Source organism: Rhodothermales bacterium, from assembly GCA_040221055.1.
In the GTDB taxonomy this organism is placed as follows: domain Bacteria; phylum Bacteroidota; class Rhodothermia; order Rhodothermales; family UBA10348; genus 1-14-0-65-60-17.
The window spans coordinates 1-192847 of sequence record JAVJVN010000018.1 but is presented as its reverse complement, the minus strand read 5'-3'; the positions used below and the strand labels follow the sequence as shown (position 1 = coordinate 192847).

Sequence of the window (192847 nt, the reverse complement as noted above, 5' to 3'; positions counted from 1 at the left end):
CCGGTCTGTCTCAAGCCCGAAAGAGGGTCCAGGACGGACGCTGACCCGGCTCTGAGCCACCGGAACGTCCGGGGCGTGGTTCATCACAGACAAATCAGCGATATTGGACACGTCACAAATACGAATCGCTCAGCTTAGGTTTTAATGATACGTGCTTTCAATTCGTCTGATTTCATTCCGGTCTGTGGTTGGTGTGGCAGATGATACAAACCTTTAACAACCGCCCCCAACGAAGTGGTACCGACGTCTCCGTGAATTAAGAGGTACCGAATTCTGTACCACACGTAGAACGACGCTGTCCACTTATGCAACGCGCAGTTATCGACCGTCGTGTGCTCGCCCGGAAGAGTGTACCCGGCCACCATGCGTTGGTGTTTTGTGGTACTGGTAGTAGTAGTCGGGGGTAAGTTCGAATCACCGTTCAGCACTCATCCACTGCTCACAGTCCCAGCACTGGCGGCGGGATTCGGGTGTTGGGGTCCAGCCCATTGGATGAAGTTGCAGGCATCAAGCACGAAAAGACCGGCCACCAATCGCAGACAGCGCAATGCTATAGCGCCAGGTGTCCGGCTTAATCCGACTCAAGTTCTCGTCAGTCTATGTCCGTTTCTTTACCCAGCAATTGGCCAAAGCCCCAAGGGAAGTAGCTTGGACGTTCCCGATCGCCAATCATCATCGCACCTTAGAACGCCTATCTAGAGGTTGTCCATAACGAAGAGAAGGGGTGACGGCTATCGCCATCACCCCTTCTCCAAAGAATCTACTTAGTAGGTCGCTGTCAATTGTGGCCGTCGCCACCGACGTTGTGGCCATCGCCACCGACGTTGTGGCCGTCGCCACCGACGTTGTGGCCATCACCGCCAACGTTGTGACCATCGCCACCAACGAAGACGGTATCGCCGACAGAATCGGGTCCGACTAACGCGTCCGTCGAGCATGCACTCAGAAGCAGTGCCATAGCGAAGACGCTCAGGGTTGATTTGATAGTGTTTTTCATACCAGTTCTCAGAGATTTGGCGGTTTGTCGCATATGCAGCAACGCTGCACACCCATATAAACGAGAACATGGCTCCAGTTACGACACGTCATACGGAGCGAACTTAAATCGGCACGATCAAGGCCGATACCTCCACGGTGAACCATTGCCTCCATATCATCAAAGGAAGCAGACAGTGGTCCGGACGGCTGCATTGCCGCCTAGGCTCACTTGTCTTATTAGTATTACTGTGCTGTCAGTCACGGTCTGGAAGCGCACAGGAACGTCCGGATTCACAAGAGTCGGTCTTCGCAATTACGCATTCTGCTCCGTCTGAGAATGGAATACGCCCTCAGATATGGGCAATTGACCGTTGGGGTGAACGAATCGTTGCCGCACATGAGCGCGGCATTTCTATTCGCCACGGTGACGAGTGGCGTCTTGTTGGAACGCCAGGAAAGACTACGGTAAGGTCATTGGCGGAAGGACGGGACGGTAGACTGTACTATGGAGAACAAGGGGCCGTTGGCTACGTCGTCGCTGACTCCAGCGGTAGCTTTCGAGCAACTAGCTTGAAGCTACCCAAGGACATTGTTGACCTGGGCAATGTCTGGGGTACGTATTCCACTGCGTCAGGGCTGCTATTCCAAAGCAGGAACTATCTATTAGCTTGGGACGGCATGGAATTCGAGGTTGTGAAATCAGTCTCGGGCTACCATAACTCATTCCAGGTGGGCGACGCCGTTTACATCCGAGAGTTTGGGGTTGGGCTTTTGGTATATGAGAATGGTGTTCTTGAATTCGTTTCAGGGAGCGACGAACTGGCAGACGAGATGATCTTCGGAGTGACCGTGAGTTCAAATAGGTCACTTGTTTGGAGCCAAAGTTCCGGTATTTTTGAGGTTTCAGATGCTACAGTCGTAGGAAGACAGGCATATTCGGATGAACTTCAGGAAATAGCCGCCAATGTCCGACTATATACCGCTGCCCAATGGTCTGACGAAAACGTTGTCATTGGCACGCTTGGAGCCGGTGCTATCGTCGTGAACGACGAGGGCACAGTGCTCGACCAACTGTCGATTCGGAATGGATTTCCAGATGACTTTATAAATGACATCCACGTAGAGTCCGCATCCGTAGTATGGTTCGCATTCAACAGCGAAGGTGTTGGCAGCCTGACATTTAAGCCAGCGAAGTTGCGTTATGCCAAATCACATGGACTCTGGGGGCACGTCAACAGGGTAGGGTTGATTGATGATCGCCTAGCTGTTGCCACTGGCTCCAGGTTGATGACGGCAGTGAGCTCGGGTGGACAAAATCTGGTCTACTCCACAAATCCTAATACATCCTACTTCGAGGAAATACCGGGTACTGAGCTCGCTTGGGACTTTCTTACTGTAGATGGATACACCATTGTAGGAACCGAGAACGAGGGTGTATTAATTGACAACACAGGACGAGTGGTTCAATGTGTCACGGCAACTCGAAGGATTGAGCGAGGCACGGGTTCGCTACGAACGCAAATATTTGTTCTCCACTACGATCACAAGCGGCAAGTCATATATGCGGGCACCAACGATGGCTTGTATAATGTCGCGATAGAGTCTATTGGAGACGTAGCAAGCTGTACTCTGTATCCGCTTAAAGTAAATGGGTTGGATGGGTTGGAGATCAAATATTTGGTCTCCACTGACGACTATCTCTGGGTGTCAACGGACAATCGTGGGATATTTCGAATTCGGGACGTGCTTGGGCGGCGAAGCGTTCGGCATATGGAGTTATCAGAACTCGACATCGAAGGCGCGGGTAGCTACGTGCATCTTGTTGATGCAGGGCTACCGGTCATCGCTACAACCTCAGGCGTATATGAAATGACGAATGAGGCCAAGGCGAATTTGACGCTAGTCGGCTCTACGACCACTGTTGAAGGTGGTCTAGAGGCAATCGGTGTCGATGATACAGGGCAACTTGTCATCGCATATCGCGACAGTATCTCCGTTCTTTCTGGAATCAGTGGTAGTGAGCGGAGATTGGTTACTCCACGTGGTCTTGTCGGTAAGAAGGGCGTAACAACTTCCGTAACAGCAGCCAATGGTGTCATCTACTATAATGAGGGAGATGAACTTGTTCGATATGATATAGATGCTGATATCGAAAAGAAGGAGTTGCCAACTGTCTACTTCTCGTCTGTCTTTGTGCGCGACACAGAGAAGTCGCTGACCACGGGCGTATATCGATCCCTAAGCGGTGGAGTAACAGATGAACAGCCTTATTGGTACGAGCCGACGGTATCATATGAGAACAGAGAAATTGGAGCACGAGTAACGGCAGAGAGTTCAGTTTCTATTGGGCCGATGGTTTATCAATATTCAATTGAGGCACCAGATATCGTATGGAGTGAATGGTCCGAATCCGCCGGCTATTCGATTTCGACGCTAAAGGAAGGCCGCTACACCCTCCTTGCCCGCGCCAAGAACGACCTCGGCCAGATATCGGAGCCAGCGGCATTCACGTTTGTCATTCTGCCGCCGTGGTACCGGACGGCGTGGGCCTATCTGGCTTACATGTTGTTCGGGGTGGCGTTGGTGGTTTCCGGGCGCAAATATGTGAGCATGCGGCGCGAGCACCGGCTGGCGGCCGAACAGGCCAAGGAGCTGGAGCGCGAACGGACGGTGAACAAGGCGCTGCAGGAGGCCAATACCAGCCTGCAGAAGGCCAACAAGCTGAAGGATGAGTTCCTGGCAACGACGTCCCACGAACTGCGTACGCCGCTCACGGCCATCCTGGGCTTCACGAGTGTGCTCAAGGAAGAAGTGCCCAAGGATGCCGAGTACCGGGAATTCCTGGACATCATTGAGGACAGCGGTGGGCGCCTCATGGATACGCTGAGTTCGCTCCTGGACCTGGCGCAGCTGCGTTCGGGCAACTACGAAATGTCCACGGAAACCCTGGAAGCCCGGGACGTGGTGGAAGAAGCCGTGGCCACCATGCGCGACGTGGCCGAACGGAAGGGGCTCAAGTTTGTGGTGGAAGAGCCTGCGGAGCGCATCCGTGTGGCGGCAGACAAATACATGTTCGCGCGTGTCGTGTACAATTTGGTGAACAACGCCGTGAAGTTCACCGAAGAGGGCGAAGTACGCATCCGCATGGGCGTGGAAGGGGAGTGCGCACGCATCGACATCATGGATACAGGCGTTGGCATCGAACAGAAATTCCTGCCCGAGCTGTTCGAGGAATACATGCAGGAATCCGACGGGAACGCCCGTTCGCACGAAGGATCGGGCCTGGGCCTGGCCATTTCATCGCAGATGATGGGGCTCATGAATGGCACCATTTCGGTGGACAGCGCCAAGAACATGGGCTCCACGTTTTCCATCTGGTTTCCCCTGGCGGAGCAGGCAGCTCAGCGCGCGGATCGTCCGGCCGCCCAGCGCGCGCGATCGACGGAGCAACAGGCATCGGAATCGTACCGGGCGGATTGAATCGAGCAGGCTGATACTGGATCACGTACCTTTGTGGGTTGAACCACCGGTACAGACATGCGAATCATCCTCCTCCTGGCAGTTCTCCTTGCAGGATGCGCCAATCCGTACGCCGATACCATTTACACCAATGCGGTGGTGTGGACCGGCAATCCGGATCAACCCGTGGCGGGCGCCATTGCGACGCGCGGGCATGACATCATCTATGTAGGCGACACACTGGCGGTGCAGGGTTTGCTCGGGGAGCGGACCCGGGTCGTGGACCTTGAGGGGCGTTTCGTCGTGCCCGGGTTCATTGACAACCACACCCATTTCCTGTCGGGTGGGTTCAACCTGGCCAGCGTGCAACTGCGCGACGTCACGAATCCCGAGGAGTTTGCCCGGCGCATGGGCGCATTCGCGGCCACATTGGAGCCCGGAGAGTGGATTCTGGGCGGGGACTGGGATCACGAGGCGTGGGGCGGCCAGCTGCCCGAGCGGGCCTGGATAGATTCCGTCACGGCAGACAATCCGGTCCTGGTCAGCCGGCTCGACGGGCACATGGCGCTCGCCAACTCGCGCGCGCTGGAACTGGCGGGCGTGAGCGAAGAGACCCCGGTGCCTGACGGCGGCGAAATCGTGGTGGGCGCGGACGGCCGATTGACGGGTGTGCTGAAGGACGATGCCATGGACCTGGTTTTCCGGGAAGTGCCGGCGCCCACCCTCGAGCAGCGCCTTGAAATGCTGGAGCGGGCGCAGGACTACGCGCTCAGCCTGGGCGTCACCCAGATCCACGACGTGGGGTCGTATGGCGGCTGGGCCGACCGGGAAGCCTTCCGGGAGGCCCACAAGCGGGACCTCCTGAAACTGCGCGTATATTCCCTGGTGCCGGTCTCCACATGGGAGCGGCTGGAGCCGGGCGGCGATGAGTACGTCTGGTGGGGCGGCCTGAAAGGATTCGTGGATGGCTCGCTGGGCTCCACGACGGCGCTTTTCTACGAGCCCTACCTGGACGATCCGTCCACGAGCGGCCTCCTGGTGAACGATACCACCTTGCTCCGCCAGCACATCCTGGCGGCCGATGCCGCGGGACTCCACCTGGCCATCCACGCCATCGGTGACAAGGCCAACGACTGGCTGCTGGACGTCTACGCCCAGGCGGCCGCGCGCACCGAGCGCGAGGATCGGCGCTGGCGCATTGAGCATGCACAGCATTTGACGCCGGAGGCCATTGAGCGGTTTGCCGCCCTCGGTGTGGTGCCCTCCATGCAACCGTATCATGCCATTGACGACGGACGGTGGGCTGAGAAGCGCATTGGGGACCGGATAGAGACGACCTATCCGTTCCGCTCGCTGCTGGATGCGGATGCCATGTTGACGTTCGGCTCGGACTGGACGGTGGCGCCGCTGAATCCACTCCTGGGCGTGTACGCCGCCGTTACGCGGCGCACGATTGACGATGCGAATCCCGGGGGCTGGGTGCCCGCGCAGAAAATCACGGTCCAGGAAGCGCTCGAATCGTACACCGTCCGGAACGCGTGGGCGGGCTTTTCGGATGCGTTCTCCGGCGCCATCGAGCCCGGCTTGCGTGCGGATTTCGTGGTCCTGTCCCGGAATCTTCTGGAAATCGACCCCGAAACCATCCCCGATGTCCGGGTCATGCGTACCGTCATTGACGGCGAAGAGGTATTCATCCGGGAATGAACGCACGAGTCGGCCCATGATTGAGGCAAAGGGGGTGGTTCGGACGTGGGGGTTGCGCCTGTGGCGGGGCGGACGGTTCGGGGTCCTGCTCGTGGCCTATGCCGCGTGGATGTCCTGGGCCGGCCGCGGTTTGGAGCGGCCCGCGCGGGTGCGCCGCCTGGCGCGGTTGCAGCGGGAAGGCAGTCGGCGGTTGTGCCGCGCCGCCGGATACCGCATTGAAGTAGTGGGTGATGTGGTGGTGCCCGAGGATGCGCGTGTGCTGGTCATTGCGAATCACATTGGCGTGCTCGATCCGTTCATCGTGGCCAGTGTGTTTCCCGTGGCCTGGGTGGCGAAATCCGAAATCGCCACGTGGCCGGTGTTCGGCTGGGTGGCGCGGTGCGTGGGCATCCTGTTCGCGCACCGGGAGCAGCGCATGCGGACCGGGGAGCTCGTGGACGGCATACGGGAGCGGATGGACGATGGGGTGCCCGTAGCCGTGTTTCCGGAGGGGACGACCTCGAACGGGCACGCGCTGTTGCCCTTCAAGACGGGCGGTTTTGCGGCGCTGACCGACGGGGTGGCAGAGTCCGCCCCTGCGGGACTGGTCGTGCCGGCCTATTTCCACGCCATTGAGGTGGACGGACGCCCCGCGACCGTAGAATCGCGCGAATGGGCCACCTGGTCGTCGCCCGAGGGCATGTGGGCCAATCTGCACAGGATGCTTCCGCACCGCGTATCGTTCCGGATGCGCATTGGCGCGCCGGTCCCCGCCGCCGGCCACACCCGCAAATCGCTCGCCGATGCCTCGCAGGCCGCCATGCAGGCATTGTTTGAAGCCGAGCGGGTGGAATTGGCACCCCATCCGGCGAAACGAATAGTGTGAAACACGGTACACCGGGGCATGACTGATCAACGCATACGTACGCTGACCTGGATAGGGCTCCTGGCTGTCGGTCTCATGGCTGGCATCCTGTTCACCTTGTGGCTCGGGCCGGAGGGCTCGGCGTTCGAGCGCCCGCAGTCTGTGGAGCGGGTCCAACTCGGGGCTGCACCGCCCTCGGGCTACATTACCGTCCCGGAAAGCGAAGTCCCCACCGAATACCTGGACGCGCTGTCCCTGAACGAGGTGTTCAAGGATGTATCGGCCCGCGTCACGCCCACCGTCGTCTTCGTTCAAGTGCTGTCCGATGGCCCGCAGGGGATCCTGCAGCGGCTCGGCGGTGGCGGGGAAGGACGCCGTGGGCCCACGCAGAGTGCGGGCAGCGGCGTCATCATTTCCGACGAAGGATACGTGGTCACGAATTTCCACGTCGTGGAGGATGCCTCTGAAATCTGGGTCACGCTGCAGGACAAGCGGCAGTTTCCAGCGCGCGTAGTGGGCACCGATCCCACTACCGACCTGGCCGTTCTCGAGATTTCCGGTGAGAACCTGCCCGTGATTGCGCTTGGGGATGCAAACGCCGTATCGGTCGGCGAATGGGTGCTGGCCGTCGGCAATCCGTTCCGGCTGACCTCCACGGTTACGGCGGGCATCGTATCGGCCCTCGGACGCCAGGTGAATGTCATCAACGACCAGTTGGGCATTGAATCCTTTATTCAGACGGATGCGGCCATCAATCCCGGTAATTCAGGCGGCGCGGTGGTAAACCTGCGCGGGGAACTGGTGGGTATTGCCACCGCCATTGCCACCGAGACGGGGTCCTACGAGGGCTACGGATTCGCCGTGCCGGTGGACCTCATGGAGCGTGTGGTGCGCGACCTCATCCTGTATGGCGAAGTGCGCCGTGGTTATCTGGGCGTGACCATCCTGCCGGTGACCGCCGCCGAAGCACGACAATTCGGATTGCCGACCGTGCAAGGCGTGTGGCTGCAGAACGTGCAGCGGGGCCTGGCGGGCGCCGAGGCGGGCCTGCGCGACAACGACATCCTTCTGCGCATTGAAGGCAAGGAAGTCTACGAACCCAACGAACTGCAGAGCATGATCGCGCTCTATTCGCCGGGTGACCGGATAGAGGTCGTGGTCTGGCGCGCCGGCCAGGAAGAAACGTTTGACGTGGTGCTGAAGGGCCGGGACGATCCGGCCTACGATTCCTGGCTGACGGGCATGGACCAACGCCGTCAGCAGCAACAGCAGCGCCGCAGCATTCCGCCGCCCAACTCCGAAATCCAGGAATTCAACGCGTGGGGCGTCGGTCTGGCATCGCTGGACGTGCGCACGCGTGAACAATTCGGCGTGGCCCATGGCGTATTCATCGCGTTCGTCACGAACGGCGGGGCCTTCGAGGCGGCCGGACTGTCTCGCGGCATGATCATCACCCATATCGACGACACCCAGATTTTCAATGTCGAGACGGCTGCTGCCGCACTCGATGCGGCCGCCCAGCGCCGCGACGATGATCCCGATGCTGAACCGGCGCTCGTCCAGGTCCGGCGGGAGGATGGCGCTGTCCTGTTTTTCGAGGTAGAACTGTGATCCGGTATTTGACCGCGGGCGAGTCGCACGGCCAGGCCCTCATTGGCATCGTTGAGGGCGTCCCTGCGGGCCTCGAGCTCACGGCCGAGTACGTGAACAAGCACCTGGCTCGGCGGTGGTTGGGCTTCGGCCGGGGAGGCCGCGCGAAGTTCGAGGTGGACCAGGTCCACATTTACAGCGGCGTTCGCTTCTCCAAGACCATGGGCAGCCCCATCGCCCTGCGCCTGGACAACGCCGCGTGGGAAAAAGACCGCTCCGGGTGGCCGGAGGTGATGTCGGTTTCGGGCGACGGCGAGGGCATTGAGCCCATAACGCTCCCCCGCCCGGGTCATGCCGACCTGACTGGCGCCCAGAAGTACGGCTTCGACGACATCCGCCCGGTCATTGACCGCTCCAGTGCGCGCGAAACCGCCATGCGCGTGGCCTGCTGTACGGTGGCCCGGCGCTTCCTGGCCGAGTGCGGGATTTTTATTGGCAGCCACGTCATCCGGATTGGTGAGGTGGGATACGACGACGGCGCCTGGACGGACCGGGTCGCCGAAATCATGGAAGGGGGGAACGCGGAACGGCTGAACGAGGTGGCCGATGCGAGCGAAGTCCGCATGCTGGACGATGCCTTGGCCCGCCGCTGCGTCGAGCACATCACCGAAGTCAAGAAAGAAGGCGATTCGCTCGGCGGTATTTACGAAGTCGTGGTGACCGGCGTCCCGCCGGGACTCGGTTCCTACGTCCAGTGGGACCGCCGATTGGACGGGCAACTGGCGCAGGCCATCATGTCCATCCAGGCCCAGAAGGCCGTTGAAATCGGGGACGGCGTCGCGGCCGCTTCAGCCCGCGGATCCGCCGTGCATGACCCGATTGAGGCCGAGACATCCTCTCCAGGCGCGGCTCCCACCGCTTTTCCCCGTACACAGAACCGCGCCGGAGGCATTGAAGGCGGCATGTCGAACGGCATGCCCATCGTTGTGCGGGGCTACATGAAGCCCATCCCGACGCTCATCAAACCCCTCCCGACGGCCGACCTCCGGACCGGCGTTGCCCAGCCTACACGCTACGAGCGCAGCGACGTGACCAGCGTACCCGCCGCCTCCACCGTCGCCGAAGCCACCGTCGCCTTGGTCATTGCCAACGCCCTCCTGGAGAAGTTCGGCGGCGACTCCATGGCCGAGTTGTTGGGTCGGTTGTAGTAGTTCGGCAAATGGCGGGTGCAGGCTGAGCCTGGATCCATCCACATTTTGGCGGACGGCGTGCATCAGGTTATGGTGACCGTCGGGCGGGGTCTATTCCCCTCACAGCATCTGGTGGGAGCGGGGGGCACAGGCAATCGTGGTAGCGACTATCCATGAAGAAGACGGATTCTGGAAGGAGGTGTTGGACGCGTTCTTCGAGGAATTCATCCGGCTGTTCTTTCCAGACGTGTACCCGGAGATAGACTGGGAGGCCAGCATTCGCTCGCGGGACAAGGAGCTTTCCAAGCTCCGACCGGAAAGTGAAACAGGTACGCGATTCGTTGATAAACTGGTCGAGGTCCGGCTGCGCGGCGGGGGTGATGTGCTGGTCATCGTGCACATTGAGGTGCAGAGCCAACGGGACAATTCGTTCTCTGAGAGAATGTGGACGTACTACCGTCGGCTGGTGGACCGGTACGGGCAACATGTGGTCAGCTTGGCGCTGCTGGCGGACGAGCAAATGGGTTGGAGGCCGCGTGTTTTCGAAACGGGCATGTGGGGATGCTCGGTCCGCTTTGATTTTCCGGTAGCCAAATTGATGGATTTCCGCGAATGTCAAGATGAACTTGCCACAAGCGACAGCCCGTTCGCGCTGCTGCTGCTTGCCATTTTCAAGGCGCAGGATTTGGCCGGTGATTCTCCCGGCATCGTCTTGGAGCGCAGTCGATGGAAACTTCAAACGTTTCGAAGTTTATATGAACGGGGATGGTCGCCCACCCGGATTCGCCAATTGTTTCGGTTTTTGGACTGGATAGTGCGACTCCCTGAGGACGTCGACGATCAGCTCCACGTTGAGCTCGCTAAAACGGAAGAGGGAAAACAAATGACGTACATTACGAGCTTCGAGCGCTACGGCATGCGAAAGGGCATGGAGACGGGCATGGAGAAGGGCCGCTTGGAGAATGCCAAAGAGAGCATTGTGGACGCCCTGGAGGTTCGTTTTGGTGCGGTCACGCCAGAAATACGGACCCGGATTGGCCAACTCACGGACGTGGACACGTGCAAAGTGCTCCTCAAGGCGGCTGTGTTGACGCCGTCGCTGGCAGCGTTTTCCAGGGAGTTCGAATCCGATTGATCGGCATTCGCGTCGCCCTCGTCCATTCGATGCGTAGATCGCTCAGAAATTTTCAGAGGGCAGCGCAAATTCCGGGGATTCTTCCGTTCTCCATTAACAGTCACGACAGAGCTGTTATCCCCCGGAAACGAAGCCCCGATGTCCAACCATCTCCACCGATTTCATACCATGCCGTTGTCCAACGGCGTTTCCCGGGATGTTGTCGCGCCGTACCTTGGAGATGGGCACGGATCGAAGCACGATGAGATGCCCCTCTGGTCGGGAGACGGCCGGGGATCCTGGGCAAACCCTCTTTTTCCGATGTACGGCCAACGGGCAACGGGCACTATGCGTGCCAGTGGAGATGGACAGACCGGCAATCAGGTAGACGCGGCGACCACATCGGACGTCGTGCTGACAGTGAATCCGCCACCTGCTGCTCCGGAACCGGAGAAAAACGGACGCAAGTCGTCCCGCAAGCAGCGCAAGGCATCCGGCGCGGATGCGGCCTCCGCATCGTCCGCCAAATCCTCCGCCGTCCAATTCTCGGCACCCCAGTCCGATACCTGGAAGCTCGTCGCCCTCGTGTTCGTATTCCTCGTCTGGATCACGACCGCCTCGACGCTCCTCTTCCTCTACATGGATCGCTACCTGTTTCCCTGAGCGACTGTCGTAACGATCAGGACATCATCCTTGATCTCGTAGATGATGCGGTACGATCCCTGTCGGATCCGGTAATAGTCACTTCCGGACAGTTTCTGACAGCCCGGCGGCCTCGGATTTTCAGCCAAATCCTGGATCCGAGCCACAATCCTTCGTCGGACCGCCTTGGAGTCGATGGCCTCGATTTCTTTTTGTGCCGATCTGTTGATCAGGATGCTATAGTCGGCCACTCGATTTCAAGTCGGAGACGAAGGATTCGAACGAGATCACGGGCTCGTTCTTTCGCTCTCTGATGGTCGCGAGGTCATCGGCGTCGTCGCCGAATGCCGTCCTGAGTGCATCAGTTACAACGTCGGACATGGAGGAGTCAGTTTCTGCCGCCTTCAGTCGAAGCGCCTTGTGAAGGTGATCTTCCAGGTAAATGGTCGACCGTTTGGTTTTTGCAGACATGATCGTTGACGTTGTGACGTTATAACGACTAAACGCCAAGTGCAACAAGTCTGTTTCCTTTCGCACGATTCGACTCGCTCTCACCGCACAATCAGTGTTTGAGTGCCGCCGGCAGTCCTGACCAGATACAGTCCGGCGGGAAGCGAGGGCAGGTGCAACCGACGCGTGGCAGACGTGTTCGGAGACGTGGTGGATGTGGAAGGCGGTCCGTGCCACGCGAGGACCCGGCGGCCGAGCGCATCGTGCAGAGATCCTGGACCGAGAGGCACATTCAAATGAGTATGGATGCCTGACAGGAAGGGATTCGGATAGATGGAGTCGTCGGGAGCAGAAGGTAGATGCGGTGGGGTGGGCTCGGCGGTGACTCCCGTTGCGGTGGCGGGGGCGTGCACGTGTTTGCGGCCGTCTCGGCCCACAATAATCACACGAAGGAGCGTGAACGTGGCGTTCCTTGACGAACCGGATTCAGTGGTAGAGCCGGACTCGTCGGACGAAGGCGGTAGAGGCAGTGGCACCGTGCCGGCTTCTATTTCGTCGCCTGGCCAGCGCGCATCCAGCCGTCGCATTATGCGACCATCTGCGTCAGCCCATTCAACCTGCAGGCCCCGGAGGGGCTCGGCGGTGACTATTTCTCCGCCGGTTGGCGATACGGATATGGAAGGGAATGAAGACGGAGACGGGAGAATGGGTGTGGGGGGAGATACTTCCCCCGCCCATACACCGTCGGTAGACTCAGAATGGATTGATGCAGGAGCGGACACTGGCACAGGTACCGGCAGCGGCACGGCGTCTGGCCACGCATCGTTCAGCACGGCCTGGATGGTGACGGTTACGTCGCGGACGTCGACCGCGCCATTTCCGGCCGGGAACGGGTGTACATCAATGAGGTCGGTGTTGGCAGGAACAGCCCCGACCACCATGTCAATGGCGCGGACCACGTCCGCGACGTCCACGGCTCCGTCGTTATCGGCATCGCCCCGCCCGCCGGTGCCGACAGCCGACACGCGAACGGTGTCGGGGGAGGTGGGACTGTTGTGGAATAACACCACGTCTGTTTCCTGATAGCCGAATGCGGTATGGGTAGGCGTGAAACCAAGGAGGACGTCCGTGGTGGCGCCGGGTGAGATCAGGGCCGGGAGGGTGGTCACAGCGGCGAACAAGGGATTGTCGACCTTCACACTGTCCACGACCAGATCGGTCAAGCCCGTGGGGTTGCTGAGCGTGATGGTCAGATCGGCAACGGCCGCATCGAACGAGGACAGGGATGCCTCGTGGACCACGGTGTGGGATCGAATACCGCCGGGAAGCAGGATATCGTGGCCGTCGGGAGAGGCGGCGGAGGCGATGATCCCGGACATGTCAATGCGTACGGAATCCGACGCCGCAGGCAGAACGGCGGCAAAGGTCGCTGTCAGGAAACCAGGATGCAGCCCGGGCGACAGCGCAGCGCCGCTTGTCCCGGCCAAAACCACTCGGGCAGACGATCCGGTCCCGTGAACAGTGAGCGTCCAGTCGCCACCCGGAAGGGTTGTCGACAGGGTGGGAGAAGCCAACCAAGCCCGGTCCCAGGCCAGGTCGAACTGCAGGGCGGAGAGGGAGTCGGGGCCATCGAGGGCAAGATCAAAAGCGATGAGGACATCGACGGAGTCGGGACCGGAGCCTGAGCCGGATGGCAATTCCTGTCGATCGGCGTCGAATCCGACCGAAGCCGTGATTCCGCTGAGATCGGCCACGCCGGAGACCTGCACGTCGTCCAGACGGAGCGCAGCCGAGCCGGATTCACCGCCGCGCCCCCGGAAGGCTATATACAGGGTGTCCCCGAGAAGGGAATCCGGGAGGGTGGCCGAAAACGTGCCCCATGAGCCATCAGCGTCCGGTACGGTTGAACCGAGCGGGGAAGGGTCACTGATGGCTGCCAAAACAGAGTCCGGAGTCACCAGTACATAAAATGGCCCACCGGGAGCGGCGCCAACCAGTACGTCCAGGCTGTCGGCGGGCCACGTCCCCGTTCGCCGGGTCGACCAGGTGAGTTCGGCCGAGAGGGCCAGCGTCAGGTCGACCGGTCCCAGCACCAGCGTGCCGGCCGACGATCCCTTGTGCTCGGCGTTTCCGCCACCGCTGCCGGGCGATGCGGTAGAGGTGCCGGGCTGCCAGGACGCATCGGCTGACGCGACGGTGGCCGGAAATGCCCCGCCGAGGTCGTTGAAGGGTTCATCGTAAAATGTAACCTGCGAGGTTACATTTAAAGGAAACGCCAGCATGGCGCCGACGAGCATCATCCATCTCCACATGATCCATTTCCCGAGTTGGGCCTCCGTTTTCACGCAAAGACCCATGGAGGCCTCTGGCATAACACCCGGGCACACGTGGCAGTTGGTAGAGGATCGGTAAAGTGGGACAGGACTGAGTGGGGGCCGGCGGTACGAGAGACAATGAAACGGCCCGGAAGGCTGCGGATTGCGGGGATTGACGGGCCTCCATCTCCCCAAGAAGGGCGCCGACCACAATGAACACTGGAGATGGCCGACCGGCAATCCCTGCAATCCGCGGCCAACCCGCGTAGGCGAAGTTTGGATGATTCTGTACCATTGGTAACATTTGCTTAACATGCTGCTGTAAACTTGCGGCATCGAAATCCCCACCCTTCCAACGCAGCCATGTCCAGATACTTCGTTCCCTTCCTGCTCCTCTTCGTTGCCGCATGCGGCGGCGACTCCGACACCGCATCCACCGGCTCAGGCCTCGAGGGCATGGTCCAGGTAGACGGCTCATCCACGGTCTACCCGCTGACCGAAGCGGTGGCCGAGGAGTTCATGAAGGTCAATCCCCGTGTGCGCGTTACCGTTGGCGTGAGCGGTACCGGCGGCGGCTTCAACAAATTCCTCCGCGGCGAGACCGACATCAACGACGCATCGCGCCCCATCAAACCGTCGGAATCCGAACTCGCCATTGCCAACAACATCAGCTACATCGAGCTGCCGGTGGCCTTTGACGGGCTTGCCGTGGTGGTGAACCCCGCGAACGACTGGACCGAGTGCTTCGCTGTCAACGAGCTCATAAAGGCATGGGAGCCGGGCAGCCAGGTCAACAACTGGAACCAGATCCGCGACGGCTTCCCGGACCGTGAGCTGCGGCTCTACGGCGCCGGCACCGACAGCGGCACCTACGACTACTTCACGGCCGCCATCATGGGCGAGGAAGGCGCCAGCCGGAGCGACTTCACCGCCAGCGAAGATGACAACGTGCTGGTTCAGGGCGTAGCCGGGGATGTAGGCGCCATGGGCTTCCTGCCCTATGCCTACTACGCCGAGAACATGGACAAACTTAAACTCGTGGGCATTGATGACGGAAACCCGGACAACGGCGACGGATGCGTCCAGCCGAGCGACGAAACCGTCCGGAATGCCACGTACCAGCCGTTGGCCCGCCCCGAGTTCATTTACGTGAACGCCGAGAGCCTGGATCGCCCGGAAGTCCGTGCATTCGTGGATTACTACCTCCAGAACGCCGCCGAACTGGCCAAGGAAGTCGGCTACGTGGGACTGTCGGACGAGGCTACGGCCTTGACGCTGGGCCGCGTGGATGCCCGCGTGACCGGCAGCGTGTTCGGGGGCGAGGGATCGCAGATCGGTGTCCGGATTGAAGACCTCCTCCAATTCGATCAGTGACCCCAAAGCCGCTCAACCAGAATCTCCACAACAGCCCGCGTGAGCGCATAGTCAAATATGTGCTCGGCGCGTGTGCGCTCCTGACCATTTTCACGCTGGTCGGAATCGGCGCGGTGCTGTTCGGGGAGTCGCTGAATTTCTTCCGGAACGTCAACCTGTTCCAGTTCTTCGGCGATACCCAGTGGACGCCGCAGTTCGTGGACAAGCACTACGGCATCTGGCCGCTGCTGGCGGGCACCATGGTCGTGACCGTGATTGCGGCCATCGTGTCCATTCCCATCGGACTCGCCAGCGCGGTGTTCATTGCCGAATATGCACCCTTCCGCGTGCGTCAGTGGCTCAAGCCGGGGTTGGAACTGTTGGCGGGCGTGCCGACGGTCGTCTACGGCTATTTTGCGTTGACCGTCGTGACGCCGTTCCTGCAGGGCTTCATCCCGGAACTGCAGATATTCAACGCATTGAGCGCCGGGATTGTGGTGGGCATCATGATCATCCCCATGATCGCTTCTCTGAGTGAAGATGCGCTCCGCGCCGTGCCCCGCTCGCTGGCCGACGGCGGATACGCCCTCGGCGCCACCAAGCTCGAGGTGGTCACGCGGATCATGGTGCCGTCGGCGCTGAGCGGAATCATTGCCAGTTTCATCCTGGGCCTCAGCCGGGCCATCGGCGAGACCATGATCGTGACGCTCGCGGCCGGCGCGACGCCCCGCCTCACGGCCAATCCGCTGGAGTCCATCCAGACCATGACCGCCTATATCGTGCAGGTCAGTCTGGGGGATACGCCGCAGGGCTCCATTGGCTACCAGAGCCTGTTTGCCGTGGGTCTCATGCTGTTCCTGATTACGCTCGGCCTGAACATGGTGGCCAATGCGGTCATCCGGAAGTACAAGGAGGTGTATTAGGGCATGCAGAACAAGCAACACCTCTTCGAGCCGCGACTGGTCGCGCGTCGGCGCATGGCCGCCGTGGTCAGCGTCCTGTTCTTCCTGGCCACCGTGTTCGGACTGCTGGTCCTGCTGGTGCTCATGGTGGATGTGGTGGTGAAAGGCATCGGTTGGCTGGACGCGGACTTCCTGACCAATTTTCCGTCGCGCAACCCTGAGGAAGCCGGCATCAAATCCGCCATCTGGGGGTCGCTCTGGATGATGGGGCTGACCGCGCTCATGGCCGTTCCGGTCAGCGTGGGCGCTGCGCTGTATTTGACGGAGTACGCATCGAAGAACCGTTTCTACCGGATTGTGCAGTTGAACATTGCCAACCTGGCCGGCGTCCCGTCCGTGCTGTACGGCATCCTGGGGCTCGGCCTGTTCGTCCGGTTCATGGCGCTCGAGCGCAGCATCCTGGCCGGCGCCTTGACCATGACGCTGCTCATAATGCCCGTACTCATCATTTCAGCCCAGGAGGCCCTCAAGGCCGTGCCGTCCGGCATCCGCGAGAGCGCCTATGCGCTGGGGGCCACGCGCAGCCAGGTCATCTGGAGCCACCTGCTGCCCATTGCCACGCCGGGCATCATGACGGGCATCATCCTGTCCCTGAGCCGCGCCGTTGGGGAAACCGCGCCCCTCATCATGATCGGTGCGCTCACCTTCATCGCCTTCCTGCCGGAAAGTGTCATGGATCCGTTCACGGTGCTGCCCATCCAGATTTTCAACTGGACCTCCCGGCCCCAAGCGGAGTTCCAGGAGATTGCGGCAGCCGCCATTGTGGTCCTCATGGTCTTCCTGTTCCTCATGAACCTCAGTGCCATCTCCCTCCGCAACTACTTCGAACGCAATCGGCCTTATTGACATGGAGACCAAACTGGAGGCCCGCGACCTGAACTTCTGGTACGGCCAGACGCAGGCCCTGACGAACATCAGCCTGCAGATCAAGGAAAACCTTGTGACGGCCTTCATTGGCCCCTCAGGATGCGGGAAAAGCACGCTTCTGCGGTGCTTCAACCGGATGAATGAACTCATTCCGGGCACGCACTACACGGGACAGATCCTGCTGGAGGGCGAGGACCTGGTCCACGCCGATCCCATCATGGTCCGCCGCCGCGTGGGCATGGTGTTCCAGAAGCCCAATCCGTTCCCGAAGTCCATCTATCAGAACATTGCATGGGGGGCGCGGGTAAATGGCTACAAAGGTGACATGGACGAGCTCGTGGAGCGATGCCTGCGCCAGGCGGCCCTCTGGAAGGAAGTGAAGGATCGCCTGGACGACAACGCCTACGGTCTGTCCGGTGGTCAGCAACAGCGACTGTGCATTGCGCGGGCGCTCGCGGCTGAACCCGATGTGTTGCTGATGGACGAGCCCGCGAGCGCCCTCGACCCGCTGGCTACCGGAAAACTGGAAGAAACCATTATTGAACTCAAAGAGGCCTACACCATCGTCATCGTGACCCACAACATGCAGCAGGCATCCCGGATAAGCGATGAGACGGCGTTCTACTACCTCGGCGAGCTCATAGAATTCAACACGACGGACGTTATTTTCACGCGTCCTGAGAACAAGCGAACGGAAGATTACATTACCGGACGTTTCGGATGAGCAAAGACATGGGCAAGAAGCAGATACATCGTTATTTGGATGATGAGATGCAGCAGCTTCGCGGCTTGCTCATTGAAATGTTCGATACGGTCGACGAGCAAGTGGCCGCGGCACTCGATGCGCTCCTGTCACAGAATGACGAGCTGGCAGAGCGGGTCCGGGTCGGTGACGACCGCGTGGACGCGCTGGAGCTCCAGGTGGATCACCTGGCCGAGCGGATCCTGGCACTGCATCAGCCGGTGGCCAGCGAGCTCCGGTTCCTGATTGTGGCCGTCAAGATCAATACGGACCTGGAACGCATTGGCGATCATTGCAAGAACATTGCCAAGAAGACCCTGGACATCAAGGAGCACTCGGGGGCGCTGGCCGTCACCCGGTTCGATGACATGGGCGACGCATCCCGTAAAATGCTCCGTGACGTCCAGGAAGCCTTCGTGAACCGCGACCGCCGCCTGGCGGAACGCGTGGTCCGGCAGGACTCGGCCGTGGATCGCATCCACAAGGAGAACTTCAAGTCGCTCATTGCCTTCGGACGGGAAAACCCCGAGCACATCGAATCGATGGCGCACGCCATTTCGGTATCGAAGGCCATAGAGCGGATATCCGATCATGCCAAGAACGTGGCCGAGAACGTGATTTTCCTGGTCAAGGCGGTGGACGTCCGGCATCCCGGCGTGCAGCAGCAGGCGGACTGAAAACGCCGCCGTCCACCCGGAATACTCCAAGTGGACGGCGACAAAGGAATCAAGTCCGAGCCCGATCAGCCATTCTGTCCGGGCCGACCGTTCGGGCCGTGGCCGCCAGGTCCGCCTGGACCACCCTGTCCGCCCTGGCCAGCCCGCTGGCTCAAGAAGCGGTGGACAGCCGTGATTTCATGCTGCGTTTCCGTCAGCAATGCCGTCATGGCTTCTTTCTGCTGGGCGTGGAAGGCCTCGGCGGCCGCGCGCAGCTCTTCCGGTGCGGCTCCGCCGTCCCGTGCGGCCTGCTGGCTTTCACGGAAGGCGTCGCGGGCGGCTTCCAGTTCGGCGAGGCCGGCCAACTGCTCGGCGGTGAGGCCCAGCACTTCGTTGCGGACCGCTTCGGCTTCTGCCCGGTTTTCTGCACGGCGAGCCTCAGCCTCCGCACGCCGGGCTTCTGCTTCCGCCTGGTGATCGGCCAATTCCTGACGTTGTTCGTCCGTCAGGAGGGCTTCGACATCGGCACGAGCCTGCTCACGGATGGCCTGCATTGCTTCGCGAAGGGCAGCCGCATCCAGGTTCTGTGCGCGGAGCGCCTGAACCTCGGCGCGGGCCGCTTCATGGATGGCCTCGATGGCGGCTTCCTGTTCATCGGTCAGGTCCAGATCCGGCCGAGGCCGCTGGCCCTGCTGTCCCGGACGCATGCCTGGTCGCATGCCGGGTCGCTGGCCCTGCTGACCGGGTCGCATGCCCGGACCCTGCGGCCGGCCCTCGGCGGCGCGTTGCATGAGTCGCTCAATCTGTTCGTCGCTCATGGTGGAGTGGAGCTGCGCGGCCAGTCGCCACAGCTCGCCCGGATCGCGGACTTCGCCCGTTTCCGGATCGACGGAGCTGAACGATGCAGAGATATCCGCAACGTCTGCCACACTCAAGCCCAGATCGGCAGCGAGTGCTTGCAGAGCCTCTGAATTGGAGGCCGTGTCCAGGCCGCTCGCTGAGTCGCAGGCCGCAACGCCAAATGCGAGCGCAACGGCTGCCAACAAGGTTGTGAAAAAGGAGGTTTTCATGGTGTGCCTTTGGGTTGTGTTCGAGTACACCTCCATATTCGCCCGACCCGCGCCGGAAGTTGTCACAAATGTGTCACTATATTTCGGACATGCATACACCCTCCAAGCGATACGCGCTCATCGGCGCCGCCGGATTCGTCGCCCCGCGTCACATGCAGGCCATCCACGATACCGGAGGGACACTCGTGGCCGCGCTGGATCCGCATGATTCCGTGGGTATCCTGGATTCCTATGGATACGACATTGCCTTCTTCACGGAGTTCGAGCGGTTTGACCGTCATGTGGAAAAGCTGCGCCGAGCGGGCCAGGGGCTCGATTACGTCAGCATCGTATCGCCCAATTACCTGCACGATGCGCACATCCGCTTCGCCCTGCGCGTGGGCGCCGACGCCATCTGCGAGAAGCCCCTCGTCCTGAACCCGTGGAATGTCGATGCGCTTGAGCAGATGGAGCGGGAATCCGGCCAACGCATCTACAATGTATTGCAGTTGCGTCTGCATCCGGCCATCATAGCGCTGCGTGAGCGGGTCCGGTCGGGACGGGTTGCTGGCCGTCGACACAGCATCCGTCTGACGTACATCACCTCCCGGGGCACCTGGTACACCCACTCATGGAAGGGAGACATGGCGAAGTCGGGTGGCGTAGCGACCAACATCGGCATCCACTTCTTCGACATGCTCCTCTGGATATTCGGTCCGGCGCGCCGATCGGATGTCACGGTCCGGGAGTCCGGCAAGATGGGCGGCACCCTCGAACTGGAGAACGCCGACGTGGAGTGGTTCCTGTCGGTGGATGCATCGGACTTGCCGGACGAAGCCGTGCACGCCGGCATGCCAACGTGGCGTCGCCTGGAATTGGACGGCGATGCGTTCGAGTTCTCGGGAGGCTTCAAGGACCTTCACACCCGGGTCTACGAGGATATTTTATCCGGTGGAGGATTCGGCCTGGAAGCGGCCCGCCCCTCCATCGAATTGGTTCACAGCATGCGCTGAGGCGCGTTCCGTCGGCTCTGAAGGTTGCGAAGTGTTCCGCGCCGTGTCTTGTTGGACATGGACGCACACCCCTTTTACTGGCTCATCCGGAGTTTCATGGCCCATGTAGAGCCCATGGGTGTGAAAAGCGTGCGCGCCGTATTTATCTACGTCAAGCTGGTTCCGGTCAGGACGCTTTCGCGATGGCTGGGTATTCTGGTCGAGATGGGAATCCTGAAGCGCTCCGGCAAAACGAGAGCGACGGTCTATGAACTAAGCGATGCCGCTCGAAAACTCCTGGATGAGGCCTGGGAGAATTCAATCGACGACCGAGCGAAATGGGCGCGATGGAATTTGAAGTGGTCGGAGCGTTCTCCATTGCACCCGTGCTATGAACGCGTCATCTTGCGCATGCTTCAGGGCGAACTGCGCATTGCGCGGCGTTCCCGTGCCGTGGGTTCATCCGGAACGTCCGCGCTATCCACCTCATTCGCTCCCTGCACCCCATCCACAGTCTCCCGGCGTAGGCTTATCAGATACCTGCCGCCTTGGGATCCAGACGGCCAGCCCAGACGACGCTATGTACGGCGGTGAATTCGCGTGGCTTTCAGGTTCACTCAGTTCGCAGGTTGATCCTTTCTCCGCGAGCCCCTTCCATTGCGTAGCCCTCTAATTGGCTCGAAACGATACCTCTCGGGCATACCCAGGACGCGCTCATGGGTTTTCTACTCGATGAATCCCGATACGGCACGACCAGGGTCCTGAAAAACAGCCTGTATGCCCTGGAAACGAACATTGCCCGTCGGGAGCTTTGGGACCAGCGAGTCCCAATTGACCACCGATGTTACGATGTCGTTCATTGGCCGTGGATCCGCCCGAAAAAGTTGGCGCGAACGTCATCTTATTTGGCACACAATACATTGAAGTTGGCGCAAGTCGTTCGAAATGTGGCGCGAAAATCTGTAAATGTGGCGCGTTTAACAAGATCCGTGCGTGGCGAGGGCAACAGAAGTAAGGGTGCATTCGGCGATCAAAGGACCGACGACTTCGGCGACCAAAGGAAAGATGCCTTCGGCGACCAAAGGAAAGACGTCTTCGGCCGCTACAGTCAGGGGGCGTGCCCTGTTTGGCGCTTCCCCGCGTATCCTGCATACGTGCCAAGTATGACGAGAAACGTGCCAGATAGGTTGGGTTTCGCGCCAGGAACTGCGGTACATACGCCAGTTTACGGGCCTTTCACGCCACCCAGGAGGGCCGGTTCAGTCGGTATTGCGCGCAAAAACAGGCTTGATCGTCCAAAAATCGACTTTCTGACGCGTTTTCCTGCACTACGCCGCGCTTTCGCGCCATTTATCGACCATCGGTACCGAAGGGAGGTGCGAGAGACAGGTTCAGCCTTAATGAGGCTGACCTAGGGCCGCCCGATGGAGGTGTACTCGAAGCCCATGGCGCGCATGCGCTCGGGCTTGTAGAGGTTTCGGCCGTCGAACACCATGGGTGCTTTCAGCAGTGCCTTGACTTCGTCGAAGTCCGGACGGCGGAATTCATGCCACTCGGTGCAGATGGCGAGCGCATCGGCCCCCTCGAGGACCGCGTAGGGCTCGTCGCCGTAGGCAATCGCATCCCCGAATACGGCGCGCGTGGTGTCCATGGCTTCCGGATCGAACGCTTTTACCCGCGCGCCCGCATCCAACAGGTCCCGGATGATGTAATGGGCCGGGGACTCGCGGACATCGTCGGTCCGGGCTTTGAAGGCCAGGCCCCAGACCGCGATGGTACGACCGGCCAGGGATCCGCCGAAGCGGTCGATGATGGCCTTCGAGAGACGGTGGCGCTGACGGTCGTTGACTTCGAGCACGGCATCCAGGATGCGGAAATCGTATCCGTTCTGGCGGGATGTACGATGCAATGCCTGGACATCCTTCGGGAAGCAACTGCCGCCGAAGCCGACGCCGGGATACAGGAAGAGGTTGCCAATGCGCGAATCGGTGCCGATGCCCTGGCGCACGTGGTCCACGTTCGCGCCCACGCGCTCGCACAGGTTCGCGACCTCGTTGATGAACGATATCTTGGTGGCCAGGAAGGAGTTGGCGGCGTACTTGGTCATTTCCGAGGACCGTTCGTCCATGATCAGGATGGGATTGCCCTGGCGCACGAAGGGCTCGTAGATGCTGCGCATGATGTCCTCGGCGGCCTGTGACGACGTACCCACGACAATCCGCTCGGGCTTCATGAAGTCAGCGATAGCGACGCCTTCGCGCAGGAATTCGGGGTTCGATACGACGTCGAATCGGGCCCCGGCCACGTGGCCGGCTTCCTCAAGGATGCCGCGCACCCGGTCGGCCGTGCCGACCGGTACGGTCGACTTGTTGACCACCACGCAGTAGCCGTCGAATCCGGACTCGTTCCAGATGCGTCCCAGATCCCGGGCGGCTCCCTCCACGTACGACAGATCGGCCTCGCCGTCACCGCCGGGCGGGGTAGGGAGGGCAAAAAACAGCACCTTGCAGGACATTGCCGCATCGGCCAGCTGCGTCGTGAAGGACAACCGGCCTTCCTTGATGTTGCGCTTCAGCAGCAGTTCGAGGCCGGTTTCGAAGATGGTCGGCGTTCCGGCCGACAATTTTTCCACTTTCGCCGGATCGATGTCGACGCAGGTCACGTCGTATCCCATTTCCGCGAAACACGTGCCCGTGACAAGGCCGACGTATCCGGTTCCTACAATGCCGATGTTCATTTGGACGCGTTTTTTAGGTCGCTTTCGACCATTTCCTGGATCATTTCCTGCAGGGTGTATTCCGGCACCCAGCCGAGCTCCTGCCGGGCCTTGGAGGCATCGCCAATGAGCAGGTCGACTTCTGTCGGGCGGAAATATCGGGGATCAACGGCAACGACACGCTTTCCGGTGGCGGAATCCACACCGACTTCGTCGACACCGGAGCCCTCCCACGTGATCTTCATGCCGGCCGCCGCAAACGCACTGTCGCAGAAGGAGCGGACCGTATGCGTCTCGCCCGTGGCCAGGACATAATCCTGTGGAGTGTCCTGCTGGACCATCAGCCACATGCCACGCACGTAGTCCTTGGCGTGACCCCAGTCGCGCTTGGCGTCCAGGTTGCCGAGGTACAGGCAGTCCTGACGGCCGAGCGAAATGTTGACCGCAGCCCGGGTGATCTTGCGCGTAACGAAGGTCTCGCCGCGGATGGGGCTCTCGTGGTTGAAGAGGATGCCGTTGCAGGCGTACATGCCGTAGGCTTCCCGGTAGTTGACCGTAATCCAGTAGCCGTAGAGTTTGGCGACACCGTACGGACTGCGGGGGTAGAACGGCGTGGTTTCCTTCTGCGGCACTTCCTGGACGAGTCCGAACAGCTCGGACGTGGAGGCCTGGTAGAACCGGGTCTTTTCCTGGAGGCCGAGGATCCGGATGGCTTCCAATATGCGAAGCACGCCGACCGCGTCGGAGTTGGCCGTGTACTCGGGGGTCTCGAAGCTGACCTGGACGTGGCTCTGGGCCCCCAGGTTGTAGATTTCGTCGGGTTGGACTTCCTGGACAATCCGGATGATGTTCGTCGAGTCGGTCAGGTCGCCGTAATGCAGGATGAACCGCTGATCCGGGTTGTGGGGATCCTGGTAGAGATGATCGATGCGCCCCGTGTTGAATGAGCTGGATCGCCGCTTGACGCCATGGACCTCGTAGCCCTTTTCGAGGAGCAGTTCGGCAAGATACGCGCCGTCCTGTCCGGTGACGCCTGTAATGAGAGCTTTTTTCATTTCAATAATTCAATGGATGCGATGATTCAGCGGGATGCCCCAGCGCACGGCGACTTCAGGCAGCAGCCAGGTGGCACTGCCGGTGCTTTCACGCGATGTACGGTAGACCCGAACGCCTGCATCCAGGACCAGATCCGACCAGACATTCCAGTGCGCCGAGCCCTGGAGGTCCATCGTTTCCGCAAGGTCGCCTTGCAGAAAGGTGTGGCCGAAGTCGCGCAAGCGGGTCTGGTAGCTGCGGGTGGGGTCGGCGCCCATGTTCTCGCCGGGCAGGTCCATGCCCTGGCGGTGCAGGCGCGCTGAGCCCGACAGGGCGAGCCGCGCCGTAGCCGTGTAGTGCGCACGCAGGTCGAATTCGATGGCGTTGGCGCCCGCGGGATGCCCGAGGCCATCCCCGAAATGGGTGAACGCGTTGTAGTCCCCCTTATGGGCATACATGAAGGGGCGGATGCGTGCCACTTCGGCCCGCAGGTCCAGTCGTTCCAACGGCAGGTTCGTCACGTGGACGCCGGTCATCCAGGCCCACTTGTTGGCCCACCATTCCTCTCCGAAGAACGAGCTGGCGAATTCATCCAGCATGAACTCCCCGTACAGGCGCACGTTGTCCACCGGCCGCCAGGAGCCCGACAGGCCAATGAGCACATTGTCCGGTGACCCCCGGTCGCGCTCGGCGGCCCGGTACAGGATGATGGGATTGGCGTAGGCCAAGTCGAACCGGTCGCGCGTGCCCAGGGAGTCGGTGGCGAAGACGACGGTCTCGAACAGACCGACTTCAATCCGGTCCGTAATCCGGATGGCCAGGCGATGCATGGCCGAGTATTTGCGCGGGCGGAATCCAGTGGGTGTACCGGCGCCCGTCACTGCCAGGGCCGCAAACAGGTTGGTATACTGCAGACGCCATACGCTCGTCCGGATCTGGACCTGGTCGTATGCGGTCGGGAAGTCGGACAGCATGGTGGAGGATGTGCCCGTGCCCCACAGGTTCCGGTCGCGGCCGAACCGGACTTCGAAATGATTGGTCCGGAGGCCGATCATGCCCTGGGAATCCATCCAGTCGTACGTGTCGCCGTTCTTGAATTGTACGCTGGGCAGTCCCGGCGCCGAGCTGTCCCGAAGGCGGTTGATGAGCGGTTGGCGTTGGTTTTCGGTCAGCCGACCCTCGAAGAACAGATATGGGCCGATGTGTCCCGACAGGCGGGCGCCCCGGGAGTTCTGCCAGACATTCCGGAAGGAATTGCCGGTAATGGGCAATGCGGGATCCTCTTCGCTCACCAGGAATGCGCGCCCGGCCGACATATTCAGCAGGGGGTTGATCTGGACGGCCCAGTCGGTGCGACCGCCGAGCGTGTCCGAGCTCTCCGCGCCGAAGAGGTCGTTGCGCCATGTGGGGTCGAGGTCCCGGTAGCGGGCCAGCAAGGTCCGGTCCACGGAGCTGAGCGCATTCCCCGAATCGGCGTCCGAAACCTGGTCCAGATACCCGCGGGCCTCATAGGCCGAGAGGGGCCGATGGGAGAGATGGGCCCCATTCAGCAAGCCTGCGGTCTGCATCCGCTCCAGGAAGCGGTGGATGTCATCGCCGGGCTGGAGGAGGCCGTCCTTCTGGGCCTGGGTCGGAGCCGCGAACACCACCGCGAGGAAAAACGCCGAGAGGAAGCGGGGGCTGAGTAAAAGGGTGCGGATGAAATGCATGGCGCAAACTACGTCAGGCGGCGACAAGATGGCATATATTACCCGCATGAGCACCACCCGAATGCGAGCTGTAGTCTACATAGATGCCTGGAACCTGTTTTACGGTGCCCTCAGCCGAACCTCCTTCAAATGGCTGGACCTGGAGGCGCTTTGCGCGGACATGCTCCACGAGTACGATGTGGTGCGCATAAAGTACTACACGGCTTTGCTGGAGGACCGCGGGGATGACGGGTTGCGCCCTGCCCGGCAACGGACATACCTCCGGGCGCTCCGGACACTGCCCTCGGTTGAACTTCAGTTCGGCCAGTTCCGCACGCACGTTACCCGGCTGCCCCTGGCACACCCGGAGTCGGACGATGTCACGACGGCCGAGGTACTCAAGACGGAGGAAAAGCGGACGGATGTGAACCTGGCTTCCCACATGGTGCACGATGCCCATATGGATGCATTTGACGTGGGCGTGCTCATGTCCAATGATTCCGACCTGGCCGAACCCCTCAAGATCATCCGTCGCGAGATCGGCCTGAAGATCGGGGTACTGAATCCGCATACCCATCCGGTGAAGGACATTGAGCGGAACGCCGACTTCATTCGATCCATTACCCGGAAAAACCTGTCCCGGTGTCAGTTTCCGGACCGGATGGAGGATGGGCAGGGGGAGTTCTTCCGTCCGGAGGGCTGGTAGGGCCGGGTAGGCGGATGGGTGAGTAGTCGGGGCGTCAGAACCGGCGCGTCAGAACCGGGTCAGCAGGTCCGCGGCAATCCGCTCGGCGGCGTGACCATCCCACCCGTCAATGGGCTGCGCCGTTTTCCAGCGTCCCTCGTTCGCCTCGCGGACGTAGGCCAGGACGCGCCCGGCCAGGTCGGGGGTGTCGGGCGGCAGCAACACGTTCGTTCCATGGGTGATGGTGACGGGGCGCTCCGTATTGGGGCGAAGCGTCAGGCACGGTACCTCCAGGATGGTGCTCTCCTCCTGGATGCCACCGGAGTCCGTCACGATGAAGCGCGCGGCCGATTGCAGCTTCAGGAAATCCAGGTAGCCCACCGGTTCGTGCAGCTGCAGCGTACGGATGGCGGCGAACCGATCGGCCAGGCCGAACCGTTCCATGTTGGCCCGGGTCCGGGGATGGATGGGGAACACGAGGGGCTGATCGGGCCATTCACCCGCGAGCGCCTCGAATACGCCGGCCATCCGGGCCAGGCCGTCTGCGCTGTCCACCGTGGCGGGACGATGCAGGGTCAGCAGGATGTATCCGCCGGGAGACAGTGCCCAGTCGTCCAGGACGGGGCGGGCGTCGGCCAGGGGCCGGTAGCGATGGAGCGAATCGATCATCACGTTGCCCACGAAGTGCACCTTGCTGGCCGGCACGCCTTCCGCTTCAAGGAAGTCCATGCCGGACGGATCGCTGACATACAGGACATCGGCAATGGCGTCCGTCACAATACGGTTGATTTCCTCCGGCATGCCGCGGTCACCGGACCGCAGACCGGCTTCCACATGGACAATGGGGACATGCAGTTTCGAGGCGACCAGGGAACAGGCCATGGTGGAATTGACATCGCCCACCACGAGCACGGCGTCCGGGGCCATTTCCAGGACCACGTCCTCGAACGCCTGCATGATGGCGGCCGTCTGCCTGGCATGACTGCCCCCTCCGACGCCCATGAACACATCCGGTTCGGGAAGCGCCATCTCCCGGAAAAAGATGTCACTCATCTTTTCGTCGTAGTGCTGTCCGGTGTGGACAATGCTGTGCCGAATGGCGGATTGGGTGCGGAACGCGGCATCCAGCGCCGCGACTTTCATGAAATTGGGTCGGGCACCGACGACGGAAAGGATGTGGGGCACAAAAACAGGGTGGACTGAGGGACAAAAAAGATGTGTCGGAAGATACGACAATCGGTATCATCCCAAAGATCAATCATCCCTGAAACCCCACCATGCGTACCGCCGGATTTCCTGCCCTATTCCTTTTTTTGCTTTGCATACCCGTTTTTGTGTCTGGATGCACCAATCCGGAACCGCCCGCCACATGGTTCAAGGGCAATCTGCACACGCACTCGTTCTGGAGCGACGGGGATGATTTTCCGGAGTCTATTGCACAATGGTATGCAGACAATGGCTATGACTTCCTGGCCATTTCCGATCACAATACCATGGCGGCCGATACGGCGCGCTGGATGGACATCAATGCACTGCGCCGCCCGATTTTCGATCGGTATCTGGCCGCGTTCGGTGAGGAATGGGTGGAAACCCGCCAGGTCGATACGACGCTCCAGGTACGTCTCAAGACGTTTTCGGAGTACCGATCCCGGTTTTCCGAACGGATGTTGCTCATTCAGGCCGAGGAAATATCAGACCGGTTCGGGCGCAAACCCATCCATGTGAACGCCACCAACCTGCAGGAATACATTCATCCGGCCGGCAGGGAGGCGGAATCGGCAGGAGACACCCTCAGGAGTGTCGTGGAGGTCATGCAGGCCAATGTGAACCGGGTTCTTGAGCAACGGGATCGGTTGGGTGTGACCATGTTTCCACACATCAATCATCCCAATTTCGGTTGGGCTGTGCTTGCGGAAGAATTGGCGGTCATTGACGGCGAACGCTTCTTTGAAGTCTACAATGGTCACCCCCTGGTGAACAACAATGGCGATTCCCTGCGCATGGGCACCGAGCGGATGTGGGATGTGGTCAACACCATCCGCGTCCGTGATGGACGTCCGTTGATGTTCGGTCTGGCGGTGGATGATGCGCACAATTACCACGAAACAGCCATGAATCGAGCAAACGTTGGCCGCGGTTGGGTGATGGTGCGGGCGTCGGAACGTGCTCCTGAAGCCCTGCTTTCCGCCATGGAGAATGGTGCATTCTACGCGTCCACCGGTGTCGAATTGAAAGATGTCCGTGCCGGTGGTGGCCTGTACAGTGTCGAAATAGAGCCGGAAGATGGTGTTTCCTACCGCATAGAGTTCCTGGGTACGCGGGTGGACCATGATCCCGGCGCTGAATCCGTATACGATGCCGAAGGCAATCTGCTGACCACAACATTCAGCGACGATATCGGAATCGTATTGCATTCAACCGTTGGCATTTCGGCCACATATTCATTTGATGGATCCGAAATGTTTGTGCGGGCCAGAATTGTTTCAGATACCCCGAAAATCAACCCTAATCATGATCGGGAAGTTGAAATGGCATGGACACAGCCCGTTTTGGCAGATAGTGTGAATTAAAGGTTCACACTCCTGTTAATCCAGGTGCATGCAATTATCTTGGCGGGATGAACATGAATGTTCACATTTTAATTCCCAAAACCCGACCGTCATGATGGAAAACCTCCAGGAGCTGATAGAGCAGAAGACCAGCGTGGAAAAAGAACGCGCAAAGATTGAGCAGCAGCTCAAGAAATTGCGGGAACGTACGCACAAACAACTGCGGAAGAAAATTGAGAAGATGTGTGCCGATGCTGGAACCAGTGTCGAGGAATTGTTCGGAGCCAAACCCAAGTCCACGGCCAGGAAGTCCGGTGGAGCGAAAAAGAAGTCGGTTCGCAAGAGCAACACGCCCGACAAGTATATCCTGAATGGCAAGGGCGTGGATGGACGCAAGGCGCGCACCATCAAGGCATTCGACAAAATCCGGGTGGATGGAAAGATTGATGACGCCAAGGCACTCTCTGCCAAGATGATCAATCCGGAATGGCTGAATTCAAAGTCCCCGATTGTTGCCAAATTCGTCCGTGACTACAAGGTGGATGTGGCCAAGTACACCGGGAAATAGTCCGACTTCAGGCGGCGGGTGGCAGGCGCTGGCCTATACCTTCCGCAAGGCCGGTGAGGCCGGAGGCCTCCGATCCCTCTGGAAAGCCATGCGCACGCGCAACGCGTGCAAGACCTGTGCACTGGGCATGGGCGGGCAGTCCGGTGGCATGGTGAATGAGGCTGGACATTTCCCTGAAGTGTGCAAGAAGAGCCTCCAGGCCATGGTGTCGGACATGCAATCGGCCATTCCGGACGCCTTCTGGGCAACGCATCCGGTGGACCGGCTGCGGAGCCTGTCGCCGCGGCAATTGGAACATGCAGGCCGACTGGCCCGCCCGGTGGTACGCCGGGCGGGCCAGTCGCGTTATGCACCCGTCTCCTGGGACGAGGCGCTGGAGGCCATCGCCGAGAAACTGGCCGCGACGCCGCCCGACGAAAGTTTCTTCTACTTTTCGGGTCGCTCCAGCAACGAGGCCGGTTTCCTGTTGCAATTGCTGGCCCGGGCTTACGGCACCAACAACGTCAACAATTGCAGCTTCTATTGCCACCAAGCGAGTGGTGTAGGTTTGTCGGGCAGTCTGGGGACCGGAACGGCGACGGTCGTGCTGGAGGATCTGGACAAGGCGGATCTGGTGTTCGTCGTCGGGGCGAATCCGGCCAGCAACCATCCGCGGCTCATGACCTCCCTCATGCACCTTCGACGGCGCGGGGGGAAGGTTATTGTGGTGAACCCCGTACGTGAACCGGGACTCGAGCGGTTCAAGGTGCCCAGCGATATCCGGAGCATGCTGTTCGGCACGCGCGTGGCCTCACGGTTCGTACAACCGCGTCCCGGCGGCGATCTGGCCTTTTTCACGGGCCTGGCGAAGGCCGTGTTCGAGATGGGCGCCGAAGACCAGGCATTCCTGGATGGATGGTGTGCATCCCCCAAGGCTTTCCGTGCGCATGTGGAACGCCTGTCCTGGACCGATATCGAGGCATCGAGTGGCGTGAGCCGGGAAGAGATCCTGGCGACGGCCTCCGACTATGCAACCGCCGAGCGGGTGGTGTTCAGCTGGGCGATGGGGATCACGCATCATACCCATGGAACGGCCAGCGTGCAGGCCATGGCCAACCTGGCCCTCATCCGGGGCATGGTAGGCAAGCCCGGCGCGGGACTCATGCCCATCCGGGGACATTCCAACGTGCAGGGCATGGGATCCATGGGCGTGACGCCCGAGCTGAAAAAACAGATCTTCGACGGCATGGAGGAGCACCTGGGAATCCAACTGCCCACGCGGCCCGGCCGTGACACCCTGGCCTGTATGGAGGCCGCGGCCGAGGGACACATGCGGTTTGCGCTGTGCCTGGGCGGCAACCTGTACGGTTCGAATCCGGATTCCGCATTTGCCGCGCAGGCCCTGCAACAGGTGGAGACCGTGGTATATCTGAGCACGACCCTGAATACCGGACACGCGCACGGCACCGGAAAAGACACCTGGATCCTGCCGGTCCTGGCCTGGGACGAGGAGCCCGAGCCGACCACCCAGGAGTCCATGTTCAACTACGTTCGCATGTCGGATGGCGGCCCGGCCCGTATTGCAGGTGCACGCCCTGAAACAGATGTCATTGCCACACTCGGTGCATCCATGGGCTCGGCCCATCCGTGGGTCCCCGGAGCCGAACGATTGGATTGGACGACGCTCGGCAGCACGGAGGGCATCCGCCGTCTCATAGGAACGATCGTGCCGGGTTACGGAGCCATTGCGGACATCGACACCACGAAGGAGGAATTCCAGATTGCCGGCCGAACCTTCCATACGCCGGGTTTCCCTACGCCGGACGGAAAGGCCCGCTTGCTGGTACATCCACTTCCTGAACCACCGTCGGCCGATGATGGCACGCTCACGCTCATGACCATCCGGAGCGAGGGGCAATTCAACACCGTGGTGTATGAGGAGGAGGACCTGTATCGGGGACAGACCGCCCGCGACGTGATCCTGGTTCATCCTGATACCGCCGCCGCGCAAGGACTCCGGGACGGTCAGCGTGTGCGCGTGAACGGCCCCGCAGGCACCATGCCCAACATCCGGGTTTCCGTGTTCGACCGCATCCGTCCGGGTGCCGCGGCCATGTATTTTCCGGAATCGAATATACTTTTGGACAGGATTGTCGATACACGAAGTCGAACCCCGGCGTTCAAATCCGTCCCCGTTGTACTCGAATCCTGATCGGAATGGAACATCTCCTGCTGAATGCGATCGGCCAGGCCGTTTTCGTTGTGGATACGCGGCAGGTCATTTCCGTATGGAACCGTGCGGCTGAAGCCGTGCTTGGCTGGTCGGCCCGAGCGATAGTCGGTCAACCGCTGTCACTGGTGCTTCCGGACATTCCCGGGGATGAATTTTCCGGCCTTATGGAGCGGGGAGAAACCCAGACCCGCCTACGGTCCATCCTGGCCGCGGACGGGACTGAGCGGAATGTGCTGCTGACGTTCCGACCCCTGTGGCGGGACGACGGAGTGTTCGCGGGAACGGCCGTGATGGTGGATGGGGACTCGAAGTATCGCGCCATCGTCGACACAACGAACGAGGGCATCTGGCTGGTGGATGCCAACGCGAAGACCAGTTTCGTAAATGCCCGGATTTCCGAAATGCTCGGCTATTCGGCCAGTGAACTCATGGGTCGCCGAGTCAGTGAATTCATCCATTCCGAGGATCGGTCCCGCAATGAATCCAAATTCTCCGAGCGGAAACGGGGCGTCAAGGAAACCTATGACCTTCGTTTCCTGACCAAGTCCGGCGACGTGCTGTGGACGCTGGTCACGGCCAGCCCTTTCCATGATGACACCGGCAATTTTGCGGGTGCCATCGGCATGTTGACCGACATTTCCGAGCGTAAACAGGCCGAGGATCGGTTCCAGGGGCTCGTGAATCAACTTGACGCGATCGTCTGGGAGGCCCGTATGGACGTGCGTACCGGCCGAACGGCGTTCACCTTCGTATCGGACCGGGTTCGCAGCCTTTTGGGATACGAGCCGGAGGAGTGGGTGGACGATGCCGGACACTGGGTCCGCGCAATCCACGAGGACGATCGGGATCGGGTCGTTCAGAGTTGTCAGCTCTCGACCAGCCTTGGCCAGGACCATGCTCTGGAATACCGCATGCGGACGCGGGATGGCGGCATGATCTGGATCCGTGACCTTGTGCGCATTGTGGGTCATTCGGGTGACGAAACCCTCTTGACGGGCATCCTGGTGGACGTAACCGGTCTTCACAAGGCGAAGGAGGCGGCAGAAGAAGTGGCCCGGCTGAAATCAGCCATCCTGGCGAACATGAGCCACGAATTGCGCACGCCGCTGTCCAGCATCATCGGGTTCGCCGACGTACTGATGGAGGAGACCGAGGGTGAACTCCGGGAATTGGCATCGGTCATCCGGCAAGGAGGCGATCGCCTTCAGTTGACACTCGACTCCGTATTGGCCTTGGCGCAATTGGAATCCGGAGCGTTGCAGCTGGAGGGGCAATCCGTGGATGTGGTCCAGCTGGCCCGGGATCTGGTTCAGTTGTTCAGTCGCCGGATTGCCGAAAAAGGGCTCCGCGTCGACGTCGTCGCGGGAGCTCCCGAGATATGGGCCCATGTGGACGAGGGTGCCGTATCGCGGATCCTGACGAATTTGTTGCACAATGCCATCAAGTTCACCGACGAAGGGCACATAGCGGTTCGTGTGGGAAGCGATGAGGCCTGTTTCCAGATCGAGGTCGAGGATACCGGCGTGGGCATTGACGCCGGATTCCTGCCCCGGATTTTCGATGAGTATCAGCAGGAATCGCGTGGCCTTTCCCGCACGCACGAAGGCGTGGGTCTGGGCCTCGCCATCTGTCAGCGCCTCGTCGGAAAGATGGATGGCAGCATGGATGTCCGGAGCACGAAAGGGGAAGGCAGCACGTTTACGGTCCGGCTACCGCTCTCAGTTCAGCAGCCAGTGCCCGAAGTGTCCCTGCAAGCCGGTTGATTTCCCGGTCGGCTTCTTCCCAGTACCGCTCCTCGATGGCTTCGCGGACACCCGGCAGTGTCTTCACGCCATACCCCGTGTAGAGTCCCGGCGCATAGATCTGGTGGCGGAACCAGGGGCGGCGCGGCAGACCGGTTTCGCTGGTCATGGCACGCTCCGTCCGGTACAGGCCACGATTCAATTCCTCGAGGCGTTCGGGATTCCCGGCCGCGGCGGCTACGGCGGTGTCCGCGGCACCGGCCGCATCCTTGAGCGCGTCAATGGCGTTGAGCAGGGGCGCGAACGCAATGTGCGGCACTTCGGGCTTCGCCTCCGGCAGCATGAAGCCCTCAAGGGGGTCGGCGGCCACCCCGAACGTACCTTCGTCCACCATGGCATTGTGCCGCTGCGTCTCGACGCGCATGGTTTCGGCCAGCGATTGCACTTCTGTGGCGTATTCAGCCACCCGTTCGGAGAACGGCCCGAACCGGAAGGGCAGCACGTCGGCGTTGGCCAGGCGCAACGTGGCCCGGCCGGCGACCTTCGGCAACGTTGCCGTATACACGAAGTCCGGATCGATGAAGCGGGTGTAGTGCTCGAACGTGTCGTAGGTCGAATGGTACGATCCGCCACCCGACTCGCCTCCGAAACCCAGGTTCAGGGAGGCGATGCCCAGATGCTGCAGGAACGGGGTGTAGTCGGAGCCCGATCCGAGCGGCGAAATCGGGAGGTCGCCGGTCCGGGGTGTTGCGGGGTCCGTCAAACGCGCCCGTGCACGCACGCGATCCTGGAGGGAAACGCCGTCCGCCCGCGGATCGGGCACATCGGCTGCAATCTGGTTGATGAACGGCTCGAGCGTGTGCGATCCGCCCATGCCCAGGAAGCCGCGCCCGGTGCCGTCGGTGTTGATGTACGCCACAAGCTTTTCCCGCAGTTCGTCGGCATGGTATTCGGCCCACTCGGTCGATCCCAGCAGTCCCGGCTCTTCGGCATCCCAGGATGCAAATACGACGGTTCGTTTCGGTCGATGCCCGGCGCGGGCCAATTCCCCGATGGCGCGGGCCTCCTCCAGCATGGCGACCGTTCCTGAAATCGGATCCGATGCGCCGAAAACCCAGGCATCGCGGTGATTTCCGCGCATGACCCACTGGTCCGGGAATTCAGATCCCGGCAATCGCGCAATCACGTTGTAGGCGGGCACGATGTCCCAGTTGAACGACAGCTTCATCCGGACCCGGGCCGGTCCCGGCCCCAGGTGGTACGTAATGGGCAGCGCGCCGCGGAAAGAGGGCGGAGCCACGGGTCCTTCGAGCGCCGCCAGCAGCGGCAGCGCATCGTCGTAGGAAATGGGCAACACCGGGATCTGCATGAGGGTCGGGGCTTCCTCGAGCGACAACCGAGGCGTATCCTCCTTGGCTCCGACAAACGGGGTCAGCGGATCGCCGGGGAAAACAGGCATGTCGGCCACACTGCCGCTCTGTGTACCCAGCCCCATGCGGTATGGACCCTCGGGATAGACATCACCCTGCCAGTAGCCGTCATCGCGCGGATCGGAATACATGATGCATCCTATGGCCCCGTTTTCAAACGCGACCTTGGGCTTTATGCCGCGCCACGAGCCGCCGTACCGGGCAATCACGATCTTGCCTTCGACCGATATGCCGCGTCGGGCCAGTTCTTCGTAGTCCGCCGGCAAACCCTGGTTCACATAGACCAGCTCAGCCTCTACGTCCCCGTCTGCCGAGTAGGCATTGAACGGAGGCAGCTTGTTGGTGTGATTGGCGGTCGACGCATCCCCTGGAATTTCAGGTTCTTCCAGGACCAGCTGGCGGCGTTCCGGGACCACGAGCTCTACCACACGTTCGCGGGGGGTGGGAAAGAGCACATGGAAGACCTCGATCTCCACGTCGTATCCCCAGTCCCTGAACAGGTCCGCTACGAACTCGGCGTTGGCCTTGCTCTTCGGAGATCCCGTGTACTGCGCCTCGGAGGTCATGTGGCGCATCCAGTTGCGGAGATTGTCCACGTCTATCGAGGCGTCCAGCATGCGCTCTGCTTCGTGCTGGTTGTGCGTGGCTTCGTGCGTGGTGAAGCCGAGTGGCGCGGTATGGTCGGCGTGCGCCTCCTCATGTTGGGCCGAAACGGGTGTCACGGCGCCGAAGGCCAGGAAAAGGGTGGAGCAAAGGAGGAGAAGACGGGACATGCGGAAGCCGGGTAACGTGGAGTGGGATCACACGAAATTCGGCAACGCACCTATCGATTCCAAACTCTGCTCCAGTTGATGTTGCTGACGGGCCGTGAGCTCCATGAGGGGCGCCCGCACGCGGTTCCATTCCGTGTTCTTGTGGTGGCGTCCCAGAAGCAGCTTCATGGTAGACACGAACGGCAGGGCGTCCAGGCCCTTGCGCGTCCTGATCATCTGGTCGCCCAGGCTGTTATCGCCGTCGTAGAACGCCCGGATGAGCCGGCTGGTCACGTTGGCGGTGGCCGAAATGCATCCGACGCCGCCTTCGTTCAGGGCATAAGGAAGGAGGGCCTCGGAGCCCGCGAATACGGCGAGGTCATCCACCTGCTTGCACAGGGAGGTCAGGTTGTCGGCATCGCCGGAGGAGTCCTTGATCCCGGCAATATGGTCCGGCCATGCGGTCTTCAGCCGCTCAACCAGTCCGGGGGAGAACCCCACGCCGGCCATGCGCGGAAAGTGATACAGGACCATCCGGATGGAGTCACCGCCGAGCCCTTCCACCACGCCTTTCACGGAGGCGAACAGGCCGTCTTCGCTCACCGTCTTGAAGTAGAACGGCGGCAGGAGAAGGGCGCCCGCGACACCCATGTTGGAGGCGTGCCTGGTCAATTCGATGGCGTCGGGCAGCGCCGCGGCACCGGTCCCCACCAGCAGCCGGTCCATCGGGATTCCGGCCGCAGCCAGCCCGTCCAACGTCGCGCGTCGCTCCGGGACCGAGAAGGATGGACCTTCGCCGGTGGTGCCGAACAGTACGACGCCGTGGCACCCGTGGTCAAACAACCAACGCGTATGTTCGGCGAGCAGGGGGACGTTCGGAGCACCGTCCGGGGAGAGCGGCGTGACACTAGCAGCCCAGACGCCAAGCAATTCAGTCATGCGGAGAGGGAGGGGATGATCACGTAGAGATCAGGAATGATTGCTGAAGGATCGGGATGGATCCGGGATGGATCCGGGATGCAAAAATACGGTGCGGCCCGCAGCGGTTCGCTGAAGGATTGGTGTATTCATGTCATGGCATGGGGGCATCGCCCAGGTCCCTGCCGTCCGGAGCGAAGCCTTGCCAGCCGGTGACATCCATCGTGCACTCGCCACTGGGCCGGGTATCTTCCGGGACCGCGTACGCGGTGCGCAATTCGGCCAACCGCGCCTCCAGGTCCGCCTGGATATCGGCGAACTCGGCTTGTCCGTACACCGAGGTCATTTCAAGCGGATCCGACTCCAGATCGAACAATTCCCACTGTCCGAGCTCGTAGAAGTGGATGAGTTTGTACCGCTCGGTGCGGACGCCATAGTGGCGGCGGACGCAATGGGAGGCCGGATACTCATAGTAATGGTAGTAGAACGCCGAGCGCCATTCCGGATCGTCGCCGTTCTCCAGGATGGTGCGGAAGCTGCGGCCCTGCATGTCCTCCGGTATGGGGGCGCCGGCCACATCCAGGAACGTGGGCGCGAAATCGAGATTCGAGACCATGTGCGGACTGCGCGAACCGGGCGCGACGGCGGCGGGCCAACGCACCAGTAGCGGCGTCTTGAGGGAGGGTTCGTACATCCACCGCTTGTCATACCAACCGTGCTCGCCCAGGTACCAACCCTGGTCGGACGTGTACACCACGATCGTGTTTTCGGCGAGTCCGTTCTCGTCGAGGTAGTCGAGCACGCGGCCCACGCCGTCATCCACCGACTGGACGGTGCGGAGGTAGTCCTTCACGTACCGCTGGAACTTCCAGAACGCGAACTCCTCGTCGGTGACGTCGCCGGCCTCGAAGCGGCGGCGGAGTTCCTCGTTGCGGGGTTCGTAGGCGGCGTTCCAGGCGGCGAGCTGCTCTTCGTTCAGGCGGGCGGGCGGCGTGATTTTCAGATCGAAGGCCGTGAGGTTGGAGTCGACCCGCATGTTCGCCTGTCCCGGGGCGTCCGATCGGTTCCGGTAGTCATCGTAGAACGTGGGCGGCAGGGGAAACTCCGTGTCACTGAACGTTTCGAGATGGTCCGGCCCGGGTTGCCAGTTCCGGTGCGGCGCCTTGTGCTGGTACATGAGCAGGAAGGGTTTCTCCGGGTCGCGCGTGTCGCGGAGCCAGTCCAGCGTCAGATCGGTCAGGATATCGGTGGTGTAGCCTTCTATGATGGTCGTGTCGCTGGCCGTGCGGATGGGCGGATTGTAATACGGCCCCTGGCCGATGAGTACCTGGTAATGATCGAACCCGGTCGGCGCGGATTTCAGGTGCCACTTGCCGATGAGGGCCGTCTGGTACCCGGCCTCCTTGAGGAGCTTCGATATCGTGGCTTGACTGCCGTCGAAGGTCTCGGCGTTCGTGTACTGCCCGTTCAAATGGGAATATTTGCCCGTCAGCACCGTCGCCCGAGAGGGTGCGCAGATGGAATTCGTCACCAGGCAGTTGTCGAACAGCATGCCTTCGTCGGCAAGCCGATCGATATGCGGGGTGTTGTTCATGCCCGCGCCGTATGCGCTGATAGCGGCGGACGCGTGGTCGTCGCTGAAGATGAACAGGATATTGGGTCGGGGAGCGTCCGGTTCGGTTCCCGCGCATCCGGCGAGAAACAGGGTGACCATCGTCAGAAAGGCAATGCGATACGGCATGGTGCTGGGGGTGTGGTTGGGCTGCGAAATTACGATGCGGAACGGAACGGTTCGTACGGGGGAGGGTGTATTCACGCCACGCCCCGATCCTGCACCCGCGATGGTGCCTCAATTCGTGTTTCTGTCGTTGTGAAAAAGTCCGTCATCGTCGTCCTTTTCCTGACTTTTGCGTTCCTTGCCGGGCCTCGTGTCCAGGTGGACACGTCGGTTGAGCCGGTCGTCATTGAAACGGCCACGGTTTCGGCGTATCTGGAGGAGGCCGAAGCCGCCGTCGAGGGCCTGCGTCCGGGCACGGCCAAGGAAATCATATGGGCGCGGCGTACGACACGGGGAACCCCCATCCGGCGCAAGACCCCGCTCGCCATTGTCTACATCCACGGGTTTTCGGCAACGAAGCAGGAAATCCGGCCGGTGCCCGACATCGTCGCACGGGAGCTGGGGGCCAATCTCTTCTACACGCGGCTTTCCGGGCATGGTGTGCCCGGCGACGAACTCGGCCAGGTGACCGTCCACGACTGGATCCGGGACGTGACGGAGGCCGTGGCCGTAGGTGAGGCCATCGGGGAACGTGTCGTCCTCATGGGAACGTCGACCGGTGCGACGCTTGCCGCGTGGGCCGCCGCTCAGCCGGACCTGGCAGCGAATCTGGCGGGAATCGTGCTCGTATCACCGAATTTCGGTCCGAATGATGCGCGTGCCGACATGCTGCTGTGGCCGTGGGGCAAGCAGATCCTGCATGTGGTGCAGGGCGATACCTTCCGCTGGGAGCCTGCGAACGCGGACCACGAACGATACTGGACACGGTCCTACCCGACCGATGCGCTCCTGCCCATGATGGCTGTTGTGAAGCTGGCCCGGGAGGTCGGTCTGGAATCCAGTCTCGTGCCCGTGTTCGTGGCCTGGTCACCGGACGACCGTGTGGTGAATCCGGACGTTACCGCCGAACTCGTGGCGGACATGGACAGCACCCGCGTGGATACCATGATGGTCATGCACGCCCTGGACCGGAACCAGCATGTCATTGCGGGCGACATCCTGTCCCCGAATACATCGGAGCAGGTTGCCGCCCGCATGATCGAATTCATCCGAACGATCTCGGACGGGTCAGATCAGTAAGTTCAGGTATGGGCTTGCTTTTGTCCAGGTGGCAAGACATATTGTATCCACTTGTGAACAAGTAGGTACATTATGTCTTGGGGTGACAAGAAGACTGACCCAATCGAGATATTCCGCGCGTGTGGTGGCCAGCTGCGGATGAGCGACGCTCTGAAGCGTGGAATAAGTCGATATATGCTCTATTCACTCAGAGACAAGGGCGTGATAGAACAGGTGAGCCGGGGGATTTACCGACTCAAGGAGCTTCCACCCATCAGCAATCCCGACCTGGTAACGGTTGGACTACGTTTTCCATCCGCAGTCGTTTGTCTGGTTTCGGCGCTCGCATTCCACGAGATCACAACCCGGATTCCGCGAAGTGTCGCCATAGCGGTTCCGCGGAAATCGCGCATTCCCTCTCTTGATTATCCCCCTATTACGGTTCACAAATTCGCAGCGAGCGCCTACCGTGCCGGGATTGAGGAGCATGAAATTGACGGCGTCACCATCAAGATTTATGATGTGGAGAAGACCGTCGTCGACTGCTTCAAGTTTCGCAATCAAATCGGAATGGATACGGTGCTGGAAGCCTTGAAGCTATACAGAACGAGAAAGCCATTCAGGCCCGGTGTTCTCCTTGAATATGCCGAAATCTGTCGTGTGGATAAGGTGGTTCGGCCCTACCTGGAAGCGAGCGTTTAATGATGGCACGGAATATCCCGGCATCCGTCCGACAGCGACTCCTTGACCGATCCAGGAATGATGGACGTCCCTTTCAGGAATTGTTGCAATATTTCGCCATGGAGCGATTCCTGTACCGGCTTTCCCGGTCAGCCCATGCCGATCAATTCGTACTCAAGGGTGCCTTGATGCTGAGGGCATGGGGTTCTTCCGAGTTCAGGCCGACCATGGATATCGACCTGTTGGGGAAGACAAGCAATTTGAAAGCGGACCTTGTCGCTCAAGTCAAGGAGGTAGTGCAGTTTGACGTTGAGCCCGACGGACTTAGTTTCGATCCGGATTCCATCCGGAGCGAAGAGATCACGGAAGATGCGGACTACAGTGGTTTGAGAATTCGCTTTTATGGCACGTTGGATACGGCCAGGGTCAACATGCAGCTTGATATCGGTTTTGGCGATATCGTTCACCCCGCAGCAGAGAAATCGGAATTGCCGACGATTTTGGACCACACTCCTCCACTACTGCTATGCTATAGCCGGGAAAGTGCAATCGCAGAAAAGTTGGAGGCAATGGTCAAGCTAGGGAAGGTGAACAGTCGGATGAAAGATTTTTATGACATCCGACTGCTTTCCCGACAGTTTGATTTTGCAGGAGACTCTCTTGCCGAGGCTATTCGTTTGACGTTCAAGAATCGCGAAACGGAGCTTTCACTGAGGATAAGCGCGTTCGAGGCAAAATTCGTTACTGAAAAGCAGGTCCAGTGGAATGCATTTCGTAATCGGCTACAACAAAACGACTTACCTCTGGCTTTTGAGGACGTCGTTCAAACCATTGAATCGTTCTTGACTCACCCGCTTGCTATCCTCCTTGAAAGTGCCAAGCCCAAGAACTGGATTGCTCCAGGTCCTTGGGCCTGACCTTTTCTCACTATGATGTCCGCGCGGCTTACTCCGCGTCCCTGACCCGGTCGATGTTGAACGCAGCTTCCACGCGTGAAGCCAGTTCCAGCACGTGGGCACGGTCCATCCGGTCGGAAGCCGTCGTCGAGGCCAGCCGCTCACCGAGTTCTGTCAGGTCCAGGCGGGCCAGCGCGCGCGCCTCATCCGGGGCATTGGGCACGAAGGGCGACGGACGGAGGTTGTTCATGATGCCCGACAGGTGGTCCACGTAGGCCAGCTGCAGGTTCCGCTGGAAGCGGTCCAGTCCCGTGAACTGGCCGAAGACCGCCCGGTTGACGTCTGAGAACAACTCGTTCACGGTGTACGGATCGTCCTGGCGCAGGTCGGCATTGATCATCCGGCTCATGCGGTTGCGATCGGTGAGTACAGCCAGGGCCGACATCTGCAGGTTCTGGACCGACTCGTAGATCGGAAGGTCGTAGCGGGACACTCCGAATCCGGAATTCCAGTCGTCGGTCCGGCTGGGCGGTACTTTGTTCAGCAGGTCCTGGGATACCGGCAGGGTGGACGTGTCGAGGGCATTCGACAGGATGTACTGCACGGCGGCGCGTTGTTCGGCGCCCGGCACCGGCGTCAGCGGCATCCGGCCGTTCGGATCACCCTTGTGATCCCGCGCGAAGTGCGTGCCGCCCACCAGTTTGGCCACATTCGAGTACTGACGGAATTGCGTGAACAGGAGTCCGTTCACGGATCCGCGCAACCGGTGGTAGGCATCGTTGTCATCCAGCAACCGGTCCTCGATGACCGGCCAGATTTGCTGGACCAGCTGCCGCTGATCCTCCGAATAGGCCATGGGGTCGGAGGACAGGTCCCAGACACTGGTGAGCGGATCCTGGCCGAAGCCGTCACCGTCCGTGTTGTAGGCGTGCATGGGGTTGGCCGCCTGGCGGGCGATTTCCGCCGCACGCGTCGCGTCGGGCGTGTACCCGTAGGAAATGGCCCAGACGTCATACGAGCCCACCTCCATGTTCACATAATCACCCTGGGCATCCCGGTCCGGGTTGATGTTCGTTCCGGCATAATCCATGACCGAAAGCGTCAGGCCGTTCTCGGTGGTGAATTCCGGATCCTGGATGCGGTCGTACGGAATGGATCCGGATCCCCGGAAGTTGTGACGAAGGCCGAGCGTGTGACCGACCTCGTGATAGACCAGGTCCCGCAGGGCCGGACCGTAGTACTCCTCGGGCACTTCACCCACCGGGTCCAGCACGCCGTCCGCCATGAGCGTGGTGCCAAGCAGGCCCATCTCGAATTGCTTGCCCCACGCGGCCATGCAGAAGCGGTCCCGTTCGGTCGAGGACAGCAGGTGCATCTGGTTTTCCAGTTCCTGGATCCTGTTCAACATGCCGTTCGGGCCGACCAGATCCTGCCACTCATCGCCCCAACCGGCCATGAAGGTTGCCGACAGCAGGATGTCGGCATTCAGGATTTCGCCGGTGCGGGGGTCGGTCTGCGAGGGGCCGATGGCATAGCCCATCTGATGCGCCGCACTCCACCGGACGGTCGAGTAGCGCACATCCTCGGCGCTCCACGTGGAATCGTCCGGGGCTTCCTTGGCGATGATGGCGTTGGAGAATCCGGCAGCCTCGTAGGCCTTCTGCCAGCCTTCAATGCCTTCCTTGACCCATTTCCGGTATTCGTGGGGGACCGTCCGGTCGATGAAGTAGACAATGGGCTGTACGGGATCGGAGACGGCGGCCGACGGGTCCTTCTTGACCAGACGCCACCGGTTCACGTACTGATCCATCTGATCCACCTGGCGGTCGCGCGAAAAATTCCGCTGCGCATCCGTGAAGTATCCAACCCGGTCATCGGCCATGCGCCGTGGCATGGGATCTTCCGGCAAGGCAAAGAAGGAGTATCGAACGCCCACCGGGATGGATGAGCGGTCCGAGACGCCAGCTGACGTCGTGATGGATGCCCCGTTCGGCTTGAACGTCAGCATGGCATCGATTTCCACGTTCTTCGGGAAGGCCATGGCGTGGTCCACATAGGAGCGGGACTTGTCGAACATCACCGGTCGTCCGGCGAAATACGGTTTGATGCGCTCGGTCAGATCCATGTAATCCGAGACCACGAACGAAGAGAAGTCCAGCAGGAGGGCCTTCGTCGTGTCGTGCTCACTCTGGATGGGGAATGCCGCGACAATGGAGTGTCCGACGTTCTCGTCCAATGATGCGCGAAGGGGGGACCCGTCGTCGGCCGTAAACAGCGTGTTCATGTGGCGCAGATAGACGGTGTCTCCGACGCGCTCGAAGCGGAACATGCGCGTATCGGTCAGATACAGGCCGTCGTGGATGTCAAAAACGCCTGTTCCACGCGAGAAGTGGCTGACGAATCCGAAATCCATACCGAGTTGTGCCGGCTGGACTTCGATGTACAGGGTGCGGTCCCGTTTCAGATGCAGGTTGAACATCCCGTGGATGGCGCGCGAGTCTTTCGTGACCTCTGCCCAGGGCTTGAACGGGTTGTCTTTCTTCGCAGCGGCTGCGGCTGCTGCGGCGGAAGCAGACGCCGCGGCCGCGGATCCGCTACCCGCCCCGGACGAGCCGGAGGTTTTCGATGCGGTCAGGGCAGGATCGCCCACATTGACAGTGGTGCAGGATGCCAGCAGGAGCATGGCACCGACGAAAAAGGGAAGTGTCCTCAGCATGAGCTCGGCGGTGTTGGATAGATGGAACGAGCAGTATACCGTAAGGACGGGGAAAACGCATGAGGGTTGCCCCGTTGAGAATGCAGGCGTGGATTGGCGCCCTGGCGGCACCCTCCGTGATGGGGTCTGGCGGTGCGTATTTTCGGACCTACGTGCACGGTATTGAATTGTATAAACCGTCGGGATAAGAGTGCGCGTCTGAGGCCGAAAATGCGCACCGCCGGACCCACAACACAACCTCAGAACTCGTGTGTCAACCGCAGCACCCCGACCCGCCCCAGCTCCGGCACGAACACGAACTCCCGGTGCCGGTTGTCCAGCACGTTCTGGACCGTCAGGTTGGCCCGCGTGCGCCCCCGGAACGTGTACGTTATGGCCGTATCCATCACGAAGAAGGCGTCGACCATGCCCTCGTAAACGTCTGACTTCACACGGAAACCGTCCACGTAGCGCAGGCGGGCGTTGGTCGAGAACGATCGCCAGTCCCACGACACCTGGCCGCCCATCTTGTGCCGGGGCGCGTTCAGGGACAGGTCGTACTCGCCCGGAAACCAGTTTTCCGATACGTGGGAGTACATGAGGCCCAGGCGCAACGAGCGGCTCAAGAACAGAAGCAGATTCATGTCCGCGCCCCACAGGTCCAGGTCGCCGAAGTTCTGGCGGACCAGCAGCACGGCGGTCGGATCGTAGGCCTCGGCGGCGCTGACCGTCCCGAACGGAATGGCCGACGCCACGCCCGTCGAAATCAGGAACGCCGCTTCCTGGGCCGGATTGCCATCCCCGTTGCCGACCAGCGGCAGGGTGTCGAGGGGGAGGAGGGCGGCGCGAGCCTCGGCGTTCGAGGGATCCTGCAGGGCCAGTCCGAGCGCCGCATCCAGCTCCCGTTTGAGCGAAGCGGACTCCAGGAATACGTTGGGTGTGCCGACCACGAACGGCCCCAGGAAATTCCGGACGTTCGAGTAGTAAAGGTCGATCTGGGCAATGAGTCCGCGGCCGAGCAGGCCCTTGTATCCGAGTTCGACGGTGCGCGTGCGGGTCACGTCGAGCGTCGAAAAGTCCCGGGCATCCGATACGGGCTGGAAGGCCTGCGCATTCAAGTCCAGGAGTTGCAGGGAATTCCGCACGTTCTGGACGGTGGTCGGGAGGATGCGCTCCAACGCCGCGCTCACGCCGGCCGCGCTGCCCGCAGGTATCTGGCCGAGCTGCTCGAGGTTGTCCGCAAGCCCCGCGACGCTCGATGCGCGCGCAACCTCCCACATGACGTTCGTGAACACAGGGTCGTTCAGGTCAATCCAGTCCGCTTCGCGGAGTCCGCGGGGATCCAGTCGGGCGAAGGGCGATCGGAATCGGGGTTGTCCATTGGCCGAACGGACCACGGAGAATCCGTCCACCATGCCCTGCACCCGAAGGTTGGTTTCCGGGCGGAATCCCAGCAGTGGCTCCATGCGCCCGAGCGTGAAGACGTCCCGGAGGCCGAGCACGTCCGAAAACAGGTCGTTCGGCTTCGGTGTGGCGAAGGCCAGGTTCCACGTGGCGCGCAGCGTGTGGGCGCCAGCTGGTTTGAAGACCAGCGCGGCCCGGGGCGAGAACGTGATCCGCTCAAGGTGATTGTGATGGTCCAGCCGGGCGGCGCCCACGACCTGCAAACGGCGCGTCACTTGGGTTTCGGTCTGCGCATAGAGCCCGATTTCCCGCGTGTTGTCGCGGTCCTCGTTGCGGCCGTTGACCGTGCCTTCGCCCTCGGGCATGGTCAGGAAGAGATCGGCGCCCCAGGTGAGGTGGTGGCGCTCTCCGACGGGCAGATGGTGTTGCACTTGCAGCACATTCAGTCGGGACTTGTCCAGGAACGCCTCGCCGGTTCGCAGGAAGTACGAGTCGCCGCTGTTCATCCGGTTGGAATACGCTTGAGCAAAGAACCGCCCTTGCGTGAACCGCAGCTGTCCGTAGGCCAGACGAGCCCCGTTCACCTGGGCCGCTCCAGTGGGCGTGATTTCAACGTTCGTGCCCCGTGTCAGCCCCCCGTTCAGGATGAGGGACATTCCAGGCCGCGGCCGGAAATCCACGCGGCCGCTGAGGGCCAGGTTCTTGACGCCGAAATCCCGGGGGACGACTTCCAGCGGATCGGTGAACTCGAAATCCCGGCCGGAATAGTACTGGGCCGATGCCTTCCAGGCCCAACGTGAGCCCAGCCGCGCGGCGTATCGGACGGACGCCAGCATGACGTCCTGCTGTCCACCCGCGACACTCACCGCAGCGCCCGGCGCATCGAACGGAGAACGCGTCATCATGTGCACCACGCCGTTGGCGGCATTCGGGCCGTAGAGCGCCGATGCGGGCCCCGAGACCACCTCGATCTGCTCCATGTCGCCATCAATCAGCGGGATGAGCTGCATGGCGGTCAGGCGGACCGACGGCGCGCGGGCAATCCGGTGGTCCACGAGGGTCAGCAGGGAGCTGGCCAGATTGTCGTTGAAGCCCCGGATGACCACGCGCGACTGATTCAGTCCGGTATTGATGATGTCCACGCCCGGAACGGAGGACAGATGGGTCGATGCCGTGAGCGCCGTGCGGGATTGCAGCTCCCGGGGTTCCAGGATGGTGACGGCGGCAGGCGCGTCCAGCACGCGCTCCGGACGGCGGGATGCCGATACCGTGATGGGATTCACGCGGACGCTTCCCGGCGCGAGGCGGATGACAAGAGGCGGGCCGCCCGTGGATACGGAATCGGACCACGTTTCGTACCCGATGTAGGTGGCCGTCACGCGGTAGCGACCGGCCGGCAGCGGCACGCGGAACGCCCCGTCGAGGTTTGTGGCAGCACCGGCTATGGAGTCACCGCCGAGCGTCTCCACACGGACATTCGCTCCCGCAAGCGGGAGGCCCGATGCCGCATCCACCACCTGGCCCGACACGGATGCTGTCGTCTGGCCCTGTCCGACGGCCACGCCCGGTACGAGGAGCATCATCCAGATCCAGAACCATCGTACCTTCTGTGCGGCGTTCATGTCGGCGTGGGCTGAGTGGGCGTTGATGCATGTTCGGGAATCATCCGCAGAAAATCCATGTCCCGCGATCATCCCTTCCGTGAGCGCCCGCACCGGACGCTGGTCGGGCTCTCCCTGCCGGTCCTGCTCTCGCTGGTCGCCGAGCCGCTGACCGGCCTGGTGGATACGGCGTTCGTGTCGCGCCTGGGATCCGTCCAGCTGGCTGCGCTGGGTGTGGGAACGATGGCCCTGTCGGCCATTTTCTGGGGGTTCAACTTTCTGGGCATAGGGACGCAAACCGATGTGGCGCAGGCGGATGGTCGCGGGGACGAGGGCGAGCGGGCCGCGGTGACCGTGCAAGCGCTCGCGGTCGGATTCGTATTGGGCACAGTGGCCGCGCTCCTTCTGTGGCCTCTGACCCCTGCCATTGTGCGCCTGCTGGGCGCCCACGGCGAAATTGCGGACGCCGCCATCCACTACACGACCATCCGGTGGATGGGGGCCCCGGCCATCGTGCTCACGGTGGCGGGATTCGGGGTGCTCCGGGGCCGTCAGAACATGCGTGTCCCGCTCTGGATTGCCCTCGGACTGAATGCCGTGAACATCGGGCTGGATGCGTGGCTCATTCCCGAGCACGGCATTGCGGGGGCAGCGTGGGCCACGGTCGCCGCGCAATGGGCGGGGGCGGTGGCGGTCCTGGTCGCCACGCTCAGGGATCTGGGGGCACGGCCGGCGCTGGCGGCGCACCGCATCCGCCGCCTGTTCCGTGTGGGGCGGGATATTGTGTTGAGGACGGCGCTGCTTACCGCCTTCCTGGTCGTCACCACGCGCGAGGCCACCCGGATTGGTGCCGATGCCGGGGCGGCGCATCAAGCCATCCGGCAATTCTGGATTTTCACGGCCCTGTTCCTGGATGCGTTCGCGATTGCGGGGCAAAGCCTGATCGGTTATTTCGTGGACGACCGGGAGCAGGCCCGGAAGGTGGCCGTCGTGGTGCTCATCTGGTCGTTCGGGTTCGGGCTCGTCCTGGCCCTTGGCATGTGGATGGGCGAGGGGCTGGTGGCCCGGATGCTCGTCCCCGAGAATGCGTTGGTCCTGTTTTCGGCCGCCTGGCTGCCTGCGCTGCTGTTCCAGCCGTTGAACGCATTGGCGTTCGGCACGGACGGCATCCACTGGGGCACGGCAGACTTCGTGTGGCTGCGCAACGCCACGGCGGTGGCCACGCTGGTGGGGGTGGTTGTCCTGTATGCCGTGCCCGCGCTGTCGCTGACCACCATCTGGTGGGTAACGGGACTGTGGATCCTGGTGCGGGTCATCTTCGGCATGGGGCGGATATGGCCGGGTTCGCGGAATGCGCCGTTGGGGAGTGTTGCCTATCTTCCAGCCGATTGAACGCGCCCGGAATATGCCGGGCGTCCCTCGCTATTCTTGCCAACGCAGCCTCCTGTCCGAATGCCCACACCCCACTACCAGCGCGTCAAGGAATTCATGCAGAAAGCCGGCCAGGCGACGCCGGAAGGAGCCGTTGAGCCGGACGCCGAAACCCGCATCCTGCGCGCGAAACTCATCCTGGAAGAAGCGCTGGAAACCGTGGAAGCGCTCGGCGTGCGCGTGCACGCCAACGGACATGAAATCCTGGAAGATGACTTGTCGTACGATGCAGAGGGCGAATTCGACCTCGAAATGGTGGTCGACGGATGCGCCGATATCTCGGTGGTCACCATAGGTACGTTGATTGCCATTGGTGTGGACGACGAGCCGGTCCTGCAGGAAGTGGATTCCGCCAACCTGCGCAAGTTCGGAGCCGGCGGCTATCGCCGGGACGACGGCAAATGGATGAAGCCACCGGACTGGACCGCCCCGGACATCATGGGCGCGGTCGATCTGGGGTACGGACGGTGAGGCTGCTTCTGCTGATCGGGTTGGTCGCCTGCGCCTCCGTGCAAGCCACAGCCGCGCAGGGGATGCGGAAAGCCGCAGACCTGCAGACGGTAGCCCTGCCCGCCGGAGAGACCGCCATGGCGCCGTTCCTGGCGACGTCGGCCGACGGAACCGTGTATCTGTCGTGGCTGGAGCGTGAGGAGGGCATGACCCGGATGCGAATGTCCACGCGGAAAGCGGGTGAATCCTCCGGTTGGACGCCGCCTGAAACGATTTCCGAGGGCACCGACTGGTTCGTGAACTGGGCCGATGTCCCGTCCGTGACCGTCGCCGATGACGGCACGGTGCTTGCGCACTGGCTGCAGCGCCTGGGCGACGGGCGGTACGCCTACGGCATACAATACGCGGTCCGACGACCCGATGGTACCTGGACCGCGCCGGCGTGGCTCCACGAGGACCGGTCCGAGACCGAACACGGATTCCTGAGTGCGGTCTGGGATGGCCATGCGTTCGTGGCCACCTGGCTCGACGGTGCCGGCTACGGTGCCGGCCGGGGCGAAATGGAAGTCCACACCCGCTCCATTGCCCGGGACGGTGCGTTGGGCCCTGAAACCGTACTGGATTCCCGCGCGTGCGATTGTTGCCCGACGAGCATGGTCCGTACCCGGGAAGGCGCCGTGGTGGCCGCCTGGCGTGACCGCTCGGAAGGGGAAGTCCGGGATATTGTCCGCGCGGCCCGCTTGGCCGATGGAGCCTGGTCCGAACCGGAGCCGGTCCACGACGACGGATGGATGATCAATGCCTGTCCGGTGAATGGCCCCTCGCTTGCGGTGCACGGCAATTCGACCGGTGTGGCGTGGTTCACAGCGGCCGGCGGAGAGCCTGCCGTGCTGGCCCGTGTAGGCACGGGTCCGGTTGTCCGGATCGATTCCGGGAAACCGGCAGGGCGCGTGGCCTCGTACATGACATCGGATACCGAAATGGTTGTGGTCTGGCTGGAAAGTGGCCTGAAGATGCGCAGCCTGCGTGCAGATGGAACGCTTGCCGTGTCTTGGCAGTTGGCCGAGGCATCGGATGCGCGTGCTACCGGCTATCCGAGAGTGGCACCGTACGGACCGGACCGATTGCTTGTTGTTTGGACGCAGGAGGGACTCTCTGCGCTGACCGTTCCCCTTACCTTGAACCCTTGACCCGAATCATGACTGCACGATCCAGAAAATCCAGGGAAATCCAGCCTGAATTCAACCAGAAAGCCCTCTGGGTGGCGGCCATTTTTGCCATCATCGGGGCCGCATTGGCGCTCTACGCCACCAACATGACGTTCAAGATTTCGTCCCAGGGTCTTGTGGAGGCCAGCGGATGTTCCCTGAACGATCTGGTGAACTGCGATGTGGCCAGCGCCTCGAGCTATGCGCGCATGCTGGGTGTGCCGGTGGCCTGGTGGGGATTTCTGTTTTACGCATTCGCCGGACTTTCGGCCATTTTCGGCGCGACGGCCAAGAGCCGATCGGGCGCGGGCCCCTTCCTTGCTGGCGCATTGCTGCTTTCCTTCGGTGCCATCCTGTTCACGTTCGTCAAGGCCTACCACCTCTATGAATTGGGGGTCGTTTGCCTGGTCTGCATCGGGATGTATGTGGCCAACTTCGGGACCGCCATTGCACTCGGTGTCGGCATGGGCTATCCACCACAGAAGTGGGGGGCGTTCGTCGGCGATTGGATAAAAGGCCTGCAGGGACAGACGGACGGTCTCCGGTTCGATCCGGCCATCGTGAAAGTCGGTGTGGCCGCTATCGTCGTGTTCGGCATCGGCTACGCGGGCGCCATCAACCACGAGCGGGACATAACCGGTACCACCGGATTCGACATGTCGGCCGCCCTCGATGCCCACTTCCGGCAGACGCCGGTGGACATTCCGGTGCCGGACCGCGCTCCGCTTTGGGGCACGCCGGATGCACCGGTGACCCTGGTTGAATTCGCTGACTTCCAGTGCCCGGCCTGTCGGGTATCGGCCTTCCACCTGCGTCCGGCGCTGTTTGAATTCCGCGATCAGGTACAATTCCGCTTCATGAATTACCCGCTGGACATGCACGTGCACGCCGACAATGCAGCCCGTGCCGGCGTCTGTGCGGAACGCTTCGGGGATTTCTGGGACTACCACGATCGCGTATTCCGGGACCAGGTCCAGTTGAATGGCCGGCTCTTCCCCCAGATAGCCGAGGACATGGGCTGGGACGCGCGGGAGTTCGCCGAGTGCATGGTGAGCGATGAAGTCGGGGAGCAGGTCCGTGCCGATCGCGCGACGGGTGAGCAGATCCGGGTGAACGCGACGCCGACGCTGTACATCAACGGCCGCCGCGTGGCCTATTGGAGCAACACGGCGTTCATCCACGAAATCCTGAAACGGGAATTGGGATGATGCATCCCCTGGAGCCGGCCATCGTCAAGGTCTGGCGGATCAAGTCCGGGATCTGGGCGGGCGTCGTGGCCGTGGGAGTCATTGTCTGGGACATCCTGAACTTTTTCGATGCCGATCGCGTCGTTCCGTTCGGGGTCTGGCCCGCCGTGGCCATACTGGTCGGCGGGGGATTGGTCATATGGGGCACGCGGTGGCGCTACCGCTACTGGAAGTACGTACTCCAGGACGAGGAATTGTTGTTGGAGCGGGGCGTATTCAATCGCATCCGGACCATCGTTCCACTGAAACGCATCCAACATATCGACGTCTCGCAAGACGTATTTGAGCGGGAGTTTGACTTGGGTAAACTGATCGTGCACACGGCAGGAACGAAAAGCAGTGAGGTCGTTGTGCCGGGATTGCACATTGAAACTGCCGAGCATCTCAGGGACACCATGAAGGCATTCATTGTGGACGAGGCCCTGTAGGTGGACGGCAGGCGACTTCATCCCCTGACCCTGGTACTCCGGTTTGTCACCTCACTGCCGGCATTGGTGTTCATCCTGTTGCCGGTCATCATGGGTGGTGCCGACGCGGTGACCTGGTTCAACCTGTCCATTGCGGTCCTGTACGGCATTGTTGTCCTGCCGTGGATAGCGGTCTTCTATCTTCGATTCCGGTATTGGATAACGGACCGGGAGGTCATCATCCATTCGGGCGTGCTCACGCGACGTCGGCGCAACATTCCGATTGAGCGCATCCAGAACATCGATATCGAGCAGGGGCTGCTCAGCCGGATGCTGGGCACGGCCAAGGTGGCCATCTACACCGCGGGGGGGTCCCAGGCCGAAGGCGTACTGGAGTTTGTCCTGTTGGGCGAGGCCCAGGATATCCGGGCCGTCATCCGGGAGAAGCAGAAAGACCTGGTGGAAGAGGATTCGGCCACGTCCGGGATGTTCGATGCCCCCGTCGACGGCGATGGCCATGGAACGCCGGTTCGGCCAGCCCTGTTCGACATGTCTCCACGTCAGGTTGCACTGGCCGGGGCATTCCGGTTCTCGCTGCTCTACCTGGCCGCGATCTACTCGGTCCTGCAGTACATCAATCCTGATCCGACCATCCTCCTGGAGAATGCCCTCAGAGGCCCGCTGAAGCCGCTGCGGGCCGAAATCGAGGCGTCTCCGTGGTTTGCCGGTCTGGCTGCCTTCCTGACGGCGGTCCTGCTCGGCTGGTTGTCCGGGGTGCTGTTGACCATCAACAAATACCACGGCTTCCGGCTGGAACGCGACGGTCGCAAATTGCATCGTCGCCATGGACTCCTGACACGGACCGAGGGGACCATTCCGCTCCGTCGCGTGCAGACCTACATTGTCCGGACGAACCCGCTCATGCGCAAATTCGGATGGTTCCGTCTGGAGCTCCAGACCATCGGGATGGACACGCGGGAGGCGGGATTCCATGTGGCCGTGCCCTTCGGGCGGGCCAGTGATGTGGTCCATGTGCTGAACGACGTGGCAGATCCGCTGGGCTCGACGTGGGAGCAACTCGAATGGCAGCCGGTCTCACCGCTGACGACGCGTCGATTCCTCGTCCGGTGGGGGCTGTTCATTGTCGTGGCGAGCGGCAGCGTGGGCTGGTTCTGGACGCCGGCCCTGTGGGCGCTGGCCGTGTTACCGCTTCTGTTTCCGCTCGCGGCCGCCCGCTTCCGCAACATGGGTTGGGCGCGCACGGATGACGTATTCGCCGTTCGACGGGGCATCCTCGGCAAGCACACCTGGCTCATTCCCGTGCACAAGTTGCAGACGATTTCCCTGAATGCCACGTGGTTCCAGCGGCGCCTGGGCCTGGAGACCCTCTACGTGGATACGGCCGGAGCGAGCGAGGTCTCACCGGCCATCCTGGTGGATGTCACGCGTCCGGTGGGTGAACGTCTGATGGCGGATCTGTACGCTCCCTGAGCGAACACAACCCGAGGTACAACACCACAGGGACGGTCTTGCGGCGTGCCGGACCCTGCAGGTCGATGGCCGTCCAACCGATGGACAGCGTCCAGGCGGCAGGACCGATCCAGCTTACCCACCACGGCATGCGTGCCACAAGGAACGAGAACAACCGGCCGGCCAATTGATGGCCGATGATCCGGGCGATCGTTCCGAAAATCACCGTCTGGATGAGTCCCTGGACCACGATCACGTTGAAGGCCTCAATGAGCACGGGAAGCGCAAAAACCCCGGCCGAACGCGCCAGGAAAGCCTGCGCCTTTTCCCGATCCACACCGAGATCCTCCAGCATTTGCTGCTGGGCCTCCGGGGGCAGGTTGGCGAACGCGGCGGTTGCGTGATCCGTGGCCAATTGCTCGACCATCTCCCGGTCGGTACCGAGTGCGGGTGCCTCCACCTTCAGTGTGGAGGCCGCATCCCGGATGATTTCCGGGAAGGGGACGCCGCCTTCGCTTCCGGTCAGGCTTCGGAAGGCATACATGAGATCGGAACTGCCCAGGTATCGGAACTCCTTTTCAAAGTGGGCTTCGAGGGCGGACCGGTTTTCCGGCGTATCGGCTGCCTCGAGCGCTGCTGTCAACTGCTCCAGACGCGTATCGTCCGTCAAATTGAAGGGGCTCTCCAGGATACCGGCCATGAACCGGTAGTCTGCGGGATGAAGAATGGACAGAAGTTCGCGCATGGATCCGGTTACGCCAGCGTTCGGGAGATTGTTACGACGTAACTTGCCGCTGCAATTGAAACTGATGAAAAGGATGTCCGAACGCCGAGCCAGCGGGCTTCTGCTGCACATCACGTCACTGCCTGGTGCGTACGGCACCGGCGATATGGGTCCGGAAGCCTATCGGTTTGCGGACTTCCTCCAGCAGGCCGGCCAGACGCTCTGGCAGGTCCTGCCCATTGTTCCGACCGGATACGGCTATTCGCCCTATGCCGCTCCGTCGACGTTTGCGGGCAACCCGCTGTTCATATCCCCGGAACTGCTCGTTGAAGAGGGGTTGTTGGATCCGCACGAGGTCCCGGAATTCCTCCGGGACCACGTGGATTTTCCGCGGGTCGAATCGTTCAAGGCCAGCCTCCTGGAGCAGGCCTGGATCCGGTTCAGGGACGGGCAGGGAAGTCCTGGTGAGCACGCTGCCTTTCATTCCTTCTGCTCCCGGAATGCGTTCTGGCTCGACGATTACGCCCTTTTCGAGGCCTTGAAGCAGGAGCACGACCTCCGGGAATGGACGTCCTGGCCCAAACCCCTCGCCATGCGGGATGCCGAGGCGCTCGCCGCCGCCCGGGAACGCCATGCAGACCGGATGGACATGTACCGCTTCTGGCAATACCTGTTCGACGCCCAGTGGCGTCGGTTGAAGGCGTATTGCAACGAGCGTCAGATCCGCATTTTCGGAGACCTCCCCATTTACGTGGCCCAGGACTCGGCCGACGTGTGGGCGAACAAGGACCTGTTCCACCTGGACGCGGATGGGCGGGCCACCGTCGTCTCGGGTGTGCCCCCGGATTACTTTTCAACGACGGGTCAGCGTTGGGGAAACCCCATCTACCGCTGGGATCGGATGAAGGCATCCGACTACGCGTGGTGGGCGGCCCGGATGGCCCGGATCTTCGACCTCGTGGATCTGGTCCGGCTCGATCATTTCCGCGGGTTCGAGGCCTTCTGGGAAGTGCCGGCATCCGAACCGACCGCGGTCAACGGTACGTGGCAACAGGGCCCGGGTGCCGACCTGTTCCATGCGTTGCAGCGTCAGTTGGGCCCGCTACCCCTCATCGCGGAGAATCTGGGCGTGATTACCGAAGGCGTGACCGACCTCATGACCGAGTTCGGGTTTCCCGGGATGGCCATCCTGCAGTTCGCCTTTGATTCCGGCCCCGAGAACGAATTCCTGCCGCACAATTACCGGGAACCCTTGGTCGCCTATACGGGAACGCACGACAACGACACGTTCATGGGCTGGTGGCATCATACCCGCAGCACGCAGGATGCGGGCGTCGTCGCCCAGGCCAAATCCTACGCGCGCGACTACCTGGACCTGGATTGTCATCCGGAAGATGCGCTCCACGAACGGGCCGTACGCTCCCTCATGGCATCCGTTGCACGCTACGTGGTGACGCCCGTGCAGGATGTGCTGGGACTCGGCGGAGAGGCCCGCATGAACACGCCGGGACTGGATTCCGGAAACTGGGGCTGGCGGATGCGCCCCGATGCCCTCACGGACGAACACGCCCGCTGGCTGGGCGGGATCACCCGTCTTTTCGGGCGTGCTCCGCAGCACGGAGAATGACCACGCACGGTCCGGCAAGCGATACTGCCGTGTCCTCCGCGAACACCTGACCTTCTTGCAGGCAGTCGCCTCCGTTCAGGACGGTCCATGTGGAACCGAATGGTGGCAACCGGTACGCCTGCTCGTCCGGTGGTTCGTGGAAGAAGATCAGCAGGGTGGCATCGGAAACCGTTGAACCGTCGTTCGCCCGGTCTTCCATCCGGTCGCCGAACAGGATGAGTCCCACGGTGTGCCGGCGGCCTTCCTGCCAGTCGGGCGTTTCCATGGTGCGTCCATCCGGATGCCACCAGGCGGCCTGGTCCGAACCGTTCAGGAACGATTGCCTCCGGAGGGAGGGATGGGCTCGCCGCAGCGCAATCATCCGCTGCACGAACCGGAGAAATGCGCGATCGCGTTCCGTCAGGTCCCAGTCGAACCACGTAGTGGGATTGTCCTGGCAGTAAGCGTTGTTGTTGCCGAATTGCGTGCGACCCAACTCGTCGCCGCCCAGCAACATGGGTACGCCCTGCGATACGAAGAGTGTGGCCAGCAGGCTCATCTTCAGCCGGTCCCGCCGGTCCAGGATGTCCGTACGCTTTGTCGGACCTTCCGTGCCGCAATTCGTACTGAAGTTCGGCTCGTGCCCGTCGCGGTTGTCTTCCATGTTCGGAAGGTTGTGCTTCCTGGACCAACTCACCAGATCCTCCAGTGTGAATCCGTCATGGGCGGTCACGAAGTTGATGGACGCGAAGGGACGACGGCCGGAGTTGGCGTACAGGTCGCTGCTGCCGGCCACGCGCGTGGCGAACTCGCCGAGCCGGTAGGGATCGCCGCGCCAGAACTGGCGCACGGAGTCGCGGTATTTGCCGTTCCACTCGGTCCACTGCCAGGGAAACGACCCCACCTGGTAACCGCCCGGTCCTACATCCCAGGGTTCGGCAATCAGCTTCACCTGGCCGAGGACGGGATCCTGCTGGATGACCTTGAAGAAACTGCCCAGCATGTCGACTTCATACAGGTCCCTGGCAAGGGAGGAGGCCAGGTCGAACCGGAAGCCGTCCACATGCATGATATCCACCCAATACCGGAGACTGTCCGTAATCAATTGCAGCACAAACGGATTGCCGGCATCGAGCGTGTTTCCCGTTCCGGTGAAATCGGCCAGATAGCGCGGATTTCCGGGTTGCTCCTTGTAGTAGTGCGCATTGTCCAGCCCCCGGAAGGAGAGATGCGGACCAAGCCGGCTGCCTTCGCCCGTGTGGTTGTACACGACGTCCACGATGACCTCGAATCCCCGGCTGTGGAGCGTCCGGACCATGGTCTTGAATTCGTGGTCGGCACGCGCCGGATTGCAGGCATACGTGGGTTCAGGCGCAAAAAACGCCAGGGGATTGTACCCCCAGTAGTTGGTCATCCCCATGTCATGCAAGCGCCGCTCCGGAATCTTGGCGCTGACCGGCTGCAACTGCACCGTGGTCACGCCGAGTGCCGTCAGGTGGTCCAGGATGGGCTCTGAACACAACCCCAGGTACGTTCCCCGCAGCGCTTCCGGAACGTCCGGGTGCTGCATGGTCATGCCCCGTACATGCGTCTCGTAGATGATGGTGTCCTTCCAAGGCACGGTCGGGCAGGCGTCGCCCATCCAGTCGAATGCTTCGTCTGTGACCTGGCCCAGGGCAGCCACGTGGGCGCTGTCCACGGTACTGAAGGTCCGGTCATCCCCGGTGGCCATGTCGTATCCGAAAAGGGCGTCGTCCCACCATGGACGCCGGCCCACCAACCGCGTGTAGGGGTCCAACAGGACCTTGTTCGCATTGAACCGGTGGCCTTCTTCCGGCCGGTACGGTCCATCCACCCGGTAGCCGTAGAGTTGTCCGGGGCCCACGTCGGGGACAAACACGTGCCACACCGGACCATGCCGATCCACGACCGGAATGGTCCGGTCGGGCTCGAACAGGACGAGGGAGACGGCCGTCGCGGAACGGGAGTACAGGGAGAAGTTCGTGCCGTTGCCGTGCCAGGTGGCACCGAGCGGAAAGGGACGGCCGGGAGGATATGTCCCGGAGGAATGGGTCAAAACGGAATTCGGGTTCAGGATGGGAGGCGAAGATACGGCCCATACCGTAGTTTCGGATGCCTTCTTCACCCAACCTGTGAGCCAAACGTGCCACGTGCCTCCGTCATGGAACTCCACCAGTGGGGAAACGGCCGCCTGATGGCCGCCCACCGCACGTTCGGAGCGCTTCCGAATGCCAGTGGAACCTGGTTCCGGGTGTGGGCACCACGGGCCGATGCCGTGAGCCTCATCGGGGACTTCAACGGATGGGATCCGACTGCGCATCCCATGCGTGCCGTTGGGGAGGGCATGTCCCGTTCCTGGGAGGTGTACGTGCGGAGCGCGCGCCCGGGGGCCAAATACAAGTACCGGGTCCACCGGTTCGGGCATTTCGTGGACAAGGCCGACCCGTTTGCCTACGAGATGGAACCTCCAGCGCCCGGTGGCAGCGCCACCAGCGGCATGGCGGCCATCGTGCCGTACCTCGGTTTCGATTGGACCGACCAGGCCTGGATGCGCACCCGCAACGGTCCTCGCGACCTTTCCGCGCCCGTCTCCATCTACGAAGTGCATCTCGGGTCCTGGCGCCGCCATGAGGACGGTCGTCCGTTGACCTACCGGGAGTTGGCCGCGCCGCTCGTCGAGCATGTCCGGGACATGGGGTTCACCCACGTTGAACTCATGCCGGTCCTGGAGCATCCGTTCTACGGGAGTTGGGGATATCAGGTGACCGGCTACTTTGCCCCGACCAGCCGCTACGGCACCCCCACGGACTTCAAATATCTCGTCAACCAGCTGCACGAGGCCGGAATCGGGGTCCTGCTGGACTGGGTGCCCGCCCATTTCGCGACGGATCCGCAGTGCCTGGTGGCCTTCGACGGCGAGCCGCTCTATGAATACACCGACCCGGTCATGCGGCATCATCCCGATTGGGGGACGTACGTATTCGATTACACCCGTCCCCAGGTGCGGAATTTCCTGCTCTCGAACGCCCTGTTCTGGCTGGACGAATACCATATTGACGGGCTCCGGTTCGACGCCGTCGCCTCCATGATCTACCGGGATTATTCCAGGACCACGTGGACGCCCAACCAGTTCGGCGGACGGGAGAACCTGGAAGCGGTGGAGTTGCTGAAGACGGTGAACGAAGTCGTCTTTTCCAGCTTCCCGGACGTCATGATGATCGCCGAGGAGTCCACGGCGTGGCCCGGCGTTTCGCATCCCACATACAGGAACGGGCTCGGCTTCCTGTACAAATGGAACATGGGATGGATGCACGATACCCTGCAGTTCTTCCGCCGCGATCCGGTGCACCGCAAGCATCATTTCCACGATTTCACGTTTCCGCTGGTCTACGCGTGGTCCGAGAACTACGTCCTTGCGCTCTCCCACGACGAAGTGGTACACGGAAAAGGATCCCTGTTCGGGAAGATGCCGGGCGACGATTGGCAAAAGGCAGCCAATATCCGGTTGATGCTGGCCCACCAGTTCGGCCATCCCGGGAAGAAATTGCTGTTCATGGGCATGGAATTCGGGCAGGGGCGCGAGTGGAGCCACGATCGGGGGCTCGACTGGTGGCTGCTGGATGCGGACGATGCGCCCGCCGTGGGCTTGCACTCGGGCATCCTGGCGTGGGTACGCGCGCTGAATGCGCTCTACCGGGATTCGGGCGCCCTGCACGACGATGCGCCCGACTCCTTCGAATGGATTGAGGCGAACGACACCGCCAACACGGTGGCCGCCTACGTGCGGAAGGGCGCTGGTGGGTCAAGCCGCTCAGGCGGCTCCGGCTCCCGCTCCGGCCAAACCCTTGTATTCGTATTCAATTTCACGCCCGTGCCGCGGCCCGGATACCGATTGGGCCTGCCGGAGGCGGGCGAGTGGACCGTTCTCCTGAACTCCGATGCCCCGGCGTTCGCCGGATCGGGGGCGGGACCCGTTACCGGTGCCCCCATCGCCGCGGCCGCCCCCGCCTCCCACGGGCGCCCGGCGTCCGTGCTGCTGGACCTGCCGCCGTTGGGCATGTTGGTGTTGATGATGTAGGGTACGCGACAGGAAGAAATGGGTCTATGTGGTATACCGAATACAATATGTCAGTAATGACATATCTTATCCATGAAACCACTATATTGGTTGTCCGGGGAAATTAAAACTCCCCCGTTTTCAGCCGACGCCAGATTGGAAGCAGGTTATCTGCTTAGATTGTTGCAAGGGGGAGATCGTATTGGTCTTCCGCAATCGAGGCCGATGCCCCAGATCAGTAAACGTTGTCATGAACTTCGAATTCAAGACAGAGACCAAACCTGGCGCATAGTCTATGCGATCGAACCAGATGCGATTGTCATCCTGGACGTTTTCGCTAAAAAGAGTGTTTCGACTCCCCAAAATGTGATTGTCAACGCCCAATCCAGGATACGACAGTACAGAAACCTGTAGAAATCATGGACAAGGAAAAGGCTGAACGACTCAAGGCGGCTGGATGGACGTCTGGCAATGCCTCGGAATTTCTTGGACTAACTCCCGAGGAGACAGAGTACATTGAGTTCAAAGCTGCCCTGGCACGGAAAGTGAAAGACTTGCGCCGCGAAAAAGGGTTGACCCAAGTGGAAGTTGCGAAGGCGCTCCGATCCAGTCAATCCCGAATCGCAAAAATCGAGGCCGCAGACTCGTCTGTCAGCACCGATTTGATGTTGAGATCCTTTTTTCTCCTGGGTGCAAAGCTAAAAGACATCCCACATGGATAGAGGCATGATAATGGTCCGAGTCAAAGTGTCTTCCACGAATCACGTCCTGATTCCTCAGGAAATACGGCAGTTCATGAACGTGCACGCCGGTCAGGAGGTCGATCTGATTGCCTTTGACAATCAGATTCAACTCGTACCCGCGAAGCCTCTGACAAAAATGAGGGGCTTCCTGAAAGGAATGGACACGACCATCGAGCGGGAGAAAGACCGTTCGTAGGTACTAGGGCCTGTTAACACTACGCCAGAGCCCGCTGACGGAGGCCAATTTGTTGTCCGCCAAGGCGGACGATCCGAAGTGTAGCAGCGTTACTCGAGGAGAGGACAACGCCGGTGGGCGCCAAATTGGCCCCGTCCCTTCGGGTAGCGTCGGAAATGGCGTTTCTCTGTGTTGCTCGTCACTCGAATGACGCTGCCATACTTCACTCCTCACGCCTTGATAAACGCCATTTCTGATAGCTACAGCGGGCTCAGGCGTAGTGTTAACAGGCCCTAGAACGCGTCGACCGTCCGGTATGCCTCCACCAGGCCCTGTTCGCCGGCTGCGCCCTCGCCCGCGACGCCGTGCTCCATGCCCATGATCCCGGAGAATCCCTTCGAGTGGATGTGCTTGAAGACGTTCCGGTAGTTGATTTCACCGGTTCCGGGCTCCTTCCGCCCCGGGTTGTCGCCAATCTGGAAGTAAGCGATTTCCTCCCACGCCCGGTCGATGTTCGGAATCAGGTTACCCTCGGTGATCTGCTGATGGTAGAGGTCATTCAGGATTTTGCAGGACGGGCTGTCCACGGCCCGGCAAATCTCGTAGGCCTGCGGGATCTTCGTCAGGAAGAGTCCCGGATGATCCCGGGGATTCAGCGGCTCGAGTACCATGACGAGGCCATGCGGCTCGAGTATTTCGGATGCGCGGCGTAGGGATTCCACGACGTTGGCGGTCTGGTAGCCCATATCGGAGCGCAGGTCGACATGTCCCGGGACGACCGTCATCCACGTGGCATTCACGCGCTTGGCAACCTCAATCGACTCCTGGATTTCCGTGAGGAATTGTTCGCGCCAGTCGTCGCGGCCACTGGCCAGGTTGGGCTCCCGCCAGAAAATGGTGTGGGCCACGAAGACGCCCATCCGGATACCAAGTCGGCCCATGGCTGCCGCAATGCGCTCCTGCTCGGCCACGCTGCGGCCCTTCATGCCGTTGTCCTCCCACGCGGTAAAGCCCTGTCCCGCGGCGAACTCCAGCTGATCCACCAGGTCGTCTCCGGCCGAATCGGCAAACATGCCGAAGTGGGGGGCATAGGCGAGGTTGAAATCCCGCGCGGCGTTGAATTCCCGTTGGCGGGGGGACGAAAAGGCGGCGTCCAGGGAAAATAGACCGGTGCTGGCTACCGCGGCCGCCGCGCTGCCCTTGGCAATGAAGGATCGTCTGTTCATGGATCGTCTTTGTGGGTGTTTGCGGTAATAATACGTGCCCTGAGAACCAAAAGCGCCGACGCATGGGCATCGGCCGTCATGGCATCGGGTGCCGCGTATTCAACCGTGGGGACATGGGTGGTGCCGTATCCGGTCTGTGGGTCGACCACGTGGGAATACCGGACGCCATCCGCCTCCAGGAAGCGGTAGGCATCTCCTGACACGGCCATGGCACCATTGGCAAGCAGCATGGTCCGGCCCCCGGGCAGGTCAATCAGCCAGCCTTCGCGGCCGGGAGGGGGCGCTCCGGCCACGATGTCCCCGCCGGCATCCACCAGCGCCCGATCGAATCCATGGGAACGAACTACGGCGAGCGCCTGGTCCGCAGCGTAGCCTTTCGCGATGCCGCCAAGGTCCAGCCGCGTGCCCGGGAGTTGAAGGCGGACCCGCCATTCACTGGTGCCCACGCCTGTGGAATCGAATTCAATGGATGCGTAACCCACGGTTGCGCGCGCGCGGGCGATGTCCGCAGGGTCCGGAAGCGTGTTCCGACGGATGGCCCGGCGCCAGATCCGCGTCAGTTGCCCCACGGTCACATCGAAAGCGCCGTCCGTCTCCTGCGAAACCTCCTGCGCCCGACGAAGGACCGTCCACAGGTCATCCGATACGCGCACGAACGTGTCCTGGCCCGCCGTGTCCGACAGCCGGTTCAGTTCACTCTCCGGCGCATAGTCGCTCAGGATGGCGTTCAGGGCATCCACCCGGGCAAACGCCGCATGGGCGGCCCGCTCGGCGGACAGGGAGTCGGACGCATACAGGACCACCCGGAAAAGCGTACCCATGTGGGGGGATTCAAATTCGAACCGCCATACGTCCGGTTCGGCCCTGGGTATAGACAGGTCATTGGCTGGTCCACATCCCGGCAGCAGGCCTGCGCTGACGAGAAGGACGGCCGTCAATGAACGGGCCAACCCGCCGCATCGCGCTGATCTCACACCACCACCGATACGCCCGGAACGGGTACGGGGTAGGCACCGTGGGCATCCGGCAGGACGGGCGGTGCCGCATCCCACGCGAACCGCTCCGGCATGAGGCTGACCTGCGAGTTCAGGGCCTCATCCCACTCGACCACGCGGCCGGAATAGGTGGCCATCCGGCCCAGGATGGAGGTCATGGTGGCTTCGGCACCCCGTTCCGCGTCGGCGAAAGCATACCGGCCGGCGGCAATCGCGGCGAAGAGTTCATCATGCTCCACCTGGTACGGATTGGGATCGTCCTTGCCCCGGTGCTTCCAGATGGTCGCGCCGTCCGGTCCGAGCAGCGTGCCTGGCTCCGGCGCCGAGCCGGCCGTCCCGTGGAAGGCCTCGGAAACGCGGTTCATGCAATCGGGCATGTGCCGGCACTGGCTCATCATGCGGCTGCCGTCGGCATACTCGAACTCCACGAAATGATGGTCGAAGATCTGCCCGGTATCGGGACCGGTGCGCACCTGGCGGCCGCCCTGTCCCTGCGCACGGACCGGCGGACCGTGCTTTACCCAGTTGCCGACATCGATGTTGTGGATGTGCTGCTCCACGATGTGGTCCCCGCACAGCCACGTGAAGTAGTACCAGTTGCGCATTTGATACTCCATTTCATTCCACTGCGGCTGTCGGGGACGCACCCAGACGCCACCGCTGTTCCAGTAGACCCTACCCAGCACCACATCCCCGATGGCACCGTCATGGATGCGGTCCACCCACTCGGTATACACGTTCTGATAGTGCCGTTGCAGGCCGACAACCACATTCAGCTGCTTCTCCTTGGCCTTCTGGGCGACTTCCAGGACCTTCCGGATGCCGGGCGCATCGGTAGCCACCGGTTTTTCCATGAAGACGTGCTTTCCCGCCTCGATGGCTGCCTCGAAGTGCATGGGGCGGAAGGCGGGCGGGGTCACCAGCAGGACCACATCCACGAGCGGCAGGACCTGCAGATACCCGTCGAATCCCGTGAACTTGTGCTCCTCGGGTACATCCACCCGGGAGGCAACCCGTTTGTTCTCGTCGGTTTCGTCCTGGGGATGCACCAGATTGTCATAACTCTCGTCCAGGCGGTCGCGGAACGCATCGGCCATGGCAACCAGTTTCACGTCCTGGGACGTGGCCAGGGCCTGGAAGGCGGCGCCCGTGCCGCGCCCACCGCATCCCACGAGTCCAATCCGGATGGCTGTGTCACCATCATTCCGACTGGCCATGGCCTGGGCGCCCGGTACGCGGGAAACCACGAGGCCACCGGCCACAGCTGCACCGGTCTTCAGGAATTCGCGGCGGTTGAACGGGGCGCCGGGGGTATTCAATTCGGATTTCATGGGCGAGTGGGGTTGAGTGACTGGAGTGGTCCGTGATGGCTATTCGCCGAAGTTCAGACGCCAGAAGGCGGCCTGCTCTTCAGCGCTGGGTGGGTCGACCGGGCGGACAAGACGGAATCCCAGGAAAGGGGAGTCGGTGTTCCACCAGGAGCTTTTGGGTATCTGTGGGTCGCGGCGTTTCCAGTCCAGATTCGACCGGGAGCGGTTCGCGCAGCGGAGGTCTTCGGGATCGTCATCGAAGGCCCCGCCCCGGACGGTCCGCGGATGCATGGCGTCGGGTGCGCGGAACGGATTCACCGCCTCCGCCGACTCCGCGCCGGCCGATTCCGTAGACGCGGCCAATGTGCCGTAAAAATCCGTCTGATACTGGTCCAGCGTCCATTCGGCAACGTTTCCGTTCATGTCGAACAGGCCCCACGCGTTCGGCTGCTTCGTGCCGACCGGATGCGTCGTTTCGCCGCTGTTGTCCCAATGCCAGGCGTAGGGGTCCAGGGAATCGGGCGTCGCCGCCACGCCGAATGCGGTGCCCGTGCCCGCGCGGCACGCATATTCCCACTCGGCCTCCGTCGGCAGCCGGTAGAAGTCCCCGGTTTTGTCGGACAGCCATTTGGCATAGTGGAGGGCCGCCCATTGCGTCATGCCCGTCGCCGGATGGTCATCGACGCCCATTCCGTGGGTGGGATCCTCGTAGGGCGGGCTGGGCCGTGCGACGGCATCGGCACGGAAGGGCTGGTCGGCTGCCGTGGAATCGGAGTCCCTCCGGACGTCCCGGAACGGCGCGAACTGGTTGACCGTGATTTCGTGCGCCGTCATCCAGAATGCCGACAGTGTAACGGCCACGACGGGCCCCTCGTCAGGCTCATGCCAAGGGTCGTCGTCGGCACTGCCCATGGTGAACGATCCAGCGGGAATGTGCTGCAGCTGCAGCGCGGCCTTCGTGCCCGGGATCCAGACGGTTTCGGGCGTCATCCGATCCTGCGCATGGGCGCCCGCAACGACCACGATCAACACCAGAAACAGGACGGGCGCCTGCACACGGACACACGTTACGGCTGAATCCGGACGGGACCAGCAAAACCCGCCATTTGCGCGTAGGTTGATCATGCCCGAATGATACGACAACACGTCCCCCGAATGCCATGACACGCCTGCAGTTGATGACCACGTTCGTGGTTCCCGCGTTCCTTTTTCTTTGCCTGTGCGCGCGGGTGCCCACGGTGTCGGCGCAGCCGGTGGCGTTGCATCCGGGTGTTGAACTCGAAGCGACGTCCAATACGCTGATTGGCGTCCGGTTGGCGTTCGACGCATCGTCCGGGCACCTGCTCACCGCATCGCTTAACGGAGACATCCACGCGGTGCATCCGGATACGGACCAAATGGACGTGACGCTGCTTAACACGACGGCTGACCACGGCACACCGACACCGGTCATGGGCATGGCGGTGACATCGGACGGCACCATCTTCCTGGTCGGGAACGACGCCAACACCCACGCGGGGTACAACGTGGGCGTTATCCGTCGCGGCCGTGTCGGGTTGGATGGCAACCGGACGTGGGAGACGGTGGCCACGACCACGCCGTATCCGCGCAGCGGCACGAACTACGACCACAACATGAACGCCGTGACCGTCGGGCCGAATGGCCAGTTCCTGTACGTGAACAGCGGTTCGCGGACCGATCACGGCGAGGAGCAATCGAATAACGGTCAGTTTCCGGGTATCAGGGAAGTCCCGCTGACCTCGGCCATCCTCCGGATTCCGATCGACGCCACGGATGTGGTGTTGCCCGACGATGAGGCCTCGCTCATCCAGAACGGTTACCTGTTCGCCGACGGTTTCCGGAATACGTTTTCCATGGCCTTCAACGCCGAGGGCCGGTTGTTCGGCGTGGAAAACTCCGGCGATCGGGACGACAGCGAGGAAATGAATGAGATCGTAGAGGGCGGGCACTACGGGTTTCCCTGGCGGATTTCGCTCACCGATACACCCATGCAGTTTCCGGGCTACAATCCGTCCACCGATGTGCTGCTGAACCCGGAAGCCGGTGCTGTGCAATCCGGATTCTTCTACAACGATCCGGACTATCCGGCGCCGCCGGCTGGCGTGACGTTCACGGACCCCATCGTGAACGTGGGACCGGATGCCGATCTGTATCGTGACCCGGAGACGGGCGCTATCCTCGACGCATCCGATTCGGGGGTGACCATGGCGACCTTCACGTCCCACCGGTCGCCGCTTGGACTCGTCTTCGATACAGGCGACGCGTTGCCCGATCCGTTCACCGGGAACGCGTTGGCGCTCGGATGGACCGGCACGGAAAGCCCTTTGTTGGCGCCCTTCGAAGGCGAGGGGGAAGACTTGCTGCATCTTTCGTTCGTTGCCGGTTCGGATGCGTCGGCCATCCGCACCGAGCGGATAGCCGCCGGATTCCTGAATCCCATTGATGCCGTGCTCGTGGACGGGCGGTTGTACGTCCTGGAATTCGCGGGAGCCGGCCGTATCTGGCAGGTGAGTTTCGCGGCAGATACGGCGGTCGATGCGGCAATTCCCCTCGAACCGGCGCTCCTGAACGTGTATCCGAACCCGGTGTCAGACCGACTCACGGTCAATTACACATCGGAACGGACGGGCCCGGTCACCGCTGTGGTCTACGGCGTGGACGGGCGGCGGGTGGGCGTGGTTCGGCAGGCCAGCGTGGTTGCAGGCGTTGAATGGCGGCTGGCATGGGATGTCGCCGGACTCGCTGCGGGCGTTTATGTCGTGGTCGTCGAGTCGCCGGGACATGCACCGGCACGGAAGGTATTTGTCCGTTTGCCCCGCTGAACAGCCGCTTATGGCACGCCCAGGAGCTTGTGGGTCTGCAGGCTGAGCTTCCATTGCGGATGCTCGGCGCAGTACGCTCGGGCATCCTCGGTGAATTGCTCGCGGTCGGGGCCGTCCATGGGCTGCAGGTAGAAATGCTCGAAGTCCATGTGGGAGAAAGACCCGGGCAGCGCCCGGGGTTGCCTGTACACCAATTTCAGCTCGCTGCCGCGGGTCAGCGTGACCGGCGCACCGGCTTTGGGCGATACGCAGATCCAGTCCAGCCCGGGTGGCGCGGGCTGCGTGCCATTGGTCTCCACGCCGACCTCCAGACCGGCATCATGCAAGGCCGAGACCAACGATGCGTCGAGCTGCAGGAGCGGTTCGCCACCGGTGCAGACCACATAGGGTGGGGCTGTGGCTGAGCGGTCCGCAAACGGTGCGTGGAACGCAGCAAGCCCGGCGCAATCGTCCGCGCCCGGCGGCAGGGCCGCATCCCATTCCTCCCGCACGCGTTCTGCCAGCGCGACCGCCGAGCGGTATTTCCCGCCGCCCGGCCCGTCCGTGCCCACGAAATCCGTATCACAGAACTGACAGATGGCCTGTTCGCGGTCTTCTTCCCGGCCCGTCCACAGGTTGCATCCGGCAAAACGCAGGAATACCGCGGGGCGACCGGTGTGGTGCCCCTCGCCCTGAACGGTCTTGTAGATTTCCTTGACGGTGTAGACCGGCATTTTCGCCCGGGATTCAAGCACCGCGACAAGCGGTGCGCGTACTTTGATGCATTCGATCAACCAACACCAAAGGATGCCATGCAGATCCAGGGAAACACTTTTTTGGTAACCGGCGCCAGCAGCGGTCTCGGCGGCGGTACAGCGGACCGGCTCATTGAGCTCGGCGCAAACGTGGTACTCGCTGACGTCAACGACGAGGCCGGACAGGCGAAAGCGGCCGCTCTGGGTGACCGGGCCGTGTTCGTCCGGACGGACGTCACGAGTGAGGAAAGCGTACGGGCGGCCGTCAAGACCGCCGTTGACCGTTTCGGCGGGCTGCAGGGCGTCGTGAATTGCGCCGGCATCCTGGTGGCGAAGAAGACCTGGGGCTCGAAAGGCGTCCACGACCTGGAGAGCTTCCAGCGCGTGATCATGGTGAACCTGGTGGGCACGTTCAACGTCATCCGGTTGGCTGCTGAAGCCATGGCGGAAAACGCTCCGACGGAAGAGGGCGAGCGCGGTATTGTCATCAATACGGCCTCCGTTGCTGCCTTTGAAGGACAGATCGGCCAGGCCGCCTATTCCGCATCGAAAGGCGGCGTCGTTGGCATGACCCTGCCCATCGCCCGCGACCTGTCACGGACCGGCATCCGCGTCATGACCATTGCCCCCGGCATCTTCGAAACCCCCATGGTCGCCGGCATGCCACCCGATGTACAGGCCTCCCTGGCCGCGCAGATTCCGTTCCCGTCCCGGCTCGGCAAGCCCGCCGACTACGCGTTCCTGGCGCAGCACATCATTGAGAACGTGAAGCTGAACGGCGAAACCATCCGGCTCGATGGCGCCATCCGCATGGGCCCGAAATAAGCCCGCGGACTCAACTCAGCCTCATGAGCCAATCCACGAGCTTCGTGGTGCGGCTGGAGTAGGGCGGATAGAGCCGCTCGACAATGCCCGCGCCGAACCGGCGGCGCATGAGCGTCTGTTCGTTCGAAAAGGCCTGGAAACCGGCGTGGCCGTGGCTTCGGCCAATGCCGCTGGTGCCGATTCCGCCGAACCCCACTTCCGGATTCACGAAGTGGAGCAGGGTCTCGTTCTGGCAGATGGCTCCCGTTCGGATGCGTGCGCCGAGCGCCCGTGCCAGGTCGTCGTCCTTGGAGAACACGTAGGCCGACAGGGGATGCTGCGCCGAGCGGATGCGCTCCAGCATGCCCTCGAATGACGCGTACGTCACGATGGGAAGGATGGGGCCGAAGATTTCCTCCTGCATGACCCGCGCATCATCGGGGACGTTAACGAGCAGGGTCGGCTCGACGTATCGGTCGGCTGAATCGTGGCCGCCTCCGAAGGCCGTGCGGGCGCCGAGGCGCGTCGCATCATCCAGAAGACGGACCTGCCGCTCGAAATGCTCCGGCGTCACGATCCGGGCCAGATCGGGCGTGGCGTGGCGGTCTTTGGCCGTTTCGCCGTATCGGGTCGAGATTTCGTTGACGAGGGCGCCCAGGAAGTCCGTGAACACGTCCCGGTGGACCAGGACATGATCGGGCGCTATGCAGGTCTGCCCGGCGTTGGCAAATTTGCCATATACGATCCGGGATGCCGCCAGGGCCAAATCGGCGGTCCCGTCGACCACAGCCGGGGTTTTGCCGCCGAGTTCCAGCGTGACCGATGCCGGATGCGCTGCGGCGGCCTGCATGACGAGCCGGCCCACGCGGGGGCTGCCCGTGAAATGGACGTGGCGGAAGGGGAGTTCCAGGAGGCGCTGGGCGACGTCGGGACCACCCTGGACGACCACGGCATCTTCCGGGCCCAGGAGGTCCGAAACCATGTTCTGGATGAGAGCGGCGGTCGCGGACGTATGTTCGGACGGCTTCACGAAGACCGGGCACCCGGCGGCGATGGCGTGGACGAGCGGGCCGAGCGTGAGCGTGATCGGGTAATTCCAGGGCGCCAGGATGAGCGACGGGCCCACGGGCTCGTACCGGGTTTCCCATGTGGTGCCGGCCAGGAACGTCGGCGCGCGGTGGCTGCGGGGCTTCATCCAGTCGCGCAGATTCCGGATAGCATGGTCGATTTCAATGACGACGGGCGCGATTTCGGTGGCATCCACTTCCTGGGGGGGCTTCCGGAAATCGGCGTGGAGGGCCTTCCGGATGGCCGGCCGGTGATGCATTAGGAGCGCACGGAGACGGCCCAGCCGGTCCAGTCTGTCCTGGGCGGTGGGCGCCGGTGCGGATTCGAAGGCCGCCAACTGGTGGTCGAACAGGGTGGTGAAGGATCCGGACATGGGCGGGCGGTGCGTCGGATGCGCCGAGCGGTGGATAGGATGCCTTCTGAAGATAGCGATTCCGAACCCGATTGCGGAGGGGGCGTTCTGACGGCATGTTGACCATGGAACACATTCGTGAAGCCGCGGCCTTCCTGGAGGGTCGGGTGCGCCGGACGCCGGTGGAGGCGTCTCCGGGATTGTCCGAGCGGCTCGGCGCTCCGGTCTACCTTAAGCTGGAGAACTGGCAGCTGACCGGCAGTTTCAAGATCCGGGGCGCGCTGTTCGGGTTGCATCGACTGATGCTGGAGGGGCATACGCGCATAGCTACGTGCTCGGCCGGCAATCATGGACGGGGTCTGGCACGGGCCGCGCAGATGCTCGGCGCGGAGGCCACCATTTTCGTTCCGGCATCCGTGGATCCGGCCAAATTGGCCGGGATGCAAGCGGACGGCGCCACGGTGGAAACCAGCCCGTGGCCCGGATTCGACCGGACCGAGGCGTGGGCCAAGGAGGTCTGCCGCGAACGGGGATTGCCGTTCCTGAGCGCATATGACCATGTGGATATCATGGCCGCCAACGGGGGCAGCGTGGCGCTCGAAGTGGATGCGCAATTGCCCGACGGGACCTTGACCTGCGTCATGCCCGTGGGCGGCGGCGGTCATTCCGCCGGATTCGCCCGCGCCATGCAGGAATTACGCCCCGGATCGCAGATCGTTGCCGCCCAGGCCGCGGCATCCCCCGCGCTGGCGCAGTCCCTGGAGGCGGGCTCGGCGGTGACCAGGCTTGACGGGCCGGGGACCCTGGCACATGGATTGGAAGGGGGACTGGGGGCCGCGCCGTTCGAAATCCTGCGGGACGCCGTCCATCACGTGGCGCTCATTGACGAAGACGCCATCCGGGGCGCCATGCGCTGGATGGCCGCCGAACATCAAATGATGATCGAGGCGTCGGCGTCGGTCGCGGTAGCGGCGTGCCTCGCGGGGGATATGCCCACAGTGGCTGCTACCCGCGGCGGGGGAAAACCCGTGGTCGTATTCATTTCCGGCCGGAATGTGGCCCTGGAAACGTTCCTGGAGATCGTGGATCGTTCGGGGCCCTACCCCGAAAAATCGCCAAGCAGCATGGCGTAGCTCGGCTCCAGGCCCGAGTCCATGAAAGGCGCATCGAGCGTGGCGCGGTACCGGTTTCGGAGGTCATCGAACGATGCACGGTGCGAGTCCGGAATGGGGCCGACCGACGGGATATCCAGGCGACGGTGGTCCACCTGCTGGCCGTTCATCCAGAAGCGGTAGCAGACGTGGTTGCCCGTGGCCAGGCCGGTCGCGCCTACATAGCCAATGACCTGTCCCTGCTTCACCTTCACACCGGGGCGCATGCCGGAAGCAATCCGGGACATGTGCAGGTACTGCGTGGTGTAGGTGCTGTTGTGCCGGATTTTGACGTAATTGCCGTTGTACTGCCCGAATGTGGCCTCGGTCACAATACCGTCTCCGGTGGCCTTGATGGGCGTTCCGCGATCGGCGGCGTAGTCGGTCCCGAGATGGGCCTTATAGCGCTTCTGGACGGGGTGGAACCGCCGACCGGAATAGCCGGAAGAAATCCGGGAATACTCGACCGGGGCAATCAGGAAGGCCTTCCGGAGGCTGTTGCCGTCCTGGTCGTAATGTTCGTCGAGGTCGGCCTCCTCATTCACGTAGCGGAACGCGTAAAAGTCCGAACCGAAGTGCTTGAAGCGGGCGGCGAGGATGTCGCCCACACCAACCGCCTCGTCGCCGATGTACTCTTCTTCAAAGATGATGCGGAAGGAATCGCCTTTCTGGATGCGATAGAAATCGATCTGCCAGGCGAATACCTCGGACATCCGGGTAGCGACCGCCGGATGGATGTCCTGCTGCATGAGCGTCACGTACAGCGAGCTGGTGATGGTGCCTTCCACCGTGCGCAACCGCGTCTCCACGGGCCGGTCCACCAGGCGGACGGTACCGGACCCCGCCAGGTCGAACACCACGTAGCTGGTCACATTCGGCTCGTAAACCAGGTAGCGCGCGGTGTTCGTGGAGTCGTTCATGTAGACCCGGTACGGGCGCGCCGATTTCAGGCGACGGACATCGAACGTCGACCGGGAATCCTGGGCCAGGGTCACAATGCGCTCGTAGGGAACGCCATACGGCGTCAGGAGGTCGGAAAATGTGGCGTTCCGGGGGATGCGGTCTTCAACGGTGGAGAATCCCTGTCCGGGCAGGCCGAACTCGTCAAAGGACACCGATGCGGTGGGCGCTGACCCGGCCAAATCGGCGTCCAACGCGGCACGCGACTGGTTCGAGGCCTGATAGAAAAGGAACAACAGGATGCCGATAGCCAACAGGGAGGCCGGCACGAGCGGTTTCAGGCGCATGTCAGAGTGGTGAAGTGACAACCAGTATTCTTGAAGATACGCCGAAGTGCGCAGAATAACGCAATACGTGGACTCCCGGCGCCAGGTTCAACCGGGAAAGATCCACTTCGCCCGCTTGGCCCTGCCAAATCAATCGTCCCAACGCATCGAACAGGGAGACGTTTCGGGCCGGGTGAAGAGACTCGGGATTGGTGGAGGATGGGGCAAGCATCACCCTTATCCGGCCATTGGACGGCACCGGGTTGGGCCAGACGTCCAGATCCGGATCCATCTGTCCATCCGTTCCGGGAATCGCGTCCACCCTGACCACGCTACTGTGTGCCAGGCGGACCACCGCATACGGATCATCCCCGGACCACATGCCCGTGGCCGTGGTGCGCTCCCCGTCCGGCCAGGTCACGTCGACCGTGAACTCCGGACCGGCATCCCCGACACCGAACAACAACCGCCGGGATTGCTGGGACAGGTAGCTGTCGCCCGCCAACTGCCATCGCAGCCATGCGTGGCCGCCGGCGGCCACGCGCACCCGGGCACCCACCGCCGTCCGGTTCCCCGGTGGTCCGTCCAGCACCACCCCCACGCGACGCCCCGGGGCGTCGGTAACGTTCAGAAGCAGCCGGTGCCGCCCGTTCATGTCGGGAATAATGAAGTCGGGCAGTCCGTCCCGGTTGATGTCCCCCCACGCGAGCCCGTACGATTCGGAGAGCGCAGCGAAACCGGCCGATGCGCCCTGTTCGGAATAGTTCACGGGTCCCGTCCGCTCGAAAAACAGGGACGGCGTCCCGTCGTATCCGCTCGTGTTCACGACCGCGAGGTCCAGGTCGCCGTCCGCATCGGCATCGGCCAGCACGGTGCCCCAGGACATCCCGTTCCGGTCGGCTCCCCACGCCACGGCCTGGTCCGACCATGTGGGTCCGGTGATGTGCGCGTGGCTCACGAACAGGCCCGCCCGGCCAATGCGGGTCACGTGGAAATCGGGTATGCCGTCCTCGTTCACGTCGCCCACCGAGAGTCCCATCGTGTTGCCTGGACCGATGTCGAAAAGGCCACGCGACTGGGCCGATTCCACGAACAAGCCCCCGCCCTGGTTCAGGAACAGTCGGCTCCGTTGCTGGCCGTCATACAGGGCATACAGATCCGGATGGTCATCGCTGTCCACGTCCACGAACACGGCCTGCATGGGAAAGGACCCGGTCGCATCCACAACGCCGCGCGAAAGGGCCTCCTCCCGGTAGGAACCGTTCCCATCGGCCATGAACAGCCGGTCGGGCGCCTGCGGAGCCGTCAGGAATACATCCAGCCAGCCGTCCCCGTCCACGTCGGCCACGGCGCCGGTGGCTGTCGGCCCGGTCATCGACAATCCCGCGGCATCGGTGATGTCCTCGAACGTTGACCCGTGTCCCGGGGCGCCGCCGAGATTCCGGTACAGGACCGTTCTCGTGCCCCCCACCAGCAGGTCCGGAAACGCATCGGCGTCATGGTCAAACCAAATCACGAAGGCACGCACTCCACCGCCCGGCAGGCCGCCCGCTGGGGTGACGTCCCGGAACGTTCCGTCCTTCTGGTTGGCCCACAACCGGACCTGGCCATCCACGGCCGCAAAGGTGAGATCATCCCAGCCGTCCCGATTGAAGTCCGCGAAGCTGACGCCGGACGCTCCCCCAATGCGCTCCAGCCCGGCGGCCATCGTGACGTCCTGAAATCGGATGGGCGTGTCCTGGGCGATTGCCGACGCAGCACCGAACGCGCACGCGGCCATCGCTATCGCGGCGCGCGTCATGGCGGCGGCACCGTCCCGCCCAGTCGTTCCAGGATCACACGCGGACGGACCTGGTCCGGATACCGGTCCACGTGTGCGCGGAGCGTCTGGAGGGCATCCCGGCCGCGCCCGGTGGCGGCCATGAGCGCGACCAACCGGACCACGGCATCCTCGTTCGATGCGTCCAGCGCCAACGCCCGCCTGAAGGCCGCCTCGGCCTCTGTCGTTCGGCGGAGGTCGACCAGCGCACTGCCCAGGGCCACCTGGAGCGCCGGGGTTTCCTCGAGCGCCAGGGCGCGCTCGTACCACCGGACGGCCTCCGCCGAATGCCCGGCTGTGGCATGCAGCGCACCGAGTTCCGCCGCCGGACCGGGCAGGAACGGGTATTGCAGGGTCAGTGCCCGGGCGGCCCGGATGGCGCTGTCCAGGTCGGCCGTCTGTCGTTGGCGCATGCGCCATGTGGCGGTCGCCTGCTGCCACCCCGTCTGGCGGCGGAACAGGGCCAGCGCAAGCGTATCCAAGAAGGAGCGGGCCTGCAGCGTATCCCGGAACGCATTCACGCCGGGCGGTTGGAACGGCCACGCGCCCATGAGTTGCATCAACCGGAGTTCGCCGAAGCGCCGGTCCACCGGAGTCACGGCGAGTGACGCCTTCCAGGCGCCGGTATCCACCGTGGGGGCCAGGCCGGCCGCCGTCAGCGCATCCATGAAGGCACGCGCCACCAGGAAGGTGCCGTCGATGTTCGGGTGCAGATGCTCGAGCATGTGCCGGTTGCCGATGACGCCGTCGGGCGACGCGCTCCGCAGCGCCGTTTCGGCATCGACCACCGTGACATGCCTCCCGATTTTGCCCTGGATTCCTACCGGTTCTGTGCCCAGCGCACGGATGATGCCATTTATTTCAGAAGATGCGCGGAAACGGAGGGCATCCCGATCGCGGGCGGCCAAGAGATAGGGGGCGGCTGACCGATCGACCTGAGCCGGGGCAGGTCCCGTTTCCAGTGCCAAATGTCCACGGGCGAACCAGGCCGATGCGCCGAGCGGTTCGCGGGCAATGAGCCCCGAAAGGGCGGTGGTGTCGCCGGCGGCCGCGGCCCGGCGGACGTCCGCGCGGTAGGCGTCGGGGTCGGCGACGGCATCCACGAACGGGGCCTGGTCCCGTTCGTTCGACGCAATGGTGGAAATGAACACCGGAATGCCGGAATCCCGGTAGATGTCCAGCAGCTTCGACAGGTTGTGCCCGAACTGGTCAATGCCCTGCCGGTGGACCTCAGAGCCGTACGGGATGACCTGTTCGCCCACCATCCGTTCCATGAGGGTGCTGCGCGTGGCCGTCTCGCCGGCCGAAGTCCGGAACAGTCCGGCCAACCGGGAGAGTCCCTGGTCCAACAGCCGGAACGTGTGCAGCCGTTGCAGGGACAGGTACAGGTTCACGAACGACGGATTCCGGCCCAGCGCCTGCGCCGAGCCGACCCCCAGCACCCCGTAGTACTCGTTGTGACCGGCGTAGATGAGCACGGCATCCGGCTGGATATCCACGATTTCGCGGGCCACGTCGGCCAGGGCATACGAATTGATAGCGGCCATGGACGTGTTGATGACATCCACGTGCCGATCAGGGAGAGCATCTTCCAGGGCCTGATCCAGCATCCGGGAAAAGGCACCGCCATAATAGTAGGGGTATCCGGCTGCGCTGGAGCCGCCCTGGACCACCAGCCGGAGGCCGCCCTCGGGTTTCGACGCCGGAAACGCGTCACCGAGCGCTGTGGGGAGGGACGTTTCACTCCGGAACCAGCGGGCGGCCACGTCCGGATTCTGCACGCGCCACCCCGGAATGCCCTCCACGTCCATGAACAGCGGCGGGTAGGCCGCCGTCCCGGTAAGCCTGAGTCCAGCCTCAAGGAGCGCCAGCAGAACGAACGGCAGCGCCACGGCAAGAAGCGTGAACAGGCGTTTTTTCATGGGGCCGGGGGCAGCCACTCGTTGTCCGGTACGCCGAGCGCATGGTTTACGGCGCGGGTGGCCGTGAACAGCCAGTCGGAGAGGCGATTCAGGTACACGATGGTGTGCTCGTTGATGTCTTCCTGCTCGGCCAGCGCAACCACCAACCGCTCGGCCCGCCGGCAGACCGTGCGGGCCAGATGCAGATGGGCGGCCATCATGCTGCCACCCGGAAGGATGAAGCGTTTCAGCGGGGCGAGATCGGCGTCGAGGGCATCTATTTCCGTCTCGAGGGTGCGGACGTGGTCCTCCGTAACGCGGACGGTTGCCGCGCGCGCATCGGATGGCGTGGCCAGGTCCGCGCCGATGATGAACAGCTCGCGCTGGACGCGATCGAGGGTGGCGAGGACGGCGCCGAGCGCATCGTCCGAAAGCGAAGCCCGATCGAGGGACCGGCCGGATGCCATGACCATGCCGAGCACGGAATTCAGCTCATCGACCGTGCCGTAGCTTTCAATCCGGATGTGGTGTTTGGATACGCGGGGGCCGCCGAAGAGGCCGGTTTTGCCGGTGTCGCCGGTACGGGTGTAGATTTTCATGGGACCTGCAACGCTGCATGCCCGGCGCGTGTTGCCGGACCGGTGAACCGGACCTGGAGCCCGTCTTCCCGGTGTTCCACGACGGCCTCCATCCGGAAGACATCGCGCAGCAGGGCCGGGGTGAGGACCGCTTCGGGGGCACCAAGAGCCACCAGGCGGCCCCGGTCGAGTACGGCCATGCGATCGGAAAACCGGGCGGCCAGTTCCAGGTCGTGGAAGGCCCCGACCACGGTGGTCCCGGCATCCACCTGGCGGCGCACGTGCACCATGAATTCGTACTGGTGATGAACGTCGAGGTACGTGGTCGGCTCGTCCAGCAGCAGTACGTCGGCCTCCTGGACAAGGGCCTGTGCCAGGAAGACCCGCTGTTGCTCGCCGCCCGACAGGGATTCGAAGGAGCGGTCCTCGAACCCGGCGAGGTCCACCGTGCGGAGCGCGGCCGACATCCGCTCGTGGTCGCTCCGATCGAAGGTGGCCAGCAGTCCCTTGTGGGGGGACCGGCCGAGCAGCACCAGCTCATCCACCCGGAAGTCGAAGGCCACCGACCGGGTCTGACGGACCATGGCCAGGCGCCGGGCGCGCTCGGCCGGTCGCCACGCGCGGATGCCCTGGCCCATGAGGTCCACCGAGCCGGTGTGGGGCAGCAGTCCGGCCAGCGTCCGCAACAGTGTGGTCTTGCCGCTGCCGTTGGGTCCGACCAGGCCGAGCCACTCACAGCGCTCTACGCGGAACGACAGGTCTCTGAGAATGGGGCGGCCGGCCAGGTCCACGCCCAGGCCATGCGCGTCCAGGATGGCGCCGGTGGCGGATGGAGGTATGGGGCGGTCCGGTGGCAATTCGGGGCAGGAGCAGGTTGCGGTCGGGAACGGCGGGCGTCGGTAAAGGTAGGTCCACGCACCGTCCCCGGACAACCCGGATGGTCAACCACGGATCCGCATGATTTCCCGAATCGTTTTCATTTTCGTCCTCTTCCTGGCAGTGGCCGGATGCGACACACAGGAACGCCAGTCGGAGTTCGTGGACGACGCGAGCCTGCCGGCATCCGGATTCGCGCGGACCGACGCCGACGGGATCGTACTGAACGACGACCTCGACGACTGGCGGACATCGCCGGTCTACGGGGGCAAGGTCCGGTTCGACCCCGCTTATCCGAATCCGGCTGCCGGGAATTTCGTGACGTTGCCGGTGACGGTCCTGGAATTCAATGCCGTCCAGGGTGGGCTGGTCCTCAGGGCCCGCGATGCCGAGGGACGTCTGCGTACACTCGACGACCTGCTGCAAACGACCGATCCGGGCGTCTATGTGTTCTCCTTCGCCCCGACCATCCTGGCGCGGACGGGTCTCGTGCGGGTGTTTGTGTTCGACAGGCTCGGAGAGATCGTCTCCTACGGCGACATTCAAATGTAACCTGCCAGGTTACATTTCCAGGCCGGCCACGATTTCGGCAAAGAATGCCGTGGACGTGTACGTGGACGAGGCCAACAGGTCAATGCCGATCTGCTGGGCGTGATCGGCATCCAGTTCGCCCATGAACGTGCCCCATTTGGCCGATTCCACCGATACGAATCCGTCGTTCACGCCCTCCCGGGCATACAGCATGAGGTTCAGCGGGCGCAGCACCGGGTTGATGGAGGTGTCGGTGCCTTTTCCGGCGCGTCCTGCCCAGGACCGGTAGACCACGTCCGGATGGTCCGGAACCTCGGGATTGAAGGTCTCCTGCACGTACTCCGGCGTCAGATCGTGGACGGCACGCCGGAAATCCGCTTTCCCCCCGTCCAGGACGCGCTCTCCAGCCCAGTTGGCCGCTTCGGATATCCATCCCTGCAAACGCTCCGGTCGCTCCAGCACGATGTTGGCGAGGGCGCTGCCCTGATGGGGGGTGGCAATGGTGGTGAGACTCAGGACGTGCCGGGCATAATCCAGTTGGCTGATGAGCCAGCGCGCATCGAGGCCACCCATGGAGTGGGCAATGAGGTGCACCTTGTCCGCGCCCGTTTCCGCCAGGATCTGATCCAGGCGGTCGCGCCACATTTCGGCCCGGATGGGGACGGTCTGGTAGGGGGATACATTCGGTGCGTAGGCCGTCACGCCGCGAAGCCGGAGGTACATCGCCTCATCGTGCAGGTGCCCGCCCTTGACCAGCACGGACAGCAGGCCGAACCCGTGCATGAGGACGACGGGATGCGCAATCCGGATGACCGGAGGTTGCGGGAAGGCATCCAGGCTGGCAAACCGCTTGAAGGCGGCATCGGTGAGTTTGGCCATCGGCTAAAAAAAGTAGTGCAGTCCGTAAAGTACGCCCGCCGCGCCGAGCGGTGCCGCCAGGTTGTCGTTGACGGGCAGGGGCAGGGTTTCCAGTACGGCGGCCGTCACCACGGCTACCCCGAGCATCCACAATGGAAACGCAAACGGCGCGAACGGAACGAACGGGGCAGCCAGCGCGACCGCCGAGCCCATCCCCACGAGCAGGAAGGCCACCGTGCCCTCCATGGTCCGCTCTGAGACGCCCCAGTGCAGACGCCCAATACCCCGTCCCACAAGCGCCGCTGCCGCATCCCCGAGCATGAACACCACGAAACTCACGACGGCCACGTCCACCGGAAACAGCAGGGTGAGCAAGGCCATGCTCGTCAGCACCCACGACGCGCCATTCACGCGGACGGGCGCGCCGACCCGGGGGCGTTCCGCGCGGCGCATCATCCATCCGAATCCGGTATCGATGGTACGGTTCAACCAGACCCATCGCACGCGGAGCACATCCAGGGCGAGGGCCGTGAGGGCGAGCGGCAGGAGGATCCACAGGGCGAGCGGCTTGCCGAGCAGGACGACCCCGACCGGCAGGACCAGGGCCAGCAGGTGGAGGGCTTTCCGGTAGAGTTCTCCGGAATACGGCAAATCGGGATGGGTCATCCGGAACTCACGTGGTCGGGGGGTGTCGGAGGGGCGAAAGCCGGAACCGGCCAACGGTTTCCTGCGCGGGCTCCCTGAGCGCCTTGTTAACATAGCCATCACGTACCGCATGGACATCCTCTACGAAGACAACCACCTGCTTGTGGTCATCAAGCCGGCCGGAATCCTGTCGCAGGCCGACAAGACGGGCGACGAGGACATGCTCACCATGTGCAAGGAATACATCGGGGACAAGTACAACAAGCCGGGGGCCGTGTATCTGGGGCTGGTACATCGGCTGGACCGGCCCGCATCGGGGGTCATGGTGTTCGCGCGGACCTCGAAGGCGGCGGCGCGCCTGTCCGAGCAATTCCGGGAACGGCGTCCACGAAAGGAGTATGTGGCCATCGTGGAGGGCGAATTGACGGGCGAAGATGTGTGGACCAATCGTTTGCAGAAGCGGGAAGGCCATGTGCATGTCGTGAAATCCGGGGGCAAGCCGGCCCGTCTCGCCTGGCGGGCCGTGGAAACGCGTGCGATGGATGCGTCAGGCAAGCCGGTATCGCTCATCCACGTGCATCTGGGCACGGGCCGTGCTCATCAGATACGCGTCCAATTCGCCAGCCGGGGGCATTCCATTGTCGGGGACTTCCGGTATGGCAGTCGCCGCGAGCTGGACGGCCAGAACCTGGCGCTGCACGCCTACCGGTTGAGTTTTGAGCATCCCACTACGAAGGAGCTCATGACGTTCACGGCGCCGGTGCCGCTCCTGTGGCCCGAGTGGACCCAGCGGGCTGCAGCGTCGCTTCCGATGGCTCCGGGTTCGGGATGACGAGGCCGGCCGGGCGGTAGTGTCACCCGATATTGAACGGCTGCCAGGCGGCATCGGTCCCGGCGGGGGCGGGGACCACACAGACAGAGGCTTCGCGGAAGGGGTCGACCACGACCGGCAGGTAGTTGTACGTCTCGAAGTCGCCCTTGCCCCGCCGCAGCGAGGCGGCCAGGGTCTTGCGGAACAGGTCGTAGGCGGCCGGGCCCATGAGGATGTACCGGGCTTCGGCGCCCGTCTCCGCGAGCTGACTGATGGACTGGTCCAGGAAGTCCAGTAGGTCGTCGGCCGTCGGAGTGTGCTGGAGAATCGTCATCAATTTGAATAGGGTCTGTTAAAACTACCCCAAAGCTCGCTGACGGTGGCCAATTTCGTGTCCGCCAAGGCGGACGAACCGAAGTGTAGCAGCGTTACTCGAGGTGAGGACAACGCCGGTGGGCGCGAAATTGTCCCCGTCCCTGCGGGTAGCACCGGAAATGGCGTTTCTCTGTGTTGTTCGTCGTTCGAATGACGCTGCCATACTTCGCTCCTCACGCCTTGATAAACGCCATTTCTGGTGGCTACAGCGGGACTTTGGGGTAGTTTTAACAGACCCTGGTCTGTGGGTCGGGAATGAAGCTTCCGCAAATAGCCGTGGACTTCACACAGCCCTGAAACAGCGATGGGGAGGGCGTGTCTACCTTCCGCAATGATGTCTCCCCTCGAACTGCAACACACGTACTCGTCGGACGACCGCCTGTTCACAGGACGGTTCTTCCCGCTGCAGGCGCTCGACGTCGGCCCGGGCTCGCGCGTGGGTGTCGTGCTGCTGGTTCCGGGAGCGCCCGAATCGAAAGCCGACGTGCTGCCGTATCTGTACCGACGCCTGCTTCGGCCTGTGAAAGCGCGCGGTTTGCGCCGATTCTGGCAGACACACGTGGCGGCCACCATCCGTGCCCGGTGGGCGGCTGGCCGTCTCCAGGCAGAATACGATGCCATCGGCGGCGGGTCTGTAATCAATCGTCTGAATCGGGAGCAGGCCCAGACGCTGGCCAAGCTGTTGGCGGCCAGTGCGGCGGGTGGTCGGCTGGACGGCGTGCACACATCGGTCTATACGGCCAGCCCGTTCGGCGTTCCGGACATGGCCGAAACCGCCCGGAAAATGGACGAGGACGGCGTTACCCATGTCGTCCTGTTGCCCCTGTTTCCGCAGTACGCCATGGAGACGACCGGTCGGGCCCTGGCCGAGTGGGAGTCCCTCATGGCCTCGGGTGCCTTCGCAGCGCGCCCGACGGTCGCCGTCCGGGAGTTTGCCACACACGATTTGTTCATCCGGGCCATGAGCGAGCGGATGGACCAGGCCTTGCAGCGCTTTCCCAAGCACGCCCGGGAGAATGTCCAGATCCTGTTCGCCGCACACGGCGCCGCCGATCCCGTGACCGGTGGCCAGCAGGATCCATATTGTTGCCAGGCCCACTACACGGCCGATGCCGTGATGAAGCACCGGGGAAATGACATCCCCTTCTCGCTGGCCTTTGTGCGGCCGAATTCGTGGGGGTCGCGTCTGTCGTGGTCCGTTCCCGAACGCTTCCGGGACATGGTAGCGACGGGCCGCCGGTCGGTCCTCGTGGTGCCGGTCGATCACGTATCGGAGCAGTTCGATACGACCTTCGTGTTGGATGTGCGCATGCGGGATGCGGCCGAAGCGGAAGGGATTTCCCACTACCACGTATCGTCCGGATTGAATTGTCATCCACTGTTCATGGATGCGCTGACGGACCTGGTTCACGCGGCACTTGGGCCTCGCGACACGCGATTGCCCCAGATGGAGACGTTCGCGTCCTGTCCACGACCCCATTGGACGACGGATGCGCCATCGCGGGAAGACATATCGTGCGCGGTGTGTCCGCTCGCGGCTACGTCACGTCGGCCGCATCCTCATCTGAAAAGTACGCCCGCAGACGTTCGAGCGTCACTTCAGAGCGGGCTTCGTCCCGCAGGATGGCCCCACGTCGAATGAGCGTGATCCGGTTGCAGATCTCGGTCACGTAGCCGAGGTCGTGACTGGAAATGAGCATGGTCGTGCCGTGCTCCCGGGACATCCGCAGCAGGTGTTCTTTCAATCGGAGCTGGGACGGTGGGTCCAGGTTCGCGAACGGTTCATCCAGGACGAGGAGTCGGGGACGCACGGCAAGTGCGACGGCTATGCCGACCTTCTTGGCATTTCCGGTTGACAGGTCACGCAACAGGCGGGAGCGGTCCACCGAATCGACGGGCAGGAAATTGGACAGGGGATGGATGCGTGCGGCCATTTCGGCTTTTCCCAGACCATAGGCGGCTCCCGTGAACTCGATGAATTCGGGAATGGTCAGGAAGTCGACCATGAAGCTGGCATCCAGGTACGAACCGGTCGATGCCCGCCACGCCCCGTCTTGGCTGACGGGCGTGCCGTCAATCCGGACCTCGCCCGTATCGGGGGCCAGCAGATCCAGCAGCAATCGCAGGAAGGTGGTCTTTCCGGCCCCGTTGCTCCCGACCAGCCCCACGATCTCGCCCGGCTGCATGGTCCATGAAGGGACATCCAGCGCGAGTTTCTGGCCGAATCGTTTCTGGATATCCTGGAATTCTACGAGCATGGAGGCATGGGAGGCGGTGTGGCCCGTCGCGAGTGGTGCGGGTGGCTCAGGTGGCTCAGGTGGCGGAGTTGCGGAAGCCATCCAGCATGGCGTGCTTGCGGATTCGCAGGGCGCGACCAAAATAGCGCGTCCAGAGGTCTGTCGCGAGGATGCTGACGAAGCCGGCCGATGCCAGGATGATGAGCGCCAGGGTCTGGTTGTCCCCCATGACCATCATGAACAGCAGCGGAGGCAGCGCGGTGGGGATGAACCAGATCCAATGCTTGGCCGAAAACCCCTCGTAATTGAAGAATCCGCCTGATCGTCCGATATCGATGCCCACGGTGTTCCGTGCGGCCAGATCCATGATGAGGACACTCGTAATGCCCGCGTTGTAGAACAGGAAGGCCACATGAAGGGGGAAATATTCGGGCCGGAAGACCACGAAGATGGGCATGGATACCACGAACAGGACCAGGCATGAGGCCTGCAGGACGATCAGTTTGGCCTTCACCAGGCTGCGCAGGGGGATGTTCCGGGAGAGCAGGGCTGGATAGTGACGGCTGTCCCAGGAGAACATGAGCTGACCGTAGTTCAGGATGAACCCGCCGGAGGCGAACAGGCCGAGCATGGCACCCATGGCCACGCTCCCGGAAAGCCCACCGGGGACCATCATGAGGAGCAGGTACATGGTCGAGAACAGCAGCGAGATGATGAGATAGTGTCGGGGTCGGCGGTTGCGCCACATGAGCAGCAACTCGAGGCGGACCAGTTGCCCGGTGAGTCCCCAGGAATCGGGGATTTCGAGGCCCAGGCGCTTACCGTTTCCCGTGGTGCCGACGGAGGGCTCCGGGCGCAGGCCGGCCATGAGTTCCCGCGTGGACAGCACAATGCAGAGCAGGGTGAACGCGCCCAGCAGCACCATGCCCTGGACGCCGCCCCGCAGGATGTCGGCGAACAGGAATTCGGAGAGTGTACGCTGCAGACCGGCGCCCATGAGTTCATCCACGAAGGCCGTGCCGATGAACAAGGTCATGAGTCCGTAGAACATGCCCGCTCGCTGTCGCAGTGAGCTGCGCAGGAACAGGTTGGCGAAATGGGAGGCCACAATCAGCAACAGGATGGCCGCCATCCACCACAGCGACCCGCCCAGACTGGCCTCCGGCCGCACGAACCGGTTCCAGAACGGCACGAAGAACAGCAGCGGGTAGACGTTGTGGATGCTTCCCAGGGAGGACAGCTGGAAGAACGTGGTCAGGCTGCCGCGGGAAATGGGCAGGTGCAGGAAGGGCACCACCCGCATGCGGGGGGTCTTCTGGAACAGGAACCGGATGAAGAACAGGCTGACGAAGGCTGCCAGGGCGTATTGGTTGACCACCGCCATGGGCATGGCACCCGGATCCACGAGCTCACTGAACCGGTCGAAGTAGCCCCCCAGTACGACCAGGACGAACGCCGAGTACGTGAACAGTACGGTCAGTACGATCCACATGAACACGCTCTGGCGCGACTGGAACGCCCGCAGCGATACACGCGCCTGGATGCGCGCCAACAGGCGGAAGGCCGCGAGGCCCGACAACTCAGGCGAAGGCAAAGTCGATTTCCCGGTTTTCCATGGATGCAGCAGCAATGGTCACGCGGACTTCCTGGCCCAGCTTGAAGGTGCGGCCCTTCCGCTGGCCCCTGAGCAGGTATTTTTCTTCCACGTATTCGTAGTAATCGTCCGTCAACTCGCGAACATGAACGAGTCCCTCAATGAGGAGCGTCGGGATCTCGATGAAGATGCCGAACCGCGTCACACTCGAGATGACGCCGTCGAACTGTTCGCCGATGTGCATCCGGGCATATTCCACCTGTTTCAGCTTCACGCTCTCGCGTTCGGCCTGGGTGGCAATCTGCTCCCGCTCGCTGCAGTGCGTGGCAATTTCGTCCAGGTCGGCCGGGGAAGGCCGCCCGAGGCCCTTAAGATGGGCTTTCACCAGGCGGTGGACCACCAGGTCAGGGTACCGACGGATGGGGCTCGTGAAATGGGTGTAGTCCTCGAAGGCCAGACCGTAATGCCCCATGTTGTCGACTGCGTAGCGGGCGCGCGACATGGCGCGCAGGGCCGCCTGCTCGATGATGGGCTCCTGGGGCGTGCCTTTCACTTCGTCGAGCAGCGCATTCAGGACTTTCGGGTCGACGGCACCCTCCGAATGGGGCATGTTGAACCCGAAGGCGCGGATGTAATCGGCCAGCCGCTCAATCCGCTCGCGGTTGGGGATGTCGTGCACGCGGAACACGAACCCGCCGTACTTCTCGTCTCCGAATTCCTTGGCAATGGACCGGTTCGCGAGCAGCATGTACTCTTCGATCATGGTGTTCGTCTCGTGCCGCTCCCGGGGTACGATGTCGATGGGGTGCCCCTTTTCGTCCAGCACGACCCGGATTTCCGGAAGGTCGAAATTGACGGCACCGTGTTCGAACCGATCTTTCCGCATGATGCGCGCCAGTTCGGCCATGCGCCGGATGTCGTCCGAGAGTTCGTGATCCTTGCCGTCGATGACGGCCTGCGCATCTTCGTATGCCAGCCGGTACCGGGAATTGATGAGGGTCTCGGCGGCGCGGAACCGCACCACATCCGCTTTCGGGGTCATCTCGAAGATGCAGGAAAACGCCAGGCGGTCTTCGTTCGGCCGCAGCGAACAGATGTTGTTGGACAGATGCTCCGGCAGCATGGGCACGACGCGGTCCACCAGATACACCGATGTGCCGTGTGCGAGGGCTTCCTGGTCCAGCGGTCCGCCTTCCGGCACGTAGTGGCTGACGTCGGCAATGTGGACGCCGATCTCGAGGTTTCCGTTGTCGAGCGTGTGGATATGCAACGCGTCGTCGAAGTCCTTGGCGTCCACCGGGTCGATGGTGAACACATTGCGGTGGCGGAAATCCTCACGCTCCTTCAGCAGCGCCGGGGTGATGTTGATCTGCTGGGCGTTGGCCTCGTCTTCCGCGGCCTTGCTGAAGCCGTCAATGACCCCGATGCTGAGGGCCACGGCCAGGGTCTGGACCGCCGGGTCGTCGGCGCGGCCCAGGACCTGCAGCAATCGGCCGCGGGGTGCACTGCCGGCCTTCTCGAATTCGTCAATGGATACGATGACCTTGTCCCCGTCGCGGGCCTCGCCAATGGACGCGGAGTCCACGAACACATCGTGGATGAGGCGCCGGTCGTCCGGCGTCACCATGGCGAAGCTGCCGCTGTGCTTGAACGTCCCCACGGCCCGGGACCGACCGCGCTTCAGGACCTCGATGACCTCCACTTCGCGGCGCTGATCGCCCTTCTTGGCCGCGACCACGGCCACCTGGACCGTATCTCCGTCGAGTGCATTGCCCATGCGGCGTGAGCGCACGTACATGTCGTCGTCGTACCCTTCCACCGTCACGAACCCGAAGCCGTCCGGGTGGACGGATATCCGGCCCTCCATGATGTGCTCGGGCGGGCGATACGAGAACTGGTTCTTGCCCACGGCCTGGATTTTCCCGTTGGCCACCAGGTTGTCAATGGCCTGCAGGGCGGCCTTGTAGTCGTCCTGGGCCTTGAAATCCAGCCGCTTGGTGACCTCCTTGGCCCTGAACGCACGTTTCCCGTGATTCTTGAAAAAGTTCAGGATGCGTTTCTGGATGTCCGGGTCGGCGCTCATGGGCGGGTCGGGTTGCGGTGGATGGGTCGTTTTCGGATGGATGCGGTGAGGGCGGCGTCCGCGAGGGTGTCCTTGAAACCGGCGTCAATCGGGCGGCAGGTCCAGCCCAGTTCATCCCGGGCCGCTTCGGCACCCGCCTTCGTGGCAGGGGATGCGTCGGCCGTCCAGTTGACACCGGACGCCAGTCGTAATGTTTCGGCGGAGTACGAAGCGGGCAGGGGGAGGACGCGCTCAATGAGCGCCGCGCCGGCGGCCAATCTGGCCGCGACGGAGCCGGGTAGGTGGATGCGGGGTGGCCGCCGGCGCGAGAGGCGCGCGGCCACGTGGAACGCGTCGACCAGGGTGTGCGCCGGGCCGGCCAGGGCATAGGACCGCCCCGGGGTGCCCTTCTCCAGCGCCAGCACGTGGCCGCGCGCCACGTCCTCCACGTGCGCCCACGAGAACGTGCTGTCGCGGGGAATGGCGGGCAGGCGCCCCCGGAACCAATCGATGAAGGCCTGGTGGATGGTGCTGTGGTCGCCGGGGCCATAAATGAGGCCCGGTTGGACGATGGCCAGTGGGAGTCCGGCGTCCATCATGGGCAATGCCACGTCGTAGTGGGCGCGCCACTTGGTTTCGTCGTAGGCCGTGAGCCGTTCGTCTCCGACCACGGCCAACGTGCTTGTGTACACCCCGCGTGGAACGTCCAGATCGCGCATGGCTTCGAGTACATTCCGCGTTCCGTTCACGTTGATGTCCGCCATGCGCTCGGACAGCCATCCCCGGTCCGGGCCGGAAAGGCCGGTTTCGTACTGGGCGGCCATGTGAATGACACCTGTGGACCCGGCCATACCGGCCCGTACGGACGCCGAATCCGTGATGTCGCCCTGCACGAGCCGGCAGCCGGCATCGGCCAGGTGTCGGGCCTCGTACGGTCGGCGGACCAGCGCGGTCACGCTGTGCCCACCGGACAGCAACTGGCGCACCACATGACCGCCCAGGAATCCCGTAGCACCGGTGACAAAAACGGTCATGGACTGTCGGGACGGGGGGCGTCCGGGAGCGCGGCAAAAATGTGATCGGCGACCTCCTGCGGCACGACCTCCTGGCGACGTTCGATTTCCAGTGTGATGCCGTTTCCAGTATCGATTACGCGGCAGACCGTGCCAGGAAGCAGCCCCAAGGCCTCTATCCGGTGGAGCATGTCGGGATCGGTATCCATGAGCCGTCGGACTTCAATCCGGTCGCCCGGCGAGAACGAGGCCAGGGGGTCGGCCACCAGTTCAGGCAGCACGCCCTCCCGCGTGGGGATGGGGTCGCCGTGCGGGTCGTGGGTCGGGTAGCCCAGGAGTTCGTCCATCCGGTTCTCGAATTCCTCGGATATGTGGTGCTCCAGGTGCTCGGCCTCGGCGTGCATCTGCTCCCAACTGTATCCCATGACCTCGCGCAGGTAGGTCTCCAGCAATCGGTGGTGGCGGATGATTTCCAGCGCGATCTTTTCGCCGGCCGGCGTCAATTTGACCCCTTTGTAGCGGGTGTACTCGACGAGCTTCATCTCCGAGAGCCGGACCATCATGTTGGTCACGGACGCCGACGAGACCGACAGGTGCCGGGACAGCTCGGTCGTGGTGACCGCTGCGCCATCGTGCAGCTTGTAGATGGCCTTCAGGTAATCTTCTACCGCCTGACTGAGCATGATAATCCGGTGGATGAACGGCTTCTACTCAATAGGGGCGCAACCGATCCGGCGCGGCTTCCCGGACCAGGGCCCGCGCCAGCATCCGCGTCGCATCGATAAGCTTAGGGCGGGAGGGATCGGACGCACGGATGGCCAGCGGGAGTTCGGTGCATCCCAGGATGACCAGGTCGGCTCCGGCATCCAGGACCTGGTCAATGACGCGGTGCACCCCGTCCCGGGCCTGTTTGGTGACGCGTACGCTTTCGGCCTTCACGCCCCACTCCGGGTGGTAGATGGTGTCGTGGAGGAGCCCGTTGCGGAGCGTTTCGGAGGGGAGAACCACGTCGTAGCCGGCGGCTTCCAGGCGGCGGTCGTACAGTCGGAACCGGTAGGTCCCCTGCGTGCCGAGCACGGCGACCCGCCGGGCTCCGGGGTGGTGGGTCCGGATGGCATGGATGGTCTCATCCATCATGTGCAGCAGTCGTAATTCGACGCCCCGGTCGGCGAGGCGTTCGTCCAGGCTGGACCGGACGGCGTTGAAAATGGGATCCGCGTGGGCGGTGTTGCAGGCAATCCCGGCCACGACCGCACCGGCAAGCGCCATGCGTTCGAGGGCCTGGGCCATGGGGCGCGCGGGATCGGCCGCCGAGCGCCCCAGAAGGAACGTCGTGCGGTCCGGAATGCGCGTCTCGCTGAACAGCAGGCAGGGCAGATGATCCTGGTCCGTCGTGGCCCGGGTTTCGGCCAGCACGTTGCGATGCAGATCGAGGCCTGCCTGGGGGCCCATGCCCCCGAGTATGCCGATGGGTGAAGTCATCCGGACTGAACCTGCACCCGCGGCCAAAAGTTCGGGTGAACCGCTATCTTGCCCTCGCCGGCCCGATGGTCCTGTCCGGCCGTCCCGCTCCCCGAAAACGAACCGCCGAATGGGTCACTCCATGCTGAATTGTTCCGTCCTGCCCCTGGTGCGTGCCACGCTTTTCGTTGCCCTTCTTGCCGGAATGCCGGGGATGGTCCCGATTGCCAATGCCCAGGACGGTCCCATCCGGGTCCGTGATGCGGGCATCCGTCCGGGCATCCTTCCGACGGGCCCGTTGAACGCCATCACCGATGTCGCTGACGTCCGCGTGGGCCACGTCACGCTGGTCGAGGAAACGTCCGTCCGGACGGGCGTGACGGCCATCCTGCCGCACGGCGGCAACATCTACCGGGACAAGGTGCCCGCGGGATACGTGGCCGCCAATGCCTTCGGGAAATTCGCCGGGAGCAGCCAGATCCTGGAGTTGGGGGAAATCGAGACACCCATCGTCCTGACGAACACGCTTTCCGTGCCGCAGGGCATGGAGGGGGTTATTGATTGGACCCTTGCCCAGGAAGGAAACGAGGAGGCCCGATCGGTGAATGCCGTGGTGGGGGAGACCAATGATGGATTCCTGAATGACATCCGCGGTCGGCACGTCCGGGCCCACCACGTGGTGGACGCCATCCGGACGGCGCGCAGCGGACCCGTGGCCGAAGGCTCGGTCGGGGCGGGCACGGGGACGGTGGCGTTCGGTTGGAAAGGCGGTATCGGGACCAGCTCACGGCAATTGCCGGAATCGCTCGGGGGGTACACGGTCGGCGTGCTCGTGCAGTCGAATTACGGAGGGGTTCTGATGGTTGATGGGTTCCGGGCGGGCGAGGCCCTCGGTCAGTATTACCTGAAATCCGCGCTGGACCGGGGAGACGCCGACGGATCGATTGTCATCGTCGTGGCCACCGATGCGCCCCTGTCGGACCGGAACCTGGAACGGCTCGCGCGTCGCGCGTTCTTCGGTCTGGCCCGCACGGGCTCACCGGCTACCAATGGATCCGGAGACTATGCAGTGGCGTTTTCCACGCATCCCGATGTCCGGCGGACACCCGAGCGACGGAATGCGCCCATGCCAATCACGGAATTGCCCAACGATCGGGTTTCGCCGCTTTTCCAGGCCGTGGTGGAAGCCACCGAGGAAGCCATCCTGAATTCCCTGTTCATGGCCACATCGGTAACGGGAGATCGGGGTACGGCACAGGCGCTGCCGGTGGACCGCTTGCTCGAGGTGATGGGAAAGAGCCGGTGAAGATTCTGTAACATTGTCCCTTTCGTTGCGACAGCCCGAAGGAATCCCTATTTTTCCTGATCTGTACCCTTCAGGGAACTGCCCGGTCGTCTAATGGCAGGACAGCGGCCTTTGAAGCCGTATGTGGAGGTTCGAATCCTCCCCGGGCAACAAAGCCGCCCTGCGGTTCCTGGTCTGGTACGGAACGCATTGCAGCCCCAAAGCGCCGGATTCAACTCCGGCCCCGCACACATGAAAGGAGACCACCCCATCCAGATCTTTGCCGGCCGGTCCAACCCGGCGTTGGCCCGTGCCATTGCGCAGGCCTACGGTCAGGAATTGGGCAAAGTGGAGATCAAGAACTTCTCCGATGGCGAAATCTACGTCCACTACGAGGAGTCCATCCGGGGCGGCGACGTGTTCCTCATCCAGAGTACCCATCCTTCCAGCGACAACTGGATGGAGCTGTTCATGCTGATTGACGCGGCGAAGCGGGCCTCGGCCGAGCGCATTACCGCCGTCATTCCGTATTTCGGTTATGCCCGGCAGGACCGGAAAGACCAGCCCCGCGTGTCCATTGCCTCGAAGCTCATGGCCAACATGTTGACCGAGGCGGGCGTGAACCGGGTGCTGACCATGGATCTCCACGCATCCCAGATTCAGGGATTCTTCGACGTTCCCGTGGATCACCTTTATGGCAGCGCGGTATTTGTGGACTATTTCCGGGCAATGAACCTCGACAACGTGGTGGTTGTGGCGCCGGATGTCGGTGGGATCAAGATGGCCCGGGCGTATTCCAAGCGCCTGAAGGCCGATCTGGCCATGATCGACAAACGCCGCCCCAAACAGAACGTGGCCGAGGTCATGAACATCATCGGCGAGGTGGAGGGCAAGAATGTCATCCTCATCGACGACATGATCGATACGGCCGGAACGCTGACCAATGCGGCAAGTGCGCTCCGCAAGGCCGGCGCACTGCGCATCATGGCTGCCGGAACGCATCCGTTGCTTTCCGGACCGGCCTATGAGCGCATCGAAAATTCTGAAATTGAAAACCTGGTCGTGACCGATACGATTCCACTCGTACGGACGTCCGACCGCATTACGGTAGTGAGCACGGCAAAGATTTTTGCCGATGCCATCAACCGCATTTATACGGATGAATCGGTTTCCACACTGTTCATCCCCTGAGTCCAAACAAAACGTTTTACAGGTAGAAAAGGCATGGAAGGGATCACGCTCGACGTAACCCCCCGCGAAACGGGAAAGAAAGCAGTCCGCGACGCTCGCCGCGCCGAGATGGTCCCGTGCGTCATGTACGGCTTCGAGGAGTCGCCGAAATCATTCAACGCGCCCGAACTCGCCATGCGCAAACTCATCTTCACGGATGAGTTCAACCGCATCAATGTGGTTTTCGAAGGCAAAACGTATGAGTGCGTCCTGAAGAAGGTGGATTTCCATCCGGTCACGGACAAGCCCATCCACGCGGATTTCCAGATCCTGCACCCGGGCGAGAAGATCAACCTCAAGATTCCGGTGCACTTCGAAGGCGTATCCATCGGCCAGAAGAACGGGGCCATCGCCCAGACGTTCGTCAACGAAGTCCGCGTCCGTTGTCTTCCCAAGGACCTGCCGAACCACGTAAAGGTGGATATTTCCCCGCTGCGGATTGGTCAGTCCCTCATGGTCAAGGATCTCGAGATCGAAGGCCTTGAATTCCTGACGCCCGCCCATCAGACGCTCGTCACCATCACCGTACCGCGTGGTATTGTCGCTGCGGATGAGGAAGAGGACGAAGCCGCAGCCGAGGAAGGCGAAGTCGCAGAAGGCGCCGAGGCCGAGGAAGTCGCGGAAACGCAGGACTGATCCGGCTTCGTGGCGGTTGGACGATACATCGTGGGTCTCGGAAATCCGGGACCCGAGTACGAACGTACCCGCCACAACATCGGGTTCATGGTGGCCGACGCGGTCGCCGAGCGGATAGGCGTATCGTTCTCCGGACGTGGACAATCGTTGATTGCCGAAGGACGTTGGCGCGGTCATTCCCTGGGCGTGGCCAAGCCGCAGACGTACATGAATCGGAGTGGGCTGGCCGTCGAAGAGCTGGTTCGCCGCAACAAGTTGTCCCCCAAGGATCTACTTGTCATCGTGGACGACATTCATCTGCCGTTCGGGAAGGTCCGCCTGCGGGAGAAGGGAGGAACCGGGGGGCACAATGGTCTGGAGGACATCTCCGATTGGCTGGATTCCGACGAATGGCCGCGGTTGCGCTTCGGCGTGGGCAATGAATTCGAGACGGGGCGGCAGGCGGAATACGTGCTGCAGCCCTTTGCCGACGACGAGCAGGAAAAGGTCCAGGAGCTCATTTTGCATTGCCGGGACGCGGCATTGGCCTTCGTGCACGACGGGATTGTGACCGCAATGAACCGGTTCAACCTGTAGGATATCCAGGTTTTTGTCGGGCAGTCTTCTAATTCTTGGTTAACGGGTGCAACCCTCGGGGTGAATGGGGTAAATTGGCGGACTATTTCAATTTCAGCCAACCCTGAACACCCACTTCCCATGGATTACACCACAATTACCTACCTGGTCCCGGTTGCCGGCGTCCTCGCGCTGCTCTACGCGTACACGCGTACCCGGTGGGTCACGAAGCAGGATGTAGGCACGCCGGAGATGGCGGATCTGGCCAAGTCCATTGCCGAAGGTGCACGGGCGTTTCTGCGCCAGGAGTACCGCGTCCTGGTGGTTTTCGTCGCAGTTGTCGCCGTTCTGTTGGCGTTCGCCAACATGAATCAGGAGGGATCCTCCTGGATGATTGCCCTGTCGTTCATCGTGGGCGCGTTCTGTAGTGCCCTGGCCGGATTCATCGGGATGAACGTGGCCACCAAGGCCAACGTCCGTACGACACAGGCCGCCCGAACGGGCCTCGCACCCGCCTTGAATGTGGCGTTCTCCGGTGGGCTCGTCATGGGGCTCAGCGTCGTCGGACTCGGCCTGTTGGGTCTGGGCGGGTTGTTCGTCATCTACAGCGGCCTGGACTGGACGCCCATGAAGGTGGTCAGTGTGATTTCCGGCTTTTCGCTCGGCGCATCGTCCATCGCCCTGTTTGCCCGTGTCGGCGGCGGCATCTACACGAAAGCCGCAGATGTTGGCGCCGACCTGGCCGGCAAGGTCTACGAAGGCATCCCCGAGGATGACCCGCGCAACCCCGCCACCATTGCGGACAACGTGGGTGACAATGTGGGCGACGTAGCCGGTATGGGCGCCGACCTGTTCGAATCCTACGTGGGATCCATCATTGGTACCATGGTGCTGGGTACGGCCTTCATGGCCCTGCCGGCGTTTGAAGGGTCAGTCCTCGGACCGCTCAGCGCGGTCGTGCTTCCCCTGGCGCTTGCTGCGGTCGGAATCCTCGTCTCGATTGCCGGATCGTTCTTCGTGAGGGTGAAGGAAGGCGGCAACCCGCAGCACGGCTTGAACATCGGTGAATTCGGCGCGGCTGGTCTCATGGCCATCCTGTCGTACTTCATCATCAACAGCATGATGCCGGCCGAATGGGTCGTGGGTGGTGCCACATTCACGTCACTGGGCGTGTACTGGGCCGTCCTCATCGGTCTGGCTGCCGGTACGCTGATCGGTCTCATCACGGAATACTACACGGCGACGGGCAAGGGCCCGGTCATGGGTATAGCGCGGCAGTCGGTCACGGGATCGGCCACCAACATCATTTCCGGGCTCGGTGTGGGCATGTATTCGACGGGACTGCCGGCCGTGGTTCTCGCGCTCAGCATTATCGGTGCCTATGAGTTTGCCGGTCTCTACGGCATTGCCATTGCCGCCGTCGGCATGCTTTCCGTGACGGGCATCCAGTTGGCGGTCGACGCCTACGGTCCGATTTCCGACAACGCCGGCGGTATTGCCGAAATGGCGCATCTCCCGGCGGAAGTCCGCGAGCGCACCGACAAGCTGGATGCGGTGGGCAATACGACCGCCGCCATCGGCAAGGGATTTGCCATCGGCTCTGCCGCGCTGACGGCGTTGGGTCTGTTCGCCGCATTCATGCAGCAGGCCGGCGTACCCAACATTGACGTGGCCAACCCGACCATCCTGGCCGGACTGCTCCTGGGTGCCATGCTGCCGTATGTATTCTCAGCCATGGCCATGGGGGCGGTCGGTCGTGCGGCCGGCGACATGATCAAGGAGGTAGGACGTCAGTTCGCCGAGATCCCCGGTCTGCGTGAGGGTACCGCCAAGCCGGATCACGAGCGTTGCGTGGAAATCTCCACGAAGGCTGCCATCCGGGAAATGGTGGCTCCGGGCCTCCTGGCCGTCATCGTACCGGTTGCCATCGGATTCATCGACAAGAGCATGTTGGGTGGTCTTTTGGCTGGCGTGACGGTCTCTGGCGTGCTCTTCGCCATCTTCCAGTCGAATGCCGGTGGTGCCTGGGACAATGCCAAGAAGATGATCGAATCGAAGATGACGATTGACGGCGTGGTCCATGGCAAGGGCTCCGATGCCCACAAGGCCGCTGTTGTCGGCGATACCGTGGGTGATCCGCTGAAGGATACGTCGGGTCCGAGCCTGAACATCCTGATCAAGCTGATTGCGGTCGTGGCCCTGGTCATTGCGCCGCTGATTGCCTGATCCCGCATCCCGACCCGTACAGACCTTTCTGTTCGATGCCGCGTTAAGGAGTCGAATGAAATCAAACCTGCTCCACATTCATGTCCAAGGTTGAAGTGAGAATGCCCAAGATGGGCGAAAGCATCACGGAAGGCACGGTAATCGAATGGCTCAAGCAGCCTGGCGACGCCATTGAAATGGATGAGCCGCTGCTGGAAATCGGTACCGACAAGGTCGATACCGAGGTGCCGTCTCCGGCCGAGGGTGTGCTTGTGGAGATCCTGGTGGAGGCGGGTGATACGGTGGATGTGGGGACGGTCATTGCCGTGGTGGACACGGACGGAGACGCCGCGACGGCGTCAGCCGAGCCGGAACCCGAGCCCGAACCGGAGCCGGAGCAGCAAGCCGCGCCGGAGCCCGAACCGGAGCCCGCCCCGGCTCCGAAATCGGCACCGACGCCCGGGAATGGTGGGTCGCGGACCGAGGTGCTCATGCCCAAGATGGGCGAGAGCATCATGGAAGGCACCGTCATTTCATGGGCAAAGAGCGTGGGGGACAGCATTGAACTGGACGAAACGCTCCTGGAAATCGCGACCGACAAGGTGGATACCGAGGTTCCGTCACCGGCCGCCGGCATTGTCCAGGAAATCCTGGTGCCGGAAGGCGACACGGTGGATGTGGGCACGTTGATTGCCGTCATCGGGTCAGACGCCCCGGCCGAATCCGACGAAAAAGAGCCATCGAAACCGGAATCCGAGGACAAGAAGGAAGCCAAACCGGAATCCGAGGACCAGAAGGGAGCCCGGTCGGAGGCGTCGGCTCCCGCCGGCGAGACCGGACCCATTCCCCGGACCGGGCCGGATGGGCAATTCTATTCCCCCCTGGTTCGCTCCATTGCGGAGACAGAGGGCGTATCGGCCGACGAATTGGGTTCCATCAAGGGATCCGGGCGGGACGGCCGGGTCACCAAGGAAGATGTACTGGCGTACGTGTCGGGTCGGGGATCCGCTCCGAAGCAGGCCGAGGCGGCCAAACCCTCCGCATCGCCAGCCCAGACCCCGCGCCAGCCCTCGGCGCCGGCCTCGACCCCGAGCGCGGACGGTCGGGTCGAGATCGTCAAAATGGATCGCATGCGGCAAATCATTGCCGAACACATGGTGCGATCGAAGGCTACGAGTGCCCACGTCACGTCGTTCGCGGAAATCGATGTAACCAATCTGGTCCGTTTGCGCGAGCGCAACAAAGCCGCGTTCGAGAAGCGGGAAGGCGTCAAACTGACGTATACTCCGTTTTTTGTGCATGCTGCGGTCGAAGCGCTCCGTGAGCATCCCATCCTGAACAGTTCGGTAGTTGGGGACACCATCCACCTGAAAAAGGATTTCCACATTGGCATTGCGGTCGCCATCGGCAAGACCGGTCTCGTGGCTCCGGTCATCCGGGATGCGGGCCAGCGCAACGTCGTCGGCCTGGCCCTGGCCACGGCCGACCTGGCCGAGCGGGCGCGCAACAAGCAGCTCATGCCGGATCAGCTCTCGGGTGGCACGTTCACCGTGACCAACGTGGGATCCCTGGGCTCCATCATGGGGACCCCCATCATCAATCAGCCGCAGGTTGGTATCCTGGCCATCGGGGCCATCAAGAAGCGCCCGGTCGTCGTGGAGGATCCGGATCTCGGAGACATCATTGCGGTGCGTCACATGATGATTGTTTCGCTCTCCTACGACCACCGGATTGTGGACGGAGCCATGGGATCATCGTTCCTCCGCAAGTACACCGATGTGCTCGAAGGACTGGACCCGAACACCGAAATCTGATTTCCGTTATTGACAAAGTCCGCCCGGATTGCTTGATTGGGGTGCCGTCAGAATGCACGAAACGTCCCCATGTCACACGTTGAACCCGGGTTGGAGCTGTCGCCTTCCGCCCTTGAAAACCACCTCCAGGACTTCCTGAGGAATTACCTGGTAGGCAAGAGCCCGGAGACCATCGGTACGTATCGCCGTTCGCTCAACGAATTCGAGCGGTGGTTTGCATCTCCCGGTGTTTCCTGTACCTTCTGCACGGAGGACGTGGAAGCGTACAAGACGTACTTGATGAAGGAACGCGAACTGCATCAGGTGTCGGTGTCCACGTATCTCACAGCCGTTCGGCGTTTTTGCCAATATCTGGTTGATATCGGCAAATTGGAGGTGAATCCGGCCAAGGCCGTGAAAGGAAACCGGCGTCCCGATGTCCATACGCGGGAAATGCTGACCGGGGAGGACGTCCAGACCCTGTTGTCCTCCATCCCGGTCGAGACCGAGATCGACAAGCGGGACAGGGCCATCGTCCATATGATGCTGTACGCAGGTTTGAGTGAAATAGAGATCATCCGTGCCGATGTCCAGGACCTGGAACAGACCCTCATGGGATGGTATCTGCGCATCCAGGGAAAGGGTCACAAGGCCAAGGATCAACAGGTGCCCATCGACCCACCCGTCATGGATGCCATCCGTCTGTATCTCGATACGCGGCGTCGCATCCGCCCCGAGGATCCGTTGTTCGTGTCGCACGGGCACCGAAGTGACGGTAGCCGGTTGAACACCCGGTCCGTGCGCAGCCGCATCAATGTGCACCTGAACAGTGCTGGCATCAAACGACCGGGCATTACGCCCCACAGTCTGACGCACACGGCCGCGCTGTTGTGGCTCAACGATGGCATGTCCGTGGATGACGTGAAGCGACGCATGCGGCACGGCACCATGGAGACCACCATGATCTACTGGCGCCGCCAGTCCGTACCCACGACGTAAAAAACCCCGAAATGCCCGGACCGATCGACATTCCCCACATGTACTCGCCAGAGGACGTACTCCGTTTCGTGCGTCGTGAACTGGCCGCCGCTGCCGACCCGGAAAAGGCGGAGCAGATGGCGCGATACATGAAAACGACCATGCCGTTCCATGGGGTGCAGAAGCCGGGCCGGGAGCATATTGCCCGTGCCGTCAAATGGCATTTCCGTCCCTCATCACATGCGGAGTACGAGGACCTGGTCCGGTTGCTGTGGTCGCAGACGCACCGGGAAGAAAAATATCTGGCCGTCCAATTTGCGCGTACGTTCCGGCTCTTCATTACCAGTGAGGCCCTGCCGCTGTACGAATTCCTCATCCGGGACGGAGCCTGGTGGGATTTCGTGGATGATGTGGCCATCCGGCTTGTAGGTTCCGTGCTCCGGCATGAGCGGGACGTGGTTTCGACCCTGCTGGATGACTGGATCGAGGATGAGAACCGCTGGATCCGCCGGTCCGCCATCATCAGTCAGGTCATGCACCGGACGGATACGGACGAAGCCCGCCTGTTCCGGTATTGCCGGGCATGTCTGGGCGATACGGATCCGTTCATCCGGAAAGCGATCGGCTGGGCCCTGCGGGACTACGCCAAGGCCGCCCCGCACAACGTGGCGCGATTCGTGCAGGAAAACGGTGATGCCATGGCGCGGATTACGTACATGGAGGCCACGAAGGGGCTGCCGAGCGAGCCGTGACGTGGCGATCTGTGCAACAGCCTTCTAAAACAGGGCCGTCTTGACCGAAATCCGATGCAATCCGCCCAGGCTGGACCAGGAATTGTACGCGTAGTCCACGCCCACATTGCGGATTTTGATGCCGACGCCGGTCGATACCCCCGCGAAATCCAGCCTGGCCTTGACCTTGAGCTCATCATGACGGCGGTGGTTGTAGCCGAAGCGGAGCCGGAAACTCTCTGAGAACTGGAATTCCGCAGCCAGCACGGCATGGTACAGGGCATGAGCCAGGACCGACGCACCGTCGGGTCCTCCATCCAAGGCGTGCAGCCGGTAGGCCGTTACCGAGAACAGTACAGGGAGATGATTCAGGCGTTTCGCCAGACCCACCCGCACGTCCGTCGGCAGCCGATCGGCACGACTGCCCAGGGAGGACAGGCGCAATCCGAGGTGCTGCACCACCATACCCGCCGTGAACCGGCGCTCGGCGTCGTGATAGACCGCGCCCAGGTCCATGGTAAGCGCCTGGGCACCTTCGGTATCAATCCGCTGATTCAGCCACGACAGGGCCCCGCCGTACCGGATCCGGCTCATCCACGGGGCGCCGACGAGGGCCAGCGGACGCGACAGGGCCACCGTGAGCCCCAGGTCCGATGCACCGAACGTGCCGTCGGCATTGCCGGATGCGTCCAACCGGTCCATTTCACCAAACGAGAGGTACCGGAGTCCGACGGCCGCCGTTCCGATTCCTTCCACGTTCCGGGCGTAGCTCAACCAGCCGGCGGAAAGGTCCGAAACATGATTCAGGTACGACAGCTCCGCTGCACCATGCATGTCGGGCGTGACCAGGGCGGGGTTGGAAAAGATGCTTCCGGGCCCAACATCGACCAACGCCGGAGCGTTGCCTCCCAGGGCCGCCGAGCGGGCCGATGCGTCCAGCTGGACCACCGGGTAGGCTGACGATTCCACCTGTGCCCGCGCGGCTTGCGGCACCACGAAAAGAAAGAGGAACAGGATCAGCAATCGCATGGCGGCGGTCTGGTAGTCGGGCGGACACCCGGTTGGATGTCCGCTTCTACCGGACCGCCGCCATGGAGTTCTGCACGGAAGGCTATTTGAGCAACGTTACCGTACGCGTCGTGATGTCCGTGTCGGCAACCAGACGGATCATGTAGACACCGCTGTTCAGATGGGCTGCATTCCAACGATGCGTGTAGCTCCCGGCGGCCATCGGTCCAGAAAGGAGCCGGGCTACCTCGCGTCCTGACAGGTCCCAAACAGACAACGTGACGTGACTGCTCTGTGGGAGGTCGAATTGAAGGGTGGTCTGCGGGTTGAAGGGATTGGGATACGCGGCAGCGAGACGGAAGGAACCGGGAATGGCCCCGTCGGCCGATTCCGTGGCTACGCCGGTGACCGTGGTGAACGACGCGGCGGTCCATTCACCGGTGCCATCGGCGTTGACCCCGCGGACGCGCCAGAAATGGGCGGTGTTCAGCGCGAGTCCGGAGAGGGCCAGTTCCGCGCCGGTCAGGCCGGTTTCATCCGCAATCAGCGTACCTGAGAACGACGCATCCGTGGCGACCTGTACGTCGTGCGTGAGGGCATTCGGGGCGGACGTCCACGTCAGGGTAACGTCGGTCTCAACGTCGAGCACGGCATCTGCCGGAGACACCAGGGAGACCGCGCCGGGAAGCACAATGACCACCTCCGCTTCGGTCGTGAACGAGGCGGACGTCCACGCGCCCGCTCCGTCGGTATTCACACCACGGACACGCCAGTGGTAGGTGGTGTTGTAGGCCAGGCCGGACAGCGCCAATGAAGTCCCGGGTACGCCGGTCTGATCGGTGGTCAGCGTTGTGAACGCGGCATCGGTAGCCACCTGGACCTCGTAGCTGGCCGCATCCGCGGCAGCGACCCACGTCAGCGTGGGAGCGAGCGCCACACCGGTGGTTGCATTGGCCGGTGCGGTCAAGGTGACCGTACCCGGGAGCGTCGGAGGGACCACCTCCGCCTCGGTCGTGAACGAAGCCGTCGTCCAATCCCCGTTGCCGTCGGCATTCACGCCACGGACGCGCCAGTGGTAGGTGGTGCTGTACGCCAGGAGGGGAGCATTGACCGATGTACCTGCAACCCCCGTCTCGTTCACGATCAACAGCGTGAACGCTGCGTCCGTCGCCAGTTGGACGTCATAGGTGGCGGCATTGGCGGCGGCATTCCATGTCAGTGAAGGATTGACCGGGCTGACATCGGTCGCCAGATCAGCCGGAGACGTCAACGCCACCGCGCCGGGGGGCACAAGAGGGGCGGCTTCCGTTGTGAACGTGGCGGCATCCGTCCATGCACCGGCACCCCCTTCATTGGTGGCGCGGACCCGCCACAGGTATTCGGTGGCAAACTCCAGCCCCGTGACGTCAAAGGAGGTCGTCGTGAGCCCGGTCTGTTCAATCACGATGGGCTGTGAGCCGGACTTGGTGAAGCCGCCTACCGCCACCTGCAGGTCGTAGGCTGTCGCGCCATCCACGGTCCCCCAGGACAGCGTGGGACTGGTGGATACGCCCGTGGCCGCCGTGGCCGGAGACAGTCCTGCCGGTGCCGTCGCAGGCGGATCTGTCGGGTTGCCGCCGCCACCTTCACCGTACCCGTCATACTGGTACGATGCGGTGATGACATCGCCCTGGACCGTCGAGGTGATGGTGATGCCGGCCGAAATGCCCGTCCGGGAGACGAAGAAGATGAGTCGGGAGCTTGTAGCGGTGGGGAAGCCCAAAACGGTCACCGTCGTCGTCAACTCGGTTTCGTATCGGAGCGCGTCGACGGTGCCCTGGGGCGTCTGCAGCGTTCCCCATCCGTTCGCGGTGCCGTCTTTTGTGATGGAAACGGCCGTATTGAAGCCTCCCGTCGACTGGATGTAGGACGTGGAGCCGGTCCAGGTTGCCCCGAACTCCAGGGGAAACGGATAGTCAAACAACCCTTGGTCATACAGCAGGTCGTTGGTCGCGCCGTCGACCCGTGCCATGGTTCCGTAGGTCCGGTGTCCGTCGGCATCGAAACTCGAGTACACGATGGAAACGTCGTTGGGCTTGGCCGGATCAATGCTGCGGACAGCATGCGTTGCGTTCGCAATCCGCGGATCCCCGGCACCCAGCAATGTCGCATCGGGCAACGCAATGAACTCCTGTTCAACGGGGTTCGCCGCGGGCGCATCGAATGAGAGTGCCGTGAAGTCCCACGTCTGGCCGGCTCCGATTTGTGCAGCGAGCGCCTGGATGGCCACCGACTGGCCCGAGGAGGCCTGGACGGATATCGGAGTGAAGGTCTGTCCCAGTTGTCCCTCGGCGTGGGCCCTGTCAATGCTGATCTGGCCGAACGAGGCAGAGGTGACGAAACCGGACAGCAGGAAGAGTGCGAAAAGCGTGTAGCGGATGCAATGCATGGTGTGTTGGAGTCGGGTTCAACGATTCAACCCGAAAACTATCCGCGCGACCCGTGCGGGGAACTACCCGCGGGACGGTATATCGCAGCCTGACGACGCTCCGATGTGGAAGGCTCGACGAATATGGGCCCCAACGGGAACGACCGCCAATCGGATCGCGTGTTACCGGGATGCCGGGGGCCTCTCCTCCGACGGCAACCCTTACAGACCCTTGCTCCATGCTCAATCTGCTCAAGAAATTTTTCGGCGACAGTCAGGAACGCTCAGTCAAGCGTCTCTGGCCGATGGTTCACCGCATAAATGAGGAATATGAAAAGCTGCAAACGCTCACCGATGAGCAACTGCAGGCCAAAACGGAGGAATTCCGGGGTCGGATCCGGGAAACGCTTGCCGAAATCGAGGCCGATATGGCCGAGATCAACCGGCAGTTGAAGGCGGGCCGCAATACAGACGAGGCCGGTGAGTCGCACACGCTCACGCTGAACGATCGGCTTGATCTGTACGATGAGCTCGATGTGCTGGAAAAGGAGTGGTACTCTACGCTCGATTCGACGCTCGACGCGTTGCTTCCGGAGGCATTCGCGGTGGCCAAGGATGCGTGTCGTCGCATGCTGGGTCGTCAGTGGGAGGCGGGTGGTCGGACCGTCACCTGGGACATGGTCCCCTACGACGTTCAGTTGCTGGGCGGTATTGCCATCCACGAGGGCAACATCTCTGAAATGAAGACGGGGGAGGGCAAGACCCTGGTTGCCGTCGCTCCGGTCTATTTGAATGCACTCGCGGGTCAGGGCGTGCATTTGGTGACGGTCAACCCGTACCTGGCCGAACGCGACGCCGAGTGGATGGGCCCCGTCTATGAATACCTCGGCCTGACGGTCGACGTCATCGACAAGTATGAGCCCCACACGGAGCAGCGGAAAGCAGCCTACCAAGCCGATGTCACGTACGGTACGAACAACGAATTCGGGTTCGATTACCTCCGTGACAACTCGTTCGTGAACGATCCGGAGCATCTCCAGCAGCGCAAGCACCATTTTGCCGTGGTTGACGAAGTGGACTCGGTCCTGATTGATGAGGCCCGTACGCCGCTCATTATATCCGGCCCGGTGCCGGAGTCCGACGAAACGCAATTCCAGGAGTTCAAGCCGTCGGTCGAACGGCTGGTCTATTCCCAGCAGAAGCTGGTGGCCGGATTCGTGGCCGACGCCGAACGTCTTCTGGCGGAGCGCGACAAGGCGGTTGAAGCCGGCGACAACAAGAAGGCCTCCGAACACGAGAGTGAAGCCGGCCTCGCGCTGCTCCGCGCCCATCGGGGCTACCCGCGGAACAAGAAATTCCGCAAACTCCTTCAGGAGCCCGGGGTCGAGCAGCTCCGTCAGAAGACGGAGTATTTCTACCTGCAGGACAACGCCAAGAAGATGCCGTTCGTCGATCAGGAGCTGTACTTCTCCTATGACGAGAAGCAGCGGGCCATAGAAATGAGCGACAAGGGTCGTCAGTACATCGGCTCTGCGGCCGGCAAGGATGAGAACCTGTTCATCCTTCCGGATCTGGGCGAGGAAGTCGCCAAGGCCGAGAAGGAAATGGAAACGGAGCAGAAAACGCTCGTCAGTGATATACAGTCGGACGAAGCGCTCAGCGAGGAGAAGAAGGAAAACAAGCTCGCCAACGACATAAGCATCCTGCGCAACAAACTGGCGGACTTCAAACGGGAGCTGTACAACCGGTATGCCGAGGCGGCGTCGCGGCTGCACGCCATTGAGCAGTTGTTGAAGGCCTACATCCTGTTCGAGAAGGACACCGAATACATTGTCCAGGACGGCAAAATCCAGATCGTGGATGAGCATACGGGCCGCGTGCTGTCCGGTCGCCGCTATTCGGATGGTCTCCACCAGGCTATTGAGGCCAAGGAGGGTGTGAAGATCCAGGCGGCTACACAGACCTACGCCACGGTCACCCTCCAGAACTATTTCCGGCTGTACCACAAGCTGGCCGGCATGACAGGTACGGCCGAGACCGAATCCGAGGAGTTCTTCAAGACCTACAAGATGGAGGTCGTGGTCGTCCCCACCAACAAGCCGGTGGCGCGTCGCGACCTGGACGATCTGGTCCTGCGGACCAAACGGGAGAAGGTGAATGCCGTCATCGAGAAGATCCAGGAATACCATGACCGCGGTCAGCCTGTCTTGGTCGGTACAACCAGCGTTGAGGCCTCGGAGATGTACAGCCGCATGCTCACCCGTGCGGGCATCAAGCACAACGTGTTGAACGCCAAGCGGGACCGGGCCAAGGCCGAGTCCCTGATTGTGGCAGAGGCCGGTCAGAAAGGCGGTGTGACCATTGCCACCAACATGGCCGGTCGCGGTACCGATATCAAGCTCGGCGAGGGTGTCCGGGAAATCGGAGGTTTGGCCATCATTGGCACCGAGCGGCACGACAGTAGGCGGATTGACCTCCAGCTCCGTGGTCGGGCCGGCCGTCAGGGCGATCCCGGCGAGAGCCAGTTCTACATTTCGCTTGAGGACAATCTCATGCGCCTGTTCAGTTCCGATCGTGTGGCCAAGGTCATGGACCGGTTGAACCTGGAAGAAGGGGCTGTCATCACCCACCCTTGGGTCAACAAGAGCATTGAACGCGCGCAGGGGAAGGTGGAGCAGAACAATTACGCCATCCGGAAGCGCCAGCTTGAGTACGATGACGTGCTGGATTCCCAACGAAAGGTCATCTATGACCGCCGCGTACACGCATTGCGTGGACAACGGCTGGCCGGGGATATCATGGACATGCTCCGCGGGATGGTGGAAGACCTCGTAAAGCAGCACCACGGTGAGGGCAACCTGGATGAAATGCGTGCGGACCTGCTGCGTCTGCTCGCGCTCGATGTGGAAATGGATCGCGAACTGTTCCACAAGCTGGGAGAGGACGGGGTAACGGATCGGGTCTATGACGATGCGCTGGCGTTCTACAACCGGAAGCGCAATGCCCTCGCCCGGCCGTTCCATGAGAGCATGAAACAGTTGCAGGAGAGCGACCGGGAGCAGAAACCGGAGAAGGTCTACGTGGACTTCACCGATGGACGCAAGGCGCTCAGGGCCGTGGTCCGGATTGAGGATGCCATCGAATCGGAAGGGCAGGAAGTCAATGATGCACTCGAACGCGTGGCCATGCTCAGCTTCATCGATGCGCATTGGACAGAGCATCTCCGGAACCTGGATGAGGTGAAGGAGGGCATCGGCCTGCGCGCCTATGGTCAACGCGATCCGCTCATCGAATACAAGATGGAGGCCTACGGTCTGTTTACGGAGATGATTGATACCATCAACCGGGACATGGTCTCCTTCATTTTCCGGTCCGGTCCCCTGGTCAATCAGCAGCAGGGAGCGGGTGCTGCGGGCGCGCGGCCGCGTCGGTTGGATCCGCGTCGTTCCCGTACGACCCACGAGTCCATGTCGCCCACCTACGGCGTGGGCGCCGGTGGTGACGGGAGACGTGCGGCCGCCGAGGCCGACCCTACGGCCAAGGCCGAGCCGGTTACGGTGGACGACAAAGTGGGTCGTAACGATCCGTGCCCGTGTGGAAGTGGCAAGAAATACAAGCACTGCCACGGCGCGGCTTGAGCTCCTGTTTTTCCTGACTCAACGTCGGTCCATCCTTGCTCCGAACGCTTCATATCCGGGATTTTGCACTCATCGAGGCGCTTGACGTCGAGTTCGGCCCCGGTCTGAATTGCATTACCGGTGAGACGGGGGCGGGGAAGTCCATCCTGGTCGGCGCGCTCAAGTTGATCCTCGGGGATCGCGCTTCGACCGACGTGGTCCGCCCCGGTGCACGCAAGGCCGTCATTGAGGGCACCTTTGAACTCGCTGCCGAGGGTTCGACCGGCCGGATTGTGGCAGGGGTGCTGGAGGAAAATGACATTGAAGTCCTCCCGGAACTCATCCTCCGGCGGGAAGTGTCCGGCTCACAGAGTCGCGCGTTCATCAATGACACGCCGGTAACCGTGACCTTGTTGAAGGATGTCGCCTCCGAGCTGGTGGACCTGCACGGCCAGCATGAGCATCAGTCATTGCTTCGGACGGAGCGCCACATCCCGCTCGTGGATGCGTTCGGCAATCTGGACAACGAGGTGGCGGCGTACAGAGGGTTGCTGGCCGAAGCCCGCGACATCGCCGACCGCCGAGCCCGTCTCCAGTCCGAGAAGCATGCGTTGGGCCGGGAGAAGGATTTGCTGTCCTTCCAGATCGACGAAATTGACGCAGTGGCTCCGGTGGAAGGCGAGGAAGACGCCATGGAGGCCGAGCGTCGTGTGCTGGAGAATGCAGAGCGCCTGTTCGAGGCCACCAATCAATTGTCCGAGTTGATGTACGACTCCGACACGGCCATCAATGACCTCCTGGTGCAGGCAAGGAACCAGCTGTCGGATTTGACACGCATTGACCCTGCGTTCAATGATATTCGCCAGGAAATCGCCTCGGCGCAGATTTCAGTCGCTGAAGCGGCGGCGTTCCTGCAGGATTACAACTCGCGCATCGAATTCAATCCGGACAGGCTGGAGGCCATCCGGGTGCGTTCCATCGACCTGGACCGCCTGAAGCGGAAGTATGGAGGCACGCTCGATGCGGTGCTGTTGCATCGCCAGGAAATCGGTGAGCGCTTTGCCATGGCCAGCGATGTGGACGGTGCGTTGAGGCAGTTGGATGATGCCTTCCACGAGGTCACGGACCGATTGTCCGCCCAGGCCTGGCGGTTATCCGGCCTGCGCAGAAAAGCTGCGGACGGTATTGAATCGTTGATTGTGGAAGAGTTGGGTCGGCTCGGCATGCCGGAAAGTCGGTTCCGCGTTGAATTGGTCCAGGACGTCGATCCGGTTGGTTGGATCCGATCGGAGAACGGGACCACATTCACGGCCGGTGCCCGGGGTGTGGACCGGGGGGGCTTCCTGATATCCACGAATCCGGGCATGGACATCATGCCGCTGGCCCGGGTGGCCTCTGGCGGTGAAATCTCGCGGATCATGTTGGCCATGAAGTCCATCCTGGCCCGGACCGACCAACTGCCCATCCTCATTTTCGACGAGATTGATACGGGCATATCGGGAGCGACGGCACAAAAGGTGGCTGATTGCATGGCCTCCCTCGGAGAATCCCTTCAGATCCTGGCCATCACCCACTTGCCGCAGGTTGCGGCAGCCGGACGATCCCAGTATCGGGTGGCGAAAGAAACCGACGGGGACGTCACGCGGACGCGCATTACCCGTCTGGACGAAGCCGCCCGCATCCACGAAATAGCCGCCTTGCTGTCCGGAAGTACCGTGACGGAAGCGGCGCGCGCGAGCGCTCGTGAACTCCTCAAACTGTAATCCCCCGAACGGTAGTATGGCAGATCGACACGAAATCGCTTTCGGAACGGATGGGTGGCGGGCCATCATCGCAGACGGCTACACCATGGACAACCTGGAGCGGGTTGCGCTGGCGACGGCAGCCTGGGTCGTCGAGACCTATCCCTCCAATCCGGTCATCGTGCTGGGCTACGATGCCCGCTTCGGGGGGCGGATGTTCGCCGATCATACGGCCCGGGTACTGGCGTCCCAGGGGTTGCAGGTCATTGTGTCGGAAGGGATAACGGCGACTCCCGTTGCGAGTTGGGCCGTCCAGGATATCGGCGCCGCGGCCGGCGTCGTGATCACGGCCAGCCACAACCCGCCCGAATACAACGGATACAAGATCAAGGGCCACTTCGGAGGATCGGCGCTGCCGTCCATGGTGAAGGCCGTGGAAGCCCGTCTTGCGCCGTGGCGTGAGCAGTCCTACCCGGCGTCGGAGGCCATCACGACGCGGGACTTCACGGCGGCTTACTGTGCCTACGTGCGGGAGAGGATTGATCTGGATCGCATCCGGGCGGCAGGCCTCACCATTGTGCATGACGCCATGCATGGCTCGGGAATGGGATTGTATTCCGCCCTGCTGGGTCAGGAGCACGTGGTGGAGCATCGCTCAACCGTGAACCCGTCCTTCGGAGGTGTTGCACCGGAGCCCATCGAGAAGAACCTGGCTGAGCTCCCGGGCATGGTCGTATCGCACGGCGCATCGGCCGGTATTGCGAATGACGGGGATGCTGACCGGATCGGCATGTTCGATGAGCGCGGGAATTTCGTCGACTCGCATCGCATATTGGCCCTGCTCGTGGACTACCTGCACACGGACCGCGGCGCGTCGGGGACCATCGTGAAGACCTTTTCCACCACCGACATGCTGGACAAGATGGGGGCCGCCTTGGGCTTGCCGGTCGAGACGACGGCCATCGGATTCAAGTATATCGGGGAAAAGATCCTGGAAGGGCATGTGCTGGTGGGAGGGGAGGAATCCGGTGGAATGGCGGTGAAGGGACATATTCCCGAGCGGGATGGCATTTTCATCGGGATGCTGGTCCTGGAAATGATGGCGGTACGCGGGAAGTCGCTGAGTGCGCTCGTCGACGATCTGTTCCGGCGCTTCGGGCCGCATGCCTACTGGCGTGTGGACGCCCATACCACGGCGAGTGGAAAGGAGCGGATTCTGGACGTACTGCAGAAGGAGGGCGGGCTGCGGGAAATCGCAGGAGCCCCTGTGCGTTCGGTCGCAGACCTGGATGGGTACAAGCACCGTATGGACCACGGTTGGTTGCTCATCCGGCCGTCCGGGACCGAACCCGTGCTGCGTGTGTACGCGGAGGCGCCTACGGAAGCCGGGGCCCGGGAGCTGGTGGTGGACGCCCTTCGTCAGTTGGGGGTGGGCAGCGCGGCCTGAAGCACGGCGGCGAATTCGGCAAGCATCATGGCGGTCGCGCCCCACACGACGTGGCCTTCCAGGTCGAAGTACGGGACCTCGCGTTCCTGTTGGCCAATGCGTTGGCGACGGGACTTACGTCGTTCCGGCCGGACCAGGTCCACGGGAGGCACACCGAACAGATGGGCCACCTCGTCGGTCCGCACGCTCAAATCAGGCGCTTCCGTGATGTATCCGACATACGGGTGCACATTGAATTTCGACGGAATGACGTGGAGCGGCGTCAACATGCCCAGCAGGGCAATACGATCCGGCGGAATGAGAACCTCTTCGTGGGTTTCGCGCAACACCGTGTCGGTCAGGGACTCGCCGGCCTCGCGGCGACCTCCGGGCAAGGCGACCTGGCCGGCGTGCTGTTTCATGCCATCGGGCCGTACAGTCAGCAGAAGATGGGTCATGCCACATGCGTCCGGATAGAGCAGGGCCAGGACGGCGGCATCGCGGTATGGACGGTCCGACGCGTCGGCAGCCAGGTGCTCCAACCGATCCAGCGGCGCCATGTCCAACTGGGCCTCCCGGCCCGGCAACGGCTTTCCCAGCTCGGTTCCGAGCACGTCCATCAAGACATCGAATCGCATTATTCAATGAGGGTCAGTTCGTGATCCCGGAACGTGATCTGATGGTCCAGGCGGAGGGTCACCGTCCGCAAGCGCCGGATGCTCGGGATGTCCCCTTCGATGGTCCGCGCGACCGGAATGTCGAGACCACCATGGCGTTCCAGGCGCGTGCGGACCAGCAGGCCCTGCCCACGCGGCATGGCTATGCGATGTTCCACGAATGCCAGCCGTCCGGACGCCTGACTGAACCAGAGTGTCACCACATGGCGGGGTGGTGTGGCGGAGAGGGGTGGCGGGGGCCTGCGACGACCCTGCATGCGCCCTGGGAGTGGTCCCGGAGGTGGCCCCGGGCGCTCCAGCCGACCTGTGACAACGTCGTACGCCTCGCCGCCCCGCTCGCGCGTTTCAATACGTTGCGCCAATCGGAGATTGCGGATGAGCATTCCCGGCAATAATGCGCCGATGGCCTGGTTGCCTATGACCATTTCACCTTCCGGCCCGTCACCCAGCAGGGCCCGCATGCGGGCATCGTACCGGTCACTGCTTTCGGGTGGCATCCGGGTGCCGTCCACTGACAGCCACTCCAGGGTCCGGTCCGGCGTGTCCCCGGGCTCGAACGACAGCAGCGTTCGGCTCTCAATGCGCCGGGTGGTCTGTCCGGACGTCAGGGACAGTGCCATGTCGGCCCGGAGCGTGATTCGTTCAACACCGGACAACGCAGACTGCTGGACAGCCAGCCAGTCCCGGACCACTCCTTCTGCTGTCTTTTGGGCATGCAAGGCGCTCGGGAACAGCAGCATCAGGCTGACAACCAACAGGCTGGCACACCGGGTGGGGCAGTATGGATTCCGCGAAGTCATGGATGGACAGGTTCCGGGTAAGATGGTCAAGACATTCTACTGCACGCACCTCCTTCAGTTGTCACGAAAGTATGTATAATACAGGCTGGCAACCCGGAGCAACGCAACCCCAAGCACGCCAAACCCGACCGCAGACGCATGGCATCCATTCTACTGGTGGAGGACGACGAGGAACTGGCGGGGCTGGTGGAGCGTCGCCTTTCGGAATCCGGTTACGCGGTACGGACCGTCGGAACGGGACCCCTGGCCCTCAAAGCCGTCGAGGCGTCCGTGCCGGATGTCGTCCTGCTGGACATCATGCTGCCTGAACTGGACGGACTGGAAGTCTGCAGGCGACTGCGGGCCGCACACCCGGTGCTGTACATCATGATGTTGACTGCACGGTCGGACGAAATGGACCGGGTGGTTGGATTGGAGGTCGGCGCGGACGATTACGTCACCAAACCGTTCAGTCTTTCCGAACTCGTGGCCCGGGTGCGGGCTGCCCTGCGTCGGCTCCGATTGCTCGACGAGGTGGCGGCCGACAGCGGCGCCGACGAGCGCCCGCTGGAATTCGGGCCCCTGAGGATGGATCCGCCCCGTCGCCGTGTTACGATGGACGGAGAAGAAGTCGTGCTCACGGTCCTTGAGTACGATTTGCTGCTGTATCTGGCACGCCACCCCGAGCGTCCGTTCACGCGGATGCAATTGCTGGATGCCGTATGGGACATCCAGTACGAGGGGTACGACCGGACCGTGGATTCCCACGTCCAGCGACTCCGGGCCAAGATCGAGTCCAATCCGGGTGCCCCGCGATTCATCCGGACGGTCTGGGGGGTCGGCTACAAGTTCGACCCGGAAGGGGCATCGTGAGCGCGCGCTCCCTTGGCAATACCCTGTTCTGGCGGATTGTGGCCATCCTGGTGATTGCCGAACTCACGGTTGCTGCCGTGGCTATCGGCCTGACGGTACGGTTTGCCACCGAGCGCAGTCGTGAACTCGCCGTCACGTCCATAGAATCGCGGCTGGATGCGGTGGCCGAGGAAATTGAACGGCGTTCCTCCATCCAGGACGGGCGGTTGCACGTGGCCGGTGCGCTGCTGGCCGACCTGGCCCTCCGCTTTCCGGATCCTGTGGCCATTCTCGATCTGGATGGGGAGGTACGGCATGTCATCCATGCCGATCCGACCGCCTTCCCGGAAGTTCGGGTGGATACGACAGGCACGCCTGAGGTCCCCGACGCCCAGGCGTTGTTCTCCGGCTTGGTGGTGGATGCGACGGATAATGGCCTGCCCGGTGGATACGCCGTGGCTCCCCTGTATGACGCGGTCGGTTTTCCCGTGGGTGCGCTGCTCGTCCAACCCCTCCGGCAGTCCATGGCGTGGGAACTCTCGGGTGCCAATCAGGCGGCGAGGGAATCCCTTCGTCTGGTGGCCGTTCTGGCGGTCATCCTGGCGTTGCTGACCGGTGGTGGAGTAACCTGGTGGTTGGTGGCACCACTGCGCCGGATTGCTACTCGGGTATCGGAAATCGGGAAGGGGGATTACGGCGTCCGGGTGGACGTCCAAGGGACCCACGAAATCGCCTTGGTAGCCACTGCTGTGAACCGGATGGCGGATGATATCCAGCGGAACATCACGGCCATGCAGTCGGCGCACCAACTGCGGCAGGAACTCGTGGCCAACGTGGGTCATGACCTGCGGACCCCGTTGGCCGCGGTTCAGGCGTGGTTGGAGGAAGCGGTCCGATTCGAAGCGGAAGGCCGCCATGCGGACGCCTCCATGGCGGTGGAAGGAGCCGAGCGCCAGGTCCGCCGCATCCGCAGCCTCGTGGACGATCTGTTCGAATTGGCGGTCCTGGAGCAATCCGGATCCCGACTTGTCTCAGAGCCGGTTCCACTGGGAGAGTTGGTGTCGGATGCCGTGGAAACGGTCGCCGTGCGGACGCCTGATGGAGTTCGCGTGGTCATCCGGCCGCCGGAAGTGTGGCCCATGGTCCAAGGGGACGGGAGTCGTCTGCTCCGAATGCTGACAAACGTGCTGTCCAATGCCGTCGCATTTGCCCGGACATCCGTGCAGATTGCTGTCGGCACCGATGAACACGCCCTGGTCATCACCATTCGGGATGACGGCCCCGGGCTTGCACCCGATGAGGTGGAGCGGGTTTTCGATCGGTACTATCGGGGAACGGACGCGCGCACGCGGAAATCCGGGACCGATGCCGGCACCGGGCTGGGGCTGGCCATTGCCCGTGCAGTGGCCGAGGCCCACGGTGGTCGCATCTGGATGGAGTCGGTTCCGGGCGAAGGAACGGCGGTGCATATCCGTCTTCCGAACCCGATCGGAGCCTCCTGGAAGGCTTCGTGACAATCGGACCAGGCAATAGAAAGGGGGCGCCGCTCGCGGCGCCCCCTTTTGCGTGGAATCCCGGGCTCCAGTGTCTTTGGTCAGGAAATCTTGATCTTGCGTGGCTTGCTGTCTTCCAGCTTCGGCAAGGTCACCGTAAGCACGCCGTTTTCGTGCCGGGCCTCGATCTTCTTCTCATTGACCTGCTTGGGCATGGAAAACGAGCGGAAGAAGCGCCCCACGTGGCGCTCCACGCGGACCACACTGTCGTTCTCCTGCAGCTCACGGGACTGGCGTTCCCCGGAAATGGTCAGCACGCCGTCCTGGAGATTGATCTGGATATCCTCACGGGACAGGCCGGGAACGTCCATTTCCAGGATGTAAGCCTCGTTGGTCTCGGTCACATCCAGGTGGGGAGTCCAGGATACGGGTGTTTCGTCCTCGTCGTAGCCCGGGAAGAAGCCGGAGAACATGCGGTCAAAATCGCGCTGCAGGCGATTCAGGTCATGGCGCGGGGAAAAGCGTACAATCTGTGTCATGGCAGTAATCAGTTTGGATGAACAGGTTCACCCACGTCATTACAACGCGCGTGCCAATCCCGCATTTCTGCCATTTTTTCGGCCCGGACTGACAGAATGAGTGGTTCAGGGTGACGGGACGGCAGACAGGACGGTACCTTCGGCCTTTCCGAACCCGATCCGATAGCCGTCTCCCTGCGCCCATCCCCGCATGACGACCGAATCTCCGTCCTCCAGGAACGTACGGGACGTGCCGTCCGCCAGGGAAATCGGGCGTTCCCCCCGCCAGCTGAGTTCCAGCATGGAGCCGAAGTTTTCCGGTTCCGGCCCCGAAATGGTACCCGATGCCATGAGGTCCCCCGGGCGGGCATTGCATCCATTCACCGTGTGATGCGCCAACTGCTGACACACGTTCCAGTACAGATAGCGGAAGTTGGACCGACAGACCACATCCGGTTGCTGGGCTCCCGGGGTTCGGATGCCGACCTCCAACTGGATATCATAGGACCACGGGCCCGTCGAGGTCAGATAGGGGAGCGGTGCGGGATCCTGCGTCGGACCCGATACGCGGAACGGCTCCAGCGCATCCATCGGAACCACCCATGGCGACAGTGTCGTAGCAAAATTCTTTCCCAGGAACGGTCCGAGCGGTACATACTCCCAAGCCTGGATATCGCGTGCACTCCAATCATTCACGAGGACCATGCCGAAAATGTGTTCGGGCGTGTCCGCAATGGGAATAGGGTGTCCGAGCGCATTCCCCGGGCCCACGAAGAAGCCCATCTCCAATTCGAAATCCAAAAGGCGGGTCGGGCCGAAGCCGGGCTGGCCGTCCTCCCCGGGCTTGGTCTGGCCGGATGGACGACGAACGGGTCGACCGGACACAAGCAGTGAACTGGACCGGCCGTGGTATCCCACCGGAAGGTGGGTCCAGTTCGGCATGAGGGCGTTTTCCTTACCGCGGAACATGGTGCCGACGTTCGTGGCGTGTTCCCGGGAGGAGTAGAAATCCGTGTAGTCACCGACCAGCGCCGGCAATTCCATGGTGACCGCGCCCTGCTCGAAAAACACCCGCCGCCGCATGGCCTCGTTGTCCCGGAGTCGCGGCTCGTCGGCGGACAAGAGGGCCTGGATCTGGGTCCGGATATGCCGCCACTCATCCCGTCCGGCCGCCATGAAGGCATTCAATGAGCCGGCACGGAAGAAGGACGCTCCGCTGCGGGACTGGAGCCAGGCGGCCTCTTCCAGCGTCGTCAAGTCGAGGATGTAATCCCCGATGGCCACGCCCACGCGGGCGGGTTCGGCGGGCGTTGCCCGGAAAACGCCGTAGGGCAGGTTCTGGATGGGAAAATCGTGATCGGACGGGACGGGTATGAAAGAGGTCATGAAATGGAGTAGCCCAGTGATGAAAGATCTTCTACAGGTTCGGAAATGCTGCAACTGCCTATGCCCATGGCAAAGGTGCGACGGACGCGGTGGACGTCGGCGGCCGAGGCCTGCCAGGAGCGCCAACCAATATGCGACGCGGACAGGGAAAACGCATCCCGGTCGGTTTCGGTCAGGAGTTCCTCCAGCGTGGCCAGCGGCAACACGTGGACGGCATGAAGCACGGACGCCGTGAATACGTTGATGAAGCCGTGCATGGTCGCCCCGGTGGCCGTATCGGGCACGGGAAACGGATGATGCAGGCCGGCGGTGGCCTTGAATGCGATACCGGCCCGATGGGCTGCGTCGATGAACCCGGCCAGTTCCCCAGCCGACGGATACGCCGCGATGGAGTCACCGCCGCACCGGATCTTGGCGCGGAAGGATGGGGGGGCTGTCCGGGAGGACAGCCCCCCCATGTACGTTGCCAACTGCGCCGACGTGAAGGGACGGGGCAGCTCGATATAGACCGGCATCGGTACGTCCGAACGGGAAGCCTTTACACCCAGGACAGCCGCGGCTGCGGAATCCAGCACGGCGTCGATGGACGTCCGATCCTGCAGCGCATGGGGTGGCAGACGGAATTCGACAGCGGCGAGACGGAATGGAGTGGACGCCCGATGGACGAGCGACATGAAGGCATGGAGGTCTTCCTGGAGCGTATCGGCCGAACGGGGGAGCAGCGTGATGCCCACCGCGGCAGCCGGCTCGGGAGCAGCGGTGGGTGCGTGCGTGGCGAACGCATCTTCCATTTCCTGCAGTCGGGCGGCGGGCACCACGAACGGACCCACCAGCCAGGCCTCGGGTCCGGTCTTGTGGGCTACATACTCAGCCACGGCGGCATCCATGGCAAGGGCGGCCGGCGGGAACAGACCCGCATAATCGAACAGGCCCTGAAGCAATTGTGGGGGGATGGAAAGCGCGGAATCGGAACCGGAGGCCATGTGAGAACTATCTATTAACTGTTGTATGCAGGAAAGTGGAACAGTACCTTTCACCGCCTGTTTTCATCGGAAAACCCTGATATATACCCGACTTATGAAGCGCACCAACATTATTTACGGCCTGCTGATCGCCTTTTTCGTCCTGGCTGGAGCCGATGGCTGTTCCAGCGATCCGAATGTGGAGGGTGCCAAGCTCGACCTCCGCAACAAGGATTACGACCGGGCCCTCCAGAACCTGGAGACCGCCATCAGCAACAATCCGGCCAATGCCGAAGCGTACCAGCTCAAAGGCCAGGTCCTTTCTGAACAGGCATTCGCCACGGAAGATCCGGCAGAGCATACCCGCATGATCCTCGAGATGATCGATGCCTACGAGAAGGCGCTCGAGTACGATCCGGCACTGGAGCCTGAAGTCACCCGTGCGCTCCGCTTTGCCTATGCGAGTGAATTCCAGCGCGGCATCCAGGCCTTCAACCGGGGCCGCAACGACGACGCCGAGTTCCCGGTGGCGGCACTGTACTTCAACAACGCCGGCTCCATCCAGCCTGACTCTTCCGGTGCCTACGTAAATGAAGCGTACGCCTGGATGAACGCCAGCCAGCCGGAAAAGGCCATGGAGCCCTTCGAGATGGCCATTGAAAAGGGCGATACGGAGCCGGACTCCTACCGCTTCCTGGCGACCCTCTACCAGTCGGGCGATCGGATGGACGATGCCGTGGCCCTCTTGGAACGCGCGGCCAGCATGTACCCGGACAACGTGGATATCCAGACGGATCTGTTGAACGTCTACCAGCTTACAGGCCAGATTGACAAGGCCATGGACCGGTACACATCGGCCGTTGCCCGCGATCCGGAAAACGAGTTGTTCCGCTACAATTACGGCACCCTCCTGACGCAGATGGAGCGGTACGATGAGGCCATCGAGCAGCTTGAGAAGGCCATTGAAATCAATCCGGAGTATGCGAACGCCTACTACAACCTGGGTGCGGTCTTTATCAACAAGGCCGTCGATGTGAACGAGGAAGTGTCGGCTCTGGACGATGCCCTGCGCGCCGAGCGGGCCGATCTGTCCTCGTCAGAGGTCGCGGCACGCGAGGCCCAGATCAATGCGCTGGTCGATACGCGTCGTGAACTCTTCGGCTCGGCGGTCGCACCCCTGGAAAAAGCCAAGGAACTGTTCGAGTCGGCTGGCGAAGATGCCCAGCCGGTTTGCATGGCCCTCTTCCAGGCCTACGTCCAGGTGAATGAGACCGACAAGGCTCAAGCCATTTCGGCCTGTGCCGGCTATGATGATTCCGGCAATTGAGGCCGTTGCATGCTGACCCACATGGTGCTCAGCTGCGGCCTGTCCTGATGAGGGCGTGGTGACACGTCCCGGTGCGGGCCCGGTCCATGTTGGACCGGGCCCGCTTCCTTTTTCCTGTTCCGGCTCTACTGATCACGCCTCCTTTTTTTCTCCAGCCTCCTTCCAACCGCATGTCCCGCGAACTCCCCCTGACTCCCGAAGAAGCTGCCGGTCTTGGTATCGGTACGCGCGCCGTGCATGGCGGACAAGCTCCGGATCCCTCGACCGGTGCCGTCATGACGCCCATCTACCAGACCTCCACGTACGCCCAGAGCGCCCCGGGTGTCCACAAGGGTCATGAGTATGCCCGCGTGACGAACCCCACGCGGAGTGCCCTGGAGGGCAACCTGGCGTCATTGGAGGGGGCCCGGCACGGTATCTGTTTCGCGTCGGGCGTCGCGGCTACCGACGCGGTCATGAAGTGGATGCGTCCCGGGGACCATGTGGTGGCTTCGAATGACCTCTACGGCGGCACCTACCGCCTCATGAGGCAAGTGTTCGGTCCGTTCGGGATTACGTCGGCGTTCATTGACATGACGGACCTGGAGATCGTCAAGGCCGCGCTCACGCCGGAAACGAAGTTGCTCTGGATTGAGACGCCGACCAACCCGCTGCTGCGTGTCGTGGACATAGCCGCGCTGACGGCCCTTGCGAAGGAGCGGGGCATCGTGACCGTGGTGGACAATACGTTTGCTACGCCGGTCCTTCAGGTTCCGCTTGCTTTGGGTGCCGACATGGTGCTGCATTCGACGACCAAGTATCTGGGCGGGCACAGCGATGTCATTGGTGGCGCCGTGTGTACGAACGATGACGAATGGGCGGATCGTCTCCGGTTCATCGTCAAGAGTACCGGTGCGGCCCCGGGACCCATGGACTGTTTCCTGACGCTCAGGGGGACCAAGACCCTGCATCTCCGGATGGAACGGCACTGCGCCAACGCTGAACGGATTGCCGAGTGGTTGCAGGCCCACGACAAGGTGGAAACGGTGTACTACCCCGGCCTTTCCGGTCATCCCGGGCACGAGATCGCGGCGCGTCAGATGTGCAAGTTCGGGGGGATGGTATCGTTCCTGCTGAAGGATGACAGCATAGAGGCGGCAACGCGTGTCATGTCCTCAACGCAGATATTCACGTTGGCTGAGAGCCTGGGTGGCGTAGAGAGCCTGTTGAATCACCCGGCTACCATGACCCACGCATCCATTCCGGCAGCCGAACGTCACGCCGCCGGATTGCACGATTCTCTCATCCGACTGTCAGTCGGAATCGAGGACGTGGACGACCTGTTGGCCGATCTGTCCTCGGCGCTGGACGCCTGATTATTACCAGGCGGCCAGGGCTCGGGCGGCTTCCAGGACCTGTTCGTCATCGGGCAGGACAGCGCGTTCCAGCGGATCCGCGAACGGGATCATGGTGAAGGCACCTGCCACGCGTCGCACCGGCGCGTCGAGGGATTCAAAGGCCAGGTCAGCAATCTGGGCGGAGATTTCCGCGCCGAATCCACCGAATTCATGGTCTTCGTACACGACCATGGCCCGGTTTGTCTTCCGGACCGACGCCAGTACGGCATCGGAATCCATGGGAAGGATGGTGCGCAAGTCGATGACTTCAACCGACACACCTTCCTTTTCCAGCTGACGCGCGGCGTTCATGGACTTGTGGACCATCATGCCCCAGGTGATGATGGTCAGATCGGTTCCTTCGCGGACCGTACGGGCTTTCCCGAACGGCAGCAGGTAGTCTTTGTCCGGCTCAGGGCTGCGGGCAGCGGCCGACCGGTACAGGGCCTTGTGCTCCATGAAGAGCACCGGGTCTTCCATCCGGATGGCGGCTTTCAGCAGTCCTTTGGCGTCCGCAGCGTTGGAGGGCAGGGCAATCTTGAAGCCGGGCATGTGGGCGAAGAACGCCTCGATGTTCTGCGAGTGGCAGAGCCCGCCATGGATGTACCCGCCGACGGGTACGCGGATGACCATGGGGCACCCCCATTCGCCGTTCGACCGATACCGGTAGGAGGAAACCTGATTCCGAAGATGCTGCATGGCCGGCCAGATGTAGTCGCCGAACTGGATTTCGACCACGGGCTTGAAGCCGGCCGATGCAAATCCGACGGCGGTTCCGACAACCGACGCCTCGGCCAGCGGGGAGTTGAAGCACCGGTCGGCACCGAACCGGTCCGTCAGGTCGCGGGTGGCCGTGAATACACCGCCCTTGCCGCCGGCCACGTCCTCGCCGTAGACGATGACTCGTTCGTTGCGCTCCATTTCCTCGTGGAGGGCGTGGTTGATGGCATCCACCAGTACGATCGGTTCGCCTGACGGCTCCGACGTTTCAAATTCGAGCCCCGTATCGCCTTCAAAGTAGACGTGATCGAGCGCCGTCGAGGGATCGGGATCCGCCTGGGCAGCGGCCCAGGCCGACGCCTTGTCCACCTGTTTCGCGACTTCCTTGCGCATGGACTCGATGCGGGCATCGTCCAGGAGGCCGGCCTCCTTCAGGCGCTCCTCCATTTGCAGGATGGGGTCCTCCCGCCGATCGGCCTCCAGCTCTTCCGGGGTCCGGTATTTGGTATGATTGTCGGAGCTTGAGTGCGGGAGCAGACGTACCAGGTCGGCGACGAGGCAGACCGGGCCTTCGCCGGAGCGGATGTGCTCGATGGCTGCCTTGGCACCCGAATAGGTGCTGAAAAAGTCGGTTCCGTCCACATGGATGCGCTTCAACCCCTCGTATCCTGCGGCCAACTTGAATGCCGATCCACCGGCGGTCTGGTCCCGGACGGGGACGGAAATGGCATATCCGTTGTCCTGGACCACGAACAGGACCGGGGTTTTGGCCCGTGCCGCCCAGTTCAGGGCTTCGTGGAAATCACCTTGGGAGGTGGCTCCATCTCCACAGGAACAGTACACATAGGCATCCTCCACACCGTCCCGCTGCAGGGACAGGCCCACGCCAACGGCGGGCAGGAACTGGGCGCCGACGGAGGACGAAATGGGCAAGATGTTTCGGCTCTTGTTCGAGAAGTGCTCGGACATCTGGCGTCCGCCCGAGTTCGGGTCGGCGGCCTTGGCCATGTGATGCAGCAGCACTTCTTCGGCCGTACCCCCGAGCATGAGGTACATCATCATGTCCCGGTAGTAAAAGCTGAACCAGTCGTGGCCAGGGCGGGAGAGCAGGCCGATCGCGGCCTGCGTGGCCTCATGGCCAGCGCATCCGATATGGAAGAAACCATTGCCCTGCTTCAGCAGCGTGAGCATTTTCTCGTCCAGGCGACGCGACAGGAGCATGGTGCGGTAGACGTCCAACAACTCCGTGGAGTCGAAGTCGGACGGGCCCAACTCGACGTATTCAAAGTCGCCCTGGAACAGCGGGCGATCCATGAGCGCGGTATTGACAGGGGTGTTGGCATCCGTGCGCGTGCCGGAACCGTTGGTTGCCGTGGATGGGGTGCTCGTCTTCTTCTTCGTACTCGCCATGATACCTGTCTGTTTTCACATGCCAACGTCGTAGACTTTGCCTACGCGGATGGCTGCCCATTTGTTTGCCGCCGAGCCCGCCGATCGCGGGTCAATTAACACTGTTAACAGTCCCTTGACAATTCAGGCGTCGGGGGACTCCGACGCGAACGGAATCTCGAACCAGAACCGCGTTCCCCGGCCGACGGTGCTTTCGACGTGGATGCTCTCTCCGTGCGAGGCCAGGATCTGACGTACAATCGAGAGACCAAGGCCCGTTCCTCCCGATTTCCGGGATCGGTCGGGGTCCACGCGATGGAACCGTTCGAACACCTTCTCCAGATGTTCCTCCGGAATTCCGCGGCCGGTGTCCACGACCTCTATCCTGACCTTGTCCAGGTGCCGCCGACAGCGACACCGGACGGAACCTTCGTCCGAGTAGGCAATCGCATTGTCAATGAGGTTGATGAGCACCTGACGCAGACGCGCACGGTCGGCGCGGACGAACCACTCCGGATTGTCCACATGCAACTCCAGTCCCTTGGCCTCGGCTTTGGCCTGGACCACCTCGGCAACATCCTTCAGCAGGTCCTGCAGGTTGAATATGGACGGTTTTATGAGGTCTTCCCGGTACTCCAACCGGGCGATTTCAATCAGGTCGCTGAACAGGTTGTTGAGCCGCTCCAGGTTCATGAGGCCCTTCTCGGCATAGAACCGGCGCTGGTCATCGGACAGGGTGCTCGAACCGAGGGCTTCCAGATAGCCGCCGACGGCAAAAATGGGGTTGCGGACTTCGTGCGATACGTTCCCGATGAACTCGTTCTGAAGTGCGGCCAGGCGCTCCAGTTCCTGGATTTTCTCCTTGAACGTGTCGGACATCCGGTTCAGGCTCTTGGCCAGGTCCTGGAACTCGGATGCCCGGGAATCGACCAGGATTTCCCGGTCCAACTGGCCTTCACTTATGGATCGGGCGCTGTTCCGGATGGTCACGAGTGGCTCGGTCACCCGTTCCGCCGCAATCCAGGATCCGAATACCGCCAGAAGGAGGGCCATCAGCATGGCCGCCGCCAACGTGTACTGTATGCGCTGAATAAGCCGGAACAACGGAGGGCGGGGCTGTCCGACCCGCACGATCAGTCCGGAATCGTGCCGCACCATACTCGCGTAGAAGAGCCGTACACCGTCGACCACGTACTCCTCAAGCAGCACACCCCCGTTTTCCGGAAAGACGACGTCGGCAGGGGACGGGATGTCCGCACGGGCAGGATTTCCCAGATGCACATCGGCAATGACCCGATTCGGAGCCAGGACGGTCACGTGGAGTCCTCCGAAGCGGGAAAAATCCCGTGCCAACGCTGCGCGGGACGAGTCGTCGGGGACCTCTTCCACGAGCGTCGCAATCTGGAGCGTCTGGTCGACGAGGGTCTGGCGGAAGGCCACCTGAACCTCACTTCGCAGGACGAACGCGATATAGAGACCCACGGCCACGACGGCGATCCCGACGAAGAACACGAATGTCAGGATCATCCAGGTCTGCGTCGAGGCCCGGGCGGGAACGAACCGCTCGAAGAAATGGCGCCCGGGACGTGCAGTCACGCCTTATTCCTCGCCGCCGCCTTCTTCCACGAACCGGTAGCCAACACCGCGAACGGTCTGGATGTGTTGGGCAAACGAGCCGAGTTTTTCCCGGAGGTTCTTGATATGGGCATCCACCGTGCGTTCCGTGACCATCATGGCGTCTTTCCAGATGGTTTCCAGGAGTTGCTGCCGTGTGAAGGCCTTGCGGGGGTGACGGACCAGGTAGCGGACGAGTTCGAATTCCGTGAGGGTCAAACCCAGATCCTTGCCATCCAATGACGCCCGGTATTCATCCTCATAGATGGTCAGGTTCTTGACCTGGAGCGTCCGGCTTTCTTCGATGCCCGATCGGCGGAGCACCGCCTTGACGTGCGCCACGATGACCTGGGGCGACACGGGTTTCGTCAGATACGCATCGGCACCCAGCATGAGCCCCTTGATCTGATCGTCTTCCTCGTCCTTTGCCGAGAGGAAAATGATCGGGATGGTTTCTGTTTCGACGCGGCTGCGGAGCTTGCGGCAGACTTCATATCCGTCCATCTCGGGCAGCATGATGTCCAGCACGATCAGGTCAATCTCGGGTGTGGCCTTTTCCAGGGCTTCGCTGCCGGAGTACGCCTTGTGGACGTTGAATCCCTCTCCGGAAAGGAAATGGGATACGATTTCGACAACGTCTTCTTCGTCGTCGACCAACAGGACATGCAACTGGGAAGGATCGAAAGTGCTGGCCATGATCAATCGGGTATTGGGTTTGGGCGTTACCGATGAATATACGAACCAAAAGGTTCACTCCCTTGCGAGTCCGGGAGTATACGCAATTCGGCGAACCCGATGTGAAATCCGGCAGGTCACCTCATAGGTTATTGTCCCGCAAGCGTCTGCGATCTCGAAGGCCGTGGGATGGTCGCCGAGCAACGTGACCGTGTCCCCTTCCACAACGCCGTCAGGATTTCCCGGCCCGAGGTCCACCACGATGGCGTCCATGCATACGTTTCCACGGATGGCGTAGGTTTTGCCGTCAATGGAGACCTGGCCCTGGTTGGACAGCATGCGGCTGATACCGTCGGCATACCCGGCGCCCACCACGGCAAGGACCGTGTCCTGGGGAGCCGTCCAATGGGCCCCGTACGATACGGTCGTTCCCTTCCGCACCGGGCGCACGGCATTGACGGTGCTCAGGACCTCCATGACGGGCTCGAGTTCGGCCCGCGCGGCCGGCACGTCCAGCAGGCCGTACAGCGCGATGCCCGCGCGGGCCGAACCCACCAGCCGGGGATCGACGCTTTCGGGCGTGGTATAGATGGCTCCGCTGTTGGCCAGGTGTACGGGGCAGGGGGCGTGTCCGCCCAGCATGTCCAGCAGGTCCCGGAATCGAGCCATCTGGCGGGTGGTTTGTGGTGATCCGGGCGTATCGGCATCGGCAAAGTGGGACCAGAGGCCGGCCAGCCGGAGCCCCGGGGCCTGCTCAACGAGGCGCAGCAGGTCGGGCACCTGTTCAACGGACACGCCGTATCGACCCATTCCGGTATCCACTTTCACGTGCACGGAAATACCGCGGACACCGGCAGACGTGAGCGCCGAGGCGGCCCGGGGTGCGTCGACCACGGCCTGGAGGTCGAAGGCGGCATAGAGGACGGCCCCTTCAGCGGTGGGAGGTGCGAAGACCAGGATGGGTGCGTGGATGCCGGCCTCCCGCAGCGCTACGGCTTCCGCCAACGTGGCCACGGCCAGGCACGGGACATCCAGCGATTCCAGGATACGGGACACCCGGACGGCGCCGTGGCCGTAGGCGTCCGCTTTGACGACGCCCATGAGCCCGACCGGCCCCAGACGGGCCTGGAGCCGCTGCACGTTGCGGCGCAGGCGGTCTTCGTGGATACGGGCTATGGTGGCGACAGGGACGGACATACCTGAAGATACTCCTGGGGATGCTCCTGAAGAAACCGTGGAATGCCGGACCGGACTCCCCTCGCTGGAACGGGAATCGTACCTTTCGGAATCATCCAGCCCACCTTTCGCGAAACCGGCATGCAGACTCCCAACCTCCTTATCCTCGGCGGCCAGGTACTCGACGCCGCCACCGGCAAGACCACCCGCCAGGACATCCGGATACGCGACGGTGTGATCGCTGAACTCGGATCGCTGTCGCCCGACGGGGACGAGCCGGTATTCGATGCGGCAGGAAAGCACGTTTCCATCGGATGGATGGACATGCACGTGCATTTGCGCGAGCCGGGGCAGGAGTACAAGGAAACCATTGAGACCGGATGCCGCGCCGCCGCCTTCGGAGGCTTCACGGCCGTCGCCTGCATGCCCAATACGACCCCGCCCATTGCCACGCGGGATGTCGTGGAATTCATTGTCGAACGATCACGACGCCTACCGGTGAATGTCCATCCGATTGCCTGCGTCTCGAAGCGCCGCGAGGGCAAGGAACTCGCGGAAATGGCGGACATGATGGCGGGAGGGGCGGTTGCCTTTTCCGACGACGGATCGCCCGTGCAGGACGGCGGTCTCATGCGCCATGCCCTGGAGTACGCGTCCATGCTGGATCGTCCCATCATCAACCACATGGAGGACCTCACGCTGAATCCCCACGGGCACATGCATGAGGGTGAAGTGTCCACGCGACTCGGCCTGCCGGGCATTCCAGCCCTGGCCGAGGAAGTCATGATCGCCCGCGACGCCCTGATTGCCGAGTTCACCGGGGGGCCTGTCCACGTGGCCCACATTTCTACCGCCGGCGCCGTGGAAATCGTACGCCGGTCCAAGGCACGTGGCATCCCGATTACCGCCGAAGTCTGCACGCATCATTTCGCGCTGACGGACGCTGCTGTGGAGGAATCCGACTACGATACGCACTTCAAGATGCATCCGCCGCTCCGGACGGCCGCCGACGTCGCAGCCATGAAAGCCGGTCTGGCGGACGGGACCATCGATGCGATCTGCACGGACCACGCCCCCCATGCCCCGAACGAGAAGGAAGTCGAGTTCCAGGCCGCGCCGTTCGGGATCCTGGGCCTGGAAACGGCCTGGGGCCTGATCGGGCGGGAGCTGATCGGGCCGGGCGTGCTGTCCCTGGCCGACGCGGTCCGGAAGATCACGGTGGCCCCACGGGAAATCATGCGGATTCCGCTGCCGGTGATTGAAGTTGGCGCAGCCGCCAATCTGACCGTGTTCGATGCGGATTCCGAGTGGACTTTCACGTCGGCGGACATCAAATCCAAGTCGCGCAACACGCCGTTCGTGGGCGCGAAGATGGTCGGGAAGGCGCACGCCATCTACAACAAGGGGCAGTTCGTCAAGGCCTGACCGGTCCTACGTGCCGCGTTCGAGCCGACTGGCCAGCGCGCGCGGCAACCCGGCCTCCTTGATGGCCCGCGCCGCGGCGTCCACGTTGTATGCAACGCGTTCGAGCCGGTAGTCCAGGGTTTCCGTATCCAGATAGGCCACGCAGGCACGCGGGTCGCCGTCCCTGGGCTGGCCGACACTTCCCACGTTCACCAGGTACCGATGTCCAGGGCGAATCCGGAACACGCCCAACGTCTGCGACAGGATGCCGGGCATGTGCGTATGCCCGGTGAAGCACAGGTCGGTGTCGAAGTGTCTGAACTGGGCCTGTGTCAGGTGGAATGACTCCATGCGCAGCCAGCGCTCGGGGTCCAGGGGGGTAGCGTGAACGAACGTTGCTACGTCATCGGCCACGGTCATGGGCAGGTCGCGGAGCCAGGTGCGGGCCTCGGTCGGGAGCACGGCCCGATTGTGCTGGGCTGCCGCCTGGCCGTCCCGCGGAAGATACATTTCGCCCGTTCCGTCGGCCACGGCCAGGTCGTGGTTGCCCAGGACGACACCGTGACACGTTTCGCGGATCCGCTCCACGCATTCCAGGGGTTGCGCCCCGTACCCGACGATGTCTCCCAGGCAGTAGATCCGGTCGACGGACCAGGATTGGGCGCGGATATGCGTCAGGACCGCCTCCAGGGCGGGCAAGTTGCTGTGGATATCGGAGAGGAGCGCGATTTGCATGTCGCCTCTACGCCCGTTGGGCGCTGTCTGTTCGCCGGTTGTATTTTCGGGCATGAACTCACTCCAAGCCTCCCCGGAATTGTCCCGGAAAACCCGCGTCGGCGTATGGTTCGGCGGGCAGTCACCGGAGCATGAAGTCTCGGTCATCTCTGCACTCCAGGCAGCTTCCGCACTGGATGGGGATCGGTTCGTCCCCGTCCCGGTGTATGTTTCCAAGCAAGGACAATGGTACGCCGGAAATCACCTTTTGGAATTGGAACGGTATCAGGACCTGGCATCCCTGGTGGCCGATGCGACCGAGGTGGCGCTTGCCCCCGGTACGGGACAGACGGCGCGCCTCGTGCCGGTGCATGGCCCATTGCTGGGACGCGCGGAGCCCGTAGTCCTGGATGTGGTCTTCGTGGCGTTCCATGGGGGCAGCGGCGAGAACGGGGGCGTCCAGGGAATGTGTGAGATGCTCGGCGTTCCGTACACCGGAAGCGGGGTGTTGTCGTCCGCTGCGGGCATGGACAAGGTGGTGGCCAAGACCCTGTGCCAGCTGGATGGGGTACCGGTCGTGCCCTGGCAGGTGGTTGCCGAGAACGAATGGCGCGGACACGAGGATACATTCCTGAAGATGATACAGGATGCGCTTGGCATGCCGCTGATCGTGAAGCCGGTCCGGCTGGGCTCTTCCATCGGAATCGCCAAGGTGACGACGGCCGAAGAACTGGAGGCCGCAATGGAGGATGCGTTCCGCTACGACTCCCGTGCCCTCATTGAACAGTGTGTACCCAACCTCCGGGAAATCAATGCGTCGGTGCTCGGCCGTGGGGCAACGTGCCGGGTTTCCGTACTCGAAGAGCCGGTCGCGGCCGATGCGTTCCTGTCCTTCAAGGACAAATACCAGCGCTCGGCGGGCAAGTCGTCGGGGATGGCCTCCCTGGATCGGCTCATCCCGGCTCCGCTCGAAGCGCACGTGGCGGAGCGCATCCGTGGGCTCGCCGTGCAGGCGTTCACGGCGCTGGACAGTGCCGGTGTAGCCCGCATCGACTTTCTCATGGACGCCGGGACGGGCGACGTGTATTTCAATGAGATCAACACGATCCCCGGATCGTTTTCGTTCTATCTGTGGGAGCCGGCCGGGCTGCCGTTCCGGGAATTGCTTTCGGAGCTGATTGACCTGGCGTTCGAGCGGTTCGAGGAGCAGCAGGCCCGGGTGCAGTCCTACGATATCAATTTGCTGCAGGAGCGGGCGGTTCGCGGGCTCAAGGGGGCGAAGAGTTGACAGCCCCTAGCTATGGCTGGCCGGGTTCGCCTCGGCCAGTGCTACCCCCAATTCGGCCGCAAGCCGTGCATTCTGCTCCAGAAGTGCAATATTCGCGTCCAGTGCTCGATTTCCCAGCGCATCCCGCACGGCCCCGAGCAGGTAGGGCGTAACCTCGGCCGGTGCCAGGCGGGCCCCTGCAGGCCGGCGTAAGGCGGTTTGCACGACGTCCTGGACGGCCTCCCATGGGAGGGCGTGGGAGTCCGGAACGGGAACGGTCACAAGGATGGCCGAGGGGAGGGCCATCCGGTCCCGGGCGCGAATGATTTCCACGACCTGGGTTACATCGTCGCAGCGGACGTCCACTGCGTGCGGGGAATGGCCGCAATAGAACGCGGGCAATGTGTCGGTCCGGTACCCGATCAAGGTGATGCCCAGCGTCTCCAGTCTTTCGCGTGTGGCCGCCACGTCCAGGATGGCTTTCGGCCCGGAACAGACGACGGTCACCGGAATGCGGGACAGCGCCATGAGGTCGCCGCTTTCATCGAGCGGTTCGCGCTCGCTGCTGCGGATATGAACGCCGCCGATTCCGCCGGTGGCAACGACCTGGATACCTGCCCGGTGGGCGGCCAGCATGGTGGTGGCGACCGTTGTGGCGCCCTGCTCGCGTCGGGCCAGGACCGCGGGCAGATTGGCAAGCGAGACTTTTCGAATGGGTGGAGCGGCCGGGTCGGGCGGTTGACAAAAGGACAAGACCTCGACCATGCTCAGATCGGCGCGCAGTTCTCCGTCCAGGCAACCCGTCGTACAGGGGCGCGCGCCCACTGCGGTCACGGCGCCATGCAGCCGGTGAATCAGATCGCGGTTTGCGGGCCAGGGAAGCCCCTGCGCCAGGACACTGGTCTCAAGTGCAACGGTGGCACGGGGGGCGGAAGCGTTCATGCAGGATTCCGGTCTGGATCGTCCAGCCTGGATCGTTCGTAGAATGGAGAAGCGTATCTTACGACGCACATTACATTCCTGCGCGCATCCAACCGGATGCCGCATCATCCCAATCCGCCTTCCATGCGTTTCCCTTTTCATCCGTGCGTCGCCTTCCGGTCACGCGTTTCTCCGGTGCTGCTCACGCTCGTGCTTCTGCCGTTGTCGGCCGCGTGTTCACAGCCTGCACCGCCGCCCGCCGAGATGGACACGGACCGCATGCTGCAGCACGTGGAAGTGTTGTCGTCCGACGCGTATGAAGGGCGAAAGACCGGAACCCCGGCCGCCGAGCGGACACGGGCGTACCTGGTAGGCGTACTTGAGGAAACCGGGGCCGTGCCGTGTTCGGACGACGGTGCCTGGGAGCACCCGGCTGTCGCCGCCCGTCGGGACAATCAGCCGATCGTGAATGTGCTCGCTCAGGTGCCCGGGACATCGGGGTCAGACATCCGGATGGTCGTCTCGGCCCACTATGACCATCTCGGCATCCGGGATGGCGAGATCTACAACGGGGCCGACGACAACGCATCGGGAACGGCAGCCGTGTTGGAACTCGCCCGGTATTTCGCAGCGCATCCTCCCGAACACACCATCGTCTTCGCACTGTTCGACTTCGAGGAAGGCGGACTGAACGGAGCGCGGGCGTTCGTGGAATCCCCGTGTGGATCGGGGACCATCGCCCTGAATGTGAATCTGGACATGGTCAGCCGAAGCGAGGCCGGTGAACTGTACGCGTCGGGCACGCGGCATTGGCCGAGCGTCCGGCCCCTTCTGGAGATGGTCGCCGTTCCGGAGGGCGTTACGTTGCTATACGGCCACGATGAGCCCGGTACCGGCAGCGACGACTGGACGATGTCCAGCGATCACGGGCCATTCCACGCCGCCGGCATCCCGTTCGTGTATTTCGGCGTGGAGGATCATGACGGATATCACCGCCCGTCCGATGATTTCGACCAGATCACGCCGGAGTTCTATCGGTCGGTCGGGGTGTTCCTGTCGCGGGCCATTCGTACCCTGAATACCGGTCTCGGACAATTGTAGAACGCCACCCGAACCTGTCCTCCGATGGAATCCCGAGTTGTATCGCTCCATATTTACCCGTTGAAGGGGGCTCGCGCCGTCGATTTGGATACGGTCCGTGTCCAGTCGAGGGGACTGGAGGGTGATCGCGCCTGGATGTTGGTGGATGCGGACGGCACATTCGTGTCGCAGCGTTCGGTGCCCGATTTGACGGGCCTGACGGCGCATCACAAGACGGGTGACTCACTCGAGTTGGTGTGGCGAGGCGAGCATCATACGGTGCCGCAGCCCACGGGCCCGTTGGAACCCGTGCGCGTGTGGAACGACATCGTGGAAGCCATCCCGGCGGACGAAGAGGCAAACAGCTGGCTTTCCGAGCGATTGGGTCGCACATTCCGCCTGTTCTGGATGCCACCAACCACGCACCGCCAGGTGGATCCGGTCTATGCAAGCGAGGGCCACGGGACGCGTTTCACGGATGGTTACCCCGTACTGGTGACCACGACGGGGTCCCTGCAGTCGCTCGGATTGGACATTCCCATGAATCGCTTCCGGCCGAGCATTGTGATCCATACGCTCGACGCCTGGATGGAAGATGCTTGGGACCGCATTGCCATCGGGGACGTGGAGCTGCGCTTGGTGAAGCCGTGCGGCCGATGCGTCGTGACCACCATCGACCAGGATACGGGTGTCGCCGGGAAGGAGCCGCTAACCACACTTGCCCGGCTCAGGAAACAGGGCAGCAAGGTCCTGTTCGGTGAAAATGCCGTCGTGGAGAAGGCGGGCACGATTGCCGTGGGGGACCGGGTAACCGTATTGTCAACAAAGGACGCGAGCCCTTCCGCTTGATGCGGCAATTCGTATACTCAGGAGCATGGAAGTCCCAGGCTCCACATTCTTCAGTGGCCACGTCCTGGTCCTGAACCAGGATTACCGGGCCCTCACGGTCACGAGCGTGCAACGCGCCGTCGTGCTTGTCATGATGCAGAAGGCCGAACTGGTGGCGAGCGAAAGTGACCGGGTTGTTCGCAGCCCCACGACCCATTTCCCGTGGCCCAGCATTGTCCGTCTCCGCCAGTATGTGCGCGTGCCGTACAAACGTATCCTGTTGACGCGTCGGAATGTCTTCCGCCGGGATCGCGATACGTGCCAGTATTGTGGCAGCCGGGAGAAGCTGACCATCGATCACGTCGTACCCCGATCCCGCGGTGGCAAGGATACGTGGGAAAACCTGGTGGCCGCGTGCGTGCCCTGCAACAACAGGAAGGGGGACCGGACACCGAAAGAAGCCGGTATCTCATTGGCACGCACACCCTTCCGGCCGAGCTATGTCATGTACATCCGGGATTACGTTGGCCTCGTGGACGATTCCTGGAAACCCTACCTGTTCCTGTCGTGATACCCGGATTCCTGTCAATTTCACTCCGGTCCACGAACCGTCCGGTCGGGCACCGGTTGACCGGTGGGATTGCGGCTCATCCATACCGTTCTGAACCATGACTTCTGCGTCCCGACGTGTCGCCCGGATTGCCTGGCTGCTCCCCGTTCTTTTGCTGGTGTTGACCGGCCACCAGGTAAAAACTTCCGTGGATCTGTCGGAAACGCGGCAGACGGGGACGAAGGTGTGGGCCGACGTAACCCGCTATGAGCGTTCAGACCGGAAGGACGTGACCATGGTGGAACTGGACTTGGTAGCCACATTGCCGGATGGGTCGGTGTTCGAGCGCACCCGCCTTAATTTGCCGTACACCATCGGGCACCGGGTTGAGAAAGACTCGTTGATGGTCATCGTCCAGCCCGGAGCCGCGCAGGAAGTGGTCATTGACGAAATCGCGCGGACGCAGATTTCCATTGCCCGATCGAATGCCGTCATGGCCTTCATTGCCGCGCTCATGGCCATCTGGGGCGTATTCGCGTGGAACCGGTGGCTAAAAAGAACAGCGCAAAAGGCTTGAGATGAGCGTGGCTTAACGAACGACGCGCGTCAGCGTAGTCGGTTCGTCGGGGTAGAGACTGCCCACCTGGTCCGCGTATCCATTGAACAATTGCGTCGGAATCTGTTCGAGGTTGTTCTCGTCGCGCATGAATCGCTCGGTGGCCTGCGTCCAGCGCGGATGCGGAATGTTCGGATTGATGTTGGACAGGAAGCCGTACTCCTGCGGGTACAGGTCATTCCAGAACGTTCCAGGCTCTTCATCCACGAATTCAATTCGCGTAATGGCCTTGGCGCCCTTGTAGCCGTACTTCCACGGCAACACCATGCGCAGGGGTGAGCCATTCTGTTTGGGCAGCGGTTCGCCGTACATGCCTGTAGCCATGAAGGCCATTTCATTCATGGCTTCGTCCATGCGAAGACCCTCGAAGTACGGGAAATCCAACCAGGGCGCGGCCGGAATGCCGGGCATCTCCTTGGGGCGGCTGATGCTCCAGAACCGGACATGCGTGGCCTTTGAGGTCGGTTTGCAGCGCTCTATCAGCTTGCTGAGTGGAAAACCGGTCCAGGGGATGGTCATGGACCAGGCCTCGACGCATCGGAACCGGTAGACCCGCTCCTCGAGCCCGAACTCCCGGATGAGGTCTTCCACATCGAGCGTGAGCCGCTTGTCGACGTGTCCGCGCACATCAATCGTATGCGGGAACGGCTTGTAGTCATCCACCAACGGCCAGACCGTTTTCAGGTCGCCCTGGCTGATGAATTCGTAGTAGTTGTTGTAGGACGATGCGGCGAGCCGGGTCGTCACCGGCCGTTCCGGTACCACGTAATTGGCGTTCCGCGTTGCCGGCAATCCGATGCGCGGCGCATTTTCCGGAATGGTGTCGAGGGGGCCGGCACCCACCGGGTAGGTGGTCGGATTGCCGTTGCTGTTGCCGGACGGACCGCACCCCATCGTTGCCAAACCGATGGTACCCAAGCCCATGCTTTTGATGAAGGCTCGGCGGTTGGCGTAAGCAGACGGACTCGTGGCGGCGCTCTCGGGCAGATGCCAGTCGGGGCGTTTCAGGAAATGGGCCATGTCGTGGTTCATCGGGTTTTCTTTCTCAACGTCTCGACAAAGCACAGGTTCAATCCTATCATGGATGGATCTGTTAGGGGTGCCCCCCAGGGCTGAGACCATACCCTTTGAACCTGATCCGGGTCATGCCGGCGAAGGAAAACGGATTTGCACCCCTGGGGGGACCATCCCGGCACATGTTCACCAGTTGCCCGGAGCCCATGATCCCATCCTCTTCGTCCGCCCCCCGCGTTCGCGCACGCTTGTGCATCCTTGTTTTCTTCCTTGCCTTGCCGTGGCCGACCGTGGCACAGGACACCGCCGTGATCTCAGGCGTGGTGCGGGACGCGGACGACAGGCCCATGCAAGGCGCAACCATTGCCCTCCGCGCGGAGATGACCGGCCTCATCCGCTTCGGCACGACCTCGGACGCGAACGGGGAGTGGCACTTGTCGGGCATTCCGGCCGGTACATACGTGCTGGAAGCGCGCTACGTGGGCTACCGGAGCGCTCAGGAGACCTTGACCATCCAGGGGGGCGAGCGCCTGGAGCGCGCCGTCCGGCTGGAACTGCGGGCGCTTCCCGGGGATGAGGTCGTGGTATCCGGACGGCGCGCCGACCAGGCGCTCGCCCCCATTACGCTGACCAATATTTCGGCCGAAGAGCTGACGCGAATGCCGGACATGAAGGATTTGCCGGTGCATCTTTCGCGACAGCCGTCCATTACGTATCACTCGGAAAACGGGAATGCCGTGGGCTATTCCACGCTTCGACTCCGTGGTTTCGGACAGCGGCGCTTGGCCGTATCCATCAACGGCATCCCGCAGAACGATCCGGAAGAGTCCAACGTGTTCTGGATCAACTTCTTCGACATCCAGGGAGCCACGCAGGACATACAGATCCAGCGGGGAGCCACCAGTGCCCGGTTCGGGCCCGCCGGAATCGGAGGCGCCATCAGCATCCGGGCCATGCCGTACAAGCCCACCTTCGAGGCGAACGTGCATGTGGGCGCCGGGTCATTCGGCACGCGCCGGGCGTCGGTGGACGTGAACTCGGGATTGCTGGACGGCCGGTTCGTGGTGTTCGGCCGGCTCAGCCGGCTGGAGTCGGACGGGTACCGGGACTGGTCCTGGACAGAGTTCTGGCGCTTTTTTGCCGGGGTGACGTGGTACGGGCAGGACCAGACGGTCACCGTGCAGGCCTACGGAGGTCCGCAGCGGGACGGGTTGGCATTCAGCGGCATCCCGCGGGAGGCGAATGACGGCCCGGTCGCGGACGGCTTTGGAGGGACGATTGACCGGCGCTACAATTTCTCCGCCCTCACGCAGGATGTGGAGCAGTTCCATCAGCCGCACCTGGAAGTGCATCATACATGGGCGCCCGGCGGGGCGTGGTCGGCGCAGCAATCCCTGTTCGGTGTGGCCGGAATCGGGTATTTCGACTTCGGGGGCACGTTCCGATCAGCCGACTACCTGCGCCTGCCGGACGGTGTGGTGCAGCCCTCGGAGCGGGCGCTGCCGCTCTTCCTGTCGCGCCCCGATGCTGCGGTGCTGTTCCGGGCGTATCTGGACCAGTGGCAGGTGGGCTGGCTGCCGTCGGTGACCCGGCGGGTGGACGGCCGTACGACAACCCTTGGCGTGGAGGCCCGATTGCACCGGAGTCTGCGCTGGGGCCGCATCCAGGAGGCCAACAGCGTCATTCCGGCGGACGTCGTGGGCAGCGGAAATGACGTCCGCGTCTACTCCTTCCGGGGCGAAAAGGCCATCCTGTCGGCGTTCCTTACGCATGTGGAACGTCTTACGCCGAATTGGTCCGTGCAGGCGGATGTGCAAGGTACATGGCGCCAGTACCGTGTGTACGACGAAGCCTTTTTTGGCACGTCCTTCAGCGAACCGTATGTGTTCCTGAACCCGGCCGTGGGACTGCATTACCGGGCGGGAGAGCGCTTCTCGGCGTTCACCAGCATTGCGCTCGCCAACCGGGAGCCACGAATGAAATCGCTTTATGACGGGGAAGAGGCAGGGGCCGGATTCCAGCGGCAAAACGTGCGTCCGGAACAGGTCATCGATCTGGAATTGGGCGGGGCGTGGCAATCCACCCGCCATCGTGCTTCCGTCACGGTATTCCACATGCGCTTCACGGACGAAATCGTGCCGAGCGGGGGCCTGGACCAGTTCGGCGTCCCCCGGACAGGCAATGCGGACCGGACGCGTCATGCCGGCCTGGAGATCGATGGGGGCATCCGCCTTGCGCCCGGACTCGATGCGAGCGGCAATGTGACCTTCAGCCGGAATCGCCTGGTCAGGTTCACGGAATTCCTGGCGGATGGTTCGCCGGCGGTGCGGGATGGCAATCCGATTGCCGGCTTTCCGGACGCATCGGCCAATCTCATGCTGACGTGGACACACGGGCCCGCGACGCTGACCGGCATGCTGTCGCACGTCGGGGAGCAGTACATAGACAACGCGGTGGGCGCTCAGGGCATTCCGCCCTTGCCCGCCTGCACCATCGTGGATGTCACGGCGTCGTATACGTGGAAGTCCCTGCGCCTGTCGGCCGACCTGAACAACGCGTTTGACAACCGGGTCCTGAGCTGGGGGAACGTGGGCGCCGTCGGGCCGCAGTACTTCCCGATGGCCACGCGGCATGTATTGTTTGCGGCGCGATACACCCTTCGGTAGAGCCGCAGCCTACTACCAGAACAGCTGCTTCATGCAATAAACCGAACCGCCGGACTTCAGGAATTCGCCCGTGTCGACCTCGACCGGTTCGAATCCGTGCTCGCGGAGTTGGCGGCACGTCTCGACGCATCCTTCCTGGATGATGACGTGATGCCCGTCAGGGCACGTGGCGTTGCACGCGAACAGGTGACGCGCCTCATCTTCCGGAGCCTCAATCACGACCCGGAAAAAATGCCGCAGGAGTTCCATGCCCACGGTATTGAAGGCCCCCGGGAAAACGATGGCGTGATCCGCATCCAACACGCACAGACACGTATCCAGGTGGTAGAAGTCCGGGTCGTCCAGGTAGAGCAGCAGGATGGGGACGTCCAGGTGCCTTGCAATGACATCGTAGGCGTGGGGACTGGTCCGGAACCCGTATCCGCCCCACAACAGGAAGCGGTCGGCGTGCCAGATGGCGTCGCCCATGCCTTCGAACGGGGTGTCGCCCCCCACGAGATCATCGTGGATTTCATAGCCCTGCTCCCGGAAGAACCGGTCGTAGTGCGTGACCTCGCCGCGCCGCTGTTCGGCATACATCCGGCTCAGGATGAGCTCGCGAGCCCCGCCCCCCGGGCGGATGGCCGGCAACGTCTGGTTGGCGCAGAACACCATGTCGGGCAGGCCGGACTGACCGGGTATTTCGTGCATCTCCAGCCCGCAGGCCGTGAACGCATCGCGTACGGACACCCACTGCTCCCGCGCCCGGATGGGGTCCACGTCCCCCACGTTGCCCTGCATGTGGGGGTTGATGACGTACACCACGTCGAAGTGGGCGGGGGAGGTCATGAGTACCCGCTTCGGCAGCGGAATGCGGGGGCATTCGTCCAGGGTGAAGCGGACGGATGCAAGGTCGCGGTGGATCATTCCTGCATGGAAGCGAGAAGTGCGGCTGCTGCTTCGGCCGAAAGGGTGAGTTCAACGGTTACGAAACCATCCCGGGCGGCAATATCAATGCCCTCCACGATGGACAGGAACTCGGCGGGGAGGTCCGGTTGCATTTTGGCAATGGCCACCACGCCCTTCAGAACGCTGGCCAGGTCATCCGGCGTCGTGGACGCAACGGGGCGGCCCACCAGCTGGAACGAAAACGAACCGTTGTTCACGACCAGACCGGCCGCACCGGATTGGACTTGTCCCAACAGCAGCCGCAGTTGACCGGTAAGGTCTCCACCGGCATCGGGCATGCTGGCCAGCAGGGCCGGCATGTCCCGGACGTGGACCCACGCATCGGCCGAGCGCACCCGGGCAGCCTCGGTCGGCAGGGACGGGGCGGGAGCATTGGATTGGAAGGCCTCCAGCGCCCGTCGCATGGCCGGCTCCGTGGATGTGGCAAGGAGGACATCTCCCTGCCAGGACGCAACCTGCATGCCGCTCGCATCTTCCGGATGATACACGTCGTGCCCGACCATCGTCGTGCGGTGGGGCAGGGCCGTGGTCAGGAAGGTCGGATCATGCTCGGCGAATGCAACGGCCGATCCGTAGTCATCCCCGACGGCCAACCACACCACGTCCATGTCCTGCTGCGGATCCATCCCGGTTGCAGCAGCAATTTCCTGCATGCGTACCTGCCACATGGCACCGGCCTCGGCAGGAAGCATGGCCAACACGGCATCCGATTCGGCCATGAGACCGCGGACATCCACGCGGAACATGGCTGCATGGTCCGTTCCCAGCGCCGCCAGGGCCCGGTCGTCCTGGTCCGAACTGGACAGAACGAGTGCCTCGCTGTCGCAGCCGCCGAGCACGAGGACGGCTGCCAGCAGGGTCGCGTTAAAAATCCTTGCGGGCGAAAAGACGGAAACTGAACGCATATACGATGCCTCCGAACAGGAGGGAAGAAATGAAGGGATAGACGTCCGATACGCCCTCCGGAGAGGCGAGTTGCGAGACGGTCCGGGCGATCTCGGCGAAGTTGGGCAGGACGTGGTACAGCGTAGAGAATACCGCCAGGCCCACGCCGTCCAGTTGTGGACGGATCTGTTCGTGGGCGGCCAGGATGACAGACACGAAGATCAGGCCGTAGGATACGATGAGTCCCAGACCGGCATTCCGGGTCAGCACGGTGAAAAACAGCAAGACCCCGTACATGACCACGAACATGGCGACCATCAAGGGGATGGCCGCGAGAAAGGCGGTCTCCCATATGCCGGTCTTCAGGGAGAGCGTCAACCAGACGCCTCCTATGAGGTACGTTGAGAGAGCCGACACGACCAGTACGAGTCCGGCCAGGTGTCCGCCCAGAATCCGGGATCGGGACACCGGTTTGGACAGCAGGAGATCTATGCGTCCAGACTCGAGCAGACCGCCTATCAGGGGCATGGTCGCAAACAGACCCAACAGCGTGCCCAGGAAATACGCGGCGCCGAACACCATTTGATTCACTGCGAGGACGAACTCGCCGACGGGCAGCGCGCCACCGGGCTGGGCATCCATCCCGAAAATCCGCAGGGCGGCAAGCGATCCTTCCACTACATCCAGTTTCAGGGCGAGGGAAAGCACGAGCCAGGCGAGCGTGGCCACGGCAAACATGCCCTGGGTAAGGCGGAGGGCCCACAGCTCGCGGAAGGTCAGCAACAAGGATCCGCTGAAGGTCAGCATTATTCCGCCTCCATCAACCGGATGAACCCGGACTCGAGTGTGTTCTTTGCGCGTTCCACGGACAGGATGAGAACGCCTTCGCTCCGAAGCGCGTCTATCCGGGCGTTCAATTCCTCGTCCGTCGCGCCGTCCAGTACCACATTTTCATCGTATTCTCCGCGTTTTATGCGGAGAATAACGGACGAGCTGGCTTTGAGCAGGTCAGAGGTCGGACCGGCCCACAGACACGCGCCGTGGCGCAGGACCACGACGCGCCGGCACAGGTGCTCGACTTCGGACAGCATGTGGGAATTCAGGAGGATGGTCATCCCCTCACGGTTCAGCCGGAGCAGGAGGTCCCGAATATTGCGGCGACCGACCGGGTCTATTCCGTCCGTCGGTTCATCCAGGATGAGCAGTTCCGGATCGCCCAGCAGGGCTTGGGCCAATCCCAGGCGCTGCATCATCCCTTTCGAGAAGGTGCCGGTCCGGCGGTCGGCCCAGTCCGTCAATTCGACCAGGCCCAACAACTCCTGGATCCGGCGGTGCCGGACCGGATGCGTGACATCGCCCAGCCGACCGTACACGTCCAGGACCTGTCGTGCCGTGAGGTGCGGCGGGAAACGATGGTTTTCCGCCAGGTAGCCCACGCGACGCCGGGCCGCAGGGTCGCCCGCTTCGCGCCCGAACAGGGAAACGGTACCGCGGGTCGGGCGGACAATGCCCAGTGCCAGCTTCAACAGGGTGGTTTTCCCCGCACCATTCGGTCCGAGGATGCCCAGCAGGTCTCCCGCGTGCACCGTCAGGTCCAGGGCGTCAAGCGCATGCACTTCGCGGCGCCGGAGGCCTGTCCTGTACGTTTTTCCGGCCCCACGTGCGTCAAGGACCGTCGCGGTCATGGCTCCAATACCGCGACGCCCGGAAGCGTCTGACCCTCCAGCAATTCAAGCATGGCACCGCCGCCCGTGGACACGTGGCTGACTTCATCTTCCAGGCCAGCACCGGTGATGGCCGCCACGGAATCCCCGCCGCCGACTACGGTGAATGCTCCCTTCCGGGTGGCTTCGACCAGGGCATCTGCAATGGCGTGCGTCCCGGACGCGAAGGCATCCATTTCGAATACCCCCATCGGCCCGTTCCAGACGACCGTCCGGGCGCCCAGGATGACCTTCGTATAGGCTGTCCGCGTCGCAGGCCCAATATCGAGCCCCATCTGGTCCGCGGGGATGGCGCCCTCGACCACGGTCGCCGGCGCGTCGGCCTTGAATTCCTTGGCGCACACGTGATCCACCGGCAGATGCAACCGCTCTCCGGCCTCCTCCAGCAGTTCCCGGGCCAGATCCAGCCGATCGTCTTCGACCAGGGATGTGCCGGTTTCCTTTCCCTGGGCCTTGAGGAACGTATAGGCCATGGCACCGCCTATCAGGAGGGCGTCGGCCGTGCCGAGCAGCGCGCGGATGACGCCGATCTTGTCGGAGACCTTGGCGCCGCCCACAATGGCCACGAACGGTTTCTCCGGATTATTGGTGATGCGCGTCAAGGTGGCCAGTTCGCGATCCATCAGGAATCCGGCCGCCCGTTCGCCCAGCAACCGGGCCACGCCTTCGGTGGATGCGTGCGCGCGGTGAGCCGCACCGAACGCGTCATTGACGTAGACATCCCCGAGCCGCGCCAACTGTGCGCTGAACGCAGCGTCGTTGGTCGTCTCGCCGGCGTTGAACCGGGTGTTCTCCAGCATGACCACCTCGCCCGGACCGGTCGCGTCCAGGACGGCTTCCACGTCGGCACCGACGGTGGCGGGAGCCAGCACCACCGGCGCATCCAGCAGGACCGACAGCCGCTCGGCTACGGGTGCCACGGTGTAGGCGGGGTCCGGCGCCCCTTTCGGGCGCCCCAAATGCGTCATGAGTACCGGTGTGCCGCCGTGCTCCAGGATGTAGCGGATGCTGGGCAGCGCCCCGCGGATCCGCGTATCGTCGCCCACCTGGCCGTCATCGTCAAGCGGGACGTTGAAGTCCACGCGCATGAGGACGCGTTTCCCGTTCAGGTCAAGGTCGCCCAGCGTTTTCCAGCTCATCCGGCCTTCTCCATGAGGCGAACCACCATGTCGACGGTGCGGCAGGAGTAGCCCCACTCGTTGTCATACCACCCGACCACCTTGACAAGGTTGCCCATGACCATGGTGGAATCGGAGTCGAAAATATTCGAGTGCGGATTGTGGATGATATCCGTGGATACCAAGGGTTCGTCGGAGTACTCGATGATGCCCTTCATGGCACCGGCCGCTGCCTTGCGGAACAGTTCGTTCACTTCTTCGGCGGTGGTTTCGCGGCCGACTTCCACCGTGAGATCGGTGAGCGAGCCGTCCGGCGTGGGCACACGCAGGGCAAATCCGTCGAGTTTGCCGGCGAGATGGGGCAGTACCAGACCCACAGCGGACGCCGCTCCGGTCGAGGTCGGTATGATGGATACGGCGGCTGCACGGGCGCGACGGAGGTCCTTGTGCGGCGCATCCTGGATGTTCTGGTCCGACGTGTACGCGTGCACGGTGGTCATCAGGCCTTTCTTGACGCCAAGTGCATCATCCAGGACCTTGACCATGGGGGCCAGGCAGTTGGTGGTGCAGGAGGCATTGGACACGATTTCTTCTTTGCCGGTCAGGACGTTGTCGTTCACGCCCAGCACGACCGTGGCATCCACCTGGCCCGATGCGGGAGCCGAGATGACGACCTTTTTCGCACCGGCCTGCAGATGTAGGGCGGCCTTCTCGCGGGAGCGGAATATGCCCGTGGACTCCACCACGACATCCACCTTCAGGTCGCCCCAGGGGAGGTCGGCCGGATTGCGCTCGCTGAAAACGGGAATTTTCGTTCCGTTGACGATGAGGGCATTGTCCGCAGCTTCCACGGTACCGGGAAAACGACCGTGCACGGAATCGTATTTCAGGAGATGCGCAAGCGTGCGTGCGTCGGTCAGATCGTTCACGCCGACGACTTCGATTTCCGATGCGTTGCGTTCGATGATGGAGCGGAAAACGAGGCGGCCAATGCGACCGAAACCGTTTATGCCGAGGCGAATGGACATGGGAATGGGGAGTTGGTTGATGGTCGGTACGAAAACTCGTCAATGGGCATGTCATATGCACCAAGAAGTCATTAATTATGCGGTTTGATAGACCCGTGCTTTTGCCGTAATTTGGTATGCTCTGCCGAGCAGTCCTCTACCGCTTTCTGTATCCATCCTGCACTTCGCATGTCCACACTGAAACCCACCCGGAAAGTATCCCGCCGCCACGAATTGCGCGAAGATACCGTTGTCACGCTCTATGCCCGTGCCATTGACATCTACGAGAACCAGCGAAATCTGGTATACGGCGCCATCGGGGGCATTGTGCTCATTGCACTCGTCATCGTGGGCCTGGCGTGGAATTCCAGTGTCCGCAACGAAGCCGCGTTGTCCGAAATGGCTTTTGCCGTGGATCGTTACGAAGACGGTGCGTACCGGGCCGCCCTGGATGGGGACATCACGTTCACCGGTTTGATTGATATTGCCGAGGAGTATGGTGGAACGCCGTCGGGCAACCTGGCCACCTTCTATGCGGCCGATGCCCTGTACCGGGTCGGCGATCATGATCGTGCCCTGGAGTATTTCCGCAAGTACGACAAGAGTGCGGATTACCTCGGCGCATCGGCCCTCGCCGGCGAAGCGGCCATCCTGGAAATGCGGGGCGAACACGAGACCGCCGGCGATCTGTATCTGCGGGCCGCACGCATGTTCGAATCGTCCATCTCCACACCGAATTATCTGATGGATGCCGGTCGTGCCTTCACGGCCGCCGGCGAAACGGACCAGGCCGCGCGGGCCTACCAGGAGATCAAATCCGATTGGCCGGAATCGACGGCCGCCCAGAACATCGACTTCTACCTGGCCGCGGTCGCTGCCGGAAACTGATGGCCGTTCCCAGCATCCTCGTCGTCGACGACGAAGCGGCCATCCGCCGCTCGTTGCGGGAAATCCTCGAGTACGAGGATTACTCGGTGGATGAGGCAGAGGACGGCGAGCAGGCGCTCGAGAAGCTGCGGTCCGGGACGTACGATGTGGTCCTGCTGGATGTCAAGATGCCCAAGCGGGACGGCATGGAGGTGCTCACGGAGATGGGCCGCATGCAGTGCGAGGCACCGGTCGTCATGATTTCCGGGCACGGGACCATCGAGACGGCAGTCGAAGCCACCAAGTTGGGTGCGTTCGATTTCGTCGAGAAACCGCCGGACCTGAACCGACTGCTGGTTACGCTGCGCAATGCCATGGACCGGGGGCAACTGGTTGCCGAGAACACCCGGATGCGCCAGACCATCGTGGAGCGGCACGAGGGGGATGTGACGCCCATTCTGGGAGAAAGTGCGGCCATCCGGCAGATCACGGAGACCATTGACCGGGTGGGCCCCACCGAAGCGCGGGTGCTGATAACGGGCGAGCCCGGGACCGGAAAGGAACTCGTCGCGAAATGGGTGCACCGGAAGTCCCACCGGACGGACGGACCCATTGTCGAAGTGAATTGCGCGGCCATTCCGGGTGAACTGATTGAGAGTGAGCTGTTCGGCCATGAGAAGGGCAGTTTCACCGGGGCCACGAAGCAACGGATTGGCAAATTCGAGCAGGCGCACAACGGAACGCTTTTCCTGGACGAAATCGGGGACATGAGTCTGTCCGCCCAGGCGAAGGTGCTTCGGGCCCTTCAGGAAAACCAGATCACGCGGGTGGGAGGGGACCGCTCCATCCCGGTGGATGTCCGGGTGATCGCGGCGACCAACAAGAACCTGTTGGAACAGATAGAACGGGGGCAGTTCCGGGAGGACCTGTACCACCGGCTGTCCGTCATTCTCATCCATGTCCCGCCGCTCAGGGAGCGCCGGGAGGACATTCCCATCATCACGAACCATATAGCCGACCGGATTGCCCGGCGGAATGGCCTCGAGCCTAGACCGTTCTCGGACGAGGCATTGACCGCGCTGAAGGCGTTTGAATGGCGCGGCAACGTTCGCGAACTGCACAATGTGGTCGAGCGGTTGACCATCATGAGCACCGGAGACCGGATTGGACACCTGGACGTGGAACGGTACGTGGCGCCGGGAGGGGCATCGGTCAATCCCATCGTCGGACTCATGGACAAGTTCGATCAGTTCCAGGACTTCCGGGACCGTGCCGAGAAGATGTTCATCGAGCACAAACTGGAGCAATTCGACTGGAATATCAGCCGGACGGCCGAAGCCATCGGCATCCAGCGGTCCCACCTGTACAACAAGATGGGCAAGTACGATATCCAGCGAAACGATGAGTAGCGACGGAGCCGAACCCCTGGTCCGGGTGCGTGCACTCGTGAAGTCGTATCCGGCCATTTCCGGTGGCCGCATTGAAGTGCTCAGGAATGTGAACCTGTCGGTTCGCCGGGGCGAAGTCGTGGCCATCGTCGGGGAGAGCGGCTCCGGGAAAAGCACCTTGTTGCACGTCCTGGGAGCGCTGGATCGCCCGGATTCGGGGGATGTGCTGTTCCAGGGAAAGGATATTTTCACCGGCTCCGACGACGCCCTTTCCCTTTTCCGGAATCGCCGACTGGGGTTCGTTTTCCAGTTCCATCACTTGCTGCCCGAGTTCTCGGCACTGGAGAATGTGTTCATGCCGGCCCTGATTGCCGGAACGCCCATGGACCGGGCACGTGTGCGCGCCGCGGAACTGCTGACGGTCGTGGGATTGTCCGACCGGTCCGCCCACCGACCGGCCGAGCTGTCGGGAGGGGAGAAGCAGCGGGTGGCGATTGCCCGGGCGCTGATGAACGATCCCGATCTGGTGCTGGCCGACGAACCGACGGGCAATCTGGACGAACAGACGGCCCATGCCCTGCACGAGGAATTGCTGAGGTTGAGCCGGGACATGGGCCAGACGTTCATCCTGGTCACGCACAACCCGGCGTTCGCCGCCATGGCGGACCGTACCCTGACCCTGGATCGCGGCATCCTGCTCGAAACCCCTCCCGTTCTTCCACAGCCTTCGTGACCGTTCCTGCAGCATCATGAGTTTGCTATCCACGTTTCGTGCCCTCGCAACGGCCGGAAAAGGCCTGGTCGTCGGAATGCCCGATGCAACGGCCGACGCCGATCCCATCGCCCTGTTTTCCGAATGGTTCGCGGCTGCCCGGAAGTCGGGACTGTTCCTTCCGGAAGCCTTGTCGCTGTCCACGGTGTCGGCGGATGGCCGCCCGTCCAGTCGCATGGTGCTGCTGAAGTCGGCGGATGAACGCGGGTTCGTGTTCTATACGAATCTGGAGTCGAGGAAGGCGGACGAGATGAACGCCAATCCGCACGTGGCCCTGCTTTTCCATTGGCCCGTGCTGGAGCGCCAGGTCCGCGTTGAAGGTCGCGTGGAGCCGGTCTCCAGGGAAGAAGCGGAGGTCTATTTCCGGAGCCGACCCCGCGGCAGCCGGATCGGGGCGTGGGCCTCCCGGCAGAGTCGTCGGCTCGGCAGTCGTGCCGAGCTCGAACAGGCCGTGAAGGACGTGGAAGCCCGGTATGCCGGGGCAGATGTCCCGTTGCCTGAGTGGTGGGGCGGGTATCTGGTCCAGCCCGAACGGATGGAATTCTGGCAGGGAAGGCCGTTCCGGTTGCATGACCGGTTGGTTTTCACTCGTCCCCATCCGGAGGCAGGAACGTGGGACACGGAACGGCTCTATCCGTAGTGTGATCATGCCCTGGTCCGGACCGCGCGTCGCAAAGGTTATGCTCCGGTCCGCCATGTGTCTTTCCCTCAAGAACAGGACAACCATGTCTTCTGTATCCAGAATGCCTAATCCGAACCGGTTCATGATGTCTCTCCTTGGCCTGACCCTGGCCCACGCCGTGCTCCTTGCGCATACGGTATGTGCCGGTGAGCCGACGCCGTCCGTGGAATACGAGCTCCGCTTTGATCGGATTGAACACCACGAGGCGGATGTCCGGGCCACGTTTTCCGGTCTGGATGCCGGGAAACCCGTGGAACTGCGGATGAGCCGGACATCCCCCGGGCGTTACGCCATGCACGAGTTCGCAAAGAATGTCTACGATGTCGTGGCAACCGACGAGGCGGGACGCACACTGCGCATAGAGCGTCCGAATCCTTACCAATGGAACGTTGTGGGGCATTCCGGGACCGTGCACGTCCGGTATACCCTCTTCGCTGACCGGGCGGACGGCACCTATTCGTCGCTCGATCGCACGCACGCGCACCTGAACATGCCGGCGACCATCCTGTGGGCGCGGAACATGGATGCGGCTCCCATCCGGATCCGGTTCGTTCGCCCCCACCCGGAATGGACGATCGCGACGCAACTCGTTCCGACGAACGACCCCGAGACGTTCACAGCGCCTGACCTGGCCTATCTGTTGGATTCTCCCACCGAAATGGCCGCCCTGGAGTGGCACACGTGGACGGTGGATGATGGGACGCGTCAGTCGGAACACCGGATTGCCCTGCACCACACAGGCTCCGTGCAGGAAGGGGAGGCCTTTGCCCGCAACGTCCGCGCCATCGTCGACGCCCAGTGGAACGTATTCGGGGAATTGCCGGCGCATGATTTCGGTACCTACACCTTCATCGTATGCTACATGCCCCACGCAGTGGGAGACGGCATGGAGCACCGGAACTCGACGGTGGTTACGAATCCGAATCCCCTGACCCCGGACGGCCTGTCGAACCTGGGGACCATGTCGCACGAATATTTCCACCAGTGGAACGTGGAACGGATTCGACCGGCCGATCTGGAGCCCTTCGATTTCGAGGCAGAAAACATGACCGATCTGCTCTGGTTCGCCGAAGGGTTCACTTCGTATTACACCGGACTCTCCATCCATCGGGCAGGGCTGACCAGCGTTGCGGACTACGCCGCCAGCCTGTCGGGCACCGTCAACGCGGTGGTCAACCTCCCGGGACGGGCACACCGATCCTTGGTTGAAATGAGTCAGTATGCCACGTTCGCGGACCAGGGCAGCTTCCTGGACCCCATGAACACGGCCAACACGTTCATTTCCTACTACACGTGGGGGAGCGCAATCGGACTCGCTCTGGACGTCACGCTCCGGACGGAATTCGATACCTCGGTGGATGTCCTCATGCAACGGATGTGGGAACGGTACGGTCAGGCCGAGGTGCCGTACACTCTTGAGGACCTTGAGCATGTGCTGGGTGAGGTGGCCGGCGATCGCGGTTTTGCCACCACATTCATGGACCGGTACGTACGTGGCCACGGGGTCCCGGACTATGCGGAACTGCTGGCGCGCATGGGGCTGCAGCTGGAATCCGCCCACCCCGGACCCGGCTTGATGGCAGCACTCGTGCCTGCGTCGGATGGGATCCTGGTGGCGGCCGCACTGGAAGGAACGCCCCTGTTCCGTGCCGGTGTATCTCCCGGCGATCGGATTACCCACGTGGACGGCCGACCGGTGTCCCACCCCGAATACCTGGAGGCGTGGGTGGCTCGCCTGGCGCCCGGTGATGGGATTCCGGTCACGGTGAATTCCCGGGGCGTCGTCTTCCAGACCGATATCGTGGTAGCGGAGGACCCGGCGGTCAGGGTGGTGGTCGACCCGGACGCGGACGCGACGGCGTTGGCGTACAGGGATGCCTGGCTGTGGGGACCCCGACTGAAGCGGTAGAACTTCCCCGGTCCCCGACGGTTTAACACGGACTATTTTTCCTACAGGTCCGTGTCTGCATGTCTGAAGCCTCCAAGGCCGTTGTTCTCAATGCGCTCACCCGAGCGAAGTCCGTCGTCATTTCCGTACACACGCGCCCCGATGGCGATGCCATCGGCTCCCAGTTGGGGTTGGGCCTGTTCCTGGAAAAGAAGGGCATAGACGTGCTCATGCTGAATGCGGACCCCCATCCGTACAACCTGGACTGGTTGCCTGGATCGGATCGGATTGTGATCTATGACGGAAGTCTGGAACAGGTCAGGGCGCTGGCGGATGCCGACGTCATCGTGATCGCCGACACGAATGCCGTGCACCGTATTGGCGACCACGGAACGCTGGTCAAGGACGGAAAGGCCACCACGCTGCTGGTGGACCATCATCCCGATCCTGAAGGATGGTTCGACCTCACGTGGCACCGTGATTCCGCTTCGTCCACAGGAGAGCTGGTCTACGAAATCCTGGCAGAATGGGATATCCAGGCCATGGATCAAGCCATTGCTGCCAGCCTGTACACCGCCATCATGACCGATACGGGATCTTTCCGGTATTCCAATGTGACGCCGGACCTGCACCGGCGGGTGGCCGATATCATTGAGCGGGGACAACTGGACGTGGCCGCTATCCATGCAGAGGTCTACGACAAGCGTTCGTCCGGTGGTATCCGGTTGATGGGGCGCATACTGGATACCCTCGACCTGCGGTTCGATGGTCAACTCGGCATGATGTCGGTGACGCGGGCGGCATTGGCCGATACCGGTGCATCGGTCGAAGAGACCGAAGGGATTGCGAACCAGATCCTGTCCATTGAAGGTGTCCGGGTTGCTCTCCTCCTGACGGAAACCGAGCGCGGCACCAAGATCAGCTTCCGTTCCAAGGCGGACGATCATGTCCACGGTTGGGCCCGGTTCTTCGGTGGGGGCGGCCACCGCAACGCATCGGGTGCGTTCGTTCACAAATCCCTCGAGGAAACCGTCCGGCAGATTGTCGATTCGGCTCCCCGTTACATTTCCTTCAATGAACCGGATTCATCCGACTCCCTGTCGGCCGAGGACGAGGACTATCTGTCCGCGCTCCTCGAAATGAAAAACAAAAACTGATGTCCATGAAAGTATCTGTATCGACCATCTCCCTTTCGGAACTGGACGTTGACCTGTTGTTGGTTCCCTGCTCGGCCGAGCAGGCCGCGGATGGTCTTGAAGTATTGTCCGAGGCCTTCGGTGACGTTGTGGTTCGCTCGAGGAGCGATTTTTCCGGTAAATTGGCCGATACGCTCGTGGTGTATCCCGACTCCGGGACGGCCAAACGACTCCTTATCGTGGGTGTGGGCGAGGAGGCCGACGTGAATGCCGAGCGCCTGCGTCGCGCGGCGGCGGCCGGGTCCGCCATCGCCATAAAAACCAATGCGGAAACCGTCGGGATTTCCGTACCGTCGGATTTCAATGTGGATGGGGACGTGGCGTCACAAGCGCTGGTCGAGGGATTCATGCTGGGGGCCTATCGATTCCGCAAGTACAAGACCGATGCGTCTGAAGATGAAGGCCCTCAGCGGTTGGTCATCCAGACGTCGGATCAGGACAAGCTGGTCCGTCGGGGTGCTGACCGGGGACGCCTGGTATCGGAGGCCGTCTGGTCGGCCCGTGACCTGGTCAACCTGTCGCCGGACGAGAAGACCCCGACCTTGCTGGCCAAGGCCATCGAGAAGTCGGCGAAACGGAGCGGCTATGAAGTGTCCGTCTGGGACAAGGCCCTCATTGAGGAAGAAGGCATGGGAGGCCTGCTGGCCGTGAACCGGGGTTCCAAGGAGCCGCCCACGTTTTCGGTATTGGAGTGGAATCCCGAGAATGCCCGGAATACACGACCGGTTGTCCTGGTCGGCAAGGGCGTGGTATTCGATACCGGCGGCCTCTCCCTGAAGCCCACCAAGAACTCCATGGATTACATGAAGTCCGACATGGCCGGCGCCGCTGCGGTCATAGGAACCATGGAGGCCCTGGCACGCATGGAGTTGCCATTGTACGTGGTGGGTCTCATTCCCGCCACGGACAACCGTCCGGGAGAAAACGCCTACGTACCGGGGGATGTCGTGAAGATGCACTCCGGTGCCACCGTTGAGGTCCTGAACACCGACGCCGAGGGGCGAATGATCCTGGCCGATGCGCTCTCGTATGCATCGACGTTCTATCCGGAAATCGTGATCGACCTGGCCACACTGACCGGTTCAGCCGCCGTAGCCCTCGGTGAAATCGTGGGCGCACTGATGACCAATGAAACAAAGGGGGCGGAAGATCGGCTCAAAGCCATGCTCAAAGCCGGCGAACTGTCCGGGGACCGGGTCCACCCGCTGCCCATGTTCGACGACTACAAGGATCAACTGAAATCGGAGGTAGCCGACCTGAAGAATGTCGGGGGCCGCGAAGGGGGGGCCATTACGGCGGCCAAGTTCCTGGAGCACTTCGTGGACTATCCATGGATGCATGTGGACATTGCCGGTCCGGCATTCCTGTCCACCGCTGGCCCGTACCATCCCGTGGGCGGAACGGGGTTCGGTGTCCGGCTTCTGGTGGAATACCTGCGCGCCTACGCCGAAAACAAACGCTGATCCATGGCTGAGCAGCGAATCCGGGTCGCCATTTCATTGGGCGATCCGAACGGAATAGGTCCAGAGGTCGTGTTGAAGGCATTGTCCGATGCCGATCTCCACCAGCGTGTGCGCCCTATTCTTGTCGGACCCCGGGAGGCCCTGGAGGCGTTCCCGGGACTGTACAATGCGGCGGAACAGGCCGCCGGGGGAGCACTTGCGGTTGTGCATGTAGCCTCATACCGGCCGGTACACGGACTCTTGTCGGCAGAGAGCGGCAATGTATCCATGGTGGCTGTGGATGCGGCGGTCGACCTGTGCCTGACCGGTCAGGCAGACGCGGTGGTCACGGCGCCCATTTCAAAGGAGGCCATCCATCTTGGCGGATGGGATTTCCCCGGTCATACCGAATTCATCGCCGGAAAGTGCAGCGGGTCGTCCTTCTGTATGATGATGGTCTCCGGTGGATTCCGTGTTGCTCTCGTGACGGCGCACGTTCCGCTGAGGGAGGTGGCTCACGAAGTGACGACCGCCGCCATCCTGGGAAAACTGGCTGTCGTGGGTGCAGCGCTCAAGACGGACCATGGTATTGCCCATCCGAAGATTGCCGTGCTCGGCCTGAATCCGCACGCCGGTGATGGCGGAATCCTCGGCGACGAGGAGACGACGGTATTGCGCCCCGCTCTGGATGCTGCGGCAGGAATGGATGTCACGTTGGAGGGTCCGTTCGCCGCCGATGCATTCTTCGGCAGAAAGGCCCACCTTCGCTATGACGCCGTTCTGGCCATGTACCACGACCAAGGGCTCATCCCGTTCAAGTCCCTCACCTTCGGGCGTGGCGTGAATGTCACGGCGGGTCTTCCCATCGTGCGTACATCCCCGGACCACGGAACCGCCTTCGACATTGCCGGGCAAGGGGTTGCCAACGCCATGTCCATGCGGTCCGCCATCGATGAAGCCTGCATCATTGCCCGCAACCGGGCACTTGAACCCGTACGCCATGCACGTTGAACCCTATACCGTCCTTGCCGGCATCTATGATGAGGTCATGGATTACGTGGACCATGAGGCATGGGCCGACTATATCCACCACATGCTGGACGAGCATGACCTGAATCCCGATGTCGTGGTGGAACTGGGCTGCGGAACCGGCATGTTTGCCGAGGAATTCCTGCGCCGGCGACGCGTTTCCTACGTGGCCACCGACGGGTCGGAAGATATGCTGGCCATCGCGCGGCAGCGTCTGCCGGAATCGGTCACTGCAACCCGGCTGGTCTATCCCGGAGCCCCGCTCGATGAAGCTGTCATGGGCGGACAACGTGCCGACGCGTGCATCCTCCTTTACGATGGCATGAATTACCTCCTCACGGAGGAGGCGGTGGAGGGGATGCTGGCCCAGGTGCGTGGCATGCTGGCGCCGGATGGGTTCCTGGTGTTCGATCAATCGACACCGGCAAATTCCGTGAACAATGCGGAGTTCTTCGAGGATGAGGACGAGCTTGAGGAAGGATCCTACAAGCGCACCAGCCACTATGACCCCGAAACGGGGTTGCATACGACGGTGTTCGAAATCACGACACCGTCCGGTTCGTTCGTGGAAGAGCATGTGGAGCGTGCCTGGACCTTCGATACCATTCGTGCCCTGCTGCAGCGGAGCGGCTGGACGGTACTGGCCGCCTATGACGGTTTTTCGCTCGATCCTGCGGATGGAGAAGCCGAGCGCATCCATTGGGTCGTGCGGCCATGATTGAACTCCAGGATGTATCGGTCACCTATCCTTTGCCGGACGGAAGCGAGAAGCCGGTCCTGGAGAACGTATCGCTCAAAATCGGCCGGGGGGAGTTCGTGTACCTCGTTGGACCGACCGGCAGCGGAAAATCTTCGCTCCTGAAGCTGCTGTATCGCGATGCAAAGCCGGGAAATGGTTCGGTCCGGATTGCGGACTTCGTATCGACCGGGAAAGAAGACGACGATACACCGTACCTGCGCCGCGCCATCGGGATCGTGTTCCAGGATTTCCAGCTGTTGCCGGACCGGAATGTGTACGACAACATCGCGTTTGCCCAGTATGTTACCGGGAAATCAGGAAAGGACGTCAAGAACCGTGTACTGCAGGTTCTGGCCCGTGTGGGTTTGAGCCACAAGCGCAACCGGTTTCCCCATGAGCTTTCCGGCGGTGAGCAACAGCGGGTGGTGATTGCGCGCGCCATCGTGAATGAGCCGTGGGTAGTGCTGGCCGACGAGCCGACCGGAAACCTGGATCCGGGGGTCGCGGATGAAATCCAGAAACTGTTGGTGGGACTGCACCGGAACGGGATGACCGTTCTCATGGCGACCCATGATTACCGGTTGGTCCGCAAGTATCCGTCCCGTACGCTCGCGGTCCTGAATCGCCGCATCGTGGAAGTGGATCCGAAGAGTCTTTCATCGGCAGATCGGTAGACAGCGTGGGCGTGGGCCAGTGGGTGCCTTCACGGTTTGCTCACGGAGGCGAGTGACGTTATATTCCTCGTTTGGCAACCACCAGACTACCTCTCAATGGAACTGCTCGCACACGTTATTGACGTCATCAATGGATACCTGTCACCTGTACTGGTGATCGGTCTGCTCGGCGTCGGCATCTTCTTGACCCTCCGACTCGGTTTTGTCCAGCTCCGCCGACTCGGGCATGGATTCGCCGTCACGACTGGCCGTTACGATGACGACTCGGAGCCGGGCGATGTGTCGCATTTCCAGGCCCTCACGACGGCACTCTCTGCGACGGTCGGCATCGGCAACATTGCAGGCGTGGCGCTGGCCATCCACTGGGGAGGCCCCGGCGCCCTGTTCTGGATGTGGGTTACGGCGTTCCTGGGCATGGCCACGAAATTCAGTGAGGTCACCCTGGCCCAGCATTACCGCGTGGAAATGGAAGGCGGCAAGATGGCCGGTTCCGTCGCGGGTGGCCCCATGTATTACATCGAGCGGGGCGTCAAGGACGTGTTCGGGTGGAATTGGAAGCCCGTCGCCATGTTCTTTGCCTTCATGCTCATGATCACGTCGTTCATGACGGGGAATGCCATCCAGGCCAATACCGTCGCGACGCAGGTTGCGGACAACTTCGGCATTGCCACGTGGATGACCGGCCTGTTGACGGCGACCGTCGTGGGTACGGTCATCATTGGCGGGATATCCCGGATTGGCCGCGTGACCAGCATCCTTGCGCCGGTCATGGCCGGCCTGTATGTGACGGCCGCATTGGTCATCCTGGCCCTCAACCTGGAAAACATTCTGCCGGCGTTCGGGACCATTTTCAGCGAAGCGTTCAATCCGACGGCCGGTGTTGCCGGTACCGGAATGGGCGTGTTCATGTTCACGCTCCAGTACGGTGTGCAGCGGGGACTCTTCTCCAACGAGGCGGGACAGGGTTCGGCCCCTATTGCCCACTCGGCGGCAAAGACGGATGAGCCCGTGTCGGAAGGCGTCGTGGCATTGCTCGAGCCGTTCATCGATACGATTGTCATCTGCACCATGACCGGGCTGGTCATCGTCATGACCGGTGCGCACGAGGCGCGTATTCCAACGGAAATCGGTCTGACGGACGGGAATGTGTCCTTCGTGGAAGCCAACGAGAACGGCCGGATTGTCACGACCCTGCCTCCGGAACTCTATACCGTCACGAACGGGGCGCCAACCGCCACACCGGACATGCCCCGCATGGCCTACTTCGATGTGGCCGTGGAAACATTCTACGTCGACCCGGACCAGACCATCCCGTTCTCGGGCGTCATTTATCCGGGTACCGCCCGAGCGGTATCGGATGACGGGACGGAATACGCCGTGCTCTTCGGCGACGCGGCCCGGAATTCATCGCCACTCACGACCCTCGGATTCGAGCGCGGGCTGGAGCCCATCGGCCTGGGTGGCGTCGGACGGTACCTGGTGTTGATCTGCGTCTTCCTGTTCGCGATCTCAACGGCCATTTCGTGGAGCTACTACGGTGACCGCTGTGCCAACTATCTGTGGGGCAAGAAAGCCATCGTGCCCTACAAGATCGTCTTCCTGATTTTCCACTTCGTCGGAGCGGTCCTGGCCATCACGACCATCTGGGACATCGGGGACGTGGCCCTGTCGCTGGTGACACTTCCGAACGTCATCACGCTCGTGCTGCTCTCCGGATTGTTGAAAAAGATCACGGACAGCTACTTCGAGCGCCAGCCCTGGAAGTCGCAGCCCAAGGAAGTCGAGCGTCAGAGCCGCGGTCACAAATAAACCATGTCGGCAGGCGTAACGGTCGTTGACCATCCGTTGCTCGGGCGTGATCTGACACGATTGCGGCGGGCGACGACGCCGTATGGCGACTTCCGGCAGATACTGGCGGGAGCGTCGGCCTATCTGGCGTACGAGGCGCTCCGGACCGTCCGCGTACGCCAGGTGACGGTACAGACACCCCTGGAACCGGCAGCAGGCATCGAACTGGACGAACAGGTCGTTGTCGTGCCCATCCTGCGGGCCGGTCTCGGCATGGTGGACGGATTCATCCGCTTCCTGCCCGATGCACGCGTCGGTCACCTGGGCATGTATCGGGACGAAACGACCCACAATCCGGTGGACTATTACGCAAATTATCCGGAAGGTCTCCGGGATGCGTTGGTCGTGGTGGTGGACCCCATGTTGGCCACCGGGGGAAGTGCCTGTGGTGCCATCCAGCACCTCAAGGACCACGGCGCACGCCGGCTGATCATGGTATCGTTGGTATCGGCGCCCGAAGGCATTGAGCGTCTGCACACCGCGCATCCGGATGTGCACGTAGTGACCGCTGCCATAGACCGTGAATTGGATGCCAACGCCTTCATCCGCCCGGGACTGGGTGATGCCGGCGATCGCATCTTTGGAACCTCTTGAATCAATCCGTCATGAACCCCAGTTCCCAATCCAGCCTCCGATTCCTGGTCGTATTTTTCCTGGTACTGGTTTCCGGTCTTGTCGTCCGGCAGGCAGACGCCCAGAGTTGGGGCATTTCGGGCCCCGATGTGGCCCTCACGGGCATCCCGTTCGACGTGAAACTGGATATTTCCCGTGATTCCCTGGCCCTGTCCTTCTATGAGGTGGTCGTGGATGGGCAGTCCTATGCTGTCACGTTGACGGACGACGATGAAGTAGTGGCCGAAGGCGTTCTTTCCGAGGTTTCGGGGGCCACGTCAATCACGCTGTTGCGCCAGGGTGTGTTGGTGGCTTCCAGGGATATCCACAAGCTGCCGCCGTGGACGTCCATCCTGCCACCGCTCATGGCCATCGTGATCGCGCTCATTTTCAAACGCGTGGTCCCGGCCCTTTTCCTCGGGATATGGCTCGGGGCGTTCCTGGCCATCGGTATCTCGTTCGAGGGGGTCTTTACCGGTCTGTTTGCCGCATTCCAGGTGTATGTGCTGAATGCGCTGGCCAATCCGGATCACGCATCCATCATCCTGTTCACGTTCATGATCGGGGGCATGGTCGGCATCATTTCCAGGAATGGCGGCATGCAAGGGGTGGTCAATCAGATCGTGAAATGGGCCAAGACGGCTGTCAAAGGGCAAGTCGCAACCGCCGGGCTGGGTGTGGCCATCTTCTTCGACGACTACGCCAACACCCTCGTGGTCGGAAATACCATGCGCCCGGTGACCGACCGGCTCCGTATTTCGCGGGAAAAACTGGCGTACCTGGTGGATTCAACAGCGGCACCGGTCGCCTGTATTGCGCTCGTGACCACGTGGATCGGATACGAGGTCGGACTCATCGGTACCGCGGTCGCCAACCTGGACGGACTGGACGAATCGGCCTATGCCCTCTTCCTGGCATCCATCCCGTATTCGTTTTACCCGGTCCTGGCCATTGCCTTCGTGTTCATGGTGTCCCTGACCAGGCTGGATTTCGGACCCATGTACGCCGCCGAGTTGCGTGCGCGCACGACGGGCGAGGTCATGTCGCCAGGCAGTCTGGCAACCGAGACGGGTGTGGACGCCGACGAAACGGCTCCGAAAGAGGGCGTCCCCCACCGTATGATCAACGCGGTGCTGCCTGTGGTTGTCCTCGTGGTTGGCGTCATGGTCGGCCTCTACGTTACCGGTGATGGGGACAATCTGCGGGACATCATTGGTTCGGCGAATTCCTACAAGGCGCTCATGTGGGCCTCCCTGCTGGGTGTGCTCGTGGCCGCGGTCCTGTCGGTATCCCAGCGGATCCTGACCGTGACGGAAGTCATGGAATCCTGGTACAGCGGCCTGAAGGGCATGCTGTTTGCCATGATTATCCTGGTCCTCGCTTGGTCGCTGTCGTCGATCACGGATGTCCTGCAAACCGCCGACTTCCTGGTGTCGGTCCTTGGCGATACTGTCAGCCCGTCGTTCATTCCGGCCATTGTTTTCCTGCTGTCTGCTGCCACGGCCTTCGCCACCGGTTCGAGCTGGGGCACCATGGGCATCCTTCTGCCCCTGGTGTTGCCCTTGGCCTGGGCGGTCATGGTCGTGAATGACATGGTGGCCGTGCATGATTACCACATTCTGTACTCCACCATTTCGTGTGTCCTCGCCGGATCGGTCTGGGGTGACCATTGCTCCCCGATTTCGGACACCACCATCCTTTCGTCCATGGCGTCCGGCTGTGATCACATTGAGCACGTCCGGACCCAGCTGCCGTACGCTCTGATGGTGGGCGGGGTCGCGCTCCTTCTGGGTACCATTCCGGCCGGATTCGGTCTGCCTTGGTGGGTGTCCATGCTGGGAGGCGGCATTGTCCTTTTTGCCATACTCCGGACCGTGGGCAGGAAGGCGGATGACGCCCCGGTGACGGCATGAGCCGGGACGCGGCCGAGCCCCACACGAAGGTCGGGCTCCAGTCCGTCAACCAAACTTGAGAAGCTCCGAGCCTCCAATCCTCACCTGAAATCTTTTACCCTGCCCGTCATGCCTGAAAACTTCCTCGATGCCGATGACCGCCCCTGGGGACGCTGGGAAGAGTACCTCAATGAGCCGGGTTACCGGGTCAAACGGATCGTGGTGGCGCCGGGGCAGCGACTTTCCTTGCAGCGGCACCGGTTGCGGAGCGAGCATTGGGTGATCGTGGCCGGGGAGGGCCTGTTCCATCTGGATGGGACGGATCGGCCGGTCGAGACGGGATCCACCGTCTTCATTCCGGTGGGCGGCATCCACCGGATCACGAATCCCGGCACCAAGCCCCTGCTGATTGTCGAGACGCAGCTCGGCATCTGCGACGAAGACGACATCGAACGCCTGGAAGACGATTACGGCCGGAGCTGACTCAGCGCTCAAGTTCCTCCACCAGGCGTTCGGCCACTTTCCGGGCCAGATCCGGTGCGCTGCCCCACGCGCGGTTGTTCAGCAGGATGATGGGCGCGCTGTCGTGCTTCAACGCTTGCATGCCCAACGCGACGGCATCCAGGACCATATCCTGACCACCTTTGGAATCGGCAATTTCCGGTATGGGTCTGTCAAATGGCCAGGCGGCCGCGTACGCCTTGGCGTAGGGAACGCGCAGCGGCGTCAGCAACCGGGCAACCACTTCTTTCCGTGCCGATGTCAACCGGTGACCGGACATCGCCCACTGGTCACGCAAGGGAGGCAGCCAGGTCCAGTGGCTGAACACATGGCCGATGCCCGCCGTCGCCAGCCAATCGAAATAGTCCGGCTGGAGCAAGTGGGGGGAGCGGATTTCCAGATGACACCCCAGATCCTTCCCCGGATCCTCCCCCGACCCGGACTTGACCGCCTCAAAGAACGCGTCCAGAGCCGCCACATGCTCGGCGACCGGCGGCGATTCAGCCTTCCGCTGGTATTCCTGCTCACAGATCACGCCGCCCAGCCGGTCGCCGAGCAACGCCCGGGCCGGTTCCATGAACCCCTTCACGAACATGGCCACATTCAGGTAATCCGGATTGTCCCGATATCCCTTGCCATCGCGAAGAATGCGGGCGAAGACCTGTTGCGGTGCCTTCAGATAGAATCGCGCGTCATCGGGCGCACTGTCCGCATAGTGCTTCAGGACGAACCAGTTCGGTCCGGCCTTCCCGTCCGGTTCCACCAGGACGCGGTAGAAGGTGAAGTCCAATTCCAACGCCCGGAAGTGCTCGAAGTATTCGCCCACGCTCTCAATGGGTACCTGACGCTCTTCGAAGCGCCGACCGCCGAGTGTCCGCTTGCGGGATGTGATCCGGTTTTCCCACGCAGGCGAATAGATCTGTCCGATCCAACCGGCGTATCGATCGCTGGCCGTTCCGAAGTACACGTCCGGATGGATGTGCCGGAAATCGAAGGCTTCGATTTCTTTGCGGATGCTCACAGCGACTTCTTGAGGACGCGACGTTGGATGTGCCGGGTGGAGAGCCCGATGCCCAGGATGAGGAAGATGTAGTATCCCAGGAAGCGCCACACGAGCAGGGATGGCGCCAGCAGGGCGGTGTCGGGCAGCATGGAGCCGTAGAACAAGGCATAAAGTCCTTCAATTCCGCCGGCGCCGCCGGGTGTCGGCATGATCAGGGAACTCATGGTCATGGCAACTGAGCGCAGGAAGAGCAGCCACTTGTCGACATCCGGGACAAAGCTCCAGAAGATCAGGACGACCAGAACGTACCGGGATACCCAGGTGAAGGAAGACAACAACAGTCCACGCAGGAAAAAATCACCCGGCTGATGTCGAAGCACCGAAGCCCGTTCCACGAAGGTCTCCATTTCCCGGGCTACGCGTTCCCGGTATCGCCGCAACAAAGGCAGGCGGCACACGACATCGGCAATCCGGCCGAGGATGGCGGGTCGGAAGAGGGTTCCGTATGCAAAAACACCGGTATAGCACATGAAAACGACGAAATACGCCGTAATCGTCCACAACCCGAATCGACCCGCTTCACTCGGAATGACTTCAAGGAATACCGCTGAAATCAAGACGAGCGGGACGGTGAGCGCGAACCAGACCTGGTCCAGGAGCATGGTGAAGGTCATCATGGCGGTCACTTCGCCCATGCTGATGGGCGTCTTCCCGGCGGTATCCACTTCCGACTCGCGGGCTATGTAATACGCGGCGACCGGAGCACCACCCACGACCGACGGCGTCACGTTGGAGGCGAAGTCCCATGCCAACTGGGCGCGCAACCCCTGCCGGAAGGACAGCCGATGCCGGGAAACGAAACTCAATCGCCATCCCCCGGTGAGCACCCGAACGACGACCGACAGGACGGCAGCGGCCATGATCCATGGGTTCACGGCATGGACCATTTCCCGGATGGCACCTTCGTCGTACGTGTACCAGGCAATGATGCCCATGACGCCCAGACTCAACACCACCGGCCAGATGATATTGAAAGCCGAGACGTGGTGTGACCGGTCGGGAGGCAATGAAGTCATCCGGGTTGTCCGGCTACGGCGCGCAGCTTGCGCCAGGTGTCCTGCAGACTTTCCGGGAGGACCTTCGTATGGGCGGTGACCGGCATGAAGTTGGTATCGGCAGTCCAGCGCGGGACGATGTGCATGTGGATGTGTCCGGGAATCCCGGCCCCGGCCCCCGGACCGATGTTCATACCGACGTTGAACCCGTCCGGGTGCAGCGCCCGGCTGAGCCACTGCATGCTGTCTCCCATGAGTTGTGTCATTTCCAGTTGTTCATCCGGGGTCAGGTCTGACCAATGGGACACCTTCCGGTACGGTACGACAAGAAGGTGGCCATTGTTGTACGGATACAGGTTCAGGAGAACAAAAGCCGTGCGACCACGATACAGGACCAGATCTTCCTCATCCGTCTGGCGCTCCGCGATGTCGGTGAACACGGAATCCCCGTTGTCCGAGGATCGGGTTACGTGCCGGTTTCGCCAGGGGCTCCAGAGGTGTTCCACGAAATGCGGGGATATCGGTTTGTTGGGGCCAATTAACACCGCGCAGGGCGCGACCGTTCCATATGATTCAAACGGGCATCCAATATGACCTGCATATGCACTCCAACGCATCGGATGGCGTGTTTCTGCCTGCGCATCTGGTGAAGATAGCCGTGTCCATCGGATTGTCGGGAATAGCCATCACCGATCACGACACCCTGGCCGGTGTGGATGAGGGCGGCATGGCCGCGGCCGCAGCCGGGCTGGAGTTCATACCGGGCGTTGAAATCAGTGCCCAGATGGACGGGCATGAGGTCCATTTGCTCGCGTATGGCTTCCGAGTGGGCCATTCCGGACTGACCGATTTCCTCGAGGAGCAGCGCCAGGCCCGCCGGGCACGGGCCGTTCGTTTCATCGAGGTCCTCGTGGATGCCGGTGCATTGCCGTCCGATGTGGTCCTGCCCGACCATGATTCCATCGCGCGGCCGCATCTGGCCGGTCTGTTGGTGGAGCATGGATCGGCAGGCACCATGCAAGACGCGTTTACGGATTTCCTGGTGCCAGGCGCTTCCACGTACGTTGAGAAACCACTCCCGACGGGGCCCGATGTCATCCGAACGGTCCACGACGCCGACGGCGTGGTAGCTCTTGCCCATCCAGGTCATTCCACGCCGCATCGAGTCATCCTGGCCCTGCTGGCGGCCGGTCTGGACGGCCTGGAAGCGTCGCATCCATCCCATGACGACATGTTGGAGACGTACTACCGGGACCTGGCCCATGCGCACGGGCTGCTCTGCACGGGCGGGTCGGATTTCCACAGGCCCGAGCGGGGCCACATGGGATCGAATGGGCTCAACAAACTCCCGCCGCGGCTTCGGCCAGCGGCGCGAACCCCGTGAAGGCGTCCGCGTTTGCAGTCGCTGAACCATCGTCAGGATATGCCCAATTTCCTTCCGGCCTTGTTGCTGATGTGCACGCTTCTCGCGATGCACCCGTCCCATGTCGCCCAGGCACGTCAGGACGGATGGACGGCCCACACCTCCATGCGATCGGCCATTGCGGTCGCATCCGGAGCTGATGACGTCTGGGTGGCGACAACGGGAGGCGCGTTCGGATACCGTCTGAGTACCGGGGAAATCAAGACCATGACCATGGTGGATGGCCTGTCCGGCGTGCAGCCACGCGCGGTAGCCGTGGACGATGTCCGAGACCAGGTCTGGCTCGGATACGGCGACGGCGTCCTGGACCGCGTGGACCTGGCGACGGGCAGGGTCACCGTGTTCAGGGACATTGCCCGGGCCACGCAGTTTGCCTCACGGGGCATCAATCGAATCCACGTCCGGGAGCACGTCCTGTATATCGGGGCCGACTTCGGCGTGGTTGTTTTCGATCCCGTCCGCGACGAAGTCCGGGACTCCTACACGCGCTTGGGCACGGCATCGCCGGCCATTCCGGTACGTGATATTGCCGTTGGCCCCGCGATCGACGGTACGGAACGCATCTGGACCGCCCTTCCTGAGGGCCTCGCCTCGGCGCCGCTGAGTGCTCCGAACCTGCAGGATCCATCCGCGTGGCAGCTGGAATTCGTGGGAGCGACGGTTGCCGCCAATGACATTCGATCGTTGGCATTCTCCGGTTCCACCCTCTATGTCGGTACGGCCCGCGACCTGTACGTCCGTGCTGCCGATGGCAATTTCCTGGCCATGGGATTGACGGCCGAGCCTGTCTCCACGCTCCGATCCGTGGAGGATGGAATCGTGGGGGCCGAGCGATTCAGGGTCATCCGGATTTTCCAGAACGGAGTGGCGCAATTGACATCCATTCCCGGTGCGCAGGATCCGACCGGCGCGACCCGGACGCCGGACGGTTCCTTGTGGGCCAGCGATGCGAACGAGGGCTTGTTGCGGCTTTCGGATCCGTCACAAGGAGCAATCCAGGCCGACGTTCAGGGTGTATTCAACCCGAACGGCCCGTCTGCAGGCAATTTTTCGACGCTTACCGTGGCCACCGACGGCACGCTGTGGGCGGGGGGTGCCAATGCCAGCAACACCGGTTTCCACCGTCGGAACCCCGATGGGTCGTGGGACGATTTCACGGGTCGGACCTACCCTGTGTTGAACGGCAAGAACCGGTTCCTTTCGGTCTATTCAGGGGATGATGCGACGGCATGGTTCGGATCGGAAGGCGGGGGCCTGGTCCACGTCGTCGCGGACGAACTGGAGATACATGATGCGTCGAATTCGTCCCTCCTGCCAGCCACGGGGACGGATAATTTCGTCGTGGTGGGTGGCGTCGCCGGGGACGAACAAGGCCGGATCTGGACGACGACCCGTGCCAGCGGCGTGCCGCTTCACGCCCGGGATGACAACGGTACCTGGCGTGCGTTCGGACCGTACGTGGGGGAAGGGTTGACCTCCAGTGCAACCGCCTACGGCCGCATCCATGTGGACTCGTTCGGGCAGAAGTGGGTCATCGTGCGGAATGAAACCAATTTCCAGCTGGTCAGGGGATTGATGGTCCTCCAGACCGGGGACATCTCGACCCCAGAAGACGACCGGTTCCGGTTCTTCGGAAGTGCAGGGGGGGCCGGTTTGGGCCTTCCATCCACCACGGTCACAGCCATAACCGAGGATCGGGACGGATTGGTCTGGATCGGCACGTCTTCCGGACCGGCGTATTTCGTCAATACGGGTGTCGTGGCGCGCGATGCGTCAGCCCGGGCCATATGGCCGCAGTGGGCCGATCGGTCGAACGGGACCTTCATGCTCTTCGGGTTGCGCATCAACGACATCGCCGTAGATCCGGCCAACCGACTATGGTTCGCAACCAGCGAGGGGGCCTGGCTCGTGGAGGCGGGTGAGGGCGGATTCACACCCGTCCAGCACTTCACGACGGAGAATTCACCATTGTTTTCCAACGAGGTCCTGGCGGTCGCCGTGGACGATCTTTCCGGCGAGGTGTATTTCTCGACCGATCGGGGTGCCCTGTCGTGGTCGTCCGATGCCGTGGCGCCGTCCCTGACGGCCCGTGAACTGACGGTGTACCCCAATCCGCTCAGATTGGACGCCACCGATGCGGCTGAGGTCATGATTGACGGGCTGGTCGAGGCCACAGATATCCGGATAGTGACGGCCGCCGGCTCCCTGGTCCGTCGCCTGGAATCCCGGGGCGGCCGCGTGGCGTGGGATGCACGCGACGAAACTGGACAATTGGTCTCATCCGGGGTGTATCTGGTCATTGCCGTCGGGCGGAACGACGAAGGCACGGCCTACGGACGGATTGCAGTCATCCGGTGATTCGGCAGTCCTGCCAGAAAGGGTGTCTCAGTTGATCGAAAGTTCAAACGATGGTCGGTTGCCTCGCTATCCCCGGAATTGCTATATTTCTTTTCTGTCAGTACACGGTGGTCGTAGCTCAGTCGGTTAGAGCGCCAGGTTGTGGCCCTGGAGGTCGGGGGTTCAAATCCCCTCGATCACCCCAGTAAGATTTACTTGCCGCGTTCGTCTAGGGGTCTAGGACGCCGCCCTTTCACGGCGGTAACACGGGTTCAAATCCCGTACGCGGTACCAAAAAGCCCCGGATGGCCATCAGGCCGTCCGGGGCTTTTTAATAGGGGTGTACGGGAGTAGAACCCGTACGCGTTGATTGTTTGGTTCGTACACTGCTGCGGTCATCATTACGCGAACCCGGTGTCCCGATTGAACCATCCGCTTGGCCTGATCCTTGTATCTGCATTGGTGGCCGTCGGTGCGGCAGGTTGCCAACCGGACATCGAGCCGACACGCGTCTCAACCTGTGAAGACTGGAGCTACGATGGTGAAACAGGCCCAGCCCAGTGGGCGTCGCTCTGCAGTCCGACCTGTGCCGGTGACCGGCAATCGCCCGTAGATATTGTAACGGCATCAGTCGTCGACGCCAACGCAGAATCCGAAGCCGAACCCATTCTCTTCGAATACGGCGAAACGGAACTGACGTTGTTCAACAACGGGCATACCATTGAAGAGGGGGATGAACATGTCGAAAAAGAGAATGCCATCACCGTCGGTGGAACGCGTTTCGAATTACTGCAAATCCATTTCCATTCGCTCAGCGAGCACACCATTGACGGAGCGCACAGCCCGCTTGAAATGCATCTGGTCCACCGGAACGAGGACGCACGCTTGGCTGTAATCGGGGTCATGATCCAGGAGGGTGCCCCGAACGAAGCGCTTGCTGCGGTCTGGGACCAGCTCCCGACGCTCGAATCATCGCCGCACGTAGAGGTCCATGTCGACGTGGAAGACGTACTGCCTGAAAATCGGGCCTACTATCAGTACGATGGCTCACTCACAACGCCCAACGGCAGTAATCCCGCCGCATCCTGCGCTGAAATCGTGAACTGGTTGGTGATGAAAGAGGCGATAACCATGTCTGCCGATCAAATCGCGGCGTTCCAAGCGATTTTCGACCATAATTATCGCCCCGTCCAGCCGCTGAATGGTCGGACGATTTACGGTCATTGAACCGTCGCACGGGCGACGGAAAAGGAATATGTGCAGAAACATGTGTGGCAGCCTCAGGTTGCAACGACATGGCAGAGCACATCCATCGGCGCGGGCGTGGTGCGGCCCTGAATCCGGCCAATCCCTACGAGCGGTTCCACCTGGAAGAGGATCCGGCGGAACTGGATGAAAAGGAGCGCCGGGCCATCCCGACCACGTTCCACACCGATGCCTCGCGGACCATACTGTCCAGGAATGACAGTCCGGACGTGCCCTTCACCTGGTCGCTGAATCCCTACCGGGGATGCGAGCACGGTTGCGTCTACTGCTATGCCCGACCCGGCCACGAATACCTGGGCTATTCGGCCGGGCTCGATTTCGAGACGCACATCATGGTCAAACACGATGCGGCGCATCTGCTTGCGGAGACCTTTGAACGGCCCTCGTGGAAACCGGCCGTGGTGGCACTCTCCGGCGCGACCGATCCGTATCAACCCGCGGAACGGCGTCTGCGGATTACCCGGCAATGCCTGGAGGTCTTCCTCCGGTATCGGAATCCCGTGGCGCTCATCACCAAGAATCATCTGGTGACGCGGGATATCGACCTGCTGGCTGAAATGGCCCGGCTGGACATCGTGCACGTCAACGTGTCGGTGACCAGTCTGCGGGATGACGTGACCGCGGGCATGGAGCCCCGGACCTCGCGGCCGGCACGACGCCTGGACGCCATCCGGGAACTGACGGAGGCCGGCATCCGATGTGGTGTCATGGTGGCCCCCGTCATCCCCGGGCTGACCGATGAGGAAGTACCCGCCATCCTTGCAGCGGCTCGCGAAGCCGGCGCGGTGCGTGCTTCCTGGATTCCGGTCCGCTTGCCGGGCGCCGTCGAGCCCATTTTCAGGGAGTGGCTGGAGCGCGTGCACCCGGGGAGGGCCGAGAAGGTGCTTGCACGCATCCGATCCATGCGAGGCGGTGAACTGAACGACGGCCGGTTCGGCAAGCGCATGCAGGGGGAGGGACCGTGGGCGGACATCCTGAACGCCCTGTTCCGCCAGACCACGCGGCGGTTGGGGTACGAAGGTCGGGCGGAGGCCGAGGCCGGGTCTGAGGCCGGGCCCAGGGCCGAGCATTTCGCGCTCACCACGCGCCATTTCAGACGCAGCCAGGGCGATCTCTTTGGGCTTCAAGGAGGGCGTAGTGTGAACACGCCCTAGACTGAACGTGTAGTTTGCGGGTTTGGGGGTCTACTATTGACATAGTACCAACGACGTCGTACTATCATGATAGTAGTCAACCAATGGGCACCCCATGAAGCGCAAAACCCCGACCCGCCTGGGCGAAACCGAGCTCGAAGTCCTGGACATCGTCTGGGAGCTCGGCACCGCGAGCGTCGCCGACGTACTGGAAATCATCCGGAAAAAGCGGAAAGTGGCGTATACGACCGTCATGACGGTCATGCGCAAACTTGCCGACAAGGGCTACCTCGACTTCAAGGAGGAGGGGCGGACGTACCTTTATTCTCCGGGCATTCCTGCCGAGCAAGTGCGTGGTCGGCTCTTGTCGGACGTGGTCTCGAGCGTGTTCGGAGGATCGCGCGTCGCGGCCGTCCGCACGCTCGTCGAATCGGAGTCCCTGTCGATTGAACAAATAGATGAGTTGCGCGCCCTCGTCAATTCGTTGGGGGATGCGAGCGATGATTGAATATTTCGAAACCACAGGTCTCGCGGCATGGGATGCGCTCTGGCTTCCCGTGCTCATCTGGAGTGTACCTGCCCTGCTGGTCGCATTGGTCGCCCGATCGCCCCGACTGTCGGCTTCGCAGCAGGTGGACTTGATCGTGGCCACCCTTCTGGCCTTGCCCGTGGCGGTGTTGATGGCCAATCTGCCGTGGCGCCCGACCTCCATGGAATCGCTGGTGATGCTGGTTCCGCTGCCTGCTGAGCCCGTTCTCAGGAGCCCTGGCGTGGCCGCGACCGCCGAGCCCAACCTGACGTGGCTCCTGCTCGGACTGCTGACGTGGATCGCTGCCCTTGCGGCGTCGATTGGCGCCATCCGGTTCGGCGCATCGGTGACCTGGGTGGCCCGGATTGCCGGACGTTCGCGTCCGGTGACGGACGCGAACGCGTTGTCCATTCTCGGCGCAGCACGGGTTCGATCCGGCGTCGGCCGTGAAGTGCATCTCCGGGAATGGCCCGGCTGCGCATCCCCTTTATCCTGCGGCGTCCTGCGGCCCGTCATCTGTGTCCCGGATGCCACCGACCCGGCCCTGGAGCTGATCCTGTTGCATGAACTCGAGCACCATCGCAGTGGCGACCTGTGGAAAACGCTTGCGGTGGGCGTGGTCCGGTCGGTATTCATGCTGCATCCGCTGGCGGTATGGCTGGCCCGTCGGTTCGACCAGTCGGTAGAAGAAGCGTGTGATGCCGCCGTCGTGAACCGGGTGGGCGTCCCCATGCGCTCCTATGCTGTCGTGTTGCTTCAGTACGCCACTTCACGTGCCGAAGCCGTACCGGGCACCGCGCGCACATCGGGAACAGCGCACGCACCGTCCACCGCCCCTGTCCTTTATCTCGCAACCAAGCTGAAAAAACGGATTGAAGCCATGAACCAACCCTCTCGCGCCCTCACGTCACGCCCCGTCGGGCTCCTTATCGGCATGCTGGTCCTGGTGCTGGTGTCCGGCCTGTCGGCCTGTTCGGACAGCGCCGTCGATGCTGCCCTGGATACCGCTTCCCCGAATGAGTCGCCCCGGGAGATGTTCAAAATTGTTGAGGAAATGCCCGAACTGATCGGCGGGATGCAGGCGCTCCACGACCGCATCCAGTACCCTGCGCTCGCCAAGAAAGCGGGGATCGAAGGTCGCGTGGTCATGCAGGTGACCGTCGACAAGGAAGGCACGCCCACGGATATCAAATTGCTGCGCGGCATAGGTGCCGGCGCGGACGAGGAAGCGCTTCGCGTCATGCAGACCGCCCGGTTCACGCCCGGCAAGCAGCGGGGGATAGCCGTTCCGGTCCAGTTCGCGTTCACCATGTACTTCACGCTGGACGGCAAACTGCCGCCGCCTCCTCCGCCGCAGCCGGCAACCAGTGCGCTTGAATCGTCTGCCAGAGAGACCATTACCGTAGCGCTATCGACCGAAGGGCTCCGTGTGGATGGCCGTCCCGTGCAGTCGGGGGAACTCCTGAGCGTGGTCGAGCAGCGACGGAGCACGTCAGACCCGCTCCTTCTGTTGGATATCGCCCCGGACACTCCCATGGGCAGTGTGTTCGATGCGCACTCCATCCTGACCAACACGCGCATGCGATTCATCATGCGCATGCAGTCGTAAGGCCGCCAGCCGGTTGGTTTTACGCCTATGGGTTATATTCAGGGATGGCCATCATCCTTGCAATAGCGCTGGCGCTTCAGGTATCGGGCACGGTGACGGATTCCGAGTCGGGAGACGCCCTCACAGGGGTTCATGTGTTCCTGGCCGGAACGAGCGTGGGGAGTACCACGGGCACCGACGGCGCCTACCGGTTCTCGATCCCACAGGGCAGGCTCGAGTACGAATTGATCGCCTCCATGATCGGGTACGAGGTGGTGTCCCGGGTGGTGTCGGCCGATTCCGTCAGCAGCTATCAGATCGACTTCCGGTTGACCCCCAAGACGTACGAGTTGGATGAAATCGGCGTCAGCGCATCGAATGAGCAGTGGCTGCTGGACTTGCAGCGGTTCAAGGAGTTGGTATTCAGCACGACGCCCAATGCCGAGGAGTGCATCATTCATGAGCCGGAACAGCTGAATCTGTCCAGCAATCCCCGGACGGGCTTGCTGACCGCTTCGACCGAGCGCCCATTTTCATTCTCGAACAATGCACTGGGGTACGATGTGACGGTCCACGCGTTCAGTTTCGCGGCGGACGATCATACGTACCGATGGGCGGGGTTCATGCAGTTCACGGAGTTGGAGGCGGACGGCCGTCGTCAGCGGCGCACGTGGGACGAGAACCGGGAAAAGGCCTGGCGCGGATCGGCGCGGCATTTCCTGTCGTCCCTGGCGCGCGAAGAATCGTCCCGTGAGGGCTTCCATATCACTTCGGTCGAGCGTCCGGGAAGCATCCGGGACTTCAGGGTGGCACCCGATCCCGAAGATGCCGTGGACGTGGTCATGGCAGATCCTCGGATTCCGGCCTGGGAGCTCCGGTTCAACAACGTGCTGGCCGTTACCTATGTGAAGGAGCCGGAGGCCATGGAATACCGGGTGTACCAGGACCGGATGGGATTGCGCCAGCGGGAGGAGTGGGAGGAAACCACAGGCCGCCTGCTGCCCCGCAATTACCGGTATTCTTGGCTCATGCTGAACGGCGACTACATGGTATTCGACCGGGAAGGCAACGAGTACGGCGCCTATTCCATGCAGCGCTCAGGCTACTGGGCATGGGAGCGTCTGTGCGACATGATGCCTGCGGGCTACCGGCCCTGATCGACGTTGACGCGGCGTTCGGGTGTCAATTTGATGCCGCTCCTTCATACGCCTCGCGACTGGTCGGGCTGAATCCGTCAACATGGATGCGCCAGGTGCCGTCTGCCTGTCGCTTGAGCACCACGACGAACTTGCCGTAGGCATGGCGATCGGCATCCCCACTGACCACGTCGTAATAGCCTACGTCATGGGCCAGGTCTCCGGAGACGGACCGGTCCACGAAACGGAACGTGATGCCGAGTCGTCGGCCGTCGGCCTTCGCGCCAGCGAACATGGCCTCAAATCCGGCCATGGCTTTGTCGCAGGTCTGAATGGGCACGCTTCCGCCACCGGCCGGCAGGTACCTGCAATCCGGCGTGTACTGGGCCCGCAGCAGGTCAAGGTCCACGGTCTCGTAGGCGCGGGAGAAGGCCTCGTACACCGCATGGATGCCGGCGGGGGTGGCCGGGTCGGTCGGCTTGGCGTTCTGGGCAGCAGACACGCGCGCTGAAAACGGCGTTGCAACGGCAATGAGGAAGGCAGCAAGGAGGGGCGGGAAGGTCCGGGAGGTGTTCATGTCGATGTTCATGGAATCCGGGGAGGACGGGTACCGTCTGAAGACACGAAACGTGCGCCCAAGTTGCGAACGTTGTAACATGACGCATCTGTTGAACCGGACAAACGACCATGACCCACTCGCCCCGCATCCTTCGGCTGAACCCGACCACCTGCATCTCCCGATTCCTGGTTTTCCTGCTCTTGCTGCTCGTCGTCCTGCCGGCGGCCGCCCAGCAGCGCATAAAGGACATGCCCGGGTACGACAATTATGAGCGCATGCGCACGGAACTCGCGGATGCGTTTGTCTCGGGTGCCATTCAGGCTGACTGGGCCGAGGATTCCGGCTCCTTCGAATACAACTTCAACGAGCGGCGCTACCGGTTTGACGTGGCCACGCGCGAAGCGACGGACATTGGCGAGGCGACGCGGCCCAACTTCGGCCGCTTCATGGGCGGGCCTGCCCGTGGGCGTCAGTTCGAGTCGGCGGTGTCGCCCGACAGCACGCTCATGGCCACGTACCGCGACCGCAACCTGTGGCTGTCCGACCTCGATGGATCGAACGAGCGGGCGCTGACCACGGACGGCAGCGAAGAAGCACGCACCCGGAACGGCAGCGGCAGCTGGGTCTACGGCGAGGAACTGGGACAGCGGACGGCCATGTGGTGGTCGCCCGGAAGCAACCGATTGGCCTGGTTCCGCTTCGACGAAAGCGAGGTCCAGGACTATTTCCTGCAGATGGATCAGACCAAAATCCAGAGCTCGCTGGACATTGAAGCCTATCCGAAGGCCGGCTCTCCCAATCCGAAGGTGGACATTTTCGTGTGGGACCGGGCCAGCGGCAACACCGTTCGCGTGGATATCCGCGACGGCGCGCCGCTCACGGACGACGTGGTCGGTCACTATGCGTACAATGTGGGCTGGACGCCGGATGGCTCCGAACTGCTCGTGAACCGTACCAATCGCCGGCAGAACATCATGGAAATCGCGGCCTGTCAGCCGCTCACGGGGGCCTGCCGGACGGTCGTTCGGGAGGAGTGGCCCGCCAGTTGGGTGGACAACCGTCCCACCATGCAGTTCCTGGAGGATGGACAGCGGTTCATCTGGGAGTCCGAACGGACCGGCTGGCTGAACTGGTACCTGTATGACCTGGATGGCACACTCATTACGCCACTCACGGCGCATGCCTTCGAGGTCGGCAACATCGTGCGCGTGGACGAGGAGGAGGGCGTCCTCTGGTACATGGCCCGGTCGGGCGACAACCACATGAAGATGCAGTTGCATAAGGTGGGGCTCGACGGTCGCGGGGACCGTCGTCTGACGGACCCCACCCTGAACCACGCTATTTCGCCGTCACCGGACGGACGCTGGTTCGTGGATGTGGCGCAAACGCACAATCAGGCCCCGGTCTCGCGTCTGCTGGACGCTGACGGTCTCGTGGTCGCCACCATCACGGAAAGCGACACCTCCGGCCTCGAAGCCCTTGGCAAGGAGCCGGTCGAACTGTTCACCTTCATGGCGGCCGACGGGACCACCGAATTGCACGGCATCCTGGGCAAACCCGCTGATTTCGATCCGACGAAGTCCTATCCGCTCCTGCTCAGCATCTATTCCGGGCCCAAATCGAACGGCGCCCGCGAGACCTTCTCTACCGGTAGCCCGCTGACGGAGTATGGCTTTCTGGTGGCATCGGTCGATGCGCGCAGTGCGGGTGGTCGCGGGAAGGTATTCCTGGATGCCATCTACGAGAAACTCGGCATCACGGAAATCGATGACCTGGCAGCCAGCGTGAAAGCCCTGCGCGAGCGTTCGTATGTGGACGGCACGAAGGTGGGCATTTATGGCACATCGTATGGCGGATACGCATCGGCCATGGCGCTGCTTCGGTACCCGGACGTCTTCCAGGCGGCCAGTGCCGCATCGTCCGTGACGGATTGGCGTCACTACGATACGATCTACACCGAGCGGTACATGTACACCCCGCAGGACAACACGGCGGGGTACGATGCGGGCTCGGCGATGACGTACGCCGAGAACCTTGAAGGCCACCTCATGATCTACTACGGCACGGCCGACAACAACGTGCATCCGTCGAACTCCATGCAGCTCATTGAGGCGCTGCAGGCGGCCGGCAAGAGCTTCGAAGTCCAGGTGGGCCCGGACCGTGGGCACACCGGCATCAATCCCTACCGGATGATGGAGTTCTTCATTGAGCGGTTGCTGCTGGCGCGGTAATATATTAGTTGTATACAGGTAATATATTACACTCGTAATCTATTGGTGCACATGAAATTAGACGACAAGAAGGCCGGCACGAAGTCGGTCTGGGCAGGAGAGTCGGATGGGTTCGCCGACGGCAGTTCGACGACGCCCGTTTACTCGACGGTGACGTTCGCCTACGAGGATCTGGACACCTGGAAGGACGTGGCACTCGGGCAGCAGCTCGGCCACATCTACAGCCGCAACACGAACCCCACGGTCCAGGTCCTGGAGGAAAAGATCCGGGTCCTGGAAGGGGCGGAGGCCGCCGTCTCGTTCTCGACGGGCATGGCGGGCATTTCCAATTTATTGTTCGCGCTGCTTAAACCGGGCGATCGGGTCGTCTCCATCCGGGATTCCTACGGCGGTACGAGCCGGATATTTCTGGAGCATCTTCCGCGTTTCGGGATCGATGCGGTGCTCGTCGACACGACGGACGTGGAGGCCATTGAGCGGGAGGTCGCCAAGGGATGCGCTCTGCTGTATCTGGAATCTCCCACCAATCCGACGCTGAAGGTCATGGACCTGGAGCGGCTGTCGGCAGCGGCCCGGAAGGTGGGAGCCATCACGGTGTGTGACAACACGTTCGCGACGCCCATCAACCAGAACCCCATCCAGCACGGCGTGGACCTGGTGGTCCACAGTGCGACCAAATACCTGGGCGGGCACTCGGACGTGATGTGCGGCCTGGTCTGTGGCCGGAAGGACCTGGTGCAGCGGATATTTGCCTTCCGGGAAATCACGGGCGCGTCGCTGCATCCGGATTCGGCCTACATGGTCATTCGCGGCATGAAGACGCTGGAATTGCGGGTGGAACGGCAGAACGCGAGTGCGCTCCGGATTGCCCGCTGGCTGAAGCAGCAACCGAAGGTCGAACGGGTGTTCCATCCCGGGCTGGAGGACGACCCGGGGCATGCCGTGGCCGCCCGGCAGATGCGGGGCTTCGGCGGGATGTTGGCGTTCGAGCTGAAGTCGGGAGCCGACGGCGTGGCGCGGATGCTGCATGCCATGGAATTGAGGCACCTGGCGGCCAGTCTGGGTTCGGTGAGCACGCTTGTTGGCCCCCCCTCGGTGACGAGTCACGTCGAACTCACGGCCGCGCAGCGCAAGGAACTCGGGATTTCCGAAAGCCTGGTCCGTTATTCGGTCGGCATAGAAAACGTGGAAGATCTGTTGGACGATCTGGAGCGGGGGCTCCGTGCAGTCTGATGCACCCCGCCCACTTACCTGCGATGAACCTGTATGGAAGATGAACTGAGCCCATTCATCCTGGAGACGCTCAGGCGGCTTGTCCAGATCAACTCCGTGAACCCATCTCTCGAAGAGGGCGGTCCCGGCGAAGCTGACATCGCGCTCTACATTTCAGGCGTTCTGGAGGAGCTCGGCGTTGAGGTTTCGACAGATACGTTGGCTCCCGGTCGACTCAACGTGACGGGGCGTATTCCGGGCGCTGGAAGCGGGCGATCCCTCATGCTGAATGGACACATGGATACGGTGGGTCAGGGCGGCATGGCGGACCCGTTTTCCGGGCGCGTGGAGGACGGACGCCTGTACGGGCGGGGCGCCTACGACATGAAGAGCGGGCTCGCCGCCATGCTCGGCGTGGCCCACCTGCTGCGGTCTGCGGGCACGCAGTTGAAAGGTGACCTCACACTGTCGTTCGTGGCCGATGAGGAGTACGAGAGCCTGGGAGCGTTCGCCGTGGCCGAGGCCTTCAAGAAGGGCCAGTTCCAGGCAGACGGGTGCATTGTCACCGAGCCGACCGATCTGCATGTGTGCCCGGCGCACCGGGGGTTCGCGGTCTACCGATTGGTGACGCACGGACGCACGGCACACGGGGGTATGCATCGGGAAGGCCGGGACGCGAACATGATGATGGGACTGGTCCTGTCCCGGCTGTTCGAGTACGCCAGGCGGTTGCCGGACATGCAGGTGCATCCGCTGTGCGGAGAGGCGTCGGCACACGTACCGCTCATTGAAGGCGGGCGGAGCCTGTTCATCTACTCGCACGAATGCCGCATCCATATTGAACGCCGCACCATTCCCGGGGAAACCGAAGCATCGGTACGGGCGGAGCTGGAGGCCATCCTGCGTGATGTCGCCACCGCCGAGCCGGACTTCCGCGCGGACCTGGAATTGGAACTGTGGCGCAGTCCGTGGGAAATCGATGTGGACACGGAACTGGTCCGGACGCTTCGTGGGGCCTCGGCGGCCGTCGGCGGTACGCCCGACACGCTCATCGGTCACGGCTGGTGGGAGGATTCCGCGATTTTCGGGGAAGCCGGGATTCCGTCGGTGGTCATGGGTGCGCGCGGTGGTGGCATCCACCAGGACGTGGAGTGGGTCGAGGTGGATTCAGTCGTGCGACTGGCCCGGGTGCTCCATCGGACGGTGCTGGACTACTGCGGAGAGGTGTAGCAGGGCCAGCAGCAGCGCCCACGTCCACGCCGGACCGGGAATGCTCTGCACGGGCAGCAGGGGGGTGAGCAGCGCGAGGGTGGACATGCCAAGGGCTGCAGCCCGGAGGATCCGCGTGAGCCCGGTCGCCGCCGAGCCGATGCCGGTTTTGGCCCTGAAGGCGGACCAGATATTCAGCGGCATGAGCCAGAGGATGTTCACGTTCCAGGCCGTGACGGTATGCAGCGTGCCGAGCCACATCCACAGCAGGAAGAGACCCAGCAGGCCGGACAGGACCATCAGCGTCCCATCCAGGCGGCGGAGCCGGCGGGTCTGGCCGGGGCCCGGGTAGAAGGCGAGGATGAGGAGGAGGAGGGGGGCGAGGCGGAATGCGTACATGGTCCACGGCCGTGCCGAAGCCCCCGCAGAGGGGGTGGGGTTGGCCGTATTCGGCTTTGTCGCGGCGGGCGGGATCCAGAGGAGGGTATCGGTGAACGCGACCAGGGGCGGCTGGGCGGCGTCCAGCGCATCCATCAATTCGTAGGGCAGGAATGTGGCTTCCGCGGGCGTGGGGGTCTGCTCCATGGGTCGCCCGAGAACCAGATGGATGCCCAGGTCCAGCCACGGCACCGGGTGGAGGTAGGACCGGATGAGCGCGCGGTAACTGGGGGGTGGGTTTTCGGTGCCGGCTGTGCGCTCCGCCCCGTGTCCGGTGGGGTTCAAGGTGAACCCCGCGTGCTCGTGGAGCAGGTCATACAGGCGGGTCGAACAGTTGTCCCGTACGAAATCGTAGGGATAGAACCGGTTCTCCGGTTCCAGATTCAGTCGGAGGGCCCGGTACAGCCCCGCGAGTTGGGCCGGGGCGAGGTCCAGGCGCTGGGCAAAAACACTGCGCCGTTCGGCGGCGTAGGCCTGCAGCACGAATCGGCCACCGGCGACGGAGAGGTAGTAGTCCAGATCGCCGTACACGAACTTGGGGAGGAACCACGGATCGGTCGGGTCGAAGGTGCCGTAGTTGAAAACGGCGTCTAGACCGATGGCCGGATCCACCACCCGCAGCGCACTGTGTCCGAAGAGCGCATGGATGGCCGTACCCGGAGCCATCGTCCAGAGTTCGGCGTAGGCCGAACCGGACAACTCATCGGGCAGTTGCGCGTTCGCCCGTTGGGCGCCGGCGGTCGGCCAAACCGCGAGCAGTCCGAGCACCAACGCAAAGAATCGGATTTGAATGGGACTCAATGGCATGAAAGCGAATTCGGGGACGGAACAGACGGAAAAGAGCCTGTCAAGGACGGAAAGGGCCGAGCGCGTGATCGACGGACTCTGGAAGGTAATACCCGCGCCGGAAACAGAGTTGATGTACGAGGACCCGTTCCAATTGCTCATTGCCGTGGTCCTGTCGGCGCAGTGTACGGATGAGCGGGTGAACAAGGTGACGCCGGGGCTGTTCGCGGCGTATCCGACGGCGGAAGCCATGGCCACCGCCGAGCCCGAGGACGTATTTCCGCTCATCGCATCGATATCGTATCCCAACAACAAATCGAAACATCTGGTGGGTGCGGCCCGCATGCTGCGCGACGTGTTCGACGGGCAGGTGCCTGACCGGGTCGAGGACCTCCGGAAATTGCCGGGCGTCGGCCAGAAGACAGCGCAGGTGGTCAGTGCCGTAGCGTTCGGTCAGGATGCCCTCGCAGTGGATACCCATGTCTTCCGCGTGGCCAACCGGATTGGGTTGGTGCGGGAAGATGCGACGACCCCGGCCCGCGTGGAAAAACAGCTGAAGGATCTCTTGCCGAAGGAAACCTGGCGGGATGCGCATCATCTGCTCATCTTGCATGGCCGATACACCTGCACGGCCCGGAATCCCTCCTGCGAACGGTGCACGGTTTCCGCGTGGTGCAAGACGTGGGCGCGCATGCAGCAGTTGCCGGCGCCGCAGGAAGGGCTCGATGCGAGCAGAGGGACTTATTTTTGCGCCACGCGCAACCACTATTTTGATGATCCGGACCGGGTCACGGATCGCAGCGGAACGGAACAGATATCCTGCCCGCGGTGTGGATCCATGAATGTCTTCCTGACGCGCACGGGGGAAACCACGAAGCGCATACAGGACTACCGAGTATAACACCCATGCGCAAACACCTTTTGGTCATCCTGGACGGATACGGTATTGCCGAAGATCCGTCTGTCAGCGCCATTGAGCGCGCCCGCAAGCCTTTCCTGGACAAGATGTTCGCGACATGGCCGCACGGTCGCCTGCAGGCCTCGGGGCGGTCCGTCGGGCTTCCCGAAGGGCAGATGGGCAATTCGGAAGTCGGCCATATGAACCTGGGAGCAGGTCGCGTGGTGTACCAGGACATCACGCGGATAGACGTGGCCATCGAGGACGGTTCGTTCTACGCGAACGAGGTGCTGGTGCGCGTGGTGCGCGAGGCCAAGGCGGCCGGACGGCGCCTCCACCTCATGGGTCTGCTCTCGGACGGTGGCGTGCACTCCCACCGGAATCACGTGGCGGCCCTCCTGGAGTTGTGTGCTCGGGAAGGCATGGCATCGGACAAGGTCTGTGTGCATGCCTTCATGGATGGTCGGGACACCGATCCGCACAGCGGTGCCGGGCATGTGGCCTGGCTGTTGGACGCCATGGAGCGCACGGGTGCTGGCCGACTGGCGACCGTCGTGGGGCGCTATTTCGCCATGGACAGGGACAACCGGTGGGAGCGCGTCGAGAAGGCATGGCGGGCACTCGTCGAAGGGGTGGGAACGCACGTCCCGGACGAGCGGAACGCCTGGCTGGATGCCATCCGGGCCCAGTATGATGCCGGAACGACCGACGAATTCCTGGAACCCCTGGTGGCCGACGGTACCCCGGACCCGGGTCGGGTTTCCGATGGCGATGCGGTGATTGTCTTCAACTTCCGTTCGGACCGGGCCCGGCAGCTTACCCGGGCATTGACGGATCCGGAATTCGATGCGTTTCCGGTGGCCCGCCTGGATCTGGATTACGTGACGTTCGCCAAGTATGACAACACGTTTCCGTTTCCCGTCGCATTCCCGAAGGTCAACCTGACTCATACCCTGGGAGAGGCCGTGGCCAGCGCCGGTCTGCGGCAGTTGCGCGCGGCCGAGACCGAGAAATATCCGCACGTCACCTATTTCTTCAACGGGGGGCGGGAGGATGCATTCCCCGGTGAGGACCGGATCATGATCCCGTCACCGAAGGTGGCCACCTACGATCTGCAGCCGGAAATGAGTGCGCCTGAGTTGGGCAACCGCGTGGCGCACGCCATCCGGACGAACGACTATGCGCTCGTGGTCATCAACTTCGCGAATCCGGACATGGTGGGGCACACCGGGGATTTCGACGCGGCGGTGAAAGCCGTCGAAGCCGTGGATGCGGCCGCCGCGGAGGTCGTGACGGCGGCCATGGAGCGCGGGTTCTCGGTGAGCATCATTGCCGATCATGGCAACTGCGACCGCATGAGGAATCCGGACGGGTCGCCGCACACGGCCCATACGACGGTCCCCGTACCCCATCTGATTGCGCTGGAGGGGTTTACCGGGCCCATTCGGGAGGGCCGGTTGGGCGACGTGGCACCGACCATCCTGGCCATCCTGGGCTTGGATCAGCCGGCCGAAATGACCGGCGAGAACCTGATAGTCGTACCGGAAGCAGCGTCGGCGGTCAATTGATGGACCAGCGGAACGGCAGGAGCGCCTGGGTCTGACCCCGGAGTCCGCTGAGCGCACGCACGTCGCGCAGTTTGCTGTCCAGTGGCTCGGGGAGTTCGACCGTGGGAGACACCACGGCGCGGACGGTACTGCCCATGCTGCGGGAAAGCTGTTCGAAGAAGGACAGCGGAGCGGGAAAATGCGCTACCGATGCTGTTTCCGGGTCCAGGCCAGCTCTCTCCGCGGCCACGGAAATGGCCCGGTCCAGACCACCCAGTTCGTCCACCAATCCGACCTCCAGAGCATCCTTGCCCATCCAGACGCGCCCCTGGGCAACGGCATCGGCTTCTTCCACGGTCATGCCACGCGCCTCGGCGACGAGGGCCACGAACGCTTCGTAGGTGGAATCGGCCTGGCGCTGGAGGATGGCGATTTCAGCCGCATTCGGTTCGCGCATCCCGGAGAACATGTCCGCATAGGGGCTGGTGCGGACCACGTCCACATCCACGCCGAGCGTCTCTCCCAGGAAATCCCCCAGGTCGAACGCCAAGCTGAAGACCCCGATGGATCCCGTGAGCGTCGTGGCCTCGGCCACGATGTGGTCGCCCCCGGTGGCCAGCCAGTATCCTCCTGACGCGGCCATGTTGCCCATGGAGACGATGACGGGGACTTCGGGGTCGAGCTTCCGCACGGCATCCAGCATGGCGTCGGCCGCGGGCGCGAAGCCACCCGGTGAATCAATCCGGAGCACGATGGCTTTCGTGCGGGAGGATCGCGACGCATCGTTCACCGCCTTGATCACCGTACCGGCTGCCGCCATGGAGCCGCCGCCGAAGGGCGACGCATCTCCCGCATCTCCCGGAACCATGGTCCCGGAAACGTGCACGACGGCGATGTCCCCGGACGTGGACAGGCCCGACGGAAGCGTGCGGGCATACCGGGAAATCGACACGGTCGGGAGCCGCTGGGTGGAATCGGCACTGAGCGCCGTCTGGAAGGCCAGCCGCACGTCCGATTCGTAAGCAAGGGTGTCGACGAGACCGGCCGCAAAGGCTTCCGACGCGGACATCATGGCATCCTCGACCAGCATCCGCTCCAGCTCGTCGGGAGCCACGCCCCGCCCGACCGCCACGCCCTGCACGAACGTCTGCTGGATGGCATCCACCATGGCCTGCATCTGCTCACGATTCTCGGGCGACAGGTCCGTCCGCAGGAAGGGCTCGACCGCTGCCTTGTACGTGCCACTCCGGACCACGACCGGATTGATTTCCAGCCGTTCGAACAGGTCGGCCAGGTAGAAGACCTGGGTCGCGAATCCGTTGTATTCAAACATGGCCTGGGGATCGAGGAATACGCGATCGGCCGCGGACATCAGGAAATACGCGTTTTCCCCGACGTAATAGGCGCTGGACGATGCAAGCACCGGCTTTCCGGACGCCTTGAAGGTCTCAATGGCGCGCTTCGTGGCTTCCAGTTTGGACCAGTCCATGGCCAGCATGCCGGGACGAATCCAGAGACCGGCAATCCGGTCGTCGTCGGCGGCCCGCTCGATTCCGTCAATGAGATCCTGCATGCCGTAGGCGGCCTCTCCCATGAACAACTGGGCCGTGGGATCGCCGGAGACGCGCTCGGCCACGGTTCCATCGAGGTCCAGGACGAGGACCGTGCCCGAACGGACGGCCGGTGTGGAATCGGTGGAGGCCACCAGCGCGACCATGAACAGGAAGGCCACGAAGAACAGGATTCCGATGGCAATGAACGTCCCCAGGACGTTGGCGACGAGCGTGGATAGAAACTTCATGTCCGCGTGGAAAGTTGATTTCCTTTTGTACGCCATGTGATTGCCCCGTGTTCGAACAGGTTTTCCAGTATCGTATTCCGGCCCTGCACCCGCTCTTGGTGCACTTTCCGATTGCCACGGTAGGTCTTGCCCTGGGGGCGGCGATGCTCTGGCTCGTCTGGGACCGGCGCTGGATGCTGATGGCTGCCGCCGTGCTGCAAACGCTCGGATGGCTGGCCACGTGGGGCGCATTCCTGACGGGGGAGGCCCTGGAGGAGCAGAGCGAAGGTGTTCCGATTGTGGATGCCCTCGTGGAATTCCACGAATCGATGGCCGAGTGGTCGCTGTGGGTAATCGGAGTGTCGGCCCTCCTGTTCTGGTTGATGCTCCGCGCGTCGAGGCGTGACGTCTCGCGACCGGGCAGCGCCCTGTGGATGCGCTTGGTGGGCTTCCTGGTGGCGCTGGGGGCCGCCGCACTGATTGCGTGGGTGAGTCACATCGGCGGTGTCATGGTGTGGGGCACGCCGGTCTGAGAAGTGTCCATGAAGGTGGACAGTCGTTGCGTCCCGGCGTGACGCATTTGCGGCCTGGCCGGCCTTTCGTGCCGTTTTCCGGTTGATTTGAGGGGCTTGGCACGGCGTTTTCAGGGAGTCGGGCTGTCAACCAACCCTGAAACGGAGGTCCACGATGTCACGCATTCCTTTCCTTTCACCACAGCGACGGTCGGTAGCTTCCCCGCACCGGCTGTTTGTCGGCTTTTTCCTGATGATCCTCATGGGATTCCTGGTCGCTCCGGCCCCGGCCACGGCCCAGCGCGGACGGACCGACGCGGGTGAGCGGGTCGAGCGGAAATCCGAGCGGAAGGTTGAGCGAAAGACGAAGGCTCCGGCGCGTGAGCGGGCAAAGGCCCCGGTCCGGGCCGAGGCGCCCCGGCAGGCGAAGCGCGGGGATGACCGCCGAGCAGACCGCCGAGCGGACAACCGAGCGGACCGCCGTGTGGATCGCCGCCGGGATGACCGCCGTGTGGATAACCGCCGTGTGGATCGCCGCCCAGGTCGCGTCTACGTTGCGCCCAAATACGGATACGCCAAGGTCCAGCCCCACGTGTACGTGCGGCGTCCCCGCGTTGACATCCACGTGAATTTCTGGCCGTGGGAGACCCGATACGTGCGGCACTGGGCCCCCCGGTATACCCATCGGCATGTGGTCATTGTCCACAGCCGCGACCGGTCCCGCAGGGCCGAGCGCATTGAGTACGAGGCGAATTACCGGCACCGCGTCCTGTGGGCCGATGACCGGAAAGCCGTCCTGGATATCGAAATCGAATCGATTGCCGTGTACTCGGATGGTCGGTATGTGGGGTCGGTCCATGATATTCCGTTGGAGTTGTCCCGGGTTGAGGCAACCGTCTATCGCGATGGGGACATGACGTTCGATACGGATCTTTACCTGCTCGGGGATCGCCGACGCGGCTTTGAAATCGTGAATGCCTGGACCGGAGAAGCCGGCCGCCTGGACTTCCGCCGCGAGCGGGTCCGTGAAATCGGTCGTTCCCGGCTGTACCGGCCGGATGCATCCACCGGATACGTCCCGTTCTCGCTTCTTCCCGAGGGCCACGATTGGCTGTGGAACGAAGGCGTGGACGCCATGCGATAGCCCGGGCCCGACGGAAACACCACGCGGGGACGGACTGTTGAATCCCGCAGTACATGAGCCGACCGCCCTCTACATATCAACCCCGCGACGTTCGGACGGCGCGCTTGACAGACCGGCAACGGTCTGTCTTGCGTCTGGTCGTGAAGCACTTCATTGAAACCGCCGGTCCGGTGGGTTCCCGTGTGGTGTCCGAGGACGCCCATCTGGGGCTCAGTCCGGCCAGCATACGGAATACCATGAACGACCTGGAGAAGCTGGGCTTCCTGGGTCATCCGCACACGTCAGCCGGACGCGTGCCGACCGAGTTGGGCTACCGGGCGTTCGTGGATGAACTGATGGACGTGGCGGTTCTGCCGGCCGATGAGCGGCATCTCATCCAGCAGCAATTGCAGATCCTGGTGGATGACACCGACGAGCTGGTCCGGGAATCGTCCCGACTGTTGGCCCGTCTGGCGCGCCTGCTGGGTGTGGTCATGTCGCCCGAAATGAAGAACGGAATCCTGGAGCGGCTGGATATTGTCCCGGTCTCCTCCGATCGTGTCATGTTCGTGGTGAGTGTTCGTGGCGGGCTGGTCAAGACCATCGTATTCCCGTACGAGTTGACCATGCAACGGGACCGGCTGGACCGGCTGGTGGTCGTGCTCAACGAACGTCTGGGTGGACTGACGCTGGACGAAATCCGACGGACCGTGGTGCCCCGCATCCAGGACCTGGCCGAGGATTCGGCAGGGATCGTCCAACTCATGCTGCGCCGCAGCGGTGACCTGTTCGCCGACGGAGCTCGCCACCGGACCATCCAGTTGGAAGGGACCACCTTCATGTTGTCGCAGCCCGAGTTCGCCGATTCCGGCACCGTGCGCCAGCTGATTGAGATGATTGACGACGAAAACGGCATCATCCAACTGCTCGAACAACCGGGGAATCCTTCGGCGCCCGAGCCCGGACCCGGTCAGGCACGCATCCATATCGGACATACACCCGGTGACGGGGGGTGCAGCCTGTCCATCGTCACAGCTTCATATTTGAGAAGCAACATGCAGGGGACCATTGGCGTAATCGGCCCAACTCGTATGAATTATGGTCGCGCCGTCGCGCTCGTGGAAGGCATGGCAATGCTCATGAGCCGCCCCGAGTCGATTGACGCCTGATCCGGCGACCCGAACAAGGCAGCACCTGAGAAGACAGGTCCACCCTGAAAACAGGCCCAAGTGGTATGACACAGAATCCATCCGTGAATGATTCCGCGGAAAACACGCCCGCAGCCGGCGAGCAGGACGCGGACATGGTCCTCCAAGCCATCGATGAACTGGCCGACCGCGCCAAGGAGATCGATGAGTTGAAAACCGAGCTGGAGGCTGCGAACGACCAGTGGAAACGCACGGCCGCCGAGTTCCAGAACTACCGCCGTCGGACGGAGCAGGAGAAGGCGCAGATGGTCACGTTCGGCAAGAGCCTGGTGGTCGGCCAATTGCTGGACATCGTGGATGACTTCCAGCGATCGCTTGAAGCCACGGACAAGGCGGAGGCGGAGACCGATACCGAGCTTTCACCGGCGTATCGTTCACTGAAGAGCGGTGTTGAACTGGTGTACCAGAAGTTGATGGATGAACTCTCCAAGCTCGGCGTGGAAGCCATTGAGGCGGAAGGCGAGGCCTTCGACGAGGACATGCACGAGGCACTCATGCAGCAACCGGCTCCGGACGGCGTGGAGGAAGGCACCGTCCTGGCGGTTGTCCAGACCGGATACCGCATGGGTGACCGTGTCCTGCGCCACGCGAAAGTAGTGGTGGCCAACTGATGCGGGACTACTACGAAATCCTCGGTGTCGGTCGCGATGCCGGTGCCGACGAACTGAAGAAGGCCTACCGGAAGCTGGCCCTGAAGTACCATCCGGACCGGAACCAGGGCAATCCGGAGGCCGAGGAAAAATTCAAGGAGGCGGCCGAGGCCTACGAGGTGCTCTCGAACCCCGAAAAGCGCCAACGCTATAACCAGTTCGGGCACGCCGGCGTGCGTGGCAACGGAGCGGGCGGTCAGCAGGGCTTCCAGGACATCAATGACATCTTCAGTGCCTTCAGCGACATCTTCGGCAGCGGCGGCAGCATTTTCGATGAGGTATTCGGTGGTGGCGGCGGACGGCGTCGGGGCGCACGGGGGACCGGACGTCCGGGAAGCGATCTCCGGATAAAACTTCCGCTGACGCTCGAGGAGGTGGCCGAGGGGACCGAGAAGAAGATCAAGGTCCGCAAGTACATTGCCTGTGAAACGTGCGACGGTCAGGGCGCGCAGAATCCGGAGACGGATTTCGCGACCTGCAGCATGTGCCAGGGGGCGGGCGAAGTCCGGCAGGTCACCCGAAGCGTATTCGGACAGTTCGTGAACGTGCAGCCCTGCCCGACCTGCCGGGGAGAAGGCCGGACCATCAAGAAGCCGTGCGCTACGTGTGCGGGCGATGGCCGGGTGAAAGGGGAGGAGACCATTACCATCACGGTTCCGGCGGGTGTCGTGGAAGGACACTATCTGACCCTGCGGGGCGCCGGGAACGCGGGTCTGCGAAGCGGTCCCTCCGGCGACCTGCGCGTGGAAATCGAAGAGAAGCCCCACGAACACTTCACCCGCGACGGGCTCGACATCTACCACGAATTGTATCTGTCCATCCCCGATGCGGCGCTCGGCACCGAGGCGGAGGTCCCGACCCTGAAGGGCCGGGCGAAGCTCCAGATTGATCCCGGCGTGCAGTCGGGCAAGATCCTGCGGATGCGGGATCGGGGTATTCCGGATATCGAATCGGCCCGGCGGGGCGATCAGCTGGTCCGCATCCACGTGTGGACGCCGTTGTCCCTCAGTGAGGAGGAGCGCGCCATCCTGAAAAACCTCGCCCAGAGCGAGCATTTCCGGCCCGATCCGGAATCGCTCGGCGACCGCAAATCATTTTTCTCGCGCGTAAAGGACGTGTTCTCATGATTCCAGCCTCCCTGACCGGTGTCCCGCCATCGGCCTTCAAATGCGGATTCCGGCACGTCCCGACGGTGGTGACCGTTGTCCTGTTCGAACAGCCGGATCCGGACCTGCCCACCGGGATCACCATCGGCTCCTTTGTCAGCCTGTCCCTGGAGCCGCCGCTGGTGTGCTTCAACGTCATGAAGACGGCCCGCTCCCACCATGCCTTGGTGAACGGGGGCTCCTTCGTGGTGCATGTCCTCAGGGACGACCAGAGTGATCTGTCGGACCGGTTCGCCATGCCGCACTACACGTCGGTCGAGCAGACGGATGGCGTCCGCATGGTAGATGGGCCGTTCGGATATCCCGTTCTGGATGATGCGCTCGTCCGCTTCGATTGCCGGACGGAGGCCATCCACGATGCCGGCGACCACTCCATTGTCGTGGGATGCGTCGTGAACGTGCTCGAAGGGGGGGAAGGACGACCGGTGGTCTACCACCAGCGGGCCTACCACGCCATCGGCGATCATGTGGCCGATACGCGACTCCAGGAGAGCGATTCGCCCGACGAACCTACGCCGAAGAACGCAAAGTCGTAAGCGGCCGGGTCCTCGGGGCGGAGCTGGCGGCATATGGCAGTCAGTTCCTGCACGGACCGCCAGTCATTCTGCTTCCGGGCCAGAAGCCCCGCTTCGCGTGCCTGACGCCCGGAATGCACATCCAGCGGCAACCACAGGTCGGCAGGGGACAGCGTCGACCAGATGCCCAGATCCACCGGACCGGACCGGACCATCCAGCGCAGGAACATGACCAGGCGTTTGCAGGCCGATCCCGTCTCCGGTCGCGCCAGGTGCTTCCTCATGCGCTTGGGCCGCCCCGGCACGCCATCGAACAGGGCATGGGAAAAGGCCGAAAGGGCGGGCGTAAGGTCCTTCGGTCCAGAACCATCATCCAGAACGTCCATGCCCGTTCTGAAGAGGTTTTCCAGGGTCCTGTGCTCCCTTAATGCGGATTGGAGCGACAGACACAGTCCCATGGCATCGTCCGGATTGAACGTCCGGTGTACGAAGCCGTCCAGGGCCCTGGATGTCGGTCGAAGATCGCGGATGAATTGCGCGGGCCGGAAATCCATCCGTTCACAGAGATCGTTCAATTTGGCCAGCATGATGTCCCGCCGTCCCCAGGCCAGCAGCGCAGCCAACAGGCCAATGAGTTCCTGGTCGCGCGGATCATCGAAAGCGTGGGGTACCGATACCGGGTCGTCCTGGATGAACGACGCCTGTTCGAAACGGACAACGATGGGGTCCAGCCAGGCGCGAACCGCCGGGAGATCGGGTGGGGGCAGCGTTTCGGGCAAAGACTCAGGAGCTGAAAAGTTCACACGCCCGGGCGAGGTCCACGTTGCCGCCGCTGATGACAATGCCCACTTTCTTGCCCCGGATTTCCATTTTGCCTGAAAGCGCACCGGCGAGGGCCAGCACGCCGGTGGGTTCGACGACGAGTTTCATGCGCTCCCACAGGAAGCGCATGCCGTCGACCAGCTGGCTGTCAGAGACCGTGATCATGTCGTCCACGTGCGCCTGGATGAGCGGAAAAGTAATCTTCCCCAGGTACGGTGTGCGGGCGCCGTCCGCGATGGTGTCCGGATTGTGGACGCTTTGTAGCGTGCCGGTATAAAAGGAGCGGGTGGCGTCGTCCCCGGCCTCCGGTTCAACGCCGACCACCTTGCATTCCGGAGCCAGGGAGCGTGCGGCAATGGCGCAGCCGGACAGGAGGCCCCCGCCGCCACAACACACGAACAGATAGTCCAGGTGAGGAATGGCTTGCAGCAGCTCAAGGCCGACGGTGCCCTGACCGGCCACCACGTGTGGGTGGTCGTAGGGGGGGATGAGTGTGGCGCCGGATGCGGATTGGAGCTCGGCAGCCAGGTCTTCCCGGGTCGTCACCGTCTTGTCGTAGGTGACGATATCCGCACCGTAGCCCTTCGTGGCCGCTATTTTCACGGCGGGGGCATCAGAGGGCATGATGATGGTGGTCCGGATGCCCAGCAGGGAGCCGGCAAGCGCAATGGCTTGGGCATGGTTTCCAGACGAATAGGTGAGGACACCGCGCTCACGCTCGGCATCGGTAAGGCGGGACAGGGCGTTGCAGGCACCGCGGAACTTGAAGGCGCCCGTCCGCTGCAGGTTCTCACACTTCAGGAACAGGCTGGCGTCCGCGAGCGCATCCAACTGGCGCGATGTCATGACGGGCGTCCGGTGGGCGCGGCCGGACAGGATGTCGGCCGCGCCCAGGACGTCAGAGAACAGGACCGGAAGGGCAGGGGTCACTTCCACGGTGTGGCGTCAGGCCTTTGGATCTTCGTCCACAACCTCGACTTCCGCGATGACGCGCTCGACGACGACATCCACATCCGTCACGAGGGCAGCCAGTGCGCCAACGGCGGCCAGGACCGGCGTGAAGAAGATGGCCGCGGCCGCGCCGCCCACACCGACCGAGAGGGGCACCTCCATGAGCGTGCGACCATCCTTGCGGATGCTGACGCGGCGGGCATTGCCTTCCTCAATGACTTCCTTGACGTTGCTGACGAGATGTGTGCCTTTGACCTTCATCTCATCGATCGTGGTTTTCATGCGTTCCTTGTTGGTCATGGCGGGCCTCACGTGGCTTTTTCAGAAGTGGCGGCAAAAAAGTGCCGGGGGAAATTTAAGTCCCTTCGATATAACGCGATGATCACCCTTGTGTTGCGCAAGGTGCGGGACACACCCCCCGGCAAGCCGGGAATTTGTGCGGAAGATCACAAAGCAACTTAACACGATCTTCACAAACGAATTTCTTAAGGCCTACCCGGGGACGCCGATACGAGACGTGAAACACAACGTCAAACCGGCGTTCAGAAAAAGCAACAGACCATCCTTGAGGTACTACAATGGGTCAGCAGCAACTTCTTCTCCTCGTCCTTGGAATCGTGATCGTCGGCCTGGCCGTCGTCGTTGGAATCCAGGCATTCTCCGAAAACATGAAAAAGGCCAACTCCGATGCGCTCGTCAATGACGCCATCCGGATTGCCTCCGATGCACAGGCCTGGCGCCTGAAGCCGACCGCCTTCGGTGGTGGTGCCGGCAACGCAGCCGCTGACATGTGGGACGGCCTGACGCTTCCCAAGCTTGGATATACCGTGAACGGTGACGGCGCTTATGTCAACTTGAATGGCACGATCACCATGACCGAAGCCGCCGGCGTATTGACCATCACGGCCATCAACACGGAACAGGCGAATCAGGTGGTAGTCGCGGTAGACGGTACGGCACCGGGCGACATCACGACAACGGTATCGAACTACGTGGCTTCATAATAAGCCAACTTGAATACAGGCCCGTAAGCCTTGGGAAAAGGGGCGGCGCGAAAGCGCCGCCCCTTTTTTCTTTTGGGGCAATCGGAGGGTGCCGGTCATGCCGGGACCAGAGGGGAGGCGGACGACTTCGTATCAAAAAGATACAGCCCGGATTAAGTCATTCCGTGACAGGCCGATACGTTCAATGACCTTCATTCCCAATCCTGATTCATCATGGGTCAACAACAACTGCTCCTGCTGGTCCTCGGCATCATCATTGTCGGCGTTGCGATCATCGCCGGCATGTATGCCTGGGAAGACCAGAGCGCCAAGGTGATTGCCGACAACCTGGTGAACCGGAACCTCGAGATCGCCAACTCGGCGGTCTTCTGGAAGACCAAGCTGGATCCCTTCAATGGAGGCAACGCATCGTATGCCGGTCTGGCGGAGGATGGCATGGAGAAGCTCAGCATGAATGTGGAAACCAATTACGGCACGTTTGCCATTACGGCGGCCACCGCATCGACCGTTGAAATCACCGGGGTAAGCAAGCGCGACCCGAATATCGGCGCGCGGACCTTTGTGTCTGGTCACGCCATCAATCAGACCGACGTCAGCTTCACGGGCGGGATCACACTGGACGGAGAGGAGGACTGACCACGTACATGGCTGTAAAGGAATTCAGATTCAACGGGATAAACGGCACCGGTCAACCGGTCCAGGGAACGGTATTCGCCTCGAGCGAGAAGGCCGCCCGCAAACGGGTGGATTCGCTGGGCGAACGGCACGGATTCCGGCCGCAGGACATTGCGCAGCGGCAGACGTACATCTACAGGGTGCGTCATCCCAACGGAAAGCTCATAAACGGTGAGCAGAAGTCCTTTTCCGAGGATGAATTACGGTCGGCACTGGAAAAGATGGGCCTGGAGGTCCTGAAGATCCAGAAGAAATGGTTCGACTTCCAGCGCAAGCCCCCGCAGCAGGACCTCATCATGTTCGTACGCCTCTCGGCGAACCTGCTGAAGGAGAAGCTGCCCTTCGACGAAATCCTGAACCTGCTGGTGAACGACGTGTCGTCGAACAGCCTGAAGCAGGTCATCCGCGACTTGAACGGCGACCTGAAGGGAGGCATGGAAGCCCAGCAGGCGTTCATGAAGCAGCAGCACATGCTGGGCAAGTTTACGGCCTACATGCTGGGCATTGCCTCGCAGACGGGCAACATGTCCGAGATCTACGAAGCCACGGCCCGGTTCCTGGAGCGTCAGAACGAGTTCAAGAAGAGCACGAAGAGCGCCATGGTGACGCCGGCCATTACGATGGTCGTATTGATTGCCGCGTTCGTGTGGTACATCTGGTACATTTTCCCGGAGACGGCCGGTCTGTTCGCCGGATTCGGTATTGATCTTCCCCCCATGACCACCGCCACACTGGAATTCTCCGCGTGGATGGATGCCAACTGGATGTGGGTCATCGGGTCGTTTGTGAGCGTCGTTGTCGGGATAGTGGCCTTCGCGAAGTCGCAGCGGGGGGGCTTCCTCATCCATCAGTACATGATCCGGATTCCGGTCATCGGGTCGCTGCTGCACAAGTTGAACATCGAGATCTTCTGCCGCGTGTTTGCCGTGCTCTATTCCGGCTCGGGCGAGAACATTTCCGTCATCCGCATTGCCGCGGAGGCATCGGGCAACAAGTACATGGAACACCGGATAAAAACCATTACCATTCCGCTCATGGTGGCCCAGGGGGCCGACCTGGTGAAGGCCATGGAAGCGTCGGGCGTGTTTACGTCGATGTCCCTGGCACGCTTCCGGAGTGGATCGGAAACCGGCAACGTCCGGGCGGCGGCCCGCCAGATGGCGGACTACTATGAGAACGAAACCGGGCTCAAGCTGAAGTCCACGGTGGAGATGATCCAGACGGTCGTGGCCATGATCATCACGGTCGCCATCCTGGTCCTCACGGTACTTTCTTCGGAACTCGCTTTGGTTCAGCCATCTAGTACCGATATGATGAAGTAACCCCATGAAGGAAAGGGATCACATATCACCCCAGGACGACACGCTCCTGAACGACATCCTGTCGGAGCTGTCCACGCTCAGCGCGGATGAGTGGGCGGCTGCATTGGCCGAGGATCCCGAAACCGGTTCTGCGGCCGGTGGGGGACGTGCACCTGAATCCTACTCCATCGATCAGATCTACGGATTCGCCGAAGAGGAGATTTCCGGACGGATCGATGAAATGATCAGCGACGGGGAGTTGGACGCAGCCGTGACGGCCCACATGGCGTCAGATGCTCCTTTGGAGAATGATCTCGTGCCTGCGGCCGGTGTCATCAAGGATGAACTCGTGCTGAGCCTTCTCCGCGAAGAGATTGTCAACATCACGCAGGTATTCGATGCCCTGCGACTGCGCGAGGACGGGGAGGACCTGTGGCGGGTCCTGTGCAGGCTGGAAAGCACCGATCCGGAGCGCATCCGTGAAGCCGCTGCGGCTCACGCGGGCTATGCACTGGAGTCGTTCATCGGGGCACGCCCGACCGTGACGCTCATGGACCGCATCCAACAGGCCCTGCAGCGGGAAGACATTGTCCGCATGATCGAGGCGGGGCTCGTGCCGATTGACCAGATTGCGCAGGGCGGGTTGTTGCTGGCATCGTCCGATCCGACCTCTTCCGCAGCCCAGACCGCCTTGTTGGGCGCGCCCCTTGAAGTGGTCTGTGTATATACCCCGGAAGCCGAACTGGCCGAAGCCCTGGAGAATGTCCGGGCCTACTTCCGGATTGAAGAAGACGCCCCGGAAGGGGAAATCGCGCCTGAGCCGGCGGCTCCGATCGAGATCAAGCCGGTATCGGCGACCGATGTGCAGAAACGCGTGTCCAAGGATCGCGTGGTGAAAGCCCTGGTAGCCGAGAATCTGGTGACCGAGGAACAGGTTGCGGAAGCTGCCGCCATTCATGCGGCCGAGGCCGGTCGCGATGCGCTCTGGCGCGTGTTGGCCGACTTGCCGTCCGTGGACCGCCCGACGGTGTATGGCAAAGCCGCCGCCGTGTACGCATTCAAGCAGGAAACCCTGGTACCGGGGCGCCCCGACCACGATTTCGTGCGTTTGACCATGGAGACATTGGCCGAGCATCATCGCGAGGAGATGCTCGAAATGCTTTTGCTGCCGTTCGAGCATGCCCTGGATTTCGACACGGGCACGGGTCGCATGGTCTTCGTGACCCCCGACCCCACGCGGCCGGACGTGAACAAACTGTTGCATTCGCTGGATGTGGGTCGATTCGAGCTGCGCTATGCGCCCGAAACCGACATCGTGCGCCTCCTGGACGAGCTGTTTCCGCGCAAGAACGAATATCTGGAGCGCATAACGCAGGATACGCAGGCGTTTGACCTGGGCATGTCCTACGAGGAGACCGAGGACGTACTCGACGAGGAGGCCCTCGAGGCTGAAATGAGCCGCTCGAAGCTCATCAACCTGTTCGAGGCCGCGCTCATGGAATCGGTTCGCCGCAATGCGAGTGATATCCACATCTATCCGAATCAGAACCGGGCCGTCGAAATCCATTTCCGGACGGACGGACGGCTCAAGAAGTGGCACACCGAAGAGAAAGTGCATCCGGAGGCCTTCCTGGCCGTCGTCAAGGACAATTCCACGAACGTGGACCGGTTCGAGCGGGACATGGCCCAGGACGGGTTCATCCAGCGCGAAATTGACGGGGCGCTTATCCGGTTCCGCGTATCCATCCTGCCGATTGCCACGGCAAACCAGGAAATCCGCGCCGAGAGCATTGTCATCCGTATCCTGGATGACCGGAAGGTGCTGACCGATATCCGCAAACTGGGCATGCTGGACGTGGCCCTGGAGCGCTTCAACCGGGCCATCCGGCAGCCGCACGGCATGGTCATCCTGACGGGTCCCACGGGATCGGGCAAGTCGACCACGCTCGTGGCCGCGCTGCACCAGGTGGTGACGCCGGAAGTGAACGTACTGACCGTGGAAGACCCGGTCGAGTACATCATCAAGGGCGTGCGACAGATCAAACTCAGCCACAAATTGGACCTGGAAGGCGCTTTGCGCGCCATTCTCCGGCACGACCCGGACGTGGTCATGGTGGGTGAGATGCGCGACCGACAGACCGCCGAATTGGCGATCAAATTGGCCAACACCGGTCACCTTACGTTTTCAACGCTTCATACGAACGATGCACCCGCGGCCGTTTCACGGCTCTACAAGATGGGCATTGAGCCCTTCCTGATTGCGTATGCCATCAATCTGGTCGTGGCGCAGCGGCTCATCCGCGAGGTGTGCTCCGATTGCCGCAAGGTGGACCATGATCCCGATCTGGTGCTGCTGCGCTCGCTCGGGTTCACGGAAGACGACATTGCCGGGACCACCTTCTACCAGGCCGCGCATGGCGGCAAGTGCCAGAAGTGCGGAGGCAACGGATACAAAGGCCGGCGCGCCGTTTGTGAGACGTTGTACTTCTCGCGGGAAATCCGCCAGGAAATCGCCGAGTCGGCGGAAGCCATTGACGAAGACCGGATCCGCCAGCTGGCCGTCAAGGAGGGCATGCTGACGCTGCAGGACAGCGCGCGCGAACTGGTCAAAATGGGCGCGACGACCGTCGAGGAAATGCTCCGCGTGACCGCTACGGCTTGAACGATTCCGTACGGGATCTTACGCGGCCCCTATGCAGGCCGCAATCCGCTCCTGCATGTCCAGCGTGAGTTCGGTGTGCATGGGCAGCGAAAGCACTTCGGCTGCCGCCTTTTCGGTCTCTTCCAGGGCCTGGCGGGGCGGGGTGTCGACGTAAACCGGCAGCCGGTGGAGCGGCACCGGATAGTACACGGCCGACGGAATGCCGGCTTCGTCCAATTTGCGCTGAACGTCGTCCCGACCCCGACCAATCCGGATGGTGTACTGGTGGAAGACGTGGAGGGAGTGGGGCGAGCGGACGGGAATGGTCACACCCGGGATGCCGGACAACAACCGGTCGTAGATGTCTGCAGCAGCCCGACGCCGCTCGGTATATTCGTCCAGATGGCGCAGTTTCACGTCCAGGATGGCGGCTTGAAGGGCGTCGAGTCGGCTGTTGACCCCCACCACTTCATTGTGGTATTTCTTCCGGGATCCGTGGTTGGCAATGAGGCGCGCCCGTTCAATGAGCTCATCCGACTTCGATACCACGCCACCGCCGTCACCATAGCAACCCAGGTTCTTGGAGGGGAAGAATGACAGCGTGCCGAATGCGCCCCGGGTGCCCGCCGGATGACCGTTCCAGTCCGATCCGATGGCCTGGGCGGTGTCTTCAACGACCGGAATACCATGCTTCTCCGAGATGGCCATGATGGCATCCATGTCGGCGCACTGGCCGAACAGATGGACGGGTACGATGGCTCGCGTCCGCGGTGTAATGAGCTCCTCTATCCGGGCCGGGTCCATGGTGAAGCGGTCCGGTTCGATGTCGGCGAACACCGGTACGGCTCCCAACAGGGAGGCTGCTTCGGCCGTGGCCACGAACGTGAACGAAGGGTTGATGACTTCATCGCCGGGCTGGAGGCCCAGGGCCATCAAGGCAATCTGGAGCGCATCGGTGCCATTGGCGACACCCACTACATGGGCACCCAGGCGCTCGCCTAGCGCGTTTTCAAACGCGTCCAGTTCAGGACCCTTGATGAAGGATGTGTCGTCCAGGACCCGCTGGATGGCGGCATCGATTTCGGATTTCATGCGGTCGTACTGCGTGCGCAGGTCGACCATCTGGATTTCGGAATTACCAGTTCTGGGCATCGAGGCGTTGTTCAGGGGGGACAGGACGGACAGGTTTCGCGGGAATCCCCACGTGTATCATGCCGGGTTCGGCGTCTCGCGTCACGAGTGCCCCGGCCGCTATCAGGGCGTCTTCCCCGATGGTGATACCGGGCAGTGTAATGGCGCCCACGCCAATCCGGGCGCCTCGACGGACGGTCACTCCCTTGAAGTGCTTGAAGCGCTCTTCCGTGCGGCCCACGAAATTGTCGTTGGATGTGCGGACGCCCGGTGCAATGAACACGAAGTCCTCCAGCACGGAGTAGGCCGTGATGTAGGCATTCGTTTCCAGTTTGCAGCGGCGGCCGATGGTGCATTTGTTCTCGATGGCCACGCCCCGCCCCACGATGGTGCGCTCCCCGATGGTGACGTGCTCCCGGACCGTAGCACCGTCCGCCACGAGCACGCGGTCGGCCAATGTGCACCCCGCGTACAACACGACATTCGTTCCCACAATGCAGTGATCGCCGATCTCGGCACCGGGAAGCCGCTCGTCCGTCGTGACCGCGGAATTGGCGGCCCGCATGGGTTGTTTGCCGATGGATGCGCCGTCATCCACCCGGACCGACGCACCAATGCGCGTGCCGGACCGGAGGATGACATGATGGCCGATCTGGCAGTTCGGACCGACGTGCACGTCGGCCTCAATGACCACGTGGTGACCGAGGACGGTACCCGTGCCGATGTGGGCGGAGGGGTGGATGGATGACATGGAGTCGAATATACAAAAGAGGGGGGGGGGCGGGCGGGCCCCCCCCCCGATATAAAAAAAAAATTTCATGATTTAAGGGTTGAAAAAAAAAAAATATGTTTTTGCGGGTGTGAG

Annotated in this window: 161 protein-coding genes, 3 tRNA genes and 1 riboswitch; of the genes, 99 read left to right on the top strand and 65 right to left on the bottom strand. The window is 62.3% G+C overall.

What is annotated here, in order from left to right; all coding sequences use genetic code 11:
- The first annotated feature begins 784 nt into the window (after window positions 1-784).
- The 8 genes from RIE53_11885 (at window position 785) to RIE53_11850 (ending at window position 11542) form a co-directional block, all read left to right on the top strand.
- Window positions 785-922: a hypothetical protein gene (locus RIE53_11885; GenBank protein ID MEQ9105383.1), complete on the top strand. Its 138-nt coding sequence runs from the start codon at window positions 785-787 to the stop codon at window positions 920-922.
- 626 nt (window positions 923-1548) lie between these two features.
- Window positions 1549-4458: an ATP-binding protein gene (locus RIE53_11880; GenBank protein MEQ9105382.1), complete on the top strand. Its 2910-nt coding sequence runs from the start codon at window positions 1549-1551 to the stop codon at window positions 4456-4458.
- Between the two features lie 57 nt (window positions 4459-4515).
- Complete coding sequence (locus RIE53_11875) at window positions 4516-6141, top strand: amidohydrolase (GenBank protein ID MEQ9105381.1); 1626 nt, start codon at window positions 4516-4518, stop codon at window positions 6139-6141.
- A gap of 16 nt (window positions 6142-6157) precedes the next feature.
- Window positions 6158-7006 (top strand): lysophospholipid acyltransferase family protein, encoded by an 849-nt coding sequence (locus RIE53_11870; protein ID MEQ9105380.1) that lies wholly within the window; start codon window positions 6158-6160, stop codon window positions 7004-7006.
- 18 nt (window positions 7007-7024) lie between these two features.
- Window positions 7025-8596: a trypsin-like peptidase domain-containing protein gene (locus RIE53_11865; protein ID MEQ9105379.1), complete on the top strand. Its 1572-nt coding sequence runs from the start codon at window positions 7025-7027 to the stop codon at window positions 8594-8596.
- Complete coding sequence (aroC, locus tag RIE53_11860) at window positions 8593-9783, top strand: chorismate synthase (GenBank protein ID MEQ9105378.1); 1191 nt, start codon at window positions 8593-8595, stop codon at window positions 9781-9783. Before RIE53_11865 ends, aroC begins: the two co-directional genes overlap by 4 nt.
- A gap of 184 nt (window positions 9784-9967) precedes the next feature.
- The gene (locus RIE53_11855) at window positions 9968-10900 is read left to right on the top strand and encodes a hypothetical protein (GenBank protein ID MEQ9105377.1); all 933 of its coding nucleotides are present in this window, start codon (window positions 9968-9970) and stop codon (window positions 10898-10900) included.
- A gap of 168 nt (window positions 10901-11068) precedes the next feature.
- Window positions 11069-11542, top strand: coding sequence for a hypothetical protein (locus RIE53_11850; protein MEQ9105376.1), 474 nt, complete (start codon window positions 11069-11071; stop codon window positions 11540-11542).
- A gap of 216 nt (window positions 11543-11758) precedes the next feature.
- Here the strand turns inward: RIE53_11850 and RIE53_11845 are convergent, their stop codons facing one another.
- Window positions 11759-11992 (bottom strand): hypothetical protein, encoded by a 234-nt coding sequence (locus RIE53_11845; GenBank protein MEQ9105375.1) that lies wholly within the window; start codon window positions 11990-11992, stop codon window positions 11759-11761.
- An 80-nt stretch (window positions 11993-12072) separates the two neighbouring features.
- Window positions 12073-14283, bottom strand: coding sequence for a hypothetical protein (locus RIE53_11840; protein ID MEQ9105374.1), 2211 nt, complete (start codon window positions 14281-14283; stop codon window positions 12073-12075).
- Between the two features lie 366 nt (window positions 14284-14649).
- Here RIE53_11840 and RIE53_11835 point away from each other — a divergent pair, with 366 nt between their 5' ends.
- Genes RIE53_11835 through phoU form a run of 5 tightly spaced genes read left to right on the top strand, consistent with a single transcriptional unit; the run spans window position 14650 to window position 18887 of the window.
- On the top strand, window positions 14650-15660 hold the full coding sequence (locus RIE53_11835) for a PstS family phosphate ABC transporter substrate-binding protein (GenBank protein MEQ9105373.1): 1011 nt from the start codon (window positions 14650-14652) through the stop codon (window positions 15658-15660).
- On the top strand, window positions 15657-16562 hold the full coding sequence (gene pstC, locus RIE53_11830) for a phosphate ABC transporter permease subunit PstC (protein ID MEQ9105372.1): 906 nt from the start codon (window positions 15657-15659) through the stop codon (window positions 16560-16562). Before RIE53_11835 ends, pstC begins: the two co-directional genes overlap by 4 nt.
- Before the next feature lie 3 nt (window positions 16563-16565).
- A complete protein-coding gene (pstA, locus tag RIE53_11825) occupies window positions 16566-17447 on the top strand; it encodes a phosphate ABC transporter permease PstA (GenBank protein MEQ9105371.1) in 882 nt (293 codons plus the stop codon).
- Between the two features lies 1 nt (window position 17448).
- Window positions 17449-18192: a phosphate ABC transporter ATP-binding protein PstB gene (gene pstB / locus RIE53_11820; GenBank protein MEQ9105370.1), complete on the top strand. Its 744-nt coding sequence runs from the start codon at window positions 17449-17451 to the stop codon at window positions 18190-18192.
- Complete coding sequence (gene phoU, locus RIE53_11815; GenBank protein ID MEQ9105369.1) at window positions 18189-18887, top strand: phosphate signaling complex protein PhoU; 699 nt, start codon at window positions 18189-18191, stop codon at window positions 18885-18887. The genes pstB and phoU overlap by 4 nt, the downstream gene beginning before the upstream one ends.
- Before the next feature lie 65 nt (window positions 18888-18952).
- Here phoU and RIE53_11810 read toward each other — a convergent pair whose 3' ends face one another.
- Window positions 18953-19936 carry a hypothetical protein gene (locus tag RIE53_11810; protein ID MEQ9105368.1) on the bottom strand — a complete coding sequence of 328 codons (984 nt, stop codon included), beginning with the start codon at window positions 19934-19936 and terminating at the stop codon, window positions 18953-18955.
- A gap of 89 nt (window positions 19937-20025) precedes the next feature.
- Between RIE53_11810 and RIE53_11805 the strand changes: the two genes are divergently transcribed.
- Window positions 20026-20928 carry a Gfo/Idh/MocA family oxidoreductase gene (locus RIE53_11805; protein ID MEQ9105367.1) on the top strand — a complete coding sequence of 301 codons (903 nt, stop codon included), beginning with the start codon at window positions 20026-20028 and terminating at the stop codon, window positions 20926-20928.
- Between the two features lie 1390 nt (window positions 20929-22318).
- On the opposite strand, the gene RIE53_11800 is transcribed toward RIE53_11805, so the two are convergent.
- Genes RIE53_11800 through RIE53_11790 form a run of 3 tightly spaced genes read right to left on the bottom strand, consistent with a single transcriptional unit; the run spans window position 22319 to window position 26367 of the window.
- On the bottom strand, window positions 22319-23644 hold the full coding sequence (locus tag RIE53_11800; protein MEQ9105366.1) for a UDP-glucose/GDP-mannose dehydrogenase family protein: 1326 nt from the start codon (window positions 23642-23644) through the stop codon (window positions 22319-22321).
- On the bottom strand, window positions 23641-24678 hold the full coding sequence (gene gmd / locus RIE53_11795; protein ID MEQ9105365.1) for a GDP-mannose 4,6-dehydratase: 1038 nt from the start codon (window positions 24676-24678) through the stop codon (window positions 23641-23643). The genes RIE53_11800 and gmd overlap by 4 nt, the downstream gene beginning before the upstream one ends.
- A 9-nt stretch (window positions 24679-24687) precedes the next feature.
- On the bottom strand, window positions 24688-26367 hold the full coding sequence (locus tag RIE53_11790) for a capsule assembly Wzi family protein (protein ID MEQ9105364.1): 1680 nt from the start codon (window positions 26365-26367) through the stop codon (window positions 24688-24690).
- A gap of 46 nt (window positions 26368-26413) precedes the next feature.
- Here RIE53_11790 and RIE53_11785 point away from each other — a divergent pair, with 46 nt between their 5' ends.
- The gene (locus RIE53_11785; GenBank protein MEQ9105363.1) at window positions 26414-27052 is read left to right on the top strand and encodes an NYN domain-containing protein; all 639 of its coding nucleotides are present in this window, start codon (window positions 26414-26416) and stop codon (window positions 27050-27052) included.
- A 48-nt stretch (window positions 27053-27100) separates the two neighbouring features.
- Here the strand turns inward: RIE53_11785 and wecB are convergent, their stop codons facing one another.
- Window positions 27101-28216 carry a UDP-N-acetylglucosamine 2-epimerase (non-hydrolyzing) gene (wecB, locus tag RIE53_11780; protein ID MEQ9105362.1) on the bottom strand — a complete coding sequence of 372 codons (1116 nt, stop codon included), beginning with the start codon at window positions 28214-28216 and terminating at the stop codon, window positions 27101-27103.
- A gap of 149 nt (window positions 28217-28365) precedes the next feature.
- On the opposite strand from wecB, the gene RIE53_11775 reads away from it, so the two are divergent.
- The 4 genes from RIE53_11775 to RIE53_11760 all read left to right on the top strand — a co-directional run bounded on the left by RIE53_11775 (window position 28366) and on the right by RIE53_11760 (window position 34123).
- On the top strand, window positions 28366-29601 hold the full coding sequence (locus RIE53_11775) for a hypothetical protein (GenBank protein ID MEQ9105361.1): 1236 nt from the start codon (window positions 28366-28368) through the stop codon (window positions 29599-29601).
- Between the two features lie 91 nt (window positions 29602-29692).
- Window positions 29693-30148 carry an H-NS family nucleoid-associated regulatory protein gene (locus RIE53_11770; protein MEQ9105360.1) on the top strand — a complete coding sequence of 152 codons (456 nt, stop codon included), beginning with the start codon at window positions 29693-29695 and terminating at the stop codon, window positions 30146-30148.
- Entirely contained in the window at window positions 30123-32339 is a 2217-nt protein-coding gene (locus RIE53_11765; protein MEQ9105359.1) for an FdhF/YdeP family oxidoreductase, read from the top strand. Before RIE53_11770 ends, RIE53_11765 begins: the two co-directional genes overlap by 26 nt.
- A gap of 5 nt (window positions 32340-32344) precedes the next feature.
- Complete coding sequence (locus tag RIE53_11760; GenBank protein ID MEQ9105358.1) at window positions 32345-34123, top strand: PAS domain S-box protein; 1779 nt, start codon at window positions 32345-32347, stop codon at window positions 34121-34123.
- On the opposite strand, the gene RIE53_11755 is transcribed toward RIE53_11760, so the two are convergent.
- The 3 genes from RIE53_11755 to RIE53_11745 form a co-directional block, all read right to left on the bottom strand.
- Window positions 34059-36305: a transferrin receptor-like dimerization domain-containing protein gene (locus RIE53_11755; protein ID MEQ9105357.1), complete on the bottom strand. Its 2247-nt coding sequence runs from the start codon at window positions 36303-36305 to the stop codon at window positions 34059-34061. The two genes, RIE53_11760 and RIE53_11755, sit on opposite strands and share 65 nt — an antisense overlap.
- Window positions 36306-36332: 27 nt before the next feature.
- Window positions 36333-37223 carry a dihydrodipicolinate synthase family protein gene (locus RIE53_11750; GenBank protein ID MEQ9105356.1) on the bottom strand — a complete coding sequence of 297 codons (891 nt, stop codon included), beginning with the start codon at window positions 37221-37223 and terminating at the stop codon, window positions 36333-36335.
- 133 nt (window positions 37224-37356) lie between these two features.
- Window positions 37357-38943: a sulfatase gene (locus tag RIE53_11745; GenBank protein MEQ9105355.1), complete on the bottom strand. Its 1587-nt coding sequence runs from the start codon at window positions 38941-38943 to the stop codon at window positions 37357-37359.
- 129 nt (window positions 38944-39072) lie between these two features.
- Here RIE53_11745 and RIE53_11740 point away from each other — a divergent pair, with 129 nt between their 5' ends.
- The 3 genes from RIE53_11740 to RIE53_11730 all read left to right on the top strand — a co-directional run bounded on the left by RIE53_11740 (window position 39073) and on the right by RIE53_11730 (window position 41636).
- Entirely contained in the window at window positions 39073-40059 is a 987-nt protein-coding gene (locus RIE53_11740) for an alpha/beta fold hydrolase (protein MEQ9105354.1), read from the top strand.
- Window positions 40060-40197: 138 nt separating this feature from the next.
- Window positions 40198-40740, top strand: coding sequence for a type IV toxin-antitoxin system AbiEi family antitoxin domain-containing protein (locus RIE53_11735; GenBank protein ID MEQ9105353.1), 543 nt, complete (start codon window positions 40198-40200; stop codon window positions 40738-40740).
- 98 nt (window positions 40741-40838) lie between these two features.
- The gene (locus RIE53_11730) at window positions 40839-41636 is read left to right on the top strand and encodes a nucleotidyl transferase AbiEii/AbiGii toxin family protein (GenBank protein MEQ9105352.1); all 798 of its coding nucleotides are present in this window, start codon (window positions 40839-40841) and stop codon (window positions 41634-41636) included.
- Window positions 41637-41664: 28 nt separating this feature from the next.
- Here the strand turns inward: RIE53_11730 and RIE53_11725 are convergent, their stop codons facing one another.
- Both RIE53_11725 and RIE53_11720 read right to left on the bottom strand, forming a co-directional pair.
- Window positions 41665-44331 (bottom strand): zinc-dependent metalloprotease, encoded by a 2667-nt coding sequence (locus RIE53_11725; protein ID MEQ9105351.1) that lies wholly within the window; start codon window positions 44329-44331, stop codon window positions 41665-41667.
- 239 nt (window positions 44332-44570) lie between these two features.
- Window positions 44571-47336 carry a TonB-dependent receptor gene (locus RIE53_11720; GenBank protein ID MEQ9105350.1) on the bottom strand — a complete coding sequence of 922 codons (2766 nt, stop codon included), beginning with the start codon at window positions 47334-47336 and terminating at the stop codon, window positions 44571-44573.
- Window positions 47337-47393: 57 nt separating this feature from the next.
- On the opposite strand from RIE53_11720, the gene RIE53_11715 reads away from it, so the two are divergent.
- The 6 genes from RIE53_11715 to RIE53_11690 are packed head-to-tail and all read left to right on the top strand — an operon-like array spanning window position 47394 to window position 53549.
- Window positions 47394-48707: an MATE family efflux transporter gene (locus RIE53_11715; GenBank protein MEQ9105349.1), complete on the top strand. Its 1314-nt coding sequence runs from the start codon at window positions 47394-47396 to the stop codon at window positions 48705-48707.
- 60 nt (window positions 48708-48767) lie between these two features.
- Complete coding sequence (locus RIE53_11710) at window positions 48768-49217, top strand: hypothetical protein (protein ID MEQ9105348.1); 450 nt, start codon at window positions 48768-48770, stop codon at window positions 49215-49217.
- Window positions 49218-49255: 38 nt separating this feature from the next.
- Complete coding sequence (locus RIE53_11705) at window positions 49256-50386, top strand: hypothetical protein (GenBank protein MEQ9105347.1); 1131 nt, start codon at window positions 49256-49258, stop codon at window positions 50384-50386.
- 8 nt (window positions 50387-50394) lie between these two features.
- On the top strand, window positions 50395-51612 hold the full coding sequence (locus tag RIE53_11700) for a thioredoxin domain-containing protein (GenBank protein MEQ9105346.1): 1218 nt from the start codon (window positions 50395-50397) through the stop codon (window positions 51610-51612).
- Window positions 51609-52079 carry a PH domain-containing protein gene (locus RIE53_11695; protein MEQ9105345.1) on the top strand — a complete coding sequence of 157 codons (471 nt, stop codon included), beginning with the start codon at window positions 51609-51611 and terminating at the stop codon, window positions 52077-52079. Before RIE53_11700 ends, RIE53_11695 begins: the two co-directional genes overlap by 4 nt.
- Complete coding sequence (locus RIE53_11690; GenBank protein MEQ9105344.1) at window positions 52080-53549, top strand: PH domain-containing protein; 1470 nt, start codon at window positions 52080-52082, stop codon at window positions 53547-53549. It abuts the gene before it with no gap.
- On the opposite strand, the gene RIE53_11685 is transcribed toward RIE53_11690, so the two are convergent.
- Window positions 53500-54273, bottom strand: coding sequence for a hypothetical protein (locus tag RIE53_11685; protein ID MEQ9105343.1), 774 nt, complete (start codon window positions 54271-54273; stop codon window positions 53500-53502). The genes RIE53_11690 and RIE53_11685 overlap by 50 nt on opposite strands.
- Before the next feature lie 73 nt (window positions 54274-54346).
- On the opposite strand from RIE53_11685, the gene malQ reads away from it, so the two are divergent.
- Window positions 54347-55879, top strand: coding sequence for a 4-alpha-glucanotransferase (gene malQ, locus RIE53_11680; protein MEQ9105342.1), 1533 nt, complete (start codon window positions 54347-54349; stop codon window positions 55877-55879).
- On the opposite strand, the gene glgX is transcribed toward malQ, so the two are convergent.
- Window positions 55839-57935 carry a glycogen debranching protein GlgX gene (gene glgX, locus RIE53_11675; GenBank protein MEQ9105341.1) on the bottom strand — a complete coding sequence of 699 codons (2097 nt, stop codon included), beginning with the start codon at window positions 57933-57935 and terminating at the stop codon, window positions 55839-55841. The two genes, malQ and glgX, sit on opposite strands and share 41 nt — an antisense overlap.
- Before the next feature lie 105 nt (window positions 57936-58040).
- Here glgX and glgB point away from each other — a divergent pair, with 105 nt between their 5' ends.
- The 3 genes from glgB (at window position 58041) to RIE53_11660 (ending at window position 60875) form a co-directional block, all read left to right on the top strand.
- A complete protein-coding gene (gene glgB, locus RIE53_11670; protein MEQ9105340.1) occupies window positions 58041-59957 on the top strand; it encodes a 1,4-alpha-glucan branching protein GlgB in 1917 nt (638 codons plus the stop codon).
- A gap of 398 nt (window positions 59958-60355) precedes the next feature.
- A complete protein-coding gene (locus RIE53_11665; protein MEQ9105339.1) occupies window positions 60356-60658 on the top strand; it encodes a helix-turn-helix transcriptional regulator in 303 nt (100 codons plus the stop codon).
- Between the two features lie 4 nt (window positions 60659-60662).
- The gene (locus tag RIE53_11660) at window positions 60663-60875 is read left to right on the top strand and encodes an AbrB/MazE/SpoVT family DNA-binding domain-containing protein (GenBank protein ID MEQ9105338.1); all 213 of its coding nucleotides are present in this window, start codon (window positions 60663-60665) and stop codon (window positions 60873-60875) included.
- 272 nt (window positions 60876-61147) lie between these two features.
- On the opposite strand, the gene RIE53_11655 is transcribed toward RIE53_11660, so the two are convergent.
- From RIE53_11655 to RIE53_11640, 4 genes are all read right to left on the bottom strand, one after another.
- Window positions 61148-62080: a TIM barrel protein gene (locus tag RIE53_11655; protein ID MEQ9105337.1), complete on the bottom strand. Its 933-nt coding sequence runs from the start codon at window positions 62078-62080 to the stop codon at window positions 61148-61150.
- Window positions 62077-62901, bottom strand: a complete 825-nt coding sequence (locus RIE53_11650; protein MEQ9105336.1) for an FAD:protein FMN transferase — start codon at window positions 62899-62901, stop codon at window positions 62077-62079. The genes RIE53_11655 and RIE53_11650 overlap by 4 nt, the downstream gene beginning before the upstream one ends.
- A 149-nt stretch (window positions 62902-63050) precedes the next feature.
- Window positions 63051-64406 (bottom strand): Gfo/Idh/MocA family oxidoreductase, encoded by a 1356-nt coding sequence (locus tag RIE53_11645; GenBank protein ID MEQ9105335.1) that lies wholly within the window; start codon window positions 64404-64406, stop codon window positions 63051-63053.
- A 39-nt stretch (window positions 64407-64445) separates the two neighbouring features.
- Entirely contained in the window at window positions 64446-65510 is a 1065-nt protein-coding gene (locus tag RIE53_11640) for an SUMF1/EgtB/PvdO family nonheme iron enzyme (GenBank protein MEQ9105334.1), read from the bottom strand.
- A gap of 35 nt (window positions 65511-65545) precedes the next feature.
- On the opposite strand from RIE53_11640, the gene RIE53_11635 reads away from it, so the two are divergent.
- Window positions 65546-67228, top strand: coding sequence for a PQQ-dependent sugar dehydrogenase (locus RIE53_11635; protein ID MEQ9105333.1), 1683 nt, complete (start codon window positions 65546-65548; stop codon window positions 67226-67228).
- A gap of 8 nt (window positions 67229-67236) precedes the next feature.
- On the opposite strand, the gene queE is transcribed toward RIE53_11635, so the two are convergent.
- Window positions 67237-67941 (bottom strand): 7-carboxy-7-deazaguanine synthase, encoded by a 705-nt coding sequence (queE, locus tag RIE53_11630; GenBank protein ID MEQ9105332.1) that lies wholly within the window; start codon window positions 67939-67941, stop codon window positions 67237-67239.
- 78 nt (window positions 67942-68019) lie between these two features.
- Here queE and RIE53_11625 point away from each other — a divergent pair, with 78 nt between their 5' ends.
- Entirely contained in the window at window positions 68020-68787 is a 768-nt protein-coding gene (locus RIE53_11625) for a 3-hydroxyacyl-CoA dehydrogenase (GenBank protein MEQ9105331.1), read from the top strand.
- Window positions 68788-68797: 10 nt separating this feature from the next.
- Here RIE53_11625 and RIE53_11620 read toward each other — a convergent pair whose 3' ends face one another.
- Complete coding sequence (locus RIE53_11620; GenBank protein ID MEQ9105330.1) at window positions 68798-70207, bottom strand: aldehyde dehydrogenase family protein; 1410 nt, start codon at window positions 70205-70207, stop codon at window positions 68798-68800.
- Between the two features lie 104 nt (window positions 70208-70311).
- On the opposite strand from RIE53_11620, the gene RIE53_11615 reads away from it, so the two are divergent.
- Window positions 70312-71319 carry a pyridoxal-phosphate dependent enzyme gene (locus RIE53_11615; GenBank protein MEQ9105329.1) on the top strand — a complete coding sequence of 336 codons (1008 nt, stop codon included), beginning with the start codon at window positions 70312-70314 and terminating at the stop codon, window positions 71317-71319.
- Here the strand turns inward: RIE53_11615 and RIE53_11610 are convergent.
- Genes RIE53_11610 through RIE53_11590 form a run of 5 tightly spaced genes read right to left on the bottom strand, consistent with a single transcriptional unit; the run spans window position 71286 to window position 77718 of the window.
- The gene (locus RIE53_11610) at window positions 71286-72584 is read right to left on the bottom strand and encodes a peptidoglycan DD-metalloendopeptidase family protein (GenBank protein MEQ9105328.1); all 1299 of its coding nucleotides are present in this window, start codon (window positions 72582-72584) and stop codon (window positions 71286-71288) included. The two genes, RIE53_11615 and RIE53_11610, sit on opposite strands and share 34 nt — an antisense overlap.
- A 1-nt stretch (window position 72585) precedes the next feature.
- Window positions 72586-74364, bottom strand: coding sequence for an FG-GAP-like repeat-containing protein (locus tag RIE53_11605; GenBank protein ID MEQ9105327.1), 1779 nt, complete (start codon window positions 74362-74364; stop codon window positions 72586-72588).
- Window positions 74361-76304 carry a hypothetical protein gene (locus RIE53_11600; GenBank protein MEQ9105326.1) on the bottom strand — a complete coding sequence of 648 codons (1944 nt, stop codon included), beginning with the start codon at window positions 76302-76304 and terminating at the stop codon, window positions 74361-74363. The genes RIE53_11605 and RIE53_11600 overlap by 4 nt, the downstream gene beginning before the upstream one ends.
- On the bottom strand, window positions 76301-76882 hold the full coding sequence (locus tag RIE53_11595; GenBank protein ID MEQ9105325.1) for a cob(I)yrinic acid a,c-diamide adenosyltransferase: 582 nt from the start codon (window positions 76880-76882) through the stop codon (window positions 76301-76303). The genes RIE53_11600 and RIE53_11595 overlap by 4 nt, the downstream gene beginning before the upstream one ends.
- Window positions 76879-77718: an ABC transporter ATP-binding protein gene (locus tag RIE53_11590; GenBank protein ID MEQ9105324.1), complete on the bottom strand. Its 840-nt coding sequence runs from the start codon at window positions 77716-77718 to the stop codon at window positions 76879-76881. Before RIE53_11590 ends, RIE53_11595 begins: the two co-directional genes overlap by 4 nt.
- 100 nt (window positions 77719-77818) lie before the next feature.
- Here RIE53_11590 and RIE53_11585 point away from each other — a divergent pair, with 100 nt between their 5' ends.
- Window positions 77819-78289, top strand: a complete 471-nt coding sequence (locus RIE53_11585) for a hypothetical protein (GenBank protein ID MEQ9105323.1) — start codon at window positions 77819-77821, stop codon at window positions 78287-78289.
- Between the two features lie 9 nt (window positions 78290-78298).
- On the opposite strand, the gene RIE53_11580 is transcribed toward RIE53_11585, so the two are convergent.
- Together RIE53_11580 and RIE53_11575 are read right to left on the bottom strand one after the other, a co-directional pair.
- Complete coding sequence (locus RIE53_11580; protein MEQ9105322.1) at window positions 78299-79147, bottom strand: alpha/beta fold hydrolase; 849 nt, start codon at window positions 79145-79147, stop codon at window positions 78299-78301.
- Window positions 79148-79150: 3 nt separating this feature from the next.
- The gene (locus RIE53_11575) at window positions 79151-79792 is read right to left on the bottom strand and encodes a phosphatidate cytidylyltransferase (protein MEQ9105321.1); all 642 of its coding nucleotides are present in this window, start codon (window positions 79790-79792) and stop codon (window positions 79151-79153) included.
- A gap of 109 nt (window positions 79793-79901) precedes the next feature.
- Here RIE53_11575 and RIE53_11570 point away from each other — a divergent pair, with 109 nt between their 5' ends.
- Window positions 79902-80603, top strand: coding sequence for an RluA family pseudouridine synthase (locus RIE53_11570; protein ID MEQ9105320.1), 702 nt, complete (start codon window positions 79902-79904; stop codon window positions 80601-80603).
- 22 nt (window positions 80604-80625) lie between these two features.
- Here the strand turns inward: RIE53_11570 and RIE53_11565 are convergent, their stop codons facing one another.
- The gene (locus RIE53_11565) at window positions 80626-80916 is read right to left on the bottom strand and encodes a family 4C encapsulin nanocompartment shell protein (GenBank protein MEQ9105319.1); all 291 of its coding nucleotides are present in this window, start codon (window positions 80914-80916) and stop codon (window positions 80626-80628) included.
- Between the two features lie 372 nt (window positions 80917-81288).
- On the opposite strand from RIE53_11565, the gene hemH reads away from it, so the two are divergent.
- Window positions 81289-82599, top strand: coding sequence for a ferrochelatase (gene hemH / locus RIE53_11560; protein MEQ9105318.1), 1311 nt, complete (start codon window positions 81289-81291; stop codon window positions 82597-82599).
- On the opposite strand, the gene RIE53_11555 is transcribed toward hemH, so the two are convergent.
- The 6 genes from RIE53_11555 to RIE53_11530 are packed head-to-tail and all read right to left on the bottom strand — an operon-like array spanning window position 82496 to window position 89345.
- A complete protein-coding gene (locus RIE53_11555; protein ID MEQ9105317.1) occupies window positions 82496-83215 on the bottom strand; it encodes an ABC transporter ATP-binding protein in 720 nt (239 codons plus the stop codon). The genes hemH and RIE53_11555 overlap by 104 nt on opposite strands.
- A gap of 55 nt (window positions 83216-83270) precedes the next feature.
- Window positions 83271-84788, bottom strand: a complete 1518-nt coding sequence (locus RIE53_11550) for a DUF5687 family protein (protein ID MEQ9105316.1) — start codon at window positions 84786-84788, stop codon at window positions 83271-83273.
- Window positions 84775-86871 (bottom strand): ribonuclease R, encoded by a 2097-nt coding sequence (rnr, locus tag RIE53_11545; GenBank protein ID MEQ9105315.1) that lies wholly within the window; start codon window positions 86869-86871, stop codon window positions 84775-84777. Before rnr ends, RIE53_11550 begins: the two co-directional genes overlap by 14 nt.
- Window positions 86868-87884: an NAD-dependent epimerase/dehydratase family protein gene (locus tag RIE53_11540; protein ID MEQ9105314.1), complete on the bottom strand. Its 1017-nt coding sequence runs from the start codon at window positions 87882-87884 to the stop codon at window positions 86868-86870. The genes rnr and RIE53_11540 overlap by 4 nt, the downstream gene beginning before the upstream one ends.
- Entirely contained in the window at window positions 87881-88546 is a 666-nt protein-coding gene (locus RIE53_11535; GenBank protein MEQ9105313.1) for a metal-dependent transcriptional regulator, read from the bottom strand. The genes RIE53_11540 and RIE53_11535 overlap by 4 nt, the downstream gene beginning before the upstream one ends.
- A 28-nt stretch (window positions 88547-88574) precedes the next feature.
- The gene (locus tag RIE53_11530; GenBank protein MEQ9105312.1) at window positions 88575-89345 is read right to left on the bottom strand and encodes an amino acid racemase; all 771 of its coding nucleotides are present in this window, start codon (window positions 89343-89345) and stop codon (window positions 88575-88577) included.
- A gap of 121 nt (window positions 89346-89466) precedes the next feature.
- On the opposite strand from RIE53_11530, the gene RIE53_11525 reads away from it, so the two are divergent.
- The 9 genes from RIE53_11525 (at window position 89467) to RIE53_11485 (ending at window position 98758) form a co-directional block, all read left to right on the top strand.
- Entirely contained in the window at window positions 89467-90630 is a 1164-nt protein-coding gene (locus RIE53_11525) for a P1 family peptidase (GenBank protein MEQ9105311.1), read from the top strand.
- A gap of 79 nt (window positions 90631-90709) precedes the next feature.
- Window positions 90710-90780: transfer RNA gene (locus tag RIE53_11520), tRNA-Gln, on the top strand.
- A gap of 81 nt (window positions 90781-90861) precedes the next feature.
- Window positions 90862-91800 (top strand): ribose-phosphate pyrophosphokinase, encoded by a 939-nt coding sequence (locus RIE53_11515; GenBank protein MEQ9105310.1) that lies wholly within the window; start codon window positions 90862-90864, stop codon window positions 91798-91800.
- Between the two features lie 33 nt (window positions 91801-91833).
- Complete coding sequence (locus RIE53_11510; protein ID MEQ9105309.1) at window positions 91834-92475, top strand: 50S ribosomal protein L25; 642 nt, start codon at window positions 91834-91836, stop codon at window positions 92473-92475.
- Between the two features lie 9 nt (window positions 92476-92484).
- Window positions 92485-93051 carry an aminoacyl-tRNA hydrolase gene (gene pth / locus RIE53_11505; GenBank protein ID MEQ9105308.1) on the top strand — a complete coding sequence of 189 codons (567 nt, stop codon included), beginning with the start codon at window positions 92485-92487 and terminating at the stop codon, window positions 93049-93051.
- Between the two features lie 120 nt (window positions 93052-93171).
- A complete protein-coding gene (locus tag RIE53_11500; protein ID MEQ9105307.1) occupies window positions 93172-95256 on the top strand; it encodes a sodium-translocating pyrophosphatase in 2085 nt (694 codons plus the stop codon).
- 80 nt (window positions 95257-95336) lie between these two features.
- Window positions 95337-97049 carry a 2-oxoglutarate dehydrogenase, E2 component, dihydrolipoamide succinyltransferase gene (gene sucB / locus RIE53_11495; GenBank protein ID MEQ9105306.1) on the top strand — a complete coding sequence of 571 codons (1713 nt, stop codon included), beginning with the start codon at window positions 95337-95339 and terminating at the stop codon, window positions 97047-97049.
- Window positions 97050-97118: 69 nt separating this feature from the next.
- The gene (locus RIE53_11490) at window positions 97119-98027 is read left to right on the top strand and encodes a tyrosine-type recombinase/integrase (protein ID MEQ9105305.1); all 909 of its coding nucleotides are present in this window, start codon (window positions 97119-97121) and stop codon (window positions 98025-98027) included.
- Window positions 98028-98038: 11 nt separating this feature from the next.
- Window positions 98039-98758: a DNA alkylation repair protein gene (locus RIE53_11485; GenBank protein MEQ9105304.1), complete on the top strand. Its 720-nt coding sequence runs from the start codon at window positions 98039-98041 to the stop codon at window positions 98756-98758.
- Between the two features lie 24 nt (window positions 98759-98782).
- Here RIE53_11485 and porQ read toward each other — a convergent pair whose 3' ends face one another.
- Together porQ and RIE53_11475 are read right to left on the bottom strand one after the other, a co-directional pair.
- Entirely contained in the window at window positions 98783-99766 is a 984-nt protein-coding gene (gene porQ, locus RIE53_11480; protein MEQ9105303.1) for a type IX secretion system protein PorQ, read from the bottom strand.
- An 82-nt stretch (window positions 99767-99848) separates the two neighbouring features.
- Window positions 99849-102173 carry a T9SS type A sorting domain-containing protein gene (locus tag RIE53_11475; GenBank protein ID MEQ9105302.1) on the bottom strand — a complete coding sequence of 775 codons (2325 nt, stop codon included), beginning with the start codon at window positions 102171-102173 and terminating at the stop codon, window positions 99849-99851.
- A 218-nt stretch (window positions 102174-102391) separates the two neighbouring features.
- Here RIE53_11475 and secA point away from each other — a divergent pair, with 218 nt between their 5' ends.
- The 3 genes from secA to RIE53_11460 are packed head-to-tail and all read left to right on the top strand — an operon-like array spanning window position 102392 to window position 108958.
- On the top strand, window positions 102392-105790 hold the full coding sequence (gene secA, locus RIE53_11470) for a preprotein translocase subunit SecA (protein ID MEQ9105301.1): 3399 nt from the start codon (window positions 102392-102394) through the stop codon (window positions 105788-105790).
- 35 nt (window positions 105791-105825) lie between these two features.
- Window positions 105826-107532 carry a DNA repair protein RecN gene (gene recN / locus RIE53_11465; protein ID MEQ9105300.1) on the top strand — a complete coding sequence of 569 codons (1707 nt, stop codon included), beginning with the start codon at window positions 105826-105828 and terminating at the stop codon, window positions 107530-107532.
- A 16-nt stretch (window positions 107533-107548) separates the two neighbouring features.
- Window positions 107549-108958 (top strand): phosphoglucomutase/phosphomannomutase family protein, encoded by a 1410-nt coding sequence (locus tag RIE53_11460; protein ID MEQ9105299.1) that lies wholly within the window; start codon window positions 107549-107551, stop codon window positions 108956-108958.
- On the opposite strand, the gene RIE53_11455 is transcribed toward RIE53_11460, so the two are convergent.
- Complete coding sequence (locus RIE53_11455; protein ID MEQ9105298.1) at window positions 108931-109575, bottom strand: CoA pyrophosphatase; 645 nt, start codon at window positions 109573-109575, stop codon at window positions 108931-108933. The two genes, RIE53_11460 and RIE53_11455, sit on opposite strands and share 28 nt — an antisense overlap.
- Window positions 109575-110414 carry a hypothetical protein gene (locus tag RIE53_11450; GenBank protein MEQ9105297.1) on the bottom strand — a complete coding sequence of 280 codons (840 nt, stop codon included), beginning with the start codon at window positions 110412-110414 and terminating at the stop codon, window positions 109575-109577. Before RIE53_11450 ends, RIE53_11455 begins: the two co-directional genes overlap by 1 nt.
- Window positions 110415-110552: 138 nt before the next feature.
- Between RIE53_11450 and RIE53_11445 the strand changes: the two genes are divergently transcribed.
- Together RIE53_11445 and RIE53_11440 are read left to right on the top strand one after the other, a co-directional pair.
- Window positions 110553-111266 (top strand): response regulator transcription factor, encoded by a 714-nt coding sequence (locus RIE53_11445; protein ID MEQ9105296.1) that lies wholly within the window; start codon window positions 110553-110555, stop codon window positions 111264-111266.
- Window positions 111263-112759: a HAMP domain-containing sensor histidine kinase gene (locus tag RIE53_11440; GenBank protein ID MEQ9105295.1), complete on the top strand. Its 1497-nt coding sequence runs from the start codon at window positions 111263-111265 to the stop codon at window positions 112757-112759. The genes RIE53_11445 and RIE53_11440 overlap by 4 nt, the downstream gene beginning before the upstream one ends.
- An 80-nt stretch (window positions 112760-112839) precedes the next feature.
- Here RIE53_11440 and RIE53_11435 read toward each other — a convergent pair whose 3' ends face one another.
- The 3 genes from RIE53_11435 to RIE53_11425 form a co-directional block, all read right to left on the bottom strand.
- Complete coding sequence (locus RIE53_11435) at window positions 112840-113277, bottom strand: Hsp20/alpha crystallin family protein (GenBank protein ID MEQ9105294.1); 438 nt, start codon at window positions 113275-113277, stop codon at window positions 112840-112842.
- Between the two features lie 105 nt (window positions 113278-113382).
- Window positions 113383-114642 carry a fumarylacetoacetase gene (fahA, locus tag RIE53_11430; protein ID MEQ9105293.1) on the bottom strand — a complete coding sequence of 420 codons (1260 nt, stop codon included), beginning with the start codon at window positions 114640-114642 and terminating at the stop codon, window positions 113383-113385.
- Window positions 114639-115625 carry a hypothetical protein gene (locus tag RIE53_11425; protein ID MEQ9105292.1) on the bottom strand — a complete coding sequence of 329 codons (987 nt, stop codon included), beginning with the start codon at window positions 115623-115625 and terminating at the stop codon, window positions 114639-114641. Before RIE53_11425 ends, fahA begins: the two co-directional genes overlap by 4 nt.
- 94 nt (window positions 115626-115719) lie before the next feature.
- Here RIE53_11425 and RIE53_11420 point away from each other — a divergent pair, with 94 nt between their 5' ends.
- Window positions 115720-116931, top strand: a complete 1212-nt coding sequence (locus RIE53_11420) for a tetratricopeptide repeat protein (GenBank protein ID MEQ9105291.1) — start codon at window positions 115720-115722, stop codon at window positions 116929-116931.
- A gap of 170 nt (window positions 116932-117101) precedes the next feature.
- Entirely contained in the window at window positions 117102-118286 is a 1185-nt protein-coding gene (locus RIE53_11415; protein MEQ9105290.1) for a cystathionine gamma-synthase, read from the top strand.
- 3 nt (window positions 118287-118289) lie between these two features.
- On the opposite strand, the gene RIE53_11410 is transcribed toward RIE53_11415, so the two are convergent.
- The 4 genes from RIE53_11410 to alr form a co-directional block, all read right to left on the bottom strand.
- Window positions 118290-120437 (bottom strand): dehydrogenase E1 component subunit alpha/beta, encoded by a 2148-nt coding sequence (locus RIE53_11410; protein MEQ9105289.1) that lies wholly within the window; start codon window positions 120435-120437, stop codon window positions 118290-118292.
- Between the two features lie 123 nt (window positions 120438-120560).
- The gene (locus RIE53_11405) at window positions 120561-122012 is read right to left on the bottom strand and encodes a HAMP domain-containing sensor histidine kinase (GenBank protein ID MEQ9105288.1); all 1452 of its coding nucleotides are present in this window, start codon (window positions 122010-122012) and stop codon (window positions 120561-120563) included.
- Window positions 122013-122015: 3 nt separating this feature from the next.
- On the bottom strand, window positions 122016-122726 hold the full coding sequence (locus tag RIE53_11400) for a response regulator transcription factor (GenBank protein ID MEQ9105287.1): 711 nt from the start codon (window positions 122724-122726) through the stop codon (window positions 122016-122018).
- Between the two features lie 54 nt (window positions 122727-122780).
- Entirely contained in the window at window positions 122781-123902 is a 1122-nt protein-coding gene (gene alr, locus RIE53_11395) for an alanine racemase (GenBank protein MEQ9105286.1), read from the bottom strand.
- Between the two features lie 120 nt (window positions 123903-124022).
- On the opposite strand from alr, the gene RIE53_11390 reads away from it, so the two are divergent.
- Window positions 124023-125306 (top strand): dihydroorotase, encoded by a 1284-nt coding sequence (locus tag RIE53_11390; protein ID MEQ9105285.1) that lies wholly within the window; start codon window positions 124023-124025, stop codon window positions 125304-125306.
- A 6-nt stretch (window positions 125307-125312) separates the two neighbouring features.
- Here the strand turns inward: RIE53_11390 and RIE53_11385 are convergent, their stop codons facing one another.
- A complete protein-coding gene (locus RIE53_11385) occupies window positions 125313-126074 on the bottom strand; it encodes a metallophosphoesterase family protein (GenBank protein ID MEQ9105284.1) in 762 nt (253 codons plus the stop codon).
- On the opposite strand from RIE53_11385, the gene RIE53_11380 reads away from it, so the two are divergent.
- On the top strand, window positions 126073-127287 hold the full coding sequence (locus RIE53_11380) for a D-alanine--D-alanine ligase family protein (protein MEQ9105283.1): 1215 nt from the start codon (window positions 126073-126075) through the stop codon (window positions 127285-127287). The two genes, RIE53_11385 and RIE53_11380, sit on opposite strands and share 2 nt — an antisense overlap.
- A 6-nt stretch (window positions 127288-127293) precedes the next feature.
- On the opposite strand, the gene RIE53_11375 is transcribed toward RIE53_11380, so the two are convergent.
- Window positions 127294-128208 (bottom strand): pseudouridine-5'-phosphate glycosidase, encoded by a 915-nt coding sequence (locus tag RIE53_11375; GenBank protein ID MEQ9105282.1) that lies wholly within the window; start codon window positions 128206-128208, stop codon window positions 127294-127296.
- Window positions 128209-128331: 123 nt separating this feature from the next.
- Between RIE53_11375 and RIE53_11370 the strand changes: the two genes are divergently transcribed.
- The 4 genes from RIE53_11370 to RIE53_11355 all read left to right on the top strand — a co-directional run bounded on the left by RIE53_11370 (window position 128332) and on the right by RIE53_11355 (window position 131222).
- Window positions 128332-129288 carry a M28 family peptidase gene (locus RIE53_11370; GenBank protein ID MEQ9105281.1) on the top strand — a complete coding sequence of 319 codons (957 nt, stop codon included), beginning with the start codon at window positions 128332-128334 and terminating at the stop codon, window positions 129286-129288.
- 24 nt (window positions 129289-129312) lie between these two features.
- Window positions 129313-130116 carry an MOSC domain-containing protein gene (locus RIE53_11365; GenBank protein ID MEQ9105280.1) on the top strand — a complete coding sequence of 268 codons (804 nt, stop codon included), beginning with the start codon at window positions 129313-129315 and terminating at the stop codon, window positions 130114-130116.
- 25 nt (window positions 130117-130141) lie between these two features.
- Window positions 130142-130666 carry an HNH endonuclease gene (locus RIE53_11360; GenBank protein ID MEQ9105279.1) on the top strand — a complete coding sequence of 175 codons (525 nt, stop codon included), beginning with the start codon at window positions 130142-130144 and terminating at the stop codon, window positions 130664-130666.
- Window positions 130667-130763: 97 nt separating this feature from the next.
- Window positions 130764-131222, top strand: a complete 459-nt coding sequence (locus RIE53_11355; protein ID MEQ9105278.1) for a hypothetical protein — start codon at window positions 130764-130766, stop codon at window positions 131220-131222.
- 12 nt (window positions 131223-131234) lie between these two features.
- Here RIE53_11355 and msrP read toward each other — a convergent pair whose 3' ends face one another.
- Window positions 131235-132281, bottom strand: coding sequence for a protein-methionine-sulfoxide reductase catalytic subunit MsrP (msrP, locus tag RIE53_11350; GenBank protein ID MEQ9105277.1), 1047 nt, complete (start codon window positions 132279-132281; stop codon window positions 131235-131237).
- Between the two features lie 65 nt (window positions 132282-132346).
- A riboswitch (TPP riboswitch) is annotated at window positions 132347-132438 on the top strand.
- 43 nt (window positions 132439-132481) lie between these two features.
- Here msrP and RIE53_11345 point away from each other — a divergent pair.
- Entirely contained in the window at window positions 132482-134941 is a 2460-nt protein-coding gene (locus RIE53_11345; protein MEQ9105276.1) for a TonB-dependent receptor, read from the top strand.
- A 12-nt stretch (window positions 134942-134953) separates the two neighbouring features.
- Here RIE53_11345 and RIE53_11340 read toward each other — a convergent pair whose 3' ends face one another.
- The 6 genes from RIE53_11340 to gap are packed head-to-tail and all read right to left on the bottom strand — an operon-like array spanning window position 134954 to window position 140644.
- Window positions 134954-135847 (bottom strand): arginine deiminase-related protein, encoded by an 894-nt coding sequence (locus RIE53_11340; GenBank protein MEQ9105275.1) that lies wholly within the window; start codon window positions 135845-135847, stop codon window positions 134954-134956.
- Window positions 135844-136728 (bottom strand): hypothetical protein, encoded by an 885-nt coding sequence (locus RIE53_11335; protein ID MEQ9105274.1) that lies wholly within the window; start codon window positions 136726-136728, stop codon window positions 135844-135846. Before RIE53_11335 ends, RIE53_11340 begins: the two co-directional genes overlap by 4 nt.
- Before the next feature lie 25 nt (window positions 136729-136753).
- Window positions 136754-137581 carry an ABC transporter permease subunit gene (locus RIE53_11330; protein ID MEQ9105273.1) on the bottom strand — a complete coding sequence of 276 codons (828 nt, stop codon included), beginning with the start codon at window positions 137579-137581 and terminating at the stop codon, window positions 136754-136756.
- Window positions 137581-138459, bottom strand: a complete 879-nt coding sequence (locus tag RIE53_11325) for an ABC transporter ATP-binding protein (protein MEQ9105272.1) — start codon at window positions 138457-138459, stop codon at window positions 137581-137583. The genes RIE53_11330 and RIE53_11325 overlap by 1 nt, the downstream gene beginning before the upstream one ends.
- Entirely contained in the window at window positions 138456-139637 is a 1182-nt protein-coding gene (locus RIE53_11320) for a phosphoglycerate kinase (GenBank protein MEQ9105271.1), read from the bottom strand. The genes RIE53_11325 and RIE53_11320 overlap by 4 nt, the downstream gene beginning before the upstream one ends.
- Complete coding sequence (gene gap / locus RIE53_11315) at window positions 139634-140644, bottom strand: type I glyceraldehyde-3-phosphate dehydrogenase (GenBank protein MEQ9105270.1); 1011 nt, start codon at window positions 140642-140644, stop codon at window positions 139634-139636. Before gap ends, RIE53_11320 begins: the two co-directional genes overlap by 4 nt.
- A gap of 168 nt (window positions 140645-140812) precedes the next feature.
- Between gap and RIE53_11310 the strand changes: the two genes are divergently transcribed.
- The 14 genes from RIE53_11310 (at window position 140813) to RIE53_11245 (ending at window position 156135) form a co-directional block, all read left to right on the top strand.
- Entirely contained in the window at window positions 140813-141511 is a 699-nt protein-coding gene (locus RIE53_11310; GenBank protein ID MEQ9105269.1) for a tetratricopeptide repeat protein, read from the top strand.
- On the top strand, window positions 141511-142899 hold the full coding sequence (locus tag RIE53_11305) for a sigma-54 dependent transcriptional regulator (GenBank protein ID MEQ9105268.1): 1389 nt from the start codon (window positions 141511-141513) through the stop codon (window positions 142897-142899). The genes RIE53_11310 and RIE53_11305 overlap by 1 nt, the downstream gene beginning before the upstream one ends.
- Window positions 142892-143611: an ABC transporter ATP-binding protein gene (locus RIE53_11300; GenBank protein MEQ9105267.1), complete on the top strand. Its 720-nt coding sequence runs from the start codon at window positions 142892-142894 to the stop codon at window positions 143609-143611. The genes RIE53_11305 and RIE53_11300 overlap by 8 nt, the downstream gene beginning before the upstream one ends.
- 16 nt (window positions 143612-143627) lie before the next feature.
- A complete protein-coding gene (gene pdxH, locus RIE53_11295; protein MEQ9105266.1) occupies window positions 143628-144290 on the top strand; it encodes a pyridoxamine 5'-phosphate oxidase in 663 nt (220 codons plus the stop codon).
- Between the two features lie 124 nt (window positions 144291-144414).
- Window positions 144415-146241 (top strand): PDZ domain-containing protein, encoded by a 1827-nt coding sequence (locus RIE53_11290; GenBank protein MEQ9105265.1) that lies wholly within the window; start codon window positions 144415-144417, stop codon window positions 146239-146241.
- Window positions 146242-146300: 59 nt separating this feature from the next.
- Window positions 146301-147377, top strand: a complete 1077-nt coding sequence (locus RIE53_11285; GenBank protein MEQ9105264.1) for a bifunctional oligoribonuclease/PAP phosphatase NrnA — start codon at window positions 146301-146303, stop codon at window positions 147375-147377.
- 5 nt (window positions 147378-147382) lie between these two features.
- Window positions 147383-148879 (top strand): leucyl aminopeptidase, encoded by a 1497-nt coding sequence (locus tag RIE53_11280; protein MEQ9105263.1) that lies wholly within the window; start codon window positions 147383-147385, stop codon window positions 148877-148879.
- Window positions 148880-148882: 3 nt separating this feature from the next.
- Window positions 148883-149869, top strand: a complete 987-nt coding sequence (gene pdxA, locus RIE53_11275; protein MEQ9105262.1) for a 4-hydroxythreonine-4-phosphate dehydrogenase PdxA — start codon at window positions 148883-148885, stop codon at window positions 149867-149869.
- The gene (locus RIE53_11270) at window positions 149859-150605 is read left to right on the top strand and encodes a class I SAM-dependent methyltransferase (GenBank protein ID MEQ9105261.1); all 747 of its coding nucleotides are present in this window, start codon (window positions 149859-149861) and stop codon (window positions 150603-150605) included. The genes pdxA and RIE53_11270 overlap by 11 nt, the downstream gene beginning before the upstream one ends.
- Window positions 150602-151300: an ATP-binding cassette domain-containing protein gene (locus RIE53_11265; GenBank protein ID MEQ9105260.1), complete on the top strand. Its 699-nt coding sequence runs from the start codon at window positions 150602-150604 to the stop codon at window positions 151298-151300. The genes RIE53_11270 and RIE53_11265 overlap by 4 nt, the downstream gene beginning before the upstream one ends.
- 96 nt (window positions 151301-151396) lie before the next feature.
- Window positions 151397-153109, top strand: coding sequence for a sodium:alanine symporter family protein (locus tag RIE53_11260; protein MEQ9105259.1), 1713 nt, complete (start codon window positions 151397-151399; stop codon window positions 153107-153109).
- Window positions 153110-153112: 3 nt separating this feature from the next.
- Complete coding sequence (gene upp / locus RIE53_11255) at window positions 153113-153742, top strand: uracil phosphoribosyltransferase (protein ID MEQ9105258.1); 630 nt, start codon at window positions 153113-153115, stop codon at window positions 153740-153742.
- A gap of 11 nt (window positions 153743-153753) precedes the next feature.
- Window positions 153754-155673, top strand: a complete 1920-nt coding sequence (locus RIE53_11250; protein ID MEQ9105257.1) for a Na+/H+ antiporter NhaC family protein — start codon at window positions 153754-153756, stop codon at window positions 155671-155673.
- 108 nt (window positions 155674-155781) lie between these two features.
- Window positions 155782-156135: a phosphomannose isomerase type II C-terminal cupin domain gene (locus RIE53_11245; GenBank protein ID MEQ9105256.1), complete on the top strand. Its 354-nt coding sequence runs from the start codon at window positions 155782-155784 to the stop codon at window positions 156133-156135.
- Window position 156136: 1 nt separating this feature from the next.
- On the opposite strand, the gene RIE53_11240 is transcribed toward RIE53_11245, so the two are convergent.
- Genes RIE53_11240 through RIE53_11230 form a run of 3 tightly spaced genes read right to left on the bottom strand, consistent with a single transcriptional unit; the run spans window position 156137 to window position 158717 of the window.
- The gene (locus RIE53_11240; protein ID MEQ9105255.1) at window positions 156137-157174 is read right to left on the bottom strand and encodes a DUF72 domain-containing protein; all 1038 of its coding nucleotides are present in this window, start codon (window positions 157172-157174) and stop codon (window positions 156137-156139) included.
- Window positions 157171-158232 carry a lysylphosphatidylglycerol synthase transmembrane domain-containing protein gene (locus RIE53_11235; GenBank protein MEQ9105254.1) on the bottom strand — a complete coding sequence of 354 codons (1062 nt, stop codon included), beginning with the start codon at window positions 158230-158232 and terminating at the stop codon, window positions 157171-157173. Before RIE53_11235 ends, RIE53_11240 begins: the two co-directional genes overlap by 4 nt.
- Window positions 158229-158717 carry an HIT domain-containing protein gene (locus RIE53_11230; protein ID MEQ9105253.1) on the bottom strand — a complete coding sequence of 163 codons (489 nt, stop codon included), beginning with the start codon at window positions 158715-158717 and terminating at the stop codon, window positions 158229-158231. The genes RIE53_11235 and RIE53_11230 overlap by 4 nt, the downstream gene beginning before the upstream one ends.
- Window positions 158718-158779: 62 nt before the next feature.
- Between RIE53_11230 and RIE53_11225 the strand changes: the two genes are divergently transcribed.
- The 9 genes from RIE53_11225 to RIE53_11185 all read left to right on the top strand — a co-directional run bounded on the left by RIE53_11225 (window position 158780) and on the right by RIE53_11185 (window position 167644).
- A complete protein-coding gene (locus tag RIE53_11225; protein ID MEQ9105252.1) occupies window positions 158780-159595 on the top strand; it encodes a PHP domain-containing protein in 816 nt (271 codons plus the stop codon).
- Window positions 159596-159634: 39 nt separating this feature from the next.
- Window positions 159635-161992, top strand: coding sequence for a two-component regulator propeller domain-containing protein (locus tag RIE53_11220; protein MEQ9105251.1), 2358 nt, complete (start codon window positions 159635-159637; stop codon window positions 161990-161992).
- A 107-nt stretch (window positions 161993-162099) separates the two neighbouring features.
- Window positions 162100-162176: transfer RNA gene (locus RIE53_11215), tRNA-His, on the top strand.
- Window positions 162177-162189: 13 nt separating this feature from the next.
- Window positions 162190-162265, top strand: a tRNA-Glu gene (locus RIE53_11210).
- 129 nt (window positions 162266-162394) lie between these two features.
- Window positions 162395-163198, top strand: coding sequence for a carbonic anhydrase family protein (locus RIE53_11205; protein MEQ9105250.1), 804 nt, complete (start codon window positions 162395-162397; stop codon window positions 163196-163198).
- A 68-nt stretch (window positions 163199-163266) separates the two neighbouring features.
- Window positions 163267-164391, top strand: a complete 1125-nt coding sequence (locus RIE53_11200; GenBank protein ID MEQ9105249.1) for a PA0069 family radical SAM protein — start codon at window positions 163267-163269, stop codon at window positions 164389-164391.
- Window positions 164392-164485: 94 nt separating this feature from the next.
- Complete coding sequence (locus tag RIE53_11195; protein ID MEQ9105248.1) at window positions 164486-164878, top strand: BlaI/MecI/CopY family transcriptional regulator; 393 nt, start codon at window positions 164486-164488, stop codon at window positions 164876-164878.
- Window positions 164871-166508 carry a M56 family metallopeptidase gene (locus RIE53_11190; GenBank protein ID MEQ9105247.1) on the top strand — a complete coding sequence of 546 codons (1638 nt, stop codon included), beginning with the start codon at window positions 164871-164873 and terminating at the stop codon, window positions 166506-166508. The genes RIE53_11195 and RIE53_11190 overlap by 8 nt, the downstream gene beginning before the upstream one ends.
- A 44-nt stretch (window positions 166509-166552) precedes the next feature.
- The gene (locus RIE53_11185; protein MEQ9105246.1) at window positions 166553-167644 is read left to right on the top strand and encodes a carboxypeptidase-like regulatory domain-containing protein; all 1092 of its coding nucleotides are present in this window, start codon (window positions 166553-166555) and stop codon (window positions 167642-167644) included.
- A 25-nt stretch (window positions 167645-167669) separates the two neighbouring features.
- Here RIE53_11185 and RIE53_11180 read toward each other — a convergent pair whose 3' ends face one another.
- Window positions 167670-168212 carry a DUF4440 domain-containing protein gene (locus RIE53_11180; GenBank protein MEQ9105245.1) on the bottom strand — a complete coding sequence of 181 codons (543 nt, stop codon included), beginning with the start codon at window positions 168210-168212 and terminating at the stop codon, window positions 167670-167672.
- Window positions 168213-168310: 98 nt separating this feature from the next.
- On the opposite strand from RIE53_11180, the gene RIE53_11175 reads away from it, so the two are divergent.
- Genes RIE53_11175 through RIE53_11165 form a run of 3 tightly spaced genes read left to right on the top strand, consistent with a single transcriptional unit; the run spans window position 168311 to window position 172855 of the window.
- Window positions 168311-170413: a DPP IV N-terminal domain-containing protein gene (locus RIE53_11175; GenBank protein ID MEQ9105244.1), complete on the top strand. Its 2103-nt coding sequence runs from the start codon at window positions 168311-168313 to the stop codon at window positions 170411-170413.
- A 51-nt stretch (window positions 170414-170464) separates the two neighbouring features.
- The gene (locus RIE53_11170; protein ID MEQ9105243.1) at window positions 170465-171646 is read left to right on the top strand and encodes a cystathionine gamma-synthase family protein; all 1182 of its coding nucleotides are present in this window, start codon (window positions 170465-170467) and stop codon (window positions 171644-171646) included.
- 33 nt (window positions 171647-171679) lie between these two features.
- Complete coding sequence (locus tag RIE53_11165; GenBank protein ID MEQ9105242.1) at window positions 171680-172855, top strand: M20/M25/M40 family metallo-hydrolase; 1176 nt, start codon at window positions 171680-171682, stop codon at window positions 172853-172855.
- On the opposite strand, the gene RIE53_11160 is transcribed toward RIE53_11165, so the two are convergent.
- Complete coding sequence (locus tag RIE53_11160; protein MEQ9105241.1) at window positions 172793-174079, bottom strand: DUF4105 domain-containing protein; 1287 nt, start codon at window positions 174077-174079, stop codon at window positions 172793-172795. The two genes, RIE53_11165 and RIE53_11160, sit on opposite strands and share 63 nt — an antisense overlap.
- Here RIE53_11160 and nth point away from each other — a divergent pair.
- The gene (nth, locus tag RIE53_11155) at window positions 174078-174959 is read left to right on the top strand and encodes an endonuclease III (protein MEQ9105240.1); all 882 of its coding nucleotides are present in this window, start codon (window positions 174078-174080) and stop codon (window positions 174957-174959) included. The genes RIE53_11160 and nth overlap by 2 nt on opposite strands.
- Window positions 174960-174964: 5 nt before the next feature.
- A complete protein-coding gene (gene gpmI, locus RIE53_11150; protein MEQ9105239.1) occupies window positions 174965-176524 on the top strand; it encodes a 2,3-bisphosphoglycerate-independent phosphoglycerate mutase in 1560 nt (519 codons plus the stop codon).
- On the opposite strand, the gene sppA is transcribed toward gpmI, so the two are convergent.
- The gene (gene sppA / locus RIE53_11145; GenBank protein MEQ9105238.1) at window positions 176517-178304 is read right to left on the bottom strand and encodes a signal peptide peptidase SppA; all 1788 of its coding nucleotides are present in this window, start codon (window positions 178302-178304) and stop codon (window positions 176517-176519) included. The genes gpmI and sppA overlap by 8 nt on opposite strands.
- 47 nt (window positions 178305-178351) lie before the next feature.
- Here sppA and RIE53_11140 point away from each other — a divergent pair, with 47 nt between their 5' ends.
- The 6 genes from RIE53_11140 (at window position 178352) to RIE53_11115 (ending at window position 183478) form a co-directional block, all read left to right on the top strand.
- Complete coding sequence (locus tag RIE53_11140) at window positions 178352-178816, top strand: DUF2231 domain-containing protein (protein ID MEQ9105237.1); 465 nt, start codon at window positions 178352-178354, stop codon at window positions 178814-178816.
- A gap of 241 nt (window positions 178817-179057) precedes the next feature.
- Window positions 179058-179939, top strand: a complete 882-nt coding sequence (locus RIE53_11135; GenBank protein MEQ9105236.1) for a hypothetical protein — start codon at window positions 179058-179060, stop codon at window positions 179937-179939.
- A 53-nt stretch (window positions 179940-179992) separates the two neighbouring features.
- Complete coding sequence (hrcA, locus tag RIE53_11130) at window positions 179993-181087, top strand: heat-inducible transcriptional repressor HrcA (protein MEQ9105235.1); 1095 nt, start codon at window positions 179993-179995, stop codon at window positions 181085-181087.
- Between the two features lie 83 nt (window positions 181088-181170).
- Window positions 181171-181737, top strand: coding sequence for a nucleotide exchange factor GrpE (locus tag RIE53_11125; GenBank protein MEQ9105234.1), 567 nt, complete (start codon window positions 181171-181173; stop codon window positions 181735-181737).
- On the top strand, window positions 181734-182903 hold the full coding sequence (dnaJ, locus tag RIE53_11120; protein MEQ9105233.1) for a molecular chaperone DnaJ: 1170 nt from the start codon (window positions 181734-181736) through the stop codon (window positions 182901-182903). Before RIE53_11125 ends, dnaJ begins: the two co-directional genes overlap by 4 nt.
- Window positions 182900-183478 (top strand): flavin reductase family protein, encoded by a 579-nt coding sequence (locus RIE53_11115; GenBank protein ID MEQ9105232.1) that lies wholly within the window; start codon window positions 182900-182902, stop codon window positions 183476-183478. Before dnaJ ends, RIE53_11115 begins: the two co-directional genes overlap by 4 nt.
- Here RIE53_11115 and RIE53_11110 read toward each other — a convergent pair.
- From RIE53_11110 to RIE53_11100, 3 genes are read right to left on the bottom strand one after another with little or no spacing between them, the layout of a single operon-like run.
- A complete protein-coding gene (locus RIE53_11110; GenBank protein ID MEQ9105231.1) occupies window positions 183406-184236 on the bottom strand; it encodes a TIGR02757 family protein in 831 nt (276 codons plus the stop codon). The two genes, RIE53_11115 and RIE53_11110, sit on opposite strands and share 73 nt — an antisense overlap.
- Before the next feature lie 4 nt (window positions 184237-184240).
- Window positions 184241-185215 (bottom strand): threo-3-hydroxy-L-aspartate ammonia-lyase, encoded by a 975-nt coding sequence (locus RIE53_11105; GenBank protein MEQ9105230.1) that lies wholly within the window; start codon window positions 185213-185215, stop codon window positions 184241-184243.
- Window positions 185216-185224: 9 nt separating this feature from the next.
- Window positions 185225-185530, bottom strand: a complete 306-nt coding sequence (locus RIE53_11100; GenBank protein ID MEQ9105229.1) for a DUF4342 domain-containing protein — start codon at window positions 185528-185530, stop codon at window positions 185225-185227.
- Window positions 185531-185847: 317 nt separating this feature from the next.
- Here RIE53_11100 and RIE53_11095 point away from each other — a divergent pair, with 317 nt between their 5' ends.
- The 4 genes from RIE53_11095 to RIE53_11080 all read left to right on the top strand — a co-directional run bounded on the left by RIE53_11095 (window position 185848) and on the right by RIE53_11080 (window position 190872).
- Window positions 185848-186234 carry a hypothetical protein gene (locus RIE53_11095; protein ID MEQ9105228.1) on the top strand — a complete coding sequence of 129 codons (387 nt, stop codon included), beginning with the start codon at window positions 185848-185850 and terminating at the stop codon, window positions 186232-186234.
- Between the two features lie 213 nt (window positions 186235-186447).
- Window positions 186448-186870, top strand: a complete 423-nt coding sequence (locus RIE53_11090) for a hypothetical protein (GenBank protein ID MEQ9105227.1) — start codon at window positions 186448-186450, stop codon at window positions 186868-186870.
- Window positions 186871-186878: 8 nt separating this feature from the next.
- Window positions 186879-188231: a type II secretion system F family protein gene (locus RIE53_11085; GenBank protein ID MEQ9105226.1), complete on the top strand. Its 1353-nt coding sequence runs from the start codon at window positions 186879-186881 to the stop codon at window positions 188229-188231.
- Between the two features lie 4 nt (window positions 188232-188235).
- Window positions 188236-190872, top strand: a complete 2637-nt coding sequence (locus RIE53_11080; GenBank protein ID MEQ9105225.1) for a GspE/PulE family protein — start codon at window positions 188236-188238, stop codon at window positions 190870-190872.
- 18 nt (window positions 190873-190890) lie between these two features.
- Here the strand turns inward: RIE53_11080 and RIE53_11075 are convergent, their stop codons facing one another.
- On the bottom strand, window positions 190891-192003 hold the full coding sequence (locus tag RIE53_11075) for a DegT/DnrJ/EryC1/StrS family aminotransferase (protein MEQ9105224.1): 1113 nt from the start codon (window positions 192001-192003) through the stop codon (window positions 190891-190893).
- Window positions 191987-192733, bottom strand: coding sequence for a DapH/DapD/GlmU-related protein (locus RIE53_11070; GenBank protein ID MEQ9105223.1), 747 nt, complete (start codon window positions 192731-192733; stop codon window positions 191987-191989). The genes RIE53_11075 and RIE53_11070 overlap by 17 nt, the downstream gene beginning before the upstream one ends.
- Window positions 192734-192847: the final 114 nt, after the last annotated feature.

Excerpts from the sequence above, each read along its gene's own strand:
- RIE53_11875 (MEQ9105381.1), top strand. The coding sequence starts at position 4,516 with ATGCGAATCATCCTCCTCCTGGCAGTTCTCCTTGCAGGATGCGCCAAT.
- RIE53_11870 (MEQ9105380.1), top strand. The coding sequence starts at position 6,158 with ATGATTGAGGCAAAGGGGGTGGTTCGGACGTGGGGGTTGCGCCTGTGG.
- RIE53_11865 (MEQ9105379.1), top strand. The coding sequence starts at position 7,025 with ATGACTGATCAACGCATACGTACGCTGACCTGGATAGGGCTCCTGGCT.
- RIE53_11850 (MEQ9105376.1), top strand. The coding sequence starts at position 11,069 with ATGCCGTTGTCCAACGGCGTTTCCCGGGATGTTGTCGCGCCGTACCTT.
- RIE53_11845 (MEQ9105375.1), bottom strand. The coding sequence starts at position 11,992 with ATGTCTGCAAAAACCAAACGGTCGACCATTTACCTGGAAGATCACCTT.
- RIE53_11840 (MEQ9105374.1), bottom strand. The coding sequence starts at position 14,283 with ATGTGGAGATGGATGATGCTCGTCGGCGCCATGCTGGCGTTTCCTTTA.
- RIE53_11835 (MEQ9105373.1), top strand. The coding sequence starts at position 14,650 with ATGTCCAGATACTTCGTTCCCTTCCTGCTCCTCTTCGTTGCCGCATGC.
- pstA (MEQ9105371.1), top strand. The coding sequence starts at position 16,566 with ATGCAGAACAAGCAACACCTCTTCGAGCCGCGACTGGTCGCGCGTCGG.
- pstB (MEQ9105370.1), top strand. The coding sequence starts at position 17,449 with ATGGAGACCAAACTGGAGGCCCGCGACCTGAACTTCTGGTACGGCCAG.
- phoU (MEQ9105369.1), top strand. The coding sequence starts at position 18,189 with ATGAGCAAAGACATGGGCAAGAAGCAGATACATCGTTATTTGGATGAT.
- RIE53_11810 (MEQ9105368.1), bottom strand. The coding sequence starts at position 19,936 with ATGAAAACCTCCTTTTTCACAACCTTGTTGGCAGCCGTTGCGCTCGCA.
- RIE53_11805 (MEQ9105367.1), top strand. The coding sequence starts at position 20,026 with ATGCATACACCCTCCAAGCGATACGCGCTCATCGGCGCCGCCGGATTC.
- RIE53_11800 (MEQ9105366.1), bottom strand. The coding sequence starts at position 23,644 with ATGAACATCGGCATTGTAGGAACCGGATACGTCGGCCTTGTCACGGGC.
- gmd (MEQ9105365.1), bottom strand. The coding sequence starts at position 24,678 with ATGAAAAAAGCTCTCATTACAGGCGTCACCGGACAGGACGGCGCGTAT.
- RIE53_11790 (MEQ9105364.1), bottom strand. The coding sequence starts at position 26,367 with ATGCATTTCATCCGCACCCTTTTACTCAGCCCCCGCTTCCTCTCGGCG.
- RIE53_11785 (MEQ9105363.1), top strand. The coding sequence starts at position 26,414 with ATGAGCACCACCCGAATGCGAGCTGTAGTCTACATAGATGCCTGGAAC.
- RIE53_11770 (MEQ9105360.1), top strand. The coding sequence starts at position 29,693 with ATGATGGAAAACCTCCAGGAGCTGATAGAGCAGAAGACCAGCGTGGAA.
- RIE53_11765 (MEQ9105359.1), top strand. The coding sequence starts at position 30,123 with ATGTGGCCAAGTACACCGGGAAATAGTCCGACTTCAGGCGGCGGGTGG.
- RIE53_11760 (MEQ9105358.1), top strand. The coding sequence starts at position 32,345 with ATGGAACATCTCCTGCTGAATGCGATCGGCCAGGCCGTTTTCGTTGTG.
- RIE53_11755 (MEQ9105357.1), bottom strand. The coding sequence starts at position 36,305 with ATGTCCCGTCTTCTCCTCCTTTGCTCCACCCTTTTCCTGGCCTTCGGC.
- RIE53_11750 (MEQ9105356.1), bottom strand. The coding sequence starts at position 37,223 with ATGACTGAATTGCTTGGCGTCTGGGCTGCTAGTGTCACGCCGCTCTCC.
- RIE53_11745 (MEQ9105355.1), bottom strand. The coding sequence starts at position 38,943 with ATGCCGTATCGCATTGCCTTTCTGACGATGGTCACCCTGTTTCTCGCC.
- RIE53_11735 (MEQ9105353.1), top strand. The coding sequence starts at position 40,198 with ATGAGCGACGCTCTGAAGCGTGGAATAAGTCGATATATGCTCTATTCA.
- RIE53_11730 (MEQ9105352.1), top strand. The coding sequence starts at position 40,839 with ATGGAGCGATTCCTGTACCGGCTTTCCCGGTCAGCCCATGCCGATCAA.
- RIE53_11725 (MEQ9105351.1), bottom strand. The coding sequence starts at position 44,331 with ATGCTGAGGACACTTCCCTTTTTCGTCGGTGCCATGCTCCTGCTGGCA.
- RIE53_11720 (MEQ9105350.1), bottom strand. The coding sequence starts at position 47,336 with ATGAACGCCGCACAGAAGGTACGATGGTTCTGGATCTGGATGATGCTC.
- RIE53_11715 (MEQ9105349.1), top strand. The coding sequence starts at position 47,394 with ATGTCCCGCGATCATCCCTTCCGTGAGCGCCCGCACCGGACGCTGGTC.
- RIE53_11710 (MEQ9105348.1), top strand. The coding sequence starts at position 48,768 with ATGCCCACACCCCACTACCAGCGCGTCAAGGAATTCATGCAGAAAGCC.
- RIE53_11700 (MEQ9105346.1), top strand. The coding sequence starts at position 50,395 with ATGACTGCACGATCCAGAAAATCCAGGGAAATCCAGCCTGAATTCAAC.
- RIE53_11695 (MEQ9105345.1), top strand. The coding sequence starts at position 51,609 with ATGATGCATCCCCTGGAGCCGGCCATCGTCAAGGTCTGGCGGATCAAG.
- RIE53_11685 (MEQ9105343.1), bottom strand. The coding sequence starts at position 54,273 with ATGCGCGAACTTCTGTCCATTCTTCATCCCGCAGACTACCGGTTCATG.
- malQ (MEQ9105342.1), top strand. The coding sequence starts at position 54,347 with ATGTCCGAACGCCGAGCCAGCGGGCTTCTGCTGCACATCACGTCACTG.
- glgB (MEQ9105340.1), top strand. The coding sequence starts at position 58,041 with ATGGAACTCCACCAGTGGGGAAACGGCCGCCTGATGGCCGCCCACCGC.
- RIE53_11665 (MEQ9105339.1), top strand. The coding sequence starts at position 60,356 with ATGGACAAGGAAAAGGCTGAACGACTCAAGGCGGCTGGATGGACGTCT.
- RIE53_11660 (MEQ9105338.1), top strand. The coding sequence starts at position 60,663 with ATGATAATGGTCCGAGTCAAAGTGTCTTCCACGAATCACGTCCTGATT.
- RIE53_11655 (MEQ9105337.1), bottom strand. The coding sequence starts at position 62,080 with ATGAACAGACGATCCTTCATTGCCAAGGGCAGCGCGGCGGCCGCGGTA.
- RIE53_11650 (MEQ9105336.1), bottom strand. The coding sequence starts at position 62,901 with ATGGGTACGCTTTTCCGGGTGGTCCTGTATGCGTCCGACTCCCTGTCC.
- RIE53_11645 (MEQ9105335.1), bottom strand. The coding sequence starts at position 64,406 with ATGAAATCCGAATTGAATACCCCCGGCGCCCCGTTCAACCGCCGCGAA.
- RIE53_11640 (MEQ9105334.1), bottom strand. The coding sequence starts at position 65,510 with ATGATCAACCTACGCGCAAATGGCGGGTTTTGCTGGTCCCGTCCGGAT.
- RIE53_11635 (MEQ9105333.1), top strand. The coding sequence starts at position 65,546 with ATGACACGCCTGCAGTTGATGACCACGTTCGTGGTTCCCGCGTTCCTT.
- queE (MEQ9105332.1), bottom strand. The coding sequence starts at position 67,941 with ATGCCGGTCTACACCGTCAAGGAAATCTACAAGACCGTTCAGGGCGAG.
- RIE53_11625 (MEQ9105331.1), top strand. The coding sequence starts at position 68,020 with ATGCAGATCCAGGGAAACACTTTTTTGGTAACCGGCGCCAGCAGCGGT.
- RIE53_11620 (MEQ9105330.1), bottom strand. The coding sequence starts at position 70,207 with ATGTCCGGATCCTTCACCACCCTGTTCGACCACCAGTTGGCGGCCTTC.
- RIE53_11615 (MEQ9105329.1), top strand. The coding sequence starts at position 70,312 with ATGGAACACATTCGTGAAGCCGCGGCCTTCCTGGAGGGTCGGGTGCGC.
- RIE53_11610 (MEQ9105328.1), bottom strand. The coding sequence starts at position 72,584 with ATGCGCCTGAAACCGCTCGTGCCGGCCTCCCTGTTGGCTATCGGCATC.
- RIE53_11605 (MEQ9105327.1), bottom strand. The coding sequence starts at position 74,364 with ATGACGCGCGCCGCGATAGCGATGGCCGCGTGCGCGTTCGGTGCTGCG.
- RIE53_11600 (MEQ9105326.1), bottom strand. The coding sequence starts at position 76,304 with ATGAAAAAACGCCTGTTCACGCTTCTTGCCGTGGCGCTGCCGTTCGTT.
- RIE53_11595 (MEQ9105325.1), bottom strand. The coding sequence starts at position 76,882 with ATGAAAATCTACACCCGTACCGGCGACACCGGCAAAACCGGCCTCTTC.
- RIE53_11585 (MEQ9105323.1), top strand. The coding sequence starts at position 77,819 with ATGATTTCCCGAATCGTTTTCATTTTCGTCCTCTTCCTGGCAGTGGCC.
- RIE53_11580 (MEQ9105322.1), bottom strand. The coding sequence starts at position 79,147 with ATGGCCAAACTCACCGATGCCGCCTTCAAGCGGTTTGCCAGCCTGGAT.
- RIE53_11575 (MEQ9105321.1), bottom strand. The coding sequence starts at position 79,792 with ATGACCCATCCCGATTTGCCGTATTCCGGAGAACTCTACCGGAAAGCC.
- RIE53_11570 (MEQ9105320.1), top strand. The coding sequence starts at position 79,902 with ATGGACATCCTCTACGAAGACAACCACCTGCTTGTGGTCATCAAGCCG.
- RIE53_11565 (MEQ9105319.1), bottom strand. The coding sequence starts at position 80,916 with ATGACGATTCTCCAGCACACTCCGACGGCCGACGACCTACTGGACTTC.
- hemH (MEQ9105318.1), top strand. The coding sequence starts at position 81,289 with ATGATGTCTCCCCTCGAACTGCAACACACGTACTCGTCGGACGACCGC.
- RIE53_11555 (MEQ9105317.1), bottom strand. The coding sequence starts at position 83,215 with ATGCTCGTAGAATTCCAGGATATCCAGAAACGATTCGGCCAGAAACTC.
- rnr (MEQ9105315.1), bottom strand. The coding sequence starts at position 86,871 with ATGAGCGCCGACCCGGACATCCAGAAACGCATCCTGAACTTTTTCAAG.
- RIE53_11540 (MEQ9105314.1), bottom strand. The coding sequence starts at position 87,884 with ATGACCGTTTTTGTCACCGGTGCTACGGGATTCCTGGGCGGTCATGTG.
- RIE53_11535 (MEQ9105313.1), bottom strand. The coding sequence starts at position 88,546 with ATGCTCAGTCAGGCGGTAGAAGATTACCTGAAGGCCATCTACAAGCTG.
- RIE53_11530 (MEQ9105312.1), bottom strand. The coding sequence starts at position 89,345 with ATGACTTCACCCATCGGCATACTCGGGGGCATGGGCCCCCAGGCAGGC.
- RIE53_11525 (MEQ9105311.1), top strand. The coding sequence starts at position 89,467 with ATGCTGAATTGTTCCGTCCTGCCCCTGGTGCGTGCCACGCTTTTCGTT.
- RIE53_11515 (MEQ9105310.1), top strand. The coding sequence starts at position 90,862 with ATGAAAGGAGACCACCCCATCCAGATCTTTGCCGGCCGGTCCAACCCG.
- RIE53_11510 (MEQ9105309.1), top strand. The coding sequence starts at position 91,834 with ATGGAAGGGATCACGCTCGACGTAACCCCCCGCGAAACGGGAAAGAAA.
- RIE53_11500 (MEQ9105307.1), top strand. The coding sequence starts at position 93,172 with ATGGATTACACCACAATTACCTACCTGGTCCCGGTTGCCGGCGTCCTC.
- sucB (MEQ9105306.1), top strand. The coding sequence starts at position 95,337 with ATGTCCAAGGTTGAAGTGAGAATGCCCAAGATGGGCGAAAGCATCACG.
- RIE53_11490 (MEQ9105305.1), top strand. The coding sequence starts at position 97,119 with ATGTCACACGTTGAACCCGGGTTGGAGCTGTCGCCTTCCGCCCTTGAA.
- RIE53_11485 (MEQ9105304.1), top strand. The coding sequence starts at position 98,039 with ATGCCCGGACCGATCGACATTCCCCACATGTACTCGCCAGAGGACGTA.
- porQ (MEQ9105303.1), bottom strand. The coding sequence starts at position 99,766 with ATGCGATTGCTGATCCTGTTCCTCTTTCTTTTCGTGGTGCCGCAAGCC.
- RIE53_11475 (MEQ9105302.1), bottom strand. The coding sequence starts at position 102,173 with ATGCATTGCATCCGCTACACGCTTTTCGCACTCTTCCTGCTGTCCGGT.
- secA (MEQ9105301.1), top strand. The coding sequence starts at position 102,392 with ATGCTCAATCTGCTCAAGAAATTTTTCGGCGACAGTCAGGAACGCTCA.
- RIE53_11460 (MEQ9105299.1), top strand. The coding sequence starts at position 107,549 with ATGGCAGATCGACACGAAATCGCTTTCGGAACGGATGGGTGGCGGGCC.
- RIE53_11455 (MEQ9105298.1), bottom strand. The coding sequence starts at position 109,575 with ATGCGATTCGATGTCTTGATGGACGTGCTCGGAACCGAGCTGGGAAAG.
- RIE53_11450 (MEQ9105297.1), bottom strand. The coding sequence starts at position 110,414 with ATGACTTCGCGGAATCCATACTGCCCCACCCGGTGTGCCAGCCTGTTG.
- RIE53_11445 (MEQ9105296.1), top strand. The coding sequence starts at position 110,553 with ATGGCATCCATTCTACTGGTGGAGGACGACGAGGAACTGGCGGGGCTG.
- RIE53_11435 (MEQ9105294.1), bottom strand. The coding sequence starts at position 113,277 with ATGACACAGATTGTACGCTTTTCCCCGCGCCATGACCTGAATCGCCTG.
- fahA (MEQ9105293.1), bottom strand. The coding sequence starts at position 114,642 with ATGACCTCTTTCATACCCGTCCCGTCCGATCACGATTTTCCCATCCAG.
- RIE53_11425 (MEQ9105292.1), bottom strand. The coding sequence starts at position 115,625 with ATGGCCTCCGGTTCCGATTCCGCGCTTTCCATCCCCCCACAATTGCTT.
- RIE53_11420 (MEQ9105291.1), top strand. The coding sequence starts at position 115,720 with ATGAAGCGCACCAACATTATTTACGGCCTGCTGATCGCCTTTTTCGTC.
- RIE53_11415 (MEQ9105290.1), top strand. The coding sequence starts at position 117,102 with ATGTCCCGCGAACTCCCCCTGACTCCCGAAGAAGCTGCCGGTCTTGGT.
- RIE53_11410 (MEQ9105289.1), bottom strand. The coding sequence starts at position 120,437 with ATGGCGAGTACGAAGAAGAAGACGAGCACCCCATCCACGGCAACCAAC.
- RIE53_11400 (MEQ9105287.1), bottom strand. The coding sequence starts at position 122,726 with ATGGCCAGCACTTTCGATCCTTCCCAGTTGCATGTCCTGTTGGTCGAC.
- alr (MEQ9105286.1), bottom strand. The coding sequence starts at position 123,902 with ATGTCCGTCCCTGTCGCCACCATAGCCCGTATCCACGAAGACCGCCTG.
- RIE53_11390 (MEQ9105285.1), top strand. The coding sequence starts at position 124,023 with ATGCAGACTCCCAACCTCCTTATCCTCGGCGGCCAGGTACTCGACGCC.
- RIE53_11380 (MEQ9105283.1), top strand. The coding sequence starts at position 126,073 with ATGAACTCACTCCAAGCCTCCCCGGAATTGTCCCGGAAAACCCGCGTC.
- RIE53_11385 (MEQ9105284.1), bottom strand. The coding sequence starts at position 126,074 with ATGCCCGAAAATACAACCGGCGAACAGACAGCGCCCAACGGGCGTAGA.
- RIE53_11375 (MEQ9105282.1), bottom strand. The coding sequence starts at position 128,208 with ATGAACGCTTCCGCCCCCCGTGCCACCGTTGCACTTGAGACCAGTGTC.
- RIE53_11370 (MEQ9105281.1), top strand. The coding sequence starts at position 128,332 with ATGCGTTTCCCTTTTCATCCGTGCGTCGCCTTCCGGTCACGCGTTTCT.
- RIE53_11365 (MEQ9105280.1), top strand. The coding sequence starts at position 129,313 with ATGGAATCCCGAGTTGTATCGCTCCATATTTACCCGTTGAAGGGGGCT.
- RIE53_11360 (MEQ9105279.1), top strand. The coding sequence starts at position 130,142 with ATGGAAGTCCCAGGCTCCACATTCTTCAGTGGCCACGTCCTGGTCCTG.
- RIE53_11355 (MEQ9105278.1), top strand. The coding sequence starts at position 130,764 with ATGACTTCTGCGTCCCGACGTGTCGCCCGGATTGCCTGGCTGCTCCCC.
- msrP (MEQ9105277.1), bottom strand. The coding sequence starts at position 132,281 with ATGGCCCATTTCCTGAAACGCCCCGACTGGCATCTGCCCGAGAGCGCC.
- RIE53_11345 (MEQ9105276.1), top strand. The coding sequence starts at position 132,482 with ATGATCCCATCCTCTTCGTCCGCCCCCCGCGTTCGCGCACGCTTGTGC.
- RIE53_11340 (MEQ9105275.1), bottom strand. The coding sequence starts at position 135,847 with ATGATCCACCGCGACCTTGCATCCGTCCGCTTCACCCTGGACGAATGC.
- RIE53_11330 (MEQ9105273.1), bottom strand. The coding sequence starts at position 137,581 with ATGCTGACCTTCAGCGGATCCTTGTTGCTGACCTTCCGCGAGCTGTGG.
- RIE53_11325 (MEQ9105272.1), bottom strand. The coding sequence starts at position 138,459 with ATGACCGCGACGGTCCTTGACGCACGTGGGGCCGGAAAAACGTACAGG.
- RIE53_11320 (MEQ9105271.1), bottom strand. The coding sequence starts at position 139,637 with ATGAGCTGGAAAACGCTGGGCGACCTTGACCTGAACGGGAAACGCGTC.
- gap (MEQ9105270.1), bottom strand. The coding sequence starts at position 140,644 with ATGTCCATTCGCCTCGGCATAAACGGTTTCGGTCGCATTGGCCGCCTC.
- RIE53_11310 (MEQ9105269.1), top strand. The coding sequence starts at position 140,813 with ATGTCCACACTGAAACCCACCCGGAAAGTATCCCGCCGCCACGAATTG.
- RIE53_11305 (MEQ9105268.1), top strand. The coding sequence starts at position 141,511 with ATGGCCGTTCCCAGCATCCTCGTCGTCGACGACGAAGCGGCCATCCGC.
- RIE53_11300 (MEQ9105267.1), top strand. The coding sequence starts at position 142,892 with ATGAGTAGCGACGGAGCCGAACCCCTGGTCCGGGTGCGTGCACTCGTG.
- pdxH (MEQ9105266.1), top strand. The coding sequence starts at position 143,628 with ATGAGTTTGCTATCCACGTTTCGTGCCCTCGCAACGGCCGGAAAAGGC.
- RIE53_11290 (MEQ9105265.1), top strand. The coding sequence starts at position 144,415 with ATGATGTCTCTCCTTGGCCTGACCCTGGCCCACGCCGTGCTCCTTGCG.
- RIE53_11285 (MEQ9105264.1), top strand. The coding sequence starts at position 146,301 with ATGTCTGAAGCCTCCAAGGCCGTTGTTCTCAATGCGCTCACCCGAGCG.
- RIE53_11280 (MEQ9105263.1), top strand. The coding sequence starts at position 147,383 with ATGAAAGTATCTGTATCGACCATCTCCCTTTCGGAACTGGACGTTGAC.
- pdxA (MEQ9105262.1), top strand. The coding sequence starts at position 148,883 with ATGGCTGAGCAGCGAATCCGGGTCGCCATTTCATTGGGCGATCCGAAC.
- RIE53_11270 (MEQ9105261.1), top strand. The coding sequence starts at position 149,859 with ATGCACGTTGAACCCTATACCGTCCTTGCCGGCATCTATGATGAGGTC.
- RIE53_11265 (MEQ9105260.1), top strand. The coding sequence starts at position 150,602 with ATGATTGAACTCCAGGATGTATCGGTCACCTATCCTTTGCCGGACGGA.
- RIE53_11260 (MEQ9105259.1), top strand. The coding sequence starts at position 151,397 with ATGGAACTGCTCGCACACGTTATTGACGTCATCAATGGATACCTGTCA.
- upp (MEQ9105258.1), top strand. The coding sequence starts at position 153,113 with ATGTCGGCAGGCGTAACGGTCGTTGACCATCCGTTGCTCGGGCGTGAT.
- RIE53_11250 (MEQ9105257.1), top strand. The coding sequence starts at position 153,754 with ATGAACCCCAGTTCCCAATCCAGCCTCCGATTCCTGGTCGTATTTTTC.
- RIE53_11245 (MEQ9105256.1), top strand. The coding sequence starts at position 155,782 with ATGCCTGAAAACTTCCTCGATGCCGATGACCGCCCCTGGGGACGCTGG.
- RIE53_11235 (MEQ9105254.1), bottom strand. The coding sequence starts at position 158,232 with ATGACTTCATTGCCTCCCGACCGGTCACACCACGTCTCGGCTTTCAAT.
- RIE53_11225 (MEQ9105252.1), top strand. The coding sequence starts at position 158,780 with ATGATTCAAACGGGCATCCAATATGACCTGCATATGCACTCCAACGCA.
- RIE53_11220 (MEQ9105251.1), top strand. The coding sequence starts at position 159,635 with ATGCCCAATTTCCTTCCGGCCTTGTTGCTGATGTGCACGCTTCTCGCG.
- RIE53_11200 (MEQ9105249.1), top strand. The coding sequence starts at position 163,267 with ATGGCAGAGCACATCCATCGGCGCGGGCGTGGTGCGGCCCTGAATCCG.
- RIE53_11195 (MEQ9105248.1), top strand. The coding sequence starts at position 164,486 with ATGAAGCGCAAAACCCCGACCCGCCTGGGCGAAACCGAGCTCGAAGTC.
- RIE53_11190 (MEQ9105247.1), top strand. The coding sequence starts at position 164,871 with ATGATTGAATATTTCGAAACCACAGGTCTCGCGGCATGGGATGCGCTC.
- RIE53_11185 (MEQ9105246.1), top strand. The coding sequence starts at position 166,553 with ATGGCCATCATCCTTGCAATAGCGCTGGCGCTTCAGGTATCGGGCACG.
- RIE53_11180 (MEQ9105245.1), bottom strand. The coding sequence starts at position 168,212 with ATGAACATCGACATGAACACCTCCCGGACCTTCCCGCCCCTCCTTGCT.
- RIE53_11175 (MEQ9105244.1), top strand. The coding sequence starts at position 168,311 with ATGACCCACTCGCCCCGCATCCTTCGGCTGAACCCGACCACCTGCATC.
- RIE53_11170 (MEQ9105243.1), top strand. The coding sequence starts at position 170,465 with ATGAAATTAGACGACAAGAAGGCCGGCACGAAGTCGGTCTGGGCAGGA.
- RIE53_11165 (MEQ9105242.1), top strand. The coding sequence starts at position 171,680 with ATGGAAGATGAACTGAGCCCATTCATCCTGGAGACGCTCAGGCGGCTT.
- nth (MEQ9105240.1), top strand. The coding sequence starts at position 174,078 with ATGAAAGCGAATTCGGGGACGGAACAGACGGAAAAGAGCCTGTCAAGG.
- RIE53_11160 (MEQ9105241.1), bottom strand. The coding sequence starts at position 174,079 with ATGCCATTGAGTCCCATTCAAATCCGATTCTTTGCGTTGGTGCTCGGA.
- gpmI (MEQ9105239.1), top strand. The coding sequence starts at position 174,965 with ATGCGCAAACACCTTTTGGTCATCCTGGACGGATACGGTATTGCCGAA.
- sppA (MEQ9105238.1), bottom strand. The coding sequence starts at position 178,304 with ATGAAGTTTCTATCCACGCTCGTCGCCAACGTCCTGGGGACGTTCATT.
- RIE53_11135 (MEQ9105236.1), top strand. The coding sequence starts at position 179,058 with ATGGGATTCCTGGTCGCTCCGGCCCCGGCCACGGCCCAGCGCGGACGG.
- hrcA (MEQ9105235.1), top strand. The coding sequence starts at position 179,993 with ATGAGCCGACCGCCCTCTACATATCAACCCCGCGACGTTCGGACGGCG.
- RIE53_11115 (MEQ9105232.1), top strand. The coding sequence starts at position 182,900 with ATGATTCCAGCCTCCCTGACCGGTGTCCCGCCATCGGCCTTCAAATGC.
- RIE53_11100 (MEQ9105229.1), bottom strand. The coding sequence starts at position 185,530 with ATGACCAACAAGGAACGCATGAAAACCACGATCGATGAGATGAAGGTC.
- RIE53_11090 (MEQ9105227.1), top strand. The coding sequence starts at position 186,448 with ATGGGTCAACAACAACTGCTCCTGCTGGTCCTCGGCATCATCATTGTC.
- RIE53_11085 (MEQ9105226.1), top strand. The coding sequence starts at position 186,879 with ATGGCTGTAAAGGAATTCAGATTCAACGGGATAAACGGCACCGGTCAA.
- RIE53_11080 (MEQ9105225.1), top strand. The coding sequence starts at position 188,236 with ATGAAGGAAAGGGATCACATATCACCCCAGGACGACACGCTCCTGAAC.
- RIE53_11075 (MEQ9105224.1), bottom strand. The coding sequence starts at position 192,003 with ATGCCCAGAACTGGTAATTCCGAAATCCAGATGGTCGACCTGCGCACG.
- RIE53_11070 (MEQ9105223.1), bottom strand. The coding sequence starts at position 192,733 with ATGTCATCCATCCACCCCTCCGCCCACATCGGCACGGGTACCGTCCTC.